Annotated in this window: 211 protein-coding genes, 2 tRNA genes, 1 other RNA gene, 3 pseudogenes and 1 riboswitch (1 of these 218 only partly in view); of the genes and pseudogenes, 106 read left to right on the top strand and 111 right to left on the bottom strand. The window is 66.3% G+C overall.

The genetic code is table 11. The features are described from left to right. Nucleotides 1–2813, bottom strand: partial view of a Tn3 family transposase gene (locus RW112_RS06990; RefSeq protein WP_317781059.1) — the 5' portion only. Its footprint begins 202 nt before the window's first position; the window shows 2813 of its 3015 coding nt (coding positions 1–2813); the start codon lies at nt 2811–2813; the stop codon falls past the left edge of the window. 509 nt (nt 2814–3322) lie between these two features. On the opposite strand from RW112_RS06990, the gene RW112_RS06985 reads away from it, so the two are divergent. The 7 genes and pseudogenes from RW112_RS06985 to RW112_RS06965 all read left to right on the top strand — a co-directional run bounded on the left by RW112_RS06985 (nt 3323) and on the right by RW112_RS06965 (nt 7609). After that, a complete protein-coding gene (locus RW112_RS06985; protein WP_317781058.1) occupies nt 3323–3574 on the top strand; it encodes a hypothetical protein in 252 nt (83 codons plus the stop codon). 356 nt (nt 3575–3930) lie between these two features. Continuing rightward, nucleotides 3931–4512, top strand: a complete 582-nt coding sequence (locus tag RW112_RS06980) for a recombinase family protein (RefSeq protein WP_317781057.1) — start codon at nt 3931–3933, stop codon at nt 4510–4512. Then, the gene (locus RW112_RS06975; RefSeq protein WP_317781056.1) at nt 4509–5960 is read left to right on the top strand and encodes a Mu transposase C-terminal domain-containing protein; all 1452 of its coding nucleotides are present in this window, start codon (nt 4509–4511) and stop codon (nt 5958–5960) included. The genes RW112_RS06980 and RW112_RS06975 overlap by 4 nt, the downstream gene beginning before the upstream one ends. 19 nt (nt 5961–5979) lie before the next feature. After that, entirely contained in the window at nt 5980–6480 is a 501-nt protein-coding gene (locus tag RW112_RS20860) for a hypothetical protein (protein WP_411709871.1), read from the top strand. Further along, nucleotides 6455–6511, top strand: a pseudogene (locus tag RW112_RS20855) (hypothetical protein); the annotation flags it as partial. The gene RW112_RS20860 and the pseudogene RW112_RS20855, both read left to right, overlap by 26 nt. A 36-nt stretch (nt 6512–6547) precedes the next feature. After that, the gene (locus RW112_RS20850; protein ID WP_411709870.1) at nt 6548–6871 is read left to right on the top strand and encodes an ATP-binding protein; all 324 of its coding nucleotides are present in this window, start codon (nt 6548–6550) and stop codon (nt 6869–6871) included. Between the two features lie 144 nt (nt 6872–7015). Further along, nucleotides 7016–7609: a recombinase family protein gene (locus RW112_RS06965; RefSeq protein WP_317781055.1), complete on the top strand. Its 594-nt coding sequence runs from the start codon at nt 7016–7018 to the stop codon at nt 7607–7609. A gap of 124 nt (nt 7610–7733) precedes the next feature. On the opposite strand, the gene RW112_RS06960 is transcribed toward RW112_RS06965, so the two are convergent. The 7 genes and pseudogenes from RW112_RS06960 to RW112_RS06930 form a co-directional block, all read right to left on the bottom strand. Then, complete coding sequence (locus RW112_RS06960) at nt 7734–7937, bottom strand: cold-shock protein (RefSeq protein ID WP_013599688.1); 204 nt, start codon at nt 7935–7937, stop codon at nt 7734–7736. A 144-nt stretch (nt 7938–8081) separates the two neighbouring features. Continuing rightward, complete coding sequence (locus RW112_RS06955; RefSeq protein WP_317781575.1) at nt 8082–8960, bottom strand: alpha/beta hydrolase; 879 nt, start codon at nt 8958–8960, stop codon at nt 8082–8084. Further along, nucleotides 8960–11653 carry a PEP/pyruvate-binding domain-containing protein gene (locus tag RW112_RS06950; protein WP_317781053.1) on the bottom strand — a complete coding sequence of 898 codons (2694 nt, stop codon included), beginning with the start codon at nt 11651–11653 and terminating at the stop codon, nt 8960–8962. Before RW112_RS06950 ends, RW112_RS06955 begins: the two co-directional genes overlap by 1 nt. A 9-nt stretch (nt 11654–11662) precedes the next feature. Then, nucleotides 11663–11980, bottom strand: coding sequence for a hypothetical protein (locus RW112_RS06945; protein WP_305943370.1), 318 nt, complete (start codon nt 11978–11980; stop codon nt 11663–11665). 90 nt (nt 11981–12070) lie between these two features. Then, nucleotides 12071–13222 carry a GGDEF domain-containing protein gene (locus RW112_RS06940; RefSeq protein WP_317781052.1) on the bottom strand — a complete coding sequence of 384 codons (1152 nt, stop codon included), beginning with the start codon at nt 13220–13222 and terminating at the stop codon, nt 12071–12073. Nucleotides 13223–13303: 81 nt separating this feature from the next. Next, nucleotides 13304–13930 (bottom strand): annotated as a pseudogene (locus RW112_RS06935) (response regulator). Then, complete coding sequence (locus RW112_RS06930; protein ID WP_317781051.1) at nt 13927–15087, bottom strand: sensor histidine kinase; 1161 nt, start codon at nt 15085–15087, stop codon at nt 13927–13929. The pseudogene RW112_RS06935 and the gene RW112_RS06930 overlap by 4 nt, the downstream one beginning before the upstream one ends. 204 nt (nt 15088–15291) lie before the next feature. On the opposite strand from RW112_RS06930, the gene RW112_RS06925 reads away from it, so the two are divergent. After that, complete coding sequence (locus tag RW112_RS06925) at nt 15292–15891, top strand: heme-binding protein (RefSeq protein ID WP_317781050.1); 600 nt, start codon at nt 15292–15294, stop codon at nt 15889–15891. 10 nt (nt 15892–15901) lie between these two features. Further along, nucleotides 15902–16663, top strand: coding sequence for an ankyrin repeat domain-containing protein (locus RW112_RS06920; RefSeq protein ID WP_317781049.1), 762 nt, complete (start codon nt 15902–15904; stop codon nt 16661–16663). Here the strand turns inward: RW112_RS06920 and RW112_RS06915 are convergent. From RW112_RS06915 to RW112_RS06905, 3 genes are all read right to left on the bottom strand, one after another. After that, nucleotides 16660–17856, bottom strand: a complete 1197-nt coding sequence (locus RW112_RS06915) for an acetyl-CoA acetyltransferase (RefSeq protein ID WP_317781048.1) — start codon at nt 17854–17856, stop codon at nt 16660–16662. The genes RW112_RS06920 and RW112_RS06915 overlap by 4 nt on opposite strands. After that, entirely contained in the window at nt 17853–18548 is a 696-nt protein-coding gene (locus RW112_RS06910) for a CoA transferase subunit B (RefSeq protein WP_317781047.1), read from the bottom strand. The genes RW112_RS06915 and RW112_RS06910 overlap by 4 nt, the downstream gene beginning before the upstream one ends. 83 nt (nt 18549–18631) lie before the next feature. Continuing rightward, nucleotides 18632–19351 carry a CoA transferase subunit A gene (locus tag RW112_RS06905; RefSeq protein ID WP_317781046.1) on the bottom strand — a complete coding sequence of 240 codons (720 nt, stop codon included), beginning with the start codon at nt 19349–19351 and terminating at the stop codon, nt 18632–18634. A 202-nt stretch (nt 19352–19553) separates the two neighbouring features. Here RW112_RS06905 and RW112_RS06900 point away from each other — a divergent pair, with 202 nt between their 5' ends. Then, on the top strand, nt 19554–20339 hold the full coding sequence (locus tag RW112_RS06900; RefSeq protein ID WP_317781574.1) for an IclR family transcriptional regulator: 786 nt from the start codon (nt 19554–19556) through the stop codon (nt 20337–20339). 220 nt (nt 20340–20559) lie between these two features. Here the strand turns inward: RW112_RS06900 and nadE are convergent, their stop codons facing one another. Next, nucleotides 20560–21381, bottom strand: a complete 822-nt coding sequence (gene nadE, locus RW112_RS06895; RefSeq protein WP_317781045.1) for an ammonia-dependent NAD(+) synthetase — start codon at nt 21379–21381, stop codon at nt 20560–20562. Between the two features lie 64 nt (nt 21382–21445). Further along, nucleotides 21446–22522, bottom strand: coding sequence for a LacI family DNA-binding transcriptional regulator (locus RW112_RS06890; protein ID WP_317781044.1), 1077 nt, complete (start codon nt 22520–22522; stop codon nt 21446–21448). A gap of 239 nt (nt 22523–22761) precedes the next feature. On the opposite strand from RW112_RS06890, the gene RW112_RS06885 reads away from it, so the two are divergent. The 16 genes from RW112_RS06885 to RW112_RS06810 all read left to right on the top strand — a co-directional run bounded on the left by RW112_RS06885 (nt 22762) and on the right by RW112_RS06810 (nt 43831). Further along, complete coding sequence (locus RW112_RS06885) at nt 22762–23610, top strand: sugar phosphate isomerase/epimerase family protein (RefSeq protein WP_317781043.1); 849 nt, start codon at nt 22762–22764, stop codon at nt 23608–23610. Beyond that, complete coding sequence (locus RW112_RS06880; RefSeq protein ID WP_317781042.1) at nt 23607–24617, top strand: Gfo/Idh/MocA family oxidoreductase; 1011 nt, start codon at nt 23607–23609, stop codon at nt 24615–24617. The genes RW112_RS06885 and RW112_RS06880 overlap by 4 nt, the downstream gene beginning before the upstream one ends. Before the next feature lie 232 nt (nt 24618–24849). Beyond that, on the top strand, nt 24850–26373 hold the full coding sequence (locus RW112_RS06875) for an ABC transporter substrate-binding protein (RefSeq protein ID WP_317781041.1): 1524 nt from the start codon (nt 24850–24852) through the stop codon (nt 26371–26373). 6 nt (nt 26374–26379) lie between these two features. Further along, entirely contained in the window at nt 26380–27321 is a 942-nt protein-coding gene (locus RW112_RS06870; RefSeq protein WP_305943384.1) for an ABC transporter permease, read from the top strand. Beyond that, nucleotides 27318–29189 carry a dipeptide/oligopeptide/nickel ABC transporter permease/ATP-binding protein gene (locus RW112_RS06865; RefSeq protein ID WP_317781040.1) on the top strand — a complete coding sequence of 624 codons (1872 nt, stop codon included), beginning with the start codon at nt 27318–27320 and terminating at the stop codon, nt 29187–29189. The genes RW112_RS06870 and RW112_RS06865 overlap by 4 nt, the downstream gene beginning before the upstream one ends. Beyond that, the gene (locus tag RW112_RS06860; RefSeq protein WP_411709869.1) at nt 29186–30070 is read left to right on the top strand and encodes an ATP-binding cassette domain-containing protein; all 885 of its coding nucleotides are present in this window, start codon (nt 29186–29188) and stop codon (nt 30068–30070) included. The genes RW112_RS06865 and RW112_RS06860 overlap by 4 nt, the downstream gene beginning before the upstream one ends. A 72-nt stretch (nt 30071–30142) precedes the next feature. After that, nucleotides 30143–30979 carry a sugar phosphate isomerase/epimerase gene (locus RW112_RS06855; RefSeq protein WP_317781039.1) on the top strand — a complete coding sequence of 279 codons (837 nt, stop codon included), beginning with the start codon at nt 30143–30145 and terminating at the stop codon, nt 30977–30979. Between the two features lie 32 nt (nt 30980–31011). Next, a complete protein-coding gene (locus RW112_RS06850) occupies nt 31012–32178 on the top strand; it encodes a Gfo/Idh/MocA family oxidoreductase (protein WP_317781038.1) in 1167 nt (388 codons plus the stop codon). 105 nt (nt 32179–32283) lie between these two features. Then, nucleotides 32284–33345, top strand: a complete 1062-nt coding sequence (locus tag RW112_RS06845; RefSeq protein ID WP_317781037.1) for a LacI family DNA-binding transcriptional regulator — start codon at nt 32284–32286, stop codon at nt 33343–33345. A gap of 86 nt (nt 33346–33431) precedes the next feature. Beyond that, nucleotides 33432–34838: a glucuronate isomerase gene (uxaC, locus tag RW112_RS06840; protein ID WP_317781036.1), complete on the top strand. Its 1407-nt coding sequence runs from the start codon at nt 33432–33434 to the stop codon at nt 34836–34838. Nucleotides 34839–34897: 59 nt separating this feature from the next. Next, complete coding sequence (locus RW112_RS06835; RefSeq protein WP_317781572.1) at nt 34898–36277, top strand: mannitol dehydrogenase family protein; 1380 nt, start codon at nt 34898–34900, stop codon at nt 36275–36277. Between the two features lie 209 nt (nt 36278–36486). After that, nucleotides 36487–38301, top strand: coding sequence for a beta-glucuronidase (uidA, locus tag RW112_RS06830; RefSeq protein WP_305943391.1), 1815 nt, complete (start codon nt 36487–36489; stop codon nt 38299–38301). A 56-nt stretch (nt 38302–38357) separates the two neighbouring features. After that, nucleotides 38358–39812, top strand: coding sequence for a glucuronide transporter (uidB, locus tag RW112_RS06825; RefSeq protein WP_317781035.1), 1455 nt, complete (start codon nt 38358–38360; stop codon nt 39810–39812). Nucleotides 39813–39858: 46 nt separating this feature from the next. Next, the gene (gene manD / locus RW112_RS06820) at nt 39859–41088 is read left to right on the top strand and encodes a D-mannonate dehydratase ManD (RefSeq protein ID WP_305943393.1); all 1230 of its coding nucleotides are present in this window, start codon (nt 39859–39861) and stop codon (nt 41086–41088) included. A 37-nt stretch (nt 41089–41125) separates the two neighbouring features. Beyond that, nucleotides 41126–43405 carry a gluconokinase, GntK/IdnK-type gene (locus RW112_RS06815; RefSeq protein ID WP_411709889.1) on the top strand — a complete coding sequence of 760 codons (2280 nt, stop codon included), beginning with the start codon at nt 41126–41128 and terminating at the stop codon, nt 43403–43405. 183 nt (nt 43406–43588) lie between these two features. Continuing rightward, nucleotides 43589–43831: a helix-turn-helix transcriptional regulator gene (locus RW112_RS06810; RefSeq protein ID WP_317781033.1), complete on the top strand. Its 243-nt coding sequence runs from the start codon at nt 43589–43591 to the stop codon at nt 43829–43831. Nucleotides 43832–44348: 517 nt separating this feature from the next. Here RW112_RS06810 and RW112_RS06805 read toward each other — a convergent pair. After that, nucleotides 44349–45242 (bottom strand): hypothetical protein, encoded by an 894-nt coding sequence (locus RW112_RS06805; RefSeq protein ID WP_317781032.1) that lies wholly within the window; start codon nt 45240–45242, stop codon nt 44349–44351. A 488-nt stretch (nt 45243–45730) separates the two neighbouring features. Here RW112_RS06805 and RW112_RS06800 point away from each other — a divergent pair, with 488 nt between their 5' ends. Beyond that, entirely contained in the window at nt 45731–46993 is a 1263-nt protein-coding gene (locus RW112_RS06800) for an FAD-dependent oxidoreductase (protein WP_305943395.1), read from the top strand. Here RW112_RS06800 and RW112_RS06795 read toward each other — a convergent pair. Genes RW112_RS06795 through acsA form a run of 5 tightly spaced genes read right to left on the bottom strand, consistent with a single transcriptional unit; the run spans nt 46972 to nt 52390 of the window. Next, entirely contained in the window at nt 46972–47214 is a 243-nt protein-coding gene (locus RW112_RS06795) for an acyl carrier protein (protein WP_305943396.1), read from the bottom strand. The two genes, RW112_RS06800 and RW112_RS06795, sit on opposite strands and share 22 nt — an antisense overlap. Next, nucleotides 47211–48599 carry a 2-oxo acid dehydrogenase subunit E2 gene (locus RW112_RS06790; protein WP_317781031.1) on the bottom strand — a complete coding sequence of 463 codons (1389 nt, stop codon included), beginning with the start codon at nt 48597–48599 and terminating at the stop codon, nt 47211–47213. Before RW112_RS06790 ends, RW112_RS06795 begins: the two co-directional genes overlap by 4 nt. Next, nucleotides 48592–49572, bottom strand: a complete 981-nt coding sequence (locus tag RW112_RS06785) for an alpha-ketoacid dehydrogenase subunit beta (RefSeq protein WP_305943398.1) — start codon at nt 49570–49572, stop codon at nt 48592–48594. The genes RW112_RS06790 and RW112_RS06785 overlap by 8 nt, the downstream gene beginning before the upstream one ends. Next, nucleotides 49569–50570 carry a pyruvate dehydrogenase (acetyl-transferring) E1 component subunit alpha gene (gene pdhA, locus RW112_RS06780; RefSeq protein WP_317781030.1) on the bottom strand — a complete coding sequence of 334 codons (1002 nt, stop codon included), beginning with the start codon at nt 50568–50570 and terminating at the stop codon, nt 49569–49571. The genes RW112_RS06785 and pdhA overlap by 4 nt, the downstream gene beginning before the upstream one ends. Continuing rightward, nucleotides 50567–52390 (bottom strand): acetate--CoA ligase, encoded by a 1824-nt coding sequence (gene acsA, locus RW112_RS06775; protein WP_317781029.1) that lies wholly within the window; start codon nt 52388–52390, stop codon nt 50567–50569. The genes pdhA and acsA overlap by 4 nt, the downstream gene beginning before the upstream one ends. A gap of 136 nt (nt 52391–52526) precedes the next feature. Between acsA and pyrE the strand changes: the two genes are divergently transcribed. Then, the gene (gene pyrE / locus RW112_RS06770; protein WP_305943401.1) at nt 52527–53099 is read left to right on the top strand and encodes an orotate phosphoribosyltransferase; all 573 of its coding nucleotides are present in this window, start codon (nt 52527–52529) and stop codon (nt 53097–53099) included. Between the two features lie 132 nt (nt 53100–53231). Then, nucleotides 53232–54050: a GAF and ANTAR domain-containing protein gene (locus tag RW112_RS06765; RefSeq protein WP_305943402.1), complete on the top strand. Its 819-nt coding sequence runs from the start codon at nt 53232–53234 to the stop codon at nt 54048–54050. Nucleotides 54051–54099: 49 nt separating this feature from the next. Here RW112_RS06765 and RW112_RS06760 read toward each other — a convergent pair whose 3' ends face one another. After that, nucleotides 54100–55344 (bottom strand): transposase family protein, encoded by a 1245-nt coding sequence (locus tag RW112_RS06760; protein WP_317781028.1) that lies wholly within the window; start codon nt 55342–55344, stop codon nt 54100–54102. A 184-nt stretch (nt 55345–55528) separates the two neighbouring features. Here RW112_RS06760 and RW112_RS06755 point away from each other — a divergent pair, with 184 nt between their 5' ends. Both RW112_RS06755 and RW112_RS06750 read left to right on the top strand, forming a co-directional pair. Continuing rightward, nucleotides 55529–56122, top strand: coding sequence for a hypothetical protein (locus RW112_RS06755; RefSeq protein ID WP_317781027.1), 594 nt, complete (start codon nt 55529–55531; stop codon nt 56120–56122). Between the two features lie 50 nt (nt 56123–56172). Beyond that, nucleotides 56173–57216: a thioesterase domain-containing protein gene (locus RW112_RS06750; RefSeq protein ID WP_317781026.1), complete on the top strand. Its 1044-nt coding sequence runs from the start codon at nt 56173–56175 to the stop codon at nt 57214–57216. Between the two features lie 45 nt (nt 57217–57261). Here RW112_RS06750 and RW112_RS06745 read toward each other — a convergent pair whose 3' ends face one another. Further along, nucleotides 57262–58092, bottom strand: coding sequence for an HAD-IIA family hydrolase (locus tag RW112_RS06745; RefSeq protein WP_305943405.1), 831 nt, complete (start codon nt 58090–58092; stop codon nt 57262–57264). 279 nt (nt 58093–58371) lie between these two features. Between RW112_RS06745 and RW112_RS06740 the strand changes: the two genes are divergently transcribed. The 5 genes from RW112_RS06740 (at nt 58372) to RW112_RS06720 (ending at nt 62752) form a co-directional block, all read left to right on the top strand. Continuing rightward, complete coding sequence (locus RW112_RS06740; RefSeq protein ID WP_317781025.1) at nt 58372–59337, top strand: hypothetical protein; 966 nt, start codon at nt 58372–58374, stop codon at nt 59335–59337. Between the two features lie 20 nt (nt 59338–59357). Then, a complete protein-coding gene (locus RW112_RS06735) occupies nt 59358–60041 on the top strand; it encodes a TrmH family RNA methyltransferase (RefSeq protein WP_411709868.1) in 684 nt (227 codons plus the stop codon). 131 nt (nt 60042–60172) lie between these two features. After that, a complete protein-coding gene (locus tag RW112_RS06730) occupies nt 60173–61105 on the top strand; it encodes a hypothetical protein (protein WP_317781024.1) in 933 nt (310 codons plus the stop codon). A 193-nt stretch (nt 61106–61298) separates the two neighbouring features. After that, nucleotides 61299–62318 carry a class II fructose-bisphosphate aldolase gene (gene fbaA, locus RW112_RS06725; protein ID WP_188811400.1) on the top strand — a complete coding sequence of 340 codons (1020 nt, stop codon included), beginning with the start codon at nt 61299–61301 and terminating at the stop codon, nt 62316–62318. Between the two features lie 2 nt (nt 62319–62320). Then, nucleotides 62321–62752, top strand: a complete 432-nt coding sequence (locus RW112_RS06720) for a DUF3151 domain-containing protein (protein ID WP_305943408.1) — start codon at nt 62321–62323, stop codon at nt 62750–62752. A 63-nt stretch (nt 62753–62815) separates the two neighbouring features. Here the strand turns inward: RW112_RS06720 and RW112_RS06715 are convergent, their stop codons facing one another. Beyond that, on the bottom strand, nt 62816–63448 hold the full coding sequence (locus RW112_RS06715) for a uracil-DNA glycosylase (protein ID WP_317781023.1): 633 nt from the start codon (nt 63446–63448) through the stop codon (nt 62816–62818). A gap of 325 nt (nt 63449–63773) precedes the next feature. Between RW112_RS06715 and RW112_RS06710 the strand changes: the two genes are divergently transcribed. Continuing rightward, nucleotides 63774–64838, top strand: coding sequence for a M14 family zinc carboxypeptidase (locus RW112_RS06710; RefSeq protein WP_317781022.1), 1065 nt, complete (start codon nt 63774–63776; stop codon nt 64836–64838). Between the two features lie 249 nt (nt 64839–65087). Beyond that, a complete protein-coding gene (locus tag RW112_RS06705; RefSeq protein ID WP_317781021.1) occupies nt 65088–66377 on the top strand; it encodes an adenylosuccinate synthase in 1290 nt (429 codons plus the stop codon). A gap of 86 nt (nt 66378–66463) precedes the next feature. On the opposite strand, the gene RW112_RS06700 is transcribed toward RW112_RS06705, so the two are convergent. Beyond that, complete coding sequence (locus RW112_RS06700) at nt 66464–66655, bottom strand: hypothetical protein (protein ID WP_305943412.1); 192 nt, start codon at nt 66653–66655, stop codon at nt 66464–66466. A gap of 253 nt (nt 66656–66908) precedes the next feature. On the opposite strand from RW112_RS06700, the gene RW112_RS06695 reads away from it, so the two are divergent. The 3 genes from RW112_RS06695 to RW112_RS06685 all read left to right on the top strand — a co-directional run bounded on the left by RW112_RS06695 (nt 66909) and on the right by RW112_RS06685 (nt 69196). Next, nucleotides 66909–67370, top strand: a complete 462-nt coding sequence (locus RW112_RS06695) for an Hpt domain-containing protein (protein WP_317781020.1) — start codon at nt 66909–66911, stop codon at nt 67368–67370. Between the two features lie 429 nt (nt 67371–67799). Beyond that, the gene (locus tag RW112_RS06690; protein WP_317781570.1) at nt 67800–68354 is read left to right on the top strand and encodes a sigma-70 family RNA polymerase sigma factor; all 555 of its coding nucleotides are present in this window, start codon (nt 67800–67802) and stop codon (nt 68352–68354) included. Continuing rightward, nucleotides 68351–69196, top strand: a complete 846-nt coding sequence (locus tag RW112_RS06685) for a hypothetical protein (protein ID WP_317781019.1) — start codon at nt 68351–68353, stop codon at nt 69194–69196. Before RW112_RS06690 ends, RW112_RS06685 begins: the two co-directional genes overlap by 4 nt. 95 nt (nt 69197–69291) lie before the next feature. Here the strand turns inward: RW112_RS06685 and RW112_RS06680 are convergent, their stop codons facing one another. From RW112_RS06680 to acs, 4 genes are read right to left on the bottom strand one after another with little or no spacing between them, the layout of a single operon-like run. After that, entirely contained in the window at nt 69292–69786 is a 495-nt protein-coding gene (locus RW112_RS06680; RefSeq protein ID WP_317781018.1) for a CoA-binding protein, read from the bottom strand. Continuing rightward, nucleotides 69783–71135, bottom strand: a complete 1353-nt coding sequence (locus tag RW112_RS06675; protein WP_317781017.1) for an O-acetylhomoserine aminocarboxypropyltransferase/cysteine synthase family protein — start codon at nt 71133–71135, stop codon at nt 69783–69785. Before RW112_RS06675 ends, RW112_RS06680 begins: the two co-directional genes overlap by 4 nt. Further along, nucleotides 71135–72340, bottom strand: a complete 1206-nt coding sequence (gene sfnG / locus RW112_RS06670) for a dimethylsulfone monooxygenase SfnG (protein ID WP_317781016.1) — start codon at nt 72338–72340, stop codon at nt 71135–71137. Before sfnG ends, RW112_RS06675 begins: the two co-directional genes overlap by 1 nt. A gap of 10 nt (nt 72341–72350) precedes the next feature. Next, nucleotides 72351–74552, bottom strand: a complete 2202-nt coding sequence (gene acs, locus RW112_RS06665) for an acetate--CoA ligase (RefSeq protein WP_317781015.1) — start codon at nt 74550–74552, stop codon at nt 72351–72353. A gap of 296 nt (nt 74553–74848) precedes the next feature. Between acs and RW112_RS06660 the strand changes: the two genes are divergently transcribed. The 6 genes from RW112_RS06660 (at nt 74849) to RW112_RS06635 (ending at nt 77643) form a co-directional block, all read left to right on the top strand. Beyond that, a complete protein-coding gene (locus RW112_RS06660; protein WP_317781013.1) occupies nt 74849–75274 on the top strand; it encodes a CoA-binding protein in 426 nt (141 codons plus the stop codon). 40 nt (nt 75275–75314) lie between these two features. Next, nucleotides 75315–75725, top strand: coding sequence for an MmcQ/YjbR family DNA-binding protein (locus RW112_RS06655; protein ID WP_317781012.1), 411 nt, complete (start codon nt 75315–75317; stop codon nt 75723–75725). Next, nucleotides 75722–76273, top strand: a complete 552-nt coding sequence (locus tag RW112_RS06650) for a DUF1990 domain-containing protein (RefSeq protein ID WP_317781011.1) — start codon at nt 75722–75724, stop codon at nt 76271–76273. Before RW112_RS06655 ends, RW112_RS06650 begins: the two co-directional genes overlap by 4 nt. Before the next feature lie 14 nt (nt 76274–76287). Beyond that, nucleotides 76288–76938 carry a hypothetical protein gene (locus RW112_RS06645; RefSeq protein ID WP_317781010.1) on the top strand — a complete coding sequence of 217 codons (651 nt, stop codon included), beginning with the start codon at nt 76288–76290 and terminating at the stop codon, nt 76936–76938. A 5-nt stretch (nt 76939–76943) separates the two neighbouring features. Continuing rightward, the gene (locus RW112_RS06640; RefSeq protein WP_317781009.1) at nt 76944–77261 is read left to right on the top strand and encodes a putative quinol monooxygenase; all 318 of its coding nucleotides are present in this window, start codon (nt 76944–76946) and stop codon (nt 77259–77261) included. Between the two features lie 88 nt (nt 77262–77349). Then, nucleotides 77350–77643 (top strand): DUF503 domain-containing protein, encoded by a 294-nt coding sequence (locus RW112_RS06635; protein ID WP_317781008.1) that lies wholly within the window; start codon nt 77350–77352, stop codon nt 77641–77643. Nucleotides 77644–77719: 76 nt separating this feature from the next. Here the strand turns inward: RW112_RS06635 and purL are convergent, their stop codons facing one another. The 3 genes from purL to purS are packed head-to-tail and all read right to left on the bottom strand — an operon-like array spanning nt 77720 to nt 81052. Next, on the bottom strand, nt 77720–80029 hold the full coding sequence (gene purL, locus RW112_RS06630; RefSeq protein WP_317781007.1) for a phosphoribosylformylglycinamidine synthase subunit PurL: 2310 nt from the start codon (nt 80027–80029) through the stop codon (nt 77720–77722). Continuing rightward, nucleotides 80026–80799, bottom strand: coding sequence for a phosphoribosylformylglycinamidine synthase subunit PurQ (gene purQ, locus RW112_RS06625; protein ID WP_305943430.1), 774 nt, complete (start codon nt 80797–80799; stop codon nt 80026–80028). Before purQ ends, purL begins: the two co-directional genes overlap by 4 nt. A 1-nt stretch (nt 80800) precedes the next feature. After that, entirely contained in the window at nt 80801–81052 is a 252-nt protein-coding gene (purS, locus tag RW112_RS06620; protein WP_011690410.1) for a phosphoribosylformylglycinamidine synthase subunit PurS, read from the bottom strand. A 276-nt stretch (nt 81053–81328) separates the two neighbouring features. On the opposite strand from purS, the gene RW112_RS06615 reads away from it, so the two are divergent. Beyond that, nucleotides 81329–81514 carry a hypothetical protein gene (locus RW112_RS06615; protein ID WP_317781006.1) on the top strand — a complete coding sequence of 62 codons (186 nt, stop codon included), beginning with the start codon at nt 81329–81331 and terminating at the stop codon, nt 81512–81514. A gap of 279 nt (nt 81515–81793) precedes the next feature. Next, nucleotides 81794–84925 (top strand): S8 family serine peptidase, encoded by a 3132-nt coding sequence (locus RW112_RS06610; RefSeq protein WP_317781005.1) that lies wholly within the window; start codon nt 81794–81796, stop codon nt 84923–84925. A 140-nt stretch (nt 84926–85065) separates the two neighbouring features. Here the strand turns inward: RW112_RS06610 and RW112_RS06605 are convergent, their stop codons facing one another. From RW112_RS06605 to RW112_RS06595, 3 genes are read right to left on the bottom strand one after another with little or no spacing between them, the layout of a single operon-like run. Continuing rightward, complete coding sequence (locus RW112_RS06605; protein ID WP_317781004.1) at nt 85066–85449, bottom strand: serine protease inhibitor; 384 nt, start codon at nt 85447–85449, stop codon at nt 85066–85068. Next, nucleotides 85446–86390, bottom strand: coding sequence for a 3-methyladenine DNA glycosylase (locus RW112_RS06600; RefSeq protein WP_317781003.1), 945 nt, complete (start codon nt 86388–86390; stop codon nt 85446–85448). The genes RW112_RS06605 and RW112_RS06600 overlap by 4 nt, the downstream gene beginning before the upstream one ends. Nucleotides 86391–86394: 4 nt before the next feature. Then, nucleotides 86395–86946 (bottom strand): SSI family serine proteinase inhibitor, encoded by a 552-nt coding sequence (locus RW112_RS06595; RefSeq protein ID WP_317781002.1) that lies wholly within the window; start codon nt 86944–86946, stop codon nt 86395–86397. Nucleotides 86947–87254: 308 nt separating this feature from the next. On the opposite strand from RW112_RS06595, the gene RW112_RS06590 reads away from it, so the two are divergent. After that, nucleotides 87255–90317 carry a S8 family peptidase gene (locus RW112_RS06590; RefSeq protein ID WP_317781001.1) on the top strand — a complete coding sequence of 1021 codons (3063 nt, stop codon included), beginning with the start codon at nt 87255–87257 and terminating at the stop codon, nt 90315–90317. Here the strand turns inward: RW112_RS06590 and RW112_RS06585 are convergent. After that, nucleotides 90311–90808 (bottom strand): MarR family transcriptional regulator, encoded by a 498-nt coding sequence (locus RW112_RS06585; protein ID WP_317781000.1) that lies wholly within the window; start codon nt 90806–90808, stop codon nt 90311–90313. The two genes, RW112_RS06590 and RW112_RS06585, sit on opposite strands and share 7 nt — an antisense overlap. A 79-nt stretch (nt 90809–90887) precedes the next feature. On the opposite strand from RW112_RS06585, the gene RW112_RS06580 reads away from it, so the two are divergent. Together RW112_RS06580 and RW112_RS06575 are read left to right on the top strand one after the other, a co-directional pair. Continuing rightward, entirely contained in the window at nt 90888–91115 is a 228-nt protein-coding gene (locus RW112_RS06580; protein WP_305939645.1) for a hypothetical protein, read from the top strand. Between the two features lie 144 nt (nt 91116–91259). After that, nucleotides 91260–91442, top strand: coding sequence for a hypothetical protein (locus tag RW112_RS06575; protein WP_317780999.1), 183 nt, complete (start codon nt 91260–91262; stop codon nt 91440–91442). Nucleotides 91443–91544: 102 nt separating this feature from the next. Here RW112_RS06575 and RW112_RS06570 read toward each other — a convergent pair whose 3' ends face one another. From RW112_RS06570 to RW112_RS06550, 5 genes are all read right to left on the bottom strand, one after another. Beyond that, on the bottom strand, nt 91545–92903 hold the full coding sequence (locus RW112_RS06570) for an aspartate kinase (protein WP_317780998.1): 1359 nt from the start codon (nt 92901–92903) through the stop codon (nt 91545–91547). Nucleotides 92904–93084: 181 nt separating this feature from the next. Continuing rightward, nucleotides 93085–93684 carry a recombination mediator RecR gene (gene recR / locus RW112_RS06565; protein WP_205651440.1) on the bottom strand — a complete coding sequence of 200 codons (600 nt, stop codon included), beginning with the start codon at nt 93682–93684 and terminating at the stop codon, nt 93085–93087. A gap of 150 nt (nt 93685–93834) precedes the next feature. Next, nucleotides 93835–97047: a DNA polymerase III subunit gamma and tau gene (locus RW112_RS06560; RefSeq protein WP_317780997.1), complete on the bottom strand. Its 3213-nt coding sequence runs from the start codon at nt 97045–97047 to the stop codon at nt 93835–93837. A 65-nt stretch (nt 97048–97112) separates the two neighbouring features. Continuing rightward, nucleotides 97113–97209, bottom strand: an RNA gene (ffs, locus tag RW112_RS06555) — signal recognition particle sRNA small type. A gap of 68 nt (nt 97210–97277) precedes the next feature. Next, nucleotides 97278–97631: a hypothetical protein gene (locus RW112_RS06550; RefSeq protein ID WP_317780996.1), complete on the bottom strand. Its 354-nt coding sequence runs from the start codon at nt 97629–97631 to the stop codon at nt 97278–97280. Between the two features lie 373 nt (nt 97632–98004). On the opposite strand from RW112_RS06550, the gene RW112_RS06545 reads away from it, so the two are divergent. After that, nucleotides 98005–98089 (top strand) — tRNA-Ser (locus tag RW112_RS06545). A gap of 46 nt (nt 98090–98135) precedes the next feature. Here RW112_RS06545 and RW112_RS06540 read toward each other — a convergent pair. Further along, entirely contained in the window at nt 98136–99065 is a 930-nt protein-coding gene (locus RW112_RS06540) for an oxygenase MpaB family protein (protein ID WP_317780995.1), read from the bottom strand. Between the two features lie 304 nt (nt 99066–99369). Between RW112_RS06540 and RW112_RS06535 the strand changes: the two genes are divergently transcribed. From RW112_RS06535 to RW112_RS06520, 4 genes are all read left to right on the top strand, one after another. Then, the gene (locus RW112_RS06535) at nt 99370–100725 is read left to right on the top strand and encodes a M23 family metallopeptidase (RefSeq protein ID WP_317780994.1); all 1356 of its coding nucleotides are present in this window, start codon (nt 99370–99372) and stop codon (nt 100723–100725) included. 129 nt (nt 100726–100854) lie between these two features. Then, the gene (locus RW112_RS06530; protein WP_317780993.1) at nt 100855–101340 is read left to right on the top strand and encodes a glutathione peroxidase; all 486 of its coding nucleotides are present in this window, start codon (nt 100855–100857) and stop codon (nt 101338–101340) included. Between the two features lie 243 nt (nt 101341–101583). Then, nucleotides 101584–102801: a formaldehyde dehydrogenase, glutathione-independent gene (fdhA, locus tag RW112_RS06525; RefSeq protein WP_317780992.1), complete on the top strand. Its 1218-nt coding sequence runs from the start codon at nt 101584–101586 to the stop codon at nt 102799–102801. 195 nt (nt 102802–102996) lie between these two features. Next, nucleotides 102997–103944 carry a phosphodiesterase gene (locus tag RW112_RS06520; protein WP_317780991.1) on the top strand — a complete coding sequence of 316 codons (948 nt, stop codon included), beginning with the start codon at nt 102997–102999 and terminating at the stop codon, nt 103942–103944. A gap of 4 nt (nt 103945–103948) precedes the next feature. Here the strand turns inward: RW112_RS06520 and RW112_RS06515 are convergent, their stop codons facing one another. Together RW112_RS06515 and RW112_RS06510 are read right to left on the bottom strand one after the other, a co-directional pair. Beyond that, nucleotides 103949–105424 (bottom strand): stealth family protein, encoded by a 1476-nt coding sequence (locus RW112_RS06515; protein ID WP_317780990.1) that lies wholly within the window; start codon nt 105422–105424, stop codon nt 103949–103951. Nucleotides 105425–105622: 198 nt separating this feature from the next. Next, complete coding sequence (locus RW112_RS06510) at nt 105623–106537, bottom strand: hypothetical protein (RefSeq protein ID WP_317780989.1); 915 nt, start codon at nt 106535–106537, stop codon at nt 105623–105625. 147 nt (nt 106538–106684) lie between these two features. Between RW112_RS06510 and RW112_RS06505 the strand changes: the two genes are divergently transcribed. Further along, a complete protein-coding gene (locus RW112_RS06505) occupies nt 106685–106984 on the top strand; it encodes a type II toxin-antitoxin system VapB family antitoxin (protein WP_028272925.1) in 300 nt (99 codons plus the stop codon). Further along, complete coding sequence (locus RW112_RS06500) at nt 106977–107642, top strand: LytR C-terminal domain-containing protein (RefSeq protein ID WP_317780988.1); 666 nt, start codon at nt 106977–106979, stop codon at nt 107640–107642. The genes RW112_RS06505 and RW112_RS06500 overlap by 8 nt, the downstream gene beginning before the upstream one ends. A 34-nt stretch (nt 107643–107676) precedes the next feature. Here RW112_RS06500 and RW112_RS06495 read toward each other — a convergent pair whose 3' ends face one another. From RW112_RS06495 to RW112_RS06420, 16 genes and pseudogenes are all read right to left on the bottom strand, one after another. Beyond that, a complete protein-coding gene (locus RW112_RS06495; protein ID WP_317780987.1) occupies nt 107677–108300 on the bottom strand; it encodes a TetR/AcrR family transcriptional regulator in 624 nt (207 codons plus the stop codon). Nucleotides 108301–108417: 117 nt separating this feature from the next. Continuing rightward, nucleotides 108418–109149 (bottom strand): DsbA family oxidoreductase, encoded by a 732-nt coding sequence (locus tag RW112_RS06490; protein ID WP_317780986.1) that lies wholly within the window; start codon nt 109147–109149, stop codon nt 108418–108420. A gap of 81 nt (nt 109150–109230) precedes the next feature. Further along, a pseudogene (locus RW112_RS06485) lies at nt 109231–109781 on the bottom strand (N-acetyltransferase family protein). Nucleotides 109782–109791: 10 nt separating this feature from the next. Further along, on the bottom strand, nt 109792–110274 hold the full coding sequence (locus RW112_RS06480) for a heme-degrading domain-containing protein (protein WP_317781569.1): 483 nt from the start codon (nt 110272–110274) through the stop codon (nt 109792–109794). Further along, nucleotides 110267–111304, bottom strand: coding sequence for a Gfo/Idh/MocA family oxidoreductase (locus RW112_RS06475; protein WP_317780985.1), 1038 nt, complete (start codon nt 111302–111304; stop codon nt 110267–110269). The genes RW112_RS06480 and RW112_RS06475 overlap by 8 nt, the downstream gene beginning before the upstream one ends. Continuing rightward, nucleotides 111297–112199 carry a biopolymer transporter Tol gene (locus tag RW112_RS06470; RefSeq protein WP_317780984.1) on the bottom strand — a complete coding sequence of 301 codons (903 nt, stop codon included), beginning with the start codon at nt 112197–112199 and terminating at the stop codon, nt 111297–111299. The genes RW112_RS06475 and RW112_RS06470 overlap by 8 nt, the downstream gene beginning before the upstream one ends. Nucleotides 112200–112201: 2 nt before the next feature. Further along, nucleotides 112202–113059: a DUF1080 domain-containing protein gene (locus RW112_RS06465; protein ID WP_317780983.1), complete on the bottom strand. Its 858-nt coding sequence runs from the start codon at nt 113057–113059 to the stop codon at nt 112202–112204. Nucleotides 113060–113062: 3 nt separating this feature from the next. Next, complete coding sequence (locus RW112_RS06460) at nt 113063–114064, bottom strand: sugar phosphate isomerase/epimerase family protein (RefSeq protein ID WP_317780982.1); 1002 nt, start codon at nt 114062–114064, stop codon at nt 113063–113065. 1 nt (nt 114065) lies between these two features. Continuing rightward, nucleotides 114066–115274, bottom strand: coding sequence for a Gfo/Idh/MocA family oxidoreductase (locus tag RW112_RS06455; RefSeq protein ID WP_317780981.1), 1209 nt, complete (start codon nt 115272–115274; stop codon nt 114066–114068). Nucleotides 115275–115284: 10 nt separating this feature from the next. Next, nucleotides 115285–116403 (bottom strand): Gfo/Idh/MocA family oxidoreductase, encoded by a 1119-nt coding sequence (locus tag RW112_RS06450; RefSeq protein WP_317780980.1) that lies wholly within the window; start codon nt 116401–116403, stop codon nt 115285–115287. Beyond that, entirely contained in the window at nt 116400–117161 is a 762-nt protein-coding gene (locus RW112_RS06445; protein ID WP_317780979.1) for a sugar phosphate isomerase/epimerase, read from the bottom strand. Before RW112_RS06445 ends, RW112_RS06450 begins: the two co-directional genes overlap by 4 nt. A 47-nt stretch (nt 117162–117208) precedes the next feature. Further along, the gene (locus tag RW112_RS06440; protein ID WP_305939669.1) at nt 117209–118102 is read right to left on the bottom strand and encodes a carbohydrate ABC transporter permease; all 894 of its coding nucleotides are present in this window, start codon (nt 118100–118102) and stop codon (nt 117209–117211) included. Then, nucleotides 118102–119079: a carbohydrate ABC transporter permease gene (locus tag RW112_RS06435; protein WP_305939670.1), complete on the bottom strand. Its 978-nt coding sequence runs from the start codon at nt 119077–119079 to the stop codon at nt 118102–118104. Before RW112_RS06435 ends, RW112_RS06440 begins: the two co-directional genes overlap by 1 nt. Nucleotides 119080–119092: 13 nt before the next feature. Beyond that, on the bottom strand, nt 119093–120415 hold the full coding sequence (locus tag RW112_RS06430) for an ABC transporter substrate-binding protein (protein ID WP_305939671.1): 1323 nt from the start codon (nt 120413–120415) through the stop codon (nt 119093–119095). A 106-nt stretch (nt 120416–120521) separates the two neighbouring features. Continuing rightward, the gene (locus RW112_RS06425; protein ID WP_317780978.1) at nt 120522–121445 is read right to left on the bottom strand and encodes a hypothetical protein; all 924 of its coding nucleotides are present in this window, start codon (nt 121443–121445) and stop codon (nt 120522–120524) included. Next, complete coding sequence (locus RW112_RS06420) at nt 121442–122551, bottom strand: Gfo/Idh/MocA family oxidoreductase (RefSeq protein WP_317780977.1); 1110 nt, start codon at nt 122549–122551, stop codon at nt 121442–121444. The genes RW112_RS06425 and RW112_RS06420 overlap by 4 nt, the downstream gene beginning before the upstream one ends. 206 nt (nt 122552–122757) lie before the next feature. On the opposite strand from RW112_RS06420, the gene RW112_RS06415 reads away from it, so the two are divergent. Beyond that, entirely contained in the window at nt 122758–123990 is a 1233-nt protein-coding gene (locus RW112_RS06415) for an ROK family transcriptional regulator (RefSeq protein ID WP_317780976.1), read from the top strand. Nucleotides 123991–124073: 83 nt separating this feature from the next. Continuing rightward, entirely contained in the window at nt 124074–125267 is a 1194-nt protein-coding gene (locus tag RW112_RS06410) for a CynX/NimT family MFS transporter (protein ID WP_317780975.1), read from the top strand. Between the two features lie 219 nt (nt 125268–125486). Here the strand turns inward: RW112_RS06410 and aceB are convergent, their stop codons facing one another. Both aceB and aceA read right to left on the bottom strand, forming a co-directional pair. Then, a complete protein-coding gene (aceB, locus tag RW112_RS06405; protein ID WP_317780974.1) occupies nt 125487–127151 on the bottom strand; it encodes a malate synthase A in 1665 nt (554 codons plus the stop codon). 68 nt (nt 127152–127219) lie between these two features. Next, nucleotides 127220–128551: an isocitrate lyase gene (aceA, locus tag RW112_RS06400; protein ID WP_317780973.1), complete on the bottom strand. Its 1332-nt coding sequence runs from the start codon at nt 128549–128551 to the stop codon at nt 127220–127222. Between the two features lie 182 nt (nt 128552–128733). On the opposite strand from aceA, the gene RW112_RS06395 reads away from it, so the two are divergent. Next, nucleotides 128734–130221 carry a helix-turn-helix domain-containing protein gene (locus RW112_RS06395; protein WP_317780972.1) on the top strand — a complete coding sequence of 496 codons (1488 nt, stop codon included), beginning with the start codon at nt 128734–128736 and terminating at the stop codon, nt 130219–130221. Between the two features lie 184 nt (nt 130222–130405). Here RW112_RS06395 and RW112_RS06390 read toward each other — a convergent pair whose 3' ends face one another. Genes RW112_RS06390 through RW112_RS06380 form a run of 3 tightly spaced genes read right to left on the bottom strand, consistent with a single transcriptional unit; the run spans nt 130406 to nt 133541 of the window. Then, on the bottom strand, nt 130406–131446 hold the full coding sequence (locus RW112_RS06390; protein ID WP_317780971.1) for a TAXI family TRAP transporter solute-binding subunit: 1041 nt from the start codon (nt 131444–131446) through the stop codon (nt 130406–130408). Continuing rightward, nucleotides 131443–132876 (bottom strand): HAMP domain-containing sensor histidine kinase, encoded by a 1434-nt coding sequence (locus tag RW112_RS06385; RefSeq protein ID WP_317780970.1) that lies wholly within the window; start codon nt 132874–132876, stop codon nt 131443–131445. Before RW112_RS06385 ends, RW112_RS06390 begins: the two co-directional genes overlap by 4 nt. Continuing rightward, a complete protein-coding gene (locus RW112_RS06380; protein ID WP_317780969.1) occupies nt 132873–133541 on the bottom strand; it encodes a response regulator transcription factor in 669 nt (222 codons plus the stop codon). Before RW112_RS06380 ends, RW112_RS06385 begins: the two co-directional genes overlap by 4 nt. Before the next feature lie 256 nt (nt 133542–133797). Between RW112_RS06380 and RW112_RS06375 the strand changes: the two genes are divergently transcribed. From RW112_RS06375 to RW112_RS06365, 3 genes are all read left to right on the top strand, one after another. Beyond that, nucleotides 133798–135192 (top strand): MFS transporter, encoded by a 1395-nt coding sequence (locus RW112_RS06375; RefSeq protein WP_317780968.1) that lies wholly within the window; start codon nt 133798–133800, stop codon nt 135190–135192. Between the two features lie 290 nt (nt 135193–135482). Further along, on the top strand, nt 135483–137231 hold the full coding sequence (locus tag RW112_RS06370; protein WP_317780966.1) for a pyruvate dehydrogenase: 1749 nt from the start codon (nt 135483–135485) through the stop codon (nt 137229–137231). A 271-nt stretch (nt 137232–137502) separates the two neighbouring features. After that, a complete protein-coding gene (locus RW112_RS06365) occupies nt 137503–138795 on the top strand; it encodes a serpin family protein (protein WP_317780965.1) in 1293 nt (430 codons plus the stop codon). Nucleotides 138796–138917: 122 nt separating this feature from the next. On the opposite strand, the gene RW112_RS06360 is transcribed toward RW112_RS06365, so the two are convergent. Beyond that, a complete protein-coding gene (locus RW112_RS06360) occupies nt 138918–139760 on the bottom strand; it encodes a hydroxymethylpyrimidine/phosphomethylpyrimidine kinase (protein WP_317780964.1) in 843 nt (280 codons plus the stop codon). Nucleotides 139761–139974: 214 nt separating this feature from the next. Here RW112_RS06360 and RW112_RS06355 point away from each other — a divergent pair, with 214 nt between their 5' ends. Continuing rightward, entirely contained in the window at nt 139975–140670 is a 696-nt protein-coding gene (locus tag RW112_RS06355; protein ID WP_317780963.1) for a queuosine precursor transporter, read from the top strand. A 106-nt stretch (nt 140671–140776) separates the two neighbouring features. Here RW112_RS06355 and RW112_RS06350 read toward each other — a convergent pair whose 3' ends face one another. From RW112_RS06350 to RW112_RS06310, 9 genes are all read right to left on the bottom strand, one after another. After that, entirely contained in the window at nt 140777–141721 is a 945-nt protein-coding gene (locus RW112_RS06350; RefSeq protein WP_317780962.1) for a hypothetical protein, read from the bottom strand. 146 nt (nt 141722–141867) lie between these two features. Then, nucleotides 141868–143175, bottom strand: coding sequence for a tRNA guanosine(34) transglycosylase Tgt (tgt, locus tag RW112_RS06345; protein ID WP_317780961.1), 1308 nt, complete (start codon nt 143173–143175; stop codon nt 141868–141870). 43 nt (nt 143176–143218) lie between these two features. After that, nucleotides 143219–143944 (bottom strand): SRPBCC domain-containing protein, encoded by a 726-nt coding sequence (locus RW112_RS06340; RefSeq protein ID WP_317780960.1) that lies wholly within the window; start codon nt 143942–143944, stop codon nt 143219–143221. Between the two features lie 85 nt (nt 143945–144029). Beyond that, entirely contained in the window at nt 144030–145040 is a 1011-nt protein-coding gene (locus tag RW112_RS06335) for a DUF6707 family protein (protein WP_317780959.1), read from the bottom strand. A gap of 110 nt (nt 145041–145150) precedes the next feature. Beyond that, entirely contained in the window at nt 145151–145690 is a 540-nt protein-coding gene (locus tag RW112_RS06330; protein WP_028271117.1) for an NUDIX hydrolase family protein, read from the bottom strand. Between the two features lie 44 nt (nt 145691–145734). Further along, nucleotides 145735–146343 carry an RraA family protein gene (locus RW112_RS06325; protein ID WP_317780958.1) on the bottom strand — a complete coding sequence of 203 codons (609 nt, stop codon included), beginning with the start codon at nt 146341–146343 and terminating at the stop codon, nt 145735–145737. Next, nucleotides 146340–146774, bottom strand: a complete 435-nt coding sequence (locus RW112_RS06320; protein WP_317780957.1) for a RidA family protein — start codon at nt 146772–146774, stop codon at nt 146340–146342. Before RW112_RS06320 ends, RW112_RS06325 begins: the two co-directional genes overlap by 4 nt. Nucleotides 146775–146779: 5 nt before the next feature. After that, nucleotides 146780–148156 carry an MFS transporter gene (locus tag RW112_RS06315; RefSeq protein WP_317780956.1) on the bottom strand — a complete coding sequence of 459 codons (1377 nt, stop codon included), beginning with the start codon at nt 148154–148156 and terminating at the stop codon, nt 146780–146782. Between the two features lie 165 nt (nt 148157–148321). Further along, the gene (locus RW112_RS06310; RefSeq protein ID WP_317780955.1) at nt 148322–149515 is read right to left on the bottom strand and encodes a helix-turn-helix domain-containing protein; all 1194 of its coding nucleotides are present in this window, start codon (nt 149513–149515) and stop codon (nt 148322–148324) included. Between the two features lie 177 nt (nt 149516–149692). Here RW112_RS06310 and RW112_RS06305 point away from each other — a divergent pair, with 177 nt between their 5' ends. The 5 genes from RW112_RS06305 to RW112_RS06285 are packed head-to-tail and all read left to right on the top strand — an operon-like array spanning nt 149693 to nt 157102. Beyond that, nucleotides 149693–151030 carry an MFS transporter gene (locus RW112_RS06305; RefSeq protein ID WP_317780954.1) on the top strand — a complete coding sequence of 446 codons (1338 nt, stop codon included), beginning with the start codon at nt 149693–149695 and terminating at the stop codon, nt 151028–151030. Beyond that, entirely contained in the window at nt 151027–152652 is a 1626-nt protein-coding gene (locus RW112_RS06300; RefSeq protein WP_317780953.1) for a thiamine pyrophosphate-dependent enzyme, read from the top strand. Before RW112_RS06305 ends, RW112_RS06300 begins: the two co-directional genes overlap by 4 nt. 12 nt (nt 152653–152664) lie before the next feature. Next, nucleotides 152665–154080: an aldehyde dehydrogenase family protein gene (locus RW112_RS06295; RefSeq protein WP_317780952.1), complete on the top strand. Its 1416-nt coding sequence runs from the start codon at nt 152665–152667 to the stop codon at nt 154078–154080. 28 nt (nt 154081–154108) lie between these two features. Then, entirely contained in the window at nt 154109–155830 is a 1722-nt protein-coding gene (locus tag RW112_RS06290) for an amidohydrolase (protein WP_317780951.1), read from the top strand. A gap of 9 nt (nt 155831–155839) precedes the next feature. Further along, nucleotides 155840–157102, top strand: a complete 1263-nt coding sequence (locus tag RW112_RS06285; RefSeq protein WP_317780950.1) for a M20 family metallo-hydrolase — start codon at nt 155840–155842, stop codon at nt 157100–157102. Nucleotides 157103–157141: 39 nt separating this feature from the next. Here RW112_RS06285 and RW112_RS06280 read toward each other — a convergent pair whose 3' ends face one another. Next, on the bottom strand, nt 157142–157858 hold the full coding sequence (locus tag RW112_RS06280) for a VOC family protein (RefSeq protein WP_317780949.1): 717 nt from the start codon (nt 157856–157858) through the stop codon (nt 157142–157144). 94 nt (nt 157859–157952) lie between these two features. Between RW112_RS06280 and RW112_RS06275 the strand changes: the two genes are divergently transcribed. Further along, nucleotides 157953–158549, top strand: a complete 597-nt coding sequence (locus tag RW112_RS06275; RefSeq protein ID WP_317780948.1) for a YdeI/OmpD-associated family protein — start codon at nt 157953–157955, stop codon at nt 158547–158549. Nucleotides 158550–158575: 26 nt separating this feature from the next. Here the strand turns inward: RW112_RS06275 and RW112_RS06270 are convergent, their stop codons facing one another. From RW112_RS06270 to RW112_RS06255, 4 genes are all read right to left on the bottom strand, one after another. Continuing rightward, the gene (locus tag RW112_RS06270; protein WP_317780947.1) at nt 158576–159766 is read right to left on the bottom strand and encodes an ABC transporter ATP-binding protein; all 1191 of its coding nucleotides are present in this window, start codon (nt 159764–159766) and stop codon (nt 158576–158578) included. After that, nucleotides 159763–161355 carry an iron ABC transporter permease gene (locus RW112_RS06265; protein WP_317780946.1) on the bottom strand — a complete coding sequence of 531 codons (1593 nt, stop codon included), beginning with the start codon at nt 161353–161355 and terminating at the stop codon, nt 159763–159765. The genes RW112_RS06270 and RW112_RS06265 overlap by 4 nt, the downstream gene beginning before the upstream one ends. A gap of 40 nt (nt 161356–161395) precedes the next feature. Beyond that, nucleotides 161396–162451: an iron ABC transporter substrate-binding protein gene (locus RW112_RS06260; protein WP_317780945.1), complete on the bottom strand. Its 1056-nt coding sequence runs from the start codon at nt 162449–162451 to the stop codon at nt 161396–161398. A 164-nt stretch (nt 162452–162615) separates the two neighbouring features. Then, nucleotides 162616–163863 carry a glycoside hydrolase family 76 protein gene (locus RW112_RS06255; protein WP_411709865.1) on the bottom strand — a complete coding sequence of 416 codons (1248 nt, stop codon included), beginning with the start codon at nt 163861–163863 and terminating at the stop codon, nt 162616–162618. 143 nt (nt 163864–164006) lie between these two features. Here RW112_RS06255 and RW112_RS06250 point away from each other — a divergent pair, with 143 nt between their 5' ends. Both RW112_RS06250 and RW112_RS06245 read left to right on the top strand, forming a co-directional pair. Beyond that, nucleotides 164007–164849: an SDR family NAD(P)-dependent oxidoreductase gene (locus tag RW112_RS06250; RefSeq protein ID WP_317780944.1), complete on the top strand. Its 843-nt coding sequence runs from the start codon at nt 164007–164009 to the stop codon at nt 164847–164849. Beyond that, nucleotides 164846–166090 carry an acyl-CoA dehydrogenase family protein gene (locus RW112_RS06245; RefSeq protein ID WP_317780943.1) on the top strand — a complete coding sequence of 415 codons (1245 nt, stop codon included), beginning with the start codon at nt 164846–164848 and terminating at the stop codon, nt 166088–166090. The genes RW112_RS06250 and RW112_RS06245 overlap by 4 nt, the downstream gene beginning before the upstream one ends. Nucleotides 166091–166164: 74 nt before the next feature. Here the strand turns inward: RW112_RS06245 and RW112_RS06240 are convergent, their stop codons facing one another. Continuing rightward, nucleotides 166165–166989, bottom strand: a complete 825-nt coding sequence (locus RW112_RS06240) for a DUF1684 domain-containing protein (protein WP_317780942.1) — start codon at nt 166987–166989, stop codon at nt 166165–166167. 197 nt (nt 166990–167186) lie between these two features. Between RW112_RS06240 and RW112_RS06235 the strand changes: the two genes are divergently transcribed. The 3 genes from RW112_RS06235 to RW112_RS06225 all read left to right on the top strand — a co-directional run bounded on the left by RW112_RS06235 (nt 167187) and on the right by RW112_RS06225 (nt 171420). Beyond that, nucleotides 167187–167867, top strand: coding sequence for an NADPH-dependent F420 reductase (locus RW112_RS06235; RefSeq protein ID WP_317780941.1), 681 nt, complete (start codon nt 167187–167189; stop codon nt 167865–167867). Between the two features lie 214 nt (nt 167868–168081). After that, entirely contained in the window at nt 168082–170931 is a 2850-nt protein-coding gene (gene ppc / locus RW112_RS06230; RefSeq protein WP_317780940.1) for a phosphoenolpyruvate carboxylase, read from the top strand. Nucleotides 170932–171114: 183 nt separating this feature from the next. Then, the gene (locus tag RW112_RS06225) at nt 171115–171420 is read left to right on the top strand and encodes a hypothetical protein (RefSeq protein ID WP_317780939.1); all 306 of its coding nucleotides are present in this window, start codon (nt 171115–171117) and stop codon (nt 171418–171420) included. Here the strand turns inward: RW112_RS06225 and RW112_RS06220 are convergent. Together RW112_RS06220 and RW112_RS06215 are read right to left on the bottom strand one after the other, a co-directional pair. Next, nucleotides 171417–172034 (bottom strand): DedA family protein, encoded by a 618-nt coding sequence (locus RW112_RS06220; protein ID WP_317780938.1) that lies wholly within the window; start codon nt 172032–172034, stop codon nt 171417–171419. The genes RW112_RS06225 and RW112_RS06220 overlap by 4 nt on opposite strands. Before the next feature lie 53 nt (nt 172035–172087). After that, entirely contained in the window at nt 172088–173032 is a 945-nt protein-coding gene (locus tag RW112_RS06215) for an RluA family pseudouridine synthase (protein WP_317781567.1), read from the bottom strand. Between the two features lie 87 nt (nt 173033–173119). On the opposite strand from RW112_RS06215, the gene RW112_RS06210 reads away from it, so the two are divergent. Both RW112_RS06210 and RW112_RS06205 read left to right on the top strand, forming a co-directional pair. Continuing rightward, nucleotides 173120–173752, top strand: a complete 633-nt coding sequence (locus RW112_RS06210) for a helix-turn-helix domain-containing protein (protein ID WP_317780937.1) — start codon at nt 173120–173122, stop codon at nt 173750–173752. Continuing rightward, on the top strand, nt 173745–174437 hold the full coding sequence (locus RW112_RS06205; RefSeq protein ID WP_317780936.1) for an SRPBCC domain-containing protein: 693 nt from the start codon (nt 173745–173747) through the stop codon (nt 174435–174437). The genes RW112_RS06210 and RW112_RS06205 overlap by 8 nt, the downstream gene beginning before the upstream one ends. A 115-nt stretch (nt 174438–174552) precedes the next feature. Here RW112_RS06205 and RW112_RS06200 read toward each other — a convergent pair whose 3' ends face one another. Continuing rightward, nucleotides 174553–176043 (bottom strand): PLP-dependent aminotransferase family protein, encoded by a 1491-nt coding sequence (locus tag RW112_RS06200; protein ID WP_317780935.1) that lies wholly within the window; start codon nt 176041–176043, stop codon nt 174553–174555. A 61-nt stretch (nt 176044–176104) separates the two neighbouring features. Here RW112_RS06200 and RW112_RS06195 point away from each other — a divergent pair, with 61 nt between their 5' ends. Continuing rightward, on the top strand, nt 176105–176761 hold the full coding sequence (locus tag RW112_RS06195) for a hypothetical protein (RefSeq protein ID WP_317780934.1): 657 nt from the start codon (nt 176105–176107) through the stop codon (nt 176759–176761). Here the strand turns inward: RW112_RS06195 and RW112_RS06190 are convergent. The 3 genes from RW112_RS06190 to RW112_RS06180 form a co-directional block, all read right to left on the bottom strand. Further along, nucleotides 176716–177555 carry an Fpg/Nei family DNA glycosylase gene (locus RW112_RS06190; RefSeq protein WP_317780933.1) on the bottom strand — a complete coding sequence of 280 codons (840 nt, stop codon included), beginning with the start codon at nt 177553–177555 and terminating at the stop codon, nt 176716–176718. The genes RW112_RS06195 and RW112_RS06190 overlap by 46 nt on opposite strands. Continuing rightward, complete coding sequence (locus RW112_RS06185; protein ID WP_317780932.1) at nt 177548–182566, bottom strand: DEAD/DEAH box helicase; 5019 nt, start codon at nt 182564–182566, stop codon at nt 177548–177550. The genes RW112_RS06190 and RW112_RS06185 overlap by 8 nt, the downstream gene beginning before the upstream one ends. A gap of 187 nt (nt 182567–182753) precedes the next feature. After that, the gene (locus tag RW112_RS06180; protein WP_317780931.1) at nt 182754–184256 is read right to left on the bottom strand and encodes an FAD-dependent oxidoreductase; all 1503 of its coding nucleotides are present in this window, start codon (nt 184254–184256) and stop codon (nt 182754–182756) included. 142 nt (nt 184257–184398) lie between these two features. Here RW112_RS06180 and RW112_RS06175 point away from each other — a divergent pair, with 142 nt between their 5' ends. Next, the gene (locus tag RW112_RS06175) at nt 184399–184869 is read left to right on the top strand and encodes a DUF4383 domain-containing protein (RefSeq protein WP_317780930.1); all 471 of its coding nucleotides are present in this window, start codon (nt 184399–184401) and stop codon (nt 184867–184869) included. Between the two features lie 3 nt (nt 184870–184872). Here RW112_RS06175 and RW112_RS06170 read toward each other — a convergent pair whose 3' ends face one another. The 3 genes from RW112_RS06170 to RW112_RS06160 all read right to left on the bottom strand — a co-directional run bounded on the left by RW112_RS06170 (nt 184873) and on the right by RW112_RS06160 (nt 187182). Further along, entirely contained in the window at nt 184873–185505 is a 633-nt protein-coding gene (locus tag RW112_RS06170) for a DUF4232 domain-containing protein (RefSeq protein ID WP_317780929.1), read from the bottom strand. A 100-nt stretch (nt 185506–185605) separates the two neighbouring features. After that, on the bottom strand, nt 185606–186388 hold the full coding sequence (locus tag RW112_RS06165; protein ID WP_317780928.1) for a YcnI family protein: 783 nt from the start codon (nt 186386–186388) through the stop codon (nt 185606–185608). A gap of 140 nt (nt 186389–186528) precedes the next feature. Continuing rightward, a complete protein-coding gene (locus RW112_RS06160) occupies nt 186529–187182 on the bottom strand; it encodes a hypothetical protein (RefSeq protein ID WP_317780927.1) in 654 nt (217 codons plus the stop codon). A gap of 473 nt (nt 187183–187655) precedes the next feature. On the opposite strand from RW112_RS06160, the gene RW112_RS06155 reads away from it, so the two are divergent. Then, on the top strand, nt 187656–188009 hold the full coding sequence (locus RW112_RS06155) for a hypothetical protein (RefSeq protein ID WP_317780926.1): 354 nt from the start codon (nt 187656–187658) through the stop codon (nt 188007–188009). Between the two features lie 95 nt (nt 188010–188104). On the opposite strand, the gene RW112_RS06150 is transcribed toward RW112_RS06155, so the two are convergent. Continuing rightward, nucleotides 188105–189478 carry an aspartate aminotransferase family protein gene (locus RW112_RS06150; protein ID WP_317780925.1) on the bottom strand — a complete coding sequence of 458 codons (1374 nt, stop codon included), beginning with the start codon at nt 189476–189478 and terminating at the stop codon, nt 188105–188107. A 26-nt stretch (nt 189479–189504) separates the two neighbouring features. Further along, complete coding sequence (locus RW112_RS06145; protein WP_305939715.1) at nt 189505–190992, bottom strand: CoA-acylating methylmalonate-semialdehyde dehydrogenase; 1488 nt, start codon at nt 190990–190992, stop codon at nt 189505–189507. Nucleotides 190993–191113: 121 nt separating this feature from the next. On the opposite strand from RW112_RS06145, the gene RW112_RS06140 reads away from it, so the two are divergent. From RW112_RS06140 to RW112_RS06120, 5 genes are all read left to right on the top strand, one after another. After that, entirely contained in the window at nt 191114–192799 is a 1686-nt protein-coding gene (locus tag RW112_RS06140) for a PucR family transcriptional regulator (RefSeq protein WP_317780924.1), read from the top strand. A 147-nt stretch (nt 192800–192946) separates the two neighbouring features. After that, nucleotides 192947–193864, top strand: coding sequence for a LysR family transcriptional regulator (locus RW112_RS06135; RefSeq protein WP_317780923.1), 918 nt, complete (start codon nt 192947–192949; stop codon nt 193862–193864). Nucleotides 193865–194250: 386 nt separating this feature from the next. Continuing rightward, nucleotides 194251–195657, top strand: coding sequence for an MFS transporter (locus RW112_RS06130; protein ID WP_317780922.1), 1407 nt, complete (start codon nt 194251–194253; stop codon nt 195655–195657). Between the two features lie 42 nt (nt 195658–195699). Continuing rightward, nucleotides 195700–196932, top strand: coding sequence for a M20 family metallo-hydrolase (locus tag RW112_RS06125; RefSeq protein WP_317780921.1), 1233 nt, complete (start codon nt 195700–195702; stop codon nt 196930–196932). Then, nucleotides 196929–198386, top strand: coding sequence for an amidase (locus RW112_RS06120; RefSeq protein WP_317780920.1), 1458 nt, complete (start codon nt 196929–196931; stop codon nt 198384–198386). The genes RW112_RS06125 and RW112_RS06120 overlap by 4 nt, the downstream gene beginning before the upstream one ends. A 4-nt stretch (nt 198387–198390) precedes the next feature. Here the strand turns inward: RW112_RS06120 and RW112_RS06115 are convergent, their stop codons facing one another. After that, entirely contained in the window at nt 198391–198981 is a 591-nt protein-coding gene (locus RW112_RS06115) for an adenylate kinase (RefSeq protein ID WP_317780919.1), read from the bottom strand. Between the two features lie 378 nt (nt 198982–199359). On the opposite strand from RW112_RS06115, the gene RW112_RS06110 reads away from it, so the two are divergent. Continuing rightward, a complete protein-coding gene (locus RW112_RS06110; RefSeq protein ID WP_317780918.1) occupies nt 199360–200136 on the top strand; it encodes a type 1 glutamine amidotransferase domain-containing protein in 777 nt (258 codons plus the stop codon). A gap of 300 nt (nt 200137–200436) precedes the next feature. Next, nucleotides 200437–200745 (top strand): hypothetical protein, encoded by a 309-nt coding sequence (locus RW112_RS06105; RefSeq protein ID WP_317780917.1) that lies wholly within the window; start codon nt 200437–200439, stop codon nt 200743–200745. A gap of 64 nt (nt 200746–200809) precedes the next feature. On the opposite strand, the gene RW112_RS06100 is transcribed toward RW112_RS06105, so the two are convergent. Beyond that, nucleotides 200810–201232, bottom strand: a complete 423-nt coding sequence (locus RW112_RS06100) for a hypothetical protein (RefSeq protein ID WP_317780916.1) — start codon at nt 201230–201232, stop codon at nt 200810–200812. 47 nt (nt 201233–201279) lie between these two features. Here RW112_RS06100 and RW112_RS06095 point away from each other — a divergent pair, with 47 nt between their 5' ends. Then, entirely contained in the window at nt 201280–201828 is a 549-nt protein-coding gene (locus tag RW112_RS06095; protein WP_317780915.1) for a hypothetical protein, read from the top strand. Between the two features lie 112 nt (nt 201829–201940). Here the strand turns inward: RW112_RS06095 and RW112_RS06090 are convergent, their stop codons facing one another. The 13 genes from RW112_RS06090 to RW112_RS06030 form a co-directional block, all read right to left on the bottom strand. Further along, the gene (locus RW112_RS06090; protein WP_317780914.1) at nt 201941–202105 is read right to left on the bottom strand and encodes a hypothetical protein; all 165 of its coding nucleotides are present in this window, start codon (nt 202103–202105) and stop codon (nt 201941–201943) included. 14 nt (nt 202106–202119) lie between these two features. After that, on the bottom strand, nt 202120–202299 hold the full coding sequence (locus tag RW112_RS06085; RefSeq protein ID WP_317780913.1) for a hypothetical protein: 180 nt from the start codon (nt 202297–202299) through the stop codon (nt 202120–202122). A 249-nt stretch (nt 202300–202548) separates the two neighbouring features. Continuing rightward, a complete protein-coding gene (locus RW112_RS06080) occupies nt 202549–202893 on the bottom strand; it encodes a terminase (protein ID WP_317780912.1) in 345 nt (114 codons plus the stop codon). 113 nt (nt 202894–203006) lie between these two features. Further along, the gene (locus RW112_RS06075) at nt 203007–203801 is read right to left on the bottom strand and encodes a hypothetical protein (RefSeq protein ID WP_317780911.1); all 795 of its coding nucleotides are present in this window, start codon (nt 203799–203801) and stop codon (nt 203007–203009) included. An 11-nt stretch (nt 203802–203812) separates the two neighbouring features. Continuing rightward, on the bottom strand, nt 203813–203956 hold the full coding sequence (locus RW112_RS06070) for a hypothetical protein (protein ID WP_317780909.1): 144 nt from the start codon (nt 203954–203956) through the stop codon (nt 203813–203815). Further along, nucleotides 203953–204186: a hypothetical protein gene (locus RW112_RS06065; protein ID WP_317780908.1), complete on the bottom strand. Its 234-nt coding sequence runs from the start codon at nt 204184–204186 to the stop codon at nt 203953–203955. The genes RW112_RS06070 and RW112_RS06065 overlap by 4 nt, the downstream gene beginning before the upstream one ends. Before the next feature lie 35 nt (nt 204187–204221). Continuing rightward, nucleotides 204222–204416 carry a hypothetical protein gene (locus RW112_RS06060; RefSeq protein WP_317780907.1) on the bottom strand — a complete coding sequence of 65 codons (195 nt, stop codon included), beginning with the start codon at nt 204414–204416 and terminating at the stop codon, nt 204222–204224. Beyond that, a complete protein-coding gene (locus RW112_RS06055) occupies nt 204413–204856 on the bottom strand; it encodes a hypothetical protein (RefSeq protein WP_317780906.1) in 444 nt (147 codons plus the stop codon). The genes RW112_RS06060 and RW112_RS06055 overlap by 4 nt, the downstream gene beginning before the upstream one ends. 9 nt (nt 204857–204865) lie before the next feature. Beyond that, on the bottom strand, nt 204866–205540 hold the full coding sequence (locus RW112_RS06050) for a hypothetical protein (RefSeq protein WP_317780905.1): 675 nt from the start codon (nt 205538–205540) through the stop codon (nt 204866–204868). Between the two features lie 2 nt (nt 205541–205542). Then, the gene (locus tag RW112_RS06045; protein ID WP_317780904.1) at nt 205543–205968 is read right to left on the bottom strand and encodes a hypothetical protein; all 426 of its coding nucleotides are present in this window, start codon (nt 205966–205968) and stop codon (nt 205543–205545) included. A gap of 229 nt (nt 205969–206197) precedes the next feature. After that, a complete protein-coding gene (locus RW112_RS06040; RefSeq protein ID WP_317780903.1) occupies nt 206198–207217 on the bottom strand; it encodes an AAA family ATPase in 1020 nt (339 codons plus the stop codon). 95 nt (nt 207218–207312) lie between these two features. Beyond that, entirely contained in the window at nt 207313–207666 is a 354-nt protein-coding gene (locus RW112_RS06035; protein ID WP_317780902.1) for a hypothetical protein, read from the bottom strand. Between the two features lie 234 nt (nt 207667–207900). Beyond that, a complete protein-coding gene (locus RW112_RS06030) occupies nt 207901–208104 on the bottom strand; it encodes a DNA-binding protein (RefSeq protein ID WP_317780901.1) in 204 nt (67 codons plus the stop codon). Between the two features lie 126 nt (nt 208105–208230). On the opposite strand from RW112_RS06030, the gene RW112_RS06025 reads away from it, so the two are divergent. Then, nucleotides 208231–208722 (top strand): hypothetical protein, encoded by a 492-nt coding sequence (locus RW112_RS06025; RefSeq protein WP_317780900.1) that lies wholly within the window; start codon nt 208231–208233, stop codon nt 208720–208722. Beyond that, a complete protein-coding gene (locus tag RW112_RS06020; RefSeq protein WP_317780899.1) occupies nt 208709–209842 on the top strand; it encodes a tyrosine-type recombinase/integrase in 1134 nt (377 codons plus the stop codon). The genes RW112_RS06025 and RW112_RS06020 overlap by 14 nt, the downstream gene beginning before the upstream one ends. Nucleotides 209843–209904: 62 nt before the next feature. Here RW112_RS06020 and RW112_RS06015 read toward each other — a convergent pair. Further along, a tRNA-Ser gene (locus RW112_RS06015) sits at nt 209905–209994 on the bottom strand. Between the two features lie 105 nt (nt 209995–210099). On the opposite strand from RW112_RS06015, the gene RW112_RS06010 reads away from it, so the two are divergent. The 3 genes from RW112_RS06010 to RW112_RS06000 are packed head-to-tail and all read left to right on the top strand — an operon-like array spanning nt 210100 to nt 212722. Next, entirely contained in the window at nt 210100–211140 is a 1041-nt protein-coding gene (locus RW112_RS06010; RefSeq protein ID WP_317780898.1) for a dehydrogenase, read from the top strand. A gap of 3 nt (nt 211141–211143) precedes the next feature. Next, a complete protein-coding gene (locus RW112_RS06005; RefSeq protein WP_317780897.1) occupies nt 211144–211542 on the top strand; it encodes a 6-carboxytetrahydropterin synthase in 399 nt (132 codons plus the stop codon). Nucleotides 211543–211549: 7 nt separating this feature from the next. Next, complete coding sequence (locus RW112_RS06000) at nt 211550–212722, top strand: glycosyltransferase family 4 protein (RefSeq protein WP_317780896.1); 1173 nt, start codon at nt 211550–211552, stop codon at nt 212720–212722. Here the strand turns inward: RW112_RS06000 and tadA are convergent. Then, on the bottom strand, nt 212715–213221 hold the full coding sequence (gene tadA / locus RW112_RS05995; RefSeq protein ID WP_317780895.1) for a tRNA adenosine(34) deaminase TadA: 507 nt from the start codon (nt 213219–213221) through the stop codon (nt 212715–212717). The genes RW112_RS06000 and tadA overlap by 8 nt on opposite strands. A gap of 109 nt (nt 213222–213330) precedes the next feature. Here tadA and RW112_RS05990 point away from each other — a divergent pair, with 109 nt between their 5' ends. From RW112_RS05990 to RW112_RS05970, 5 genes are all read left to right on the top strand, one after another. Then, the gene (locus RW112_RS05990) at nt 213331–214062 is read left to right on the top strand and encodes a phosphatase PAP2 family protein (RefSeq protein ID WP_317781566.1); all 732 of its coding nucleotides are present in this window, start codon (nt 213331–213333) and stop codon (nt 214060–214062) included. A 12-nt stretch (nt 214063–214074) separates the two neighbouring features. Then, the gene (gene upp / locus RW112_RS05985; protein WP_018774274.1) at nt 214075–214710 is read left to right on the top strand and encodes a uracil phosphoribosyltransferase; all 636 of its coding nucleotides are present in this window, start codon (nt 214075–214077) and stop codon (nt 214708–214710) included. 77 nt (nt 214711–214787) lie between these two features. After that, a complete protein-coding gene (locus RW112_RS05980) occupies nt 214788–215165 on the top strand; it encodes a glyoxalase superfamily protein (RefSeq protein ID WP_317780894.1) in 378 nt (125 codons plus the stop codon). A gap of 45 nt (nt 215166–215210) precedes the next feature. Further along, nucleotides 215211–215915 (top strand): HAD-IA family hydrolase, encoded by a 705-nt coding sequence (locus tag RW112_RS05975; protein WP_317780893.1) that lies wholly within the window; start codon nt 215211–215213, stop codon nt 215913–215915. Nucleotides 215916–216000: 85 nt separating this feature from the next. Further along, nucleotides 216001–216369: an STAS/SEC14 domain-containing protein gene (locus RW112_RS05970; RefSeq protein ID WP_317780892.1), complete on the top strand. Its 369-nt coding sequence runs from the start codon at nt 216001–216003 to the stop codon at nt 216367–216369. A 22-nt stretch (nt 216370–216391) separates the two neighbouring features. On the opposite strand, the gene RW112_RS05965 is transcribed toward RW112_RS05970, so the two are convergent. From RW112_RS05965 to RW112_RS05950, 4 genes are all read right to left on the bottom strand, one after another. Beyond that, nucleotides 216392–217297 (bottom strand): glycosyltransferase, encoded by a 906-nt coding sequence (locus RW112_RS05965; protein ID WP_317780891.1) that lies wholly within the window; start codon nt 217295–217297, stop codon nt 216392–216394. A gap of 135 nt (nt 217298–217432) precedes the next feature. Further along, a complete protein-coding gene (locus tag RW112_RS05960; protein ID WP_317780890.1) occupies nt 217433–218215 on the bottom strand; it encodes a hypothetical protein in 783 nt (260 codons plus the stop codon). Beyond that, a riboswitch (cyclic di-AMP (ydaO/yuaA leader) is annotated at nt 218215–218402 on the bottom strand. It overlaps the preceding gene by 1 nt. 135 nt (nt 218403–218537) lie before the next feature. Beyond that, entirely contained in the window at nt 218538–220070 is a 1533-nt protein-coding gene (locus tag RW112_RS05955) for a HAMP domain-containing sensor histidine kinase (RefSeq protein ID WP_317780889.1), read from the bottom strand. 3 nt (nt 220071–220073) lie between these two features. Further along, nucleotides 220074–220814, bottom strand: a complete 741-nt coding sequence (locus RW112_RS05950; protein WP_043478189.1) for a response regulator transcription factor — start codon at nt 220812–220814, stop codon at nt 220074–220076. A 130-nt stretch (nt 220815–220944) separates the two neighbouring features. Between RW112_RS05950 and RW112_RS05945 the strand changes: the two genes are divergently transcribed. The 6 genes from RW112_RS05945 to RW112_RS05920 all read left to right on the top strand — a co-directional run bounded on the left by RW112_RS05945 (nt 220945) and on the right by RW112_RS05920 (nt 225507). Then, nucleotides 220945–221118 carry a hypothetical protein gene (locus RW112_RS05945; RefSeq protein WP_317780888.1) on the top strand — a complete coding sequence of 58 codons (174 nt, stop codon included), beginning with the start codon at nt 220945–220947 and terminating at the stop codon, nt 221116–221118. 531 nt (nt 221119–221649) lie between these two features. Next, nucleotides 221650–222522: a winged helix-turn-helix domain-containing protein gene (locus RW112_RS05940; RefSeq protein WP_317780887.1), complete on the top strand. Its 873-nt coding sequence runs from the start codon at nt 221650–221652 to the stop codon at nt 222520–222522. Nucleotides 222523–222688: 166 nt separating this feature from the next. Then, complete coding sequence (locus tag RW112_RS05935; RefSeq protein WP_317780886.1) at nt 222689–222892, top strand: dodecin family protein; 204 nt, start codon at nt 222689–222691, stop codon at nt 222890–222892. A gap of 57 nt (nt 222893–222949) precedes the next feature. Beyond that, entirely contained in the window at nt 222950–223477 is a 528-nt protein-coding gene (locus tag RW112_RS05930; RefSeq protein ID WP_305939736.1) for a SixA phosphatase family protein, read from the top strand. An 89-nt stretch (nt 223478–223566) separates the two neighbouring features. Beyond that, a complete protein-coding gene (locus RW112_RS05925; protein ID WP_317780885.1) occupies nt 223567–224373 on the top strand; it encodes a hypothetical protein in 807 nt (268 codons plus the stop codon). 45 nt (nt 224374–224418) lie between these two features. Then, nucleotides 224419–225507, top strand: coding sequence for an EamA family transporter (locus RW112_RS05920; protein ID WP_317780884.1), 1089 nt, complete (start codon nt 224419–224421; stop codon nt 225505–225507). Nucleotides 225508–225589 lie beyond the last annotated feature (82 nt).

The raw sequence follows: 225589 nt of genomic DNA, 5'->3' as shown, positions 1-225589 counted from the left end.
GTCCATGCCACCACGGCGTTGGTGACCAGCGTCAGGCACCATGCCTGCTCGGTCTGCTGCTCCAGGTGCCGGGACCGGACGGCGCCCTCGTGGGCGTAGAGCAGGTCCCGTTTGAGCGCGTGCAGCGACTCGCCCTTGTTCAGCTGGCGGGAGATCTTGCGCCGGTAGGCCGGGTCTGCGAGGTAGCGGGCGGCGTAGATGGTGCGGCGCAGCGCGCCGTATTCCTTCAGCGCCGCCGCCAGCGCGTTCTGCCTCCCCGACGCCGACAGCTTGCCGACCAGCAGTGAGGCCGTGGCGTGCCCGAACTTCAGCGACCCGGCCAGCCGGAGCAGGTCGTCGTAGTGCTCGGCGATCAGGTCGGTGTTCAGCTTGCGGGTCAGCAGCGGCCCGGTGTTCGGATAGTCGGCCTCGACTTGAGCTCGGGATCCCATGCGGTGGAGGGTGATCTTGCCCAGGTCCCGGATGCGGGGCGAGAGTTGGAGTCCGAGCAGGTCGAACAGGGCGAAGTTGACCAGCGTCACCCCATGCGTGTCCGTCGCGTGCTCGGTGATGGGAATGTCGGTCGCGTTCCCCAGGATTTCGTCGAGGACGTAATGGGCCTCGCGTTTCGTAGCGACGATGACCTTCGTGCCGTAGGTGGTGTGCTGGTCGGTCACGTGCGTGTACGTCGAGAGCCCTACGTTCGCGAAATACCTGCTCAGAGCCCTGGCAGTGACGGACTTGCCGCGGGTCGGGAAGCGCTGGCCGTCCGACGAGGACAGGGTGCCGGTGCCGAACACCGGAGTCAGCGGCAGCCGTTGGTGGTAGTCGATGAGCGCCAGGTTCGCCGCGCGCAGCGTCTCCTCCCGCACATACCACTCGGCAGTCCAGGCCAGCACGTCGTAAGAGATCCCGCACGCGTCGGCCATCCGTGTCAGGCCGAGGTTGGTGGAGTGGCTGATCAGCACCGCGATCAGGTTCCGCTTCAGCTCCGGGCTGCGCACCTGCTTGCCGCCAGCATGGGTGAAGCAGTCCAGGTAGCCGGTGCGTTTGTCCAGCTCGATCAGCAACGACACGATCGGCGCGAACGGCAGCATCTCGGTCAGCTCCGCCTTCAACGCCGTCGCCTCGGCCGGGATGTCCTCGGCGGTCAACGGCGAGATCACCAGATCACCGGCCTCGTCCAGGCGGACCGGCCCATCCCCGCCGGCCAGCACCTCCTCCAGCTCGCCGAGCGCCTCGCCCAGCTCGTCCTCCGCCGCGGCCAGCGCACGGGCCGGGTCCGCGGCCTTACCCACCAGCTGACAGAACTCCGCGCGCTGGTTAGCCCACTTGTCCGGGGTCAGTAGGTAGGCGGCCGGGTCGGAGTAGCGGCGCGAGCCCGGCACGAACACGTCCCCGGTGCGCAGTCCGTCGCGCAGGGCCAGCAACGTGCACAACTCCCAGTAGTGCCGGTAGGCGCTGGTGTTGCCGGACGTGGCTGCGGTCTCCAGGTAGCCGCGCCACCGCGCGGGCACGAACCCGGTCGGCGCGTCGGCCGGGACGCGGCGGGCTCCTGTGGCGTTGAGTCCGCGCAGGATCTCCACAGCCTCGAGCAGCCCGGCCGCGGCGGTGCCGCCGGCGAACGTCACCGCGGCGAGGACCTGCGGGGTGAACTGGCGCAGATACCCGTAGGAGCCGTCCAAAGCCGCGAGGTGCCCGTGATCGCGCGGCAATCTCGGGGCGGCCTTCGCCACCGCGGATCGCAGGCGGGCCCACCCGACCCGGTCACCACGGATCAGCCCGCCGACCTGCTCGTCGGCCACGGCCGGGTCGGTGATGATGGCCAGCAGGTCGTCCAGCAGCGCCTGCCGGTCCTCTCCGACCCTGCCCCGCTCGGCAAGCGCGTCGCGCATCTTCCGTTCAGCCTTGCTCTCCCGCGCGGAAATGGCCTGGTCAAACAGCTGCACGACCTCATCGAGCACATCGGTCGCCGACTGCGCCAGCACCGTGAGCAGGATCGGGTAGCGGCGCTGCGGATCGCGCCGTTCCAGCGCCTGCGCGGTCAACCGGCGCCCGACCGTGGCCAGGAACCGACGCCGCTCCGCGGGCAGCACCGATAGGTCCAGGGTGTCCGCGCCCAGACCGCGCAGGAACCCCAGCTTGGCGACCTCGGCTTTCACCGCAGCCGGTGACGCCTCGACAGGGCCTGTCGACAGCCACCGCAACCGGGTCATACCGATCCCGGGGTCGGTCACCAGCAGCTCGTCCAACGCGGCGCACCGGGCGTCGGTAAACTCGGGCGCCAACCGGTCGAACGTCTCCCGCTGCGCCTCGGCGCGAGCATGTGCGACCCGCTCGACCACGCTCACCGGCCCTGGCCGGATCACCCGCGCCGAGATCAGGTACTCGCATGCCAGCCGGAACAGCAATGTCGGCGAGTCGTGCTCCAACGACCGAGCCAGCAGGAACTCATCCAGTTCCTTGAGCTCCATCGTCGTTGGCGGCCGCCAGCCCAGATACTTCGCCGCCAGCCGCAGATGCTCGGTCCGGGTCTTCGCCCGCCGCCCGTAGGACTGCAACTCGTCCGGGTCGACACCGAGCTGGTCAGCCAGCCGGGCCACCGCCACCAGCGGCGCCGAAGGTACCTTGTCCGGCACGAACCCCAGCCACGGCAACGTACACAGTGCCACCGCCAAACCGAGCCGGTCAGCCGGTCCACGCCCGCGGCCGGGATCGACGAACGCGACATCCGCCGGGGTCAGGGTGAAGAACCGGAACAACTCGTCCCGGCCGATCTCCGGGAACCCCCGAAGCCGATCCAGCTCCCCATCCGCGAACACTTGCGTAGCCAAGAACGACCTCCAACGAGCCCACAAATTCTCAGCTCAGAAGCCTACCTCAGCCATATCCGCCCGATTTTCGGCGAGTACTACGGAGACCCCGTACTGGGTGCAGAACAGGTTGAAGGTCGCGGCGGGTGTGCGGTTGACGATCGAGCCCGGCGTCGTCGTGAAGATTGGCAACTCTTCGGACAGGCTTGGGCGTAGATGTCGACGGGCAGCTGGCAGCGCGTGGGACTGCTGCTGCACCGATCGTTTTCACCTCACACCGCGATGATTCCGTCGGCGGAGACAGCAACGGGGACGGCGGCGCTACCTCCCCCGCGCCGGGGGACTGGTATCAGATCTATTTCAGCGACAGCGCGAAGGTCCAGTCTGTAATCGACAGGGCCCGGGTTCTTTATGGCGGCTACGGGTCGGGACATGCTTGTGCCGGGTCCGCAAGCGTGAACGTAGCCTCGGGGGCGTCTCTGTCGCTGACGTTCCATAGATGTTTCTGATCTAGGTTTTATTGAGTTTAGATGACCCTTATGGACAAGCAGCGTTTTCTGGTTTGCTACGACTACGGCATGGGAGGCCTTTGGGCCTTCATCTACGCCCGTTCCTCAGAAGATATTCTTGGAAAATATCCCGAACTGTTCATAGCCACGGAGCAGCCAGCATGGATGGATGAAAACAAGATGGCCGATATCGAGTCACGTGAGAGTCATGACATAGATGGAGAGCCTTTCGGTGTACTCAGGGTCGTTATCGAAGAAAGAGGTCATGACTGAACGATGCATATCAACAATCCCGTTTCGACATGCGCCACTGTAATGGTGCGGCTTTCAGGCAGCTCAACTGCAGTCAAAGGGGATAGTTCGGCACGACGTGTCAGCCTTGCAGCCCCGCCCCTTCAGCGAGCTGTTCAACTTCCTTAGAGACGAAGGGCGCAAAGGCTGAATAAGCGGCAGCGGCGGCAAAAAAACGCCTTCTTGTAAAACAACAGTTTTTCGAGACACGGACGTCGTGTCGTGGAGGGTCGAAGGAACCGGCGTCGTGCCGGGCCACCTCGCGTCTCGGAAAGATGTCTCACCGTGAATCGTCTCAGGCGTGTGCCGGCCGGGGGTTTCTGAGGCACAATGGCCGGGTGAGACATCTCGGGTATACACGCGTGAGTACGTCGGGCCAGGACGCTAGATTGCAGCTCGATGCACTGGTCGACGCCGGGGTGCAGAAGCGTGACGTGTTCGCCGACGTCACCTCCGGGAGCAAGGCCGCTATTGAGCGGCCCGGGATGAAGAGGCTCCTTGCATATGTGGAGCCGGGCGATACCGTCGTGGTGTGGCGGGTGGACAGGCTCGGGCGATCCTTGATTGATGTTTTGAACACGGTGAACCTGCTGCGGGAACGCGGCGTGTACCTGAGGTCCGTCTCCGACGGGATTGATCCCACGACAACGTCGGGCCGCCTCATGCTGAACATGCTCGCGACGCTGGCTGAGTATGAGCGCGAGCTGATCGTTGAACGCGTGAACGCTGGCATCGCGGCGGCGCGCCAGGGCGGCACCCGCTTCGGCAGGCCCTTGTCTGATCCGCTGGTCATCGCCGACAAGCTCGCGATCGCCCGGGACGCTCGCGCGAAGGGACGCACCGCTGAGGACGCGGCTCGACTCGTCGGCTGGAGCCGCGCAACGCTTTACCGCCATCAACAGGCGGCTTCCCGGCTATGAAGCATAGGCTGTCGGCCGAAGACCGCGCGGCGCTGCTCCGGCAGCACCTCGACGACGGAGTTCCCTTATCCAGGATCTCCAGCCAGGCCGGCATCCCCCTCCGCACGCTGCAGCGGTGGACAGCAGGGTTCCGAGCCGGCGGCTCGGTTATGGCACTGGGCCGCCAGCCACGCTCGGACCGCGGGAGCCATTCGCTCCCGCCCGAAATCGTGGGCGCGATCGAAGGTCTCGCGCTCCGCCGGCCGGCGCCGACCATAGCGTTCATCCACCGGCGGATCGGCGCCGTCGCGCTCGACCGCGGCATTCCCGCCCCCGGCTACTCGACGGTCCGGGCGGTCGTTTCCGCCATCGATCCCGGACTGCGCACCATCGCGCTCGAAGGCGACGCAGCGTACCGCGACCGGTTCGAGCTGGTCTACCGGCGCACCGCCAGCCGCGCGAACGAGCAGTGGCAGTGCGACCACACGGAGTTGGACATTGAGGTCGTCGACGCTGCCGGCACTTGCGCACGCCCGTGGCTGACCGTCGTACTAGATGACTACTCCCGCGCCATCGCCGGCTACACCGTCTTCACCGGCGCGCCGACCGCGCTCCAGACGGCCCTTGCCCTTCACCAGGCCGTGCAGCGCAAGAATCATCCGGCCTGGCCCGTCATGGGTCTGCCCGATCTCCTCTACAGCGATCACGGCGCCGATTTCACCAGCACCCACCTCGAACGGGTCTGCCTTGACACCCACATCCGCCTCATCCATTCGCTCCCCGGCGTCCCTCAAGGCCGCGGGAAGATCGAGCGGTTCTACCGCACCATCACCGACGGGCTCCTGCCGCATCTGCCAGGCTTCATCCCGCACGGCACCCACGGGACCCCGGTGACACCACCAAAAATGACCTTGGAGCAGCTCGACACTGCCCTTGAACGGTTCATCATTGACGAATACAACCAAAGCCCGCACTCCGAAACCGGAGAGGTCCCCGCCACACGCTGGACGGCCGGCGGCTGGGTCCCCCGAATGCCCGCCCGGCCCGAAGACCTTGACCTCCTGCTCCTGACCGTCGCACACCAGCGCATCGTCCACCGAGACGGCATACACTTCAACGGCCTGCGCTACCTGAACCTCACACTTTCGGCCTACGTCGGCGAGAGCGTCACCATCCGCTATGACCCCCGGGACATGGCCGAGATCCGCATCTGGCACCAGGACACCTTTCTCTGCCGTGCCATCGCCCGGGAACTCGCCGCCAGTTCAGTCACCTTCAAGCAACTCAAAGCGGCCAGATCAGCACGCCGGAACGAACTGAAGAAGCAGCTGCGCACCAAACTCAGCCTCGCCGACGCACTCCCCGCCGACGACCGCTACGCGCCGCCGGAAACCGCCGAACCTGCCCAAACCGGTGGACAACCCGCGGATCCCAAGCAGCACCGGCTCCGCACCTACGCCGAAGACTGACCACAAAGATCGGAGCGCCATGCCCGCCAAGAACGAGAATGACGACGGACGCCGCTTCCTCTCCAACAACCTCGGCGAAATTTCCGCCGCCCCGCCACCGGTCCCTCCCGACACACCGTCACTTCTCATCACTAAGGAGCACCGGCGCTTCACCGAATTCGCCACTGCGGTACGCACCAATCGCCATATCGGCGTCTGTTACGGCCCGCCCGGCGTCGGCAAAACCCTCTCCGCACGCGCCTACGCCGGCGCGACCGAATGGGAACAATGGCAACGGACCGGCGAAACCAATACCGAGCCCATTCCTGCTCGCGTGCTTGACGCCAGAACCGCCTTCTGGACGCCTACCGTAACCATCAGCCCACGGGAGATCGACCGGCAGCTACCCCGGACCTGCCAGAAGATCTCCTGGGCAATCGAATACGCCCGCGACGGCAACATCGACGTCTTCGAACACCGCGATTTCCCGGGCGTCTGGCCTGACCGAACTCCTCATCATCGACGAGGCCGACCGGCTTAAACCTCCAGCACTCGAGCAGGTTCGGGACTACTACGACCGCCACACCATGGGCGTCATCCTTATCGGGATGCCTGGCATCGAAAAACGCCTCGCGCGTTACCCCCAGCTTTACAGCCGCATCGGCTTCGCCCACCACTACCGGACCCTCAGCACCGAGGAACTCACCTTCGTCCTGGCAAACCGCTGGCAGGAGCTCGGCCTGACTATCGATCCCCACGACTTCACGGACGCCGAGGCCATCGCCGCCGTTGCCCGCATCACCAACGGCAACTTCCGGCTCATCCAGCGCCTCTTCACCCAAATCACGCGCATCCGCGACATTAACCAGCTCAACAGCATCACCAAGGAAGTCGTCGAAGCAGCGCGTGAAACCCTGCTCATCGGCACCTGACCGCGACAAATATCGCCGCGAAATACACGCCGAATAGCGCAGAGAGTTACACCGAGAGACGTCACCGTAAGACCCGTCCGATGGCATGCCCGGTGAGGGTGACATATCTGGCCCACCTAAAAGTCCCATGGCACACTGTTGCGCATGACCGCTTTGCTGGTCGGCTACGCGCGGGTGTCAACGGAACAGCAGGACCTCACGGCGCAGCGCGACTCATTGGCAGCCTTGGGGATCACCCCGGACCGGATCTACGTGGATCACGGGCTGACCGGCACTGACCGGAACCGCCCGGGCCTCCGTGAAGCGATGGCGGCCTGCCGGGACGGGGACACGTTCGTGGTCACAAAGCTGGACCGCCTGGCCAGATCGGTTCGTGACGCCCACGAAATCGTCGACGAGCTTGCCCAGCGGAATGTGAAGCTCAGCATCGGCGGATCGGTGCACGATCCAACCGACCCGGTGGGAAAACTGCTGTTCAACGTCTTGGCCATGGTGGCTGAATTCGAGAGCGATCTGATTCGTGCCCGCACCCGCGAGGGCATGAAGATCGCGAAAGCCAAAGGCCGCCTGCGCGGGAAGAAGCCCAAGCTGTCTCCGGCCCAGGAGGCCCATTTGGTGAAACTGCACGACGCCGGGGAGCACACCACGGGCGAACTCGCAGAGCTCTTTTCCGTGGCCAGGTCCACGGTGTACAGGGCAGTGCAGCGGGCCAGGCACAAGACGGCACCGGTCCGCTAACCGTGGACCCTCCGTGAGTTGCGGGATGGCCAACGCAACAGCCCCTTCGAACCGGATGGTTCGGAGGGGCTGTTGTTGGTGCAGGGTGGCCCGGCTAGGCGCCGGGAACCGTAACCCTAAGCCTTTAGAGAGGGCGGATGTTCTCTGCCTGAGGGCCCTTCGGACCCTGCGTCACATCGAATTCGACCTTCTGGTTCTCATCCAGTGAACGGTAACCGCTGCTTGCGATCGCCGAATAGTGGGCGAAAACGTCAGCTGATCCGTCATCGGGGGCAATGAAGCCAAAACCCTTTTCGGCGTTGAACCATTTAACTGTGCCTGTTGCCATGGCTGCATTCCTTTATGTGACTCTGATTTTCTCTGCAAACACGGCGGCCCGCAGAGCGGAGAACGTCCCCCGCTGTCCCCAACGTACGGGGCGGAGGCCCTGCTTGCAAGGGTATAAGTGCCCTTGCGACACTATGTGTCCCGTTCAGGTGCCCGCGGCGTACATGGCGAGCAGGTCCCGGCCGAACTGGTGCGGCGATGTTTCGGAGGGGCTGTGCCCGCCGCGATAGACCGAAATGCGGGCGCCGATGGACTGCGCGAACTGGCGGTGCAGGGCCAGAGGCCAGAGGTCGTGCTCGCCGACGGCCACGAATTTCGGGACCTGGGCAGCCGCGAGGGTCTGCCTGAGATCCGGGACATTTTTCATCAGCTGGTAGATGTCGCGGACGGACTGGCGCCGCGTGAACCTGAACCGGTTCCGGACAAACCGCAGCCGGTTGGGGGACACCTTGTTGACGTTCCGGCGGATGCCCCAGATCATCATTGCGGCCCCCACCCGGCCGTTGGCCCAGCCGGTGAATGGCCCGATTCTGCTGATTCCCCGGAAACACTGGCCGGTCAGCGGCGGACAGCTCAGGAGCGTGAAGCTGCGGAACAGCTCCGGGCGCCGCGAAAACGCAATCTGAGCCACGATCGCGGCAAAAGAGTAACCCACCACATGCGCAGGAACGTCACCGGACTCCATCACCGCGATGAAGTCGTCCACGAAGAGCTCGTAGTCGTAATGGCGGCGGGCCGGGACGAGGTTCTCGGGCCCGGCGCCTGCAGACTCGTACTGGCCCGCCAAATCGTAACTCAGCACGTAAAACCCCGCCTCGGCCAGCTCCGGCATCATCACGGCGAAGTCCTCTTTGGAGCCCGTGGCTCCGGGAACCAGCACCACCCGCGGGTTCTGCGGCTTGCCCATGGATACCATCGCCAGGCTCCCGCTCGGCGCCGCAAAACGCGTGCTTACGGCACCCGGGGGAAGGACAGCCCAGTTCCAGTCGCGGATCTCCGCGTCCTTCAGCGTTGCGTCGTCCATCACCACGTGACAGTTCCGGCGGCCCCGTCCACGGTGACGGTCTGCCCGTCGTGAAGCCGAAGGGTGGCATCCGCAACACCCACCACGGCCGGGATGCCGTATTCGCGGGCCACCACTGCCCCGTGCGAAATGACGCCGCCCATCTCCATCACCAAGGCGCCAGCCGTCATAAAGAGTGGCGTCCAGCCGGGATCCGTGGAGGGGGCCACCAGAATCTCCCCAGGTTCCAGGTGGGCGCCCACCGGGTCCATGACCACCCGGACCCTCCCGGTGGCGGTTCCGGCAGAAGCCGGCGTCCCCGTCAGCCGGTCCGCTGCAGCCGGGCGGGGCTGCGCGGCGGCCGCAGCCATCATGGCGGCCTCGACGTCGGTGCCGTCCGAGAGCAGAAGGCGCGGTATGCGCCGCCGCCGGAGTTCGACGTCGTACAGCCGGCGGCGGCGGGCGACGATGCCTTTCAGATCCGCACCGCGAAGGCCCACACGCAGTTCATCGAAGTCCAGGAAGAACACGTCACCTGCGGCCTCCACGGTTCCGGCCGCCGCCAGTTCGGTGCCGACCGCAGTGAGCTGCCGGTGCATCTCCGCGAGCACCATCACGATGTAAAACTTGGGCAGTTCCCGCAGGCCGGACAGCTGGCGTGCCCGGCGCAGGCACAGCGCCACCAGGCGCGCCCGCAGCCGGCTTTTGGTCCCGGCACGCGCCACCAGCTCGCTGATCCGGGCCTCCGCATGGTCGGCGGCCCGGGCGAACTGCCGGTCCGGCGCCTGCTCGGGATCTTCCACCCGTAGATAGTTCGAGATCATTCCCAGCAGGTGGTCCGGTTCCTCGGACCACCGCGGCATCCCCAGGTCGATCTCCGCCACGGCCCGGTGGCCGTACTTGGACAGGAACTTCCGCAGCCCGGCCTGGGCGCCGGCTGGCAGCTTGCCCGCCTTGTAGAGGGCGGCCAGCTCCCCGGGCTTTAGTTCCGTGAACGCCCGGCGTGCCTCCGGATCCCTGCCCAGGGATACAGCCAGGTGCCACAGTTCAAGGTCCATAATGGTGGTCACGTTGTGGGGGAGCCCCCGAAGGACAGCCTCAAGTTCGCGCGGCTTGGCAATCCCGCGCAGCAACCTTCGGGCCGCCGCCAGCATCAGATACCCCACGGACGGTGCCGGCAGCGTTGCCCGGATCAACCCGTTGACCGTGGTGACCAGGATGTCCTCGGCGTGCTGGAGCCGCCTGGCCGCCGTCGCCGGCAGGGGGAGGGCCAGCTGCGCTGCGAGTCTGTCCTGGTGTCGCCGCGCCGTCCGCAGTTCCAGGTCCGGCCACAGCAGGGCGCGGACCATGGCCGGAATGAGCCCCAAATACAGGCCCAGTCCCTGGCTGCCTTCGGTGCCCCGGGACTGCGTCCGGGCAGGTGCCTCCTCGCGTCCGGACCCTTCGCGGCTGGACTTCCCCCGGCCTGGCCTGCGTCGGGCCGGCTTGACGACGCTGAACCGCGGATCGTCCAGGAGCGAAGGTAAAACGGCAGCCGACCTTCCGTCCGCGAGCGGCAACAGCCTCAGCAGTCCCTGGCGGCCGGACTTGTTGCGGATGATTGGTGTCAGCTCCACGTACATCCGCAAACCCGGGTTCGCGGTTTTCCACGGCCCTTTGTTGTTGCCCCTCATGAGGCTCAGTACCGAGAGTCCCATCGGAGTAATGGGGCGTGTGAGGCCCTGCAGCAGGGTGCCGCACAGGTAAACGCGGGTGTCTTCGCCCGCACCGCCGTCCGTGCCGGCCTGCCCGCCCAGCGGGTCGTCCTCCGGCAGCGGGTACAGCGTGGTGATGGGCCTCGACTGGGTCAGCCAGGCCTTGCCCCCGCCGTCGATCACCCATTCCACGTCCTGCGGTGCGCCGAACAGCCGCTGGGCGGCATCACCGAGGGACGTCAGTTCGCGAAGCTGTGCCTCGGTCAGGCTCGGAGCCCGGCCCTGCGGCCGCAGCAGGATCCGTCCAGACGCCGTATCCACCACAAATTGGTCAGGATTCACCGCGCCGGACACCACCGCCTGCCCGGGACCTGAGCTGGCATCGATAACGGTCCGGTTCCGTGTGCCGGCCACCGGATCGGCCGTGAACAGAACACCGGCCGTAACGGCGTCGACCATTCGTTGAACCACGACGGCGAGCCCCACCTCACGGTGACTGATCCCGTTCGCCGTGCGGTACGCCACCGCGCGGTCCGTCCACAAGGACGCCCAGCAGCGGCGGACAGCCTCGACGACGGCGTCCGCCCCCACCACATCCATGAAAGAGTCCTGCTGCCCTGCGAAGCTGGCAAAGGGCAGGTCTTCGGCGGTGGCTGATGAACGCACCGCGACCGGTCCGCTGCCCATGGCGGCGTAGGCGTTGCGGACGGCGGCTTCGACGTCGGCCGGTACCGGCGCTGCCGCCATCACCTCGCGGCCACGCCGCGCGAGCCCGTCCCGGTCGTCGTCCGTCAGTCCGTCCAGGCGTGCGGCGATGGCCTCGAGTTCAGCGGGTGCGGCCATCCTGTAGCCCGTTGTCGTCAGGCAGAAACCCTGGGGCACCGGAAAATCCGCGGCGACGAGCCTGCCAAGGTTCAGGGCCTTGCCGCCCACCAGGGCCAGCGACGCCGACCCCAGCTGGCCCAGGTCAACAACGAGGCTTCCGGCACCGGGCTCCGGAGCGGCACGTTCAGAAGCCATATCCTGCTCCTAGCTGTTATCCGGACTTTCTCCGGTGTCCTCCCACAGGACATCCAGATTGTGGAAGATCACGGGTCCGTCGCACAGTGCGGCCATCTTGGCCGCGAATTCCGACGTTTCCGGGCGCCCGGAATTTTCCATCGCCGAGTCAAAGGAATCGAAGTCGACGATGGTGAAATAGGTCCCCGGGCGGTCCCTGTCCGCCGTGGCCACAATGCGGCGGAACGTGGGCGCAGTGCTTCCCTCGGTTCTTGACGGACGGCCCAGCGCTTCGATTTCCTCGATGCGGGAGGTCTTGAATTCCATGATCTGAACAAACCCGGCCATAACGGCTCCTCGACGGCGGTGGACACTGATGCGGATCACCCTAGACCTGCCGGCGGGCGGCGCAAAGGGGAGAAGTGCCCTACTTGGGCCCTACGGCGTGTGGACTCCGCGGACAGTGCGGTTACGGCCCAGGGATTTGGCCCGGTACAGGGCGGCGTCCGCCGTCGCGATCAGTTCATCAAGGCCGGACGTTCCGCGGCCAATGGGGGCGATGCCGTAGCTGACGGTGGGCATCCGGGAACCGTCCGGACCGCGGACAGCCTTCAGATGCCGGTTGATCTCCTTCGTGATGGCTTCCGCCCGTTCCGGGCTCACCCCCGGCAGCAGGAAAATGAACTCCTCGCCGCCGTAACGGCCCACGAGGTCTGTTGACCGGACCGCGCCGTTGCACGCGGCGGCGAACGACTGCAGTGCCGCGTCCCCGGCAGCGTGGCCGTAGGTGTCGTTGACCGCCTTGAAATGGTCCAGGTCGGCCAGGATCAGGGACCCCAATGCCCGGGTGTGCCGCAGCCGCTGCAGCTCCCCTGAGGCGAGGTCCAGGAAAGCAGCCCTGTTGAGCAGTCCCGTGAGGCCGTCCTGGGTGGCCACGGCCCGGAGCGCGCGTGTCTGCTGTTCACTGCTGAGGGCGGCCATGCTGAAAGACACCACCACCAGCAGCACCATGGTGACCAGGGTAGTGACGGCAGAGCCGAAATACGTGACGAAGACGGGCCCGTCCGGTCCTTCAGCGAGGTAAACGACCAGGCGGCAGACGTAGTAGAACGAGAAGAAAGCAGCGGCGATGGCCAGCGGGATGCGGACCCTTGAGTAGCCCGGCTCCAGCTGCCAGAGTTCGCGCGACGCCAGGCCCAGCATCAGGGCCATCAGGGCAAGGAAGACGGCGCCTCCGGCCCAGATGTTCGTACCGGGGTTCTCCAGGGCCGAGGAGACTGTGACCACGGCCGGTCCCGCCGCCAGCTGCCAGGCGCGCGGCCGTGATGCCCGCAACGACCGGGCACCGGCCCAGACGCAGGCTCCGCCGGCCACCAGCAAACAATTCCCCAGCGGATTGGCCCACACCTGGTGCGGCGTTCCGTTGAGGAGATAGGACGCGGAACCGGCGAGGAACAGCGTCAGGGCCACACACCACCAGGCGCTGTAAGGCGATCGCGTGCTGCGGTACGCGGCAAAGTAGAACAGCAGCGCCAATGTGAAGGCGACAATGGCGAAGGCAACCCTGAGGGTTAACGTGTCGAGTTGCATTCAGTTCCCCCGGCTCGCAACGAAGCGAGGTCCCGGACGGCACGCGGCCCGGGACACTACGCAGACTTAGTATCGCATCCGCTAGCGCATCCCTTCGCGCCGGATTGCCGTGGCGATCGCGGCGGCACGGGTTTCCACTCCGAGCTTGGCGTAGATGTGGGCCAGGTGCGTCTTCACCGTGGCTTCGGAGATAAACAGCCGCTGGCCGAGCTCCCTGTTGCTGAGCCCTTCAATCAGCAGGCTCAGCAGTTCAGCCTCGCGCGGAGTCAGGACCTCATCCGGGCTCCGCAGCTGCTGGAAGAGCCGCGATGCCACCGGAGCGCTCATGACGCTTTTGCCCTGGACCGCGCCCCGGATCGCGGCGAAGATCTCCTCCGGTGCCGCGTCCTAGAGCAGGTAACCCATGGCGCCGGCGTCCACGGCCCTGACGATGTCCGCATCCGAGTCATAGGTGGTGAACACCAGCACGGCCTGCCTGGCGTTGCGGCGGCGCAGCTGTTTGATGGCCTCGATTCCGTCCATGCCGGCACCCATGGCCAGGTCCATCACCACCACAGCCGGGCTGAGCTGCTCCGCCAGGGCCAGACCCTCCTCGCCGGAGGCCGCCTCCGCCACCACCTCGATGTCCGGCTGCGTTCCCAGCAGCGCCTTGAGCCCGCTGCGGACCACCAAATGGTCATCCACCAGCAGTACGGTGATGCCGTTCATTGGTCCTCCCCGGTAGGCAGTTGCGCGGCCACGATCGTCCCTTCCCCGGGGGCGCTTTCCACCGAAAACACCCCGCCCAATTGCTCCACCCTCTGGCGCATGGCCCGGAGTCCGTAGCCTCCGGCGTCCGACGGCGGCGCCAGCGACAGCGGGTCGAAACCGGCGCCGTCGTCGAACACGTCCAAGGTGACGGCTCCGGGCAGGAATCCCAGCGTCACCGTGGCGTTAGCCGCCGCTGCGTGCAGCTTCGTGTTCGCGGCGGCACTCTGGACCACGCGGAGCAGGGCATGCCGGACATCCGCGGGGACGGGGCGCGGCTCACCGGTCACCAGCAGGCGGATACCCGGTATGTATTGTGATGCCGCCTGGAGGAGGGCATCCGGCAGCGGCGCGGCGTCCAGCCCCGGGGAGGCCAGCTCGTGGACCAGGCTCCGGGTATCGGCAAGGTTGCGGCGCAGCATCCCGCTGGCACTGAGGACGTCCTCCCGCGCGGCCGGACTGGGCCACGACCTGTTGGCGGCCTCCAGCAGGAGCAGGCTGCTGGCCAGGCCTTGCGTCACGGTGTCGTGGATTTCCCGCGACACCCGCTCACGTTCCTCGACCGTGCCGGCCCGGCGCTCGCTGGCCGCCAGCCGTCCCTGTGCTAGCGACACCTCGGAATGGAGGCGGCGCTGCTCCGCGGCGTCCTGCTCGATCCTGTCGTAGATCAGCGTCAGCATGACGCCCACGGCAAGGGGTCCCAGGAGCATGGCCACATCGCTGCCGCCGCTGAGCCGGAACAGCCCGACGGCGGTGGCTGCCGCCGTCGCGCCTCCCGCCAGGTACGCCACCCAGCCGCTGAAGGCCGTCCTGCACAGGAAGAACACGGCAAACGAGCACCACGCAAAGCTGGGCGCCGCGATCACCAGCACCGCCCACAATGCCACCAGCGCGAACATCCACACCGCCCACGGCCGGCGGCGCTGCGAAAGCACGGCGATGACGGCATAGAGCGAACACACGGCCGCGGCGAGGGCCAGCACCCACAGGTTGTCCGCGGGGCTGTGGCGCATAACGTAACGGACTGCCGACGCCACCAGCAGCACGGCAAAACCACAATGGACGACGGCGTCAATGCGGCCCAGCGGCGTCCGAGGGGCTGGCGGTAAGGAGGGCATGGGGGTCCGGTTCCGGTGGAGGAGTTCTATCCACCATGCTAGGGCCCGCGCCGTTGCTGGTCTCTCAGACTTTTGGCTGATACCTCCAGCCCGATGGGTGAGGCTTCGGCAGACCAATGCCCGATGCCGGCGGGGCCCCGGGCCGAAAGGATGGATTCGAGCCCGGGACGTGAGTCCGGGCAGTCCCCAATTCCGAGGAGAACCGTGAAGAAGTCCACTAAGATCGCCGCCGCCGCGGCCGCCGGAGCGCTGCTCCTGACCGGAGGCCTGACGGCCGCGGCCAATGCGGGAACCACAGCCGCCGCCCCGGCGGGAGTCGCCGCCGTCGAGCCCGCAGCGGTGCCCGCCGTCGATGTCCAGCCGGCGCCCGAAACGGTGGTGGCGCAGAACCGGATCAGCGTTGGTGCCTCCGCCGAAGCCGTCAAGGCTGCCCTCGCCAAGTGCCAGGCCGACAAAGTGCCGTTCGTGACCGTGGCCCTGGTGGACCGGTTCGGCACCGTGCAGGCGCTCCTCCGCGGCGACAACGCCGCTGAACACACCATTGAGGCGGCGCAGCAGAAGGCCTACACCGCAGCCGCCTTCGGCACGCCCACCAGCGAACTGGCCAAGCGCATCAACGGGAACGGCCCCAGCATCGCCGATCTTCCCGGCACACTCTTCCTGGCCGGCGGCGTCCCGCTCAAGGTCAACGGGGTGTCCGTGGCCGGCATCGGTGTGGGCGGCGCACCGGACGGCGCCCTGGACGAAGCCTGCGCCACCGCCGGAGCCGAGGCCGTCGCCGCTGCGGCCGGAACCGCGAAGTAGGCTCAGGTTCATGGTGCGGTTCAGGACGTGGCACAGGTGGGGGCTGCTTCCGGCGGCCGCCTGCATGGCTGGTTGCCTGGCTGCCTGCCAGGCGGGCCCGGGGCAGCCGGAGCCGCTGGACTCCCCGCCGTCGACCGTTCACGTCAGTACCGCACCGGTGACGGAAACGGCCACCGCGACCCGTCCGGCGTTAACCCCCGAGGCCCGGGCGGAGCTCGACCAGCGGCTGATCCGGGCCGCCAAAGCCAATGATGCCGGCGCCGTGTCGGAACTGATCAGCGCCGGCGGCGACGTCAATGCCAAGGACGCCATCCACGACTCGGCATTCCTCTATGCCGGGGCAGAGGGGTTCAACGAGGTGCTTCAGTTGACGCTGTCTGCCGGCGCGGACGTGCGCAGCACCAACCGCTTCGGCGGCACGGCGCTCATCCCCGCCAGCGAACACGGCCACGTGGAAACTGTACGGATCCTCATCGCCGCCGGCGTGCCGGTGAACCATGTCAACAACCTGGGCTGGACCGCCCTGCAGGAAGCCATCCTGCTCAACGACGGCGGGCCAAGGCAGCAGGACGTGGTCCGGTTGCTGCTCGAAGCCGGCGCTGACCCCGGCATCCGCGATCCGCAGGGCCGCACCGCGCTGGAGAACGCGGACCGGCTGGGGTTCACCGGGATCGCGGCCCTGATCCGGGGGGCGCTAACCCAACTGAGTAGCAGCAGGTGTCATTTTGAGGGTTCAAAACGACACCTGCTGCTATTTACATGGGTGGGTTAGACGGCTTCGAGCACGCTGACGTAGTTGGCGATGCCCACGCCGCCCATGTTCTGCACGGCCGCGCGGCGCGGATTGGCGAGCTGCATGTCGCCCGCGGTGCCGGTGAGCTGCATGGCCGCGATGACGTGCTGTGAGACGCCGGTGGCGCCGACGGGGTGGCCCTTGGCCTTGAGTCCGCCGGAGACGTTGATGGGCAGCTTGCCGTCCTTAAAGACCCAGCCTTCCTGCACGGCCCGGGTGCCCTGGCCCGGTTCTGTCAGCCCCATCGCCTCGTACATGAGCAGTTCGGCGATGGTGAAGCAGTCGTGCACTTCGGCGAAGTCCAGGTCCTCAAGCCCGACGCCGGCCATCCCGAGCGCACGCTGCCAGGAGGTCCGCGTCGCGTTGAAGGCGGTGGGGTCGCGGCGCTCGGTGGGGAAAAAATCGTTCGCGTGGCCGAATCCGGCGAGCCGCACCGGGGCGGTTGCCCCGCCGGTGGGCGAGAGGGAAAGCACGACGGCGGCGGCGCCGTCGGACACGGGGGAGCAGTCGGTGCGGCGCAGCGGATCGGCCACCATCGGGTTCTTGTCCGAGACGGTCCGGCAGAACTCCTCACCGAGATCCTTGCGGAGCTGTGCATAGGGGTTGTCCACGCCGTTGCGGTGGTTCTTCGCGGCGATGGTGCCCAGCACGTCCGAGAGGTTCCCTGCGCCAGCGCCGTAGCGCTTCTCGTAGTGCTTGGCCACCTCGGCAAAGAGCCCGGTGAAACCGGTGGTGGAGGCCTTGCCGGCCATGTCGTAGTCCGCTCCCAGCAGGGCCGCGCCCACAACGTCGGCGCCGGCGTGGGTCATCTTCTCGGCACCGATGACCAGGACGGTCTTCGCGGTGCCGGCCAGCAGGGACTTGGTGCCCTGCTGGAAGGCGGCCGAGCCGGACGCGCAGGCATTCTCCACCCGTGTGGACGGGACGTTGGCCAGTTGCTCCGAGACCTGCAAGGCCAGCGAGGACGGGAACGCCAGCGGCATCATGCCGGAGTTGAACTGGCCGAGGTAGATTTCGTCGATCTGTCCCGGCTCGATCCCGGCGTTGATGATGGCCTCGCCGGCCACCTGCACGATCAGGGACTCAAGGGTCTCGTCCGTGAGCTTGCCGAAGCGGCTGTGGCCCCAGCCGGTGAGCAGGACGTCCTTGCCGAACTGGTCTTTCAGGCTCATGCTGTGGCTCCTTCCAGAGCGGGGGTCGAGTCGTTCCCGAGGGCGACGACGAAATCGGCTTCGGTCTTTTCGCGGATCTCATCAACGGTGACGCCGGGCGCGAGGCGGGTCAGGGTGAGCTGCCGGCCGCCTGTTTCTTGTTCATCCTTCACCAGGTCAAAGACCGCGAGGTCGCTGATGATCCGGTCCACGCAGCTCAGCCCGGTGAGCGGCAGGGTGCACTCGGTGACGATCTTCGCCGTGCCGTCCTTGGCGTTGTGTTCGGTGAGGACCACCACGCGCGGGGTACCGGCCACGAGGTCCATGGCGCCGCCCATGCCCTTGACCATCTTGCCGGGGATGGTCCAGTTGGCGAGGTCGCCGCTGCCGGAGACCTGCATGGCGCCCAGGATGGCGACCTTCACGTGGCCGCCGCGGATCATGCCGAAGGACGTGGCGGAGTCGAAGATGCTGCCGCCGGGCAACACCGTAACGGTCTGCTTGCCGGCGTTGATGAGGTCCGCGTCCTCCTCGCCCTCGTAAGGGAAGGGGCCCATGCCGAGCAGGCCGTTCTCACTCTGCAGGACCACACGGACGCCGTCGGGCAGGTTGTTGGCCACCAGCGTGGGGATGCCGATGCCGAGGTTGACGTAGTCGCCGTCGTTCAGTTCTTCGGCCGCGATGGCAGCCATTTCATCCCTGGTCCAGGCCATGGGGTTCTCCTTGGGTTCGTGAAATCTGGGGGCTTAAGTGTTCGTTCGCGCTTGGTGGGGGTGCGACGCCGGGGGAGCTTGGCTTAGGCGGGGACGGGAGCCGCGGCGCGGGGGCGTACCGTGCGCTGCTCGATGTCCTTGACCCTGCCGCTGGCCTGCACCAGGCGCTGCACGAAAACGCCGGGGGTCACGATGTGGTTGGGGTCCAGCCGGCCCGGCTCCACGATCACTTCGGCTTCGGCGACAGTCACCGCGCCCGCCGTTGCCACCACGGGGTTGAAGTTGCGGGCGGTATAGCGGTAGATCAGGTTGCCGTCCATATCTGCGGTGTGCGCGCGGACCAGTGCGACGTCGGCCAGGATGGCGCGCTCCTGAACGTACGTTTCGCCGTCGAACTCCGCCAGCGGCTTGCCCTCTGCGACGAGGGTGCCCACGCCCGTCTTGGTGTAGAACGCCGGGATGCCGGCACCGCCGGCGCGGAGGCGCTCGGCGAGCGTGCCCTGGGGGGTGAATTCGACCTCGAGTTTGCCGGCAAGGTACTGCTCGGCGAAGAGCTTGTTCTCGCCCACATAGGAGGCGATCACCTTGCGGACCTGGCCGGACTCGATCAGCACACCAAGGCCCTTGCCGTCCACGCCCATGTTGTTGGACACCACGGTGAGGTCTTTGACGCCGGAATCCCGAACGGCCTCGATCAGGTCGGCCGGGATGCCGCTGAGGCCGAAGCCTCCGACCGCGAGCGTCATGCCGTCCCGCAACACGTCCTGCAGCGCGGCGGCCGCACCGGATTTCACCTTTGACATTGCATCTCCTCGTTGAGCTTTTGTCTGTCATCCACTTTGTGGACTGATCGTCTGGTCTTGGAGCCTACGGTGCGTCTTCTGCGCATGTCAACGGGGAGTTCCGGGCTTATATATGGCCTTTTTACAGTGTGGACGGTAACCTTTTATGTGTCCACAATATGGATACTTTAGGCAAAACTGACAAAAGAACTTGAGGTGGATGATGACGTCACAACCGGTCCAGGGCGCACAGGTGGTCAGCCGCGTCGCGTCGCTGCTGCGCATCGTCGGACGGAAACCGGAAGGCTCACCGCTGGTTGAACTGGTCCGGGAGTCCGGCCTCACCCGGCCTACTGTCCACCGGCTGCTGAGCTCGCTGGCCTCTGAAGGGCTCCTGGACCAGGACCCGCAGAGCGGCAACTGGGTGCTGGGCCCGGAGATCCTGCTGATGGGTTCCGTTGCCTCAGCCCGTTTTCCGCTGGAAGACATTGCGCGCCCCAGCCTGCGCCGGCTGGCTGAAGAAACCGGGGAAAGCGCCTTCTTCTCCATCCGCCGCGGTGCGGAAACGGTGTGCCTGCTCCGCGAAGAAGGCAGCTTTCCGGTGCGGTCCTTTGTGCTCCATGAGGGCGTCCGGTTCCCGCTGGGCGTGGCGTCCGCAGGAACCGCGATCATGGCATTCCTGCCGGAGGCCGAGCAGGAGGAACTGTTCGCAGGCTGGGCCGAGCATGCTGGCCGGTTCGCGGCGGCCCACACCGAGGCCCTGGTCCGGGAGAACCTGGCCAGGACCCGGCAAGCCGGATATTCGGTGAACCCCGGGCTGGTGCTCGAGGGAAGCTGGGGGTTGGGCGCAGCGGTCTTCGATCAGCGCGGGCGCCCCGCCTGGGCGTTGTCGCTGACCGGGATTGAACCGCGCTTCCGCGGAGACCGGCAGGAAACCCTGGGCCGCCTCCTGATGGAAGAGGCGCACCGGATCTCCACCCTGCTGACGCGGTCACCGGGCGGCGCCTAGGGGTTTGGAGAGGAACCGGCGACGGCGGGAGCTGGTCCTGTCCGGCGGAGCCAACCGGCCGCCGTGGGGCACATTGACACGGACACGCCGGCATTTGGGGCCGGAAAGGGCCAGCCAACGTTCAAAGTGCCCCGGTTTGGCCCGCCGCCGGCCGAAGCGCAGTGCCGCAGGGGGCTTCAGCGCGGGCGCCGCCCGGCCGGGCGGCACCCCCAATCCAGGGCTATTTCCACCACGTGTCGAAGATGGTGACCGGGACCGTGCGCTTGTGGCGTGTGCGGAGGTACTTCTGCTCGATCGACTCGGCAACGGCGTCCGGGACGTCGCGGCCTTCGAGGTAGTCGTCGATCTGGTCGTACTTCAGGCCCAGTTCGTCCTCGTCGGTGCGGCCGGGTTTGCCGTCCAGGAGGTCGGCCGTGGGGACCTTTTCCCAGATGCGGGCAGGAGCGCCGAGCTCCGCAAGGAGTGCCCGGTTCTGGCGCTTGTTCAGCCCGAACAGCGGCAGGATGTCAGCGCCGCCGTCGCCGTACTTGGTGAAAAAGCCGGTGACGGATTCGGCGCCGTGGTCCGTGCCGATGACCAGGTAGTTGTGCTCGCCGGCGAGGGCGTACTGCGCGATCATGCGGGTGCGGGCCTTGGTGTTGCCCTTGTGGAAGTCGGAGATGCCGTTGCCCACGGTCTTCTCGAATTCGTCCTCGAAGCCGTCCACCGCTGCGGAGATGTTGAACGTCCACTCTGTCTTGGCCTTGATGAAGTCCAGGGCGGCCTGGGCATCGTCCTCATCATGCTGCACGCCGTACGGAAGGCGGACCGCCACAAAATTGGCTTCCGTTCCTTCTGCCTCGAGCTCTTCGACGGCAAGCTGCGCAAGCCTGCCCGCGAGCGAAGAATCCAGGCCCCCGGAGATGCCCAGAACAAAGCCCTTGGTGCCCGTTGCCTTGAGGTATTCCTTCAGGAAGGTGACGCGTTTGCGCACCTCCCCGGCGGGGTCGATCCGGGGCTGGACGCCCATTTCTTCAATGATCCTGGCCTGGAGTTCGCGCATGTGATCCAGACTAGTCAGCAGTGTCAACCATGCTCAACTGTGTCCGCCTGAATCAGGCAGGGAATTACGCCGTACCGGGCGCCTGCGGCCCCGCATCCGCCGTACCGGCCGCCTGAGGACCCGACGACGGCGCGGGCCCGGTGGAGCCGCGGACGGTGAGGTGGGTGGGCATCACGGACCGGCTCCGGGTGCCGCCGCCGGCCAGCGGGTTCAGCTGGGCCAGCAGCATGGACACGGCCACGCGGCCGGCCTGTTCGATCGGGGACGCCATGGTGGACAGCGGCGGATTGCAGAAGTCGGCACCGAAGATGTCGTCGCACCCCACAATGCTCATGTCTTCCGGAACCCGGATCCCGCGTTCGCGCAGCCGCTGGAGCATGCCGATGGCAATGAGGTCGTTGAACGCGATGCAGGCCGTCACCCCGCTGTGCACGGCGGCGTCCGCGGCGGCTGCGCCCGACTGCGTCTTGGGGGCGAACGGTCCCAGCCGGCGCACTTCCACGCCGCGCTCCTCGGCTGCGGCCGACAGGGCGATCCAGCGGCGTTCGCTGGACTGGGACGAGGGCGGCCCGGCCATGTAGGCGATGCGGGTATGGCCCAGCGAGATGAGGTGGTCCAGGGCCTGGCTGGTGGCGGACGGGGTGTCGATGAGGACTGCGGGGACACCGGGGACGTCACGGTTGATGGTGACCATGGGCATCTTTGCCGCAGCCGCGAGCAGAGCCTCGTCACTTAGCCGGGAGGCCGCCACCACGATGCCGTCCGCACTCTTGCGCAGCTGCTCCATGGTGCTTGCTTCCACTTCGTCGGATTCCTCCGTGTCCACCAGCAGCTGGGTGTAGCCGGCCGCCTTGAGCTGGAGCTGGGTGCCCCTGATGAGGTCGAAATAAAAGGGGTTGGTGATGTCCGGGACAAGCACTCCCACCGCGCCGGTGCGGCCTGAACTCAGCGCCTTTGCCTGGCTGTTGGGAATGTAGTGCAGCTGCGCCGCGGCCGCCTCGATCCGCTGGCGCGTCCTGATATTGACCCTGTCCGGAGTGGAAAGCGCCCGGGAAACGGTGGAGGCCGCCACACCGCAGAGCGCCGCGATGTCGTGGATGGTGGGCGGGCGGTCCACTGCTGCTGGTTGCGTCGTAGCCACGGCGCTCCTCTCTGAACGTGGTGGCCGGGCCGTGACGGCCGGGTCGGTTGAACAGGACTGTGACTGCCGACACAGATCCGCTCTGCCAAGAATGCCACAGATTGTCAAAGAATGGCAACCGGTTGTCATCAGCCGCCGCGCTGGCTAAACTGGGCGGGACACCGTTTGTGAACTGCGTCACCGCGCTGGAGCCGAATGAGGGCTGCCCGCGCGGCGGCCGCGAAACCCAGGAGATCCGCGTGAGCGAAACAACAACCGCAGTCTGGCCGCTCTCAGGCTTCGGCGATGAAATTGATCCGGACCCGGTAGTGCAGGCCGCCGTTCTGCTGGCCCTGGGCGCCAGCCACATCGAGGTGCGCAGCGCCTGGGGCACCAATGTTTCCGAGCTGGAACCGCAGCAGGTTGCCACGCTCAAGGACATCCTCGACGAAAAGGGCTTCAAGGTGTCCGCAGTGGCCAGCCCCATCGGCAAGGTGGACGTGAGCCTGCCGGTGGAACACGAGCTGCAGCGCCTCCGCCAGATCATCTCCGTGGCCAAGGGCCTCGACACCAAGTACATCCGGATCTTCTCCTTCTACCGCGCGGACGGCCGGTGCGCTGAAGACATCCGTGACGACGTCATGGCCCGCATGGGTGCGCTGGCAGCGCTGGCTGACGAGTCCGGCGTCGTACTTTTGCATGAAAACGAAAAGGGCATCTACGGTGACACCCCCGAGCGCGTCCTGGACATCATGACGACGGTGGACTCCCCGGCGCTGCGCATAGCCTGGGACAACGCCAACTTTGTGCAGGTGGGCGTCAAGCCCTACACCGACGGCTACGCGATGCTGCGGCCGTACCTCGAGTACTTCCAGGTCAAGGATGCGCTGTCCACCACCGGCGAAGTGGTGCCCTCCGGCGAAGGCGACGGCGAACTGGACGCCACCATCGCCGCCCTGAAGGCGGACGGCTTTAAGGGCTTCGCCTCGCTGGAACCGCACCTGGCCAGCGCCCATGAACTGGGCGGCTTCTCGGGGCCGGTGGCCTTCGGCATCGCGGCCCGGGCCTTTGCCGCGCTGGCCGCGAAGAACGGCGTTGAACTCTCTTGAGTACGACGGCGGCGGTCATCGGCTGCGGCGACGTTTCCGCCGTGCACTTCGAGGCGGTGGCAAAGCTCGACGGCGCCACGCTGGTTGCGGTCTGTGATGCGGACCCGGGGCGGCTGGCGGCCGCGGTGGCCGCCTACGGCGTCCCCGGCTTCGCCGATCACTTGAGCCTGATCGACGCCGTGCGGCCGGACGTGGTGCATATCTGTACCCCGCATGACCAGCACGCCTCGCTGGCTGCGGACTGCCTGGAACGCGGCGTCAACGTCATTGTGGAGAAGCCCCTGGCGCACACCCTGGCCGAAGGTGCGCGGCTGGTTGAAGCCGCCTCGGCCGGCAGCGCGAAAATCGCCGTGTGCTTCCAGAACCGGTACAACGCAACGTCGCAGGCCATGCATGCCCTGCTGCAATCCGGCGAGCTGGGGTCCGTGGTGGGTGCGTCCGCAACCGTGCTGTGGCAGCGCTCGGCCGAGTACTACCAAAGCCGGCCGTGGCGCGGCACCTGGGCCGCTGGCGGCGGCGGGCTGATGATGAACCAGGCCATCCACACAGTGGACCTGCTCCAATGGCTGGTGGGGGACGTGGTGGCGGTCAGCGGCAACGCTTCCACGCGGTTCCTGGGCGAAACGATCGAGGTGGAGGACACCGCGGAATTCGTGGCGGAGCACGCCAATGGTGCCCGGAGCGCGTTCTATGCCACCCTGGCCAACGCGTTCAACGCACCCGTGACACTCGACGTCGTCACTGAGAAGGCGGTGCTGAGCCTGCGCGGCGACCTTACCGTCACCCATGAGGACGGACGGATCGACGTCATTCCGGAGCGCAGGAGCGACTCCGGGGGCAGGTCCTACTGGGGTGTCTCGCACGAGCTGCTGATCAACGACTTCTACGCCCGGCTGGACGACGCGGAACCGTTCTGGATCAGCCCTGCGGAGGCGGAAAAGTCGCTGCGCATCATCAAGGACGTCTACCGGCAGAGCTACCCCGAGGCTGTCGACCACGTGTCTTGAGGCGCGCCGCAAACCGTTTGTAAGGGGCCCACGATCGCAACCGGTTGTATGCCGAAAAACCTCTTAGAACGTTTCATTTCTGAACACCACGCGGCAACATTGCAACATCTTTGACAATCGGTTGCCAAACAAAGCAACAATGCGTACTCTGAATCTCACACGGCCGGTGTGGTCCACGCCACACCGGCTTCATTCTGCAAGTCCCACGTTCCACAGATCCAAGGAGCCAACAATGAAGTTAGGTCCCAAGGCGGCAGCAACCGCCCTCACAGTCAGCGCCGCGCTCGCACTGACCGCTTGCGGCGGCACCGCAAACTCCGGCCCGGCCGCAGCTGCTGCCACTGCCCTGACCATCGGAACCATCCAGGACGTACGGTCCTGGGATCCTGCCCAGGCACATGTTGGCCACGTTTTGCAGCCCTACCAGGCCGTCTACGACACGCTGATCCTGCGCGAACCGGACGGAAAGCTCAGCCCTATGCTGGCGACCGAATGGAAGTACAACGAGGCCAACACCAAGCTCACGGTTGACCTGCGCACCGACGTCACTTTCAGCGACGGCGCCAAGTTCGACGCCGAGGCTGCCAAGGCCAACATGGACCACTTCAAGAAGGCCAACGGCCCGCAGATGGCCCAGCTCGCGTCGGTCTCCGATGTTGCCGTTGTGGATGCGGACACCATCGACATCAACCTCTCCACGCCGGACCCGGCACTGGAGTACTTCCTCAGCCAGGCCGCCGGCCTGATGGGCAGCCCTAAAGCCCTCGGCTCCGAAGGCATCAAGACCGAGCCAGCAGGCTCGGGCCCGTATGTCATGGACAAGGCCGCGTCGGTCAAGGACTCCCAGACCGTGTTCAATGCGCGCAAGGACTACTGGAACAAGGACCTGCAGAAATACCAGAAGCTCACGTTCAAGATCCTGGCGGATATCACGGCGCGCACCAACGCCCTGGTCTCCGGCCAGGTCGACGCCACCATCCTGGATCCCAAGACGGGCAAGCAGGCCGAGGGCGCCAAGATGAAGCTCGCCGCCAACGAGGTGGACTGGCAGGGGCTGCTGCTGCTGGACCGCGACGGCGCCAAGAACCCGGCACTGAAGGACGTCAAGGTCCGCCAGGCCATCAACTACGCCTTCGACCGCAAGACCATCCTGGACCAGGTCATGCTCGGCCAGGGCACTCCCACGTCACAGCCGTTCGGCAAGGCCAGCGGAGCCTGGACCGAAGAGCTGGAAAACCACTACAGCTACGATCCGGCGAAGGCCAAGCAGCTCCTCAAGGAAGCCGGCTACGAAAACGGCCTCACGCTGGAAATTCCGGCCGTCCCTAACTTCGAAACCCAGATCTCCGTGGTGAAGCAGCAGCTGGCTGACGTCGGCATCATGCTCAACGTCGGTGCTGCGCTGACCAACACGTTCACCTCCGATGTGGCCGCGCAGAAGTACACCACCATGTACTTCTCCCTCTTCCAGGGCGAGCCCACGGTTGCCATCAACCAGATCATCTCCACCAAGGCGCTCTACAACCCGTTCAAGAACGCCAACCCGGAGCTGGTCGCCAAGATCGAGGCCGTGCGCGGCGGCGGAGCCGACGCCGGAAAGCTGGCCCAGGACGTCAACAAGTACGTGGTGGAGCAGGCCTGGTTCGCACCGCTGTTCCGCGTCAACCAGATGTACTACCACAACTCCAAGGTTGACGTGACGCCGCAGATCCAGCAGGCCGTCCCGTCCATCTACAACTACTCACCCGCCAAGTAGGACACCATGATCAGGTTCATTGCGAAAAGGCTGGGCAGCGGGGTGGTGGTGCTGTTTGTTGTCTCGGCACTCACTTTCTTCCTGCTGTACATGTCCAGCGGCAGCATCGCCCGGAACATCCTGGGCGATCAGGCCACCGCTGAACAGGTGGCTTTGAAGGAACAGGAACTGGGGCTGGACCAGCCCCTCGTTGTCCGCTACTTCGCGTGGGTGGGTGATGCGCTGACGGGGAACCTTGGTGCCTCATGGTTCACCTCCGAACCGGTGGCCAACTCCCTGGCCAGCCGGATTCCGGTCACCATGACCATGGTCTTCACCGCAATGATCCTGATCGCCATCTGTGCCGCACTCATCGGTGTGGCCGCCGCAGTCAAGCGCGGCTGGGTGGACAGGGCGGTCCAGGTTGGCGCCATCATCGGCGACTCCGTCCCGGGGTTCGTCATCGGCGTCATCCTGGTCACCGTCCTGGCCATCCAGCTGGGCCTCTTCCCGGCAACCAGCACCATCTCGCCGGACTCCGGCGCGGACGCGTGGGTCTATTCGATGTCCCTGCCGGTGATCGCCCTGCTGATCAACGGCGTCACCGGCGGCGCGCAGCAAATCCGCAGCGCCGTCATCAAACAGCTTGAGCGCGACTACGTCCGAACCCTGCGCAGCCGGGGCATCGGAGAGCGCGAGATCCTGTTCAAGCACGTGCTGCGCAGCTCCGCCCCGGCCGGCCTGACAGTGCTGAGCCTGCAGCTGATCGGCATGCTGGGCGGCGTGGTGATCATCGAGCAGATCTTTGCCCTCCCGGGCATGGGACCGCTGGCGGTCACGGCAACCACCCAGACGGATCTTCCGGTGGTGATGGGCGTCGTGATGTACACGGTGGTCGTCGTCATCGTGGTGAACCTGCTGGTGGACATCCTTAATGGCTGGCTCAATCCGAAAGTGCGTGTGTCATGAGCGATTCTGTAGAAACGGCCGCGGTCACCGCAGCTGCCTCCCCGATGCAGGCCGGCCAAGCCGGCACGGTGGTCCGCTCCAACGTCTTCAAGCGCCTGGTCAGGAACCCTCTCGGCATCGCTGCGCTGCTGATCCTTCTGACCATCTCCCTGCTCGCACTCCTTGCCCCCGTCCTGGCGCCGTTCGATGAGAATTACGCGAACATTGCCAAGACCCTGGCGGCGCCCGACTCGGTGAACATCCTCGGCACGGACAGTGCAGGCCGCGATGTCTGGAGCCGCCTGCTCTTCGGTGCACAGCTGACGCTGCTGTCGGCTTTGCTCTGTGCCGGCGTCGCCATCGCCATCGGCCTGCCGTCCGGGCTGATCGCCGGCTACTACTCCGGCACGTTCGAGGCCGTCTCCAACTGGGTTGTCAGCATCACCATGAGCCTTCCCGGCCTCATTGTGCTCCTCACCATCCGGGCCGCCTTCGGCCCCTCGGTCTGGATCTCGATGATTGCCTTCGGCATCCTCATCAGCCCGGCGTATTTCCGGCTGACGCGCACCGCCGTCCAGTCCGTCCGTAACGAGCTCTACGTTGACGCCGCCCGGGTGTCCGGGCTTTCGGACTGGAGCATCATCGCCCGCCACATCTTCTCCGTGGTCCGCGCCCCGATCATCATCCAGACCGCTGCCATTGCCGGTGTGGCCATCGCCATCCAGTCCGGGCTCGAGTTCCTGGGCCTGGGCGATCCTTCCAAAGCGACCTGGGGCGTGATGCTCTCCGAGGGCTTCAAGAACGTCTACCTGACTCCCACCCTGCTCTTCTGGCCCGCCCTCGCCATGGCACTCACCATCGGCGGCCTGGTTTTGCTGGGCAACGCCATCCGCGATGCCCTGGAGGACGGCGAAAAGATCAAGCACCGCAAGAAAAAGGCAGTGCCCGGCCCGGGCAGCGACAAGCGTACGACGGCGGCATCCGCCCCGGTGCGCCCGTCTCGCAAGGCGGCGGTTGCCGCCGTGGACGCCGGCACAGAGCACCACCTGGTGAAGGTGACCAATCTCGGCGTCGGCTATCCGCAGGCTGACGGTTCCATCAAAAAGGTGGTGGACGACGTGTCCTTCCACGTGGACCGCGGCGAGATCCTTGGCATCGTGGGCGAGTCCGGCTCCGGCAAGTCCCAGACAGCCTTCTCCATCCTGGGCCTGCTTCCGGACAACGCCCGCATCGTGGCCGGCTCCATCCAGTTTGACGGCAGCTACACCGTGGCCCCGGGCGACGAACGCGTCAACCAGGCGCGGCTGTCCATGCTGCGCGGCAAGCGGATTTCCTACATTCCGCAGGAACCCATGAGCAACCTGGACCCCGCCTTCACCATCGGCTACCAACTGGTCACGCCCATGGTGCGGGTGCTCGGCATCAGCAAGGACGAAGCCCGCAAGCGGGCGCTAAAGCTCCTGGCCGACGTCGGCATCGCCAATCCGGAACGGACCTTCAATGCCTACCCGCATGAAGTCTCCGGCGGGATGGCCCAGCGCGTGCTGATCGCCGGCGCCATCAGCTGCGAACCGGACCTGGTCATCGCGGACGAGCCCACCACAGCCCTGGACGTCACGGTGCAGGCGGACGTGCTGGACCTCCTGCGCGAACTCCAGCAGCGCCTGAACATCGGCGTGATCCTGGTGACCCACAATTTCGGGGTGGTGGCGGACCTCTGCGACAGGGTTGCCGTCATGCAGAACGGCCGGCTCGTGGAGGAGGGCTCCGTCCGCGACATCCTCCGCAACCCGAAAGAGCGGTACACGCAGACCCTCCTGGCCTCCATGCTTGAAGGCAAAACCCCCATGTCCATGCTTGTATCCAGCCAGAAGGAGCCGGTCGCGTGAGCACTGTGGAAGTCAAGGAAACCACCCCGCTCCTGAGGGTGGACAATCTGGTGGTGGAATACCCCAGCAAGAAGTTCCGGGCCAAGCCGTTCCGGGCCCTGACGGGCATCAACATCACCATCGGCCAGGGTGAGACCCTCGGCCTGGTGGGGGAATCGGGTTCCGGAAAGACCACCCTTGGCCGGGCCGTCCTGGGCCTTGCCCCCGTGACGGGCGGCAAGATCATGTTTGAAGGCAAGGACATCAGCCACGCCACGCGCAGGCAGCGGCGCACCCTGAGCCGGGACCTCCAGGTCGTCTTCCAGGACCCCTACACCTCGCTGAACCCGGCACTGGAAATCGGCGACATCCTCGCCGAACCGCTGGGCGTGCAGGGCATGGAACAGTCGGCGGCGAAGAAACGGGTCCGTGAACTGCTGGACCAGGTGGGACTGCCCTCGGACGCCGTCCACCGCCTGCCCCGGGAGTTCAGCGGCGGCCAGCGGCAGCGTGTCGCGATCGCCCGGGCCCTGGCCCTCTCGCCCAAACTGATCGTCTGCGACGAACCCGTCAGTGCCTTGGACCTGTCCACCCAGGCGCGTGTCCTGGACCTGTTCCTGCAGATCCAGAAGGACACCGGCGTGTCCTACCTTTTCGTCTCCCACGACCTGGACGTCGTACGGCACATCAGCCACCGCGTTGCCGTGATGTACCACGGCGAGATCGTGGAACAGGGTCCGGCCGACGTCGTCACCCGGGACCCGGAACACCCCTACACCCAGCGGCTCCTGCTGGCGTCCCCGGTGCCCGACCCGGACCGCCAGGAACAGCGCCGGGCGGACCGCCACCGGCTACTGGAAATCCAGCGGCAGCAGCTGGAACAGGCCGGCGCCCCCGCCTAAGGGCGGGTACCGGACGCAACACAACACGCATAACTACGGAGGAACACAGTGGCCAAAATAGGCGTACAAGCGATGATGCTGAAAGGCAGCTTCAGCGAACTCGGGGCGTTCGAAACGCTCCGCAAGGTCAGCGCGATCGGTTACAACGCCGTCGAGATTTCCCAGATCCCGATGACCCCGGAGAACGTTGCCGAGCTGGACCGCTCCCGGAGCGAACTGGGCATGGACATTGCGGCACTGTCCGTGGCGATGGAAACCCCCAAAGGCATGCCGGCCGATTCGCTGAAGGACGATTTTGACAAGATCGTTGACGACGCGAAGCGGCTGGACAGCAGGCTCCTGCGTATCGGCATGCTGCCGTTCCCGGCCATGAAGTCGATCGGTGCCGTGGTGGATTTCGCCAAGCAGGCCAACGAATACGCCGAGCGCCTTCAGGAACAGGGACTGGGCCTGTACTACCACAACCACCACATCGAGTTCGCGAAGTTCGACGGCAAGTACATGCTGGACGTCATCGCCGAGAACTCCCCGGCCATGGGCATGGAAATCGACGTGCACTGGGTGCAGCGCGGCGGGCTGGACCCGGTCCGCACTTTGGAAAAGTACGCCGGCCGCACCGCCATGGTCCACCTGAAGGACTACAGGATCGGCCAGCTGCCGGAAGCCTCCTTCGGGATGCTGGAAAGCGGCGACTTCGCGGGCTTCATGGCGGAGTTCCGGAACGTGGTGCAGTTCGCCGAAGTGGGCGAAGGCAACCTGGACTTCCCCGCCATCATCCCGGCCGCGGAGGCTGCCGGCGCCCGGTACATGCTGGTGGAGCAGGACGAACTGTACGGGCGCACCGTCTGGGACGCCCTGCAGACCTCCTATGACAACCTGACTGCCATGGGCCACTCGAACCTTTTCTAGATCCGCCACCACTGACAACGGAGAATCAGCACATGAGCAAGAAAGTACGCCTCGGCATCATCGGCCTGGGCCAGCAGGGCGGCGCCTACGCCAGGTTCATCACGGACGGACTGGTCCCGAACATGGAAATCGGCGCCATCTGCGACACCGATCCCGCGAAGAAGGAACTCGCCGCGGCCACCTACCCGGACGCGCCGTTCTACGACGACTACATCGCCATGCTGGAAAGCGGCGACGTGGACGCCGTCGTGACCTGCGTGCCGCACTTCCTGCACCCGGAAATGGGCATCGAAACGCTCAAGCGGAACGTACACGCCCTCGTGGAGAAGCCGGCCGGCGTGTACACGAAGCAGGTCAAGGAGCTCAACGAGTTTGCCGCAAGCAAGCCCGAGCTGTCCTTCGCCATCATGTTCAACCAGCGCAACAACCCGCTCTACCGGAAGCTGAAGGAAATCGTCGAGAACGGCGAGATCGGCGCCATCCGGCGCACCAACTGGATCATCACCAACTGGTGGCGTCCGCAGGGGTACTACAACTCCAGCGAATGGCGCGCCACGTGGGGCGGCGAAGGCGGCGGCGTACTGGTCAACCAGGCTCCGCACCAGCTGGACCTGTGGCAGTGGATCTGCGGCGTGCCCAAGTCGGTCTACTCCAAGGTTGCCTACGGCTTCCGCCGTGACATCGCCGTGGAGGATGAAGTCACCGCGGTAGTGGACTACGGCAACGGCGCCACGGGCGTCTTTGTCACCGCCACGCACGACATCGTGGGAACCGACCGCTTCGAGATCCTGGGCGACCAGGGCAAGATCGTCGTCGAAAATTCCAAGACCGCCACCGTGACCCGCCTGAAGAAGCCCGAGCGCGAACTCAGCGACGCCATGGACATGAACGATGTCCGCAAGCTTTTCATGGGCGAGCTGAACCCGGCGGAGTACTACACCACCGAAGTCATCGAGTTTGAGTCCGCGTGGGGTGCGCAGCACTCCGGCGTCCTGGAGAACTTTGCCGCCAACATCCTGGACGGCACGCCGCTCCTGGCCCCGGGTTCGGACGGCATCAACGGCGTCCGCCTGGCCAACGCCATCCACCTCTCCAGCTGGACCGGCACCGAGGTGGGCCTGGACTTCGACGAGGACGTGTTCCTGGCCGAGCTGAACAAGCGCATCGCGGACGAGGGCAAGTTCGCCGAGCGCAGCTAGCCCCTTGCCACCAGGCCCAACTGGGTAGCAGCAGGTGTCGTTTTGGGCGCCCAAATCGACACCTGCTGCGACCTAGTTGGGCTGTTTCATCGTTAGGATGGGGCGGTGACTGAACCCAAGACGCCGGACGCCGCCGCACCAGCCAGTCCGGCCAAAAAGCACGCCCGCGACGGAAAATCCAACGCCACGATCTACGACATTGCCAAGGTTGCCGGCGTCAATCCGTCCACGGTTTCCCGGGCGCTCAGCAAGCCGGGCCGGGTCAGCGCCAAGACGCAGAAACTCGTCGAGGACGCCGCCGCCGAGCTGAACTACCAGGTCAACCCGTTCGCCCGCGCCCTGCCCACCGGCCGCACCAACACGTTCGGCCTGATTGTCGCGGACATCACCAACCCCACGTTCTTCGACATCATCCGCGGGGCGCAAACCACCGCCACGCTGCGCGACTACACCCTGGTGCTGGCCGAATCCGCCGAGTCCGGGGTTACCGAGCTCACTGCGGCCCGCCGGATGATGGCCACCGTTGACGGCCTCATCCTGGCCAGCCCGCGCATGGATGACGACGACATCCGCGCCCTGGCCCGGGACAAGCCCGTGGTGGTCATCAACCGCGAGGTGGACGGCGTTCCGTGCGTGGTGCCCGACGTCAACAAGGGCATCAGCGAGGCAGTGCGCAGCCTGGCCGCCAACGGCCACCACAAGGTTGCCTTTGTTGCCGGGCCGCCGCAGTCCTGGATGTCCGCCCGGCGCTGGGAAGGCGTGCAGGCCGCCTGTGAATGGTCCCGGCTTGAAGCCGTACGGCTGGAATCGAGCAAACCCACGGTCGACGGCGGCAGGCAGGTGGCGCGCGACGTCCGGGCCAGCGGGGCGACGGCAGTGCTGACGTACAACGACCTCCTGGCGATCGGGCTCATGCAGGAACTCCAGGCCGCGGGCCTGGTGGTGCCGGACCAGATCAGCATCGTGGGCTTCGACGACATCTTCGGCGCGGATTTCACGACGCCGCCGCTCACCACCGTGCGGTCGCCGCTGGGGGAGTGCGGCTCGGGCGCCACCACCCTGCTGCTTGACCTCCTGCATGGTACGGGGGAGCCGGCGGGCACCCTGCGGGTCGAAACGGAGCTGGTGCTGCGGGGCTCGAGCGGACGGCTCCTTCCCGCGGGCTGAGTCGCGACCCCCATCCCACCCGCAACTTAATGGCAATTAATGGCAACCGGTTGACAAAGGCCTAAGGCAGGCCGGACCATTGATCTATGTCACAGTCGATTGCCGCCAACCCAGACCGGCTCCTGCCCGCGGATCCCGGAACGCGCAGCATTGCGCGCGACCTCCTGCAGCGCGTCCAGGACCTCCCCATCATTTCCCCGCACGGGCACGTTGACGCCGCAGTCATCGAGCACAACACCCCCTTCCCGGACCCGGCAGCGCTGCTGGTCAGCCCGGACCACTACGTCACCCGCCTGATCCACGCCAGCGGCGTCCCCCTGGACCGGCTCCGGCCCTCCAGCACCACCCAGCCGGACTCCCGCGCCGTCTGGCACGAGTTCTGCAAGGCCTGGCCCTTGTTTGAAGGAACCGCTTCCGGCTACTGGCTCCGCACCCAGTTCAGCAGCGTCTTCGGCCTGGCGCAGGAGATCAGCGCCGAGACCGCCGATGCCAGCTACGACGCCATATCCGCCAAGCTGCTGGAGCCCGGCTTCCGCCCCCGCCAGCTGTTCAAGGACTTCAACATCGAGGTCCTGGCCACCACGGACGATCCCCTGGACAGCCTGGCCAGCCACAAGGCCATCGCCCAGGACCCCACGTTCCACGGACGGGTCCTGCCCACGTTCCGCCCTGACGCCTACCTGAACATCGCGCACCCCGAGTGGTCCGCGAATGTTGACCGGCTCATCGCGGCAGCGGGCGACGGCGCCAGCGGCTATGCCGGCTACATCACTGCGCTGGAGAACCGGCGTCGTTATTTCGTGGAACACGGCGCGGTGTCCGCGGACCACGGGGTCCGCACGCCCGCCACGCTCAAGCTCGACGCCGGCGATGCGGCGAAGCTGTTTGAGCGTGCCCGCTCGGGCCAGGCGACGGCGCAGGACCGCGAGGATTTCGAAGCCCACATGATGTACCAGATGGCGCGGATGTCCGTGGAGGACGGCCTCGTCATGACCATCCACCCGGGCTCCTACCGCAACCACCACGAGCCCACCTTCAACGCCTACGGCGCCGACACCGGCCACGACATCCCGTTCGCCGTCAACTACACCGAGGCTATCCGCCCGCTGCTGCAGGACTTCGGCACCGCCAAGGACTTCCACCTGGTGCTCTTCACCCTGGACGAGACCGTGTTCTCCCGCGAACTGGCACCGCTGGCAGGCTTCTACCCGTCCGTCTACCTGGGCGCCCCGTGGTGGTTCCTGGACGCACCGGACGCCATGCTGCGCTTCCGCTCGGCCGTCACCGAGACCGCCGGCTTCTCCCGCTCGTCCGGGTTCATCGACGACACCCGCGCCTTCTGCTCCATCCCCGCCCGCCACGACGCCTCCCGCCGGATCGAGGCCTCCTTCCTGGCCCGCCTCGTGGCCGAGCACCGTGTCAGCGAAGAGCGCGCCCACGAACTGATCGTGGACATCGTGGACGGCTCTCCCCGGAAGGTCTTCAAACTGTGAGCATCGACCTGCAACCTGAAGATGCCGGAAAAGCAGAGCCCGCTGTGGAACTTCCCCGGATGAACCGCCGCCTGCGCCCGTCGGCAAAGGCTCCCGTGCGCATCGTGCACCTGGGGCTGGGCGCCTTCCACCGCTCGCACCAGGCCTGGTACACCCACCAGGCGGGCGACGCCGCGGACTGGGGGATCGCCGCCTTCACCGGCCGCCGCCCCGACGCCGCCCTCGCCCTGGCTGAACAGGACGGCCTGTACACCGTGGTGGAACGGGCCGATGCCGGTGACTCGTTCACCGTTGTCAGCAGCATCGTGGAAGCGGTGGACGGTGCCGACGTCCAGCGGCTGACGGAGCTGCTCGCGGCTCCCGCCACCGCCGTCGTCACCCTGACCATCACCGAAGCCGCTTACCGGCTCGGCGCCGACGGGCAGCTGGACCGAAAGGCGCACGACGTCGTCGCGGACCTTGCGCTGCTGGCCTCAGGAGACGGACAGCCGGCGACGCCGCTGGGCCGGCTGGTGCTTGCCCTCGCCGCCCGCCGGGCGGCTGCGGCGGGACCGCTGGCCGTGGTCTGCTGCGACAACCTCTCCAACAACGGCACCGTGGCGCACCATGCAGTGGTGGGCATGGCAGGGGCCTGGGACGCGGACCTCGCCGACTGGATCGACGCCAACGTCAGCTTCGTCAGCACCTCGGTGGACCGCATCACGCCGCGCACCACGGAGGCGGACATCGCCGCCGTGCAGGCCGCGTGCGGCTACGGGGACAATTCCTCCGTGGTGGCCGAACCGTTCTCCAACTGGGTGCTCAGCGGTGAGTTCCCCGCCGGACGCCCGCAGTGGGAAGACGCCGGCGCGGTCTTCGTGGCAGACATCGAGCCGTACGAAAACCGCAAACTGTGGCTCCTGAACGGCGCGCACTCGCTCCTGGCCTACGCGGGCCAGCTCCGCGGCCACGCCACCGTGGCCCAGGCACTGGCGGACCCGCTGTGCCTGCGGGCCGTTGAAAGCTTCTGGGACGAGGCCGAGGCGAACCTTTCCGGCACGGAGGGGACCGCAGACCTGCAGATCCCCGAGTACCGGCGCGCGCTGCTGGCACGCTTCAGCAATGCCCGGATTGCCCACCACCTCGCGCAGATCGCCATGGACGGCAGCACCAAGCTGCGGATGCGCGCCGTTCCGGTGCTGCAGGCCGAACGTGCCGCGGGCAGGTCCGGTGCGGCTGCCGCGCTGATGATTGCCGCCTGGATGGACTACAGCGCTGCCGCGGCGGAGCTCCAGGATCCGCTGGCCAGCCAGGTGGCAGAAGCCAACCACCTCAGCGGTACGGACCGGATCCGTGCCCTGCTGGCGCTGGTGGATCCGAACCTGGCCGGGGACGCCGCCGTCGTGGCCCTGGTCGAAGACCTGTGCGGAACGTTCGGGGAGCGGGCTGTCTCCCCCTAGCGTCCTCCGCACACGCGCTGCCGCCCGGCTCCCGCATCGAGGGGGCCGGGCAGCAGTGTTTTCAATGAACTTTCAACGATTTTATGGCAACCGCTTGCCATTTGATTGCCAAGTGACTAGGATTACAACAAGAGCAAAACCGGCGCCACCCCCGGTCTCCAGATTCCTCCTCCCGGCACAGCCCGCAAAGACGCGATAGGAACCCCCAGATGCTGAAGCCCCAATCCAGCGAAACGCGCGAATTGGTCAACCTTGACGGCCTCTACGCGTTCAAGGTTGACTTCGACCGCGCCGGCCACCGGGAGGAATGGTTCAGGGCACCCCTGGACACCGGACTCGAAATGGGCGTCCCCGCCAGCTACAACGACGTCTTCCCGGACAAGGCCATCCGTGACCACGTGGGCTACGTCTGGTACCAACGCGAAGTCCGCGTCCCGCGCGGCTGGGCGGGGGAGCGCATCCACGTGCGACTCGACTCGGCCACGCACGAAGGCATGGTGTGGGTGGATGAAATCCTCGTGGCGCAGCACACGGGCGGCTACATGCCTTTCAGCGTGGACATCACGGACCACGTCACCCCGGGCAAGGCGTTCCGCCTCACCATCTCGGTCAACAACGAACTCACCCAGGCCACCATCCCGCCCGGCAGCATCACCGTCACCGAAGACGGCCGCCGGCAGCAGTCCTACCTGCACGATTTCTACAACTACGCCGGCCTGCACCGCAGCGTCTGGCTGTACAGCACCCCGGCCGTCACCGTGGACGACATCACCGTGGTCACCGGCTTTGACGGCGCCACCGGCACGGTGGACTACACCGTCGCCACCGCAGGCGGCAGCGGCACCGAAACGGTGACCGTCACGCTCAACGATGCCGACGGCGTCGAAGTGGCCGCCGCGGACGGCGCCACCGGCGCACTGGTGATCAACGACGTCGTACTCTGGCGGCCCGGCGCAGCCTACCTTTACAGCCTCACCGTCCGGGTCCGCGACGGCGGACGCCTGCTGGACAGCTACACACTGCCGGTCGGGGTCCGGACAGTGGAGGTGCGCGGCAAGGAATTCCTCATTAACGGCGAGCCGTTCTACTTCACCGGCTTCGGCATGCACGAGGACCACGTCACGGTCGGCAAGGGCCACAGCAACGCCCAGATGGTCAATGACTTCCAGCTCCTGGACTGGGTGGGCGCCAATTCCTTCCGGACCTCGCACTACCCGTACGCCGAGGAAGTCATGGAGTTCGCCGACCGGCACGGCATTGTGGTCATCGACGAAACGGCAGCGGTGGGGCTCCACCTCGGCTTCGGTGCAGTGTTCGGCGGCATCGCGAAGAAGACCTACGAGGACGGCGGCGTGGACGCCAACACCGCGGCCAACCACCGGCAGGCGATCACCGAGCTCGTGGCCCGGGACAAGAACCACCCCTCGGTGGTCCTCTGGTCCATCGCCAATGAACCCAACGGCTCCGAGGAAGGGGCCCGCGAATACTTCCAGCCGCTGGCGGAACTCACCCGCGAACTGGACCCCACCCGCCCTGTCGGCTACGTCAACGTCATGTTCGACACCCCGGACAAGGAACTCCTCGGAGACCTCTTCGACGTCATCATGCTCAACCGCTACTACGGCTGGTACCTGAACAACGGGGACCTCGAAACAGCGGAGCAGGTCCTGGAAAAGGAACTGCGCGAATGGGAAGCGAAATACGGCAAGCCCATGATCATGACCGAGTACGGGCCGGACACCATGCCCGGCTTCCACTCCATTTACGAGCAGCCCTGGAGCGAGGAATACCAGGCCGCCTTCCTGGCCATGTACCACCGGGTCTTCGACCGCGTGGACGCCATGGCCGGCGAGCAGGTGTGGAATTTCGCCGACTTCCAGACGTCCAACGGCATCATGCGCGTGGACGGCAACAAGAAGGGCGTCTTCACCCGCGACCGCCGGCCCAAACCGGCCGCTTTCGCCCTGCGCCAGCGGTGGACCGCACTGGCCGGCACGAAGAACGGCAGCACTGCCACCCCCTAGCACGTGACCATTTTCCGCCGGCTCCACGGAGCAGGCACGGGTAAAGGAGCCCAAGCATGAATAAGCCCAGCAAACTCAGCAAGCTAAGCATCATCGGCTACGGCGCCGGGGACGCAGCCAACAACCTCGCCTTCACCACCGCCACCATGTTCCTGCTGGTGTACTACACGGACGTGGCCGGCATTTCCGCCGCCGCGGCGGGCACCCTGCTGCTGGCCGTGAGGATTTTTGACGCCTTCGCCGACGTCTTTGCCGGCCGGGTAGTGGACCGGGCGTTCAGCAAGCGCTTCGGCAAGTTCCGCCCCTTCATCATGTTCGGCTCCATCCCGCTGCTCCTGCTGAGCGTGGCAACGTTCTCCGTGCCGCAGCTGGGCGAATCCGGCACCCTGCTCTACGCCTACGTCACCTACGCGGCCCTCGGGCTGGCGTACAGCCTGGTCAACATTCCGTACGGCTCGCTGGCCGGCGCCATGACGCAGGACCCGGGGGAGCGGGCCAAACTCGGCTCCGCCCGCCTGATCGGCGCACTGCTGGTGGGCTCCGGCCTGGGCATCTTCGTGGCACCGCTGATCAAGCCGGGAGCCGACCTGCAGGGCACCTTCACCACCATCACCCTGGTGTTCGTGGTCATCGGCGCGGCCCTCTATTTCTTCACGGTCCTGACCGCCAAGGAACGGGTCCACCGCGCCGTCCCCAACGTCACGCTGAAGCAGAGCGTGGACACCCTCAAGGGCAACAAACCGCTCCTGATGCTCTGCCTGAGCTCCTTCTTCTTCCTGTCCGGCTACCTCGCACTGACCTCGGTGCAGCTGTACTACCTGCGCGACGTCCTGGGACGGCTGGACCTGTACCCGGTGCTGTCCATCACGCAGCTCGTCCTCACCCTCGTGCTGGCCGGCTTCATGCCCAGGCTGGTCCGGACCATCGGCAAGAAGCGCGTGTACATCTACTCGTCGCTGGTCACGGTGGTGGGCGGAATCATCATCTTCTTCACGCCCGCCAGCCAGGTCTGGATCGGTTTCAGCGGCCTGCTGATCAGCCTCGTAGGCGTCCTCGCCGTCAACATCGTGGTGTGGGCGCTGGAAGCCGACACCGTGGAATACGGCGAATGGAAGACCGGTGTCCGCACCGAGGGCATCACCTACGCGCTGTTCTCCTTCACCCGCAAGACCGGCCAGGCCGTGGGCGGTGCGCTCGCCGCCTACGCCCTGGCGCTGGGCGGCTACAAGTCCGGCGGAGCACAGACTGCCGAGGCCATCTTCGGAATCCAGATCGCCGCGGGGGCCCTCCCTGCCGTGCTGACCATCCTGGCAGTGCTGGTCATGTCCAAGTACAAACTCACCGATGCCATGCACGCCGAGATCCTGACCGAGATCCGGGCCCGCCACGCAGGCGGAGAAGGCGCCGACACTGCAGGTGCCGGCACTGCAGGCGCCACCAGCGACGGCGCCGGCACTGCAGGCGCCACCAGCGACGGCGCCGCCAAACCTCTCTCTTCCACCACCAACTAAGTTCCCCCACTACTCCCCGCCTCAGCCCCGCTTGAAAGGAAAAGCTGTGAAAATCATTGCCGCGGAAGTCTTCGTGACAAGCCCGTCCCGCAACTTCGTAACCCTCCGGATCACCACGGAGGACGGCGTAACCGGCATCGGTGACGCCACCCTGAACGGCCGCGAGCTCGCAGTGGCCGCGTACCTTAAGGAACACGTTGCGCAGCTGCTGATCGGCAAGGACCCGCACCGGATCGAGGACACCTGGCAGTTCCTGTACCGCAGCTCCTACTGGCGCCGCGGTCCGGTGACCATGGCCGCGATTGCCGCCGTGGACATGGCGCTGTGGGACATCAAGGGCAAGATGGCCGGCATGCCGGTCTACCAGCTCCTCGGCGGCGCTTCCCGCAACGGCCTGCGCGCTTACGGACACGCCTCCGGTGCGGACATCCCGTCCCTGTTCGACTCCGTCCGCGAGCACCTTGAGCTGGGCTACAAGTCCGTCCGCATCCAGACCGCCGTCCCCGGCATCAAGGCCGTCTACGGCGTGGCCGCCCAGGCCCAGGCCTCCGGCGAGCGTTACGACTACGAGCCCGCCGGCCGCGGCGCGTTCCCCGTGGAAGAGGACTGGGACACCCGCGCCTACCTGCGCCACCTGCCCACCGTGTTCGAAGCCGTCCGCAACGAATTCGGCCCTGAACTGCCGCTGCTGCATGACGGCCACCACCGCATGACCCCGATCCAGGCCGCCAAGCTGGGCAAGGCCCTGGAGCCTTATGACCTGTTCTGGCTCGAGGACTGCACCCCGGCCGAAAACCAGGAAGCCCTGCGCCTGGTCCGCCAGCACACCACCACCCCGCTGGCCATCGGTGAAATCTTCAACACCGTGTACGACTACCAGACCATCATCAAGGAACAGCTGATCGACTACGTCCGGGCGGCCTCAACCCACTTCGGCGGCATTTCCCCGCTGAAGAAGGTCATGGACTTCGCCGCGCAGTACCAGATCAAGTCCGGCTTCCACGGCCCCACCGACATCTCCCCGGTGGGCTTCGCAGCGCAGCTGCACGTGGGCCTGGCCATCCACAACTACGGCATCCAGGAATACATGCAGCACTCGGACAAGACCAACGAGGTCTTCGAACAGTCCATGACCTTCGTGGACGGCTACCTGCACCCGGGCGACAAGCCGGGCATCGGTGTCGAATTCAACGAGGAAGCCGCAGCCGCATTCCCGTACCAGCAGGCCTACCTGCCCTACAACCGTCTCGTTGACGGCACCGTCCATGACTGGTGAGGCACCGGCAGTGAACAGCAAACACCGCATCATCGTCATGGGCGTTTCCGGCTGCGGCAAGACCACCATCGGCGACCTCGTGGCCCGCGAACTCGGCGTACCGTTCCTCGACGGCGATTCCCTCCACCCCGTGGAGAACGTCGCCAAGATGGCTGCCGGCACGCCGCTGACGGATGAGGACCGGTGGCCCTGGCTGGCCACGGTCGGCGCCGAGCTCGCAGCCGCCGGAAACGGCGGCCTGGTGCTCGCCTGCTCGGCCCTCCGCCGCAGCTACCGCGACGCCATCCGCGAACAGGCGCCGGACACCGTGTTCCTGCACCTGCACGGCAGCAAAGAGGTGCTGAGGGCACGGACCGAAGGGCGCTCGGGCCACTTCATGCCGCCCGCCCTCCTTGATTCGCAGCTCGCAACACTGGAACCGCTCGACGCCGATGAAGCCGGCATCGTGGTGGACATCGCCGCTCCGGTGCAGCAGGTGGTGACCGAAGCGCTCGAGGGCCTTGCCCTCTTGAATGCTGCCGCCGTCGTGAACGTCCCCGGAAACAGCGCCGGTGACGCGGGCACCCAGCCGCGCCAGTTCGACGTCGACCTTCAGGCCGCGCCGTTCAACCTCGACGACGACGCCGTGGCGTGGGTGGATTCCACCATCGCAGGCATGAGCCTCGAGGAAAAGATCGGACAGCTGTTCATCAACCACAACAACGACTACTCCCCGGAGTACCTCGACGGTGTGCTGGAGAACTACCACGTGGGCGGCATGCGCTACCGGCCCGGCCCTTCCGCCGCCGTGCAGGAACACATCCGTTACGCACAGTCCAGGACCCGCATCCCGCTGCTGGTGGCCTCGAACCCGGAAATGGGGGGAGCCGGAAGCTGCGACGACGGCACGTTTGTGTCCACGCACCTGCAGGCCGGCTCGCATCCGGACAAGTCCATCGCCCGGCAGATGGGGCAGGTTGCCGGCGTGGAAACCGCGGCGCTGGGCTGTAACTGGGCGTTCGCGCCGATCGTGGACATCCACTACAACTGGCGGAACACGGTGATCTCCACCCGGGCCTTCGGCAACACACCGGAGATCGTGGTGGAGCGCGCCAAGGAGTACTTCGACGGCATCAGCGAGTCGCCCACCGCCTGCGCCATGAAGCACTTCCCGGGCGACGGCGTGGACGAACGCGACCAGCACGTGGTCACCTCCTACAACACCCTCGGCTACGAGGAGTGGAACCGGAGCTACGGGCACGTGTACCGGGAAATGATCGGCCACGGCGTGCAGTCCATCATGATCGGCCACATCGGGGCGCCGGAACTGTCCCGGCATTTCCGGCCCGGCCTGGCGGACAAGGACATCCTGCCGGCAACGCTGGCGCCGGAACTGCTCCAGGACCTGCTCCGCGGCGAGCTCGGCTTCAACGGGCTGATCCTCACCGACGCCTCGCAGATGATCGGCCTCACCCAGGCTATGAAACGCAAGGACCTGGTGCCGGCCACCATCGCGGCCGGCTGCGACATGTTCCTGTTCTTCCGCAACCCTGCCGAGGACTTCCAGTACATGCTGGACGGCTACAAGTCCGGCGTCATCAGCGAACAGCGGCTGCATGATGCGCTGCGCCGGATCCTGGCCCTCAAAGCGTCGCTGGGCCTGCACCGGAAGCACGTTGGCGAGCTCGTCCCGCCGGCCGAAGCACTCGCCGTGATCGGCAGCGACGCGCACCGCGCCATCGCGGCCGGGATCGCGGACAAGACCGTCACCCTGGTCAAGGACACCGCGCACAACCTGCCCATCACGCCGGAGACGCACAAGCGGATCCGCCTGTACGGCATCTCCGGCGGCGCGGACTTCACCCGGGCCGACCCGCTGGCTTACCTGGACACCGTCAAGGCGGAGCTGGAAAACGCCGGCTTCGAGGTGCACCTGTTCAAGACCGCGGACCAGCGCGAGGCGGCAGGGGAGACGGGCGTGAACTTCATGTCCGTCATCTCGGAGGAGGCCACCGGCGACTACGCGGACAAGTACGACGCCGCCTTTGTGTTCGCCAATGTGAAGGGTTTCGCCCAGGAGGCTGCCATCCGGATCAAGTGGTCCACCCCGATGGCCGCGGAGATCCCGTGGTATGTCACCGAGGTGCCCACCGTGTTCGTCTCGCTCAACCAGCCCAACCACCTGATTGACGTGCCGATGGTGAAGACGGCCATCCACGCCCACGCAGGGTCGCCCGAGGCCATTCGGGCGACCATCGAAAAGATCATGGGGAGGTCTGAATTCCAGGGAACGTTCAACGAGAACGTCTTCTGCGATTCCTTCGACACCCGGCTCTAGCCAAAGTTCCGCATCTTTGCGGGCTTTTTGAGTGCGGACTGGACCACGCTACGCGAGTCCGGTCCGCACGGAGTCCGCAGAAATCTTGGGGGCTTCGACCAACATGGCTCCGGCGGCTGTCAGGGGTTCTTCCATGCCAGCCGCCCGTCGTCCCTGAAGTGCCAGATGCAATACGTTTGGGCCATGGAAACATACGCGGAACGCCTTGAGTCGTCGCTTTCGAAACAGATTCGAGTGGAGCTTACCGAACGCGATATGGACCAGGCCGACCTCGCCAGGGGTATTGGCATAGAACCGGCGACACTGAACCGCTATATAAAGGGCCATCGTAGTATGCCGTTGCCGACGTTCTTCAAGGTGGCTGAAACGCTGGCCGTCAGCCCACACATCTTGTTGCAGCGGGCCGAAGCACGAGTATCCGAGTAGTAAACGCGGCCGGGAGGTCAGGCGCTTTCTCATGCCCACAGACGGCGGACAGCGACGGGCCAGACGACCGGCCAAGGATGGGCGGCTATGGTCATAGCTAAACGGGCAGTGACCGGCCGCAGAACGGCCCGCTGGGACCGTGCTTGAATGCCTTAGTCAGCCGGCCAATTCTCCCTACGCGGGGACCGAACGTTCACCGGTAAGGCATCAATCTTGACCAAGGCACGGTATGCAGCAGCTACGAGCATGAAGATGCCGATGATCCCGAGCAGCGCACCGAAAACCACCACGCCGATAAGGATGCCTGTTAGGTTCCCGTCGGCGCCGCCTCTAGCGGCAGCCCACGTCCCGAATGTCGTTCTAATAAAACCCACCAGTGGGCCACCGATAAGAAGGCAAATGCCTCCCACAAATATCCCGGCCGAAGGCTTGTACTCCATTGATTTCCCCCCCGGTAGTTGATGGATCGAAGATTACAGGTCGTTCCCCGATGCCCACCACGCCTTTGCGGTCATGATCATTGCGTGGCTTGGAGGTCCTCGGCCACCAGACGTTCGTAGACCCGTCCGGGCATCGGTGTGGCAATATCAACATTCTCAGGCCAAGCAACAAGTGGTTTGGCCTTGACCATGAGCCGTGATCCATCACGTTCGAAGAGTCTCAGGTCGCCGTTGAACTTGTGCGTGTCCCGGACATTCATCCCCAGATCACGTACCCAGAATTCCAAATTGAACAGCCAGTTCTTGGGGTCGTTGAGGTCATCTTCCGTAGCCAACATGGGCAGACCCCAGCGCTTGGTCCAGACAAATGACTTGGTTTCATGCGGCATCAAAATAAGACGCGCGCCAGAACTCGGATCTTCCAGCTCGCCGTTTCCCGGATCGATTACATCAATCCTCGCAACTTTGTCAGAAACGTTATTGAAGCGAATGACTAGTTGGGTCTGAAACACGACGCCGGATTCAGCGGACTCATAGAAGGTGGCGGTGACGGGTTTCCAATCCGACCACCGGTCGTATCCCGCCGCCGTGTTAGGTTCTTCCAACCTGTGGACTTCCAACCAAAGTTTGGTCGCGTGCCCCCCAGCCGTCGTGGTGTCATATGGGGTAGCCGAGGCCAGGACGACCGGCGCGAGAGCATCGAGCCGGGACTCGGCGAAGTTTCGGTAGGCTTGTTCGGCCTCCCGCCGTTGTCGGAGGGAGGCGTCCTGCGCGGCCAAGGCGTCCTCTTGAGCAATCTTTAGCGCTTCGTCACCGATCCGGACCTGCTCGTGAGACGCCGCCGCTTGTTCCTTTGTGTAGTGCGCAGCACGACTCGCAAAATAGCCAGCTGCCACCGCCGCTAGCAGTGTGAAAAACGACGTCCCCGCCACAACCCAATTGGGAATTCCTTCGCCCCAGAGATCAACCATATTTGAAACCGTATCCGACATCCGTGGATCAACCACGTTTGAGCCGCATGCGAACATTCGTGACCGTTAGTTCGCACGACACTCGCCGCTGCCACCGGCCTTTCTCATGCCCCACATGAACCGTCTACGGGGAGCGGAGAATGCGTGCGCGGGGCCGGCTGCTACGACGGCGCTGAACACACGCCGCAGAAACGGGACGGGAAACAACGGGCTTGTAGTCCGCAAATAGTCCGCAAACGCTCAAAAGCCTGACCGCGCCGACCCACGCCCACGCAGGGTCGCCCGAGGCCATTCGGGCGACCATCGAAAAGATCATGGGGAGGTCTGAATTCCAGGGAACGTTCAACGACAACGTCTTCTGCGATTCCTTCGACACCCGGCTCTAACCGGGCAACAGCGCGAACGGACACTTGTGGCCCTGCAATGCGGGGCTTAAGTGTCCGTTCGCGCTCTGTGCTCCCGCATGCCCGTAGGCGTAGCTTAAAGGCATGGAGCGAACGGGGTGCGCTGTTGTAGGCGGAGGGCCGGCGGGCATGATGCTGGGGCTGCTGCTGGCCCGGGCCGGGGTGGAAGTCACGGTCCTCGAAAAGCACGGCGACTTCCTGCGCGACTTCCGCGGCGACACAGTGCATGCTTCCACCATCCGGCTGATTGATGAACTGGGCCTGGGTGACGGCTTCCGCGATCTTCCGCAGAGCCGGCTGAACAACGTGGCGTTTCCCGTCCCCGGCGTCGGGCTGGTCACCCTGGGTGACTTCGCGTCCTTGAAGCCTCCCTACAACTACATCGCCATGATGCCGCAATGGGACTTCCTGAACTTCCTCGCCACCGAGGCCGCGCGCGAACCCACGTTCACGCTCCTGATGGAGCATGAAGCCACCTCGTTGATGTTCGACGGCGGTCGCGTCACCGGCGTCCGCTACCGGACGCGCGGGGTCGGCGACGGCGCAGGCAGGGAAGGGGCGCTCCACGCTGACCTCGTGGTGGCCACGGACGGGCGGCATTCCGTGCTGCGCCGGGCCGCGGGCCTGCAGTCAAAGGAATATCCCGTGCCCTTTGACACCTGGTGGTTCAAGCTCCCGCGCCATGCTTCGGAAAAAGGCGCCGTGGCGGGCATCGTTCCGGCCTTCCGAGGCCGTGAAGCCATGATCGCGCTGTTCCGGGACGACTACTACCAAATGGGGTACCTCGGCCCCAAGGGCACAGATGCGCGGATCCGTTCCGAGGGAGTGGAACGGTTCAGGGAACGCGTCGCCGCCCTTCGCCCGGACCTGGCGGACCGGGTGGACTCGATCCGATCCGTTGATGATCTTCACTGGCTGGATGTCCGGCTGGACCGGTTGAAGCGCTGGTATGTGGACGGACTGCTGTGCATCGGCGATGCCGCCCATGCCATGTCGCCTGCCGGCGGCGTGGGCATCAACCTGGCCATCCAGGATGCCGTGGCGGCGGCGGCGCGGCTGGCTCCGGCCCTGCTCCGGGGCCAGGTATCCGTGAAGGACCTCGCTGTGGTGCAACGGCGGCGCCAGATGCCCACGGTTGTTATCCAGGCCGTGCAGCGCGTCATGCACCGGGCCGTGTTCGTTCCGTTGTTCGCCGGACGGCGGACAGGGGTTCCGCCCGTACTGCTGTTTTTTGTCCGGCATGCCCCCGTGGTCAGGCGCCTCATGCCGCGGCTCGTTGCCTTCGGACCCCTGCCCGAGCATGCGCCCGGATTTGCCCGTCGCGCTCAGCCGCGGGAGGCGAGGTAGTCGATCAGGCCCTTCACCGTGGCCACGGCGCTGTAGTCGCGTTCAGGGATGTCCACACCGGTGGTTTCGTCGATGGTCTCCACAAGCCTCAGGAAATCCAGCGAATCCAGTTCCAGGTCCTGCCGCAGCCGGGATTCTTCATCGAGGCCGGCAAGGTCCACGTCCGGTGCAACCTGCCCGATGGCCGAGTGCACGGCCCGCCGCGCGTCCTGCTCGTTCATAGCTCCTCCGGTTGTTGCAGCAGTTCGTCGATGCGGGCCAGGAAGCGGGCGCCCCGGAGTCCGTCGCTGACCCGGTGGTCGGCGGACAGGGTGGCAGTAACAGCGGAACGGACACCCAGCAAGCCCTCGTGTGCCCAGGGCTGCTCCATCACCTTCCCCAGCCCCACCATGGCCACCTGCGGCGGATAGATGACGCCGAAAACGGCCTCCACCCCGAGGTCGCCCAGATTCGTGACAGTAATGGTTGGATCAGCCATTTCGGAGCGCTGCAGCCGGCCGGCACGGGCCCGGCTGACAAGATCCCTCAGCTTCTGCATCAGCACGTCAACGGCCAGGGTGTCGGCGTCGTGGATGGCGGGTGCGACGAGGCCGCCGTGCCGCAATGCCACGGCGACGCCGAGGTGCACCGAGCTGCTCGGCCGGAACACTCCGTCGGTGAAGAAGCCGTTGACTTCCGGAACTTCGCGGGCGGCCAGTGCCGTGGCTTTCAACAACAGGGCCGATGCAACCAGCCGCGAGGCCACCGGCCGCTGCTGGTTGGCCAGCAGCATCCAGGCGATGGCGGCGCGCAGGTCCAGCGTGGTGCTGAGGTAGTAGTGCGGGATGGTCTTCTTGGACCGGGTCATCAGTGCCCCGACGGCCCGCCGGAGGCTGGACAGGCGGTCCTCCGCTTCCGACGGCGGAGCCTCCCCGGCGGGCAGCGCTCCCTCCGCGCGCTCTACCTCCGGTGCCGGCAGCGACTCTTCCGTGGGAACGGGCGCTCCGCTCACGGCACGCTGGATGTCACCCTCCGTGACGGCGCCGTCGGGTCCCGTGCCGGGCACGGTGCCGATGTCGATGCCGAGCTGGTCCGCGAGGCGCCGGGCCCGCGGCGAGGACCGGACCCGGCCTGCAGGCGGAGCTGCCTGGGGCACTTTTGTCTCCGTGGCCGGCCCGGGCTGTTCCGCCGCGGCGCGTTCGACGTCGGCGCGGGTGACGGCGCCATGCTTGCCGGTGCCGCGGATCCCCGACGTATCCACCCCGAGCTGGTGGGCGAGGTGCCGGACCGGGGGAGGAACCGGTGCCGCTACCTTGCCTGCTGCCCCGGCCGTTTCCGGAGCCGGTTTCGTCTGCTGCGGCGCCGCCGGGCCCGCGTGACCTGCGTCGTCGGGGGTCTGGGTGATCCGGGCCAGCGGAGTGCCGATCGGAACGGTGGTGCCGACGTCCACCAGGAGCTCAGCCACCACGCCCTCTTCGAAGGTCTCCACGTCCATTACGGTCTTGTCCGTGTCCACCACGGCCACCACGTCGCCCCGGTGCACGAAGTCGCCGGGCTTGACCAGCCACTCCACCATCTTGCCGTGTTCCATGTCCGCGCCCAGGGACGGCATCCTGAATTCACCCACGGGCGCCTACCGCCTCGCGGGCTGCAGCGACGATGCGTTCCGCTGTGGGCAGCGCCGCCAGTTCCAGGTGTTTGGCGTACGGTAGCGGAACTTCGGCGCTGCAGACGCGGCCCACGGGGGCGTCCAGGTCGAAGAAGGCATTTTCGGTGATCCGTGCGCTCAGTTCCGCGGAGATGCTGCCGCTCCGCCAGCCTTCATCCACCACGACGGCACGGTGGGTCTTGGCCACGCTGCCCAGGATGGCGGCGTCGTCGAGCGGGCGCAGCACGCGCAAATCCAGCACCTCGGCGTCGATTCCGTCGCCCGCGAGCCGGGTGGCGGCGTCGAGCACTGCCGGCAGCGTTCCGCCGTAGGTGATGATCGAGATGTCCTTGCCGGGACGGCGGACCGCTGCCGTGCTGATGTCCACGGGGCCGGCGTCGTCCGCGAGTTCCCCGGCCACGTTGTACAGGGTGCCGTGCTCGAAGATGAGTACCGGATCAGGGTCTTCCAGCGCCGTCCACAGCATTCCGCGGGCATCTTCGAGGGTTGCAGGGGTCAGGATCCGCAGGCCAGGGATGTGCGCGTACCACCCCTCGAGGCTGTGCGAGTGCTGGGCGCCGAGCTGACGGCCGGCGCCCGTGGTCATCCGGATGACCAGCGGCACGTTGAACTGGCCGCCGGACATGTGCAGCAGGGTGGCCGCGTTGTTCACCAGCTGGTCCAGTGCCAGCAGGCTGAAATTGACCGTCATGATCTCCACAATGGGCCGCATCCCGCCCAGGGCCGCTCCGATCCCTGCGCCTACGAAGCCGGATTCGGACAGCGGGGTGTCCCTGATCCGTTCCGGACCGAACTCCTCGAACAGGCCAAGGCTCACGGCGAAGCAGCCGCCGTACGCGCCAACATCCTCCCCCATCAGGAACACCCGATCGTCACGCTGCAGGGCATCCCGGATGGCTGCCCGCATGGCCTCCCGGTAGGTGGTCTTCATTGCGGGCCCCGCTCGCTGTAGACGAAGCGCGTCAGGTCTTCCACCGGCTCCAGCGTGCCGGCCTCAGCAAACTCCACGGCCGCCTTCACTTCGGCCTCCACGTCCTGCTGGATGGATTTCCAGTCCTTGTCGGTCAGCTGCCCGGCGGCTTCCAAGGCGTTCCGGAGCTTGTCGATCGGATCGCGCTCCATCCAGCGGGAGACCTCCGCCTTGTCCCGGTACCGTTCTGGATCGAACATGGAGTGGGCCCTGAATCGATAGGTCCGGAGCTCGAGGAAATGCGGCCCGCCGCCTGCCCGGACGGCATCCACCGCGCGCCGGGCAGTTTCTTCGACGGCGAGCACATCCATCCCGTCCGCGGACCACGAGGCGATCTCGTAGCCGGCCGCCTTGAGGGCGATGTCGGTCTGCGATTCGGAGCGGGCCAGCGCGGTGCCCATGGCGTACAGGTTGTTCTCGCAGCAGAACAGGACAGGCAGTTGCCAGAGCGCGGCGAGGTTCAGGCTTTCATGGAATTCGCCCTCGGCCACGGCGCCTTCGCCGAAGAAACAGGCGGTCACCCGGGAGCGCCCGGACATCTTGTCCGCAAGGGCCAGGCCCACGGCCAGCGGCAGCCCGCCCGCCACGATCGCGTTGCCGCCGTAGAAGCGGGTGGCGGCGTCGAACAGGTGCATGGAGCCCCCGCGGCCCCGGCAGCAGCCCTCCACGTAACCGTACATTTCGGCCAGGATGGCACCCGCCGGCACGCCGCGCAACAGTGCGTGGCCGTGTTCGCGGTACGTTGCCACCACGGCGTCGTCCGGATGCAGGGTGGCCATTACTCCGGCGGCCACTGCTTCCTCACCGATGTAGACGTGCAGGAATCCGCGGATCTTGGCTGCGCTGTAGAGCTCCACGCACTGCTCCTCGAGCCGCCGTACCCGCAGCATCTGATGGAGCAGGTGCCGCGTATGGTCGGAGTCCCCGCTTGCCGTTCCCCGGGCTGATGTGCCGGTCATGCCGTCGCTCCGGGGTAGCGGCCGGGAGGTGACTCGATGGTTGAGGTGTCGCCCTCGGGGAGGCCGAGTTCGCGGGCCTTCAAGAGCCGCCGGAGGATCTTGCCGCTCCGGGTCTTGGGCAGCACGTCGGTGAAGTCCAGGAGCCGGGGGGCCACCGCGGCGCCCAGCCGTTTGCGGGCAAAGCCGATGATGTCCAACTTCAGCGCCTCCGAGGGCTGCCATCCGGTACGGAGTTCCACGAAGGCCTTGACCACTTCGCCGGCAACGGGATCGGGCACGCCGATCACCCCGGCCTCGGCCACGGCTTCGTGCTCCATCAGCGAACTCTCCACCTCGAACGGGCCGATCAGGTGCCCGGAGGACTTGATGACGTCGTCGCCCCGGCCGACGAACCAGAAGTACCCGTCGGCGTCCTGCCTGGCCAGGTCTCCGGTGAGGTACCAGCCGCCGGCGAAACAGCGCCGGTACCGTTCGTCTTCATGGAGGTAGCCGCGGAACATGGACGGCCAGCCCGGCCGGAGCGCCAGTTCGCCCACTGCATCCGGATCGGTGAGCAGCACGGCCTCGCCGGCCCGGACCACCGGCTTGCCGTCCTGGTCCCGGGCCACAATCGCGGCCTCGACGCCGGGCAGGGGCCGGCCCATGGAGCCCGGACGGATCTCCATGGCGGGGTAGTTCGAGATCATGATGCCGCCGGTTTCGGTCTGCCACCAGTTGTCATGGACGGGCTGGCCGAAGGCCTCCTGGCCCCACACCACCACTTCCGGGTTGAGCGGCTCGCCCACGCTGGCCACAAACCGCAGGGCGGACAGGTCGTGGCCTGCGGCGTGGCCGGCCCCGGCCTTCATCAGCATGCGCAGGGCGGTGGGGGCCGTGTACCAGACGGTGACGCGCTGCTCGGCGAGGATCCGGTACCACCTGTCCGCGTCCATCTCCTCCTCGTCCACAATGGTGGTCACGCCGTGCGTAAGGGGAGCAATCACGCCGTAGGAGGTACCGGTGACCCAGCCGGGATCCGCCGTGCACCAGTAGACGTCCTCCGGATGCAGGTCCAGGGCAAAGAAGCCGGTGGCGCGGTGCGCGGTGACGGCGTCGTGCACATGGATGGCCCCTTTGGGCGTGCCGGTGGTGCCGCTGGTGAAGTGCAGCAGGGCCATTTCTTCGGCTCGGGTCGAGGCGGTGTCCCGCGGACGGGTGTCACGCATCAGCTCGGCCAGATCCAGCGTTCCAGGGTCCGGTTTGCCCTCGGCATCGATCAGGAGCACGTGCTCCAGTTCCGGCAGCTGGTCCCGCATCGGGGCAACCTTCCGCCGGTACAGCGCCCGTGTGGTGACCAGGGCGCGGCCGGACCCCAAGTGAAGGCGCTGACGGACGGGCTCCGGGCCGAAGGCGGAAAACAGGGGGCAGAACACGCTGGCATTCTTGAGCGTTCCCAGTACGGCGACATACAGCTCCGGGCTGCGGCCCATGAGCGAAAAGACCCGTTCCCCACGGCCGATGCCCAGCCCGTGCAGGACGCCGGCAAACCGTCCTGTTTGTTCCGCCAGCTCTGCGTACGTCAAGGAACGGGCGCTGCCGTCGGCGCGGATGAAACGCAGGGCTTCGTGGCCTGCCCGTTCGCCGGCGGCGTGACGGTCCACGGCCTCGTAGGCAATGTTGACGCCGCCGCCGGGCATTCCGGACAGTTGGCGCCGCGCCTCATCCCAGGAAAACGAGGCGCGGCTCGCATCGTAGTCCACCATGTTCGGACGGATGGCCAGGCCGCGGATGTCCTTGGGGATTGCGGGCCAGCGGGTGGATGGAGCGGTTCCGGCCGTCATGATTCAATCGGACTCCTCGCCGGGGAGCATGCATAGAGTAGAAAGTCCCGTGGCCTTTCCCGGTCCGTTCTCCCGCCCGTTCCCCTGCGGCGGCAGGGACGACGTCACAAACTGCGGAGCCACTAAACTGGACCCCATGACTGCTCTGCTTGACGCTGCTGCCGCCCGTGCCCGCCTGCTTGAACTCATCAAGGAACTCGCCGTGGTGCGCGGCAAAGTGATCCTGTCCAGCGGAGCCGAGGCCGACTACTACATCGACCTCCGCCGCATTACGTTGCACCACGAGGCATCCAAGCTGGTGGGCCAGGTCATGCTCTCTCTGATTGACGACGCCGGCATCGACTTTGAGTGCGCCGGCGGACTCACCATGGGTGCCGACCCCGTGGGCACCGCCGTGATGCACGCCGCCGGGGACGCCGGCCGGACGGTGGACGCCTTCGTTGTCCGGAAGGCGCAGAAGTCCTACGGCATGGGCCGCCAGGTGGAAGGTCCCTCGGTGGAGGGCCGCAAGGTACTGGTGCTAGAGGACACGTCCACCACCGGCGGTTCCGCACTCACCGCCGTCGAGGGTGTCCGCAAGGCCGGCGGCAACGTTGTGGCCGTCGCCGTCATCGTGGACCGTGACACCGGCGCCAAGGAAAAGATCGAAGCCGAAACCGGCGTTCCGTATTTGTTCGCCTTCGGCAAGGACGAGCTCGGCCTGAGCTAGCTGGCAGGTGCCCGCCGCCGCTGCCGGCGGGCACGATTCAGCCTGAAGCTCATTCCGCTTGGCTGGCTGCGAGGCGTGACCCTACAATTTGTGTAGCTCAAATTCAAGTCACGCTCCTGGAGAGAACGCGCCATGCCTCCGTTGAACCCAGCCCCCACCACCGTCGACCAGATCCAGAACCTCATTCTGGAGAGCGCCGATTTCGAGGACTTCCTCAACGAACTGGCGCGCTTTTCCGCGCACCAGATGGCGGGCGACGGCGACGACGCACTCTGCGGCATCACCCTGCTCCGGGACCGCAAGGCCGCCACCATCGGCTGGAGCAGCGATTCGGCGCGCGAGGTGGACGAGATCCAGTACAGGCTGTCGCAGGGACCCTGCCTGACCGCCGCGCAGGAGGAACGGGAGGTCCATGTCCCGGACCTCTTCGAAGAGGACCGCTGGGGTCCCGACTACGCCAACGCTGTCGCTTCCCACGGGTTGCGTTCGGTGCTGTCGCTTCCCTTCAGCCTGCAGGGGGAAGCCAAGGCAGCGCTGAACCTCTACTCGGATGTCCCGCGCAAGTTTGACGACAAAGCGGCGGCCCGCGCCAGGGAGTACACCCGGGAGATTTCCCAGGCGCTCCGCCTGGCCGTCAGGTTTTCGTTGCACACGGACAGTGCCACCAACCTGCGCGCAACTCTGGAATCCCGGACCACCATCGACATTGCCATAGGCATCGTGATGGCGCAGAACCGCTGCAGCCAGGAGGCGGCCGTGCAGATCCTGACCGACGCGTCCAGCAACAGCAACGTCAAGCTGCGTGACATCGCCAAGTCGCTGGTGGATTCGGTTGGCGGGGCGGGCACCCGGACGCACTTCGAGGAGCCGGGGCAGGGCCAGGACCGCGGCCAGGACCGCGCTGAAGGCCGAAGCCGGAACCGCCGGGAAGGCCGAAGCCAGGCCGGATAACGGTATATCGGGTAAACAGTGGGCAAACCGCAGGCCCTGTTGCCTCACGTCAATGCCTCCGGGAACGTTGATTCGTTGCCTCAGATGAAAACCTCCGGCTGCCGTACTGGTTCCACTGCGTGTTTACGGCGGGTTTGGCGGGTGCGGGCTGTTTGGCGGTGGCGATGGTTTCGAGCCGGCCGGTGAGGGCAAGAATCTGTCGTGAGAGGGCGGCCGGTCGGATCTTCTTGTAGCAGGCGTTCATTCGGATCACGGGCATCCGTGCGAGGGCCGGGTCGGCTGCGGCGCGACGGTGCGGGGTCGCGGCCCGGTCATGGGTTTTGCTCACTTTGGCTCCGTGGCGGACCTTGGCGATGAGTTTTTGCTGGGGCAGCAGGTAGTTGGTGAAGATGCGGTCCAGCTCCCAGATCTCGTTGAGCAGCTCCAGCTCCGCAGCGGTGTCATAGCGAAGGTAGCCGACCAGCTCACGTACCCGGGACCAGTTCTTCTGCTCCACGTAGGCGCCGTCGTTCTTGTTGCCCGGACGGGACCGGGTGAAGGTGATGCGGTGCTGGATGCAGAACTCGAAGAGCTCGTTGTTGATGAACTCACTGCCGTTATCCGAGTCGATGCCGATGACGGGAAACGGGAAGACCGCCAGGACGTGCTGCAGGGCCGCAAAGACGTGCTTCTGAGCCTTGTTCGGCACGGACCGGTTCACGGTCCAGCCGGTCGCGATATCCGTGACCGTGAGTGTGAAGCAGAACTGGCCGGAACTGTTGGACCCGTCGTGGCCGACCAGATCGATCTCCACGAAACCCGGCGCCGCGTCGTCCCACTGGGCCCAGGTGCGAACCGGGATCTGGGACTTCAGCAGCGATCCGGGCTTGGTATGGGAGCGGCCATGCGGCAGGAGCTTCGCCCGCTGGCCCGTCAGCCGACGGTCGATGGTCGCGGCGCTCATGCGGGCGAGCAGCGCTGCCTGCCCGTCGGTGATGTCCAGGGCCTTCTCGGCCCGCAGCATCGGCACGAGATCCGGCAGCATCGGAGCCAGCAGCTTGCCCGCCGGGGCCCGCAGCACCGCCCAGCACAGCACGAGTCCGTCCTGCAGATCAGCCCCATAAACCGGTGCACGACCCGGCCTGACAGGCCGTGGCCGCGGCGGATCGAGCGCATGCCGTAACACCGCCCGGGCATGATCCCGGTGCCAGCCGGTCAGCTCGACCAGCTCATCCAGGATCCGCCCCTTCCTGGCCCGGTCGCCGGCCCGGTAGGACTCGGCCAGGTGCTTCGTGACAGCCTTGCGCTCACCCATCGTCAATCCCATCCCTCAAGGATGTCCGCGGCCAGACTCACCGGACCTTTTCCCATGAGGCAACGTCTCCGGCCATGCGGAGGTTTTTTATGAGTCAACTCGCAGGCTTGTGGCGCCGCCCCCCCGGAGGATACGCTGTCCAAGGTTGAGCCGTCGGCCATAGACACCCTTTTTTGGAGTACCTATGGACCGCAAACTTCATGCCCTCGTTAAGCTGGACGTCGCCGCCGATGTTGTTCGGATCGACATCCGGGGCAGCCTCAACCAGGATTCCCGACCCGCCTTGGTGCACGTCATCCGCCGTATCCGCCGCATGGGCATCACCGCCCACATCCGCGTGGATCTCTCCCGGGCCGCATTCGTGGAGTCGCCCGCCCTGGTGGGGCTGCGCAACGACCTCAACGCGATCGACGGCGGCGCCGCCGACGCCGGCATTTCGGCTGGATCCGGCGTTTCGCTCGAATTTATGCCGCGGCCGGTCGCCCCGGCCGCTGACGGTGAAGCGGGCGTGAAGACCGTGGAAATCACCGGGGAATTCGCGGCCTCCATCGACCCTTCGGGATGCGGACCCCTGGCCCAGTACTCCGACGACGAACTCCTCGCGGCCAGCGACTGCGTCTTCGGACTGCTGGACGATCCCGCCGCGATCGCCGGCTCAGAACTGCTGGGGCAGTACGACGCGATCGGGAGGGAACTTACCCGGCGGGAGAGTGCCAAGGCCACCCGGGCGGATTCCACGGACGCCCTGCCGGCAGTTCCGGCCGAGCCCGTGATCTAGCAGGTTTCGCGGGTTTCATATCCGGCTTCGGCTGTGGCTACGGTAGAGGTGTGCCGCAGGTCCAGGAGCCACCACAGCCTGAGGGCGGCCCCGGATCAGCCGAGGGCCGCCTCCTCAAGCATGCCGCCGAGCTCAAGAGATTTTCCCGGCGCAATTTCCTGATCGGGGCCGGCGCGGCCTCCCTGCTGGCCACCGACATGTTCTTCACCCGGCACGTCCAGCAGGAGCGCCGCACCAATAAGATCCTGACCCTCAGCGACGACTTCGCGGAGAGCTACTACCCGAACGCCAGCTGGATCCTGTTTCCCGGCTACAAGACCAGCTGGGAGGAGGCGCAGTGGATTCTCAACTCCCTGCGCGGTGCCCTGAACCAGCGCGGCCAGCTGGCCGCCGTCGGCTATTCCAACGAGGGGCTGGATATCGACCAGATCGTGATTTCGGTGATTGAACACGTCCGGGCGAAGCAGCTGACCAGTCTCTATTTCTACGGCCACAGCTTCGGCGGCATGGTGGCAACCCAGGTGGCCGCCCGCCTGCGCGAACTCCATGGCGTGGAAGTGGAATTCATCCTGCTGGACTCCAGCCCCTACAGCAAGTTCGATGTCCTGGACCAGAGCTGGTTCGAAGGCGTGGTGGTGCTTTACGAGGGAGGGTTCCGGGTTCCCACCGTGCTGCGCGGGGGGTACGAGCTCGGCGAGCGCATCGCGCACAAGGACGAACGGTCCTGGCGCCAGGTGGTTGACCAGAGCATGGAGCAGTTGTCCCCGATCGCCCCGTCCAGCGTCCTGATCCAGTCCGAGTCCGCCTACATCTATCACTTTGACGCCACCCGGTTCGCCGGCAAGCTGGGCGGCACACGGATGGCCTTCATCGGCAACCCCCGCGACGGCACCGTGAACTACCGGACCGCCCGGGAGTCGTGGGCGCAGACGTTTGAAGCCAACATGGTGTCCAACGACCGCCGGACCGATGACGCCCTGCCGGCGCACGCCAGCCCGCAGTGGAACCCGTTCGTCTACCGGCCCATCCTGCAGGACCTGCAGGACGAGATTTTCCCGTTGCCTTCCGGCGGACCCAGGATGACCGTCTACTGAGCCTGCTGCCTGCGCCCCGGTCCGCGGCCCGCGCCCGATCCTGCGCTAGATCTGGCTCTTGAGGTCAGCCACCGAGTTCAGGATCTGGTTGGGGCGGAAGGGGTAGGCCGCGATGTCGTCCTTGTGCGTGATCCCGCTGAGGACCAGCACCGTGTGCAGTCCCGCTTCCATGCCGGCGATGATGTCAGTATCCATCCGGTCGCCGATCATGGCGGTGGTCTCGGAGTGGGCATCGATCTGGTTCATGGCCGAGCGGAACATCATGGGGTTCGGCTTGCCCACAATATAGGGCTCCCGGCCAGTGGCCTTGGTGATCAGGGCCGCGATGGCTCCGGTGGCGGGCATGGGGCCGTCCTTCGACGGGCCGGTCGCATCCGGGTTGGTGGCAATGAACCGGGCACCGGCAAGGATCAGCCGGATGGCCATGGTGATGGCCTCAAAGGAGTAGGTGCGCGTTTCGCCAAGCACCACAAAGTCCGGGTTCTGGTCGGTGAGGATGAAGCCGGCCTCATGCAGCGCCGTCGTGAGTCCCGCCTCGCCGATGGTGTAGGCCCGGTTGCCGGATTCGGAACCGCGGACCTGGTCTTTCAGGAACTGTGCAGTGGCCAGGGCCGAGGTCCAGATGTTCTCCTCCGGGATTTCCAGGCCAGAGCTCTTCAGGCGCGCGGCGAGGTCGCGGGGCGTGAAGATGGAGTTGTTCGTGAGTACCAGGAAGCGCTTGGAGGTGTCCACCCAGCGCTGGATCAGTTCTGCTGCGCCGGGGATCGGCTGGTTTTCGTGGACCAGGACGCCGTCCATGTCGGTCAGCCAGCACTCGATCTCCTGGCCGCTTCGGTAAACCGCTGCCGATGAACGTACTTCGTCTGATTTTGCCATGTGATCCTCCAACGCTGATGGGCCGGTTCCGGGTCCCAGTCTGTCATTTATCGGGCGACGGAACATCCGGGGACCGAAGAATGACGGACTCGGCCGCGGCGTTCCCGGGCTGTCCCCTTCCGTTAGGCTCGTAGCTGGCGCCATCGTGCCAGCGGCCGTGGATCGGGGGATATCTGCGGCGGTTTGTTGTGCCGGCATGGGCCGGCAGGTCCCCGCCGCCGGACATCACCTGGCATCCGGGAACCACAGGATGCCTGCAAGCACCTGAAAGGGCCCCCCATGAGCAACAACCACGGCGCACCGCCGCCGCCCCGCTTCCAGCAGCCCTACCCCACGCAGGGTTTCCCGCCGGAGCCGCCGCCGCAGCAACCGCAGCCGCAGCCGCCGCGCAACAACAAGAACCTGGTCATTGTGCTGGGTGCCGTCGCCGCTGCCGTGGTCATTGCCTTGGTGGCCGTGTTCGTCTGGGTCATTCCGGCGTTCAGCAAACCGCAGGCAGGGGAGAACCCCGCACCGGTGGCGCCCTCGGAAGTTGCATCGGAAACGGCGGGGGAGAGCGCAGCCCCCGAGGCGTCCGCCACACCGTCGGAGGATGCAGGCTCGGACGACATGCCGGCCGGGGCCTTCCCGCTTCCGCAGGGGTGGGATGAACTGCAGGGCCCGGACAACATCCCGGCCGCCGACGACCCGCTTTTCAAGCGCTTTGTCACCGGGGAATCCTCCTTCACCTACCTGGGGTCGTGGAGTAGCGACGACACCTTCGGGATCACCACGGACCCGGTCACCGGCGCCCCCATGCAGCAGGTTGCCAAGGGCACGGAGGAACGTGACGGTGACGGCATCTCCACGGCCTTTGCCTTCTTCGCCGAGGCAGAGGAAGGCAAGTACGGCAAGGAGCCCGCAAAGGTCCAGGCCGCCATCAAGGACATCGAGGCAAAGCTCAAGGCCATCCCCGCCGCCGAACTGCCGCAGCACCTTGTGGGCCATAAATGTGCCAGCGATTTTGAGTCGTCGACGCCGGAAATCCGGGAGTTCCGCCGCGCGGCCGCCGTGGTGGTCCGCTTCACCTGCACCAACGCCGGGGGCGACGCCATCCGGGCCGTCAACCTGTTTACCGTGACCCCATGGGGCACGCCGCAGATGATGGGCGTCAGCGGACACGAGGGCTACTGGAGCGCCAACCCGGAGTTGCTGGAGAAAATCGGCAACTCCTACCGCGCCAACCGCTGGAAACTCGACGGCTGAGCCGCGGCTAAAGTTGAAGCGTGACTGACCCCGAGACCCCAGCCCTGCCCGTCCTCCCTCACGGTTCCCCCACGGGGGAAGACGCGGAACCAAAGGCGGAGGTCGGCGTCGGACCCTGGGAAGGCGAGCTTCCCGAAGGCGAGCACTGGGACCCGGACCTCCTGGCTGACGGGGACCGCCGCAACGTGGTGGACAAGTACCGCTACTGGAAGCACGAGGCCATCGTGGCGGACCTCGATTCGAAGCGCCACGAGTTCCACATCGCGATCGAAAACTGGCAGCACGACCTCAACATCGGCACCGTGGTGCGCACCGCCAACGCGTTCCTCGCCAAGGAAGTCCACATCATCGGTCGACGCCGGTGGAACCGCCGCGGGGCCATGGTCACGGACCGCTACCAGCACGTCCGCCACCACCCCACAGTGGAGGATTTCGTGGCGTGGGCGCAGGGGGAGGGGCTGGCGATCATCGGGATCGATATCTTCCCCGATTCCGTGCCGCTGGAAACCTACGACCTCCCGAAGAACTGCGTCCTGGTGTTCGGCCAGGAAGGTCCGGGCCTGACACCCGAGGTCCACGAGGCGGCCAAGGACACCCTGTCGATCGAGCAGTTCGGCTCCACCCGGTCCATCAACGCGGCGTCCGCGGCGGCCATCGCCATGCATGCGTGGATCCGGCGCCACGTGTTCAGCCAGCACGTCTAGCCCCCGCCGAGATGGCATTTCGCGGCAGTGTTTGCGCCCAACACTGCCGCGAAATGCCATCTCGGTGCCGCGCGGGGCGGCTGCCTGTGGATAACCCTCCGCGGCAGCCCCGGATCGTGAAGAATTCGGAGATGCACAGGGCCCCGCTTCCCGAACACCTGACCACCGGATCGTTCTCGCTTCGCATGTCTGACAAGGCCGGCGTCAGCAGGACGCGAACGGAGGCCAAAGACCTGGCCACAGTTTCCCGGGGCATCCGCGTCCACCTCGGATCTGAGGCCACAGGCGGCGCGGCACTGCGGGCCTACACGGAACTGGATGATTCGTCAGCCCTGACTCATGTGTCCGCCGCCCGGGTCTGGCGTGCTGCCCTGGCTTGGAGGCTGGAGGAGGACTGGCGGGTCCACGTGTCCCGTCGTCCCGGGTTCAGCATGCCCCGCCGGGTCAACGTGGTGGGGCACCTGTTGACCTTCCTTCCCGGCGAGCTTGTGGAGTACGACGGCGTGCGGCTCACCTCGCCTGCCCGGACCTGGTTGGACTTGGCTTCCATGGCCGGCGTGGATGAACTGGTTGTCGCGGGGGATTCCCTGGTCTGCTCCCATGGCTTGGAGTTCCCTGCGCCCCGCGAACCCCTCTGCACGGTGGCGGAGCTGCGCACCATGGTTGCGGGCCATCCCGGGATCAGGGGAATCCGTGCTGCCAGGACGGCATTGGAGCTGATCCGGGTCGGGGCCGATTCGCAGCCCGAAACCGTGATGCGGCTTGCCCTGGTCAGGGCCGGGCTGCCCGAGCCGGAACTGAACCACGTGGTGTGGGGCGTGCACGGCGCCCCGGTGCTGTGGCCCGATGCGGCCTACGTGGAGTGGCGAATCTCGATCCAGTACGACGGTGCCGGCCACGGCGGCGCGGAGCAGTACCGGCGGGACATTCGCCGCGAATCCCTGACGCGCGAGCAGGGCTGGCTGGAGGTGCGCGTGTCCAGAGACGACCTTACGGGCGGGGTCCCCGCCGTCGTGCGTAAAGTCCGGGCGGCGCTGGAAAGCCGCGGCTGGCGCCCGAGATGACAGATCGCGGCAGTCGCAGGGTCTGAAACTGCCGCGAAGTGCCACTTCGGCGCAGCGCGTGCAGGCAAAGTGTTACCCGGCCAGTGACCCGAAACCCTGCCCCCGCGCAGAAATGGCTAGGATGGGTGCTAGCCGACGAGGTTCACTCCAGGGTCAACACAACCCGTAGACGAAATTCACTTTAGGAGTCAGCATGCCCATTGCAACCCCAGAGATCTACTCCGAGATGATCGACCGCGCAAAGGCGGGCGGCTTCGCTTTCCCCGCCGTCAACGTCACGTCCTCGCAGACGCTGAACGCGGCCCTGCGTGGTTTCGCCGAAGCCGAGTCGGACGGCATCGTCCAGGTTTCCACCGGCGGTGCGGCCTACTGGTCCGGCGCCTCCACCAAGGACATGGTTGCCGGTTCCCTGGGCTTCGCGGCGTTCGCCCGTGAAGTGGCCAAGAACTACGGCGTCAACATCGCGCTGCACACCGACCACTGCCCCAAGGACAAGCTGGACGGCTTTGTCCTGCCCCTGCTGGCAGCTTCCGAGGCCGAGGTCAAGGCCGGACGCAACCCGATCTTCAACTCGCACATGTGGGACGGCTCCGCCGAGACCCTGCAGGAAAACCTGCGCATCGCCCGCGAACTGCTGGAGCGCACCGCTGCCGCCAAAATGATCCTCGAGGTCGAAATCGGCACGGTCGGCGGCGAGGAAGACGGCGTCGAGAACGAGATCAACGAGAAGCTCTACACCACCGTCGAAGACGCCCTGGCCACCATCGATGCCCTCGGCTCCGGCGAGAACGGCCGCTACATCACGGCCCTGACCTTCGGCAACGTGCACGGCGTGTACAAGCCCGGCGGCGTGAAGCTGCGCCCGGAGATCCTCAAGGACATCCAGGCCCAGGTCGGTGCGAAGATCGGCAAGGACAGCCCGTTCGACCTCGTGTTCCACGGCGGCTCCGGCTCCTCGGACCAGGAAATCGCTGACGCCGTTTCCTACGGCACCATCAAGATGAACATCGACACGGACACCCAGTACGCCTACACGCGTCCCGTGGCAGACCACATGTTCAAGAACTACGACGGCGTGCTGAAGGTCGACGGCGAGGTCGGCAACAAGAAGACCTACGACCCGCGCGTGTGGGGTGCTTCCGCTGAAGCCGGGCTGGCAGCCCGCGTGGTTGAGGCAACCAAGCAGCTCGGCTCGGCCGGAAAGACGTTCTAATCATGTCTGACGAGTTCCGCAGGAACCTGATGGGTCCGGAGCCCACGCTCCTGCCCGCGGAGCCCGAGATCTACCAGCACCTGGCGCTCGGCCAGGAGGCTGTGGATCTCGTGGCGAAGCACCCCACGTCCTCGCTCCTGTGGGCCATCCTGGCCGAGGAAGCATGGAACGAGGGCAGGACCATCGAGTCCTACGCCTACGCCCGTGTGGGCTACCACCGCGGCCTGGATTCGCTGCGGCGCAACGGCTGGCGCGGCGTGGGACCCATCCCGTGGGAACACGAGCCCAACCGCGGCTTCCTCCGCGCCCTGTACGCCCTGGGCCGTGCGTCCTCGGCCATCGGCGAGGCGGAGGAACCGGAGCGCGTTGAGAAGTTCCTCAATGACTCCGATCCCACGGCCAAGGCGGCCATCGAGGGTGAAAACCTCAACTGAGTTAACGACGGCGGCTCCCCACCTGCGAAGGGGGGGAGCCGCCGTCGTATGTTCCGGTGGTTGCTAGTTCGCCTTAGTGAGGCCGGTGCGGGCCATGGCGTCAGCGTAGGCAACGTGCATTTCGTCGAGGTACTGCTGCTGGCGGGCGGGAGTACCGGCGAACGCGCGGCCGCTGAGCGAGCGGACCTTGTAGGTCTTCAGGCCGCGGCGCCACAGCAGCGGCACCTCGGTCTTCAGGAGCAGCTGGGCCAGGCGGTTGGCCTCGGTGCCGTGGGCCACGATCACGGAGGCGCGGGGCACCAGCGCGAGGAACTTCAGCAGCGGTTTGAGGCCTGCCGAGATCTGGTCCGGGGTGAACTTGCCGTTGGGCTCGCCGGGGATGTGCCACGGGTGGACGTTCCAGGGCATCACGAATTCGGGCCGGAGGCCCAGCTTCCACTGCACGCCGAGCATGCGGGTGGCGGCCTCACTGTCGCCGGCGGTGATGAAACCGGATTCATCGGCGGTGCCGATGTTGGAATACAGGCTGATGATGCGGCACTCGTCGACGTCGTGCATGGGGTCCACGTAGGGGACCACAGTGTCCGGCTTAAGGCTCTGGAAGGTGTCGCACAGCTCGTTGACAGCTGCGACGTTGGGTTCGTAACGGCGGCTCAGAAGCTGCTCGCGGAAAGATTCAGTAGCCAGGGCTGTCATGTATTGCTGTGTCTCCTGCGGGGATCGGTGACGCTGCCACACCGAAAGCAGGCATGCCAATTACCGGGCACGCCAGATACGGAGTGGTTTGAAAATGTGGTGAGTGGACCGATTCCTGATCGATCTTTACCAGTCTATCAAGCTCCGCGAAACGAAACGCCGGGCCGGGGCCGCCGTCGGCGGCAGGGAGTTGACCGACCCAGAGGCATTCAGCTTTTGTCGAGTTGATTGACAGTATCCGTTGAGCTTGGTTGGCTGTTGTCACGGACCGCGATGGGGGACATGGCGGCCGGCCGCATCAACGCACTCGAAAGAGGTTTCGCCCGTGAGAAAAAACCTGTCAACTTTCAGGACCCTGGCCGTTACCGGCGCCCTGGCTCTGGCCGTGGTGGCGGCGCCTGTCCCGCTGGCCAATGCCGTTGGCGAAGGCCCCAACTATGACGGCAACGGCCAGGTCACCACTTCGAAGCTGGCCACGTACGACGAAATGGTCTCCTTCCTCAAAGACCAGGACGCCCGCCAGTCCGCCATGGAGCTGGAAGTCATCGGCCAGACGGTCAAGGGCCGGGACATCCACCTGGTGAAGTACATTTCGGACCCGGCCAAGCCCACCATCCTTTACCTCACTCAGCAGCACGGCAACGAGCAGCTCACCACCGAAGGTGCCTTGGAATTCGTGCGGCATCTGGGCACGGCCAAGTCAGGGGAGATTCTTGACGGCGTGAACATCCTGATCGTCCCCATGCTTAACGCGGACGGTGCCATGGGAGACGTGAACTTCCCGCTGGACGACTACCAGGCCAAGGGCGACCGCAACCTCACCCGCTACAACGCCGAGGGGGTGGACCTGAACCGCGACCACGTAGCCAAGGTCCAGCCCGAGACCCGGGCGCTTCATGAGAATGTGATGCGCAAGTACGGGATCGACTACATGATCGACCTGCACCACCAGGGGACCCGCAGCGAACGCGACGGGGAGCTGGTGTCCGGCTCCATCCTGTACCCCACCACCCCCAACGCCGATCCGGCCGTCGTCGAGAAGTCCAAGCAGCTGGGGGCCGTGGTGTTCGACAATGTGGACTCCACGGGCTGGGGCCACCTCGGCAAGTACGTGGGCGGCAGCGCCGAGACCATCAGCCGCAACGGCATCGCCGTGGAGTACGGGATAGCCACCCTGCTCTTTGAAATGCGGGGCATGTCGGACCATTACCTGGACGGCTACGCCCTCGGCCTTCGCAGCAACGGCTACCTGATCAAGCAGACGGTGACCACGCTGACGTCCACTGCGGCTGCCATCGCTGACGGTTCAATCGCCGACGCCGACACCTCCTTCTGGGACACCCTCGACACCCAGACCTCCCGCCCGGGCGAGGAAGCCGACGACGAGTAGGGGCGCCTGCGTCAGGCCGCCGCGGTCCTTTACTTCGTGCGAAGGGCCGCGGCGGGCCATCAACTGGGCAAAGTCTGTCATCGGCTAAACTTGGGTGGTAAGAGCCCCGGAACTCTTGCGTCGCTGCGCTGCCCCGCGGACCAGCGAAGGCCGGTACGTTCGGGGCATTCTCATGAACGGCGCTGTCCCCTGGCGGGTCACCTTGGTGAACCGGCTGCGGTCCGGCCCGAACGAATGGGGGAGGATCCCATGCCAGCAATCGTGATCGTCGGAGCCCAGTGGGGCGACGAAGGCAAAGGTAAAGCCACTGACCTGCTTGGCGGCCGCGTGGACTACGTGGTCAAGCCGAACGGCGGCAACAACGCCGGGCACACCGTCGTCGTAGGCGGTGAGAAGTATGAGCTCAAGCTCCTTCCGGCCGGCATCCTGAGCCCGAACGCTGTTCCAATCATCGGTAACGGCTGCGTGGTGAACCTCGAAGCCCTGTTCCAGGAGATCGACGGCCTCGAAGCCCGCGGCGCGGACACCTCCAAGCTCCGTGTTTCCGCCAACGCCCACCTCGTGGCGCCCTACCACCAGGTGCTGGACAAGGTCACCGAGCGGTTCCTGGGCAGCCGCGCCATCGGCACCACGGGCCGCGGCATCGGCCCGGCCTACATGGACAAGGTGGCCCGCCTCGGCATCCGCGTCCAGGACGTCTTTGACGAGTCCATCCTCCGCCAGAAGGTTGAGGGCTCGCTGCGCCAGAAGAACGAACTCCTCGTCAAGGTGTACAACCGCCGCGACATCGAGGTGGAGGAGATCGTCAGCTACTTCCTGTCGTTCGCCGAACGCCTGCGCCCGCTGGTCATCGACAGCACCTTCGTGCTGAACAAGGCGCTGGACGAGGGCAAGGTGGTCCTCATGGAGGGCGGCCAGGCAACGTTCCTCGACGTCGACCACGGCACCTACCCGTTTGTGACGTCCTCGAACCCGACCGCCGGGGGCGCCTCGGTGGGCTCCGGCATCGGCCCCACCCGCATCTCGCGCTCCATCGGCATCATCAAGGCGTACACCACGCGTGTTGGCGCCGGGCCGTTCCCCACGGAACTGTTCGATGAGATGGGCATGTACCTGCAGAAGACCGGCGGCGAGTTCGGCGTCAACACCGGCCGTCCGCGCCGCTGCGGCTGGTACGACGCCGTGCTGGCACGCCACGCCTCCCGCGTCAACGGCTTCACGGACTACTTCGTCACCAAGCTGGATGTGCTGACCGGCATCGAACAGATCCCGGTCTGCGTGGCCTACGACGTGGACGGCGTCCGGCACGACGAAATGCCCATGACCCAGACCGAGTTCCACCACGCCAAGCCCATCTTCGAGTACTTCGAGGGCTGGACCGAGGACATCACCGGTGCTCGCACCCTGGAAGACCTCCCGGAGAACGCACGCAACTACGTGCTTGCCCTGGAGAAGCTGTCCGGCACGCGTTTCTCGGCGATCGGCGTCGGTCCGGACCGCGACCAGACGATCGTGGTCAACGACCTGATCCTGGACTGAAACTGACTGACGCTCATTGACGTCCGACGGCGGCGGGTCACCTGGAAAGGTGGCCCGCCGCCGTCGTCGTTAAGGGATATTGCCGGCTAGCCGGCGGACTGCTTGTTTCGGGTTTGCAGCAGGTGCTGCTGCAGTTTCGCCTCGGCATCCCGCCGCCTGCGGGCCTGCTCGCGCATGGCCCGGGTCGCGGCGGAACCCTGGGGATTGATCAGTCCGGTCACATGTTTGGGGGTCGCTGCCGGACCGGCGGCAGGGACGGCCATCACTTCCTCGCTCATGCGGGTATCCTGACACCCCTTGACGCTGCGCGTAACCCCCGGCACCGGAGCGTTACAGGATCGGGACCTGCAGGGCCGCCACGGGACTGGTACGTAGTGGCACTCCTGATACAGGTGGTAGCGGGTGTTATTCAGGTACCGCCCACTCGTGACCGGCCGTTCCCCGCTACCTATGTTGGAGTTACCGGCACCTCGCCTGGAGTGGGGCTCCCACAGGGGAGTCCTCGACGCGCTAACGGGAGGGATGGACATCATGGTTCTCAGCTTGAAGTCACAAAAGAACAAGTCCGGTCCCGGGTCAGGGCCGGCGGACCGGACCGAAGCGCCGGATCAGGGACCGCGCCGATACCGGGCGCGGATCAATCGGGAACCGGTCCTTGACCGGATGCGCGTGCAGGAGCTTGCCGGGGGCGTCCACTCCCAGAGCCGGCTCCTTGAATTCCTGGACGTGTTCCTGGTCCTGCTCCCGTCCAGGGTCAAGAACGTGGTTTCCGCGCTGGACAGCGGGGACGTCGAGGCTGCAAGTGCCGCAGCCCAAAGCCTGGCATCGTCGGCTGCAATGGCGGGGGCCTCCCGGCTCGAGCTGGTTGCCTGGCTCGTGGACAACGATCTCCGGATGGACCGGATGGACCGGGCGCGCGAGACGGCCCGGCGCCTTGGCCCGGACGCCGACGAGCTGGCATCAGCCCTGTCCCGCCTGCTGACGGGTTGCTGAGGGGCTGCTCACGGGCCTCCTGGCGACCGGCATTGGCTGGCCCTCCAGCGGTTTCCGCACCCCTGAATAGGGCCCCGGAACGGCGCCAAAAACTTTTTTGAAAGTTTTTTGGATTCCGCGTAACCCTCAGCAGTGCCGTGGCGATTACCACTATGAAAGCGCCGGGTACGAAGTTGTCCCCCATCAGGTTCGAACCTGGCGCTTGACTGCAAAAAGAGAGCCGGGCTGGAACTGTCCCCCATCATGTTCCAGCCCGGCCCTTTTTTGTCCGAAGCCGGTTCAGCAGACAGCCGGCTCAGGAGTGCGCGGTCTCCGATGATGTTTCCCTGTGGTTACCAAGGGTAAAGTTATGGAGCGGGTTCCACCCAGCCGCCACATGATGGCCATACAATGATGTAGCCATCCCCCTTGAACGAAAGCCACACGTCCGTGACCGAAGCACTGACCGACGATGCATTGCGGGCCCTCAAAGGCCGCGATGGTGAGTTGTTCAATCTGGTCTATCGGAGCTATGCGTCGCAGGTGCTGGGATACCTGACCGCCCGCGGCGTCGAGGACCCGGAGGCCACCATGCAGGATGTCTTCCTGGCGGTGCTGCCCCGGATAGACACCATCAGCGGCGGCGCCAGCGGACTGCGCACCTTTCTGTTCTCGGTGGCCCACGCACGGATGGTGGACGATCACCGAAGGCAAAGCCGGACGCCGCCGAAACAACCTTTCGAACCGGAGTTTGACCGGAGGGAATCCGCCTCGGCGGAAGCCGCGGCCATGTTGTTGGTGGCGCCGGGGGAAGTGCTGGCACTGCTGGACGTCCTGGGCGAGGATCAAAAGGAGGTCCTGACCCTTCGGATCATTGCAGATCTCACCGTGGAGCAGGTGGCCGAAATTATGGGGAAGAGCGCCGGGGCCGTCAAACAGCTTCAGCGACGTGCTTTGGACAGACTCCGTGAACATTCGGCCGTAAAGGACTACGTAGCGCCATGACAACCAGGGATGACTGTTCTGGTGGAACCGTTGACCGGCTTCTGATCGACGCCGGCCACACGGACGTGCCCGAGCTCAGGGCCGCGCTCCTGTCCATAGCATCGCTGGCGCAAATGCAGGTTCCTGCTCCCGGCCCTGAACTGGCGGCCATGCTGGCCGGGCCGCAGGACGAACTGACCAGGAAGCGTTGGCTGCGCCAGTACCGTCCGGCAATCGTGGGACTGGCCGTCCTTGCCGGCATGGGCCTCGGGGTCAGCGGCGTCGCCGCCACCGGCCAGGTATCGGAGGGCGGCCCGGGGCTGTGGTCCATCCAGGAGCTGACCACGGACTGGACGCCGGGCTGGACGCTTCCGCTTGCGCCCGCAGGTTCGGACCCGGACGGACGGTTGGCATGGGTCTCACCACTCTTCCTGCAGCTCGATGAGGCTCTTCCTTCAGCCGAGGACCTGGCTGCCGGTCCGGATACCCTCCCGGCCGGTCCGGGTAACGCCAACGGCCAGGCAGCGGCGACGGGAGCGGACGGTCAGCTACTTCCGCCGGCCAAGGGACCTGACTGGGCACCCGGGGCCGCTTCAGGCAACGGCAAAGCGGGCAGGCCGGATGCTGAAATTTCCGGTGCAGGCAGGGCCGAATCCGCACCGGAGGAGCTATCAGGACCGGACTCCCGGGACCAGCCCGGCGAGCACTCTGACCAGGCCAGCCAGTCGCCGGAGGAAAACAGCACCGAGGACCGGGGACAGAAGAACCGGAAGACGGACGAATCCGGCGAGGGGCTGCTCGACTCCGCTGTGGATTCCGTGGTCGAACCCGTCAGCAGCTGGCTAAGGAAGTTCCGGCCGTAGCCCGGGCCGCCCTCATTCTGCGATCTTGCGCGAACGGACACTTGACGCCCCGGCCGGGGCCCCAAGTGTCCGTTCGCGCTTAGATCACGCTTTGGTCAGGCCAGGACCTGCCGCTTTGAGGAAATAACTCCTGTGTCGAAGCCGGCAAGGTGGAGGCCGCCGTGGAAGCGTGCGTGCTCGATCTTGACGCAGCGGTCCATCACGACGTCGAGCCCGGCGGCTTCGGCCTCTTTGGCCACGTCCTCGTGCCATGAGCCCAGCTGCAGCCAGATGGTCTTGGCACCGGCCGCGACGGCTTCGTCCAGGACGCCCGGGAGGTCGTCGTGTTTGCGGAACACATCCACGATGTCCGGGCTTTCGGGAAGGTCGGCCAGGGAGGCGTAGGTAGGCTGGCCAAGGATCTCCTTAACAACGGGGTTCACGAAGTACACCTTGTACCGGGTGGAGGACTGCAGGTACGTGGCCACGAAGTAGCTGGCCCGCGAGGGTTTATCCGAGGCGCCCACAATGGCAATCGACTTCGCCTGCCGGAGCAGGTTCAGCCGTTCCGGAGCAGAGGGGCCTTCCCAGGTGCGGCCTACCGTGCTCATGCGCGTGCTCCAATCGTGCAGGCGTCTGCAGGTTCTTCGAGGACGACGGCGTCATCCGCCGCCGCGTTCTGCGCTTCGGTGAGCGCCTGGTCCAGGTCCCACAGGATGTCGTCGATGTCCTCCAGGCCCACGGAGATGCGGACCAGGTCTTCCGGAACTCCGGCGGACTCGAGCTGGGCCGGGCTCAGCTGCTGGTGGGTGGTGGAGCCGGGGTGGATCACGAGGGTCCGTGAATCGCCCACGTTGGCCAGGTGCGAGGCCAGCTGGAGCGACTCGATGAACTTCTGGCCGGCGGCGCGGCCGCCCTTCACCCCGAAGGAGAACACGGAACCGGGGCCCAGGGGCAGGTACTTCTGCGCCCGCTCAAAGTGCGGGTGCGAGGGCAGCCCGGAGAAGTTCACGTACGCCACGCGCTCGTCCGCCTCAAGCCATTCGGCCACGGCCTGGGCGTTCCTGAGGTGCTCGTCCAGGCGCTGGGGAAGGGTTTCCACGCCCTGCAAAAGCTGGAACGCGGACTGCGGAGAGAGAGCCGGGCCGATGTCCCGCAACTGCTCGCAGCGGAGCTTGGTCAGGAAGCCGTACTCGCCGAAGTTGCCCCACCAGGAGACGTTGCCGTAGGAGGCCACGGGCTCGGTCATGGTGGGGAACTTGCCGTTGCCCCAGTTGAAGCGGCCGCTTTCGACAATCACGCCGCCGAGGGTGGTGCCGTGTCCGCCCAGGAACTTAGTGGCGGAGTGGATCACAATGTCCGCCCCGTGTTCGATCGGCCGCACGAGGTAGGGCGTGCTCAAGGTGGCGTCCACCACGAGGGGGATGCCGGCGTCGTGCGCCACCTTTGCCAGGGCCGCAAGGTCCTGGACTTCCGACGACGGGTTGGCCACCACCTCAACGAAGATGGCCTTGGTGTTCTCCCGGACCGCAGCGGCGTAGTCCGCGGGATCGGTGCCGGGCACGAACGTGGTGTCAACGCCGAACCGGCGCAGCGTGACGTCCAGCTGGGTGACCGTGCCACCGTACAGCTGGGAGGCCGCCACGATGTGGTCCCCGGCCTGGGTCAGCGCGGCGAACGTGATGAACTCCGCCGCCATGCCCGACGACGTCGCTACAGCGCCGATCCCGCCGTCGAGGGAGGCGATGCGCTCCTCGAATGCCGCCACCGTGGGGTTGCCAATGCGCGAGTAGATGTTGCCGTACTTCTGCAGGGCGAAAAGGTTGGCGGCGTCCTGGGTGTCCTTGAAGACGAAGGACGTGGTCTGGTAGATCGGGACGGCCCGGGCGCCGTGCTCCGCGTCGGGCGTTCCGCCGGCGTGGAGGGCGCGGGTGCGGAAACCGAACTTGCGGTCGGCCATCAGGCGTTCACCAGGCCGGCTGCGGGTGCCGAGGCGACGGGCGTGCCGGAAAGGTCCAGCTCAGTGCCGTTCCTGCGGGCGAGGTCCGCCTCAAGCTCGCGGACAATCGGCAGGATGTCCTGGCCGAACGCCGCCACTTCCTCCTGGAAATGCAGGTAGCCGGTGAGGAACAGGTTCACGCCGATCTTCTTGTATTCGACGATCCGCTCGGCGATCTGCTCCGGGGTGCCGATCAGCTGGGTCTTGAAGCCGTCGTTGTACTGGACCAGGTCTTCGAAGGTCGAGTCCGCCCACATGCCCTTGCCGTCCTTCGTGGACGCTCCGGCTTCCTGCGCGGCGTCGCGGAAGCCCTGGACTGCCGGCTTGTGTGCCTTCTCCACGATTTCGCGGAGGGTGTCGCGGGCTTCCTTTTCGGAATCGCGGGCGATCACGAAGCCGTTCAGGCCGAAGTGCGGCGCCGCGAGGGCGCCGTCGGTGCCGCGGCCGGTGGCCTCAGAAGCTGCCACCACCCCTGCAATGTTTTCCTTGAAGCCCTCAAGGTCCTTGCCGTTGGAGAAGTACCAGTCCGCCACCCGGCCGGCCGTGGCCTGGGCCGCGGTGGAGTTGCCGCCGAAGAAGATCTCCGGGTGCGCGCGGCCCGGAACATCCACCGGCGCCGGGTTCAGCGTGAAGTCGGTGATGTTGTAGTACTTGCCGGACTGGCTGTATTCCTGCTCGGTCCAGAGGCCACGGAGCACCTTGATGAATTCCTCGGTGCGGACGTAGCGTTCGTCGTGCTCGAGCCATTCGAGGCCGAAGTTGGTGAACTCGTTCTTGAGCCAGCCGGAGACGATATTGACGGCGGCGCGGCCGTTGGAGATGTGGTCCGCGGTGATGATGTACTTGGCCAGCACGCCCGGGTGCCACATGCCCGGGTGGACCGCCGAAATGAGCTTCAGCCGCTCGGTGGCCGCCAGCAGCGCCAGGCTGAAGGACGTGGCCTCGTGCTGCTTGTCGGCACCGTAGGAGGCGGCGTAGCGGGTCTGCGTCAGGGCGTACTCGAAGCCGGAGTTCTCGGCGATCCGTGCAAGCTTCTTGTTGTAGTCGAAGTCCCAGCCGGTGCGCTGTTCGATCGTGGAGACCACCAGGCCGCCGGAAACGTTCGGCACCCAGTAGGCGAACTTGAGCGGCTCGGAAAGACGGGCAACGCTGCTGATGTCGTTCATGTTTGTTCCTTTACTTCTGTCCGTTGAGGGAAGTCTGCTTCTGTCCCGTGAGGGAGGCGGCATAGCCGGCCAGGGCATCCTGGATGCCGGCGATCGCCGGTTCGTTCTGGAGCGACGTCGTGTCGCCGAGGGTGGTCCCCTCGAAAAGCTGGGTGAGCAGCCGGCGCATGATCTTGCCGCTGCGGGTCTTCGGCACATCGGGAACCACGACGACGTCGCGCGGCTTGGCGATCGGTCCGATCTCCTTCGCGACGTGGTTCCGCAGGTCCGCGGCCACTTCCGTGGACGCCCCGCCCTTCAGCACCACAAAGGCGACGACGGCGTGGCCGGTCTTCGCATCCGCCACCGGACAGACGCCCGCCTCCACCACGGCCGGGTGGGAGACGAGGGCCGATTCGATTTCGATCGTGGACAGCAGGTGGCCGGACACGTTGAGGGTGTCGTCCACCCGGCCCAGGATCCAGATGTCGCCGTCGTCGTCGTATTTGGCGCCGTCGCCGGCCAGGAACCAGCCCTGTGCGGCATATTTGCGCCAGTACGAATCGAAGTACCGCTGGGGGTTGCCCCAGACGGTGCGGGCGATGGCGGGTCCGGGGGAGTCCACCACAATGAATCCCTGGACGCCCGGCGGCACCGTGCTGCCGGCGTCGTCCACGATCCGGGTGCTGACGCCCGGCAGTGGGCGGGCCGCGCAGCCGGGCTTGAACTCGGTGTCCGTCGGGGCGGGGGAGAGGATGGTGGCGCCGGTCTCGGACTGCCACCAGGTGTCCACCACGGGGGCGGTGCCGGCGCCGACGTTCCGGCGGAGCCAGCGCCAGGCTTCGGGGTTGACGGCTTCGCCCACGGTGCCGAGCATCCGGATGGAGGAGAGATCGTAGGTGTCCGGGACGCCGTCCGGGAACCAGCCCATGAGCGAGCGGACCAGGGTGGGCGCCGTGTAGTACTGAGTCACGCCGTAACGCTCGATGATCTCAAAGTGCCGGCCCGGGTGCGGGGTGTTCGGCGTGCCTTCGAAAATCACCTGCGTGACACCGTTGGATAGCGGGCCGTAGATCTCGTAGGTGTGGGCCGTGACCCAGGCCAGGTCGGCGGTGCACCAGTGCACGTCCTGGTCCCGGAGCGCCGGGTCCGGATTGCTGAACAGGTGCTCGAAGCTCCAGGACGCCTGCGTCAGGTACCCGCCGGAGGTGTGCACCAGCCCCTTGGGCTTACCGGTAGTCCCGGAGGTGTACATGATGAAGAGCGGGGTTTCGGCGTCGAACGCTTCCGCTTCGTGGGTGTCAGCGGCATTTCCGACGGCGTCATGCCACCAGACGTCGCGGCCTGCGGCCATGGGGACCGTTGCCAGCTGGTCCGCGGGGGTGGTGCGGTTGACCACCAGGACGTGCTCGATCGCGTTGTCCCCGGCAACCGCGGCGTCCGCGTTGTCCTTGACCGGCACGGCCACGCCGCGGCGGAACTGGCCGTCGGTGGTGACCAGGAGCTTGGCCCCGGTGTCTTCCACCCGGAACTTCAGCGCTTCGGCGGAGAATCCACCGAACACCAGGGAGTGAATGGCGCCGATGCGCGCCACGGCGAGGGTGATGATGACTGTTTCGGGGATGACCGGGAGGTAGATGACCACGCGGTCGCCCTTGGTGATGCCCAGATCGAGGAGCGCGTTGGCGGCTTTGGACACTTCGCGCTGGAGTTCGGCGTACGTGATAGCCCGCCGGTCACCGGGCTCACCCTCGAAGTGCAGGGCCACCTTGTCGCCGCGGCCGGCGGCAACGTGGCGGTCCACGCAGTTGTAGGCGACGTTGAGCTTGCCGCCCTCGAACCACGTGATGTCCGGGCCGGTGCCGGCGTCCAGGTCTGCCGGAACGCGCCGGTGGGCGGTGTGCCAGGGCTTGCCGCTGGTGTTGTCGCCGCCGCGGGCGCCGTCGGCGGGTTCAGCCCAGTCGAGGCGGAGGGCCTGCTGTTCCCAGAAGGCAACCGTGTCTGTGTGGTCGTTGGGGGTGGTACTGCGGTGACGCGCCGGTCCGTCAGTGGGGACGCCGTGCACTGCGTCGTCCGTGGGCTCAGTCAGGGACCATCCCGAAGAGCCGCGAGAGGAGCCGGGCGCGTCACGCAGCCCTGCTTCGTTCGCCGTCGCGTCCGAAGTGGTTTGTGGGGTTGCCTCGGACGGAATCCGGGCAAGGGTGGGCAGGGCAGGGGAAATCTCAGGGGTCATTGCAGCACTCCATCGGTCCTGGCAGTAGCACCCTTAGTTCCTTTGGTTTCCTCGAAAGGAGGAGGAACAGTTCCGTGGGAATGGTCGTCTCACGTCACCGGGGGTTGCTGCGGCTTCATCGATCCAGGTCTCTCGGCCGCTCGGGATGGTCACTACCTACTAGATCGGAGATGCACGATTTTCACAAAATGCGCGTCTTGGGCGCTGTAATATTCGTTCATTACCGGCACCTCGGCCGCGTATTCATTCATTTATTCGGGGATAGTGCGGATTGGCCGCAGGAGTAAGGTTGATGCATGGCCCACGTTAACGATCCGGCAGTCATTGAGCGACTCATGCGAACCAAAGGCACCTGGGCGGTGGTGGGCCTGACCACCAACGAATGGCGCTCTGCCTACGACGTTTCCCTGTATATCCGCGACCGGATGGGCATGGAAATCATCCCGGTCAACCTCCCGGGCGATGACGTGCACGGCGAGAAAGGATACCGCTCGCTGGCGGACATTCCCGCGGAAAAGCACCCGATCGACGTCGTGGACTGCTTTGTTAATTCCCACAAGGTGGGAGCGGTGATCGACCAGGCCATTGCCGTGGGCGCCAAGGCAGTGTGGCTTCAGCTCGGGGTGTTCGACGACGCCGCAGTGGAGCGTGCCAAGGCGGCGGGACTGGACGTGGTGGTTAACGAGTGCCCTGCCCGCGAAGGGTGGCGCGTGGGCATCTAGCGCCCTGCCGGAAATACCGGACGCCGGATAGGCTCGCTTCATGGACGCTGACACCCTCCGCGAGATCTGCCTGAGCTTCCCCGGCACCTACGAGGACTTTCCGTTCGGTCCGGAAACCTCCGTCTTCAAGGTGCGCGCGGCCGTGGCGGGCGGTTCGCGGCACGAAGCGAAGATGTTCGCGGCGTCCGCCATGGACCCGGCGGACTGGTCCGTGAGCCTCAAGTGCGAGCCCGCCCTGGCCGAGCACTTGCGGTCGGTCCACCCGGAAATCTCCGGCGCCTGGCACATGAACAAGACGCACTGGAACGGGGTCCGGCTGGACGGATCGCTACCGGACGACATGATCCGGGACATGGTGGAGGACTCCTACGACCTGGTGGTGGCCACGCTGAGCCGCAAGCAGCGTGAGCAGCTGGGCTGGGCCGGGCTCGCCAGGGGTGAAGGAGCATGACGCGTAACCGCCGCCTGGCCCGGGGCCGCCTGGACTACCCGGGCATCGGTTCCACCGAACACGGACGGGCGCCGGATGGCATCCCTTGGGTGGTGACCCAGGCATATCTCGGCGACGGCCCGGCGCTCTACCGGAGGGTCGCCCACGGAATCCTGGCCTGGCAGCTGCAGAAGCGGTCCGGGCTGCGGGTACGCACGGACTCCGACGTCGTGGTGCCCGGCGCGCGCGTGGTGAGCGGATTCGGCGTCGGGCCTTTCCGGATCAACGCACCCTGCGAGGTGGTGTGGGTCCGCCGGCCGGTGCCCGGCGACGGTCCGCAAAGCGCCGGTTTCGGTTACGGAACCCTGCCCGGCCACCCCGTGCGGGGCGAGGAAGCCTTCGAAGTGGAGCTGGACGGCGAGGACAGGGTGTTCCTGAAGATCACGGCGTTCAGCCGGCCGTCCAGCTGGTTTTACGCCGCAGGCAGTGCCGTCACGGGCCGTGCGCAGAGACATGTCACGAACCGATACATTGGGAGTGCACACGAACTGGCCGCAGGTGAAAGCTGATCAGGAGCAGGTGAATGCTGGAACAGAAAACCCTTGACCAACTGTGGAACTTCGACGACGCCCCCGGCTCGGAAGCCCGCTTCCGCGCGGCGGCCGCAGACGAAAAGTACGACGCCGATGAACAGGCGGAGCTCGCCACCCAGGTGGGGCGGGCCATCGGGCTGCAGGGCCGCTATGAAGAAGCCGATGCGCTCCTGGACGGGATCGACGCTGACGAGCCCACCGTGGCTGTACGGGTGCTGCTGGAACGCGGTCGCCTGCTGAATTCCAGCGGCCATTCCGCGATGGCTGTCCCGCTGTTTGAACAGGCCGCCGAACTGGCAGACCACCTCAGCGAGGAGTTCCTTGCTGTCGATGCGCTGCACATGCTGGCGATCGCCGACCCCGCGCATGCCGAGTCATGGACCCGCAGCGCCCTCGAGTACGCGTCCACGGTGCATGACCCGCGGACCAGGCGGTGGATGGTCTCGCTGCATAACAACCTGGGCTGGACACTGCACCGGGCAGGGCGCTTCACCGAAGCATTGGTGGAGTTCCAGCTGGCGGAGCAGTGGGCGGAACGCGTCGGCACGCCCCAGCAGCAGCAGTGGGCCCGCGAGGCGATTGAGGAGTGCGAGCATTCCCTGGCCGCCGGGCTGTCCGCAGAAACACAACGAAAGGCATAACCCCCGTGATCTTCATTGTCGTCAAATTCAAGGTCAAGCCGGACTGGTCGGATAAGTGGCTGGGCCTGGTGGAGGACTTCACCCTGGCAACGCGGCAGGAGCCCGGCAACCTGTGGTTCGACTGGTCCCGCAGCGTGGACGACCCCAACGAGTTCGTGCTGGTGGAGGCCTTCAAGGACGACGCCGCGGGCGACCACGTGAACAGCGCGCACTTCCAGAAGGCCATGGCGGACATGCCGCAGGCACTCGCTGAGACCCCGCGCATCATCAGCCGCCAGCTCGACGGCGACGGCTGGGACCGGATGGGCGAGCTCACCATCTGACCCTGCCCATACCCCCCGTCGATTGCTCCGTAACGGCCCTTTTGACCCCTCAAAACGGCGGTTACGGAGCAGTGGATAGGCTTATGGCATGTGGATCGGATGGATTGAATTCGACATCCTTCTGGGCGACGTGCACAGCCTCAAGGAGAAGCGATCCGTGGTGCGGCCGCTGCTCGCGGAGTTGAAGCGTCGCTTTGAGGTTTCCGTGGCCGAGGTGGGGGACCACGAACAGTACCGGCGGACGCAGCTGGGCGCAGGCCTGGTGGCAGCCGACCGCGCGCACGTCGTGGAGGTGCTCACCGCCGTCGAACGCTTCGTGGCCTTCCGCCCCGAACTGGAACTCCTCAGCGCCCGCCAGCGGGAGCTCCGCAGCGACGACTAACCACACCCTAAGCGCGAACGGACACTTGAGGCCCCGGGACAAGGGGCCTCAAGTGTCCGTTCGCGCTTGCTAGTGCCTAGCCGAAGTACTTCGGCAGGGTGGCCTCGTGGGCTTCGCGGAGGGCGTCGAGGGACAGGGTGTCCACGCCGTTGATCTCCAGCTGGCCGCTCGCTGCGTCCACCACGCCGATGCGGGTGTGGGCGAAGCCGCGGGCGGTGCACATGTCCGTGAAGCGGACTTCCTCGGAGCGCGGGACGCCAACAACCGCACGGCCCTGGGTCTCGGAGAACAGCGCCGTGAACAGGTCCACGCCGTCGCGGTCCATGACGTCCTGCAGGGCGATCCGGGCACCCACGCCATAGCGCAGCGAGGACTCCACCAGTGCTGCCGCGAGGCCGCCTTCGGAGAGGTCATGCGCGGAGTCAACCATGCCGTCGCGGGAGGCGTTGATCAGGATTTCACCCAGCGCACGTTCGGCGGCGAGGTCAACCTTGGGCGGCAGTCCGCCGAGGTGGCCGCGCATATTGGCCCATTCCGAGCCGTCCAGTTCTGCCGCGGTGGTGCCGAGCAGGTAGATGGCCTGCCCGTCCTCGCGCCAGCCCGACGGCGTGCGGCGGGCGACGTCGTCGAGCTTGCCCAGCACTGCCACCACGGGGGAGGGGTGGATCGGCGTGGTGCCGGTCTGGTTGTACAGCGAGACGTTGCCGCCCGTGACCGGGATGCCCAGCTCCATGCAGGCGTCGGACAGGCCGCGGATGGCTTCGGCGAGCTGCCACATGACGTCCGGGTCCTCGGGAGAGCCGAAGTTCAGGCAGTCGCTCACGGCCATCGGCACGGCGCCGGAGGTGGCCACGTTGCGGTAGGCCTCTGCCAGCGCCAGCTGCGCGCCGTAGTACGGATCGAGGTAGGTGTAGCGGCCGTTGGCGTCGGTAGCCAGGGCTACGCCGAGGCCGGTTTCCTCGTCCACGCGGACCACACCGGCGTCGTCCGGGAACGCCATGGCGGTGTTGCCTCCGACGTAGCGGTCGTACTGGTTGGTGATCCAGTCCTTGCTGCACATGTTCGGCGAGGCTACGAGCTCGGTGACTGCGGCGGCCAGTTCCGCGGGGGCGGAGGGCCGGCCGGCGTCCTGCACCGATCCGGTGAAGGAATCGGCCTGGACCGAGTCCTGCCAGGAGGGGCGGGCAAACGGACGGTCGTAGACCGGGCCGTCGTGTGCCACGGTGCGCGGGTCGACGTCCACGATGACCTCGCCGTCCCAGGTGATGATCAGACGGCCGGTGTCAGTCACCTCGCCCAGCCAGGAGTACTCCACGGCCCACTTGTCCATCACGGCTTCGAAAGCTGCGATGTTCTCCGGGGTGACCACGGCCATCATGCGTTCCTGCGACTCGGACATCAGGATCTCGCCCGGGGTCAGGGTGGGGTCGCGCAGCAGGACGGACGTCAGCTCAACCTGCATGCCGCCGTCGCCGTTGGACGCCAGCTCGGAGGTGGCGCAGGAGATGCCAGCGGCGCCCAGGTCCTGGATGCCTTCAACCAGGGAACCCTTGAACAGCTCCAGGCAGCACTCGATCAGGACCTTCTCGGCGAAGGGGTCGCCCACCTGGACGGCGGGGCGCTTGGACGGCTTGGTGTCGTCGAAGGACTCCGAGGCCAGCACCGAGGCGCCGCCGATGCCGTCGCCGCCGGTGCGGGCACCGAACAGCACCACTTTGTTGCCCTTGCCGGAGGCGTTGGCGAGGCGGATGTCCTCGTGGCGCATGACGCCGACAGCCAGCGCGTTCACCAGCGGGTTGCCCTGGTACACGGAGTCGAACACCATTTCGCCGCCGATGTTGGGCAGGCCAAGGGAGTTGCCGTAGCCGCCGATGCCGGCAACGGCACCATGCATGACGCGGGCAGTGTCCGGGTGGTCGATGGCGCCGAAGCGCAGCGGGTCCATCACGGCCACCGGGCGCGCGCCCATGGAGATGATGTCGCGGACGATGCCGCCGATGCCGGTGGCGGCACCCTGGTAAGGCTCCACGAACGACGGCGAGTTGTGGGACTCGATCTTGAACGTCACGGCCCAGCCGTCGCCCAGGTTGGTGACACCGGCGTTTTCACCAATGCCCACCAGCATGTCCTTCTTCATCTCGTCCGTCACCTTTTCGCCGAACTGGCGAAGGTGGTTCTTGGAGGACTTGTAGGAGCAGTGCTCGCTCCACATCACGGAGTACATGGCGAGCTCGGCGCCGGTGGGGCGGCGGCCCAGGACCTTGACTACCTCGTCGAACTCGTTCTGCTTCAGGCCCAGCTCGGCCCAGGGGAGTTCGGTATCCGGCGTCTTGGCCGCGTTCTCGACGGTGTCGATGTTGAACTTCTTGGTGGTTTCCGTGGTCACTTGCTGCCTCCCACAATCTTGTTCAGTACGGAGGTGAAGAAGCCCAGGCCGTCGGTGTCGGACCCGCCGATACCATCCAGTGACTGAGGCCCGAAGCCCACCTCCACGGCGTGCTCGGGGTGCGGCATGAGGCCCACCACGTTGCCGGCGGCGTTCGAGATGCCGGCGATGTCGCGGCGAGATCCGTTCGGGTTGAAGCCCACGTAGCGGAACACCACGCGGCCTTCGGCCTCAAGGGCATCCAGGACCTTCTCGTCAGCGATGTACTGGCCGTCCTGGTTCTTCAGCGGAACGGTGATTTCCTGGCCGGCTTCGTAGTCCAGGGTCCAGGCGGTGTTGCTGTTTTCGACCCGCAGGACCTGGTCCCGGCACATGAACTTCAGGTGGTCGTTCTTGATCATGGAGCCGGGGAGCAGGTGCGACTCGGTCAGGATCTGGAAGCCGTTGCAGATGCCCAGCACGGGAAGCTTGGCGTCGGAGTTGGCGGCGTCGATGATCTTGGACATCAGCGGCGCGAAACGTGCGATGGCGCCGGCCCGGAGGTAGTCACCGTAGGAGAACCCGCCGGGAATGACGACGGCGTCGACGTCGCCAAGTGCGGTGTCGGCGTGCCAGAGCGGCACTGCGGTTCCGCCGGCGAGACGGACGGCGCGGGCGGCGTCGCGGTCATCAAGGGTGCCGGGGAACGTGACGACGCCGATCCGCGCACCAGCGAGCCGCGGCTGGGCGGCGACGGCGACTGCCTCGCCGATCAGGGGAAGTTCAGTCATCTCAGGCCTCGACGACCTCGACGTTGACGACGTCCTCGATGACGGGGTTGGACAGCAGGGTTTCTGCGGCATTCCGGGCCTGGGCCAGGATTTCCTCGGTCACCTCGCCGTCGACAGTGAGTTCAAAGCGCTTGCCCTGGCGGACAGAGCTAAAGGCGGTGAAGCCCAGCCGGGGGAGTGCACCCACGATGGCCTTCCCCTGCGGGTCCAGAATCTCGGGCTTGGGCATGACGTCGACAACGATCCGGGGCATCCGGTAACTCCTGTGCGTGAGCGTTGGGTAAGGGCGCAGCGGAGTGATGCCGTCTCACGCTGGTCTGCTGCTGTATTCACAGCCACGGCGGACTCCAAACATAAGACAGCGGGAACGAGCGCTCCGCGAGCTTGCTTGCCCATTCTACCGGGCGCAGTGCGTCAACCCGCATTCGCGGGTGGACTGTGAAATGGGGCACTCCCCGCGGGGTGTGGCGTGAAGGAAAGCCCGACGCCGGCACTGGTGGTGCGCTGGCGGGCTCAGTAGGATTGCGGCATGGCTCAGAAACCCAAATCCGTACTTCTTCCGGTTATGGCCGTCGCGGTTTTCGCGGGCCTGGGTCGAATGGTGATGCAGAAGATCAAGGCCGACCGTGCAGCCAGGGAAACCAACGTTGCCGGCCCCATAGACGACAAGACGCGCGCCTGGATCAGCGAGGTGGTGCGCACTCCGCGCCAATGACATCACCCCGCGTGACCTGAACACGTGACCTGACCGGACGGCCTGAACAGAAGGCGGCTTCCCCTGCGGAAGCCGCCTTTTGCCGTCTCTGGCGGGAGCCTCGAGTGACAAAAGTAAAACGACTGTTGTGTCCTATGTCATATTCGGCTCTCACTCTGTACTGTTTGACTCGGCTGGTCTCGCCGAGTGACAAGAACTGTCAGTCCGGCTGCCCATTTCCAGCTGACCGAGACCGGCCGCACCGCCGGACCCGTACCTCATGAAAGGTTTCAGTCGCTCGTGAAATCAAAAGGAACAAGCCTTCCCCGGGTCGGGGGACTCCGGAAGGCAGCAGCGCTGGCTGTTGGCCTGCCGCTGCTTCTCTCCTCCGTCGCAGTGGGTCCCGCTACCGCGGCGCCTGCTGAGCCCGGCGTGGAGCAGGCCACAAACGTCAACCCGACAGACTACAAAGACGGCCGCTACATCGTGGTCCTCGCTGAGAAGGCCGCCGCCGCGTACGAAGGCGGGACCGCCGGCATCGGGGCAACCAAGCCGCAGCAGGGCCGCAAGCTCGATGCCGGGAGCCCGAACTACAAGGCGTATGACGCGCACCTCCGCAAAGCCCAGCGAGACGTCGCGACCAAACAGGGCGTCACCCCGTCGAAGCAGTTCACCGGCGCGCTCAACGGCTTCGTTGCCGAGCTCACCGCGCTGCAGGCAACCGAGCTGGCCAAGGACAGCAACGTGCTTCTGGTGGCACCGGACGTGGAGAACGCCCCGGACTACACCACCACCGACTTCCTGAAACTCACGGGCAGCGAGGGCGCCTGGGCAAAGCAGTTCGGCGGCGAAGCCGGTGCCGGCAAGGGCGTGGTGGTCGGCGTGATCGACTCCGGCTACGCCCCGGACAATCCTTTCCTGCAGGGGGACGCGATCCAGCCGCTCAAGGGCAAGGCTGAGGTCGGCGTCCCGTATCTCACGGCGGATGGCAAGATCGCCATGCTCAAGGCGGACGGCACCACCTTTGAGGGTGAATGCCAGAAGGGCATCGAATCCGGGGCTTCGTTCGATGGCACCCTCTGCAATTCCAAGGTGGTCAGCGCCCGCTACTTCGCGGACTCTTTCCGTCAGTACGTGACCCCTGAACACCGCGCACCGGAGGAACTCATCTCCCCGGTGGACGTGGGCAGCCATGGCACGCACACGGCCACCACCGCGGCCGGCAACGCCAACGTGGAACAGGTGATTGACGGCGCAAGCTTCGGCCAGAGCTCCGGTGTTGCCCCTGCCGCCAAGGTCGCCGTGTACAAGGTCTGCTGGGAAGACGACAACCCCAACACCGGCGGCTGCTACTCGTCCGCCTCCGTGGAGGCCATTGACGCCGCCATCAAGGAGGGCGTGGACGTCCTCAACTACTCCATCTCCGGCAACACCAACAGCACGTCCGACCCCGTGGCCCTGGCCTTCCTGAATGCAGCGGCCGCAGGTGTGTTCGTCTCCGCATCGGCAGGCAACTCCGGACCCACCGTGTCCACCGTGAACCACGCCTCGCCGTGGCTGACCACCGTTGCAGCCTCCACGTTCCCCAGCGACCTGCTGGGCACCGTCAAGGTATCCGACGGCAGTATGTTCCGCGGTGCCTCCATCATGAAATCCGAAGTCAAGGATGCCGCCGTGGTGGTTGCCGCCGACGCCGCAGCCCAGGACGCGCCAACGCCGGCCAACCTTTGTGGTCCCGGAACGCTGGACGCCACCAAGGTCAGCGGCAAGGTGGTGGTCTGTGACCGCGGCGTCGTGGACCGCACGGCGAAGAGCCTCGAAATCCAGGCGAAGGGCGGCGTGGGCATGATCCTGGTCAACCTGTCTTCCAGTTCCGAAGACGCAGACAACCACGTGCTGCCCACCATTCACGTCAACGCACCCAAGAGCCTGGAGCTGAAGTCGAAGCTCTCTGCCAACCCGGCGCTCACGGTGAGCCTTCTCAAGGGCGACCTCACCGGCGAACCCCTCCCGCCGGCACCCCAGGTGGCAGGCTTTTCCTCCCGGGGACCGAGCCTGGCCTCCGGCGGCGACCTCCTGAAGCCGGATATTTCCGCTCCGGGCGTGAACGTCCTTGCGGGTGTTTCCACCATCGGCAACAGCGGCGCGCAGTTCGGCTTCATGTCCGGCACTTCCATGGCTGCGCCCCACATCGCAGGATTCGGAGCCTTGGTCCTCAGCAAGCAGCCCAAGTGGTCGCCTGCCATGGTCAAATCCGCCATGATGACCACCGCTTACCCGCTGGTCAAAGCCGACGGCACGCCGAACGTGAACCCGTTCGAAGGCGGAGCCGGACACATTGACTCGACGCGCGTGCTGGACCCGGGACTGGTGTACAACTCGGACGTCAAGCAGTGGCTGGCTTTCTTGAACGGCCAGGGCGTGGCAACAGGCTCACCCGACGCCGGCAGCATTGCCGCGCGCGACCTCAACCTGCCGTCCATCGCGCTCGGCAGCCTCGTCGGCGAAATCCAGGTCAAGCGCCAGCTCACGGCGCTTGTCCCGGGAACTTACCGGCCCGTGGTGGATATGCCCGGCGTCGGAGTCCATGTGGAACCGCAGGTGCTGAACTTCAGCAAGGCGGGACAGACCCGCGAGGTCACCATCACCATCAAGAACGTCAGCGCTCCGGTGGGCAAGTTCACCACAGGTACGCTGACGTGGAAGGGGCCGCGCACCGTCAGTTCACCGATTGCGGTCCGTCCGGTGGACGCCCAGATTGCACCGTCGTTCTCCTTCAGCTCCGCCACCGGCACCGGTAGCGGAACAATGGACCTGGTCTCCGGCTCAGATTCGCCTATCGCAGTGGGCGTGGAAGGTCTCGCGCCCCTGTCTGAGACGGCCGTCACCAAGACGCCCGGCGCCTACGCCGCAAAGAATGACGAGCACAACGCGGTCGTCAAAGTAGAGGTGCCGGCTGGCGCAACGTTTGCCCGGCTAGGCATCCAGGCCGAATCGGAGGACGTCGACTGGGACATCGTGGTCTACGCACCGAACGGAAGCGGAGGCCTGGTGGCCACCCAGGTGGCGACGGCAGCGGCAAGTGAGTTCCTCAACGTGGAATCGCCCCGGGCCGGAACCTACTACATCGTGGCAAACCTTTACTCCACGCCGGACAACGGACCCGCGTCCGCTCGGATCCAGGCGGTGTCATTCAAGGGCAATTCCGGGAACCTGACCGTCAACCCGAATCCGATCGTTGCGCCCAACGGCACGGCCACCACGGCCACGGCCGACTGGACCGGCCTCGCTGCGGGCTCCTACCTGGGCCGCCTGAGCCTGGGCGGCAACGGGATCAAGACGTGGATCAACGTCAAGGTGGGCACCGAACCGGCACCCGCCCCGGCCGGTGCTCCGGCCGTCACATCCGTGGAGGCAGTCCCGGGAACCTAAAAGGGCGGCCCCACTCACGGGGCGCCCCTACCCAGTAGATGCCACTACAAGGAACGTCCCGGCGGCCGCGAGGCTCCCGGGACGTTCCTGCGTCCGGCGCCCGCGCCGTTCAGGGTGGTGTGTAGTTCAGGTGCGGGCCTTCACGTCTCTCCAGTGGAGCCGGCCGTGCCGCCCAGCAGCGGGGCCAGGGAACGCCACCGTGCAATTTCGCAGCCGTCGGTCAGGCTGAAGCTGCTGTGGACGGGACGGCCGTGGAACGTCCCGGTGACCACGGCCACCTGCGGTCCGCCGTACTGCTGGGTGCACATCATGTCGGCCCGTCGCGGCGCGAAGAAGACCTCATCGCCGAAGCGTTCGACGGCGGCAAGCGCCGCAGCCGGGTCCGGCAGTGTCGATCCCTTCAGGTCGGCAGGCTGTGGTGCTATTCCGTGGCGCACCACGAGGCGGAACTCGTACAGCGGCGCGCCCGGCGCCTCGGTCAGCCTGACGGTCAGATCCATGTCCAGCTCCGCCCCGGCGCTCATCCGCTGTTCCGAACCTCGTCCATCAGGGGTGCCAGGGGATCAAGCAGCCGCCCCCGCAGCTCCTGCGCCTCGGCGGAGAAGGCTCGCTGGTATTCGACGTACTCCGCTTTGCCGGCGGCGGTCTCGATCGGGATGGGCGGGTAGCCCCATTCCTCGAGGTCGTACGGCGACGCCTGCATATCCATGGCGCGGACCCGCCAGGACAGTTCGAAGCAGTCCATGACGAGGTCGCTGGGCAGGGCAGGTGCCAGCTTGTAGGCCCACTTGTAGAGGTCCATGTTGGCGTGCAGGCACCCGGGCTGTTCCATGGACCGCTGGTTGTCCCTGCTCGGAGTGAGTTCGTTCAGGGGTATGGCATCCGGCGTGTAGAAGCGGAACGCGTCGAAGTGCGAGCACCGGATCCTGTTGTCCTCCACCACACGGTCGGTCCCTGCTGCCCCGAGGCGCAGCTGCAGGTATTCGTGGCGCAGCTCAAACTTGTCCTGGCGGTACACCATGGCCCACTCGTGCAGCCCGAAGCAGCCGAACTGCGCGGGCCGCAGCGCCGTGCCGTGCAGGATGATCCCGGCGAACTGCACCGCGTCCTTGCGTTCGGCCAGGAACGCGGCGCGGTCAACGGTTGCGGCGGTGGTCCCGGGCGGCAGCCCCGCGGCGGCGAGGTCGCCGTCGTCGAGCATGCGGTAGTACTTCCAGCCAGCGCGGGCGGCCGCCTCAGGACCGGTAAGGATGACGTCGGCGCCTGGATGCCAGCGCAGGAGCTGGCCCGGTTTCTGGGTGTAGTACGTGAACAGGAAATCCTCCACCGGGTGTTTCTTCCCGGCCGAGCGGCGGGCGAGGTAGGGGTCGGCGTAACGCCTGACCCGGGCCTGGTGGGCTGCTTCGAGGTGCTGCCAGGTGTCCGCCGGCAGCACCGTCTGCGGGCCGCGCTTCAGGGTCTGCATCTGCCTAGGACACTCCGCCCGCGGAACCGATAACGTCCTTGGCCGCATTCCACAGGCCGATTTCGCAGCCGTCCCTGCGCGCGAAGGACACATCCACCGGCGAATCATCCACGATCCCGGTGACAGTGGCCTGCTGCGGTCCGCCGTACTGCTGGGTGCAGGCCTGGTCCGTGCTACGGGGCGCCGGGCTCAGCACGGCAGGGTTGTCCTTCAACGCGGTGCAGGCCGCAGCGGCCGAGGGGTGGCTGCTTTCGTCCGCCGGAGCGCCGTCCTTGCACACCAGGGTGTAGTTCAGGGCCGGTTCCGATTCCGACGGCTTGACCATGATGGCGAGCTCGGCGTTTCCCTTGCCCGGGAGGGATGTGGCGGGCGCGGAGGACGGCGGCGGAGACGGAGCCGGGACGGTTGTTTCGGTGTCCGGCGACGGTGTGGCCGTGGCACTGGTGCTGGCAGAGGTGGCCGAGGGAGAAGGCGTTGGGCCGCCGCCGCCCGGAGAGCAGGCGGTAAGGCCGGCAACGGATACCAGAACGAGTGCGTGAATCCATGCCTTACGCATTACCGGTCCTCCTCATTTTGATCCATTCTATCGCCGGCGCCCCGCGATGGACCCTGCCGTTCGGCCCGGCCGCCGGACCTGCCGTTCGGCCCGGCCGCCGGACCCGGCGTGCAGCCCGGGCATGCGGCAACCAGCGGGCCGCTGATTAAATCTGTCCGGAACATCTCGATTCCGCGGTCCCACTCCGGTATGTTTCTCCCATCACTGGATGTATGGCCTCACGCCCACGTTGCGCCGACGTGGACGGATGCATCCAAGGGGTGGGACCGGCTACGCCACCGGTCCGGCAACCTAGGAGGCAGCTCGTCATGACCTATCCGCACGTGGGCTACAGCGTTCAGGACAGAAGCGTTCAGGACAGCATCCAGGGCAGGAGCGGTCAGGGCAGAAGCCCGGCATCACGGCTCGCCGCCGCAGTGGCCCTGGGAATTTCCCTGCTGATCGGCCAGGGGCTGGCAGCCCCGGCTTGGGCAGCCGCCGACCCGCCGGCGGAGGACACTGCCTCCCTGGATGCGGGCCGCTACATCGTGATGCTCAAGGACAGGCCCCTCGCCGCCTACACGGGCGGTGTTGAGGGCATCCCGGGGACTGCTGTCACCAATGGAAAGCTCGACGCCGGCAGCGCTGAGTCCCAGCGCTACTCGGCACACCTGGAATCACAGCAGGCCCGGCTCGCGGCGGAGGAAGGCGTGGCCATCAGGGACAGCTACACCCTGGCGGTGAACGGCTTCAGCGCGGAACTGTCCGCGGCACAGGCAAACTCGTTGGCCAAGGACGGAAGCGTCCTTGCTGTCGTTAAAGACAGCCTGCACAAAATCGACTACTCCAGCACCGAATTCCTGGGACTGCCCGGACCCGGGGGAGTGTGGGCAGAACACTTCGGCGGTGAAGCCAATGCCGGCAAGGGAACGGTGGTGGGCGTTCTGGATACGGGCTACACACCGGGCAACCCCTTCTTCGCGGGGGAACAGGTGAAGCCGCTGTCCGGAGCTCCCGTCGTGGGCGAGCCCTACCTCTCGCCCGGAAACCAGATCACCATGCTGAAAGCGGACGGAAGCACCTTCGCGGGAGTCTGCGAGGCGGGTGACCAATTCGCCGGCACTGAGTGCAATGGCAAGGTCATCGGCGCCCGGTACTACGACGAAGCTTTCAAGGCAGTCGTGCCGCCGGCCATGCGCTCCCCGAAGGAAACGTTCTCTCCACTGGACATCAACAACCACGGCTCGCATACCGCCAGCACCGCCGCAGGCAACAGCGACATTAGCCAGGCCGTGGGCGGCCGTGACTTCGGCAAGGGTTCCGGGGTGGCGCCCGCCGCGAAGCTCGCCATCTACAAGGTCTGCTGGGAGGGCGCCAGCCCGGCAACCACCGGCTGCTTCGCCTCCAGCGCGGTGGAGGCCATTGAGGACGCCATCAAGGACGGCGTGGACGTCCTGAGCTACTCCATCTCGGGCACCAACAACTCCACCGTGGACCCGGTGTCCATCGCCTTCCTGAATGCCGCGGCGGCCGGGATCTTCGTGGCCGCGTCAGCCGGCAACTCCGGTCCGGCGGCCAGCACCGTCAACCATGCCGCTCCGTGGATGACCAGCGTGGCAGCCTCCACCCACAGCAGCAGCCTTCGCGGCACAGTGGAGCTGTCCACCGGCCAGAAGTTCGCAGGCGCCAGCATCATGGCCACTGAAGTTGCGGCGGCGCCCATCGCGCTCGCTGCGACGCTGAAAACAGCCGACGCCCTCGAAGCCAACGCCGCGCTGTGTGCACCCGGCACCCTGGACCCGGCCAAGACCGCGGGCCGGATCGTGGTCTGTGACAGGGGAGTGGTGGACCGGACGGCCAAGAGCCTGACCGTGGACCAGGCAGGCGGCGTCGGCATGGTCCTGGTCAACCTGACGCCCAACTCGCTGGACGTGGACCTGCACAGTGTTCCTACGGTCCACGTTGAAGACCCCGCCGTCAAAGAGGCGGTTGCGGCCGACGCGGCGCTGACGGCGAGCCTGGTGGCCACCGACACTACCGGCCTGGATCCGCCACCGGTCCCGCAGATCGCCGGGTTCTCCTCCCGCGGGCCCACCCTTGCGGCCAACAGCGACCTGCTGAAACCGGACATTGCAGCTCCGGGCGTCGGTGTCCTGGCAGCTGTCTCGCCTGCCGGCCACAACGCCGGCCAGAACTTCGGTTTCCTTTCGGGAACGTCCATGGCAGCACCCCACATTGCAGGCTTTGGGGCGTTGTTGCTGGGCAAGAACCCCCTGTGGTCCCCGGCCACGGTGAAATCAGCGATGATGACCACGGCCTACGACCTGGTGGATGCTGAGGGTAACCCTGTCCACGACGTCTTTGCCCAGGGCGCCGGCCAGGTCGACCCGGCCAGGATCGCGACGCCCGGGCTGGTGTATGACGCCGGCCCCAGCGACTGGCTCGGTTTCCTTCAGGGCCAGGGCCATCAGTTGGGCGTTGCCCCGGTGGCGGCGAAGGACGTCAACCTGCCGTCCATCGCCATCGGCGGACTGACCGGCACGCAGACCGTGACCCGGACAGTAACTGCCTTGACGGCCGGAACCTACAGCGCCGACGTCGATGTTCCCGGGATTACGGCGGTGGTGACGCCGGATGTGCTGACCCTGGAAGAAGGTGGGAAGGCCACCTTCACGGTGGAGTTCACGAACTCCGGCGCCACCCTGGACGCCTTTGTTGGCGGGTCCCTGACCTGGAGTTCCGATGAGGCCGCTGTCCGCTCGCCGGTCGCCATTCGTTCGGTGACCGCTGTTGCGCCGGCCGTGGTCAACGCCTCCTCCGCGGGCGGCACCGGCAGCATCGTTATTCCGGTGACATCCGGCAGTTCCGACCCGATCGACATGACCGTGAAGGGTCTTGCCAAAGCGAACTCGACGGCGATCAGCCTGGTTCCGGGGCCGTACACCGGGGTCAAGGACGCCGCGAACGAAGTTCAGATCGTGAATGTCCCGGCGGGTTCGTCCCTGGCGAGGTTCGCGGTCAATTCCTCCAACCCGGCAGCGGACTTCGACCTGTATGTCGTTTCGCCGGCCGGCGTGCTGTATCCGGGGGCTACGCCTGCGGCCAACGAGGCCGTCTCCATCAAGGACCCGGTGGCCGGCGACTGGAAGGTGACCGCCAACCTGTTTGCCAGCCCCGGCAACGCGGCGACCGCGGCGTCGCTTGATGTGATGATCCTTGCCGGTGACGCAGGAAACCTGACCCTCAGCCCCAATCCCCTCACCATTGAAAACGGCGCCAGCGGTGAGCTTACTGCCGGCTGGGCGGGACTTGAGGCAGGAAACTGGACGGGCCTGATAACTTTCGGTACCGGGCCGTCAACGCAGCTGAATGTGGCCGTGACAGCTCAGTGATCGCCTGCAGCGGCGTCACGTACGGCGGCGGCTTTGGTGGCGGCGATGAGTTCAGTCATGGCCTGGTGGAGGGTGGCCACCTGGTCCCGGGTCAGGCCCAAGCGCTCCATCATGGTTCCCGGGACTGCCAGCGCCTGCTGCCGGAGGGCTGCGCCGCTCGGGGTGAGCCCGACGGCCAGGGCCCGCTCGTTGCCGGCAGCGCGGCCGCGGGTGATGTAGCCGGCGGATTCGAGGCGGCGCAGCAGCGGCGAGATGGTGGCCGGTTCCTGGGCCAGCGCATCACTGATGTCCCGGACCGAGCGCGGACTGGACTCCCACAGGCACAGCATCACGAGGTACTGCGGATGGGTCAGGCCCAACATGTCCAGCACCGGCTTGTAGGCTCCCACGACGCTCCGCGACGCTACCGTCAGGGCGAAGCAAAGCTGGTGTTCCAGCAGGAGGTCTTCGTCAGACGCTTCGATGGCATCGGCCTGGCGCTGATTCGTCACTGCTCGCTCCTTGATCGTTAGTGGGCTAATGATTAGCGTACACTGGATTGGACGTGACCGTTCTGAAAGGGAATCCGCAATGGCCAGCAAGGAAAATGCCGCCCAAAAGTTCATGCGTGCCACCGGCAAGCTCCGGGCCATCTTCGGGCCGGCCAACCGCAGTGCCCTGAGCCACGAGATGACAGACGAGAACAAAGCCCTCCTGGTCCGCCGCGAAGCGGAGACGCAGCAGTGGGAAACGATCCGCAGGCCGGACGGCAGCACCTACGTGGTGCCCAGGAACCCGGACGATAAGTCCCTTCGCTAGGCCGCTTACGGGCCACCGGCCCGGGGCCTTTTTCGTTCCCCGGGCGTAAAATATGGGCACAGGTACCAACCGGCCAATGCAGCACTGCTTGACCCGACTCAGGGAAAGGGGGTGGGAATTGTGGCAAAGGCGATACAGCGTTTCATGAGCCAGACTGACAAGCTGCGGTTCTTCTTCGGACCTGCCACACGGGGTGATCCGACCTTGCCCGTTGTTCACAGGCATGACGACTATGAGTCTGCTTCTGAAGAGGACTTGGCCCACTTCGAAGTAGAGACAGACTCCGAGGGGCATCACTACGCAGTCCGCAAGGAAGACATCAAGTAGCTTTCTCCGACAAACCGCACACAACGCACAAAAGGAACGGCACAGCGGTTCTACCGCAGTGCCGTTCCTTTTGCCGTATGCAGTGGCCGGGCGGGGCCAGCCTTAGCGGCCCGTGCCGCCGTAGACCGTTGCTTCGTCTTCGCTGTCCAGATCGAACGCCTTGTGGATGGCCCGGACGGCGTCGTCGAGCAGGTCGGCGTGCGTCACCACGGAGATGCGGATTTCCGACGTCGAGATCATGTTGATGTTGATGCCGGCATCGGACAGCGCCTTGAAGAAGGTGGCCGAGACGCCCGGGTGGGAACGCATGCCTGCGCCGATCAGCGAAAGCTTGCCGATCTGCTCGTTGTATTCAATGCTCTCGAAGCCGATTTCCGGCTGCGCGGCACGGAGGGCAGCCAGGGCGTCGGCACCTTCCACGATGGGGAGGGTGAAGGAAATGTCCGTCCGGCCCGTCCCGTGCGTGGAGACGTTCTGCACGATCATGTCGATGTTGGAGTGTGCATCGGCGATGACCTGGAAGATCGCGGCGGCCTTGCCGGGGATGTCGGGGACTCCCACCACCGTGACCTTCGCTTCGGAACGGTCGTGTGCAACGCCGGAGATGATTGGCTGCTCCAAGGCAACTCCCTCTTGAATCTTGATCTTGTCGTCGGCTCCGGGCATGACCCAGGTGCCTTCGTGCTGGCTGAATGAAGAACGCACGTGCAGTGGCACGCCGAAGCGCCGCGCGTATTCCACGCAGCGCAGGTGCAGGATCTTGGCACCGGAAGCGGCCAGTTCCAGCATTTCTTCGCTGGAGATGCGGTCGATCTTCTGGGCGGAGGGCACCACGCGGGGATCTGCCGTGTAAATGCCGTCCACATCCGTGTAGATTTCGCAGACGTCGGCGTCCAGCGCTGCAGCCAGGGCCACCGCGGTGGTGTCCGATCCGCCGCGGCCGAGGGTGGTGATCTCGTTGGTGGTGCGGCTCATGCCCTGGAAGCCGGCCACAATCGCGATGTGTCCCTTGTCCAGGGCGGTACGGATCCGGTGGGGATCGACGTCGATGATGCGCGCTTTGCCGTGGATGCCGTCGGTGATCATGCCGGCCTGCGAGCCCGTAAAGGACTGGGCCGAGGCGCCCAGCTTGTTGATGGCCATGGCTACCAGGGCCATGGAGATGCGCTCCCCGGCGGAGAGAAGCATGTCCATTTCACGCGCGGGGGCCGAATCGGTGACCTGCGCGGCAAGGTCCAGCAGTTCATCGGTGGTGTCACCCATGGCGGAGACCACGACAACTACCTCGTTGCCGGCCCGCTGAGCGTCCACGACGCGCTTGGCAACGCGTTTGATGCCGTCCGCGTCGGAAACCGAGGAGCCGCCGAACTTCTGCACAATGAGCTGCTTGGTGCGGGCGGCAGCCACGGGCAGCACATGCGGCTGGTTCTCGGTTTTCACTTCGGTAGTGGGCATACTCATGCGCGCACCCTCACTGCATCAAATCGGGGTTCCGGGGCCAGGCGACCAAAACGGCGCGACGGCGTAACTGATGTGCCAAGTTTATCGCCGGGAACCGCGCGGCGCTGAATTGTGACCGCATGGTGGCCTCCCGTCAGCCATTCCCGTCAGCCGTCTCCGGCGGGATTCCGTGTGTTCTGGATCAGCTGAGCGCGTTGCGTCGGCCTTCGAAGGCGCGCCCCAGAGTGACCTCGTCCGCGTATTCCAGGTCACCGCCGACCGGCAGGCCGGAGGCGAGCCTGGTCACGGTGATACCGATGGATTTCAGCATCCTGGCAAGGTAAGTTGCCGTGGCCTCGCCCTCAAGGTTGGGGTCAGTGGCAATGATGATTTCCTGGATGGCGCCGTCGTTCAGCCGGGTGAGGAGTTCCCTGATCCGCAGCTGCTCCGGGCCGACCCCGGCGATCGGGTTAATCGCGCCTCCTAGGACGTGGTAGCGGCCACGGAAGGAACGGGTGCGCTCAACAGCCAGGACGTCCTTGGACTCTTCCACCACGCAGATGACCGAGGGGTCCCGGCGGGGGTCGCGACAGATGTTGCACAGCTCCTGCTCCGTGACGTTGCCGCAGACCGTACAGAATTTCACGCGTTCCTTGACGGTGGTGATGGCGTCCACGAGCCGCTTCATGTCCTGAGGGTCCGCCTCGAGGATATGGAATGCCAGCCGCTGGGCGGACTTGGGCCCCACGCCGGGAAGGCGGCCAAGTTCGTCGATCAGCTCTTGAACTGCACCTTCGTACACAATGTCCTCGTTCGTTTGACTCGTTTGTTGAATCGATAATGGGCTGGCGTGGCGGCCCGGGCATGCCGATTCCCTGCAGGCAATGCGGCCGGGGCCAGGCCGCCGGGTGGGAGTCCCGTTGGAGGGTGCCCAGACCTCCGGCGGCGCGGACTAGAAGCGCGGCGGGATCGGGCTGCCGTCCAGGGACCGCTCCTCCACCAGCTTTCCGCCCAGAATACGCTCGACGGCGGCGCGTCCAAAGACGCCCGATTCTTCGATCGTTTCGTCGTCCGGGCTCGGCGTGTCCTGGACGTAGGTCTTGACGGCCTCCGCCTGCCGCGCAGGAGCCTTGGCCCGGCCGGCTTCGGCCTCGGGGCTGTTGGATAGCCGCTGGTACAGGCTTTGCCTGACGGCCGCGCCCGGAGTCGCTGCCGGAGCCGGAGCGGACTGGGCGGGCGCAGACTGGGCTGGCGGGGACGCGTAAGCCGCCGGTGCCGACTCGATGCTCCGGACGTCCGGGCCGGCCATTGCCGGTGACGGATCGGTTGCCGTGGCGGGAGCATACTGCGCGGAGGCAGCCCAGCCTGCGCCGGAGGAACTGCCAGCACCGACCAATGCACCCACGGGCTGCCGGACTTCCGCCGGGCGCAAGGTTTCGCCGGCTCCCAGGGTGGACGCTTCTTCCGGGGTCTCGACCGGCCGGGGCAGCTGGGCCGCCGCCGGCTCGTAGTGCGGCGTGGGAGGCTCCGGAACAACGGGCAGGCCCGCGCGGTCCGGGTCTTCCACGGACTTGCCAACGTTCGACTCGGCGCCCACGGTCCAGACGCCCGGCGCTTCTTCCTTGGCGCGGGACCACGGATCGTCGCTGGAAGTACCGCCTGCGACGCTTGAAGAGTTGGCGGATGGCGGCGTCGGGGCCGGCTGCTCGCCTGATCCACGGTTTTCCGGCGCCGGTCGTGCCGGTGCCGAACGTTCGTGCGTCGGAGCGGACAGTGTCGGAACGGATTGCCTCGGAGCGGACGGCGTCCAGTCCATGGGCGGCTCTTCGTCCAAGGGGGGAGCATCTTCGTCAAGGGGCGGGCCCCAGTCGTCGTCAGGGTAGCTGTACGAACCGGAAGCAGCCTCTTCCGGCTGCGACACCGGGGCAACTGGAACCACGTGCTCACGCTGCGTGTCCGCGCTGGCAGAGCCGCCAGAACTGGCGGAGCCGCCAGAACTGACAGAGCCGGCAGAACTGGCAGAACCGGCAGAACTGGCAGAACCGGCAGCGCGGTCAGGCATCGGGCCGGTGGCCGGAAGGCTGGCCGGTGCGCTGGCCGGGCTGGCCACTGCCGGGCTGGCTTCGGGTTCTGCGGCCGGGGTGGCCGGGGCGGGGGCAAGACCCCAGGCAACGTCAGCGGACGTCGCCGGAGCTTCCGGCTTAGCGGGTGCTTTTGGGTTTGGCTCAGAGCTCGCTGTGCTGCCGGCACTGCTGGGCACTGCATGGACGCCGCCGGACACCGCATTGATCTGGCAGTCGATGCCAACGGTCTTGTGGATTGCCTGGCGAAGATTTTCGGAGTGGTCGGCCCGGCCGAAGGCGCCGGCCAGCCCGGACGTTGTGAAGACCAGAGTGAGCACCTGGCCGTCGAACTGGCCCACCTGGGCGTTCGGTTCGACAAGCGCCCAGGTGCTGCGCTTGATCTTGCTCAGGGTCTGCAGGATGTCAGCCCAGGCGCGGCGCAGGACCTCCACGTCACCCCCGGGACCGTGGGCCGGAACGTGGCTCTCAGCCGCGGGCTGCCTTGCCTCGGACTTCATGGGTGCCCGCTCGGCTGCCACCGGTTCGGCCACTGCGGCGGGTGCGACAGGTGCCGGTGCCGCAGCTGGAACCGGCGCCGCAGCCGCAGGTGCTGGCGGAGCGGCAGGACGGGACGGCGCTTGTCCGGACGGGACCCGCTTCGCGGCCAGCTGTTCGTCGACCGGCCAGTCGGCTGTGGAGACGCGCGGGGGAGTGAGGGATTCCCGTGCGGGCGCTTCACTGCGTGCGGCGGCTGGTTCAGCCTCCGGCCCGGCCGCGGGAACCTGCTCCGGTGACGGTGCCTGAACTGGCGCGGACACCGGCGCAGCAGCGGGCGCGGGAGCGGGCACGGGCGCAGCGGCGGGCGCGGGAGCGGACACCGGCGTTGCGGCGGGTGCCGCCGAAGCAGCGACGGGTGCTCCGACGTCGTTCCCTCCGTAGTTCAGGCGGCGCTCCACGCGGTCGATCCGGGCCGCGATGCCGCGCTCGGTCTGTTCTGAAGTAGGGAGGAGGATGCGGGCGCAGAGCAGCTCAAGGTGGAGCCGCGGCGACGTGGCACCGGTCATCTCAGTGAGGGCGGTGTTGGTCACGTCGGCAGCCCGGGACAGTTCGGCCGCGCCAAGGTTGTGGGCCTGGTTCTGAAGCCGGGCTATCTGGTCCGCCGGCATCCCGCGGAGGATCGACTGGGCGCTCTCCGGCATGGCCTGGACAATGATGAGGTCGCGGAAGCGCTCCAGGAGATCCTCCACGAAGCGCCGCGGATCATGGCCGGTCTGGATCACGCGGTCCACGGCCCGGAACACCGTGGCGGCGTCCGCGGCTGCCACCGCTTCAACGACGTCGTCCAGGAGGGACGCGTGGGTGTAGCCCAGCAGCGCGACGGCAAGCTCGTAGTCCAGCCCGGTGGGGCCGGCCCCTGCCATCAGCTGGTCCAGGACGGAGAGCGAGTCGCGCACCGACCCGCCGCCGGCCCGGATGACCAGGGACAGCACGCCGGGCGCCACGGGAACGTTTTCCTGGTTGCAGAGCAGCTCAAGGTACGCCATGAGGGGTTCGGGCGGGACCAGCCGGAACGGGTAGTGGTGGGTCCGCGAACGGATGGTCCCGATCACCTTGTCCGGCTCCGTGGTGGCGAAGATGAACTTGATGTGCTCCGGCGGCTCTTCCACGATCTTGAGCAGGGCATTGAAGCCGGCCGAGGTGACCATGTGGGCTTCGTCGATGATGAAGATTTTGTACCGGTCCCGGACCGGAGCGTAGGTGGCGCGTTCGCGGAGGTCGCGGGCATCGTCCACGCCGCCGTGGCTCGCGGCGTCGATCTCGATCACGTCGAGTGATCCGGAGCCTCCGCGTGCCAACTCGATGCAGCTGGGGCACTTGCCGCAGGGGGTATCAGTGGGACCCTCGGCGCAGTTGAGGCAACGGGCCAGGATGCGGGCCGAGGTGGTCTTTCCGCAGCCGCGCGGACCGGAAAACAGGTACGCGTGATTGACGCGGTTCTTTCGCAGCGCCGTCATCAGCGGATCGGTGACGTGTTCCTGCCCGATAACGTCAGCAAAGGAGTCTGGACGGTATCTGCGGTAAAGGGCGGTTGTAACACTCACAGAGAAAACCCTACCAATCCGGGCTGACAATCAGACCCTCGCGGGCGGCCGCCCTGTTCGGGAATAGTAAAGACCCCCCATGCACCCGCCAGAGCCCGTCTACCCTTGCTACCTTCCGGTCCTGGGGGAGTTCAACAGGATGACGCCACATGAGGGGCCGTCAATGAGTTTACCCGATGATTTCGTGTGCCCCGAATCGACCGACGACGGCTCATTCAGGGCGGCCCCGGCTAGGTTTCGCGGCCGCCCTGCGCCGTTGCCGGGCGGTGTCCGTTGACCGCCCAGCTCATCAGTGCGGGCTCCTCATAGGGGTGGGCGGCGCGAAGGGCTGCCACAACGGCGTCGAGCACGTCTTCCGTGACGACGCACTCGATCCTTACCTCCGGCACGTGTTCGCTGCGGCCCTGGGAACCGATAAACGGCTGGGATCCGGCGAGGGGTGTGAACCGTCCGGTGCCGGGGGTGGTGAAGGCGCAGTGCGAATAGTTGCCGATCCGTCCGGCTCCCGCACCGCCGACGGCGGCGAGGACCGCCTCCGTATGGTCTGCGGGAACGTATGTCACCAGGGCATGCAGTTGGGTCATGCCGCCCATCTTTCCAGCACGTTGCCGGAAGCGGATACCGGCACAAGTCGGTAACGGTCCGCCGATATTCGGCCAGGAACCCTTGCTTATCATTGCCGCAGGGCGGACGATGGATATGTACACCGATTGGGGCAATCTCAAGTTGAGCTCAAGGTTGTGAGCTGCAGGGCCTGGCGCGAGGGCCGGACCCGGCAGCTCAACGGTGTTCCGGCGGAGTGGGCGCATTGGGGGCGTCCATTTTGACGTTAACGGGCCTTTTGAAACGCGGGTCCGGGCACCACTCAGCACGCCGTCGTAACGTCCCGCAGTGCCCAATTGGGTGATGCCGGAAAGTTCAGGTAGTCTAGTATCTGCTTTTGATTCAGAAGCTACTGGAGAATTCGCCTAGCGGCCTATGGCGCACGCCTGGAACGCGTGTTGGGTTAACGCCCTCGGGGGTTCAAATCCCCCATTCTCCGCGGTTTGGCCCCGGTCCTCGGACCGGGGCCTTTTTGCGTTCCGGCACTAAGCCGCAAAACCCAGGCGGCGCAGCCGGCGTCGTGCTGCCTGTTCGCTCGGCCCAATCCTGCGTCCGCGTTTTGCCCCGCCAAGGGCCAGCTGGACGACGGCGAGAGTCACTTTGGTGCCGAGCCTCACCGGCAGCGGCAGGGGACCCAGCCGGGCTGTCCGGAGCCCCAGTAGATCCCGGTATTTTGGGTCCAGGCTGGCGACAGCGGCGGCAAACAGCATCCGGTATCCGGGGCGCAGCGAAGGATGCAGCGGCGGGTTGCGGATGAAGGCCACAATCTCCGCCACCCGGTCATCGGAGCGGAGGTCGCCGTCGTCGTACCAGCTGTCCAGCTGCCGCCTCATTTCCGCCTCGCTCAGCGGGGGCGAATCAACCCCCATCAGCGTTCCTGCGTGCGCCCACTCCCGGACGTAGGCATCCGGACCGCCGGGGATGGGCCGTCCCCAGATCTTGTGGGCAGAGAGGAATGCGTCAGTGAAGGCGATGTGGACCCAGCGGAGGAGTTCGGGGTCGTTGGCTGCATAGCTCCTGGTGATTCCGTGGGCGTCCACGTAGTCCCCCCGCACCGATTCGTGCAGCCGCAGCACCCAGCCGGAGGCTTCATGCGCCGCGGAGGTGGAGCCATAGGAGACGGTGAAGATCCAGCGGATGGTTCCGGCCAGCCGTCCCAGGGGATCTTCGCGGAACCGTGAATGGTCGTGCACGCCGGCGAGGGCGCCCGGATGGAGGGCCTGCATCAGGAGTGCACGGATTCCCGCCACGATAGTGGTCATTGAACCGTGGACCGCCCAGACCGCGGACCCCGGAAGGTGGTAACCGGCGTCGTCACCGTCCTCAAGCCGGGGGACCCAGGGCGGCACCGCACCCCGCGAGCCGGTGAAGGTCTGCCTGAGCTCGGCCTGCCACTCCCTGAGGACATTGCGCATGGTCCATTCTTGCGCCCCGTTGCTGTGAGTCAGCTGGGAATTCCGGCCGGAAGTGGCGGAATTCCGCGGGCGTGCGTGGGCGGGCCGATGTTGGGGGGTTCACAGAGTCGATGGGGCTGTGGTCCCATAGGAATCGTAAGTCCGTCGAGATTGGGGTCTGGCGGGCCTATCGCAGGAGTCGCACGTGGGAAATCACTGGGGATATGGACACGACGAGCAACCAGCCAGGCCCTGCCTCGTCGCTGCACGGATTCTTGGCGTATGCGCCGTTTCAACGTTTGGCGTGATTGGGCTTAGTCTCCAAGTGCCCCCGGCTGCGCCATCTGCGGTGGTTGCCGCCTCGAAGCAGGCCCCGATAGGCAACGCGGGAGTTGCGCCCTGGTGGCCGGATGCCTTCGTGAAACCGCTGGGCATTTCCCCGGACGCCGTTTCGGCCAATGCCAACGCAGTGATCTCCTTCAGCCGTAGCGACATCAGGACAACCTCCAAAAGCGGCCAGCGCGAACTGAACGTTGCCTCCGATGAACTGAGGCGCCCACCTGCCGGTTCCCTGATGTCTCCCCTGGAAGTACTGACCGAAACGTCAGGCTTCGGGCTCCGGGTCAGCCCGTTGACCGGGACCCTGGGCGAGTTCCACTGGGGCCAGGACTTTGCGGCTGCGTGCGGCAGTCGCGTGTACGCGGCCGACGCCGGTGTGGTCAGGGCCGTGGGCTGGCACCCCTGGGGCGGCGGCAACCGTTTGGAGATCGACCACGGCAACGGGCTGATCACCACCTACAACCATTTGGAAGGGATCGCCGTCAAGAAGGGCGACTCCGTCCAGGTGGGCGAGGTCATTGCAAAAGTCGGCACCACAGGTTCGTCCACGGGGTGCCACTTGCACTTTGAAACTATCCTCAACGGCGTCCACGCCAACCCCTTGGACTGGACGCTCCTGCCCACCAAGCAGCTGGATGAGCTCGGGAACATCGACATGATCAGCTACGTTCCCGGCGGCGGCGCCCCCGAAGGCGATCCCACGTGGGCCATCCCCGTTTCCACAGACAACTCGCACACCGTGTCAGGCGGCGAGGCTGAAGTTCCAGCGCCGGAAACGCCCGCCGCGACGGCCACCGCGACGCCGTCGCCTTCCGCTTCGCCTTCTGCGCCGGGAAGCTCGACGGCGACCCCCACCCCATCGCCTACCGGCACCGCTACGGCCACCCCGACACCTCCGCCGACCCAGACGCCGACTCCCACGCCGACGCCGACTCCAACCCAGACCGGGCAGTCCACTGAGCCAGCCGCGCCGACGGAGAGCGTCACCGCGGAACCCACGGCTGAGCCCACGTGGGAACCTTCCCCGGAACCCACTACGGAACCCACGGCTGAGCCCACCGCCGAGCCGACGTTCTCGGCCACCACCGAACCCACCGTGGCGCCCACCGCCGAGCCGACGTTCTCGGCCACCACCGAACCCACCGTGGCGCCCACCGCCGAGCCGACGTTCTCGGCCACCACCGAACCCACCGTGGCGCCCACCGCCGAACCGACAGAGGTGCCCGTACCAACGCCCACCGCCGAACCGACCGAGGTGCCCGCGACTGAGCCCGCCGCGGTGCCTGTACCAACGGAGTCAGCCGAGCCGACGCCAACAGAAACACCCACCCCCGCGCCATAAGGGCATTCGGTTTACCATCGCGCTCGTCCCTGTTGACGGACCGCGCCGGAATTCACACGGGCACCAACCCATACACTTGGCCGTTGTCAACGAATAGCAGCCATGACCAGTTTCTTAAGGAAGCCCTCCGTGAATTCGATCCACTCCATTCCGCTGACCCTCAATGACGGAACAGAAACCGATTTTGGCCGCTTCAAGGGAAACGTGGTGATGGTGGTCAACGTGGCCTCCCAGTGTGGCTTCACGCCGCAGTACGCCGGCCTCGAATTGCTGTACGGCAAGTTCAAGGACCAGGGATTCGAGATCCTGGGCGTGCCGTGCAACCAGTTCGCCGGACAGGAGCCGGGTGGCGACGACGAAATCGCCGAATTCTGCGAACGCAACTTCGGCGTGACATTTCCGCTGGCCGCAAAGGCTGATGTGCGCGGCAAGAACCAGCACCCGCTATACGCAGAACTCACCAAATTCAAGAACGGGCTGCTCCCCGGGATGGTGAAGTGGAACTTTGAAAAGTTCCTGGTCAACCGCGACGGGTTTGTGGTGGCCCGCTTTGCTCCCACGGTGGAGCCGGATTCGCCAGAGGTCATCGGCGCCGTCGAGGATGCCCTCGCCTGACGACAGCGCGTGGGACGACACCACAACGACGGCGGTCACTAGGGCCCAACGGCCCATGTTCCTAAGCATGCTTACCGCCTAGACTGGCCGGACCCTCCAATCTGTTCTGCATGGCCGCGGCTTCGCCCGCTGTACCACTGCGGGACGGCGCGGCCGGTCCATGCCTGCCTCGGAGGGCGCATCAGTACTTCATGAATCACACGGGGCATCCTTGCGGATGCCCGTGAAACCAGGGGGAAAGAGATGACAGGGAACAAAGCCGTTGCCTACAAGGGACCGGGCAAGGTCGAACTGATCGACATTGACTATCCCAGCTTCGAACTCAAGGACGGACCGGGCGTCAACCCCGCCAATGTGGGCCGCTCCGTGCGCCATGGCGTGATCCTCAAGACCGTTGCCACCAACATCTGCGGCTCCGACCAGCACATGGTACGCGGCCGCACCACTGCTCCGCCGGACCTCGTCCTGGGGCACGAAATCACCGGTGAAGTAGTGGAAGTCGGCCCGGACGTTGAATTCATCAAGGTGGGGGATATCTGCTCCGTCCCGTTCAACATCGCCTGCGGCCGCTGCCGCAACTGCAAGGAACGCAAGACCGGCATCTGCCTCAACGTCAATCCGGACCGGCCGGGAAGCGCCTACGGGTACGTCGACATGGGCGGCTGGGTGGGCGGCCAGGCCAACTACGTCCTGGTGCCCTACGCGGACTGGAACCTGCTGAAGTTCCCGGACAAGGACCGGGCCATGGAGAAGATCCTCGACCTGGCCATGCTTTCGGACATCTTCCCCACGGGATTCCATGGCGCTGTCAGCGCCGGGGTCGGCGTCGGCTCCACCGTCTACATCGCAGGGGCCGGTCCCGTGGGCCTGGCAGCGGCTACCAGCGCGCACCTGCTGGGCGCCGCCGTTGTGATTGTGGGCGACCTGAACGAGGACAGGCTGGCGCGGGCGCGCAGCTTCGGCTGCGAAACGGTGGACCTCACCAAGGGCGGCCCGGCGGAGCAGATCGAGCAGATCCTTGGCCTCCCGGAAGTGGACTGCGGCGTGGACGCAGTCGGCTTCGAGGCGCGCGGTCACGGACATGGCAAGGACGCCGAAGAGGCGCCGGCCACGGTGCTGAACTCGCTGATGGACATCACCGCCGCCGGCGGTGCGCTGGGCATTCCGGGGCTGTACGTGACGGGCGATCCGGGCGGCATTGACGAGGCAGCCAAGAAGGGTGCCCTGAGCCTGAGCCTGGGTACCGGCTGGGCCAAGTCGCTGAGCTTCACCACGGGCCAGTGTCCCGTGATGAAGTACAACCGGCAGCTGATGATGGCAATCCTGAACGACAAGGTGAACATCGCCAAGAACGTGAACGCCAAGGCGATCACGCTTGAGGAGGCGCCCCAGGGCTACGCCGAGTTCGACGCCGGCGCCGCCACGAAGTACGTCCTCAACCCGAACGGCTACCTGAGCTAAGCCGCCAAGTACTGAGTAACCACGTGCCGGCGGGCACACACCGAGTGGGGTGTGTGCCCGCCGAACTACTCGTTATTGCCTTATTTTCAAACATGCATACTGGAGTTTGCACATTGTTGGCCGAATGTCTGGTTGGATAGACCTTACTGAGAGGGACACTGGAGGCGCCGCTTCCAACCAACCACGAAGGCAGTAATGGAGCTCATCGAGGCCGAACACCCGCGGCCGCGTCATTTTCTACTCCACCTGAGCGACCCCCACCTGTTGGGAGGTCCGGATCACTTGTATGGCGCAGTGGACAGCGAAGCCCGCCTGAAGCAATTGTTTGAGGAAGTCAAAGCATCAGGCGCCCGCCCGGAAGCCGTGATTTTCACCGGCGACCTGGCGGACCAGGGCGAACCCGAGGCGTATGTAAAGCTCCGCGCAATCGTTGAACCCGCATGCAAGGCGATGAACGCGCAGGTCATCTGGGCCATGGGAAACCACGACGACCGTGGAAACTTCCGCGCCGGCCTGCTCGACCAGCCCGGGAACGATTCACCGCTGGACCTCAGTTACTTCGTCAACGGACTGCGGGTGATCACCCTGGACACCTCGGTGCCGGGGTTCCACCATGGTGAACTCAGCGAGGACCAGCTGGAATGGCTCGCTGCTGAACTCGCCACCCCTGCGCCGGACGGCACCATCCTGGCGCTGCACCACCCGCCGGTTCCCTCCATCCTGGACCTTGCCGTCCTCGTGGAGCTCCGCGGCCAGCCGGCCCTGGCAGCTGTGCTGCGCAACTCGGACGTCCGCACCATCCTGGCCGGCCACCTGCACTACTCCACCACCGCCACCTTCGCAGGGATCCCGGTGTCGGTGGCCTCCGCCACCTGCTACACCCAGGACCTGAACGTACCCGTGGGCGGCACGCGCCCGCACGACGGCGGCCAGGCCTTCAACCTCGTGCACGTGTATGAACACACGATTGTGCATTCCGTGGTGCCTGTCGGCAGCGCGGCAGCCGTGGGCGAGGTTGTGAGCGCGGCGGAAACCCAGCGGCGGCTGGCGGCCGCCGGCGTCCGCATTCCGCGCCAGGCGAAGACCCAGGGACACCCGCCCACCCAGAGCATCCCCATGGTCAGCCTGGGTTCCGGACGCTGAGTTTCTACTTTTCCCAGGGCGCCTTGATGGGGTAGTACTTCTCCAGGAAGTCCGTCACCAGCTCGGCACGTTCGTCCGCTTCCACTTCGGGGAAGCTGCCGTCGTTCAGGCAGAAGAAGTCCATGTTGCGCTTGGACAGCAGCTTGGGCAGGTAATTGAGGCCTGACCGCATCGTCGTGTCGATGTACCTCACCTTCGCTGCCGTCTGGGTCACCGCCCTCCCGGTCAGCAGGGCGTAGTAGTGGTAAAAGGAGTTCGTGACGGAGATGTTGTCCGCGGCACGGAACCGGCTTGCCGCGGTCTTGGCGAATTCCTGCGGGAACTCCTGCTCCATGGTGGCTACCACGCTCCGCCGCAACGGGGCAGCCGTGTGCTCCAGATGGCGGGTGGTGATCCGGCCGAACCGGTCCCACAGGAGTTTCCGGTTCACCCTGGCGGCGTTCTCGAAACCGCTGCGCTCTGCATCGTTATCGCCCAGCCCGATGCGGGTTTCCGCCTCAATGAACTTGGTGACGCCGCCCGGGGTGAAGAACATGTCCGGTCCCACCGCGCGGCCGAAGAACATGTCGTCGTTGGAGTACAGGAAGTGCTCCGAGAGCCCTTCGATGTGGTGCAGCTGGCACTCGACGGCCTGTGAATTGTGCGTGGGCAGCACGGACGGGTCCGCGAAGAATTCCTCGCTGCGCACAATGGTCACGGACGGGTGGTCGGCCAGCCAGGCGGGTGCCGGGGAGTCCGTGGCGATAAAGATGCGCCGCACCCACGGAGCGAACATGTAGACCGAGCGCAGGGCATACTTCAGTTCGTCGATCTGGCGGTAGCGGGCCTCGTGGTCGTCGCCTTCGCCCACCACCACGCCTGCCATCCTGGCGCGCCGCGCGGCGATGTACTCTGGCGAGCTGCCGTCCACCCAGGAAAACACCATGTCGATGTCGAAGCTGATATCGCTCGCGTGGTCCGCGAACATGTTCTCGATGGTGGGCCAGGTGTGGCCGTAGCGCTCCACGGTGCCGCGCACTGCGTCGGTGGTGAGCATGGTCCGGCGGGTGAGGGAATTTTCGATCGGCAGGATCAGCTGTTTGCCTTCGAAGCTCCACAGCTCGATCTGCACGCCGGCGGAGGAGCCGAAGTCGAAACCGCCGTTGGGTTCCACCCGCGGACGGTAGAGCCGGAAGATCCGGGCCTGGCGGTTGGGGGAGAGCTCGCCGTCGGCAACCAGGACAGAGGACTTCTTCTTGGCGTCCACGGTCATGGAGTAAACAGGCTCGTCACGGCACGCTTCCACCAGCGCGGCCCGGAGCTTCTTCCGGTTCTCCCAGTCCAGCGCAATGACCGGCCGGTGGTTGTTGCCGCGGACCAGAAGGTAGTCCAGGCCCGCATTCGCGAGGACATTGCGGATGAACAGCAGGTCCTCCACCATGGCCTGATAAGGCGTCCGGGTGTCATTGATTAGCGCGTAGCGCCCCCGGTGGCGGACCACGTCGGGGCGGTTCTTCAGCCGCGCAACAGCGGCGGGCGACGTAACTTCGGCGTGGCTCCGGCCGTCGTCGGAGGGCTGACCGCCGTAGTAGATCTCATCCTGAACGAGTGCGTCTGTAATGGTGTTTCTCCGAGCTTTTGTCTATAGAGGTCCTACCTGCATAATAACCCGCGCAAAAAAACCGGACTAATCCCGGACTTAGCCGGCCAGGGCGTCCCGCCAGCTGCGCAGGAATGCCGCACCGGCGTCGTCGTGGATCACGTCTTCGGCGAGCCCCAGGTCGGCGGCGGTCAGGACCGCGTACGGCTTGACGGGAACCCCGTCCGCCGGGCGGACGTCCACGTGCTTCACCTCGTGGTCGTTGTGGTGCAGCCAGTCGGCCATGGCGTAGTCGGTGCGGGAGTCGCCCACCGTCCGCCAGGCGAGAGGCCGGATTCCCTGCGCGGCGAGGAGTTCCACGGCGCGGCTGGCACCCAGGTCCTTGCCGAGGCGTACCGACTCGATGTCGGTGGAAATGATGGTGGGATCCACCCGGTAGTCAACCTGGTCGTCCGAATCGGGAGCATGGTGGTCCAGCCGGACCACGCCCAGGCCGTGACGGGCCATCAGTTCCATGGCGTCGGCGTCGAACAGTTTCTGTTCGTCGAGGTAGTCCTGGCTGGGCACGTCGATGTGCTGCTCCACGGAGACCATGGCGCGCTTGGTTTCGTCGTAGAACATGTGGTTCGCGTAGTCCTCGGAAACCAGCCGGCGGACGTCATCGCCGTAGGCCCGGGGGACGGCGAGGTCGTGGTCCACATGCATGGGGCCGGGCCCCGCAGCCGTGTAGCTGAACCAGACGGCACCCTTTTCGCAGATGGCGTGGATGATGGTTCCGCTCGGCATGCCCGCCGCGATCATGGGCTCCATGACCTGCTCGCGGATGAACGCGTCCGAGCGGCCCGTGTTGAAGATGACCGGAATCCCGGCGGTGGCCAGGGCCACCATGTCCGCAATGATCTCCGGCTTGACATCGCGGGTGACCGGACTGGCCACGGGGCCGTCGACGTCGAGCAGTAGGGCAAGGGGAGGAGCCGACGCCGATGCGGCGGCGCGGTTACCGGGTGCAGTCATGCCTCCATTCTCGCAGTCCGGACCGGCCCGGCGCAGAATGTTGCCTTGCTGCGTCACCGGCCCCCAATGGTCACTGTTTGGCTACAACCTTGGAACTGCGCGGGGTCATTCGTTCCCTTGGCCGGGCAACTTCCATAGGCTTGCAGGGTGATATTCAAAGCTGTGGGCGAGGGCCGCCCTTACCCCGACCATGGTTACAACACCCCCAAGGAATGGGCCGCCCTTCCGCCGCGGCCTGTCCGGCTCGATGAGCTGGTGACCACCAAGCGCACCCTCGACCTCGAGGCTCTCCTCGCCGAGGACTCCACGTTCTTCGGCGACCTCTTTCCCCACGTGGTGCAGTACCGGGGAACCCTGTACCTCGAGGACGGGCTGCACCGTGCCGTCCGGACCGCACTGCATCAGCGCACCGCCATCCATGCCCGTGTGCTGGTGATAGATGGCTAGGAAGCCGAAAGACCTCACGATCCTGCACGGACACCGCGTTGTTTCCGGACAGGAACTCAGGGCCACGTTCGTTGAACAGGACGACACGGCAGACAACCCTGTCCGGCTGCGACGTCGGATCCTGCACGGTGTGGTGCTGGTCCTGCTGGTGGGGCTGATCATCTCCGCGATCGTGGTTGCGCTTGCCATCATGAACGGCCAGATCAAGATCCCGACGGCGGAGCGGACCGCGTCTGCCGCCTCGGCGTGCCCAGCAACCACTTTTGATTACACCCCGAACGACAAAGTCACCCTCAGGGTCTTCAACGCCACCAACAGGCCGGGCCTGGCGCGTTCGGTGGCGGACGAGTTCCTTGCCAGGAAATTCGCGGTGGCGGAGGTGGGCAACACCCAGTCCGGGTACCGGGGCGTGGCCGCGGTGGTTTCCGGTGCCGCCGGCCAATCGGCAGCCTTCAGCGTCCAGCGGAACCTTCCCGCGTCGGATTACTTCCAGGACGGTCGGTCAGACGGCAGCGTGGATGTGATCCTCACGGGTGAATTCAAGGAATTGAATGCGCCTGAACTCGTGGACCAGACGCCCGGCCGGCTCAGCTGCCCGCGCGACAGCCGCCGGATCGTCGACAGCGCCAAGTGGCCGGTGATCCCCAAATCCGGCTGAGCCTCGCCGGGGCTGGGGCCGGGGCTGGAACTGGCTAGGGTGCGGCGAGCGTGACGGGACGGCCGTCGTCGTCGAACCGTGCCCCCGCTCCGAGCTGGATGAACCGGACGGTCCGCAGCACCGCTTCGGGCGTGCCGTCGCCGCGTGCGGCGCTGGAGGACAGGGTGCCGTGGATAAGCTGGGCCAGCTGCGTGATGTCCGCCCCGGGCAGGTAGCCCTGCGCCATTGCGTCGCGCAGGATGTCCTGGAGGAGGAGGCTGAGCTCGCCCACGTGGTCCGCGAGCTTGGAGAAGGACGCCGGCGAGAGCACTGCCGCCATGGCCGGGCCCGGCGGCAGGTGGCGGCGGCTCAGGTCCTCCACCTGGGTGCGGACGTACAGGGCCAGGCGTTCCACCGGGTTCTCCAGGGACTGCAGGGATTCCCTGAGGCCGTCGAGGAAGCGCTCGGTTTCGTCCAGGGCGTAGGCGATCAGCAGTTCCTCGATGTCCGCGTAGTAGTTGTACACGGCAGTGCGTCCGATGCCGGCATGGCGCGCAACATCAGTCATGGTGAGGCCGGGCAGGCCGTGGGTGAAGAGGAGTTCGCCGAAGCCGGTCAGAATACGGCGTTGGGTCTCGGCTCGTTGGGCAGCATTCGTGGCGGCCGAAATCCTAGGCATACAGACACTTTACAGCGATCTGTCAGCAAACCTATTTGAGTTTTTGTCCAGATAACGCGAGCTAAACGTGGGTTTGGTCGCGTTATCTGGACAAAAACTCGATTACTCAGGGGCGCGTCAGACAGCGCAGCCGTCGGGACCGCACGCGCCGGCGCCGTCGCCGCTGCTTTTACTGCCGTCCGCTCCGGTGCCGGCGCCCGCCATGACGAGGGGCTGTTTCTCATGCCAGGCCTGGGTGAGTGCCTGGCTGAACATCGCCGACGGCTGGGCGCCGGAGAGGCCGTACTTGCGGTCAATCACGAAAAACGGCACGCCGGTGATGCCCAGGGCCCGGCCTTCTTCGAAGTCGAGTCGGACGTCGTCAGCATATTTGTCCGTGGTGAACAGTTCCTCCAGCTCCCCGGCATCGATTCCTAGGTCCCGGCCGAGGGACGTGAGGTACTCCCGGCTGCCGATGTCCTTCCCGTGCTCAAAATGGTCGCTCAACAGGCGCTCTTTGGCGGCGTCCTGCTTGCCGTGGGCGGCGGCCAGATGGATGAGCCGGTGTGCGGTGAAGCTGTTGGCAACCACGACGTCGTCAAACCGGTAGGCGAGGCCCTCACCTTTGGCCTGCTCCGCCACATGGTCGAACATCTGCGAGACCTGCGCCGGCGCCATGCCCTTGCGGGTGCTGAGGTACTCAAGTTCCGTGCCGTCGTAGTGCTCCGGCAGGCCGGGATCGAGCTGGTAGCTGCGCCACTGCACCTCCACGGAATCGCGGTGCGGGAATTCGGCCAGGGCTGCTTCAAAACGGCGCTTGCCGATATAGCACCAGGGGCACGCGACGTCGGACCAAATCTCAATCTTCATGCTGGCAACAACCGCTTGCCCGCCGGATCCATTCCCCTGGCGGCATGTCACGTGGCTCACCCCTGCGCCGGGACAGGGGCCTCAACTGTCCGTTCGCGCTGGGGGGAGTGCACGCTCCATCACGAAGTCATGCTCCACTGTGGTCCCCAGGGTGAACGACTTGGTGCCCACTTTCCGGAAGCCGGATTTCTCGTAAAAGCGGACGGCCCTGGCGTTCTGGCTGTTGACGCCCAGCCACATTCCGGCGGCTCCGGAGGCCGCGGCCTCGGCCAGGCTGGCGTGGATCAGTTCGGCGGCTGCGCCCAGGCCATGGCGGTCCGGGTGCACGTAGCACTTGCTGAGCTCCGTGGCAGGAAGGATCGTGAGGGCGGCGGCAACGTCCGGGTCGCTGGCCGGCCGGTCCACCAGCATGCTGTAACCGCGGAGGTCGCCGTCGGAATCGATCACCAGCACCGTGATGTCCGGGTCCGACAGGTAACTGCGGAAGTTCGCCTCGCTGAGGGTGTTCGCAAGATGCGCCGCGATGTCGGCGGGGGAGGACTGCGCGGGCAGGCGAGCGGAAAGGTGACGGCGGCCAGCCCGGCCAGCCTGCCGGCGTCGTCCTCGGTTGCCTTCCGGATGGTGTGCGTCATGGGCAAAAGTCTATTCGGCGGGATCCTTGAGGAACGTCCTGATGCTGTCGACCACCAGCTGGTGGTCGTCGTCGGAGGACAGCCCGGAGGCCGTGACAGCGGCGACGACGCCCGTGCCCCGGACGCGGACAGGGAAGGAGCCCCCGGCCAGGGTGTAGTCCTCCGGCGCCAGCCACCCGCCTTGCAGTGGGTCGAAGCCCTTGGCCGCGAACTCTTCGGACAACAGTGCCGTGCTGCGCTCAAACCGCAGGGTCGTGGCCGACTTGCGGCGGATCCATTCCTCCTGGTCGGCCGTGGGACCGGGCAGGACACAGCGGAAGAGAACCAGGTTGTGGCGCCGGATATCGATGGCAACTCCGTGGCCCGCGGCGATCGCCCTGTTGGCGATCAGCGAGCCCAGGCGCCAGGCGTCGTGATGGTCAAAGCTGGCGAAAACGAGCTCTTCCTCGTGCTGCCGCAGTTCGGTGATCCGCGGTGAGTCGGTCTCAGTAATTCGGGACGGTCCCTTCAGGCAGGCTGTCGGCAGCGTACGTGAGTCCGATCTGGCGGCGGATCTCGTCCATTGCTGCCATGACTGCAACTGATTCGCTGGGAGGAAGGATGGTGCCGGCGGTGTCGCCTGCGCGGACGAGGCGTTCCAGTTCTGCAGCCTGGTACTGCATACCGCGGCTGGTGACCGGCTGGTCGAACCGCTCCACAATGGTCCCGTCAACTGCATGGACGGTAAACGGAGTCGGGTTGTACCAGGTTGGTTCGATGTCGATCCACCCTTCGGTCCCGATGACCATGGCCCGGTTGGCGCTGGCGGCGTCCAGTTCGCAGTCCACAATGGCCTGCTGGCCGTCGGCATACTCAAAAATCGCCGCTGTCTGGCGGTCGACCCCCGTGGCCGTCATGGAGGCGCTGGCGCGGATGGTCTCCGGGGTGCCCAGGATGTCGAACGCGAAGGAGATCGGATAGATGCCGAGGTCCAGCAGCGCTCCGCCGCCCAGTGCAGGATCGTTCAGCCTGTGGGCAGGGTCCTTGGGCAGGCTCTGGTTGTGGCTGGCGACCACCTTCCTTACCTCGCCGATAATGCCTTCCTGGATGATTGCGCGGAGGCGGATCATGTGCGGGAGGAATCGAGTCCACATGGCTTCCAGCGCCACGAGCCCCTTGGATTCCGCGAGGTTAACAATGTCCTGGGCTTCGCGGGCGTTCATGGTGAACGACTTCTCCACCAGCACGTGCTTGCCCGCGTTCAACGCCAACAAGGCATTGGCGTGGTGGAACGGGTGCGGCGTGGCGATGTACACCACGTCAACCAACGGGTCTGCCACCAGGTCCTCGTAGCTGCCGTGCGCGGTTGCCACGCCGTACTGCTCAGTAAACGCCTTGCTCGAGTCCAGCGAGCGTGACCCGACGGCCTGCACCGTGAAGCCGTTCTCGTTCAGGTCCTGCGCTTGCAGCCCGGCGATGAATCCGGTGCCGAGGATGCCCCAGCGGATTGCTCCGTCGGAAGTGCCGGCGGGTTGATTAGTCACGAACGTGGTCCTTTGGTGAGTCGGTGTTGGCCAGCGGGTACGCCACAAACGCAAAGCGCCTGGAGTCCGGTGCCCAGCTGTTGACGTTCAGTGTTCCCTGGCCGCCGAAGAGGGACCACGTGTGCAGCGGTGCGGCCCAGTCGCCGGTGGAGACAAGCACGACGTCGACCGGCAGGTCGGCGGGGTGGCCTTCTGTTCCGCTGGGGAAGCGGATGTAGCTGGCCAGCTCTCCGTCGGGGGAGAGGTGGGGGAACCAGTCGACTGTTTCGGAGTCGAGGAGCCGTTCGAACCCGGTCCCGTCAACCTGCACACGGGCCAGCTGGGCATGGCCGGGAAGTGAAGTGAAGGACTCCGTGTTCAGGTAGAGCCACTTTCCGTCGGGTGAGTACTCGGGCCCGTCGCAATGGCCGGTACCGACGTCCACGAGGGTGGCCTGGCCGCCGCCGGCCGGAACCGTCAGGAGCCGCCCCGGCTGGCTGAAGTCGCCGGCCTCGATCCCCACGTAGGCGAGCTCGCCGCCGTCGGGACTAACGCCGTGCAGGAAATGGAAGGAGCCGTCGTCGGCCGTGACTCTCTCTGCCGCGCCGCCGCCAAGCGGCGCGCGGTAGATGTGGCCGTCGTTCGCCGAGAGGAAGATCTGCTTTCCGTCGGGGGCGAGGACGTGGTCGTTGTTGAGATCGGGGATGCCGGTGAGGGGGACCTGGCTGATGGTGCGGCCGGCAACATCAAAGTTCCAGAGCTTTCCGTCCCCGTTGAGGATCAGGGCCGAGCCGTCGAGGGTCCAGTTGGGCGCTTCGAGGAGGAGCTCGTCTGACGTGAACACCAGCTCGCGCTCGCCGGTGACGCCCGCAATCCAGACTTCGCAGCGCTGGCCGGGCTGAAGGGTACGCAGCATGCTTAGAGCTCCTTGATCCGGATGTTCCGCCACCGGCACTGCGCGCCCTTGCCCCAGCGGGCCTCGCCGAACATGGAGTCGTTGTCGTGGACTTCCAACGCGATGTGCCCGCGCTCGCCGAGCACTCCCAGGACAGCATCGGCGTCGTAGTTCGGCGAGTCCAGCGTAGCGGTGTCCAGCTCGGCGATCTTGAGGTCGTTGACCCACGTAGTGATCACCGGCATGGCGCCCACACAGCGGATGCGGAGTTCGTTCCAGTCATCCCAGCGCCACACTTTAAGGAAATCCCCGACGTCGGTGGCGTGGCTTAGGCGCGCACGCTTTTCTTCCGTGACGGGTTCCACCGAGGTGGCCGGATCATCGGCAACCAGCCCCGTGGGCCGGCCGCCGTCGTCGAGGGCCGCGTCGATGGCGAACGGGACCGCGGAGAAGCTTGCGAGTCCGTTGCCGAAAAATCCGCCAATGCCGCCGGACGGGCGGTGGTCCACGAGCAACTGGAAACCCTCCCAGCTGTCCCGTTGCCTGCGGATCATGACGCCGGTGTCGGCCGGCCAGTCAGAGCGCATTTCGAGAACCAGTTCGAAGTCGCCGTAGGGCTGGTCGCTGACGAGATACCCGCCGTACCCGCTGCCCGGAGTGTCCTGCTCGCCGACGAGGACGCCGTCTTCCACGAACCACCTGGCCGGGTGCTTTTCGGGTTCCACCGGGCGGGGGATGCCGCGGCGGTCGAAGAGCCCCAGGAGCTCGGGGCCGCCAGGATATTCCGTGCCGTACACCCGGGGTGCGGCGTGCCAGCCAGCCAGGCTCGCGCCGTCGAACATAGGGACGAACCCGCCGTCGCGATCAACCGTGTGGTTCAACGGCTAGTCCTTGCTGCTGAAGGCGGCGTCGAAGCTGGTCTGGGAGGCGGGGAAGTCGAACTTCTTGAGCGCGGCGAGGGCTTCGGGGGCGCCGTGGAGGCGGTCCATGCCGGCGTCTTCCCATTCGACGGAGATGGGTCCGTTGTAGCCGATCGCGGTCAGGGCGCGGAAGGACGATTCCCAGGGGACGTCGCCGCGGCCTGCGGAGACGAAGTCCCAGCCGCGGCGGGGGTCGCCCCAGGGCAGGTGGGAGCCCATGACGGTGTTCCGGCCGGTGGGGCGGAGCTTGGTGTCCTTGCAGTCCACGTGGTAGATCCGGTCCTTGAAGTCCCAGATGAAGGAGACGGGGTCGATGCCCTGCCACATGAAGTGGGACGGGTCCCAGTTCAGGCCGAACGCCGGACGGTGCCCGATCGCTTCGAGGGTGCGTACGGTGGTCCAGTAGTCGTAGGCGATCTCGGAGGGGTGGACTTCGTGGGCGAAGCGGACCCCGCATTCGTCGAAGACGTCCAGGATGGGGTTCCAGCGGTCCGCGAAGTCCTGGTAGCCGGCCTCGATGACCTTCTCCGGGACCGGCGGGAACATGGCCACGTACTGCCAGATGGAGGAACCCGTGAACCCGACCACGGTGTCCACGCCGAGTGCTTTGGCGAGCCGGGCTGTGTGCTTCATTTCCTCGGCGGCGCGCTGGCGGACGCCCTCGGGGTCGCCGTCGCCCCAGACCTTGGACCCGACGATCGCCTCGTGGCGGAAGTCGATGGGGTCATCGCAGACGGCCTGGCCCTTGAGGTGGTTGGAGATGGCCCAGACCTTGAGGTTGTACTTCTCCAGGACCGCGAGCTTGGACTCGACGTAGCCGGGTTCGTCCCAGCGCCAGGCGTCCAGGTGGTCGCCGGAGACGGCGATTTCTAGGCCGTCGTAGCCCCAGCCGGAGGCGAGCTTGGCGACTTCCTCGAAGGGGAGGTCGGCCCACTGGCCGGTGAACAGGGTGTACGGGCGGGGCATGTCAGGCTCCTTCGGTAACGGGGACGGGGGACGTGCTGATCTGGATAATGGAGGATTTGGCGTTGGCGGACTCTTCGATGGCGGCCAGCACCCGCTGCACGGCCAGGCCCTCCTCGAACGACGGCGACGGCGGGGTGCCGCCGCCGATCGCGGCCAGGAAGTCCCGGATTTCGTGGGTGAAGGTGTGTTCCCACCCGATCACGTGGCCCTGCGGCCACCAGGCAGCCATGTACGGGTGCTCGGGCTCGTTGACCAGGATTCGCCGGAAGCCCTGTTCCCGGACCGGGACGGTGGCGTCCAGGAAACCGAGTTCGTTGATGGCTTCAAGGTCGAACAGCAGGGAGCCCTTGTCGCCGTAGATCTCGAGTTTGAGCGAGTTCTTCTGTCCGGTAGCCATGCGCGAGACTTCGACGGAGGCGATGGTCCCGGTGTCCAGGGTCAGCGTGGCCCAGGCGGCGTCGTCGACCGTTACCTCTTCCAGGCCGCCTGCGGCACCACTTGGCCCGGGGCGGCTGGACACGAAGGTGTGCAGCCGCCCGGAGACTTCGGTGACCGTGCCGCCGAGCAGGAACATGACCTGGTCGATCGCATGGGAGGCGATGTCTCCCAGCGCGCCCGACCCGGCGGTTTCCTTGTTCAGGCGCCAGGTCATGGGGGAGCCGGCATCCACCAGCCAGTCCTGCAGGTACGCGGCCCGGACGTGACGGATCGTTCCCAGCCGGCCCTCGGCGATGAGTTCCCGGGCCAGTGCCAGTGCCGGGACGCGGCGGTAGTTGAAACCGATCATGGACTGTACGCCGCGTTCCCGGGCGGACCGGGCAGCGTCCGCCATGGCTTCGGCCTCGGCCAGGGTGTTGGCGAGCGGCTTCTCGACCAGCACGTGTTTGCCGGCCTCAAGCGCCGCGATGGCGATCTCCGCGTGCATCCACCCCGGGGCGCAGATATCCACGATGTGAATGTCGTCCCGGTCAAGGACCGAGCGCCAGTCCGTCGCGGTTTCCGCCCAGCCGTATTTCCGGGCGGCTTCGGCGACCTGCCCGGCGTCCCGGCCCACGAGCACTTTCTGTTCGAAGGCCGGGACGTCGAAGTGGGAGGCAACGTTGCGCCAGGCGTTCGAGTGGGCCTTGCCCATGAACGCATAGCCGATCATTGCCACACCCAGCGGTGAGTTGTCCGGGTTGCTGCCGTCCGTGCTTTCGGGGGAGTTCATTGCCTGGTTCCTAGAGGGTGGAAGCGGTGGGGTCCCAGTCCTCGGGGAGGGCCGGGGACGCGGGGGCGGAGCTTTCGACGTTGACGAAGGTGCCGGACTCAACGGATTCGGAAATCGAGACCATGGTGTCCAGCACGTGGTAGGCGAGGTTGCCCGTGGCGCGGTGCGGAACCCCGGCCCGGATGGAGCGGGCCATGTCCAGCACACCCATGCCGCGGCCGTTTGAGGCGCCGGTGGCGGGGATGACGGTCCAGTCTTCGTCGCCCGCGCGCCAGAGCCTGATATCGCCGTCGAAGTAGTTGGGATCCGGGAGCGAGAGGGTGGCTTCGGTGCCGGTGATCTCCACGAACCCCATCCGCTGGCGGGGAGACTCGAACGAGAACACGCTGTGCGAGGACTGGCCGCCTTCGAACTGGGCCATCGCGGACACGTGGGTGGGGACTTCCACCGTGAACTCCTCGCCCAGCTTGGGACCGGACCCGATGACGCGGACTTCCTTCGCCTTGGAACCGATGGCTGCCACTTTGCGCACGGAACCGAACGTCTGGACCAGCGCGGTGAGGTAGTACGGGCCCATGTCGAACAGTGGACCGGCACCGTACTGGAAGAGGAACGCAGGGTTCGGGTGCCAGGATTCCGGCCCGGGAGTCTGGAACGTGGTCATGGCGGTCAGCGGGGTGCCGATGTCGCCGCGCTCAATGAGCCGCCGTGCAGTCTGAAGCCCGGCGCCCAGGAACGTGTCCGGGGCGCAGCCGAGCCGGAGTCCCGCGGCGTCGGCAGCCTTCAGCAGCCCCAGCCCGGATTCCCGGTCCAGCGAGAACGGCTTTTCCGTCCAGACGTGCTTGCCTGCGTTGACGGCGGCCGTGGCCACCTCCACGTGCGCCGCCGGGATGGTCAGGTTCACGATGATTTCGACGTCGGGATGGTTCAGCGCCGCGTCCACCCCGCCCGACTCCGCGATCCCGTATTCCTTCGCCCGTGCGGCCGCAGCATCCTCGAACAGGTCGGCGATGACGTGGACCTTGAGGTCCGGGAAGACGGTCAGGTTGTCCAGGTACTGCTTGCTGATGTTGCCGGCGCCGATGACGGCGACGCCCACCGGGCCCCGGCGGGTAGCTTCGGCGCTCATGCGCGTGCGCCTTCGTTGGCTTCGGCGTTGGCTCCAGTGTTCAGGTACGCCAGGCTCTGGGCGATGCCGTCGAAGATGTCGCCGGAGTAGTCGTCAAATTCCACAACTCCGACTTCCAGGGACTTGGCAGCGCCGATGACGTCCCATACGGCAATCTTTCCCTGGCCGGCCGGCTGCTGCGCCTTGGTGTCGGTGTTGAGCGGGCCGTCCTTGATGTGGATGAACTTCACCCGGTCGCCGAGCTTGGCCAGGATGTCCACGGGGTCCTGGCCTCCGACGGCAACCCAGTAGGTGTCCACTTCGAGGACCAGTTCAGGGTCCAGGAGGTCTGCGAAGTATTCCAGTGCCGTGCGGCCCTCAATGGTGGACTCCAGCTCCCAGGCGTGGTTGTGGTACCCGACGCGGATGCCGTATTCGGCGCCCTTCTTGGCTGCAGCATTGAGCTTCGCGGCCGTGGCCTGGATGTCCTCGGCCGTCTGCCAGTGCTCGGCGGGGAGGTACGGGTCGATGACGGTGCTGATGCCCAGGTCCTTGGCGGCGGCGAAGATCTCGTCCTGGTCCTGGCTGAGCAGGGGGGCGTGGCCGGACGGAGCGGTGAGGCCGTTCTCCTTCAGGGCGGCACCGAGTTCCGTTGCCGTTGCCACGAAGTTGTACGGCTCAACCTGGGTGAAACCGATCTCAGCCACCTTCCTGATGGTGCCCGGCAGATCCTCCTGGATGGCATTGCGCAGGGTGTACAGCTGGAGTGAGTAAGACATTTCGTTCCTTTGCGGGAGTTTCGTTTCGGAAATTGATAAGCGGACGGCTAGCGGCCGGCGAGGGATCCGCCGATGCCGCCGACGCTGAAGTATTTATTCAGGGTGGCGAAGACGATGACCGGCGGAAGCATCATGACCACGGCCAGGGCCATGACGGAGGTCCAGTCGGTGGCGTTTTGCTGGAAGAAGGACTGCACGCCCATGGGCAGGGTGAAGATCTCGTTGGAGCGGAGGAACACGATGGCCACGAGGTAGTCGTTCCAGGCGAGCAGGAACGCGAAGATCGCGGTGGAGAGGATGCCGGGCAGGCTGTTGCGGAGGACCACTTTGGTGAAGGATCCGAACACGGAGCAGCCGTCGATCCAGGACGCTTCTTCAAGGCTGATGGGGATGGAGTCGAAGTAGGCGGCCATCATCCACGTGGCAACGGTCATCGTGGAGCCCACATAGATGATGGTGATGCCCAGCAGGTTGTCCACCAGTCCCATGCCGGCGAAGAGGATGAACAGCGGGACCACGGAGGTGATGATGGGCAGGGACTGCATAACGAACAGCAGCAGGGAGTATCCGGAGACGGCCTTGCTGCGTCCGCGGGAAAGGACGTAGCCGGCAGGCGCGGCGACGGCTACGGAGACCACCACCGTGGAGAGCGTGGTGATCAGGCTGTTCTGCAGCCAGGTGGCGGCAAACGTTCCGGAGAAGACGCTGGCGAGGTTCTCGAAGGTCAGGCCGGTGGTGGTGCTGGTCGGACCCGGGGTGAAGGCCAGGATGACGGTGACCATGATCGGGACGAGGACGATGGCGGTGATGACCAGGATGGCAACGAACCGCCACCACTGGCCGCGGTCGCCGGCTTCGGAGAGTGTGCGGCGGGCTTTGGCGGGGCCGGCGACGCCGAGGACGGGGCCGGACTCGGGATGGGCGTGGACTGCTGCGCTCATTATTCGACGCTCGACTTTCGGATCTGGCGGTACAGGAGAACGGAAATGACCACCAGGGTCATGGTCATGAGGAAGGCAATGGCCACGCCGGGACCCGTGGCGAAGTCCTGGAAGACGGTGCGGTAGGCCAGGACCACCAGGGAGGTTGTGGCACTGACCGGGCCGCCGCCGGTGAGCAGGTAGATGGTGGGAAAGTCATTGACGCAGAAGATGGTCATGAGGATCCACGAGATGTAAGTGGAGCGGGCAATCAGCGGCAACGTGATCTGGGTGAACTGCTGGAACCGGGTGGCACCGTCCATGCTGGCGGCTTCGTAGACGGTGGTGTCCACGGAAGCCAGGGCGGCTGAAATCATCATCATCATGAACGGGAAGCTGACCCAGACCTTGAAGACCATCACGGTGATGGCGGCGAGGTTGGGATCGGCCAGGAACAGCGGCGTGCCCAGGCCGAGGTTCCGGAAAAGGGACGGGATCAGGCTGTCCGGGGTGGCAACGAGCCAGTTCCACGCGGTGGAGGACACCACGATCGGCACCACCCACGGCAGGAGCAGCAGGACCTTGAACGTTGCGCCGGCGGGGATTTTGGTGCGGAGCAGCAGGGCCAGGCCCAGGCCCACCAGCCAGGAGCCGAAGACGCCGACGATGGTGAACCACAGGGTGAACTGGGCGGCTTTCCAGAACGCCGGCGAGGACAGGACGGTGGCGAAGTTCTCGCCGCCGACGAAGTTTCCGGTCTGGAGCAGGTCGCCGTCGTGGGTGGCCTGCACGCCGGCGTGGATCAGCGGGTAACCGTGGATCAGGACCAGAAGGACAACGGAGGGGAGCAGGAGCCAGAAGAACGTCCTGGTGGCCTGGGCCGAGAGTTTGCTCTTGCGGTTCACGTGCCCGGGGTCCGGGGACCCGGCCCCGGGCCCGCCGGGGGCAAGCCCGCGGCGGGCCCGGGCAAGGCCTGACGGTGCTGTGGTGGATGACATGGCAGGTACCGTTCTACTTCTTCAGGACCGATTCGAGGCCGGACTGGAAAGTCTGCAGCGCCGTCTTGGCATCGGCCTTGCCGGTCAGGATCGTCTGGCTGAACTGGTTCAATGCCTGGCCGCCGTCAAGGGCCGCGAGGTTGGCGTTGAGGGTGTTGCCCTGGGACGCGAAGGTCTTGGCGATGGGCTGCCAGTCCTTGACGATCTTGACGTTGTTGGGATCATCGGCGAATTCGGGGAGTTCCGTGATCGACTTGAAAACCGGCAGGGCGGACATCAGCTTCTGCTTCCACAGTTCCTTGAGCTGGCCCAGGTAGTACACCAGGAAGGCCTCGGATGCTTCCTGCGAGGGTGTGTTCGTGTACATCATGATGTTGTTCGGGAACACGATGGTGGCCTTGTCCCCGTGCGGGCCGGTGATGGGGTCAGCCACCAGCAGGTCTCCGGACGTGTCACCGACGCGCTGGGGAACGTTGACCTGGAACAGGCCGTATCCGGCCTTGCCGTCCTTCCATTGTGCGGACATGTTGTCGGTGGTGTAGCTGACCGCCGCAGGATCGACAATTCCGTTGGATACGAGTTCAAGGACAAATTCCATCGCTTCCACGTTGCGGTCGTTCATCAGGTCCAGCTCGCCGTCCTTGTTGAAGACGCCGCCGCCGTTGTTGACCATCATCATGATCATGGAGTGGTTGCCGTAGTTGTTGCCTGAGCCTGCGCCGGTGGTGAAGCCAAATGCGCCGACCTTCTTGAGTGCTTTGCCGGCTTCGAGGAGGGACGGCCAGTCGGTGGGAAGTGCCACGTTGGCCTTCTCGAACAGCGATTTCCGGTACCAGAACACCCGCATGTCCAGCTGCCACGGAACCGCCACGTAGCCCTTGTCTGACTTGAACGGGTCCAGGACGCCCGGCAGGAAGTCGTCGAACTGTCCGTTCTCCTTTAGCTTGTCAATGACCTTGTCGGCGTACGCGATCTGGCCCTGCTGCTCGAACTGGAAGGCCTGGAAGCCGCCGCCGGTGGACACTGCCGGCCCGGTCTTGGACGCGATGGCCGAGGAGAAGGTCTGGTAGAAGTTGTTCCACTGGATGATCTGGTAGCTGGCTTTGCTGTTGGCTCCGGAGAAGCCTTCCGCGAGCTTCTTGGCAGCGTCGTTGTAGGCCGGGGTGGCCCACGGCATGTCCCAGAACTTGATCGTTCCACCCGCGCTGCCACCGCCCTGCGAAGCGGAGCCGCCGCCGCACGCGGCCAGGAGGGGCGCGGAGGCCGCGGCGGCAGCGAAGCCCAGGAACCCCCGCCGGGAGAAGGCGGAGGAAGCGATGGAAGGTTTGGTAGACACGATGGTTTCCTTTCAAGGCCCGGAGTGACTGAATGCCCGGGCCCTTCTCGACAATGAGTGGATAGTGACTTGAGGAACTGAACTGCTGGTGGATCGGTAGGGCTGTCTAGCTGGTGAGTTGGCTAAGGAGTGACATAACGCTGGTGAACTGCGTCAGGTCGTTGGCCGGGATCCCGGAAGAAATATGCGAGTGGGCCCTCGACCAGCTGGTCCGGTGGGACGATTCGTACAGTGTGGGAAGCGTCGTCGCTCCTTCTGCGGTTACTGCGCGGACTTTGGCCGGCCACGCCGCTGCGGGATCCGGCAGGACGACGTCGGCGCGGCCGGCCGAGGTCAGGATCGTGAGGCTTGCGGTGGCAGGCAGCGCGGAGGTGAGGATGCCCTGCAGCGCAACGGGCACCCCGCCGGCAAGGACGCCCGCAACCGTGTAACCGTTCCCGTTCTGCTGGACCATCCGCACGTTCCGCACAGTGATCCCGCATTGCACCAGGACGGCGAGCTGATCCGTAAGCAGGTGCACCGGATCCGTGCCGGGCGCGGCGACGGCAACCGAGTCGAGCAGGACGGCGTCCTGGAGGGCCGTGGCGATGACACTGTGCACGTTGCCGGCGGCGGGGGCCAGTGCCGTGTTGCCGGCCCATTGCTGGTCCAGCACCACCACCGAGCCAGCCCCATCGGCCACGGCGATGACACTGTGCACGTTGCCGGCGGCGGGGGCCAGTGCCGTGTTGCCGGCCCATTGCTGGTCCAGCACCACCACCGAGCCAGCCCCATCGGCCACGGCGATGAGTTCGGCGGGATCTTCGGCCACCGGCCCGGACACCACCACCCCTTTTGCTCCGTTGCGGATGGCGTCGGCCGAGCGGCCGGTCCAGCCCGCATGGCCGGCGACGGCGGTGACATCCGGCGCGGACACAGCCGGCCCATCAGGAGCCGGACCAAAGGACAGGGGAAGGGAAGCGACGACGGCGGACACCGCACCTGCTGCTTCAGCCTGCGGATCCGCGTACACGGACAGCTGCGTGGTCATGCGTTGACCTCCTGGTCTGCGGGGGAGCTGGCGGCGCTGCCAGCATCAACCGGGTTTGCGTCTATACGGCCTGCGGCCGCGTCGGCGATCGCCAGCGCGAACTCAAGGTCATGGATCAGCGTTTCGGCCGACGGCGGCTGGCCGGTGCCGCTGGCAAGTTCAGCCAATTTGCGCCACTCGCCCTCGTAGCCGTTGTGGCCGAAGGGTCCAAGGACAGTGGTACGCCCTTCCGAGAGGATCCGGGCGGTTGCCGAGCCGGCGTGGACGTAGGACGGGGTGAAGTCGATTCTCAGGGCGGCGTCGTCGCCGATTGCCTCAAACTCCCAGGACGGTTCCCAGGTGGCATTCATCGCGGCGCGGAGCTCGATGGTGACGCTTCCTGCCTGCAGGGAGATGACGTAGCCGAAGGGGCGCACGATTTCGGCGTGGAGGACCTCCACCGATTCAAAGTCAGGGGTGAAGCGGCGGACCAGGGGAAGGTCGTGGATGGCCAGGCCCATCACGCCGCCGGTGAGCATGGCCTTGATGACTTCGGGGTCGGTGGTGTCGGACCCGGTCAGCGCAACGCGGCCCACGATCTCGGTGGCGAAGTCCTCGAAGCGGGGGTTGGGCGGAAGGACGATCGAGGACCGGACGGTGTGCACCTGCTCCGGGAGGTCGCCCCAGGCGTCCTCCGCTGCAAGCCAGCCCGGATCGAAGGTGTGCATTGCGCCCACGATGATCGGGACGCCGGTTTCGGCTGACACGGCGGAGATTCCGGCTGCCTCTTCACCGCTCATGGCGAACGGCTTTTCGCACAGCACGGCCTTCTTGCCGGCCCGGCAGCTGGCGATGACCTGTGCTGCGTGGAACTGGTGCGGGCTGCAGATGGCCACGATGTCCACTGCCGGGTCCGCGAGGAGCTCTTCCATGCTGGTGCTGAAGTTCGCTCCGACCCGGCCGGCCACGGCCTCCGCTACCGCGGGGTCCACGTCCATGATGTGGCGGACTTCGAGGATGTTGCCCAGCCGGGCCAGGGACGGCAGGTGGATTGCCTGGGTAACGGGCCCTGCGCCGAGAATGCCGACACCCAGGAGGGCCGGTGATGCCTGTGCTTGGCTCGACAAGTTGCTTACCTCTTTGTAATAGCTGGAGCGTTTCGGAATGCCTGGAGCTTCTCGGCGCTGCCGGTCCGGATCATGCTTCGGATTGGTGACACCGCTCACAGATCAAGCTAGAACTACTTTTGTCGATCGTCAAGCAAAAGTTGAAAAGTTATCGCCAATCTTTCGGTGGAGTGACATGCATAAGCGCTTCGTGCTATCACTGACTCATGAGTCCAACGTCTGGAAAAGAAACCGGCACAGACGCCGGAACCGATACCGCCCCCGAGGGTGCCGGGAGCCTTTCCCGGGCCGGCGATCTCTTCCAGCTGCTCCGCGACGGCAAGGCCCGCACCCGGGCCGAACTGGCCCTGACCACCGGCCTGGCGCGGTCCACTGTGGCGGCCCGCATCGATGCCCTGATTTCCTCAGGGCTCGTAGGGCCTGCCGGTGAGGCAAGCTCCAGCGGCGGCAGGCCGCCGTCGCGCTTTGCCTTCAACCCCGCCGCCCGCTCCGTCCTGGCAGTCGACGTCGGCGCCACCCACGTGATCATTGCCGTCACCGACCTCGGCGGCAATGTCCTGTCCGAGCGGCGCCTTGCCCAGGATGTCGCCGACGGACCCGAAGCGGTCCTCGGCCGCGTGGTGGAGGAAGGCAAGACACTCCTCACCGAAGCAGGCCGGACCGTTGCGGACCTCGCCGGCATCGGGATCGGTCTGCCGGGCCCGGTGGAGCACGCCACCGGCATGCCGGTGAAGCCGCCCATAATGCCCGGCTGGGACGGATTCGACGTGGTCCGCTACGTCCAGCGCTCGCTCCCGGTCCCCGTGCTGGTGGACAACGACGTCAACATCATGGCTCTCGGCGAGCGCACCGCCTACTGGCCCGAACACGAGAACTTCCTCTTCATCAAAGTGGCCACCGGCATCGGTGCAGGCATCATCAGCAGCGGGGAACTCCAGCGCGGCGCCAACGGAACAGCGGGAGACCTGGGCCATGTGCGGGTTCCGCGCGGCGACGAGGTCCTGTGCCGCTGCGGCAACTACGGCTGCCTCGAAGCGCTGGCATCGGGCCCCGCTGTGGCGCGGGAACTCGCACGGCAAGGCCTTCCGGCGGAGAAGGGCGGCGATGTCCTGAGGCTCGTGGGTGAGGGCAACCTCCAGGCGATCCAGGCGCTCAGGCAGGCGGGCCGGGACGTGGGGGATGTGCTGGCCATGGTGGTCAACCTGCTGAATCCGTCCGTGATCGTGATCGGCGGCAGCCTCGGCCAGGCGGGCGACCACCTGATGGCCGGCGTGCGGGAAGTGGTTTACCGGCGGTCCCTGCCGCTGGCCACGTCACACCTGCGGATAGCGCTCTCGATGGCCGGGGACCAGGCCGCGATCCTTGGCGCCAGCCAGATGGTCACCCAGCACGTGCTGTCCCCTGCCGTGATAGAAGCCACCCTGCAGGCCACGGGATAACGCCCGTCATATGGCGGCGGCCATGATAGCAATGAAATGATGAAACCGATTTCCAGCTCCCGTACCAAGCCGCAGCCCGCCGTATGACGGCGAATATCCTCGCCAGGATTCCGCGCGGCTGGATCCTGTTGGCGAGCATCGGACTCATTGCGCTGAACATGCGAGGCCCGTTCGTGGCCGTGGCGCCAGTGGTCGGCCCAATGCAGCAGGACCTCGGATTTTCCCCGGTGGAACTGGGCCTGCTGACCGGCATTCCCGTGCTGTGCTTCTCGCTGGCAGCACCGCTTGCCTCCTTTGCGGGCCGGAAAGTCGGGGCGGAATTCGCCATCATGCTCACGCTGCTGGGCGTGCTGGCCGGGGTCATCGTCCGCTCCGCCGGCAACGGCGGCCTGGTGCTGTTCGGAACCGCGATCATTGGCGTGGCCATCACCATTGGTAACATCGCCGTGCCGCTGATCATCCGCCGGGACTTCTCTCCGCAGCGCCAGGGGACGGCCATGGGCATCTACACTGCGGCCCTGAACATCGGATCCACCGTGACCTCGGTGGTCACTGCGCCGCTGGCCGAGTTGGCCGGGTGGCGTCTTTCGCTGGCCGCCAGCGGGCTCTTCGCCCTGGCCGCCATCGTATTCTGGGTGATGGCGGCAGGCCGGCAGGCCTTCGTTCCGGCCGCAGCCGGGGACTCCGACCCGCGTCCGGCAGGCGGCAAGCCGGCGTCCCGCTGGATCACGGTTGGGCTGACGGCGGGCTTTGCGGGGCAGGCTTTCTCCTACTACGGCGTCACAGCCTGGCTGCCCACCTTCCTGACCGACGAACTGGGCATGGCGCCCTCCGCCGCCGGCGCCGGATCTTCGCTGTTCCAGATCCTCGCCATTGTGGGCGGCCTCGGTGTTCCGATGGTGGCCAGGTTTGCCAGTACGACGACGGTGGCGGTCACCTTGGGCCTGATGTGGCTGACCGTTCCCCTTGGACTGCTGCTGGCCCCGGAACTGTGGTGGCTCTGGTCCTCGGTGGGCGGCGCGGCGCAGGGCGGCGGCATCACGGTCATCTTCATCGCCATCATCAAACTGGCCCGCGACCAGGCCTCAGCCGGCCGGATGTCCGCCGTTGTCCAGGGCGTGGGCTACGCGGTGGGTGCTGCGGCTCCGACGCTCCTGGGCTACGTGCACGGGCTCTCCGGGTCCTGGACCAACCCGCTGCTGCTGATCCTTGTCTCCGTTTCAGCGTTCCTCCTGGGCACGACGCTCTCCGTGCGGAAGGTGCCGAAGACCCGCTGACGCGTCCCGCCGTCGTCGTCCGTCACCCCCACCCCCGAGCGCGAACGGACACTTAAGCCCCACACCAAAAGCGCGAACGGACAGTTGAGTCCCTCAAACGAGGGCCTCAACTGTCCGTTCGCGCTTGATGGTTCTTCCGTTGCCGGGCCGCCGCCCCGGATTTCGGGGTGCCTGTTGCGAAGGGCGTGGCCGCCCGGCGAACGGAAACTCTTCGGAGTCCTAGGCGGCCACGAGCTCCGCGTCCTCGACCGGCTCTTCGGAGCGGTCCCGGGCTTCATGCAGGAAGCGGGCGTAGGCCGGCAGGGTCAGGAACGTGGGGAACGCATCGGCCAGGGTCACTTCTTCGAAGATGTCCCGTGCGTCGGCGAAACGGTCGCCTTCAAAGCGTTCCAGCCGGGTGAACTCCTGATCCAGCAGGTCCTCCACCCACTCTCGCGTGATGATTTCGCCGTGGTCCGTGATGGCGTGGGAGTAGATCCACTGCCACAGCTGCGAGCGGGAGATCTCCGCGGTGGCGGCGTCCTCCATCAGGTTGTGGATGGCCACGGCCCCGTTGCCGCGCAGCCAGGATTCGATGTAGCGGATGCCCACCTCGATGTTGTTCCGGATGCCCTGCTCGGTGATGGTGCCCGTGGTGGAGGCGATGTCCAGCAGCGCGCGGTCGTCCGGGGTGACGTCCTCGCGGAGGCGCTCCAGCTGGTTCGGGCGGTCGCCGAGGACGCCGTCGAACACTTCGCGGCACACCGGAACCAGGTCCGGGTGCGCCACCCAGGAACCGTCAAAGCCGTCGCCGGCCTCGCGGGTCTTGTCCGCACGGACCTTCTCGAAGGCGATGGCGTTGGCTTCCTCGTCCTTGCGGTTGGGGACGGCTGCGGCCATGCCGCCGATGGCCATGGCGCCGCGCTTGTGGCAGGCGCGGACCAGCTGCTCGGTGTAGGCGCGCATGAAGGGGGCCGTCATGGTCACCTGCACGCGGTCCGGCAGGACGAAGCGGGGGCCGCGGGTGCGGAAGTTCTTGATCATGGAGAAGATGTAGTCCCAGCGGCCGGCGTTCAGGCCTGCCGCGTGGTCGCGGAGCTCGTAGAGGATCTCTTCCATTTCGAAGGAGGCCGTGATGGTCTCGATCAGCACGGTGGCGCGGATGGTGCCCTGCGGGATGCCCAGCAGGTCCTGCGCCAGGATGAAGATGTCGTTCCACAGGCGTGCCTCGAGGTGGTTCTCGATCTTCGGCAGGTAGAAGTACGGACCCTTGCCCTGGGCCAGCAGGCGGCGCGCGTTGTGGAAGAAGTACAGGCCGAAGTCCACGATGCCGCCGGCGATCGGTTCGCCGTCGATGAGCATGTGCTTTTCCGGGAGGTGCCAGCCGCGGGGACGGACCACGATGGTGGGCAGTTCGCCGGCGGGGCGCAGCTTGTAGTCCTTGCCCTCGGGGGAGGTGAAGTCGATCCGGCGTTCCAGCGCGTCCGTCAGGTTCAGCTGGCCCTGGATGACGTTGCGCCACGACGGCGTGGAGGAGTCTTCCATGTCGGCCAGCCACACCTTGGCGCCGGAGTTCAGCGCGTTGATGGTCATCTTCTTGTCCACCGGCCCGGTGATTTCGACGCGGCGGTCCTCAAGGCCCGGAGCCGGGGGAGCCACGCGCCAGTTCGGATCGTTCCGGACGGACTCGGTCTCGCGAAGGAACCGCGGGTCCTGGCCCTTGGCGATCAGCGCGCGGCGGTCCCGGCGGCCCTGAAGCAGCTCCTGCCGGCGAGCCGACGTGGCCCGGTGCAGCTTGGCCACAAATGCCAAAGCATCCGGAGTAAGAACCTCGCCCTGCCGGCAAATCGGCTGCGCGGTCAAAGTTATGCCATTGATAGTGAAGTTGTCAGTGAAGCTGTTCATTTCTGTCTCCTTAAAGACGAAAAGGGAGTTCGACGGCGGACCCAGGGTCCGCCGTCGAACGGGAAGAATTAGTGGAACTGGCCCTCTTCGGTCGATCCGACCAGTGCGAGGGTGGATGCGTTCGGGTTGAGCGCAGTAGCGATGTCGTCGAAGTAGCCGGTGCCGACTTCGCGCTGGTGCTTGGTCGCGGTGTAGCCGCGGGACTCGGAGGCGAATTCCTTCTCCTGGAGCTCGACGTAGGCGCTCATGCCTTCACGGGCGTAGCCGTGGGCGAGGTCGAACATCGAGTAGTTCAGGGCGTGGAAACCGGCCAGGGTGATGAACTGGAACGTGAAGCCCATGGCGCCGAGTTCACGCTGGAACTTGGCGATGGTGGCGTCGTCCAGGTGCTTGCGCCAGTTGAACGACGGCGAGCAGTTGTAGGAGAGCATCTGGTCCGGGAACTCGGACTTGACGGCCTCGGCGAACTTCCTGGCAAGCTCGAGGTCCGGGGTGCCCGTCTCCATCCAGATGAGGTCGGAGTACGGGGCGTAGGCCTTGGCGCGGGCGATGCAGGGTTCGATGCCGTTACGGACCTTGTAGAAGCCTTCCGGGGTGCGAACCGGCTGTCCCCCTTCGCGGAGGATGAATTCCTGGTCGCGCTCATCGACGTCAGAGGTGATCAGCGTTGCTGCCTCGGCGTCGGTGCGGGCGATGACCACCGACGGGGTGCCGGCGACGTCGGCGGCCAGGCGGGCCGCGTTCAGGGTGCGGACATGCTGCTGGGTGGGGATGAGGACCTTGCCGCCGAGGTGGCCGCACTTCTTCTCCGAAGCGAGCTGGTCCTCCCAGTGAACGCCTGAGGCGCCGGCCTGGATCATGGACTTCATCAGCTCGTAGGCGTTGAGCGGGCCGCCGAAGCCGGCCTCAGCGTCGGCGACGATCGGAACCATCCAGTCCTCGACGGTCTGGATGCCTTCGGAGAACTCGATCTGGTCGGCGCGGAGGAGGGCGTTGTTGATGCGGCGGACCACGGTGGGAACGGAGTTGGCCGGGTAGAGCGACTGGTCCGGGTAGGTGTGGCCGGAGTTGTTGGCGTCGGCGGCGACCTGCCAGCCGGAGAGGTAGATGGCGCGGAGGCCGGCCTTGACCTGCTGCACGGCCTGGTTGCCGGTGAGGGCGCCAAGGGCGTTGGTGTAGCCGCCGGTCTTGTGCTCTTCGGTGAGCTGCTTCCAGAGCTTCTCGGAACCGCGGCGGGCCAGCGTGTGCTCTTCGGAGACTCGGCCGCGGAGGCGGACGACGTCCGAAGCCTTGTAGTCACGGGTCACACCTTCCCAGCGCGGGTTGGCGGCCCACTCGAGCTCCAGGGCGGCGGCCTGCTCTGCGGGCGTCTGCTGGGTGGGCTCAAATGCTGCAGTCATCTTTGTCTCCTTGTTTGTGCTCCGGGTTGTCCTGGCCGGTCCCTTTCCTGCGCCGTTGCAGTGGGGGACCGGCTGGACCGGTGCGGTGTTTCTTTCCGTGAGATCTACTTTTCTGCACTTTCAAGAGGGTTGCTAGATGAAAACCATGGAAAGAAATGCACTTCTTCGCGTATGCTCAATAAATGTCGCCTACGAGCTGGAACCGCAAAGCCGCAACCCCGCCGTCGTCCCCTGCCACCCCTGAACTGGACGTCATCAGCCTCGGCCGGCGCGTCCGACACCTGCGCAAAGCGGCGGCGATGACCCTTGATGACCTGAGCGCCGCCGTCGGCACCGCGCCGAGCCAGCTGAGCCTGATCGAGAACGGCAAGCGGGAGCCCAAGCTGGGACTGCTGCAGCAGCTGGCGGCCGCCCTGAACGTAAGCATTGACCAGCTGCTCGGGGCGGAGCCGCCGAACCGCCGCGCGGCGCTGGAGATCGAGCTGGAACGCTACCAGCGGAGTCCCCTCTACGAGTCCCTGAACCTGCCGAAAATCCGCATCAGCTCGCGGCTTCCGATGGATGTGCTGGAGTCCATGGTGGGCCTGCAGCACGAGCTGGAGCGCAGGCTCAACGAGCAGGCGGCCACCCCGGAAGAGGCCCGCCGCGCCAACGGTGCGCTGCGTGCCATGATGCGCGAGCGGAACAACTATTTCCCGGAATACGAGGCGGAAGCACAGAAGGTCCTGGCGTCGGTGGGGCACACCAGCGGCCCGCTGTCCCACCACGTCATTGCGGACATCGCAGGGCACCTCGGTTTCAGCCTCCACCACGTGGGCGATCTGCCCCATTCGACGCGATCCGTGACGGATCTTAAGAACCGCAGAATTTACCTCACGCAGAACCAGCGCACCGATCACGACCCCCGTTCCGTGCTGCTGCAGGCCCTGGGACACTACGTGTTGGGCCACCAGACGCCGTCCAACTACGGGGACTTCCTGATGCAGCGCGTGGCCACGAACTACTTCGCGGCCGCGCTGATGCTGCCGGAGCAGGCCACTGTGGAGTTCCTGCAGAAGGCCAAGCAGGCCAAGGAAATCGCCGTGGAGGACATCCGGGACGCCTTCGCCGTGTCCTACGAGACCGCCGCGCACCGGTTCACGAACCTGGCCACGCAGCACCTGGACATCCGCACCCACTTCCAGAAGACCCACAAGAGCGGCATCATCTACAAGGCCTACGAGAACGACGGCGTGACGTTCCCGCAGGATCACACCGGCGCCATTGAGGGCCAGCCGTCATGCAAGAACTGGACGTCACGTGTGGTGTTCGACGTGCCAGACAAGTTCAGTGCCTACAGCCAGTACACGGATACCCCGTCCGGCACCTACTGGTGCACCGCGCGGACGGAACGCTCCGCCACGGGCGAATTTTCCCTCTCCGTTGGCGTTCCCTATGCCCAGGTGAAGTGGTTCCGCGGTCGGGAAACCACGGAGCGGTCCAAGTCCACATGCCCGGACGAGAACTGCTGCCGCCGTCCGCCGGCCTCGCTGACCTCGGAGTGGGCGGGCAACGCCTGGCCCTCCGCCCGGGCCCATTCGCACCTGCTGGCCGCCATGCCGCCCGGCGCGTTCCCCGGCGTGGACGAGACCGAGGTGTACAGCTTCCTGCAGGCCCACTCGGGGAGCTGAGGGGGCTGATGACGGCGGCCGGGCACCGTCGTCGGTTCCTTACGGGACTGAGGTGCGGCACCGCCGTCGTCCGTCCCCGGACGCTCTCTCACTTCCTGCAGCTTTTTGGCCAACGCCCTCTCACTCTCTTGAGGAAAGTGAGAGAGCGTTGCCGTATTTGTTGCATTAGGTGAGAGAGCGTTTGTTAGCCGTGCAGCTCCCGGTAGGCGTCGGCTGCCGCCGGGTGGAGCGGCAGGCCGGCCGTGTTGATGAGCGATTCCGGGCTCAGGAACTGGACTCCCAGGCTGGAACGGGGGATCAGTTCCTCGGCGTGGTCCACCAGCAGTTCGACGGTCTTCTTCACGGTGCGGTCATCCAGGTCGCTCCGGCACAGGAGCAGGTTCGCCACCCCAACAGTCCAGATGGCCGGAATTCCCTCGTAGGCGCCTTCCGGGATCAGCACGCGGTCGTAGAAGGTGCCGTACGTGGTCCGCAGCGCCGGCAACAGCGGGGAGAGGTCCAGGAACCCGAGCCCGACGTCCCCGTGGGTGGCGGCAATGGCGGCTGTCGGCACTCCGCCGGACCAGAACAGCGCATCCACGGACCCGTTCCGCAGGGCGGCCAGCCCTGCATTGAGTCCGAGGTTCAGGACGGCGACGGTCTTCCCGGGGGCGGCGACGCCGGCGGCCGGGGTTGCACCTTCGGCAACCGAAACCAGCCCGGCAGCCTTGATCAGGCGCGGAGTGGTGAGTGACGTCCCTGAACCGGGCTCACCGACAGCCACGGTTCTGCCTGCCAGTTCCGTGAGGTTGCGGATGCCGCTGGCCTTCCGGACGACGCAATGGACGTAGTTTTCGTACACTCTTCCGATGGCCGTAATTCCGGCTGCCGACGTGCCGTGAGCTGCCACGCTCCCGGCCGCGGCATCGGCCAGCGCCACGGCGAACGTGGCCTGCCCGGTCAGCAGCTGCTCCAAGTTGTCCAGGCTGCCCCCGGTAGTCAGCGCTGTCGCATTGCCGGCCACCCCGTGCCGCCGGAGGGACTGGGCCAGCAGCGTGGCGAATTCAAGGTAGAAGCCTCCCGGCTCACCCCCGGCAACAGTCACGGTGCCTGGATTGTCCTCAGCAGTACAGGCGTTCAGGACCGGGATCGTCAGCCCGGCCAGCCCCGCCAGACCTGCGGCCAGGCCGGCTTTGAGGGCGGTTCTCCGCGGCGGGAGGTCTCCGGTCAGGCCAGTCACGGTCATGAAGCGGCCTCCGGCCCCGGGGAAGCCGCGGCGTGCGGGAACTCGATGCTCGCGATCAGGCCGTGCGGGGAGGCTTCCGCCAGCAGCAAGCGGCCCCCGTTGGCCCCGGCCAGTTTGTCCACGATGGTCATGCCAAGGCCGTTGCCGCGGATGTCCCGGTGCTGCGGGGACCGCCAAAACCGGTTGGTGGCAGCAGCCCGCTCTTCGGCGGAAAGCCCGGGGCCGCCGTCGGAAACTTCAACGGCAACGGCGTCCGGGCGTACGCGGACTGCCACCGATATCCGGGAGCCGGCGGCGTACTTGATGGCGTTGTTGATCAGTTCCCCCGCCATCTGGGCCAGCTCGGCGGCGTTGCAGGAGATGTGAGCCGAAGGGTCCGGCGGATCTTCCAGCAGGACGGAAGAGCCGCTTCGCCGGGCCGCAGGTCCCGCCCGTTCGGTTTCTTCCTGCAGGACAGGGTAGGGATCAATGACGGCGGGCAGCCCCGGTGAAGCTGTCCCCGGTGGGCCGCCGGCAGAGTCTTCGAAGGCCCGGTGCTCGGCCGCGGCCAGCCTCAGCACCCCGTCCAGGATCTCCTCCACGCGTTCCAGTTCTGCCACCACTCCGGCCGCCGCCTGGTGTTCGCGGGCAGTTTGCAGTTCAAGCTGCAGTAGGTCGATCCTCAAACGCAGGGCGCCCACGGGGTTCCGCAGCTGATGCGACGTGTCGGCAATCAGCTGGCGCTGGGAGTCGATACTGTCGCTGACCGTCCGGGCCATCCTGGTGAAGGAACGGCTCAGCTCGCGCAGCTCCGGTGGCCCGTCCTCCGGAAGCCGGCCGGCCCGGCCTGTTGCCTCAAGCTCCGTCACGGCCGAATTCAGGCGGTGCACCGGACGCAGCACCCAGCGTGTCACGCGGGCGGCGCCCAGGAGGAGCACGGCGGCGAGGGCGGCCGCGGCTACGCCGACGAGGAGCCACCGTTCACGCAGCTTCTGCCGGGCCGCGTCCAGATTGACCTCAAGCACCGCCTCGCCAAGAACCTGGCTGGCACTGCCAAATGACCGTGAAATCACTTCTGAACCGGTTCCGAACGGCTGGAGCGGACTGAGTGTGGTGTCGCCGAGGTTAAGCTTTGCCCGGGCAACAGCGTCCCGGACGTCCGCCCGGTCCTCGCTCAGGCCGCCCGAGCGCAGGGTTCCTTGCTGGAGGCGGATCAGCACCCCCTCGCCGTACAGCTCCGAGTATCTGTCCATCTCGGTCTGCAGCTGGGTGGATTCACCGTCGGTCGCGGCATCGAAGGCCACCTGCGCAAGCCTGTTGAGGGCAGCCGCCCGCTTGATCTGGAGCTCCTGGGTGAGCTCCCGGCTGGCCGAGGTCAGGATGGCCGTGGAGGCGAAGATGACGATGAGGACGGACAGCACACTCAGGATTCCGAGAACGCGCAGCTTCACGCAGGATCCGCCTCGACCCGATAACCCACACCACGCACATTGATGATGAAGCCGGGGAGCTGGAGCTTCGCCCGGAGGCCAGTCAGGTGGACGTCAAGGGACCGTGAGGATGCCACGAAGGCATCCCCCCACAGCGCGTCCAGGATCTGCTCCCGGGTGACCACCGAACCTGCGTGCCTCGCCAGAAGGGCGAGGAGGTCGAACTCCGTGGCCGTCAGGGGCAGGACTTTGGGGCCGACGGCGGCCACACGCCGTTCAAGGTCCACCTCGAGTTCCCCGAGGACGATGCTGCGCTGCCTGCTGTCCCTTGCCCGGACCGCACGCCGTGCCACGGCTTCGATGCGGGCCAGCAGCTCAATCAGTTTCACCGGCTTGACGAGGTAGTCATCGGCTCCCGACCGCAGGCCAAGCACCACACTGCGTTCATCGTCACGGGCAGTGAGTATGAGGATCGGGACCGCCGTGACCTGGCGGAGCTTTCGCAGCACCTCGAGGCCGTCCATGTCCGGCAGGCCCAGGTCCAGGAGGATGACCTCAAACCGCCGGTGTTCCAGGAGCGCGTCAGCCCCGCGGGCAACCCGGGAGGCCTTGTGCCCGGCGGAAACCACCGCAGCGTCAAGGGCGGACGCCATGGCGTCGTCGTCCTCGACGATGAGCACATCCATTCCCTGGTCCTGTCCGTTGACGGGGCAACTTCGATCACCCGCTGTGGAGATTATCCCCTGTACCGGCGAAACCTAAGGAACTGTTAGGAATTCCCCCTCCACGTTGGCTGTGCGGTGGATCACCAATAGCTTGGACGGGGTCCCCGGCTCTTGCCCAGGACCATCAATGTCGAGGAGGAACCATGGGCAACGTTGCCGTGGACAGCAGGAAAGCAAGCCCGGCCGCTGTGGCGGCGCCGGCCAGGAAGGTTCAGCGATGAGCACCCAGCAAGCAGAAATCCAGAGCGAGGCAGCCCAGACCCGCCGGGCCGTGAGCAACATCCTCAAAGGCTCGGCCGGCAACCTGGTGGAGTGGTACGACCTCTACGTCTACACAGTCTTTGCCGCCTACTTCCAGTCCCACTTCTTCAACTCCAAGGACGAGCTGCAGGCCGGCCTTGAGGCGATGGCCGTCTTCTCGACGTCGTTCCTGATGCGCCCCATCGGCGCCTGGTTCTTCGGCCGCTATGCCGACCGCAAGGGCCGCAAGGCGGCGTTGACGCTCAGCGTGACGCTGATGTCCGCGGGATCCTTCGCCATCGCGATCCTGCCCACCACCCAGCAGGTCGGCGTCTGGGCCCTGGTGCTGCTGATCCTCATCCGCCTGGTCCAGGGCTTCTCGGTGGGCGGCGAATACGGGACCAGCGCCACCTACATGTCCGAGGCCGCCACGTCCAAGCGCCGCGGCTTTTTCTCCAGCTTCCAGTACGTCACTCTGATCGGCGGCCAGATGATGGCACTGCTGGTCCTGGTCATCCTGCAGAATGCCATGCCCAAGGGCGACCTCACTGAGTGGGGCTGGCGTATTCCGTTCGCCATTGGCGGCGTGGCTGCGCTGGTGGTCCTGTGGCTGCGGCGCTCGATGGAGGAAACCGTCTCCGAGGAGCAGGTGGAGGCCGCCAAGATCCCGGCAGCCGCGGGCGTGGCACAGCCGGGCACCATGAAACTGCTCTTCACGCAGTACTGGAAGCCCCTCCTGGTCTGCATCGGCGTCACCCTCGGCGGCACGGTGGCGTTCTACACCTACACCAACTTCATCCTGAAGTTCATGAACGATACATCCGGCATCGCCAAGACCGACACCTCGGTGATCAACTTCTGGGCCCTCTTCATCTTTATGCTGCTGCAGCCCGTCTACGGCATGATCTCGGACAAGGTGGGCCGCAAGCCGCTGCTGCTGTGGTTCGGTATTACCGGTGTCCTCTTCACCTGGCCCCTGCTGTCAACGCTCTCCAACACCAAGGACCCCTTTACGGCGTTCCTGCTCATGATGGGCGGCCTCTTCATCGTTGGCGGCTACACGTCCATCAACGCCCTGGTGAAGGCGGAACTGTTCCCGGCGTCCATCCGCGCACTCGGCGTCGGCCTGGGCTACGCGATCGCCAACTCGCTCTTCGGCGGCACGGTCCCACTGATCGGCGCCGCGTTCCAGAAGGCCGAGCGGGTGGACCTGTTCTTCACGTACGTCACCGTGGCCATCGCCATCTCGCTGGTGGTCTACGTCTTCGCCCTCAAGAACAAGAAGGCCACCCACCTGGACCGCGAACAGGGCGACGCCTGGACGAAGCCCGCGAAGGACGACGACAAGGACAAGGACCTCATCAACGTCTGATCCCGGTTCAGCACGGAAGTGAAAGTACGACGGCGGGTGCCCGCCCGCCGTCGTCCCCCACCACCCCAGGACGCTCTCTCAGATCCTGCAGGAAAACCCCGGACGCTCTCTCACTTTCTTATGGAAAGTGAGAGAGCGTTCAGGGTTTTGTTGCGTTAAGTGAGAGAGCGTCCAGGGTTTTGTTGCGTTAAGTGAGAGAGCGTCCGGTGCCTTGTGCTGACGGAGCGTTCAGGTGGGCGGACTATATTGGCCGTGTCAGCCCATCAACCTGATCGCGGGAGTGTGCACTCATGGCCAAGGAACTCGCCACCCAGCTCATTGAACAACTCCAGGCTGCCGGCGTGCAGCGAATTTACGGAATCGTGGGGGACAGCCTCAACCCGATCGTCGACGCCGTCCGCAAGACCGGCGGCTCCGGGCAGGGCGGCATTGACTGGATCCACGTTCGTCACGAAGAGGCAGCCGCCTTCGCCGCCGCGGCCGAAGCCCAGCTGACCGGCAACCTGGCCGTCTGCGCCGGTTCCTGCGGTCCCGGCAACCTGCACCTGATCAACGGCCTGTACGACGCCAACCGCTCAGGAGCGCCGGTCCTGGCCATCGCCTCGCACATTCCGAGCAAGCAGATCGGCAGCGGCTTCTTCCAGGAAACCCATCCGGACCGTCTGTTCAACGAATGCTCGGTGTACTCGGAGCTTGTCAGCACAGCGGAGCAGGCGCCGCGGGTCATGCACAGCGCCATCCAGCACGCCATCGGGCTCGGGGGAGTCGCCGTCGTCACCCTTCCCGGCGACATCGCCGGCCTGGAAGCGACCGGCGAGACTCCGCTGCCGGCGACGTTCCGCCGCGCCACGCTGATTCCCGACGCCGCGAGCGTCCGCGAACTCGCTGAGGCAATCAACGCAGCGGACAAGGTCGCCATCTTTGCCGGCGCCGGAACCCAGGGCGCCCATGACGAAGTGGTGGCCCTCGCGGAAGTCATCGGCGCCCCGATCGGCCACTCGCTGCGGGGCAAGGACTTCATGCAGTACGACAACCCGTACGACATCGGCATGACCGGGCTGCTGGGCTACGGTGCCGCCGCCGAGGGGATCGAGGACGCGGACCTGCTGATCCTGCTCGGCACCGACTTTCCGTACGACCAGTTCCTTCCCGGGACCCGCACAGCCCAGGTGGACCGGGCCGCCCACAAGCTGGGGAGGCGGACCGACGTCGACATCGCCGTCCATGGCGACGTGCTGCCCACACTTGCCGCGCTGAAGCCCCTGCTCACCCCGAAGAAGAGCCGGCGCTTCCTCAACCAGATGCTCAAGAAGCACGATCGGCTGATGAACAAGGCCGTGGGCGCGTACACCCGCAAGGTGGAAAAGAAGCAGCCGATCCACCCGGAGTACGCGGCGTCCCTCCTGGACCAGGTGGCGGCGGAGGACGCAGTCTTCACGGCGGACACCGGGATGTGCAACGTCTGGACTGCGCGGTACATCAACCCGCTGGGCACCCGCCGGCTGATCGGCTCCTACCTGCACGGTTCCATGGCCAACGCCCTGCCCCACGCGATCGGCGCGCAGCTGGCCTACCCCGGCCGCCAGGTCATTTCGGTGTCCGGGGACGGCGGCTTGTCCATGCTGCTGGGCGAGCTCATTACCCTTGCGGCGCACCGGCTCCCGGTCAACGTGGTGGTGTTCAACAACTCCACGCTGGGCATGGTGAAACTGGAAATGCTGGTGGACGGCCTGCCCGATTTCGGCGTGGACGTCCCCGATGCCGACTACGCCGGCGTCGCCCGCGCCCTCGGCTTCCACGCCGTCCGCGTCACCGACCCTGCCCGCATCGAGGACGCCTACCGGGAGGCCTTTGCGCATCCGGGACCCTCGCTCGTGGAGCTCATCACGGACTCGAAGGCGCTCTCCATTCCGCCCAAGATCACCGGCTCGCAGGTCCTGGGCTTTGCGACCGCCATGTCCAAGGTGGTCCTCAACCGCGGTGCCGGCGAGGCCGTGAGCATGGCGCGGAGCAACCTGCGCAACATCCCCCGGCGGTAGGCGGGGCACTACGGCGGAGTCCCGCCGTCGTTCGTTTCCGACGGCGGCACGTAACCGCGGCGAAGGAACCGGGAGAGCGTTGCTGGAATCGTTGCGAAAAGTGGGAGAGCGTTGGTGGGGCGAGACCAAAACGACCGCAAACCGTGACCCTACGGGCATCGTCCTGCCGCGGGCAGGCTGGTTGACTGAAGGAAGACGGGCGGATTCCCGCCAGGCGCCGGCAAGGCAGGTCCAAGGGGCAGGTCCAAGGGGCAGGTCCAAGGGGGAGAAAATGAAGACATTCCGCGTGGCCAGGATCGCTACGGCCGGCGCCCTGGTGGCGCTCACCGCATGTTCGGCGTCGGCGCCGGAGCTGCTGAAGGCCGACGGCGTGGAGCGGGTTTCGGTGGACCGCGCGGCTTATGCTGCTGAACTGCGCTCCTTCCGGGCCTCCGCTTTCGGGCTAGGCGAGGCACTGCTGGCCGACGGGGGCGTCGCCTCCAACGGGAACGTGGTGTCCTCGCCCGGGAGCCTGCTGATTGCGCTCGCGATGCTTCGCTCCGGCGCGTCGGGCGGGACGGCCGCGGAGATGGACAGCGTCCTGCAACTTCCCCTGGAGAACCGCGATGAGGCCATGAACGCGCTTCTCAGCTCACTCGAGAAGTTCGACGGCGACCCCGGCACAGTTGATGAGGACAACCCGCCGCGGAAACCGGTCATGCATGCCGCCAACGGGCTGTTCGTGGACCAAGGGGTGCCCACCGGTGAGTCCTTCCTGGACACTCTGGCCCGGCACTACGGAACCGGTGTGTATCCAGTGGACTTCAGCGATAAAGGTACAACGAAACCCGCCATCGATGCCTGGGTCAACAGGAACACCGGCGGCCGGATCAAGGAAGCCCCCGCGGAATACGACCCCAGGAACACATTCAGCCTTTTGAACTCCCTGTACTTCGCGTCCGCCTGGAGTGCGCCGTTTGACCCGAATGACACCTCCGATCTGCCCTTCACCACAGCTGCCGGCGACGAAATCGAGGCGCCTGCAATGCACAACGAGTTGAAGATGAAGTACGCGCAAGGGGCCGGCTGGCAGGGTGTGGACCTTCCCTACGCCGACGGGTTCGTGATGCGCCTGGTCCTGCCGGATTCCGGCGCCGCTGAAGGATCCCGCCCCTCCTCCGCGGCCTTCGACGCCGCCAAGCTCACGGAGATTGCGGACACCTTTGATACTGCGCCACTAGAGACCGTGCAGATCCAGCTGCCCCGCTGGGACCACAAGTGCAGCTTTGACCTGCGGAAGGTGTTTGAGTCGCTTGGCCTGCAGAAAACGCTGGCAACCACCGAGGACTTCAACAACATCCAGCCCAAGATGATGATCACCCAGGCCGCGCAGGCTGCGAACATCACGGTCGCCGAAAAAGGCACCGTTGCCGCCGCCGTCACGCAGATCAACGGAGCTGTGACCAGTGCGCCGCCGCAGCCCGAGCGGACTATCGTCTTCGACCGGCCGTTCCATTACCAGATCGTGCACAACGAAACCGGGCTCCCGCTGTTCATGGGAACGATGGCCGATCCCCGTTCCTGATCGGACGCTCTCTCAGATCCTGCCGTTTAATGCACAACGCTCTCTCACCTTCTTGAGGAAAGTGAGAGAGCGTTGTGGGTTTTCGTGCGGAAAGTGAGAGAGCGTCGTGGGGGTGGGGAGGGCTAGCGCGGGCCGCCCTGCCAGAGGGCGTCGAACGGCGCGCCGGAGGCGACGCGGTTGCGGATCCCGGCAGTCACGAACTCCTTCGCCGTGCGGGCAGCCTCAAGCGGGGATGCACCCTTGGCCAGCTCGGCGGTCACGGCGGCGGCCAGGGAGCAGCCGGCTCCGGACACTGCCACGTCGCCCACTTTGGGGGCGGAGAGGATTTCCAGCGTGTCGCCGTCGTAGTAAACGTCGACGGCGTCGGGTCCCGCCAGGCGCACGCCGCCCTTGGCCAGCACTGCCGCGCCGCTCAGCTCGTGGATGCGGATGGCTGCGGCCGTCAGGGAGTCGACGTCCGTGATCTGCAGGCCGGACAGTGACTCGGCCTCGAAGTGGTTGGGCGTGACAAACGTGGCCAGCGGCAGGATCTGCGCCTTCAGTGCCTGGTCCGTGTCCAGTGCGTGGCCCGGCTCCTGGCCCTTGCAGATCAGCACCGGGTCCAGCACCACGTTGGCGAATCCGTTGGCGGCCAGCGCCGAGGCGACTGTCGAAATGGTGGCCGGGCTGCCCAGCATGCCGATCTTCACGGTATCCAGAACGGACGGCGCGCCCGAAGCGGCGCCGTATGCCGCCGTCGTCGCCTCCAACTGGTCCGCGATGACCTGCTGGTCCACGGGGACAAAACGGTGGTTCCAGTTGTCCTTCGGGTTGAAGGAGACGATGCAGGTCAGGTTGGCAATGCCGAACACACCCAGTTCCTGGAACGTCTTGAGGTCGGCCTGTGCGCCGGCACCGCCGGTCGCCTCGGAGCCGGCAATGGTCAGGGCGACGGCGGGGAAGGTCTCAACAGTGGCGGAAGTCATCCACCCATCCTGCCACCGTGCCCAACGGGGCCGCATTGTGCGTTCGACCAATCTGACCATTCGAGGGTGTTCAGCGCAATGGTGCGAGAATGGAAGACGGTTCCGGCGGACGCACGTCGCGGGAACCCTCCCAGTGCTAATACAGCCGGCCGCTGCAGCGATCGCCACCGCGATTTTCCGGGCAGCCGCGCGAACCACTCCGAATGGATCACCCATGACTTCCGCCAAGACTTTCCCCGCCTCCGCGGCGCCGAAATTCGCCTCGATCGGTTCCCCCTACTTCGGCATCATGCTGGCCTGCATGGCAGTGGTGCTGATCCTGTCCAACATCGGGGCATCAAAGGGTGTGGCGATCGGCCCGATCATCACGGACGGCGGCTTTTTCCTCTTTCCGCTGGCCTACATTCTGGGCGACGTCATCAGCGAGGTCTACGGGTTCAAGGTGGCGCGCAAGGCCATCATCACCACGTTTGCCCTGTCCGTCTTCGCCTCCGCCTGCTACTGGGTGATCATCGCGCTGCCCGGCTTTGACGACGAGTTCGGCGCCTCGAAGCAGGCCGCCCTCGAGGGCGCGCTGGGGCCGGTTCCGCAGATTGTCCTCGCCTCGCTGCTGGCGTTCCTGGCCGGCCAGACCATCAACTCCTGGATCCTGGTGAAGATGAAGGCCCGCACGGGCGAGAAATCCCTCTGGGCCCGGATCATGAGCTCATCGGTGGCCGGCGAATTTGTGGACACGCTCATCTTCTGCAGCATCGCGGCGTCGGTCATCGGCATCACGGACTTCGGCACCTTCGTGAACTACGTGGTGGTCGGCTTCCTTTACAAGACCCTGGTGGAGTTCGCGTTTGTGCCGTTGACCTCGCTTGCCATCGGCTGGGTGAAGAAGCGCGAACCGAGCTACGGGGCGTAGGCTTCCCGGCTCCCAGTCGCCGAAGTCGCCGGAAACGTGCCGGTTCGCCGGAAGTTTGCGGCGAGTTCGCACCGTTTCGGCGAACTCGGAACAAAGAGCCGCGGGCTCAGGGCATACGTGGGCGGCCGGACAGGGCCCGGAGGACACGGTTCTTGAATTCCTGCTCCCGGAACAGGTCCTTCCACTCGACCCGGACGAAAAGCCATCCTTCCTCCGTCAATGCCTTCTCGCGGAGACGTTCCTGGAAGAGCACTTCGTCGGTGGGCTGGAAGTCGAAGTACTTGAGCCTGCCGTCGAACTCCAAAGCGACCTTCTCCTCCTTCCAAGCGAAGTCCAGGCGGTGCCTCCCGGCTCGGCTCGTGACCTCAACCTGCGGCTCCGGAAGTCTGATCTTCAGTCGGAGGATCAGTTCCCGGGTCAGCGTCTCGCCGGGGGACTCCGAGCGGGGGTCGGCTGCGGCCAGGACTCGACGGAAAGTCCGGACACCCCGCCGCCCGTCCAGTGAATCCGCCATTTCCTGCAGCAATGACCGGTTGGCGCCGAGGCGCAGAGCGTGGTCCATCACGATGAGCGCTTGCCGATAGTTCAGCATCATGCAGCAATCCGCAGCTGTCCTCTCTATCGAGGTGGTCGGCAGGCCGCCCACCAATGTCACCTCGTTGTGGGCGAACGGGCGCGTATGGCACTGCACATCCTTGCCGTGGCGCTCACTCGACGGGCGCACGCGCTGTAGAAGATGGATTACGTCATCCACGTTCCAGAGGTGGAGGCGGTGAAGCCGTGCGGCGGAAGTGTGGCTGTAGGCAAAGCCGCCTGCCGACGTCGTACGTGTTCCGTGCGCATGGGCGTAAATCAACTGCCGGCTCCGGACGCGAGGGGACTGGGAGTTCCAAGTGCTGGCGCGGACATAGCAGCCGTAGCGCAGCCGGACAAGGGAACCCGTGTCCACCAGGGCTTTGATGGACCGCGAGCCAAAGCCGAGGTCGATGAGCTGGTCCGTGCGCCAGAGGTTGCCTGTCGCCGGGAGAGTGGGGGTGGTGTGAGGAGGCATGGGATTAGCTTCCGGCACCGCTGAATCTCCCGGGAGGCCCCGCCGGCGTTATGTGGAAAACGCGAACTCGCCGGAACCCTGCGAGATCGCCGTAGGCTTCCGGCGACGTCGCACATTTCCGGCGATTTCGACGGCGGTGCCCTCCCCTAGGAGTAGTAGCGCCCCAGGGTCTCGGCCTTGAAGTCGAAGAAGCTACCGGCCTCGATGGCAAGCCGGGCGTCGTCCACCATCTTCACCACGAAGCGCTCGTTGTGGATGGAGATGAGCGTTGCCGAGACCATTTCCTTGGCCTTGAACAGGTGGTGGATGTAGGCCCGGGAGTAGTTCAGGCAGGCGTAGCAGTCGCAGCCTTCCTGCAGCGGACCGAAGTCGCGTTTGTACTTGGCGCCGGAGAGGTTGAACCGACCGTCAGGGTGGTAGAACGCCGAGTTGCGGGCCACCCGGGTGGGGGAGACGCAGTCGAAGGTGTCCGCACCGTTCTCGATCGCGGTGAAGATGTCGTCCGGCTCGGAAATGCCCAGCAGGTGCCGCGGCTTGTCCTCCGGCAGTTCCTCGTTGCACCAGCGCACAATCGTGCCCAGGTTCTCCTTCTCCAGCGCCCCGCCGATGCCGAAGCCGTCGAAGTTCATGGCACCGAGGTCCCGGCAGGCCTTGCGCCGCAGGTCCTCGTACTGGGCTCCCTGGATCACGCCAAAGAGCGCCTGGTATGGCTTGCCTGCCCGCTCGGATGTCAGCCGGAAGTGCTCGGTAAGGCAGCGTTCGGCCCAGCGGCGGGTGCGTTCCAGCGACTCCTCCTGGTAGCCGCGGGAGTTCTGCAGCGTGGTGAGCTCATCGAAGGCGAACATGATGTCCGCGCCGATCCGGTGCTGGACGTTCATGGAGATCTCGGGGCTGAAGCGGTGCCTGTCGCCGTTGAGGTGGCTCTTGAACCACACGCCCTCCTCGTCCACATGGGCCAGGCGTTCCTTGCCGGGGGCGACGGCGTCATCCGGCCCCGAGGAATCAACAGACTTCATGTCGATGACCTTCTTGAACCCCGAACCCAGGCTCATGACCTGGAAGCCTCCGGAGTCCGTGAAGGTGGGCCCGCGCCAGTTCATGAAGGCACCGAGTCCGCCGGCTTCGTCCAGGATGTCCGCCCCCGGCTGGAGGTACAGGTGGTAGGCGTTGGCCAGCACCGCCTGTGCGCCGAGTTCGGCAACGGACTCGGGCAGCACTGACTTCACAGTGGCCTTGGTGCCGACGGCGATGAACGCCGGCGTCTGGATCTCGCCGTGCGGAGTGCTGATGGTGCCGGTCCGGCCCAGGAATTCCCCGCCGTTGGCGGCCACCTGATCCGGCGCCGGCGAGCACGTCTCGCTCAGCCGCTTGCCCACGGTAAAGGAAAACTCGGACTGCAGGGCAGCGGCACCCGGCTCGAGAGACGGGAGTGGGGGTTCAGTATTGGCTGGCACGGTTCAAGTGTGCCAGCTTGTTCCGGGGAAACTTAGCCCGGCGTCAGTGCACGGGGTCCGATGTGGGATAGTTCTCAGCGCGCCAGCTGTCCCAGCTGCTGCGGATTTCCTCGAGCCGGTGCGCCCCCAGGTCGTAGGTGGAGATGATCACCATGGATCCGCCGTCGGGCCTCACTTCGGCAATGGGCGGCTGGTCGGCCACGATCAGGAGGCCGTCGCCGTGTTCGGCGTAGCTGTGCACCGTGAGCCCCACCTGGTGGTTGGTCCGGTACCAGACCTTGCCGGAGATCTCTTCGCCGGTGGGCAGTGTCAGCGAGTACGGCTCACCCGGCTTGGGGATGTCCCGGAGGCCGAGCTTGTCGATCGCCGAGCCGTCCCCGCCCGGAACGGAGAAGAAGGCTGTGCGGCGCTTGCCGTGCGGGTGGTGTTCCAGGGCGAAGCGGAGCTGCTGCAGGAACGTCAACCAGCTCTGGGTGATGTCCTCGTCCCAGGCGGCCCATTCGGAATTGTGGTCCAGGGCCGCCCGAGTCACGCTTACCTCAGTGCCGGTGGGAACGGGCTTCAGGGAGAACTCGTCCCCTCCGTCCACGGTCAGGCTGGTGTGGTCCGGGCCTTCGACCACGGTGTCCTTGAAATAGATCTCGTTGATTTCGGCGGCAAGGTCGTCGGCCTCCCAGCCGTGCCACTGGGCAACTCTTGCCGGTTCGCGCAGCATTGTCCAAACCTGCTGCGCATCGGAGTTGATCACAACGCTCAGATTGTTCGTCATGGGGTGAATCTACAACTCCCGGCGCCTGCCGGGTAGGGCCAAACGGATACGGCCTGCCCCTCAGCCCCGCACGGATTCCAGCTCGTTAGCCCCGCACGGATTCCAGCTCGTTGCCGATCCGGCGTTCCAGTTCCTTCAGGCCGATGGTTTCCGATCCGCCATGCGCGCGCAGGAACATCAGGGCTTCGAGCCGCAGCAGCCGCCATTCGCGTTCGGCGTCCGGGTTCGAGTTGTCGATGGCCCGGAAGATTTCCTTGTCATACAGGTTGGGTTCGTTCAGCGACCGCTGGCGGACCTTCGCGTTGATCCGCGCCTTGAACGGGTCCGTTTCCATGGCGTCGGGGGCGCGGAGCAGCTTTTCATACACCTCGGCACGGTCCTCCTGCCCGTTCTGCCGGCAGATGTAGCTTGACAGGGCCAGCGCCGCCTCCACGGACGTCCACCGGCCCGGGTTCCCGTCAAAGGGGAGCACGTTGAGCAGGTCCGCCACCGCGAGGGCGCCCTCGGCATCCTTGAGGATGACGAACAATTCTTGGGCGAGGTCGCTGAGGTCCTTGAGGCAGCTACCGGACTTGGTGTTGATGCCCTTGGCCAGCCGGTCGCTCAGGAGCATCACGCCCATTGCGTCCGGGTGGGCTGCCGCTGCGGCTTCCACCACGGACTCGGGCGTCCCCGCCGGTTCCGGGATCAGCGCCAGCTCGTCCTCGTCCGGACCGGCTGCTGCGGCCGCTGCGGCCGGCGTGGTGGCCGGCAGGGGAGGAACGACGACGGCGGGAGCCGCCGGGGCGGTGTCCTCGCCGGCGTCGGGGCGATCCAGCAGCTGAAGCGGGGCGGCGTCGGACGCTACAGAAACGGCGTCCTCCGGACCCGTGCCGGGGCCGGCCACGAAGACCGTGGAGCCGGCCGCGATGCGCAGGATCCCGCCGCCCGTGAGGGTTGCAAGGACCACCGCCGGGGTGCCGAAATCGTCATCCTCAACAAGGACGCTCTGGACTTCGGCGGACCGTTCGCCGTCGGGAAGAAGGAGCAGGTGGCCGGTCTGCAGAGAGCCAGCCTGGAGCTCGCTGTAGTGCTGGGCGGCTGGGCGGTGGGTCATCGGGAGTCCTTAAGTTCTCTTGCGGTCCGCCCTACAGTCTACAAAGGACCCAGCCCGATATCGGGGACGCCCGGGTTCCTTCGAGCGTCCCGCGCGACGGCCTTCGCGTCCTAGCTGCCTACCCCCGCGAACGCGAGCGCCTGCCGGACAAGCGCCCCGCGGCCGCCGCTGAACTCCAGCTGCACGTCCGGGCTCAGGACCTCCTCCGGGGTCATCCAGGTGAGCTCGAGGGCGTCCTGGCGGGGTTCGCATTCACCCGTGACCGGAATGATGTAGGCCAGCGAAACGGCATGCTGGCGGTCGTCGGTGAATCCGGTGTGGGACGGCGCCGGGAAGTATTCGGCCACGGTGAAGGGCACCGGGCTGATGGGAAGCTGGGGGAAGGCCAGCGGGCCGAGGTCTTTCTCCATGTGGCGGAGCAGTGCCGCGCGGATGGTCTCGCGGTAGAGGACGCGGCCGGACACCAGGGAGCGGACCATCGTGCCGTCCTCGTCGGCCTGCAGCAGCGTGCCCACTTCGTTCACAAATCCCAAGGGATCAAGGCGGACGGGTACGGCTTCCACATAAACCATGGGAAGCCGGCCCCGGGCTTCGAAGAGGTCCTCGTCGGACAGCCAGCCGGGATTCGGGTCAGGGGTGCGCACGTTCATGCTTAAGTTCTACCCCATCCCTGCCCGAACCCCGCGCCGGACCGTCACACGCCGAGGACTGATTCGAGTGGTTCCCCGGCCGCTATCCTCGCGAGGAGGGCCGGTTCGGCGGCGTCGGAGGTGCGTGCCTTACCGAGGACACTGCCCAGTGCCTCCGGAGAAAGCACTATGACGCCGTTATCGTCCGCCAGGACCCAGTCGCCGGGACGGACCTCCACCCCGCCGCACATCACCGGGACGTTGACGGCGGAACGGTCGTTATGGACCCGCTTGGTGGTGAGGCAAGAGGTACCGCGGGCGAACACGGGCAGGCCGGCGGCACGAAGTTCAGGGAGATCCGTGGCCACTCCATCTACCACCACGCCGGCCGCACCCCTCGACAGGGCGGCTGCCGCCGTGACTGCCCCGACGGGGGCGTGCCGGTGGTCACCGGACATGTCCACCACCAGCACCGAGCCGGCGTACAGCTCCAGCAGGGCACGGTTCATGGCGAAGGCGTCGTTTCCGGCGATCCGGACGGTCACTGCCGGCCCGGCCACCTTGACGCCGTCGAGCAGGGACTGGATGGCCGGGTCCACAAAGCCGTCCTCCAGGAAGTGGCCGATCGTGGGGTAGCTGACGTCCGTGAGGTCGCCAACGCTCGTGGCACTCATCGTTCCGCCACCGCCGCGGCCTCGCCGGCAGCAAGGACCGCTACGCACTCGATTTCCAGTGCAACTCCCCAGAGGCTGACGCAGACGGACGTCCGGGCAGGCTTGGCGGCACCGAAGAACTCCACGTACACGCGGTTGTACTCTTCGAGCTGGCCGGGGTCGGTGAGGTAGGTGTTCACTTTGACCACGTGTTCCAAACCGGACCCGGCGGCCTCCAGCACGGACTCCAGGTTCCGCATGGTCTGGCGAACCTGGTCCGCGAATGATCCCGGCTGGTCGTCCCGGCCGCTGATCGCCGGGATCTGGCCGGCAGTGAAGACGAAGCCGTTGGCAACGACCGCCTGGGAGAAGGGCCCGACGGCGGACGCCCCGCCGGGGATTTGGGCTATCCGACGCACTGTGTCGCCGGTGGTTGGTGAGGTCCGGGGCACAGCAGTCACCTTGCGGTCACCGCCTGGCCGGAACCGTCGGCCGGTGTTTCCGCCGGAGCGGTGTCCACGGCGTCAATGTTGCCGTGCCGGGTTTCCGTCAGGATGAAAAGGGCTCCGAGCGACACCAGGGCGGCCGCCATGATGTACCAGGCGATTGACGAGCTCTGGTGGGTCGCGCCAAGCAGCCACGTGGTGATGAACGGGGTCGCAGCGCTGCCGAGCAGGCCGGAGAGCATGTACGCGACCGAAAGACCTGAGTAGCGGACCTTGGACCCGAACAGCTCCGCGAGGAATGTGGCGATGGGCCCGTAGTTGGCGGCGAAGGCGGTCATCATGGCGAGGTAGGCGACAAACAGCAGGGGCACCGATTTGGTGTCCATCAGCCAGAACATGGGGAAGGCCAAAGCTGCTTCAGCGGCGACGCCGGCGTAGATGATCGGCTTGCGGCCATACTTGTCGGAGAGCCGGCCAAAGAAGGGGATCAGGACAAAGCAGAGGGCGCAGGCGGCCAGTACAACCCACAGCATGAGGGCTTCCGAGTGGCCCAGTTCCTTCTTGCCGTAAGACACACCGGAGGCAACAAGCAGGGTGAACGTGCTGCCGGTGGACAGGGTGGCAACGCCGCCGAGGATCACCTGCTTCCAGTACTTGGCCATCAGGGCTGCGAAGGGCAGCTTGGCTTTGGCCCCCGCATCCTTCACGGCCTGGAAGGACGGGGTCTCCTCGATGTGGAGCCGGATGTAGATACCCACAGCCACCAGCAACGCGGAGGCCAGGAACGGGATCCGCCAGCCCCAGCTGAGAAGGGCTTCGGTGCTGACGCTCGAGGCCACAATCAGGAAGGCCACGTTGGCGATGAGGGTTCCGGCCGGTACGCCCACCTGGACCAGGGAACCGTAGAAGCCGCGCCGGTCGGACGGGGCGTGTTCCACCGTCATCAGCACCGCACCGCCCCATTCTCCGCCGAGGGCCAGGCCCTGGATGACACGGAGGAACAGCAGCAGGAGGGGCGCCATGATGCCGATGCTGTTGTAGTCCGGCAGCAGGCCGATGGCGAAGGTGGCCGCGCCCATGGTCAGCAGCGAGATGAGGAGCATGGATTTGCGGCCCAGCCGGTCGCCGAAGTGGCCGAAGATGATGGCGCCCACCATGCGGGCAATGTAGGCAGAAGCGAATGTGCCGAATGCGAGCATGGTGCCCACGATCGGATCGAAGCTCGGGAAGAAGATCTTGTTGAAAACGAGGGCGGACGCTGTTCCGAAAACGAAGAGGTCGTACCACTCCACGGTGGTGCCGATAACGCTGGCGAGGGCAATCTTGCGCATTTTGGCGAGGTCGAGCCGGGCTGTTGCGGCGGTGGTGGTTTCTACCATTTGAGCCATCAGTATCTCCAGATGGGGTGCGGGGACGAGCGTCCGATGCAAGGTAGGTTCAACTCTCGTGTGCAACGGATCACACCTCAATGGCAGAAATACCATCAAAATGGCGGCAGGAATGTGAATACACACAACTGCCGCCAGCCGAAGCGGAGACCGGCGTGGCGCGGTTTAGGCCCAGGCCACCACAAGCCGGGCCGCCTTGGACGGAACGGTGAGATCGATGCCCGTCAGTTCCTGGAAGCGGTTGAGCCGGTTCAGGATGGTGTTCCGGTGGCAGAAGAGTTGTTCTGCAGTGGCAGTGATGTTCCCGCTCGACAGGAAATGTTGGACGGTCTCCATGAGCCGTTCGCGCTCCCCGCCACGGCAATCCTCCAGCGATTCCTCCACCTGGGCGGCCAGGTCCAGCCCGGCGTCCTGAAGGCTTTGGTTCGCCAGCCGCGCCCATGCGGCATCCGCGGAAAGCGGGCCCGGGTCGTTGGGCCGGAGGAGCGCCGCGAGACTTTCGGCAGTGCGGGCGGCGGCGGGAAGGGAGCGCAGGCCGTGCACCTCGGGTACGAAGCCGCAGGGAATATCCGCCAGTGCAGGCGGCAACTGCTGGTCCGGGGCGGCGCCCCGCCGCGGCGCTGCCCGGGGAGCCTGCAGCGGCCAGAACAGGTAAGTGGTTCCTCCCGATTCGTGCAGGAACATCCGGTGGCGGAGCTGGAGTCCGGAGCCGAACTGGGCCGAGGCCGCCCTCAGCTTTGCCCCGGCCTCGCCGTTCGCTGCCACCAGCCCGCACCATGAATCCGGGCTGATGCCAAGGGCCGAACCCACCTGGCCTGACGTTTCCGCTGACAGGGTGCTTTGGTTGAACAGCCTGGCGATGAATTCGCGCTGGATGCTGGATTCTTCCTGGGCCATCCGAACCCGCTCGGTGAGGTAGCTCATGTGCGTCCGGGTGGCGAATTCGTCCACCACCCGCCATACCTGGTCCACCCGGGAAGCCAGCAGCCCGGCGTCGTCGGGGACAGCGATCTCCAGAAGCTCCGCCCACAGGATGCTGAAGTCCAGCCGCACGGCAGCGGTCAGGGACTCGGGTGGAATTCCAGCACGGGCTCGCTTGGAGCCCAGGTCGGACGCAAAGGTGAGTAGCCCGTCCCGTCCGTTGTCCGATTGGCCGCCGCGGAGTCCGTGAATGAGCCGGCGGAAGGTCTCCCGCGCCGTCTCGCGGATTTCCAACACGGTCACCTGGCTTTCCCCGTATTCCGGGATTTCCCGGACCCGGGCAGTGAACGTCCGGGCGAGTTTGTCGAGCCGTCCTTCGAGGTGGTCCACCAGCTCAGTCCAGCGGACGGAATCCCCGGAGGTTTCAAAATTGTGCATTTCCACATTCTAGGGGCTAGTTTCCGTGGTGCAATGCTAGTTTTTTTGGCAAAACCTACTGGCAGAATGGAATGCAACATCGAGTGAGCCCAGTCACAGGCCGCTCGGACGGCTGGCATCACGTCCCCAGGCAGCGCCAGTCACATTTCCGTCCAGTCACATTTACTTGGAGTAATCATGGCAAGCAGCGCAAGCAACGCCACCACCACAGTGGGTCCGCAGACGCCACGCGTTATCGACGAACGAGTCACCAGGAAAGTCGCATTAGCTGCCCTCGTCGGCACGGCCCTGGAGTGGTACGACTTCTTCCTGTTCACCACGGCCGCAGCCCTGGTGTTCAATGCCCAGTACTTCGTCTCGCAGGATCCCTTCGTGGCGGCCATGAGCTCCTTCGCCACCTTGGCCGTGGGCTTCGTGGCCCGCCCGATCGGCGGTTTCATCTTCGGTGCCCTCGGCGACAAGGTGGGCCGCAAGAAGATCCTGATGATCACCATCGTGGGTATCGGAATTGTGACCGGCCTGATCGGATTGCTGCCGAACTACATGACGATCGGCGTCGCGGCACCCGTCATTCTCGTGGCGCTGCGGATCCTGCAGGGCCTGGCGGTCGGCGGCGAGTGGAGCGGCGCGGTGATCATCGCCGTCGAAAACGCCCCGGTTGCCAAGCGCGCACGCTACGCGGCACTGCCGCAGATCGGTTCCCCGATCGGCACCATCCTGTCCTCCGGCGGCTTCTTCGGCATGCTGTACCTGGTGGGCCAGACCAACTTCGACGCCTGGGGCTGGCGCATTCCCTTCGTGGCCGCCATCCCGCTGCTGGCTATCTCCATGTGGATTCGCAGCAAGCTCAGTGAATCACCTGAGTTCGAGGCCCTGATGGAGTCCGGTGAGACCGAACACGCTCCCATCCGCGGCGTCCTGACCAAGAGCTGGCGCCAGATCCTGGTGGGCATGTGCTCGGCGTTGCTCGGCATCGGCGGCTTCTATCTCATCACGAGCTTTGTGGTCTTTTACGGCACCAAGATCCTCAAGATGCCCTATGAAACCCTCCTGCTCGGCTCGCTGCTCGCCGCCGTCTTCGAGATCTTCGTCCTCATCTGGGCCGGCCGCATGGGTGAGAAGTACGGCGCCAGCAAGGTGATCCTCTGGGGCGGCGTGGCCTCCGCGCTCGTGGCCGTCCCGGTCTTCCTCGCCATCGACACTGCCATCCCGGCACTCGTCATCACCGCCATGATCATCGGCGTGTGCACCCTGTCTGTCCCGTACGCAGTATCCGGAACGGCCCTCACCGCACTCTTCGCCACCAAGGTCCGGTACACGGGCGTGGCCATCACCTCCAACAGCGCCGGCGTCATCTCGGGCTTCGTACCCCTGATCGCCACGGCACTGGTAGCGGCGAACGGCAACTCGTTCTGGCCCGGTGCCATCATCCTGCTGGTGGTGTCCGTCATGACGGCCCTGTCCGGTATTTTCCTGCCGGCACTCAGCATCGAAGAAGAGGGAATGAAGCATTGAGCACTTCAACCACGGCCGGGCACCTGATCGTCGCCCAGCTCGAACGTGCAGGCATCAAGCGCGTCTACGGCGTTCCGGGCGAGAGCTTCCTTGACGTCCTGGACGGCCTCCACGGCTCAAGCATCGAAACCGTGGTGACCCGCCACGAAGGAGGCGCCGGCTTCATGGCGCTCACCGAAGGCCGCCTGACCGAACTCCCCGGAGTGGCCATGGTGACCCGCGGTCCCGGTGCCGCCAACGCCTTCATCGCCATCCACACCGCGCACCAGGACGCCACGCCCATGATCCTCTTCGTGGGACTCATCCCGGTGGCGGACCGGGGCCGGGAATCCTTCCAGGAATTCGACATTAATGCCTGGTTCGGCAGCACCGCCAAGAAAGTGGTGACGCTCGACGACGCCGCTTCCGCCGCCCGCGTGGTGGACGACGCCATCTTCACGGCCCTCAGCGGCCGGCCCGGCCCGGTGGTCATCGGGCTGCCCGAGGACGTCCTGGTCCACGCCATCGAAGCAGGCACAGTGGAACCGCGGGCCGTTGCCCCGACCGGACCGACAGCCTCGGACCTCGCCGCGCTGGAGCAGCGCCTGGCAACGGCACACAAACCGCTGGTCGTGGTGGGCGGCGAAGGCTGGGACCAGGAAAGTTCCGAGGCGCTGGCCGGCTGGGCTTCCCGCCACGGCGTGCCAGTCCTGGCCGACTTCCGCGCTTACGACGCGGTTCCACACAACAGCGATGCCTACGCCGGCTACCTCGGCTACGCCCGCAGCGACGACAACGCCCGCCGCCTGGACGAGGCCGACCTGCTGGTCTTCGTGGGCTGCGTCCGCGCCGACGTTCTCTCGGACGGCTACCAGCGCGGACTGGACGCCGTCACCGTCGTCGTCCACCCCGGCGCCGACCTGCAGGGCCACTTCGGCCGGCTGGACCAGCACATTCCAGGCCACGTCACGTCCTTCGCAACAGCGCTCGCAGCCACGGCTTCCGCCGTGCAGCCCGCGGCCGGCTGGCTGGCTGAGGCCCGCGCCGATTACGAAAAGTTCTCCTCGGCTCAGCCTGACGGTGGCACGGGCGTGGACCTCGCCGTCGTGATGGAAATCCTCAAGCAGGAAATGGACGACGACGCCGTCATCACTTACGGGGCCGGTAACCACACGCTGTGGCCGGCCCGCTACTTGAAGCACAACTCGGCGAACTCGCTGGCGGCGCCGCGCAACGGCGCCATGGGCATGGGGATCCCGGCTGCTGTTGCCGCCTCCCTGGCCTATCCGGACCGGCAGGTCATCTCCGTGGCCGGCGACGGCTGCTTCCTGATGAACGGGCAGGAGCTGGCCACTGCCATGGGGCACGGCGGCAGGTTCATTGTCCTGGTGGTGGACAACGGTATCTTCGCCACCATCCGCGAACACCAGGAAGGCCACTACCCGGGCCGCCCGTCCGGAACGCACATGACCAACCCGGACTTCGCCGCCCTGGCCCGCTCGTACGGGGGCTACGGGGAACGCGTGGACAAGGCTGAGGACTTCGCCGCAGCGTTCCGTCGCGCCACGGATTCCGGACTTCCAGCGGTTCTGCACCTGCCCCAGGACCCCGCCACACGTTCACCCAAGACCGCCAGCAACTGACCGGAGCATTCCATGATCACGCTGAACAACATCATCAACGGAGAGACCGCCGGCGGCGGCAAGGCGGAAGCCACGCTGCCGTTCTTCGACCCCGCTACCGGCGTGCAGCTCGGCACCGCCCCGGACAGCGATACGGACACCGTTGACCGCGCCTTCCAGGCCGCCCGCGCCGCCTTCACAAGCTACAAGCGGACCACCCCGGCCGAACGCCAGGCCATGATGCTCAAGCTCGCGGACCTCATCGAGGCGAACGTGGACCGGATCCTTGAGGCGGAAGTGGCCTGCACCGGCAAGCCGAAGGCCGTCACCCGCGAGATCGAGATCCTGCGGGGCGCGGACCAGCTGCGCTTCTTCGCCGGAGCCTGCCGGGTGGTTTCCGGCACCGCCCAGACCGAGTACGTCACCGGGTTCTCCTCGACCGTCCGCCGCGAGCCGCTCGGCGTGGTCGCCCAGATCACGCCGTGGAACTACCCGTTCATGATGGCCATCTGGAAGATCGGTCCGGCCCTCGCCGCGGGAAACACGCTGGTGCTCAAGCCCGCCGACACGACGCCCTGGTCCACCGTCATCCTGGGTGAACTGGCCCAGGAGGCCTATCCCGCCGGCGTCGTCAACATCGTCTGCGGCGGGCGGGGCACGGGCGCCGCGATGGTGGAGCACGAGATTCCCGAAATGGTCTCCATCACCGGCTCCACCCGGGCCGGCGCCCAGGTCATGTCCGCTGCGTCGGCAACACTCAAGGATGTCCACCTGGAACTCGGCGGCAAGGCGCCGGCCATCGTTTTTGCCGACGTCGACATTGATCTGACCGCCCGGGAGATCGCGCTGGGCGCCTTCTTCAACGCCGGACAGGACTGCACCGCAGTGACCCGCGTCCTGGTGGAGGAGTCCATCCACGCCGAATTCGGCGCTGCGCTCGCCGCCGCCGCGTCCGCGCTCACCGTGGGCGGCGACGCAGCCGATCTCGGCCCGCTGAACAGCGCCGCCCAGCTGGACCGGGTGGAGGGCTTCATGTCCAGGCTTCCGGCGAACGCCAAGGTCCTCGCCGGCGGCAAGCGGACCGGCGCCGGCTTCCATTTCGAACCCACCGTGATCGACGGCGTCTTCCAGGGCGACGAGGTGGTGTGCGAGGAAATCTTCGGCCCCGTGGTCACGGTGCAGCCGTTCCGCACCGAGGAGGAAGCGCTGGAACTGGCCAACGGCACCAAGTACGCGCTCGCCTCCAGCGTCTGGTCCAACAACCACGGAGTGGTCACCAGGGTGTCCAATGAACTGGACTTCGGCGCTGTATGGATCAACTGCCACCAGGTGATCCCGGCCGAAGCCCCGCACGGCGGGTTCAAGCATTCCGGCACAGGCAAGGACCTGTCCGTCTTCGGGCTCGAGGACTACACCCGCATCAAATCCGTCACCACTTCCCATCGCTAACCCGCCGGTTCCAAACGCTAGGAAACCCATGAAACTCGATCTGTTGCTGCGCAACGCGGACATCATCACCATGGATGACCGCCGCCCGCACGCCACGTCGCTGGGAATCTGGCAGGGCCGGATCGTCGGCCTCGATGGCGACCTGGACGGACTGGATGCGGCGAAGGTCCTGGATCTGGACGGCGCCACTGTGACGCCCGGATTCATCGACGCCCACTGCCACACCACGTGGTTCGGGCTGGGCCTGGGCGAAGTGGACGTCTCCGGCGCCCGCGGCCTGGACCAGCTGTACGCCCTGCTTGAGGCGGACATGGCCGTTAGTGCCTCCCGCTGGCTCATGGCCACCGGCTTCAGCCAGACACTGCATGGCGGCGCGTTCCCGGACATTGGCGTGCTGGACCGGATCACGGGGGACCGGCCGCTGTTCATCCGGCACAACTCAGGCCATATGGCCGTGGTGAACACGGCCGCGCTGCGGCTGGCAGGCGCCGAATCGCCGTCGTTCCCCGATCCCGACGGCGGCATGATCGTCCGCGACGCGGACGGCCGACCCACCGGGCTGGTCCAGGAGACGGCTCAGCAGCTGGTCCAGGAATTGATCCTGCCATACTCGCTTGAAGCCATCGAAGCCGCTCTGGACCGCGCCACCCGGCACTATGCCTCTGAAGGTATTACCAGCTTCACGGAAGCCGGCATCGGCGGAGGCTGGATCGGGCACAGCCCCGTTGAACTGGCGGCCTACCAGCGGGCGGCGGCCAACGGCAGGCTGCATGCGCGGGCCCAGCTCATGCCGGTCCTCGATGCGCTCCGCCCGCTGGAGGGATATGGCACTCCTGGAGCTGTTGGCCTTGATCTGGGAATGGCGAGCGGCTTCGGGAATGACTTCGTTTCCCTCGGTCCGGCCAAGGTGTTCCTGGACGGCTCGCTGCTGGGCGAAACTGCGGCCGTCAGCGAGGACTACTGCAGCCACGGACACACGGACAACAGCGGCAATACCGGGTATTTCCAAGCCGACCCGGAGTCGCTGCGGAACAGGATTGAGTCGGCCTACGCGGCGGGCTGGTCCATCGCCGCACACGCCATCGGTGACCGGGCCGTGGACCTGGCGATCAGCATCATCAGCCACTGCGCTGCCAAGTACGGGCCGCGCGTCCTGCCCAACCGGATCGAGCACGCGTCCGTCACCAGGCCGGACCAGGTGCAACGGCTCGCGGACGCCGGAATCGCGGTGACCCCGCAGGCCAGCTTCTTCGCGGAGGGCGGCGACGGCATGACCGCCTCGCTGGGACCGGAACGGCTGGGCTGGGCCTACCGTGCGGCATCGTTCGTGGACGCCGGCGTGACCCTCGCCGGAAGCTCGGACCGGCCCGTTGCTGACGGCAATGTGCTTCGGGGAATGCAGGCTTTCGTGGACCGGCGCACATCCTCCGGGGCCGTTTTCGGCAACCCGGACGAGCGCCTGAGCCCCCGCCAGGCACTGGCGGCATACACCACCGAAGCCGCAGCAGCCACCGGCCTGTCGCACCTCAAAGGCGCCCTTGCGCCCGTGAAGCTGGCTGACTTCACGGTCCTGTCCGGCTCGCCGCTCACCGCCCCGGACATCGCGGCCCTCCGTGTCCTGGCCACCGCAGTCGGCGGTGCCTTCACCTACGGGGAGGGCCGCTTCCCCGGCCCTGACCGCGTCGCCGAGGCCGCCGGGAACACCTCCGCCGGCACCACGTTCATCCGTCCAGCCACCAACCGTTCATAGGGGAACTACGTGACCACAACAACAACCCTCAGCGCCCGCGATGCGGCCTTCGTCCGGGATTTCCACACCATGAGCGAATTCGGAGCCACCCCGAACGGCGGCGTGGACCGGCAGGCCGGCTCCATCCCGGACGGCCAGCAGCGGCAGTGGCTCACGGGCCTGCTGGAGGCCAGGGGTTTCACGGTGAAGTTCGACCACGCCGGTAACCAGTGGGGCCTCTACGAAGCGGTGCCGGGTGCGCCCTACGTGGTGGTGGGCTCACACATGGACTCGCAGCCCACCGCCGGACGCTATGACGGAGCCTACGGGGTGCTGGCGGCGGCCCACGCGGCCTTCCGCCTGGTGGAGCAGTGGAACGCCGCCGGCCCGGACGGCCAGCCCCGGTTCAACATCGCCGTGGTCAACTGGTTCAACGAGGAAGGCTCGCGGTTTAAGCCCTCCATGATGGGTTCCTCGGTGTACACCGGGAAACTGGAGCTGGAGACAGCGCTGGCCACCACCGATGCCGCCGGAGTCTCCGTCCGTGATGCCCTGGACGCCATCGGCTGCCGGGGAGGTTACAAGGGTCCGCAGGCAGCTTTCTGTGCCGAAATCCATATTGAGCAGGGCCGCAGCATGGAACGCGAAGGCGTGACCATCGGCCTGGTCCACTCCAACTGGGCGGCCAACAAATACGAATTCGTGGTCAACGGCGAGCAGGCGCACACCGGCTCCACCGTGATCGCCGACCGCAAGGATGCCCTGCTGGGGGCATCCATGATGGTGGTGGCCGCGCGTGAACTGGCCGACCGCTTTCCGGGCGTGCTGCACACCTCGGTGGGGCAGCTGACCGTGTACCCGAACTCGCCGGTGGTGGTGCCGTCCCGCGTGAACCTGCTGCTGGACCTGCGCAGCGCTGACGAAGCCGTCCTTGCTGAAGCCGACGCCCTGCTGCACCAGCGGATCACTGAGATCGAGCAGCTGGCCAACGTCACCGTGGAACGCAACCACTCCCACTCCTGGCCCGTCACCCCCTACCAGCCCGAAGGCGTGGAACTGGCAGCCAAGGTGGCTGCCGACCTGGGCCTGGCGAACAAGCCGGTGATGACCTTGGCCGGGCATGATTCCACCAACATGAAGGACATCGTCCCCACCGTGATGCTGTTCGTGCCCAGCGTGGACGGCATTTCACACAACGAACATGAATACACGACCGACGAGGACATCGTGGCCGGCCTCACCATGCTCACCGAGGTGGTCGGCCGGCTCTGCGCGGGCGCCCTGGAGGACTGAGGGACCGTTCGGCGTCACTCGCCCGAAGACAGGCCCCCGTCAGTGGCGCGAAGCGACCCAGAGCGCCGGGGCGTCCCCGCCCGCTGCATCGGGGCTGGCCACGTGCAGGGTCCGGCCGAAGGCCTCTTCCGTCATGGTCACCGTGATGCCCGCAGCCGCGAGCCGGTCCCGCAGGGCCGACAGTTCGCCCGTGTACTCAAATCCCAGCCCGGTCCGCGGAGCGCCGCTTGCGGGCCGCGCCATCAGCACCCCGCCGTTCTTGGCGGTGAAATCCGCGGTTTCGTCGTCATCCGGCACCGGCCGGAGCCGGGCGCCCATGTTCCGCAGGGTCTGCGCGGCCGCCTCGGCGTCCGGCGTGAACCAGACTTCGACGACGGCGAGTCCCGGATCGGCGTCCGCGCACTGGGCGCCGTGGGCGGCTTTGTCGGCGAAGAAGCTGAAACCGTCTTCGCCGGTGATCCGGCAGGCGGCGCCGTGGTCGGCGTCGACCAGTTCGGCCGGCGTGTTCCCGTCCTCCACGGAGGCCTCGTTGGTGCGCCGGGCGAATTCGGCGAGGTCGCCCACTTCGACGCCGAACGACGTCGTGCCGTCTTCGGCGGAACCGGCCCCGGCGGTGTGCAGCGCCAGGCGGCCGGACCCGGCGTCGTACTCTTTCCACGGGCCGTCATCGACCGTCTTCACCATTCCCAGCTCCGTCAGGAGCTGCTCCCACTGGTCCAGGCGGGACGTGAAATGGACGGGGCGGACACGCAACATTGGATCTCCTGGGCAGGTCGGGCGGTGACAACGACGGCGATAAAGCCATGATGCCACGCCTTGATTAAGGAATCCCCGGTAGCAGAATGGTGCCATGGCCATCGAACTTGAGGAACTGCTGGTGAAGGACGCCGCCGAATGGCGCGCTTGGCTGGAGCAGCACCACGCCACCAGCCCGGGCGTCTGGCTGGTGCTGCACAAGAAAGGCGGCAACACCACGGAGCTGGACTATGAGGCTGCCCTGCAGGAAGCGCTGTGCTTCGGGTGGATCGACGGCCAGGGCAAAAGGCGCGACGACGACAGCTCCTTCCAGCGGATGACGCGCCGCGGACCGAAAAGCGTATGGTCGGCCCGGAACGTGGACCGCATCGGCAAGCTCGAGGCTGCAGGCAGGATGACGTCCGCGGGCCGGGCCGCCGTCGAGGCTGCCAAGGCTGACGGGCGCTGGGAAGTGGCGTATTCCGGAGCAGCCTCCGCCGAGGTGCCGGCGGATCTTGCTGCTGCCATCGCGGCTGAGCCGCGGGCGCAGGCCATGTTCGATGTGCTGACGTCGGTGAACCGTTACGCCCTGATTTACCGCACCAATTCGGTCAAGCAGGCCGCCACCCGGGAACGCAAGATCGCCGGGTTCGTGGAGATGCTGGCGCGCGGCGAAACGCCGTACCCGCAGAAGAAGCGCCCAGCCGGGTAGCGGGGCGCCAGGCGGACCATCACGCCTCAGGCGCTGGCGTCCTCGTCCACCGGGAAAGCCACGGCTTCGCCCACCACGCGCAGGCAAAGCTCCATGCCCGGCCGCGCGATGGAGGCGTTCCAGTGCCGGATGGTGATCACTTCGCCGCCGCCCGGGAAGCGGTAGTCCGGGGTAGCCCCGGCTGCCAGTTCCGGCGGGACGGCCAGCTTCAGGCGCACCGTGGTTTCCGGCCCGAAGTAGTCCGTGTCAACCACCACGCCGCGGATGGGTCCGTCCTCGGCAATGCGGATCTGCTCGGGCCGCAGCATGAGCTGCACGCGGCCCTGCGCCGGGGGCCTGCGCACCGGAATGCCGCCGAGCGAACAGGTGGCCAGCGAGCCCTCCATCCAGGCGTCCAGGATGACGGCGTCACCCAGGAACTCCGCGGTGGCGCGGTCCGCGGGGCGGGTGTAGACCACAAAGGGGTTGCCGATCTGCGCCAGCTTGCCGCCGCGCATCACCGCCACCTGGTCCGCGAAGGACAGTGCCTCGGCCTGGTCATGGGTGACCAGGATGGTGGTCACCCCGGCTTCGTTGAGCACCTTGGCCACGGCACGGCGCGTGGCCACGCGAAGGCCGGCGTCCAGCGCGGAGAAAGGCTCGTCCAGCAGCATCAGTTCCGGTTCGCGGGCCAGGGCGCGGGCCAGTGCCACGCGCTGCTGCTGGCCGCCGGAGAGCTGGTGCGGCCGGCGCTTGGCCATGGCGGGATCAAGGGACACCATTTCCAGTAGCTCGCCCACCCGGGCCGCGACCTCCCGCCGCCCGCCGGAAAGACGACCGGCACTGAGGCCGAAGGAGATGTTCTGTCCCACGGTGAGGTGCGGGAACAGGGCGCCGTCCTGGGCCACGTAGCCCACATGGCGTTTGTGCGCCGGCACCCAGTTTCCCTCACCGGCCACCTTCGCGCCGTTGAGGGAAATGCTGCCGGTATCGGGATGCTCGAAGCCCGCGATGAGGCGCAGCAGGGTTGTCTTGCCGGAACCCGAGGGGCCCACGATCGCGGTGGTGCCGCCCTTGGCCACGGACAGGTTGACGCCCTTGAGGACCGCCTGTGAACCGAAGTTCTTGGTGACGGCCTCGATCTCCAGGTGGTTGTTGGTGCTCGGTGCGACGGACGGGGCTATCCGTGGCTCCGGAAGCCTGGAGGGGGCATCACGCGAAGTGTAAAAGTCGGTCACTGTCCGGCCACTTTCTTGGACTGCTGGAAGAGAAGGTAGGTCATGGGGGCGGAGATGAGGATCATCAGGAGGGCATACGGTGCCGCGCCGGCGTAGTCGATCTCGCTGCTCTTGCTCCAGAATTCAGTGGCAAGGGTCCGGGTGCCGTTGGGGGAGAGCAGCAGGGTGGCCGTGAGTTCGTTGACGATGGCCAGGAACACGAGGGCGGCCCCGCCCGCCGCGGCCGGCGCCGTGAGCCGCAGGGTGACGCGGATAAAGGACACCAGCGGCGGCTTGCCCAGCGCCTGGGCGGCTTCGTCGAGTTCCTTGGGGGCCTGGGCCAGCCCGGCCCGGATGTTCACCAGCGCGCGCGGCAGGAACAGCAGCACATAGGCCGCGATGAGCAGTGCGGTTGTCTGGTAGAAGCCCGGCGCAACCCGGATGCTCACGGTCACGAAAGCCAGGCCCACCACAATGCCCGGCATGGAGCTGGTGACGTAGTTGGACAGTTCCAGCGCCTTGCTGAACCAGCCGGGGTGCCGCACGGCCAGGTAGGCCATGGGAAAGGCCACTACGGTGGTGGCCAATGCGCCGGCCAGGCCGTAGCCCATGGTCTGCAGCAGCGCGGGAAGGAACTCGTCGGCCACCCAGATCTGCGCTCCGCCGGCGAAAATCCAGCGCAGCACGAACACCAGCGGCAGGCCGAAGGCCAGGGCCGTGAGGCACATCAGGAAGAGCTGGGAAGGAACCTGGTAGGCGTGCAGCGGCAGTCGCAGCGCCCTGGCCTGCGCGCCCGAACCCACCCGGGCATAGCGAGCGGTTCCGCGGCTTCGCACTTCCACCAGGAGCAGGATGAGGCAGAAAAATACCAGCACGCTGGCCAGCATGTTCCCGGCCGTGCCGTTGAACGTGGACTGGTACTGCACCATGATCGCGGTGGTGAACGTGTCGAAGCGGATCATCGCGAACGCGCCGTATTCGGCCAGCAGGTGCAGGGAGACCAGGAGCGCCCCGCCGGTCATGGCAATGCGGAGCTGGGGGAGCACCACGCGGAAGAAGGTGCGCCACGCGCCCAGGCCCAGCGATGCGGCGGACTGCTCGATGGCCGGGTCAAGCCGGCTGAGCGTGGCGGCGGCCGGGATGTACACCAGCGGGAAGTAGGACAGGGTGGCGATCAGGACGCCGGACCACAGCCCGCCCAGGGACGGAATGGCCGAAACCCAGGCGTAGCTGTTGACGAACGCCGGGATGGCCAGCGGCGCAGCCAGCAGCACGGCCCACCATTTGTGCCCCCGGAGGGTGGTCCGTTCCACCAGCCAGGCTCCGCCCACGCCCAGCGCCACGCAGAGCGGCACCGTGATGGCCATCAGCAGCAGCGTGTTGAGGAGCAGCTCGCCGACGCGCTCGCGGAAGATCAGCCCGACGGCGGTGTCCCACCCCGTGGCGGCCGTCATCACGATGACGTACCCCAGCGGAATCAACGAAAACAGGGCAATCAGGACGGCGATGACGGATACTGCGGAAACGCCGAAAGGCGGGCGGGGGCGCTTGCCCCTACCCGCCGTCGTCGTGCTTCCGGAAGTTTCCGGCGCCGCTAGGTCAATTGGCACTGTATTTCCATTTGACACTGAATTGCTTTGTTGGCACGGGTTACAGCAGTCCTGCCTTGGTCATCAGCTCGGTGACCTTTTCGGAGTTGAGCTTGGCCGGGTCAACGGTAGGCGCCTGGAGTTCCGTCAGCGGAACCAGCTTGTCGTTGGCCGGGACGTCGGAGGCAATCGCGTACTCGAAGGAGTTGCCCTTCTGGAGGACTTCCTGGCCCTTCTTGCCGGTGATGAACTTCAGGAAGGACTGGGCTGCCGCCGCGTTCTTGGAGGACTTCAGCACGCCGCCGCCGGAGACGGAGACGAACGCGCCCGGGTCCTGGTTCTTGAAGTAGTACGGGGTGACGTTCTTGGAGTTCTCCCCGGTCTTGGCCTGGTCGCCGTAGTAGTAGTAGTGGTAGATCAGGGCGGCGTCCACTTCGCCGGCGTTGACGGCCTTCATGGCCGTGCTGTTGCCCTTGTACGCCTTGAAGTTTTCCTTCATGCCCTTGAGCCATTCCTCGGCTGCGGCTTCGCCCTTGAGCTCAAGGAGCGCGGAAACGATCGCCTGGAAGTCGGCACCGGACGGTGAAGCGGCCCACTTGCCCTTCCACTCCGGCTTGGCCAGGTCCAGCATGGACTTGGGCAGCTGGTCTTCGCTCAGCTTGGCCTTGTCGTACACCAGCACGGTGGAGCGGGCAGCGATGCCGGTCCACTTGGCCGTGGACGGACGGTACTCTGCGGGCACCTGGTCGATGGTCGCTTTGTCCACGTCCGCGAAGAGGCCGGCGTTCTCAACCTGCGCCATTGCGGGGGAGTTCTCGGTCAGGAAGACGTCGGCCGGGGAGGCTGCGCCTTCCTGGATGATCTGGTTGGACATTTCGGTGTCCGAGCCCTGGCGCAGGGTGACCTTCACGCCGGTCTCCGCAGTGAAAGCGTCGATCCATTCCTTGGTGAGGCTTTCGTGCTGCGCGTTGTAAACCGTGATTTCGCCGGCATTGCTGCCGCCCGCTGCGGCGCTGCTGGCGGCCGGGGTGGAGCTTCCGGAGCCGCAGGCGGCCAGGCCGAGGGCTGCGGTGGCGGCGAGTGCGATTCCTGCCAGCGCGTTGGTGCGGATCTTCATGGGGGCTTCTTTCTGGAAAAAAGTCTTGGTGGACCGGAGTCCGCGTGAGGGGGAAGTTAGGGCATGCTCACTGCCAAAAACTGTAGGTTAGCCAAACCTAAGGAACCAAGCCGAAGCGGGCTTAAGTGATCAGGATCACATCAATTACGGAACTTTTACGTGACTTAATTGCTGGCCGGCCGGACGGTGGCTGCCGCCTCGAGCACCATCCAGGCCTGGAGCTGGGTGGAAAGTTCGACGGCGGCGCCCGCCGGATACGACCGGCTCGCCGGTGTCTCGGCGAACACCGGGAACACCAGGTGCGCGCCGTGCCGTGCCAGCGGCTCCTCCTGAGCCACGGCGCGGCGGCCGTCCCAGAGTGCCTGCGCGGTCTCCGTCACCAAGGCAGCCGCAGTGGCCCTGGTCCGGTCCGTGAGTCGTTGGTCCGCGGCCGCCAGCGCCAGGTAGCGCGCCAATATCCCGGTGAACAGGCCGCCGTCGCCCGTTCCATCGCAGCGGAGCACGGCCGCGGTCCTGCCGGACGCCAGGGTCGCTGGCCGCGTCAGGTTGCGGGCCACGGCATCCACCAGCGCGGCGGCCCGGTCAAGGTTCGCGTGGCCGCCCAGCTCCAGCAGCGCGCCGAGGACCGGGCCCTGGTTGTAGGTGTAGATGGCGGCTTCCAGCACCACCTCGCCGTCGGCGCCGATCCGCAGGCCGTCCTGGTACATGCCCTGGACGGGGTCGAACAGCTTCGCATGGAGCCAGTCCACCAGCGCCTGTGCCCTGGCGGTGTTTCCGGTGCGGGCATAGTAGAGCGCTACGGGCGCGGTGGCGGGCGTGTTCTTGAAGTCCCGCTTCTTGCTCCAGAACGTGCCGCCGCCCAGGTCATCCGTGGAGGCGGAATCGAACTGCAGTGTCAGGCTTTGCCGGATCCTGGCGTTGCGGCGGGCGCCCGGTTTTCGCGTCTGTTCGGCCAGTTTCTCCAGCCGGAGCGTGGACAGGGCGAGCCAGGCCATGTCGTCGTAATAGTTGTTGACCACCGTCAGGAAGTTGCGCAGCCGGATGCCGGTGACCAGCTGCGAGGCCAGCCGTCCGGCGCTGGGGCGGCTCCCGCCGTCGAACCTTGCAGCCCGCGCCAGTTCCCGTCGGCCGGCGTCCACCAGACAGTCCACGTAGTGGGCCTGCCACCAGTAGTGCCAGGGCCGCATCAGGTTTTTCAGCCGGCTGGACGGCCGCTCGATCGCCGCGATGTGCGTTCCGGGGAGGAAGAACAGCCGCTGTCCGAACATCCTGGTCACGGACCGGGCGGCCTCGTCGGCGCGGGCGGACCAGCCGGTTGGTGCGGAGCGGTCCGTTGGTGCGGACCAGTCGGTTGGTGCGGACCGGTCGGTTGGTGCGGACCGGTCCGCGGATCCGGCGTCGGGGGAGGTCATGCTGCCAGCCTAGCGGGCACTCCCGCGGTAGGCCCCCGCGGTTGGCCCCGCGGGAGTCCGCCAAGTGTGCGGTTTGCGCCCATTCCAGTTAACATGCATTAACTAGCGTTACGCCGGGTTCGGTTCCACATCAAGGAGGATGCATGGACATCAAAGGTACTGTCGCGCTCATTACGGGCGGAGCCTCCGGGCTGGGCGCCGCCACAGCGCGGCGCCTGGTCGACGCCGGCGGCTCGGTGGTGCTGCTGGACCTGCCGTCGTCCCGGGGCGAGGCATTTGCCGCGGAGCTGAACGGTGGCTCCGGTCCGGGCGGAACTGCCGGGGCCGGCGCGTCGGGTGGTGCCGGAGCCGGGACCGGCCGAACGGCCGTCTTTGTCCCTGCCGACGTGACCCGCGAAGACCAGGTGCAGGCCGCCGTCGACGCCGCCGTCGCCCTGGGACCGCTGCGTATCGTGGTGAACTGCGCCGGCATTGCCACCCCGGGGAAGGTCCTCGGCCGCGAGGGCGTGCTGCCGCTGGACACGTTCAACCGGGTCATCCAGATCAACCTTGTGGGCACCTTCAACGTGATCCGCCTCGCGGCCGCCGCCATGGCTGCCACCGAACCCGTTGTGACTGAACTGGGCGGGGCCGAGCGCGGCGTCATCATCAACACCGCATCCGTCGCCGCGTTCGACGGCCAGATCGGCCAGCCCGCCTACGCCGCGTCCAAAGGGGCGGTGGCAGCCATGACCTTGCCGATCGCGCGTGAACTGGCCCGGTCCCTGATCCGCGTGGTCACCATCGCGCCGGGCATCTTCGAAACCCCCATGATGGCCGGACTGCCGCAGGAGGCACAGGATTCGCTGGGGAAGCAGGTCCCGCATCCGTCCCGGCTTGGCCGGCCTGCCGAGTATGCGAACCTGGCCGCGCATATCGTGGACAACGCCATGCTCAACGGCGAAACCATCCGCCTTGACGGCGCCATCCGGATGGGGCCGAAGTGACGCCGCCGGTGACCCCGGGGCAGGAGCCCCCGGCCTCGAACTCGGTGGATTCCCTGCCCACGGCCGACTTCTTCGGGTTTGAGGCGCTGCTCAGCGAACGGGAGCGTCTGAAACTGGCTGAGCTGAGGCAGTTCCTGGCGGCCGAGGTGGCGCCGTTCGCCACCGAGTGGTGGAACAACGCCGAGTTCCCGGCCCACATACTGCCCAAGCTGGCTGCCCTGGAACTGAGCGCCCCTGCCCAGCGGGGCTACAGCCACCTGTTCGCGGGCCTCGTGATCGCCGAGATTACCCGGGTGGACACGTCCATCGCGACGTTCTTCCTGGTGCACCACGACCTCTTTGTGGAGTCCCTCTACGGATTCGGTTCCGAGGAGCAGAAAGGCCGCCTGCTCGACGACGCCGCCAGCCTCCGCACCACCGGCGCCTTCGCGCTGACTGAACCGGAGCACGGTTCCGATGTGGCCGGCGGAATGGAAACGCGGGCGCGCCGCGTTTCCGCGGGAGCGGACGACGGCGGCGACTACTGGATCCTTAACGGAGCCAAACGCTGGATCGGCAACGGAACGTTCTGCGACTACATGCTCGTGTGGGCCCGGGACGAGGCTGAGGGGCCGGAGGGGAAGGGCGCCATCCGGGGATTCATCGTGGACGCGAACCTCCAGGGCGTCAGCCGGAGCCGGATCGAACACAAGATCGCCCTGCGGACCGTGCAGAATGCGGACATCGTTTTCCGGGACGTGCGGGTGGCGGAGGCGGACCGCTTCGCCGGCATCGAAAGCTTCGAGGACACCAACGAACTGCTGCGCGGGTCACGGATCATGGTGGCGTGGCAGGCGGTGGGCCAGCAGCTGGCGGCGTTCGACGTCGCCCGGCTGCACGCCGTCGAACGCCAGCAGTTCGGCCGTCCGCTGGCGAAGTTCCAGCTCATCCAGCAGCAGCTGGTCACCATGCTGGGCAATGCCGTGGCCAGCATGGGCATGATGGTCCGGATCGCCCAGCTGCAGCAGGAAGGCAGTGCGGACATGGCACAGGTGGCGCTGGCAAAGTCGTACACGAGCGCCCGGATGCGCGAAACCGTGGCCATGGGGCGGTCCATCCTGGGCGGGAACGGGATCGTGTCGGACTTCCGGATGGCGAAGATCTTCGCCGACGCCGAGGCTATTTACACCTACGAGGGGTCGTTCGAGATCAACACGCTGATCGTGGGCCGCGCCGTCACCGGGGTATCGGCGATCGTCTGAGTGCTCAGCGCGAACGGACACTTGGGGGCCCTCGGAACCGGGGCCGCAACTGTCCGCTCGCGCTCAGTTCGCGCTCAGTCGGCGATCATCGGGTCCTTCTCGCCGGCTTCGATCCGGTAGTCCAGGCTGTTGTTCTTCACCGGCATGGGGCACGTTCCGTACGGGGTGAAGGCGCTCGGGTAGTTGATGGCGCGGTTGAAATCCAGGACCACCGTGCCGTCAGGGCGTGGCTTTGGCGTTGACACCTTGCGCCAGTCATCGGTCGAGTCCCCATTGGTTTCGTCGTGGAACGTGACCGTCAGGGCGCCTAGCTTCTCCTCTTCGGCGTGCAGGTGGAACTCGTGCTCCTTGCCCGGCAGCCGGAACACCAGCTCGCCCACCGTCCGGTGCACGCCGTCCACCAGCGGGTTGGCGGTGCTGATCGGAACGTCCACCGGCTCCGGATACGGGCGGAACTCGGCCTCGATCACCAGGTCCGGGCGGTAGCCAAAGGTGGGCACACCGTTGAACTCCGTAAACACCGGCGAGCGGGAATCGCGGGTGCGGATGGCGTACTTGTCCGCCCGCATGGCGAGTTCCACCACCACCTGCTTTCCGTCGTCGCCGCCGTACTGGACCCACATCAGCGATTCCTCATCGGCCAGCACCGCCGAAACCGTGCCGTCCACGGCCTCGCCCGTTTCCACCAGCGTCAGCCCGTCCGCCGCCGCGGCGGTGAGGAACGCCGTCGTGCCGTCCGTGGACCAGAGCCCCGGGGCAAGGTCGACGGCGGCGGGCCGGCTTTCCAGCCACTGGAACGACGTGAGCGTCAACCAGCCGTATTCGCCGGCCAGCGCCTTGTTGCGGTTCGCGCGGAAACGGTTCCAGCGTTCCAGCTGGGCGTCAGGGGCAATGTTCATGGGTCCTCCAAAGGGAAGTCTTTTGGCCCACCGTACAACCGCACGCCGCCCCGCAGCATTCCGCTCAGTTCGGGCGACGCTCACGCGCCGCAGGTCCATTGCCGCCTTTTCGCCTGCCTGATACGGTCAAGCAACGCGTGCGGAACGCACGGCCAGACAGAGTTGTCGACGTCGACGGATTGCGGGAATTGATCGCCATGAGAATTGCTGTACTGGGAACCGGCACTGTGGGCCGGACGATGGCCGGAGCGCTGGCGGGACTCGGCCATGAAATCGCCGTCGGAACCCGCGACCCACAGGCCACGCTGGCCCGCACGGAACCGGACGCCATGGGGGCTCCTCCCTTCGGTCAGTGGCTCAAGGACCACCCGCATGTAAGCCTGGTTGCCTTTGCCGATGTCGCGGCCGACGCCGAGCTGGTCATCAACGCAACCGAGGGCGCGGGTTCCGTCGCTGCGCTTTCCGCCGCGGGATCGGAAAACCTTGCCGGCAAGATCCTGGTGGATATCGCGAATCCGCTGGACTTCTCACACGGCATGCCGCCGACGCTTAGCCCGGTCAACACGGACAGCCTCGGCGAGTTGATCCAGCGGACGTTCCCCGAAGCCAAAGTGGTCAAGACCCTTAACACGATGAACGCGAACCTGATGGTTGACCCCGGACGCGCGGCCGGTGGGGACCATTCCGTATTCGTCTCGGGCAACGATTCCGAGGCCAAGCGCGAGGTGACCACGCTCCTTAAGAGCCTTGGGCACCAGGACGTGATTGATCTGGGGGACATCACCACGGCCCGCGGCGCCGAGATGCTCCTGCCTGTCTGGCTGCGGCTCTGGGGTGCGCTGGGGACGGCAAACTTCAACTTCAAGATTGCACGCTGAGCAGGGGCGAGGGCGTGGAGTTGGTGCTGACGGTGCTGGCCCGCGGCGCCTAATAAAACAGGCGCCGCGGCAGACGTCAAGGGCACGAACACTATCTGAGACAAATTCCCACGCCGCAACGGTGCCGGGTAACATCCCATAGGAACACGTAACCCGGCTCACAGTATCCAGCGCAGTGTACGAGCCAAGTCCGAACCCTCGAAAGATAGTTTCCATGGCTGACACTGCAGTAAATCCAGGCTCCCATCTCGCGGGCACTGACCTCGCCAGCGCCGATCTGGCGTCCGAACTCCGGGCGGACGTCCGGCGCGTCTCCACGTTGCTGGGCGAATCGCTGGTCCGCCAGCACGGCCCCGAACTCCTCGACCTTGTGGAGCAGGTCCGCCTTTTGACCAAGGAATCCAAGGAAGCCGCCCGCGGCGGCGCTGATGCCACCGGACCCTGGAGCTCGCACGACGTCGTTGCCCAGGTCCGCGAACTGCTCGGCTCCCTGCCCATCGACCAGGCTACAGACCTGGTCCGCGCCTTTGCGTTCTACTTCCACCTGGCCAACGCCGCCGAGCAGGTCCACCGGGTCCGCGGACTGCGGACCCGCCAGGAAAAGGACGGCTGGCTGGCCAAGGCCGTGGCGGAGATTTCCAGCCAGGCGGGTCCGTCCGTGCTGCAGGAAGTGGTTAACGAGCTGGATGTCCGCCCCATCTTCACGGCCCACCCCACGGAGGCCTCCCGCCGCTCCGTCCTGGATAAGATCCGCCGGCTTTCGGATGTCCTGGCGGTGACCACCGAGGAAGGCACCTCCGCCCGCCGGCGCCAGGACCGCCAGCTCGCCGAAGTGATCGACCAGATGTGGCAGACGGACGAGCTCCGCCAGGTCCGGCCCACCCCGGTGGATGAGGCCCGCAACGCCATCTACTACCTGAACAGCATCCTTACCGACGCCATGCCCGAAATGCTCTCGGACCTGTCCGAGCTGCTGGAGGAGCACAACGTCACGCTGCCGTCGCAGAAGGCCCCCATCCGCTTCGGCTCCTGGATCGGCGGCGACCGCGACGGCAACCCGAACGTCACCGCTGCCGTCACCCGCGAGATCCTGCAGATCCAGAACCAGCACGCCGTCCGCATCAGCATCGCCATGATCGATGAGCTCATCGCCATCCTGTCCAACTCCACGGCGCTGGCCGGTGCGGACCAGGAACTGCTGGACTCAATCGACACGGACCTGACCAATCTCCCGGGCCTGGACCGCCGGGTGCTGGAGCTCAATGCGCAGGAGCCGTACCGGCTAAAGCTCACCTGCATCAAGGCAAAGCTGCTCAACACGGCCAAGCGTGTCGGGGCCAATTCGTCGCACCAGCCGGGCCGGGACTACACGTCCACAGCCGATGTCCTCGCCGAGCTCGGGCTGCTGGAGAAGTCGCTGCGCAACCACCACGCCGGACTCGCCGCCGACGGTGCGCTCGCGCGGGTACGCCGCGCTATCGCCTCCTTCGGGCTGCACCTCGCCACCCTGGACATCCGCGAGCACGCCGATCACCACCATGACGCCGTCGGTCAGCTCATGGACCGGCTCGGAGGCCCCGGCCTGCGGTACTCCGAACTCAGCCGCGCCGAGCGCCTGGAAGTGCTGGGGGCGGAACTCGGGTCCCGCCGTCCGCTGTCCGGCCATCCGATTAAGCTCGACGGCGTCGCTGACGGCACGTACGACGTCTTCCGTGAGATCCGCCGCGCCCTGAAGACCTACGGCCCGGACGTCATCGAGACGTACATCATTTCCATGACCCGCGGCGCGGACGACGTCCTCGCGGCCGCCGTGCTGGCCCGCGAGGCCGGACTCGTCAGCCTCTTCGGCGATGCGCCGTACGCCAGGATCGGCTTTGCGCCGCTGCTGGAAACCGTGGAGGAGCTGCGGGCTTCGGCGGAGATCGTGGACCAGCTGCTGTCCGATCCCTCGTACCGTGAACTGGTGCGGCTGCGCGGGGACGTCCAGGAAATCATGCTTGGCTACTCGGACTCCAACAAGGAATCCGGCGTCATGACCAGCCAGTGGGAAATCCACAAGACCCAGCGGAAGCTGCGGGACGTCGCGGCCAAGCACGGCGTCCGGGTGCGCCTCTTCCACGGCCGCGGCGGGTCCGTGGGCCGCGGCGGCGGACCCACCTACGACGCGATCCTGGCCCAGCCGAACGGCGTCCTCGAAGGTGAAATCAAGTTCACCGAACAGGGTGAAGTCATCTCGGACAAGTACTCGCTGCCGGAGCTGGCACGCGAAAACCTCGAGCTGTCCCTCGCTGCCGTGATGCAGGGTTCCGCCCTGCACCGCACGCCCCGCACGTCCGAGGACGAGCGCGAGCGCTACGGCCACGTCATGGAGACCATCTCCGATGCCGCCTTCGCGCGGTACCGCTCGCTGATTGACGACCCTGACCTGCCGGCCTACTTCATGGCCTCCACCCCGGTGGAACAGCTCGGTTCCCTCAACATCGGCTCGCGTCCCTCCAAGCGCCCGGACTCAGGCGCCGGGCTGGGCGGGCTGCGCGCCATCCCGTGGGTGTTCGGCTGGACCCAGTCGCGGCAGATCGTGCCGGGCTGGTTCGGCGTCGGTTCCGGGCTCAAGGCGGCCCGCGAGGCCGGCAACACGGAACAGCTCGCGGAAATGATGGACCGCTGGCACTTCTTCCGGTCGGTGCTGTCCAACGTGGAAATGACGCTGGCCAAGACGGACATGGACATTGCCGGCTACTACGTTTCCACGCTGGTCCCGAAAGAGCTGCACCATCTGTTCCGGGCTATCCGGGAGGAATACGAGCTCACCGTCACGGAGATCCAGAACCTCACCGGCGAGCACGTGCTCCTCGACGCGCAGCCCACCCTCAAGCGCTCCCTCGAAATCCGCGACCAGTACCTGGACCCCATCAGCTACCTTCAGGTGGAACTGATGCGCCGCATCCGGGCCGAAGGTTCCGAGGACGGGAGCATGTCCGGTGCCGAGATCGACGAGCGCCTCCAGCGGGCCATGCTCATCACGGTCAACGGCGTGGCAGCGGGCCTCCGCAACACCGGATAACCCCCCGATGCTCTCTCACTTCCTGCGGGTTTCCACCAAACGTTCTCTCACTTCCTGAGGGTTTTCACCAAACGTTCTCTCACCCGGTGAGAGAGCGTTTGGGGTTAAGCGGCGAAAGGTGAGAGAGCGTTTGGATCTAAGCGGCGAAAGGTGAGAGAGCGTCCTGGGGCTAGGGTTGATGGCATGCCTTCGTTCCAGACCAGACTGAAAATCACCGGGCTGAAGCCTGGCAACGCTCCCGAGGCCGTGATGGCCGCTGCAGTCGAAGCCCTCGGAACAAGGCACCACGTGGAATCGAACCAGCTGCAGATTGCCGGCGGCGTGCCCGAGCTGAATCTCCGCTTCCTGGTGGAGCCAACGGAGTACACAGGGGAGAACAGCCAGGCACGGGAGTCGGCCGCGATGATGCGCGACGCCGTCGAACGCGTTGCGGTGACGGGCTCACTGTTGGTGCTCCGCCGCAGCCGCGGCCGCTGGGCTCCCGTCTAAGCTGGGTCGCCGGGCTCGTCCACGGGCGACCGGCTGCCGCGGCGGCGGGTGACAACCATGCCTATCACCCCGCCGATCACCAGCCCGACGGCGACACCGATCAGCGAGCTGGCCCAGAACGGCAGCTTGGTCGCGGAACCGGTGAAATAGCCGAGCCCCGTGAGATAGGTGGCCCAGAGAACGGCGCCGAGTGCGGCGCAGAAGCTGAACGCCCGGGTGGTGACGTCGGCGATGCCGGCGGCTGCCGACGTCGCCAGCCGTCCGCCTGGGATAAACCGCACGCCGATGATGGCTCCGTAGGTGGTGGAGCGGCCCGCCTTGGCGATAGCCGCATGGATGCCGCTGTGGAATTTGCGGCCCCACCTCCAGCGGTCCAGGACGTGGCTAAGCCGGCGCTTGAAGAGCTGGAACACCACCACGTCGCCGATCCACGAAGCCAACGCGGCCAGGAGCCCCACCAGCAGGTAGTTCGCGCGGCCTTCCGCGGAGAGTGCTCCGCCCGTGATCACCACCATTTCGGACGGGACGGGCGGGAAAATGGCGTCGCCAAGGACGATGGGGATGATCCAGAAATAGATCGCGGCGCCCCAGGTGTCGGCATTGGCGAGGTCCATGGGCACAAGGTACCGCATTTTCGTGCCCGCGGATTGCCGGCCGTGAGGCAGGGCTAGGCCGGGGCCTCGCTGAGCTGGAGCCGGCTGCGGTACTCCACCGGCTGTTTGGTGATGGGGTCCACAAATCGGATCCCGCGGGCCAGGAGCTGGAGCGGCCTGGTGTAATCGTCCGGCGCCTTGTCCAGCAGGTCGGGGTAGAAGGCATCGTTCACAATCCCCAGCCCCAGCGACGCCATGTGCACCCTGAGCTGGTGGGTCTTTCCCGAGTGCGGCTCAAGCCGGTACAGCGCGCGCCGTTCCGGGGCACCCGCTGAAGCGCCGGCGTCGAACGTTTTCAGCCGTTCGATGCGGGTTTCCGCATTGGGTTCGCCGTCGACGACCTCCGCCAGCAGGTAGCTGCGGGACTTGGTCATCCGGTTCCGGACCACCACGGGGAAGTCGACGGCGGGATGTCCCGCTGCCGGTTCCGCGGCGGACACGCACTCGTACTCCTTCTGGACCTGGCGCTTCTCAAACAGCACCTGGTACTTGCCCCGGGTCTCCGGGTTGGTGGAGAGCAGGAGGATGCCGGCCGTCATCCGGTCCAGCCGGTGCATGGGGATCAGGTCCGGGAGGTTCAGCTGGTTCCGGAGCCGGACCAGGGCCGACTCCTGGATGTAGGTGCCGCCCGGGGTGGTGGGCAGGAAGTGGGGCTTGTCCACCACCAGGATGTGGTGGTCCTGGTGCAGGATGCTGAGCTCAACGGGCAGCCGCGTCTCCGGCGGGAGCGTGCGGTAGTACCAGATGAACGTGTGGTCCTCGAGCCTGGTGCGCCGGTCCAGGGGGACGCCGCCCTCGCCCACGATCTCGCCGGCGTCGAACCGGTCCTCGATGCCCTGCGGGTCGATGTGGCCCCAGCGGTGCATCATGTAGTCCATGGCGGTGTCCCACGGCCCCTCGTCCGGGAGGCGCAGGCGGGTCGCGTTCACGCCGTCGCGCACGGGGAGGGGGGATTGCATCACCGGTCCATTCTACTTTGCCGGGACAACGAGCCGACGGTCAAATAGTTCTTGACAAATAAAATTGTCGGTGGCGATACTTAAACCATGTTGGACATCGAAGTGATCGAGGACCCGGCGGCGGCGGAAGCCTCCCTGGATCCCATCCGGACCCGCATCCTCCGGGAGCTGGCGGAGCCGGGCTCGGCCACGCAGCTCGCCGCGAAAGTGGGGCTGCCGCGGCAGAAGGTGAACTACCACCTCAAGGCGCTGGAGCGGCACGGCCTGGTGGAGCTAGTCGAGGAGCGCCGCAAAGGAAACGTCACGGAGCGCGTGCTGCAGGCCACCGCGGCGTCCTACCTCATTTCGCCCGTTGCCCTGGCGTCCGTGGCACCCGATCCGCACCGGTTTGCCGACCGGTTCTCGGCTTTCTGGCTGCTCGCGCTCGCCGGACGCATGGTCCAGGAAGTGGGGAAGCTCATCGCCGGGGCGGCCGCCGCGCGGCAGAAACTCGCCACCTTCGCGATCGACGGCGAAATCACCTTCCGCACGGCCGCGGACCGCGCTGCCTTCGCCGAAGAGCTCGGCGTTGCGGTCACCCGGCTCGTGGACAAGTACCACGACGGCGGCGGGACGGCCGGGCGGAAGCACCGGCTCGTCGTCGCGCTTCACCCGGCACTCAAGGAACCACACAAAACCACCCCGCGCGGGGACAAGGAACAGGAGCAGGACAATGACTGACAACCGGAAATTCGAGATTGTTTACGACACCGAGCTGCCCGGTACTCCGGAGCGGGTCTGGGAGGCCGTCACCAAGGGCACGCCCGGCTGGATGTTCCCCACGGACCAGTGGCCGGATGTGAAAACCGTCGAGGAGTACCCGCAGCACCTCGTGTCGCGGATGGAGGGGCCGGACGGCTGGTTCAACCAGTTGGAGCATGTCCTGGAGCCGCTCGAGGGCGGGCGTGCCAGGCTGCACTACGTGCACAGCGGCATCTTCGCCGACAACTGGGACGAGCAGTATGACGGCGCCAGCAAGCACACGGAGTTCTACCTCCACACCCTGGGCCAGTACCTGCAGTACTTCGACGGCCGGCCCGTGGTGTTTACGGACATCCAGGGTCCCGCGGCTTCGCAGGTGCCCGATGGCTTCGTGCGGCTGAAGAAGGCACTCGGCGTGGACGCCGCGTCGCAGGGGGACACCTTTGATGTGGAGCTCGACGGCGTGGGGCGGCTGAGCGGGCAGGTGGACTTCTCCAACGAGAACTTCCTGGGCCTGCGGACCGCCGATGCCATGTACCGCTTCTTCGGGCGCAACGTCTTTGGCGCCCCGGTGGGCATGACCGTCCACGACTTCAGCGGCGGCGGGGATTCCGAAGCCACAGCCAGGGCCTGGGGCGAGTACCTCGGGAAGGTCTACGCGTAGGACCCGGCGACGCGCAAAGCGGCTGGCGACGCGCAAATTACCTGGCGCACCTGGAATACCAGGGGCGCCAGGTAATTTGCGCGTCATGGGAGGTCCCCGCGTGTCAGGGGCGCCGCTAGGCGATGGCGACGGCGGGCGTGTGCCGGAGGCTGCGCCGGAGCTGGGGCGCGGCGTCGAGCTTTTCCTGCGCCGAGCGAAGGGCGAGCACCGCCGTCTCCAGTTGCTCGGGTGGCAGTGTGAAAGGGATGCGCAGGTAGTGTTCGAAGGCTCCGCCTACGCCGAACCGGGGGCCGGCCGCCAGCCTAACCCCGAAGTCCGGGCCGATGACGGTCAACGCGGTGCTGATCGGTGCGGGGAGCCGGCACCACACGCTCAGGCCGCCGTCGGGCCGTTCCGCCTGCCAGCCGGGGAGGATGCCGCCGATCAGTTCAAGCAGTGCAGCCCGGTTCCCGCGAAGGGCCGCCAGCCGGGCGGGAAGCGGCTCGTCGAGCGACCGGACCAGGTGTGCCGCCGCCAGCTGTTCCACCACGGCCCCGCCGAGGTCCATCGTGGTGCGGGCGGCGGAGAAGCGCTGAATCAGTGCGCTGCCTGCCCGGATCCACCCCGTGCGCAAGCCTGCCCAGTGCGACTTGCTCAGTGAGCCGATGGTGACCACCGCAGGACTGAAGGCGGCCAGCGGGGCCGTGCCCGCGTCGTCGAGGTTCAGTTCGCGCAGCGTTTCGTCCACCACCAGCACGGTTCCTGCAGCGGACGCGGCCTGGACCAGCCGGCGCCGCTGGGGGTCGGTCATCAGCCGGCCGGTCGGGTTGTGGAAGTCGGGCACCAAGTACGCCATCCTGGGGCGCTGCTGGGCCATGGCAGCTTCCAGCCCGGGCAGGTCCCAGCCTGATCCGTGGGGGAGCGCTACCGGAACCGGGCGGGCTCCGCTTGCCCGGATGGCGTCAAGGGCATGCGGGTAGGTGGGGTGGTCCACGAGTACCTTGTCCTGCCGGCCGGCCAGGGTGCGGAGCACGATGTTCAGGGCGTGCTGCGCGCCGGATGTCACCAGGATCTGGTCCGCCGTGGTGGGGACGCCGGCTGCCGTGTACCGCGCAGCGATCGCCTCGCGGAGGGGAGGAATGCCGATGGCGTCGTAACCAAAACCCGGAAGCAGCGCCGGGAGCTCGGTCAGTGCGGCGGCGAACGCTCGGTGCACCACCTCGCCGCTGGCCGGCAGGGACGCGTAGGCAAGGTCGAGCAGGCCCGGCGGCGGCGCCAGTCCCGGGGCGCCGGCCAGGGCGTTCGGGCTGATCAGCTCGGCGGCGCCCGGCCCGGCAGCGCCCCCCGGCAGGCGGCGGGGAATGCAGGTCCGGCCGCGGCTGCCCTGCCGGCTGCTGAGGAAACCCTGCTCCCGCAGCTCGGCATACGCGGCCGTCACGGTGGTCCGGCTGACGCCAAGGCTGGCCGCCAAGGCCCGCTCGCTGGGCAGCGCCGTGTCCAGCGGGACGCGGCCGTCCAGAATGAGGAGGCGCACGACGTCGGCCAGTTCGCGGTACGCCGGCGCCGCGCCGAGGTTCCACCGGCCGAGGAGGCGTGCCAGTGCAGTGGGATTCAGGGAGCCGGACATGTAGCCAGTATCTCAAACTGGATATGGATTACAAGGCCAGTTTCAGCGGAGGATGGTTCCCATGATGACCCGCAGACTCCTTCAACTGTTCACCGGCCTGGCCATGTACGGCATCTCGCTGGCCATGTTCATCCGGGCCGGCCTTGGCCTTGACCCCTGGGATGTGTTCCACCAGGGCGTGGCCGGGAAGACCGGGCTCTCCATCGGAGCGGTGGTTGTCATCGTCAGCTTCCTCGTCCTGCTCCTGTGGATTCCGCTGCGGCAATGGCCCGGGTTCGGCACCTTGTGCAACGCCGTGCTGGTGGGCGTCTTCGCGGACATCGGCCTGGCGCTGATCCCGGAGTTCGCGCATCTCGGCGGCCAGATCGGGATGCTGGGCGGGGCCGTGCTGCTGAATGGGATTGCGTCTGCCTGCTACATCGGCGCACGCTTCGGCCCCGGCGCCCGCGACGGACTGATGACCGGGCTGGCTCGCCGGACCGGGTGGTCGGTGCGGACGTCCCGGACGGGAATCGAGATCGTGGTCCTGGCCGCCGGCTGGCTGCTCGGTGGATCAGTGGGCGTGGGAACCGTGGTCTACGCCCTGGCCATCGGACCGCTGGTGCAGGTGCTGCTGCCCTGGTTCGCCGTGCCGGAGGCCGCGCGCCCACCGGCACCCGGATCAGGGGCGGATCAGGCGGTTCCGGCCGGCAGCGGCTGGCACGTGGGACAGAAGTAAATGTCCCGTTCCTCGGTGCCGGCAGCCTTGGCGAGCACTCCCCGGCGGATGGGCGTGCCGCATTTGAGGCACGGCTGGTGCTCGCGCCTATATACCCAGTATCCAGGTCTTCCGGCCATCCGGCCGACGGGCATTCCGCGCGGATTGAGCACGGTGGTGCGCCGGCCAGGCCCCAGGTTGGCTTCCAGCAACTGCTTGGCGGTGGCCATCATGGCGGGCAGGTCCGTTACGGCAGCAACGGGCGCCGCGGGATGGATGCCGGACAGGAAACAGGCCTCGCAGCGGTAGATGTTGCCGATGCCGGCGAGGTTGCGCTGGTCCAGCAGGGCCACGCCGATGGGAACGTCCGGCGCCGCACGCAGCCGCCGTTCAGCCTCCGCCATGTCCCAGTCCGGCCCCAGGAGATCCGGCCCGAGATGGCCGACGACGGAATCCTCGTCCGCGGTGCGGACCACTTCCAGGATGCCGAGGGAGAACCCGACGGCGTCTGCCGTGGCCGTGCGCAGCACGCACCGGGCCGTGAAACCCGGTTTCCGCCAGCGGCCGCCGGGCGGGTAGACCTGCCAGGCCCCTTCCATTTTCAGGTGCGAATGAATGGTCAGCCGTTCGTCCGCCGGGCCCTGGAGCCGCATGAGCAGGTGCTTGCCGCGCGGAACCACTTCGTCGACGGTCCAACCCGCCAGCTTGAGGGTGGCGAACCTGGGCACGCGGAAGTCGGAGGCCGTGAGCTGGTGTCCGGCCAGGGCGGCGTGCAGCTGCGCCGCCGCCCGCCAGACGGAATCACCTTCAGGCACGGATCCTCAGTCCTTTCGGAGTCGAATAGGCGCCGGCCTGGGTCAGGGCGGCGGCTGCCGGAGTGTCCAGGATGCCGTGGCCGTTGACTTTCTCCATGATCAGCTTGTCCACAGCGCCGCGTTTGACCACTCCCACCAGGGCTGCAGCTGCGGCGGCCAGCACCTCGGGGGCGTCGTCGAAGGCGAGCAGCGTCTTCCCGCCGCGTTCCACGTAGAGGGCCAGGGCGCCGTCGACCATCACCACCAGTGCCCCGGCCTTCCTGCCGGGCCGGTGGCCACTGCCGGCTTCGACGCTGAGCGCCGGCCACGGCAGCGCCGCGCCGTAAGGGTTTGCTGGGTCGGTGGCGGCAAGCGCCAGGGCAACCGGCTCCGGCTTGGCCAGCTGGGAGTCCTCCGAATAGGACCGCAGCCGGTCCACCGTGGCCGGAACGGCAAACTGGGCAGCGCCCAGGTGTTCGATGAAGTAGCCGCGGCGGCACCGCCCGGCCTCTTCCAGCCTGGCCAGGACCTTGTACATCAGGCCGAAGCCGCCCAGGATGTTCTCCGCCATGACGGAGCCGCGGGTGACCACGCCGTACCGGTCCAGCAGGAGTTCCGCTGTGGCACGGGCGTGGATGGTCGGATCCAGTTCGGGCGACGGCAGGGCGGACCAGCGGCCGGCCGCCAGCGGCGGAGTGGGGGATGCCCCGGCGGCCGACCCGTAGCGGCCGCCGGTCAGTCCGGCAGATCCCAGCAGGCCCGTGCCGTGGGCGCGGCCCAGCCGGCTCATCCGGGGTGCGCGTGCCCGCGGAGCCCGGGCCACCTGCCGGTGTGCTGTGTGGCCGCCGGCGATCAAGGCCCGGACGGGAGCGAACGTATCGCCGGTGATCCGGCCGGCCCACGCCAGGTCCCAAAGGGCCGCCACCACATCCTGGTCGCTCAGCACCGAGTCCATGCCGCCCGCGATGTCGGTCAGCTGGCGGAAGAAGTAGCCGCCGCCATTGTTCTGCAGGTGCTCCAAAAGCCGCCGCTGGGCGTCTCCCGGCTCGTAGTCCGGCGCGGGGTTCAGCGTGAGGTCGGCCGAGTCCGCGAGGTGCAGGCTCACCCAGCCGTCATTGCCCGGCAGGGCACCGGCACCGGACCAGAGGACCTCGCCGGCGGCCATCAGCTCATCCAGCATGGCGGGCTGGTAGTCGCTGACGCGGCTGGCGAGGACGAGGGGTTCCCACGCTGACGCCGGAACAGGCACACCCGAGAGCTGGTCGACGGCGGTGATGATGCCGTCCAGCCCGCGCAGGGCGGACTGGCCGCGGCCCTTCCCGGGCGTCCGGATGTTCTGCCAGGCGGGCAGGAACCGCCCGTAGGCCGCCGCGTCCACGGGCTCGACTTCAGCCCGGAGGGCGGCCAGCGACCGGCGGCGGAGCTTCCGCAGGACCTCGGCGTCGCACCATTCACTGGTGCCGGCGAGGGCCGTGACCGAAACCGCAGGCAGTGCGTGGGGCTCCGCGGCATCCTGTTCCGCGGTGTCGGGGGAGGGCGCCTGTTGCGGGGGCGCTGAATGCGGGCGGAACTCGCCTTCCACCACGCGGCCGTCCGCGGCGAGCCGCTTCAGCGCGGTACTGACGACGGCGACGCCTAGTCCCAGCCGGGCCGCGGCTTCCGTTGCAGTGAAGGGCCCGTGGGTGCGGGCGTAGCGGGAGACGAGGTCGCCGAGGGGATCGGCCACAGGCTCGATGAACGCCAGCGGCACCCCCATGGGCAGCGGCACCCCGATGGCGTCCCGCAGTCGGGCAGCGTCCTCCACCGCCGCAACGCGCTCGACGCCGCCGATGTTGACCCGGAGTGCGCGGTTGGCCCGCTGCAACGCGGCGAGGTGGGCAGCCGCGTCCGCTACGGTCGCTTCCGCGGACTCGGTCGCAGCCGACTCGGCCGCGGCGGTTCCGGCGGGCTCCACCGCCGCCGTGGACTCAACAGCCGCGGGCTCCGCCGCCGGGGCGGTGGGTTCCAGGCGCGCGGCAACTTCGCCGGGCGTCAGCGGGCCGAGGAGGCGCAGCAGGTCCGCGACGCCCTCCATGCCGCGGACCCGGCGGTCCGGAGCGAGCCGCTGCAGTTCCCGCTCGGTGGCTTCGATGACCTTGGCGTCCAGCAGTTCCCGGAGCTCCACGCGGCCCAACAGCTCATTGAGCAGGGTTGAATCCAGGGCCAGCGCGGCAGCGCGGCGCTCCGCAAGCGGCGAGTCGCCCTCGTAGAGGAACTGCGCCACGTAGCCGAACAGCAGGGACTTCGCGAACGGGGAGGGCTGCTGCGTGGTGGTCTGCAGGATCCGCAGCTCACGCCGCTCAATAGACGCTGCAATGTCCTTCAGCGCCGGAAGGTCGTAGACGTCCTGAAGGCATTCGCGGACGGTTTCCAGCACGATGGGAAAAGTGGGGTACTTCCGGGCCACGTCCAGAAGCTGCGCGGACCGCTGGCGCTGCTGCCACAGGGGCTGCCGCTTGCCCGGGTTCTGCCGTGGCAGCAGGAGGGCCCGGGCGGCGCACTCCCGGAAGCGCGAGGCGAAGAGGGCGCTGCCGCCCACTTCCGCCGTCACGATCTGCTCGAGTTCTTCCGGTTCGAAGAGGAACAGCTCGGCACCCGGCGGCTCGTCCTCCATCATGGGTACGCGCAGCACAATGCCGTCGTCCGCGGCCATCGCGGAACCGTCCATCCCGTATCGCTGGTGCAGGCGCTGCCCCACGGCCAGGGCCCAGGGCGCGTGCACCGGCATGCCGAACGGGCTGTGCAGGACCACCCGCCAGTCACCCAGCTCGTCATGGAACCGTTCCACCACCAAGGTGGTATCGCTGGGGACCACTTCGGTGGCGAGCCGCTGTTCGGCGAGGTACTGGATCAGGTTGTTGGCGGCGAAATCGTCGAGACCGCTGGCCTTGCACCGCTCCGTGGCAGGGCCGACGTCGGACGCTGAAAGTTCGCGCACGAACGCGCCCAGGGCGCGGCCCAAGTCCACCGGCCGGCCCAGCGAGTCACCCTTCCAGAAGGGGAGCTTGCCCGGCTGGCCGAAGGCCGGGGACACCAGCACGCGGTCGTGCGTGATGTCCTCGATCTTCCAGCTGGTCGCACCCAGGGCGAAGACGTCCCCTACGCGGGATTCGTAGACCATTTCCTCGTCGAGTTCGCCCACCCGCCGCCCGCCCTTGGCAGCGGAGGCGCCCGGGCTGGCAGCCTTGCCCTCGGTGGAAGGCGACGCCGAGCCTTCCACTTCGGTTCCGATGATGTAGACGCCAAAGAGACCGCGGTCCGGAATGGTGCCGCCGGACGTCACGGCCAGCCGCTGCGCACCGGGGCGGCCCTCGATGGTGCCTGCGTTGCGGTCCCAGATGATCCTCGGACGGAGTTCGGCGAATTCGTCGGACGGGTAGCGGCCGGCCAGGAGGTCCAGCGTGGCCTCGAACGCGGAGCGGGGGAGGGAGGCAAACGGCGCGGACCGGCGGACTGTGGAGAACCATTCCTCGACGTCAATGGAGCCCAGCGCGGTGGCGGCCACGGTCTGCTGCGCCAGGATGTCCAACGGGTTGGCGGGCACGCTGAGCCGTTCGATCTTGCCGCCCAGCATGCGTTCCACGGTGATGGCGGTGTGCACGAGGTCTGCACGGTGCTTGGGGAAGAGGACGCCCTGGGACACCTCGCCCACCTGGTGCCCGGCGCGGCCCACCCGCTGCAGGCCGCTGGCCACGGAGGGCGGCGACTCCACCTGGACCACCAGGTCCACCGCGCCCATGTCGATGCCAAGCTCCAGCGAGGACGTGGCCACAACGCACCGCAGCCGGCCCGACTTGAGGTCGTCCTCGATCAGCGCCCGCTGGTCCTTCGACACGGAGCCGTGGTGCGCCCGCGCCAGCACAGCGTCGGCGCCGGCGGTGCTGCCTGCCTGGGCCATCATGTGCGCCGGTGTTGCCGTGGACGTCGGAGTGCCGCCCGCAGGTCCGCCGGCAGGCACCGCTTCGAAGTCCGGCGCCCCGGCGCCAAACTCGCCCCAGCCGCCTCCCGCGGCCACCAGCTGGCGTTCGGCATAGATCTCATTAAGGCGCGCAGTCAGGCGTTCGGCGAGGCGGCGCGAATTTGCGAACACGATGGTGGACTGGTTGGCCAGCACCAGGTCCACAATCTTCTCCTCCACATGCGGCCAGATGGACGCCTGCGGCTGCAGCCCCGAAGCAGGGCCGGAGTCGAAGGCGCCGGATGCCCCCTGCAGATCGGACATGTCCTCCACCGGCACGGAAACCGTCAGGTCCCAGTTCTTCTTTGACGGCGGGGCCACGATTTCCACCGGGGCGGAACCGGCCAGGAACTGGGCCACAAGTTCGCGCGGTTCCACCGTGGCTGACAGGCCGATCCGCTGCGCGGGTTTGGGCAGGAGCGCATCCAGCCGTTCCAGTGAGACCGCCAGGTGCGCGCCGCGCTTCGTTCCGGCGACGGCATGGACCTCGTCCACGATGATGGTGTCCACCTCGGCCAGGGTTTCCCGCGCTCGTGACGTGAGCATGAGGAACAGGGATTCCGGGGTGGTGATGAGGATGTCCGGCGGGTGGCTGAGCAGCGCGCGGCGGTCCGCCGTCGTCGTATCCCCGGACCGGACGCCCACGGTGATCAGCGGGGCGGGCAGTCCCAGCCGTTTTGCTGTCTGGGTGATGCCGATGAGCGGCGCGCGGAGGTTGCGTTCGACGTCGACGCCAAGCGCCTTCAGCGGCGAAATGTACAGGACGCGGGTTTTCCGCTTGGGCGCCTTCGGTTTCCTGCCTTTGGCCGTATCAGGGTCCAGGCCGGGAAGTGCCTCAGGCTCGGCAGGAGCGGCGGACTGGAGCCGGTCGAGCGCCCACAGGAAGGCCGCGAGGGTCTTGCCGGAGCCGGTGGGGGCGACCACCAGCGCGTGGGAGCCGGACGAAATGGCGTTCCAGGCACCGTTCTGGGCGGGGGTGGGCGCGGAAAACGCACCGAGGAACCACTCTCGGGTGGACTGGCTGAACCGGTCCATGGTCGGCGCGGCAGAAGGCCCGCCCGCGGGCGGCCCTGATGGTGCCTTGCCTGATGGCGTGCCGCCGGACGGTGTCCTATCAGATGCGCCGCCGGCGGGCTCCTTTCCCTGCATTCCTCCATCATGCCCTACGCCACTGACACGATTGGCGGCGCTGCCGGCGGGTTCATGCCGGGCCGCTGCCGGGTCAGTCAATCTGCCGCAGATCGCGCGTGGCAGGCCCTTCCAGCACCGTCCCGTCGCTGCTGAAGCGGGAGCCGTGGAGCGGGCAGTCCCAGGATTTTTCGCTGTCGTTCCAGCGCACGATGCCGCCGAGGTGGGTGCAGACGGCGGACAGTGTGCAGCGGACGCCGTCCACCGTGGACACTGCCACAGGCTTCCGGCCGCGGCGGGACACAATGCCCGCACCTTCCTGGGGTTGCTCCCGGGCCTCATCCATGCGTTTGAGCCCCACCTGTCCCCAGTCCCTGGCCGCCGTGGCCGCAACAGCGGCATTGAGTGAGGTGGCGGACGCGGCTCCGGCAGGGGAGGTGACGCGGTGGTGGATGGTCTCGGCCCAGGGAAGCCGCGTGCCGAGGATGTTAGCGGTGATATCCAGCGCGGCGGCCACGGAGTTGGTCATGCCCCACTTGTTGTAACCGGTGGCGAAATAGACCCGCCCCCGCCCTCGAGGCAGCCTGCCGAAGAACGGCATCAGGTTGGTGGCCTGGTAGTCCTGGGCGGACCACGAGTGGGTGAGGCTGGCCCCCGGGAATTGTGCCGTTGTCCAGGCGATCAGGGTGTCGAGGTAGGCCTGTGTTGATCTTGCCTTGCCCACCGGGTGCCCGTTTCCGCCCACCAGGAGCAGCCGCCGTCCGTCGGCGGGATAGTCGCGCAGGGACCGGACCGGCTGCTCAACGGAAAGGAACATGCCGTCCGGGACGGCGGTTGTTCCGGGCAGCTCGAACGCCGCCGCATAGGAGCGCAGCGGCTGGAGCTTGGCGAAGTAGAGGCCGCGGTCCAGGACCGGTGTGCCCGTGGCCAGTACGACGTTCCGTGCCCGCACCGGCCCATGATCTGTCTGGATCTCCACGGGTCCGGAACCCCGTGGTCCCCGGTGCCCGATCAGCCGCACCCCCGAAACGATGAGGCCGCCGTGCGAGCGGACGTCGTCCACCAGGGCATCGATGACTTCCAGGGGATGGATCTGGGCCTGCCCGCCGAGGCGGATTGCCCCTTTGACGGGAAACGGCAGCCCGGGATCGTGCACGTATTCCGCAGCAAGCCCCGTGGCCCGTGCCGCGGCCAACTCCCGTCGGAGCACTTCTGTTCCCTGCGGAGAGGTGGCGTAGGAATAGGCATCCCGGTGCTGGAACGGCACGCCCCGGTTTGCCAGGTACCGGAGCAGCCAGGCCTGTCCCTCGCGGTTCATCTCGACGTAGGCAGCCACCACTTTTTCCGGGTACTGCCGCCTCAGCGCCTGCAGCACTGTGCCTTGCAGGAGGGAGACCTTCGCCGTGGTGTTGCCGGTGGTCACGGCGCCCGGGCTCCTGGCTTCGACAACCAGCACGGCCTGGCCGGAGCGGGCCAGGAGCAGTGCAGCCACCAGCCCGGTCAGTCCGGCCCCTGCCACCACGGTGTCGAAGGTGCTGTGGGGAGTGAACTGGTCGCTGCGGAAGGCGTGGTTGCGGTCCAACCAGAGCGAGGTCATGGTCCTGCCTGCCTTTCCCCGATCCCGCGGGTCCCAGCCCCGCGCTCTCCGTTTTCCGGGAGTCAGCGGCGGGACACCAAGGGAGTTGATAAGTAGACTTATCATGTCATGAGCAGCGTGACCGGGGAACAGGAGCGGCACCATGAAAACAACCGAGGCCGCCAGCGCCGCATACGGCTTTCGGAAGAACGTCCAGAAATCGTCACTCCTGGTGGGGATGGCGCTGTTCGTTCTCGGAATGCTGGGGTTTATTCCGGGCGCCACCGCGAACTATGGCTCGCTGGCGTTCGCCGGCCACGGATCAGAGGCGATGCTCCTCGGAGTCTTCCAGGTGTCCGTGCTGCACAACCTCATCCACCTGCTGTCCGGGGTTGCCGGCGTACTGATGTCACGGCGTCCGTTGCCCGCCCGGAACTTCCTTATCGGTGCCGGGGTTTCCTACATGGTTCTGTGGACCCTCGGGCAGTTCCTGGCGCAGGACTCGCCCGTGAACATCCTCCCCGTGAACAGCGCAGACAACTGGCTTCACCTCATTCTGGGCATGGCAATGATCGGGTTCGGTGTGGCGTTCTCCCGCGATGCGCCCGCCAAGTTGCGGGAATCCCGGGTCTAATTCCTACCGGGTGTGGAACGCGCCAATGGTCAGGAGTTCGATCGAGTCGTCGGTGCAGGCCGTCCGGGGCACAGCGAGGAACAGCGATGCGGTCTCCTCCGGCGGGTACACCCGGTAGCCGGCGGCCTGCGCGGTGGTGCAGTCCGGGTAGTTGCCCGCCTGCGTGTAGCGCATGTCCGCGGCTCCCGCCTGGCCGGGGGCAAGCAGCACGTCCGCGACGGGCGAGGCGCCGTCCTGCCGGGCCGGAGCGCCGAGGGGCTCACCGTTGGCGTCCGCGGTGAGCGAGACGCCCGGGAAGCCGCGCAGCAGGCAGGTTTCGGCGCCGGAGTTGGTGAGGATGAGCTGGGAATAGACGCTGCCGGCGGCGCCCCCGCCGGTGGCATCCTGCGACACCGTCAGGTTGGCAGCCTTGCAGCGTGACGGACCGGCGGGCGCAGCGGACTGCGACGACGGCGGCGCGCTGCTGGGCGACTGGCTTGCCGGTGCGGAGGAGGCGGCTGTGGTGGTGGTAAGCGTGGCCGGTCCGGGAGTTCCCTGGGACTGCGGCTGGCTGGGACCGCAGGCGGTGAGCAGGAGGGCGGCGGCCGCGACCGCCGTCGTGATGGCAAATCCGTTTTTAGTTGGCTGAGACCTCATGGCTCAACCTTCACGCCCGCGGTTGCCTGAGTCAACGATGCCACGACCGCTGCCGCGGATTGATGCCCGGATTGTAATTTCCGGGCATCAATCCGGAGCACTACTTCCGGGGATCCGAAGCGTTGCCGGGAGCCGGGGCTTCGGCGGGCGTCCGGTTCCGGCTGCGCATCAGCGCGGCCCCGCCCAGGGCAAGTCCGCCGACGCCGGCCACGAGGCCTGCCCAGCTTCGCGCCTGTGCGCCGTCGTCGGACACGGAACCGTTAACGGAGGAGGCCTGCGCCGTGCCGGCGGTTTCCGCTGCCGTATCCGAGGCCGTTGACGCGTGGCTGCCGTGCCCGTCAGCGGCGGCGGCCGTGACGGTGAGCGACGGTGCCGGGGCCTTGAGGGAATGCGGGTCCTGGCCGTCCTTGGCGATCTCCGACCAGTCCGTCTGCCCCTGCTCGCAGTTCTGCAGGGTGGGGAAATGGAGGGTCTTGCCGGCAGTGTCGGGCAGCTTGACGGAGAGCACCAGGGCGTCGCGGAGTTCGGGCTTCAGCGGTGCCTTGGCAGTGTAGACGATCTGGCTGGTCCGCTTGGTGATGGTTGCGCCGTCCGCCAGCTTCTTCGGTTCCGGCAGCTGCTCCACGACCTTCTCCACGGTCCAGTTCGGGTTCACCGTGGGCTGGGCGTCGTTGAGTTCCCCGGGCAGCGTGATGGTCACTTTGGTGGTGCCGTAATCGTCGCAGCCATGCGGGATGCCGAAGGTGAGCAGCGCGTAGGCGTTGGCGTCGGTTTTGTCCGGGGTGACGCCGACGTGCGCGGAAGCGGCGGTGACACCGGCAAGCATGAGGGCTGCGGTGCCGCCGGCCACCGCGGTTGCGGAGATGGCGCGGCGGAAGGACATGGGTGAGGACTTTTTCAAAGGAGGGCCTTTCAAGGGTGCACGTCGCGCAGGGGCGGTGCACAAAACAAGGGGGTGGTGTCCGGCTCCGGGCAGAGGCCTGCCGGCAGGGGCGGGTCAGCTCGGGCGGGGCCGGGAAGGTGTCAGGAAAGTACGACGGCGGCGGGCGGGCCGCGCAGGCAGTCGGCCCTGAGGTTGCGCCAGGGGAGCGGAGCGGAATCCGCCGGCCAGCCGGCGGCGGCGGGCGCCGCAACGGCGTCGGGCATTGCCGGTTCGGGGAGTTGCACGAGGGGCCGGAGCCAGGCGGCGAGGGACCAGAGCGCCGCCTCGCCCTTGGCCAGCAGCAGGGCGCACGCGAGGGTGGCCAGTGCGTGGCCGGCCAGCATCAGGCCGGCGGCCCAGGCGGAGTCGAAGAGGTGCAGGTGGACAGCTGCGCCCCCCGCGTCCAGCGGAACGCCGGTCAACGGCAGCGGCGCGAAGGCGGGGTGGTGCCCCGGGTACTGTCCGGCACCGGCGGACTGTCCCGGTCCGGCGGGGGAGCTGAAGGCGCTGAAAGCCTCGTGGAGGACCAGCTGGCCGGTGCCCAGGAGGGCGGCCATCGCGGCGAAGTTCAGTTTGAGCCGGGTGGCGGCAGTGGCTGCCATGCCGGTCAGGGCCAGGACGGCAGCCATGATGCCGGGCGCCGGCAGTTCTCCGCCGCCAACGACGTGGGCTGCCGCCGCAAGGGTCACGATCATCGCGGCGACCATGGCCGCGCGGAGGGAATGAAAAGGAGCCCGGGCGTGATGAGTGCGCACGGAGTCCTCCCTCGGGATCGGTTCGTTGCCGGCTTCAATCCGCGCACCCCGGCCAAAGCATCGGTGACATAAAGCGTCGGCGACTTATGGCGGCGTGACGGATCCCTGCAATTCTAACCGGGGAACAGCCCCGGTCCGGCTAGTCCGTTTCGGGCCCGGAGCAGTAGTGGCAGTCATCCTCGCAATGGGTGGAGCCATCCTGGTCCCAGCCCGCAGTGCTGGCCGCCAATTCATTCTGCGAAGTCACGTATCGTCCCCGTTGCCGTTCCTGAAGCCTGGTTGATTCCGGTGCCGGCGGTTGGTAGTCAACGCCGACATTGTTCATCTAAGCCGCCGGGCGCGAAAGCGCTCAATGGATGAAGTGCCGAGGCGGGACGGAGGGAATTGTGCAGCCGCCCAGCATCCCCCTATGCCGTACCCGGAGGTCCCCCTAGACTGCTGGCGTACGCTGCCACTATCCCCAGGAGAAGACCATGGACTATTCAGGCACGGGTAATGAGAAGGCCGTTGCGGCCGGCGAGCTCAACAGGACGCACATCGGGCACACCGTGAGTTTCCAGCCGGATGAATTCACGCTGGTGTTCGGCCGGATCGGAGCGATTTCGCGCAAGGAAGGCGGAGTGACCATCGCCCTCGACGGCGTTGACGGAACGGCCGGCCTGCAGTCCCACTACAGCCTGCCGCCGGCGCAGAACGTCTACGTCCAGCCGGACATGCTCACCAACACGGAGTCCACCATTAAGGACCTGTTCGGGAAGGTCCAGGACAACCTGCGCGGCCATAAGGGAGACCAGCGGCCGGACGCTCCGAACGCGGACGCACCGTAACCCGGCGGTTTACGGCGCTCCAGTCACAGCCGCGCCCGGGTTCCGTCGGCAACGGAACCCGGGCCCGGCCAGCGGACGGCCCACCGCGGGAGCGGTCAGGCGATGGCCTGATCGGCGATGTCCAGGACGTCGTCGAGGATTGCCAGGCCGGCCTCGATGTCCTGCACGCTGGTGTTGCACGGCGGGACCACGTGGATCCGGTTGAAGTTGGCGAACGGCAGCAGGCCCCTGGATTTGCACGCCGCGACGAGCTCGTTCATCACCGGGCTGGAGCCGCCATAGGGTGCCAGCGGCTCCCGCGTGCTCCGGTCCCTGACGAGCTCGATGGCCCAGAACACGCCGGTTCCCCGGACTTCCCCCACTGAGGGGTGCCGTTCGGCGAAGCCGGCCAGTGCAGGGCCGATGACGGTTTCGCCCAGGAACGCGGCATGTTCCACGATGCCCTCGCGTTCCATGGTGTTGATCGTGGCGACGGCGGCTGCTGTGGCCAGCGGGTGTCCGGAGTACGTGAGGCCGCCGGGGTACGCGCGCTTCCCGAAGGTCGCGGCGATTTCGGGGCTGATAGCCACACCCCCGAGCGGGACGTAGCCGGAGTTGACGCCTTTCGCGAAGGTCAGCAGATCCGGAACGACGTCGAAATGCTCAACCGCGAACCACCTGCCGGTGCGTCCGAAGCCGGCCATGACCTCGTCCGCGATGAACACAATGCCGTACTTTGTGCACAGATCCCGGACGCCTTGCAGGTAGCCGGGCGGCGGCATGTAGATGCCGGCGGTCCCCGGAACGGATTCCAGGATCAGCGCCGCGATAGTGGCGGGCCCCTCCAAGCTGATCAGTTGCTCGAGGTGCTCCAGCGCGCGCTGGCTTTCCTCCTCTTGCGTGGTCGCGTGGAACGCCGTGCGGTAGAGGTAGGGCGGGAAGAAGTGGACGGTGCCCGTGCTGGCGGTGTCGCTGGGCCAGCGGCGGGGGTCGCCGGTGAGGTTGATAGCGAGCTGGGTGCCGCCGTGGTAAGAGCGGTAGGCGGAGAGGACCTTGTGGCGGCCGGTGTGGAGCCGGGCCATGCGGACGGCGTGTTCGTTGGCGTCCGCGCCGCCGTTGGTGAAGAATATCCGGTCCAGTTCCCCGGGCGTGCGTTCGGCGATGAGCCGGGCCGCTTCGGACCGGGCGTCATTGGCGTAGCTCGGGGCAATGGTGCACAGCTTTGCTGCCTGCGCCGCTATGGCGGCGACGACGGCGGGGTGCTGGTGGCCGATGTTGGTGTTGACGAGTTGGGAGGAGAAGTCGAGGTACTTGTTGCCGTCGCCGTCCCACACGTGCGAGCCCTCGGCCGCGGTGATGACCATCGGATCCAAGAGGTCCTGGGCGGACCAGGAGTGGAAGACGTGCTTGCGGTCCAGTTCGTAGGCGCGGCGGGCCGACCCGGCATCATCGGACAGGGGCAGGACGCCGCTTTCAATCGTGGAAGTCATGACTGTTCCTTTCGAAGGAGCGCCGGTCAGGCGTTCTGCGGGAAGCCGAGGTTGATGCCGCCGTGGCTGGGATCGAGCCAGCGGGACGTAACGGCCTTGCCGCGGGTGAAGAAGCCGACGCCCTCGGTGCCGTGGGCGTGGGTGTCGCCGAACAGTGAGTTCTTCCAGCCGCCGAACGAGTAGTAGGCCATCGGGACCGGGACAGGGACGTTGATGCCCACCATGCCCACCTCCACTTCGTTCTCGAAGCGGCGGGCCGCGCCGCCGTCGTTCGTGAAGATCGCGGTGCCGTTGCCGTACGGGTTGCTGTTGATCAGCTCGAGGGCCTGGTCATAGGTGTCCACCCGGACCACGGAAAGGACCGGGCCGAAGATCTCGTCCTGGTAGATGGACATGTCAGTGGTGACGTTGTCGAAGAGGGTGGGACCTACGAAGAAGCCTTCGCCTTCGGCGTCCGGGGAGATGGTGCGGCCGTCCACGACGATCGTGGCGCCGGCCGCTTCGCCGGCATCCACGTAGCCGGCAACCTTGTCCCGGTGCTGGGCAGTGACGAGCGGACCCATGTCGCAGCCGCGCAGGCCGTCGCCGGTTCGCAGCGAATTGGCGCGCTGGGCAATCTTGGCCACGAGGTCGTCCGCGATGTCGCCCACGGCAAGAAGCGCCGAGATCGCCATGCAGCGCTCGCCGGCGGAACCGAAGCCGGCGTTGACCGCAGCGTCCGCCGCGAGGTCCAGGTCGGCGTCGGGCAGCACGATCATGTGGTTCTTGGCGCCGCCGAGGGCCTGGACCCGCTTACCGTGGGCAGTGGCTGTCTGGTAGACGTACTTGGCGATCGGCGTGGAACCGACGAAGGAAACGGCCTTCACGTCAGGGTGGGTGAGGAGGGCGTCCACGGCCACCTTGTCGCCGTGCAGGACGTTGAAGACGCCGTCCGGCAGCCCGGCTTCCTTCCAGAGTTCGGCCATCCAGTTGACGGCCGTCGGGTCCTTTTCGCTCGGCTTGATGATGACGGTGTTGCCGGCGGCGATGGCGAGGGGGAAGAACCACATGGGGACCATGGCCGGGAAGTTGAACGGGCTGATGATGGCCACGGGGCCGAGGGCCTGCCGGACGGAGTGGACATCCACCTTCGTGGAGGCGTTTTCCGTGTAGCTGCCCTTGAGCAGGTGCGGGATGCCGCAGGCGAACTCGACCACTTCCTGGCCTCGGGTCACCTCGCCCAGGGCATCGTCGAGGACCTTCCCGTGTTCCGAAGTGATAATCGCGGCCAGCTCGTCCTTGCGGGAGTTGAGCAGCTCCCGGAACGCGAAGAGGACCTGCGTGCGGCGGGCGAGGGACGTGTCGCGCCAGGCCGGGAAGGCGGCTTTCGCGGCGGCGATGGCGGCGTTGCTGTCCTCGGTGCTGGCCAGTGCCACCTGCGCGGTGACTTTTCCGGTGGCCGGGTTGGTGACGGGCGCGGTGCGCTCGCCGACCGGGACGTAGCTGCCGTTGATCCAGTGCTCGACGATGTTCAAGGAATCTCCTCAGGTGGTGGCTTGTGGTCGCTTCATGCGTTGCGTCCAGTCTGTCGCCGGCTGACGGCCGCCATAAGGGGCGATGTGTAAAGGAAAACGTGACCGCCGTTACACTATGTAAATGCTGCCAACCCTCCGCACGATTCTGGGCCTCCCCGTGCTTCGCGCTGCCTCGCCGCAGATCCTCGGCGGCGCAGCCGGCCTCGATGCACCGGTGCGCTGGGTCCACGTCAGCGAGTTGCTGGACATTTCCAGCCTCCTCTCCGGCGGTGAACTGGTGCTTACCACCGGACTGGAGCTGGAGAAGGAGCCGGACGCCACGGCGTCGTTCATCCGGTCCCTGGAGGAGTCCTCGGCCGCCGGGCTGATCGTGGAACTGGTGGGGGAGCGGGGCCGCAGCCTGGCGGCGCTGCAGGCGGCGGCGAAGTCATGCACGCTGCCCGTGACCGTGGTGCAGCGGCGGGTGCGCTTTGTCGAGGTCACCGAGGTGGTGCACCGGATGATCGTGGCGGAGCAGCTCGAACGCGTGGAACGCGCCCGCGATGTCCACGAGGCGTTCACGGTCCTCAGCCTGGAGAGCGCAGGCACGGAGCGGGTGGTGGAGCAGGCTGCCGGGATGATCGGAGCGCCGGTGGTGCTGGAGGACCTGTCCCACCTGGTCCTCGCCTATTCGGCGCAGGGCCTTGCCACCACAGAGCTGCTGCATGACTGGGAGCGCCGTTCCCGGACCACGCCCTCGTCCGGGAGAACGGTGCGCACCGGACCGGAGAACTGGCTGCAGGTTCCGGTGGGTGTCCGGGAGCAGCTGTGGGGACGGCTGGTCCTTCCGGTAACCCCGGACGACGAGGAGACCGCGGCCATGGTGCTTGAGCGCGCGGCGCAGACCCTCGCCATCAACCGACTCGCCGAACGGGACCGGCGGGAGCTCGGCCAGCAGGCCCAGGCCGGGCTGCTCAACGCGCTGCGGCACCCGCGGGGGCTCAGCGAAGCGGAAGCCCTGGCGCGCGCCGGCGCCCTGGGGCTGAAACGTTCGCCGCTCTATGTGCCGATCGTCTACCGCATGGGCGCGTCAGCGCCGGCTGCAGCAACATCCGATGCCGCACCGTCCCGCGATCCGCTCGCCGGCCAGCAGGAGGAACGCGCCCTCCTGGAATTACTGTCCAAGGTGGTCAAGTCCACGGCGGGCAGCGCGCTGACAGCCAGCATCCAGTCCGGGTCGGTCGGCATGATCCTCGCGCTCCCGGCGAAGCAGCTTGAGGACGCCACCCTGCAGCGTTTGGCGGATGCGCTGGCGGTGCAGGCGGGCGGCGGCGGTACGCAAGCAGCGGACGACGGCGGCGCCCGCCGGCGGGGGGCGGCGGCACCGGCCTGGACCATCGGCGTCGGACGCCTGCGGACGTCCCTGCTGGAGGCGGCGGCGGGTATTGATGAGGCTGCCCACGTCGCCGAAACGGCGGCGACTTTGCGGGGCACTAAACCGTTCTACCGGGCCGCCGACGTCCGGCTGCGGGGGCTGCTGGCCCTGCTGCGCAATGATCCGCGCGTCCAGCAGTTCGTGGAGTCCGAACTGGCAAGCCTGCTGCAGGCCGAGGCCCGGGGGAGCGCCGGGCACCTGGACCTGCTGGGCCAATACCTCGAATCCGGCGGAAACAAGGCGGCGCTGGCACGGAGCGGCTATCTGAGCAGGCCTACGCTGTATGCCCGGCTTGCCCGGCTGGAGGAGCTCCTGGCTGTGGACCTTGATGACGCCGAATCCCGGACCTCGCTGCACGTAGCCCTCCTGCTGCACCGGCTCCGGATGCTGTGATCCCGGCCCCACCCTTATGGAGTTTTTGTCCAGATAACGCGACTTGGGAGCCCTTTTGGACGCGTTATCTGGACAAAAACTCACCCGACCCCGACCCCGACCCCGACCCCGAACGCGGCCGACGCCGCAGAATGCGAACCTTGACGGATGGCTAAGCCCTTTACCCTGACCCAGCTGCGGTATTTTGCGGTGGTAGCGGAGCTCGAAAACATGACGGCGGCCGCGGACCGGTTGCTGGTGACCCAGTCCACCCTGTCCACGGCCATGGCCCAGCTTGAAGCGAGCCTGTCCACCCAGCTGTTCGTGCGGCTCCGGACCAAGGGGCTGCGGCTCACGCCGACCGGCCGGCAGCTTGCCCAGGACATCAAGGTGCTGCTCGAGCACGCTGATTCGCTCTACGAATCCGCCCGCGGCCTGGCCGCCAGCCTGGTGGGTGAGCTCAAGGTCGGCGTGTTTGCCCCGCTGGCGCCCTTCAGGCTGCCGGCGATCCTCCAGACGTTCGAGGTGCAGCACCCGGGCGTTGAAGTTTCGTTCCTGGAAGCCGACCTGGCCAGCCTGCAGGCGGCCCTGCTGGAAGGCCAGTGCGACGTGGCACTGACCTACGGCCTCGGCCTGGGGCGCGGCTTCACGCACCAGGTGCTGGAACGCGTCCCGCCGCACGTGCTGGTCCATGCCGAGCATCCCGCCGCGGCGCGGCCCGAGAAGACCATTTCACTCAAGGAGCTCGACGGCGAACCCTCCGTGGTGTTGGACCTGCCGCACAGCCGGGAGTACTTCGAGCAGCTCTATGTCATTGCAGGCGTGGTGCCAAACGTCCGTCACCGCTTTGCCGGGTATGAGACCGTCCGGTCATTCGTGGCAAAGGGGCACGGATACGCATTGCTGAATCAGCGGCTCCACAGCGATATGACCTATTCCGGGGGCAAGGTGGTGGCGTTGACGCTGACGGACAATTTCCCGCCCATCGAGGTGATGCTGGTCCGCCCCGAGGGAGTGCAGCCAACCCGGCGGGCGCTGGCTTTCGAGGAAACCTGCCTCAGGCTCTACGGGGCGTCCCGCAACTGACAGTGCATGGCCGGATACGGCCGCCTTCGCGCGGCCTCCTCCCGCCACTCATACCGTGACTTTGACATTGGCAAAATCGATCGATTTCCCAAAAACAATCAATTGGACAGATGTGAACGGGATCACACACAGTTGATGCAACCGGGCGGATCTGGGGATCCTCCAGCGGTGACAACCCCGCAAACACGGCTTTGGCCGAAACCCCAAAGCGAGCTGACCATGTTGATCAAAGGAGATTCAATGGTTCCGAATCACACACAATGTGTCCGAAGCATGTCCGGACCGGTGTATCGCAGCAACAGTGCGGCAACGTCCGCGGAAAATTCTTCAAACTCCCGTAACGCGGCATCGGGTACCGGAAACACGGCGAACCTAGCGTGGCTCTCATGACCATCAACGACATCAAGAACCAGCCGCAGCCGGCCGCGGAGTCGGGCCTCAACTCATCCTCTGTGGGCCCCGCCGGCCCCGGCACTGCAACCCTCGAGAAGGACACCGCCCGCCTCGGAACCGGGCAGCCAGGCACCACCAAGATGCAGAAGCGCGTTCTGCTGGGCGGAAGCATCGGCCAGTTCATCGAGTTCTACGACTTCACCCTCTACGGCCTCACCGCCGTGATCTTCTCGCAGCTGTTCTTCCCCGGCAGCAACCCCGTCGCTGCCCTGCTGGCCACCTTCGCCACGTTCGGCGTCGCGTTCGTGGTCCGGCCCATCGGAGGGCTGTTCTTCGGCGCCCTCGGCGACAGGATCGGCCGCCGCCGCGTCCTGACCATCACCCTGGTTGCCATCGGCGGCGCCACCGCCCTGATGGGACTCCTGCCCACCTACGGCCAGATCGGCGCCTGGGCTCCTGCCCTGCTGGTGCTCTGCCGTCTCGTCCAGGGCTTCTCCGCCGGCGGCGAATCCGTGGGTGCGCCGTCCTTCGTATTCGAGCACGCCCCGGTCAACAAGCGCGGATTCTGGCTCAACATCACCATCGCCGCCACCGCACTGCCCTCGGTGGTTGCCGGCACCATGATCCTGGTCCTCAGCCAGTCGATGCCCAACGAAGCTTTCATGGCGTGGGGCTGGCGCCTGCCTTTCCTGCTCGCCCTGCCGCTGGCACTCTTCGGCGTCTGGATCCGCAGCCGCACGGTGGAAAGCGACTCGTTCAACGAAGCGAAGGCAGCACGGACCAAGGAATTCAGCCCCGTCCGCGAGGCCTTCCGCGAGAACCGCCTCCGCATGGTGCAGGTCATCTTCGTCATGGGCCTCACGGCCATGGGCTTCTACTTCCTCTCGGCCTACTTCGTCTCCTACGTGCAGACCACCGGCCACCTCAGCCGCGAACAGTCGCTCATGGTGAACGCCGCGGCGCTGGCCCTCTACGCGATCCTCCTTCCGATCGGCGGCCGCCTCGGGGACCGCTTCGGCCGCAAGCCGATGCTCATCGCCGGTTCCCTCGCCCTCGCCATTCTGTCCGTGCCGAGCTTCATGCTGGTGACCAGCGGCAGCCTGCCCCTGGCCCTGCTGGGACAGTCCCTGTTCGTGGTGGCGCTCTGCATCTACGGCGGCGGTTGCTACACCTTCTTCGTCGAGATCTTCACCACCCGCACCCGCTTCACCTCAGCGGCCATCAGCTACAACGGCGCCTACGCCCTCTTCGGCGGCACCGCACCGTTCATCGGCACCGCCCTCGTCGGAGGAACTGGAGTGCCGCACGCGCCGGGCTTCTACATGGCGGCCGCAGCCGTCGTCGTACTCCTCCTGGTGCTGTTCACCAAGGTGCCCGAAACCCGCGGACGCATGGGCTAAGCCCCACCCGCCCTCTTCACAGCAATACACAAAGGACTTCCCATGAATTCAGCAGCTTTCCTCTCCGACTTCCACCACGTAGCCACCATCGGCGCCACCCCCAACAACGGCGTCGACCGCCAGGCGGCCACGGCCGAGGACGCGCAGACGCGCGACTGGTTCGCTGCCTGGGTGCACGACGCCGGGTGGGAACTTCGGGTGGACGGCATCGGCAACATGTTCGGGCTGGTGGAGTGGACGCCGGGTGCACCGTACGTGCTGATCGGATCGCACCTGGACAGCCAGCCGCTGGGCGGCCGCTTCGACGGCGCCTACGGCGTGATCGCAGCACTGCACGCGGCACGCCGGCTGGCTGCGGAGGTTGCGGAGGGCGGTGCAGCGCCCCGCTTCAACCTCGCGGTGGTGAACTGGTTCAACGAGGAGGGCGGTCGGTTCGCACCGAGCATCATGGGAAGTTCCGTCTTCGCCGGCCTGCTGGAGCGGGAGCGGATGCTCGACGTCCGGGACCTGCAGGGCGTCACTGTCCGCGAAGCCCTGGATGGCATCGGATATCTGGGGGCCGCCGAGGGACCGGACGTGGCGGGCTACGCGGAGATCCACATTGAACAGGGCCGGATCCTGGAGCGCGAAGGCATCAACATCGGCCTGGTGGACAGCAGCTGGTACACGCAGAAGCTGGACATCGAGGTGCTGGGGGAGCAGTCCCACACGGGTGCCACCGCCATGGCCGACAGGCACGACGCGCTGGTGGCGGCATCGAAGATCATCCTTATGGTGCACGACGTCACCGGCGACTTCGAGGACGAGGCCCTGGTTTCCTCCGTGGGCCAGCTGACCCTGGAACCGAACTCCCCGATCGTGGTGGCACGCAGGGTGCACCTCGTGGCGGACCTGCGCTCGGGCGACCCGGAGATCGTCCGGGCCGCCCGGGCCACCCTGCTGGAGAAGATCGAGGTCCTGGCGCGCGAACACGACATCAAGGTCAACGTAAAGGACTTCGACATCCGGCCCATCCGCCGCTTCCCCGAAGCCGGCCTCGAGCTGGCCGACAAGGTCGCAGCCAACCTAGGGCTGTCCGCCCGGCGGATCCAGACCATGGCCGGCCACGACTCCGTCGCGATGAACACGGTGGCGCCATCCGTCATGCTGTTCATCCCCAGCGTGGACGGTGTCTCGCACTGCGAACGCGAATTCACCACGGACGAGGACATGGTGGCCGGTGTCGACATGCTGACCGGTGTGGCGCGGGAGCTCGTTGGCGGAGCGCTGGCGTGACGGAGCTGCACTACCTCGACGCCGCCACGGCTCTGCGGCTCTTCCGTACCAGGGAGCTCTCCCCGGTGGAGCTGATGGAAGCCGTGATTGCACGGATCGAAGCCGTCAACGGGGAAATCAACGCCCTGACGGAAACGCTCTTCGAGGAAGCCCTGCCCGCGGCCCGGCAAGCGGCCGCCAAGTATGCCCGCGGCCGGGACATTACACCGCTGCTGGGTCTGCCGGTGGCCGCGAAGGAAAAGCACGGGCTCAAGGGCCGGACCCTTTCGCAGGGACTCATGGCCAGGAAGGACGAGCTGGCTGCGGAGGACCATCCGGTCATCGACCGGATCCGGCGTGCCGGCGGCATCATCCACGCCCGCACCACCACTCCCGAATACAGCTGCGCCACTGTCACCCACAGTCAGCTGTGGGGAGTCACCCGGAACCCGTGGAACCTGCAGTTCTCGCCCGGGGGATCCTCGGGCGGTTCGGGGGCCGCCCTGGCCGCCGGGCTGGCGCCGCTGGCCACGGCCTCGGACATCGCCGGTTCAACCCGGCTGCCGGCGTCGTTCACGGGAACGGTGGGCTACAAGGCGCCGTACGGGCGGATCCCCGGACTGGCGCCCCTGTCCGCCGACCACTACCGCGGCGACGGGCCCATGGCCCGGACCGTCGCGGACACCGCACTGCTGGCCAACGTCATGGCGGGAAGGCACCCGGGGGACCACACCTCACTCGCGGACTCGCCCGGGATGGCGGTCCCGGGACGGGAAACGCCCGACGGCGGGACTTCCGTCGCGGAGTCTGTCGCCGGGATGCGAATCGCCTTGTGCATCCGGCTGGGGAACTATCCGGTGGCGCCCGACGTCGAGGCCAACACCCGCGCCGTGGCAGCCGCCTTGCGGGACGCAGGAGCTGTCATTGAGGAGGTCGGGCTGCCGTGGACCACGGAGTCCATCAGCCGCACGATGTTCACGCACTTCGGCTACCTGCTCGGCCCGGCCATGGAGGACGAAACCCAAGGGACAACGGAACTCCTGGCACCCTACACCCGCCGCTTTATGGCGGACGCCCGGCGGGCGGCTGCAGAAAACCGCTACCTGGACGGCATCCGCGCCGAGACGCGCCTGCATGCTGAGCTGGCCGCCGCGATGGCCGGTTTTGATGCCCTGATCTGCCCCGCGTCCGCCGTCGCGGCCCTGGATGCGGACGGCATGTACCTTGAGGGGATCGACGCCGGCGGGCTGCAGCTCGAGCACTACTGGCAGGGGCACATGACAGCGCCGTTCAACATCGCCAACCGCTGCCCGGTGCTGGCTGTGCCCAGCGGCATGGCGGACTGCGGCATCCCCACGGGCGTGCAGATCGTGGGGCACCCGTACGACGACGCCACGGTGTTCACAGTGGGTGCGGCCGTGGAGGCGTTGCGGCCCTGGGCGGCGAGGCGGCCGGACATTCTGGCGATGGCGTAGCGGCTCAGTCGGGCACAGCTGAAGGGAATGACTCCCGGAGTGCTGCGAGCAGCTGGTCGAAGACCTCGTCCTCACTGCCCATGCCGTCCACGCTCAGGAGGATCCCGCGCGCTGAGTACATCGCGGCCACCGGCTCGGTCTCGCGGTAGTACAGCCTCAGGCGGTGCCGGATAACATCCTCGGTATCGTCGCTGCGTCCGGTCAATGTGGCCCGCTGGAGGACGCGGCGGACGAGTTCTGTATCGTCCGCCGTCAATTGCAGTGCCACATCCAGGGACTGCCCGATGGCGGTAAGCATGGTGTCCAGTTCAGCCAGCTGAGAGGTGTTGCGGGGATACCCGTCCAGCAGGAAACCGTCCCGCACGTCGTCCTGGTCCAAGCGGTCACGCACCATGCGGTTTGTCAGGCCGTCCGGGACGAGATCGCCCCCGTCCAGATGCGCCTTGACGTCCCGACCCAGCGGCGTCAGGTTCTTCACATGTTCGCGGAAGACATCTCCGGTGGACACCCCGGTGATGCCCAGGTGCCGTGACAGGCGGTCCGCCTGGGTACCTTTCCCGCAGCCCGGAGGACCAATAATCAGCATTCGCAGCATCGAGTCCATTCCTTGGTGCTGTTGAAGGGTGTCCCTCCATGGTGTCCGGCGGGGCGCGGCAGCACAAGGGAAGCGCTGCAGCGCCGGTCCCGTAACCCAATTGTGAGCAAAGCCCGCGGCGATCCTGCGCTAACCAAGAGGTTGGGCGGGTAGCTTCGGTGCACCACTAGATGGAAGGTGTACCGAAATGACGATCACTGACTACTTCTCAGGCGTAGCCATCATGCTTGGATCCCTGATAGCCGCAGCGGGGCTATCAGCCGGGATCATCCGTGCGAGGTCCCACCACTAGGAATCCAGGCAAGAGGGGGCGGTGCTCCACCACTTACCGCCCACAAGGCGAGGCGTAGGGTGGAAGTCGGACGATAGGAGCATTTCATGAAGAAAATCCTCATGGTACTGACCAGCGTTTCCGAGATCGGCGATACCGGGGAGAAGACCGGCTACAACGTGGCTGAGGCGGCACATCCCTGGAAGGTCTTCAAGGATTCAGGGCATTTCGTCGACTTCGCGTCCATCCGGGGCGGCCAGCCCCCGCGCGACGAGGTGGACTCAGACGATCCCATCCAGGTTGCCTTTACGGAGGACGAGACCACGCGCGCCGGCCTCTACAACACTGCCCGCGTCGACGTCGTTGATCCCGAACAGTACGACGCCGTCTACCTTGTGGGGGGCCACGGCACCATGTGGGACTTCCCCGACAGCGAAGGCTTGCAGAACCTCGTAGCCAGTGTCTACAACGCCGGCGGCGTGGTGGGTGCTGTCTGCCACGGGCCGGCCGGGCTGCTGAACGTCGAGTTAGCCAACGGCTTTCGGCTGGTCGAGGGCAGGAAGGTCGCTGCCTTCACGAACGACGAGGAGGTTGCCGCAGGGAAGGACAAGGTCATCCCCTTCTTTTTGGCTGACCGACTTGAGGAACAGGGCGCGACCCACGTCTCCGCTGGTGTTTTTGAAGAGAAGGTCGTGGTCGACGACCGGCTGGTGACCGGCCAGAACCCGGCGTCAGCGGCCGGCGTGGCCAAGGAGATGGAGAAGCTCCTGGCAGAGGTCATCCACCAGGAAAAAGCCGAGGAGCAGCACGAGGCGGCGGCACTGCGCGCCGAGAAGGACGCAGAGAAGAACGCCAGGAAGGCCGCCGCGGAGGCGGAGCACTAACGCCCGCAGCGGGCTAGCTTCCGGGCAAAGCAGAGGCCCCGGGTTTTCATCGAAGAAAACCCGGGGCCTCGCTACGTGGCGGTGACGGTGGGATTTGAAACCTCTCCTGCGCCTTTGCTGGCAAGGAAAACCGCTAGATTACGCGGATTTAGGACTACATGGATAACCGCTAATCACACCTAGTGTGGGCAAAGTGTGGGCAAAATGTGGGCGGCGCGATTGTTGGGTCACCTCCGCCCGCTAGGCTAAGCGCATCCGCTGGGGATGCGCTCAACAAATACTGAAATTGGGGTCTCAATCATGAACACGTCTACCACCACTGCGCCTATGACAGTGCGCGAGCTAGGAGACATTGCCGCAGAGCGCGGCGTCAAGCTCTCGGAACTGCTGCCGCCGGCCGGTTTCACACTGGACACCTCCAGCACTGCCGACTACCTCACCTGGTCCGGGCCTGCCTTCGAGGGCAACGGGTGGAAGGTCACAAGCCACTGGACCGCCGATGAGGGCGTGACGTTCTACGTAGACGGCGACGGCGATAACGCGATTCCAGCAGTAGAAGCAGGGAAGATCGCCGCGGCCCTGGCGGAAGTAGCCGCGCTGGCCTGCTGAGAGCATCCTAAGTGCGTAGGATCCGCCCCGGCGCCCGTCATGGGTCCGGGGCTTTTCCATGCCGCTATTCGGGCAGGAATCCCGGGAGGCGCTTCCCCCACCTGACGGCGCGGAGCTCCGGCGGGCAACGGTGATACTCGATGATGTCCCACTCTGAGGCCGTGACGCGGCGAACGTTGGCCGCGGGAATCCATGCCCATTGCGTGTGCCCGTCGTCGTCTCGCCAAGACACTATGACGTGGTCGTGTCCCCAGCGCGCAGCTTCGCCGTAGACGTGGACCGTACCGCCCGCGGTGAGCGGGACGCCGGCTTCAACCTTGGGCCATTTGCCGTACTCCCACGAATGCACGTCTTCCGGTGCGCCCTCAAGCTTCGGCGCCAGATAGTCATACTCGACGCCGGCGAGGGTGAAAGTGGGCATGCCGTAAATATATCGGCCCCGCCGCGTGAGCATCTTGCCCACTGCCTCAACATCTATCTTCACCATGGGGCAGACAGTAGTGTCTGGGTAAGACAAATCATTTGGGGGGAAACATGAAAAAGGTTCTTGGCGCGGTTGCGCTTGCAGTGGTCCTACTAACTGGCTGCAGCAGTACGGAAACACAGCCAACCGCGGCATCTTCGGCGCCGTCATCTCCGACTCCTAGTCCGACCCCGAGTAAAACGCCGTCCGCCAGTAAAGCCGACTACGGGAGGGTGTTACTTAAGGTTCAGGCAGGCGTTGATGAGTACGTCAATGACTGGAAAAAATACACCTGTTCCAGTGGCTCTGTCGCCCAAGGTGATCCTCTGTGCTTCGCCATTGCCATGAGGGCGGAATCCGTGGCGAGCCTGGTTGGCATAAGCCTGAAAGGCGCGCAGCAGCCGAAGTCGCCCAGCTATATCGGTGCGCCGCCGAGTGAGTTAACAAAGGTCGTCCAAACGACGGTTGCGGCTTCGGATGAGGCAGTCAGTGCTGCCAAGGAATGGCGCGCCGCCAACTGCCCCAAAGATTACGCCTGCACAAACAAAACTCTGATGTTGGACATGGCAATGACCGATCTTCAGACCGAGATGAAGGCATGGGAACTGTATCTTAAGTAGTCCCTGCCACTCGAAACTGAGGCAACGATTTAGCACGGCCTTGCTATTTCCCGGTCCAAACACAAAAAGCGACCCCGGCGGCTCCTAAGAGATACCGGGGCCGCTTTGCTGGCTAGGATGCTCGGTGATGGCTCTTAGCCAGTTCCTCCACAGCCTTAGCCAAGTGCTCCACAGCACTGGCAAGCTGCGATACGCCCGGATCTTCCGCCTTGCCAAAAGCTGAGCGCGCCAGCTTCGCCGCCTTTTCCGCTTCCTCAGAAGCGCTCCAAAATGACATGGTTCCTCCCGCTTTCAGTCGTTCAATTCGCCTTTACGTGGCCCGGAACCTGCCACGGTGGCGTAAGCCCGTGCGAGTAGCTCAAGCGGCTCGGCGGCTCCGTTCGCCTTGGGCGCTGCCTCGGTGATCGCTTCAAGGAGTGCCGCCTTCGCTTTACTGGTGAGGTCTTCTATCGTCTTGGTTTCATCAGTCATATCGGGAGCCTATCTGTTCGGTTCGTTAGATCATGTCTTTGACTTCATCCCATGGCTGGTCAGGCACTTCGCCGCTCCAGTCGGGCAGGTCTTCCTCGCCGCCGGGAAGGTTTGCTGTAGCCCAGGATCGCCGCGCTTCATCCCACGCCCTCCACTGCTGATATTCGGACGCCCCGGGCCACTCCGAGTGCGTGAAGTCCAGCACTGATGCAGGGATGCCGGAGTCTGCCGTCTGCCGGGGCCGGCGTCTCACCTGATGCTCGAAACTGCCCGGACTCCGACGCGCTGCTGTGGCGTCCGGTTAGGGGCCTCTTCCTCTTCCAGCGGGATCCGCAGGGAGGCAACGAGTTTGGCGAGAGTGACGCGCTGCTGGCGGGCCTCTACAAGGGCAGGGTGAGCCCGCACGCCCTGCGGGGAAACGTTGGTGACGCCCTCTTCCCTGACGATCTTTTCCAGCTCGTCCAGGGCATCTACGGTGCGGGAAGCCTCCAAAAGGATGCTTAATTCGTGCTCTCCAAGCTCAAAATCCTCTGTTACAGAGCGCCATAACTTGCGCCCGCCGGCCTTCAAACCCGCCGGTAGCTTGTGTTTCATGCCCTGGTCCTTTCCATAGGCCGATTTATCCAGATCCCCGGAGAGAGACATTGCCTATCCCCAGCGGGGTTTCTGGGAGGGGCCAGGGGTGGCCCCTCCCTGGGTGTCAGGTGTCAGACGTGGATGGGCGCGCTGCCGTGAGCCCGCCCCCACGCCTTCTGGAAGGCACCGTCGTTAGCGGTGTCTCGTGCTGTCAGAGCCTTGGCGTAGGCTTCGGGGCGCTGCTTGGCTGTGGTGCGGGTGGCGAGGTCGATAGTTCCGCCCGCCTTGACGATGGCCCATGCGTTGGCCTTGCGTCCTACCTTCTCGATGGTGTCGAGGTCGAGGTCAGCGAGGCGGAAGGACGGATCGATGCTTGCGTTAGCGAAGCGTGTAAGGTCTGCGAGCCAGTACCAGCCGGGGAGTACCTTCTCGATGGTTTCGATGGCGGTCTTGGCCTGTACCCATGCTGCTGCTGCCTTGGTTCCCATTTGCAGGATCGTTTCGGAGTTTCCAAGTTCAACGTCTCCGAGGATGGCGTGGGCGGCGGTGAGGTCCTTTCCTGCCGCGTCTACTGCTTCCTTGAGGATTCCCACGAGAGTGTCGGCGTTTGCGGTCATGGCCTCGGCTACGCGGTTGTGGCCTGCGTTCTTGATGCCTTCCTGTAGGGCGCCGGAGTTGCTGAAGTTGCGGGCGGCGGTGAGGCCGCGGACTCGCTCGTCATCGAAGGGGTTGCGTCCGTCGAGGATGGCGTCGGCGGCCGCGTCGAATACGTCTTCTGCGGTCGGGGGGTTGATGCTTGCTACTGCGGTGGTGAGTGTTTCGAGGTCGGCGATGGCCTGGGCTACGGGCTTGGGGAGGTCGGCGCCGATGCTCTTAAGGACGGTGCAGACGGCGCGGATGGCGGCGGCTGAGTTGTTGCTGGTCATGGTGTTGCCTTTCAGTTGTTGAAGAGTTTGTTGAGGAAGTCCGGGATGGTTTCGGGGCTGGAGGTGGCGGGCTGTCCTGGTTCGGCTGCCGGCTGGTCTTCCGGGTCCGGGGCGAAGAGTTGGCGGATGAATTCGCGGTCGTCGTCGGTGGTCATTTCAGCTGCTCCTTTGCGGTGGCGCGGTGGGCGTCTACCGCGTCCGCGATCTGGTTTGCCAGGCGGAGCGCGTCAGCGAGGGGAAGGACGTTTTGGATTTGGCGGGTTTTGAAGATCACGACGGCGGGTTCCGGGGCTCCGTCGGGTGGGTTCAGAGTGGCGGGCTTTGCGTGAATGGTGGGCGCATCCTTGAGGTTGCGGTCGTAGTGCACTGCTGCGCTGGCGAACATTCGAGTTCCTTTCTGAGGGCTTGGGGCGGCGAGGGTCATTGGTTCTCTTGGCAGTGATGGGCCAGCATCCGGGACTCGGCGGAGGTTGCGCGGCGCCTCCAGTAATCCACCTGCTCTTGGAGGTGGTTGGCGCGTTCCCATAGGGCGGCTGCGGCTGCCGGGGCGTCCCAGCCGTCGAGCGTCCGGTCTGAATAGATGCCGGATGACGAAGACGCGGGGCGGATGGTCATGGCGTGGTGGCCTGCGTCGTGGTGGGCTGATTGGCTGCGTCCCAAGGAATGGCGCGGGGAATCGGATTCGGAGCTCCTGGGGCGGCCGGCGGCGGGGCGTCGAACGTCTGCGCGGGCTCCGGGATGACTACTGCCGGCGCGGGCGGCGCTGGAGCGACTACGGCAGGCTCGGGAAGTACAGCAGGCTCGGGCGCTTCCGGTACTACGGGGGCCACGGGTTCGACGTAGCTTGCCGGGGCGGTTGCCGTGGGCGTGGCGGGCTGGGTTGGTTCTGTCATGGCGGGCGCCTCCTGGGTCGGTGTGGGTGCTGCGGAAGTGGTGGTTGTGGTCAGTGCGGGTGCCGGGGCGTTGTCGGCGTTTGCCGTGGCGATGAGGCCGAATGCTGCGGCGGCGACGATGAGTGTTGCGGCTGCTCCGAGTGCTGCTGATTTGGTTTCCATGTCGGTTCCTTACCGGAGGAAATACGCGGTTGCGTAGATGTTGGCCTGGTTGGCTGTGGCGGCCGCCCATGTGTTGAATCCGGCGCGAGTGGCTACGCTGACCGTGACGACGTCGCCGCCGGTAAGCCCGGTGAGTGTGTGCTGGAACGGTGAGGCGAGCCCGACGCCTAGACCTGCGCCGGCTGCGGTGTAGAGCTCCCCACCGCTGATGCCTTGAATGACGGCCATGCAGTAGAGGTAGTCCGTGGTGGCGGTGCTGTTCTGGCCCATGGCTGTGGCCGTGGCGGTCACTACCGCTTCCGTGAATCCGTCCGGGACGGTCAAGGTAACGGTTGCCCGTACTGTTGAGGCCGTGGTGATCGCGTAGTTGTTCAAGCCATTGCTGGCGGTGCCGATCTGGACCGGGTTAGCGAGTGCATCGTTTTGGATGATGCCGGACTGTAGGGTCAGGGGGCCGTTGATGGCCAGGGCGCCGTTCACTTCCGAGTCACCATTGATGGTCAGCGGACCGTTGACCGTCTGCGAGCCTTCCACCACGATCCCGCCGGGAACTGCCTTGATGCCGGCCGTAGCGAGCTGGTTAGCGGCGGCGAGCTGCTGGACGGTGCGTTCAAGGTCCTTGAGTCTGCGGATTACGTAGTCTTCGCCGGGAAAATTTCCACCGGGCATGCCTGGCTGTGCCATGTCTATTTCTCCTGATTCGTGGGGGTGCTGGTGGGCTCGTCGCCCGGTTCGTAGATGGCGAGGCGACTCTCGGCCTCTAGGCAGCGATTCATCCAAGTGCGGGCTGACTGATGGGCGGTCTGGGCCTTTGCGAGGTACTGCTCCATAAGCCACTGCAATTCGTGCTTGGCGAACTGCTTAGCGAAGACGGTGGGCTTGTAGTCCTGAGGCGCGGTAGCGGCGGGGCCGATCGCGTCGGCAACCGGGATTCCCTCTTCCTGAAGGTCCCGTAACCAGAAGTTCGCCATTTTGCAGGCGTCATCTTCGGAGCCGTAACCGCCGTCCAGAATGATCGCAATGTCATAGCTTCCGAGTAGTGGATTCCAGACTGCGTGAACCTCTGGCTTACTTGGCCCTGACTCCCAAACGGTGATTGTTGGAGTGGTCAATTTATGGTCCTTTCGGTCTTCCTGACCCACTGGCCCCGTTCCTGTCCCCCCTATAGGGAGGGGGACAATGGAACAGGTGGGCAAACTAGGCTGTTCCCGGGTGTTCCCGAGGGTGTGGAACAGGTTTGTTCCTTTGTTTGGCGGGGATTTTCGGTGGGTGTTCCCGATGAGCCCGGGTTGGGTGGAACAGGTGTCTGGGGCTGGCCTGTTCCCGTCGGTGGGGAACAGTTCAGGAGGCAAGATGCAGTCCTTCCTGAAACCCGGTCTTCCGCCTGCGGAGCGCTTCAGATAGCGTCTCGGTCCTTGCGGATTCACCCACGGCCTTGAGTGCTTCAACTGCTTTGGCGCGGCCCGCTGAGGGGTCCAATCCCGCCTCGGCCAGGATCTCCATAACCCGTACGATCTTCGCGTCATAGGCGGCCTTGCGACCGGCGCCGTCTACTCTGTGATGCAGGTAAGGCGACGTGACCCGGTGGAGAACTAGAGTCTTCTCACCAACGGGCATGCGGTTCATCTCGCAATCAAGCCGGTACGTTGTGTCCTTGGTGACCTGGGAGAGCCGCCACACAGCATCCACGTCGCCGCCCTTGGCCGAACCGCCACGCTGGCCCTTGGTTTCGTCCTTGCCGGAATGATCGAGTCGGATAAGGGAGACGCCCTGCTGCTTGATCTTGTAGCCGGTGTGCCGGTAAAAGCGCAGCCAGGTGTTGTTCTCGTTCTCTTCGCCCTCGATAGCCCGTGAGATGGTGTCGATAACCGCTACTTCGCATTTGTAGGCGTCGATGGCAGCCATCAGGTCAAGGGCGCCCTGTTCAGTGTCGAGTGATCCCATGTTCGGGAATGACAGGTAGCAGAGGTTTTCCAGCTCGGTCGGCCCGTAGCCCATGGCCTTGAGTCGCTTCACAACGTCCTCTTTCGGGTCGTTCTCAAAGTCGACGTAAAGCGTCCGGTATTTCCTTGCCGGCGTCACCCCGAGCACTGGCTTGCGGGCGGCGATGGCTGCGGCTATTTCGAGCATCAGGAGGCTCTTGCCAGTCTTTGGCGGGCTGTACAAGGCGACCATTCGCCTTGCCGGGAGGATGGGCTCTACAATCCATTCCTGTTCGCTCTCGTCGTCCCACAGCTTCGCCCAATCGAGGGTCGGGAACACTCTGCGAACGGCGGCATCGTTCACTTCGGCCTGCGTGGCATCCTCTTCCGCTCGCCCCGTCCAGTAGTCCTCCGGCGGCTGGGCGTAGTCTTCATTCACTCAATGGCCTCGAATTCTCGGAGATACGTCGGGTCGTTGGCGGCGAGCCAGCCCAGGAACTCCCATCGCTGATACGTGGCTACGCTGATCATTTGTCAGGCCTGCGGGCTCTCTGCTCTGGCCGTCTGCGTGGCCTGAAGGAGTGCCGCGGCGAGGTCGATGGCTTCTGCCGGCGTAAGGTTCGCGTAGTTCGGCGGCTGGTGGTCTGCCATCCAGACATCTACCGAGTGGCTAGCCGTGGTGGCGTCCCAGGCAGGCGTCAGGATCCAGCGACCGTTGATGATTTCCGGCCCGATCCAGCGGTGCGAGGATTTCGGCGCCAGGGTGTAGCCGGTGGGCGGCATTGGGATTGGGCTGAGCATTTCCAGCAGTTCCGATGGCTGCATGCCCATTGCTTCCGCCATTTCTGCAAGCTCTCGCACGGTGGCCGGGTACTTGGTAGTATTCATGGTGAATCTCCTAGGAATGGGTTGGTTCTGAGGCCGTGACGGACTTTGGCGAGACGTCGCGGTCTTTTTCTGTCTTCAGGGACACCTTGCACGCCTTTGCCGGCGTGATCCCCTGGGCCTTATAAGGGTTCCTTGCGGATACCGCTGCATCGTTCAGCGGCCCCTCGTGACTGGTGCCATGCCAATAGCCGCTTTCCCAAGCGCCGGCAAGATCCGCCTCTGTGTAGCGAGCGCTCACGCCGTGGCCCTCTCACTTGTGCACTGCATGGTGTTGGCTGCCAGCCATGCGTTCACGTCGGTCATGCTGTAGCGAACCGCCTTGGCTCCGAGCTTGATGAACTTGGGGCCGATTCCCCGGTATCGCATTTGAGCGAGGGCGCCCGTGGTGGTGCCGAGATATTTAGCTAGTGCCACCGGGGGAACAAGTTTCTCTGTCACGATGTACCTCCATTCCTAGTAGCCTGACCTCCATCTTTTGCAGGTCTGTAATCAGAGTAGGTGTTTTGTGACCATGTGTCAACTAATGGAGGTGCACCTTCATCTTTTGTATGCGACACTGTTGTCATGGCAGGACAGAAGATCGAACTCGGGCCGACAGGCCGAACAGTTGCGGACAATGTGAAACGCGTTAGAGGTAGCCGTTCGCTCAACTACGCAGATCTATCGCGCAAGCTGACCGAACTGGGCAGACCTATCTCGCCTTTGGCGGTCCGTCGTATTGAAGAAGGGGGGCGTCGTGTCGATGTGGACGACCTCTTGGCATTTGCCGTTGCTCTGGGCGTTCCTCCGAATAGCCTCTTGTTGCCGCACGAGGATCCGTCTCCGGAGCCATCGGCGACGGCTGTTGGTGACGCTGCGTTCCTTGACGTTTGGTCGTGGGCGGATGGCAACAGTGGTCCTATCGGGTACGACGACGATTACCACGGTCGGGTGATTTCGCGCCCGGTGCGTCCAGCCGGCGCAGAAACTACTAGCGCCGCGGATTTGCTGAAAAACATTCAGGAAATGGCTGCCAATTTGGCGGCTGCCGAGGCGGCCCGTCGTGGCAACGATTGAGCCCTATGAGACGTCGGCGGGCAAGCGATACCGTGTCCGCTATCGGAAGCCTGACCGGACGCAAACGGATAAGCGGGGCTTCAAGACCAAGCGTGATGCGGAGTTGTTCCTAGCCTCTGTTGAGGTTTCTAAGGCCCGTGGAGAGTTCATCGACGCTACGGCGGCGCGGGCGCTGGTAGGGCCTCTGGGTGCCGCCTGGCTGGCTCGGCAGACGCACCTAAAGCCCTCGTCATTCCGTCCGGTGGAATCCGCGTGGCGGAATCATGTTTTGCCCGCGTGGGGTCACGTGGCCGTGGCTGATGTGCAGAAGACTGCGGTTCAACAGTGGGTGTCTGAAATGTCTATGGGGGATCCGAAGGCAATGCCGCCGCGGAAGCCCAAGGGCGCGACTCTCGTTATCCGGGCCTATGGGGTGCTTGCCGCCATCTTGGACGATGCCGTGAGTGACAGGCGGACCATGACCAATCCGGCGCGAGGCGTAACGCTGCCCCGCAAGGTGAAGAAGCCTCACGTCTACCTGAGTCACGATCAGGTGCACGAGCTGGCGGCCGCGAGTAAGTACCCCACGCTGGTTCTAGTCCTGGCTTATTGCGGGCTGCGCTGGGGCGAAGCGACGGGGCTGCGGGTGAAGCACCTGGATATGCTGCGGCGTCGGTTCCTGATTGAAGAGAACGCTGTCCAGGTTGGCTCTGTGATTGAAGTTGGCACGCCGAAGAATCACAAGAAGCGGACGGTGCCCTTCCCGCGGTTCCTAGGGGAGCAGTTGGCGCGGCAATGCGAGGGCAAGGGGCGTGATGACCTGGTGTTCCCTGGCGAGAACGGGCACCACCTGAGGCTTGCCCGGGTACATGACGACAACATGAGTTGGTTCGCCGGCGCGGTGAAGCGGTCCGGTGTTCCTAGAATCACTCCGCACGACTTGAGGCACTCAGCCGCGAGCTTTGCCGTATCGGCCGGAGCGAACGTCAAGGCTGTCCAAAAGATGCTCGGTCACAGCTCGGCCGCGATGACGTTGGACGTTTACGCTGATCTGTTTGACGGGGATCTGGACTCGGTTTCGGACGCTCTAGATAACGCTGTATCTCTGGCGAGTGTGGGCAAAATGTGGGCAAACACCTGATCCCAGACAAAGCAAAAGGCCCTGCTTCCCTTGAAAACAAAGGGAAGCAGGGCCTCGCTCATTGGCGGTGACGGTGGGATTTGAACCCACGTTGGCTTTTACACCAAACAACATTTCGAGTGTTGCACCTTCGGCCGCTCGGACACGTCACCAACCTGAATAGGTTACCGGAGCAAGGGTCGCATCCCCAAAACGAGGGCGCGCCGGGAACGAATGTCTTCCGCGGACACGGCGCGGGGACTAGATTCGTAAGCAAGATGACCAATTCCCAGCAGCACTCCCACTCCGGTTCCAAAGCCCAGGCCCACGCCAGGGCCTATTGGACCGTCGGCCACGAAAAAGGCGAGCTCCGCACAGAGGAGCTGTCCGCGCCGGGTCCCGGCGAAGCCTTGGTCCGTGCCCTGTACTCGGGTATCAGCAAGGGAACCGAGACGGTGGTCCACTGCGGCCACGTGCCGCCCAGGGTCGCGGAGCAAATGCGGGCACCTCTCCAGGAGGGCTCGTTCCCGTCCCCGGTGAAGTTCGGCTACCTGTCCGTGGGAATCGTGGAGGAAGGCCCCGCGGACTGGGTGGGCCGCACGGTGTTCTGCCTGCATCCGCACCAAGACCGCTACATCGTTCCGGTCGAGTCCCTGACTGTGGTTCCCGAGAACGTCCCGGCCCGTCGGGCTGTCCTCACCGGAACCGTCGAAACCGCCGTCAACGCGCTGTGGGAAGCCGGACCGCGCCTGGGCGACCGCGTTGCAGTGGTGGGCGCCGGGCTCGTCGGCGGCATGGTGGCCACCCTTCTGCGGACGTTCCCGCTGCAACGCCTCCAGCTGATCGACGTCGATCCCGCGAAGCGCGCCTTCGCCGACGCCCTCGGCGTCGAGTTCAGCCGCCCCGACGACGCCCTCGCCGACTGCGACATCGTCATCCACTGTTCAGCATCCCAGGAAGGGCTCGAACGCAGCCTGCAGCTGGTGGGCGACGAAGGGGACGTCATCGAGATGTCCTGGTACGCCGACCGCAAAGTCACCATCCCGCTGGGGGAGGACTTCCACGCCCGCCGGCTTTCCATCCGCGCCAGCCAGGTGGGCGTGGTGGCCCGAGCCCGCCGCCACCGCCGGACCAACGCCGACCGCCTCGCGCTCGCTGTGTCCCTGCTCAGCGATCCCGTCTACGACACGTTCCTGACGGGGACGTCCCCCTTTGCGGAACTTCCCGCCGTCGTCCACGAACTGGCCCAGGGCCGGCGCGACGCACTCTGCCACGTCATCGAGTACCCATCCGAAACCGCCGCCGAAGACAAGAGGTAACCGTTGTTCAGCCTGACCGTCCGCCGCCACTTCATGATTGCCCACAGCCTTTCCCGGGAAGCCTTCGGGCCCGCCCAGGGCCTGCACGGGGCCACCTTCGTGGCGGAGGTGACCTTCCGCCGTCGGACGCTGAACGACGACGCCATCGTCCTGGACATCGGCGCCGCCGGTGGGCTCATCGAAGAAGTACTGGCGGGCCTGAACTACAAGAACCTGGACGAGCACCCTGACTTTGCCGGGAAGTTAAGTACCACCGAGGCACTGGCGCAGTACATCGCCGAGGCCGTGGCAGCCAAGGTCCGCAGCGGCGTGGACGGCCGGGAGCTGGCCGGACTGGCCGTCACCCTCCGGGAGAACCCGGACGCCTGGGCGTCGTTCTCACTCGACTTCGACGCCGAGTAGCGCGGCAGTGCCTGAGCCCGGAGCGGCAAGCCCGGCGGTCCGGCTGATCGTGCCGGGCAATGTGCGGCACAACTCCGGGGGAAACGCATACAACGCAGCCCTGGCCCGCGGGCTCACCGGACTCGGGGCAGCGGTGGACATCCTCCCCGTTGACGGCCACTGGCCGGTGGGCAGCGAGGAAGAACGACGTCGGCTGACCGGGGTGCTGCTTGAAGGTGGCCCCGAAGGGGCGGCCGGCGAACCGGTGGCCATCGTGGACGGCCTGGTGGCGCTGGGCGCGCCGCACGCTTTGGAAGAGGCCGCTGCGGCCGGGAAGCAGGCCTGGATCTTGGTGCACATGACCCTCCCGGAGCACCCGGACCTGGAGGGGCGTGCCCTGGCCGCCGCTGCAGGCGTCATCTGCACCAGTTCGACGGCGGCCGCCGAGCTCCGGTCCCGGCACGGTTCAGCGCCGAACGGTTCAGCGCCGAACGGTTCAGCGCCGAACGGTTCAGCGCCGAACGGTTCAGCCCCGATCCACGTAGCGCTGCCCGGCACCTCTGCCGCTCCACTGGCGGCAGGCTCCAGCCCGCCCCACGTGGTGGCCGTGGCAGCCCTGCTGCCGAACAAGGACCAGCTCCTGCTGCTGGAGGCACTCGCCGGGATTAGGGATCTGCGCTGGACCGCCGCCCTGGTGGGCTCCGACTCCGCGGATCCGGCGTACGCGGACGCCGTCCTCGGCGCGATCATCCGGCTGGGGCTGGCAGGCCGGGTCTCCGTTCGCGGGGAGCTCACCGGGCAGGCCCTCGAGGCGGAGTGGGACCGCGCGGATCTCAGCCTGCTGATTTCGCGGGCAGAAGCTTACGGAATGGTGGTCACCGAGTCCCTGGCCCGCGGAATCCCGGTGGTGGTGCGGGCCGGCACCGGCGCCGTCGAGGCGCTCGCAGCCGGATCGCCTGGCCGGTCAGAAGCTCCCGACGGCGGTGCAGCTGCCGACGGCGGTGCGGAACCCGCCCTGCCGGGCGCCGCCGTCGTGCTGGGCACGGACCCTGCGCCGCTGGAAGCTGCACTGCGCACCTGGCTTACCGACCCGGAGCTTCGCTCACGCTGGCGCGAAGCGGCCCAGGCTGCAAGGAAACGGCTGCCCGGCTGGGACGCCACGGCCAGGACAGTGCTGGACGCCATCGCAGCGGCTAGCTGACCTGCCGGTGTCCAGCGAAGAAATCCCGGAGCAGCGTGGCACACTCCTGCTCACGGACTCCGGCGTAAACCTCCACCCAGTGGTTGAGGCGGCGCTCGCGAAGAATGTCGAACACCGAGCCGGCGGCCCCTGCCTTCTCGTCCCACGCCCCGAAGACCACACGAGGAATCCGGGCCAGGACAATGGCTCCGGCGCACATGGCGCACGGCTCCAGGGTCACCACAAGGGTGCAGTCCGCCAGCCTCCAGCCGTCACCGGGCGTACCGCCCCGGGCACCGATTTCCTGCAGCCGGGCGGCCGCCTCACGGATCGCCACCATTTCGGCGTGCGCGGTGGGGTCGCCGTGCGCCTCCCGTTCGTTCCTCCCGGTTCCCAGGACATCGCCGTCGGGACCGATGACGACGGCGCCGATCGGCACGTCCTCGGTGCCCAGCGCCCGCCGCGCTTCCGCGAGGGCAAGGCCCATCCACTGGGCATGGCGCGGCTCCGGGGAAGTCATGGCTCAATGATAGTTTCGAAGATACGGCAGGCGCAGGCGACGGATGAGCGTGGGAGACGACGTGAAGACCTTTACTGACCACTTCAACGATCGGTGGAAGCGGTGGGTCATGCCCTACGCGGCCCTCTGGATCACCATGCTGGTTGGCGGCGTGATCGTTGTGACCCTGGCGTTCCTGGGCGCCGAAGTCTACGACGACGTAGTGGACGAGGCCGGACTGGCCAACCTCGACAAGCCCGCGCTGGCGCTGTCAGAGGACCTGAGGACCCCGTGGCTGAATTCCGCCGTCACTGCCTTCACCAACGTTGGCGGCGGGATCGGCATGCCGATCGTCGGCAGCGTCCTGACGGCGTGGCTGACGTTCGCAGGACGCACCTGGCGCCCCCTTATCCTGGTGGGCGGCGCAGCGGCCGCTTCGGTCAGCGCCACCACGTTCGGCAAGAAGCTCGTTGGCCGCACCCGCCCCGACCATACAGACGCTGTGCCGCCCTACGAAGATTCGCCGTCGTTCCCCAGCGGCCATACGCTCAACACCACCGTAGTGATCGGGCTGGTGGTCTACCTGGCCTGCCTGCAGATCCAGCGGACCGTTGCACGGGTGTCCATGATCACGGCTGGCTCCCTGTTCATCATTGCCATGGGGCTGAGCAGGGTGTTCCTAGGCCATCACTGGCTGACCGATGTGATCGCCGGGTGGCTCCTGGGCCTCGCCTGGGTGGGCATAGTGATCCTGGCCCACAGGCTCTTCCACCACATCCGGCACCGCGAGCACGCAGGACCCGCGCCGACGTTCGACCACCCGGTACTCCGGGAGGAACCGGGTGCGCACCGCGGCGGGTGATAGTTTTGACGCATGCGCACACTCGTCGTGGACCACCCGCTGGTCGCTCACAAGCTCACCGTACTGCGGGACAAAAACACCCCCTCCCCGGTCTTCCGGCAACTCACCGAGGAGCTTGTCACGCTCCTTGCCTATGAGGCCACCCGGGACGTCCGCACCGAGCCCGTCACCATCGAAACTCCCGTCAGCACAACAGTGGGCACCGCGTTCACCAAGCCCACGCCGCTGGTGGTTCCCATCCTCCGCGCAGGTCTGGGCATGCTCGAGGGCATGACCAAGCTCGTGCCCACGGCCGAGGTCGGCTTCCTGGGGATGGCCCGTGACGAGGAAACCCTGGACATCATCACCTACGCCGAGCGCCTCCCCGAGGACCTCACGGACCGGCAGATCTTCGTCCTGGATCCTATGCTCGCCACCGGCGGCACGCTGCGCGAAGCCATCAAGTTCCTCTTCAAGCGGGGTGCCTCGGACGTGACATGCATCTGCCTCCTGGCCGCACCCGAGGGACTGGCCAAGCTGGAGGAGGAGCTCTCCGAGGCCAACGTGACCATCGTCCTGGCGTCCATTGACGAGAAGCTCAACGAGAAGTCCTATATCGTGCCCGGGCTCGGCGACGCCGGCGACCGCCTTTACGGCATCGCCGGCTAGTTTCCGGCTGATTCCTTAAGGCGCGGGGAGGCGGGTGTCTCTTCCCGTTTCCGGCGGCCGCAGCTAGCCTGTGGCCCATGGACTGGAAACTTGAACTGGTGTTTGTCCCTGTGTCCGATGTGGACCGTGCCAAGGATTTTTACGTCAACAAGGTGGGTTTCAATGCCGACTTTGACGAGCGGCCCGTGGAGGGCATCCGATTCGTCCAGCTGACCCCACCGGGCTCGGCATGTTCCATAGCCATCGGCGAGGGCCTCACCGATGCCCCTCCCGGTTCGGCCCCCAACCTTCAGGTGGTGGTGGGCGACATCCACGCGGCACACCAACAGCTGAAGGAAAACGGAGTGGACGTCAGCGACATCGACATCCAGGACTGGGGGCACTTCGTTCACTTCGCCGATCCCGACGGCAACAAGTGGGCAGTCCAGTACCTGCCCAACCGCCCGAACGGCTAAGTCACACAATCCACCGCTGCCGCCAGGTGGGGGAGGATGTTAGGCATGAGCTTTCATCCCGACGCCACCGCCCCGGCCGCCCGCGCTTCATCCGCGGCCACCCTGACCGTGCGCGCAGTACTGTTCGACATGGACGGAACGCTGGTTGATTCCACGGCGATTGTGGAGCAGGTGTGGGGCGAATTCGCGGCCCGCTACGGCCTGGATATCGCCGAGATCCTCCGCACCTCGCACGGGGTGCAGGCGGGGGATACGGTGCGGCGGTTTGCGCCTCCAGGCACTGACGTTGTGGCCTTGACCGCCGAACTCGGCGCCATGGAGCGGGTTCGCACCGAAGGAATTGTCGCCCTGCCGGGCGCAGCTGAACTGCTGCGCAGCCTCCCGACGGATGCCGTGGCGCTGGTGACTTCGGCGGACCGGATCCTGGCGGATATCCGGATGGGTGCCGCGGGCCTGGCCATGCCTGCCACCGCCGTCACGGCCGACCTTGTCACCCGGGGCAAGCCGCACCCGGAAGGCTACCTCCGTGCCGCCGAACTGCTCGGCGTGGACCCGGCCGATGCTGTGGTCTTTGAGGACGCCCCCGCAGGGATTGCCGCCGGACTTGCCGCCGGGATCCGGACCGTTGCCATCGGGCCCAACACCGGTCCGTTGCCGGACGGCGTTCTGCACCTGGCCGATTACTCCGCGGTGTCCGTGGCAGTGGATGTGGATGACGCCGGAGCCAGGGCGATCCGCTTCCAGTTCTGAAGGCAAAACCGCTTTTCGGTGGTCCGGCACTGCCTGGTCACGTACGCTCAGGAGGGACGGATGACTCTATCTTTGGGGGGATAGGATGACCGAGATTCCAATTGACGGCGCCAGGGGCACCGTGGAACTGCGACACGGCGTTTTACATGTGCGGTGGATTCCAGACCTGGCCATCTGCGAGGAAGCGGCTGTGGCCGTCATGTCGGCCGTCAACGAGCTGAGCCGCGGGCGTTCGTTTCCGATGCTGGTGGACATGGCTGCGACGGCGTCCATGAGCCGCGGTGCCAGGCGTGTTTTTGCCCGTCCCAGTACGGTGGCAAAGGTGGCGCTCCTCGGGTCATCCCCGGTGGACCGCGCAATCGCCAACTTCTTCCTCGGTCTTCATGCTCCGGCGGCTCCGACGCGGTACTTCACCTGCGCGAAGGAAGCCATACGGTGGCTTAAGGACGCTTAGGCGCTAAAACCAGCGATTGCGTTCACCGGGCCAGTCCCGAGCGAAGCGCCGCTACGGGAATGCGGCCGCCGGCCAGGTCCCGGATGAGGCGGACGATGCCGCGCAGGTCGGCGAGGGCCGTCTGGACAAGGTCCACGCCGGCGTCGGCAGCGCTTGCCCAGTCCACCGGGACCTCGTGCACACGGAGTCCGCATCTTTCGGCAAGGACAAGGAGTTCGGTGTCGAAGAACCACTCATCGTCGGCGGTGTACGGAAGAATGTGCCGGCCAACATCTGCGCGGATGGCCTTGAAACCGCATTGCGCATCGCTGAAACGTGCTCCCATCAGCACATGGAGGAGAAGGTTGTAGCTGCGGGAAATGAACGCCCGCCAGCGTCCGCGGACCACGCGGGACGTCCGCGCCAGCCGGGTTCCAACCGCCACATCTGAATGTCCGGAAAGGAGCGGTGCCACCAGCGGAGCGAGCGCGGCGAGGTCGGTGGAAAGATTCACGTCCATGTAGGCCAGCACGGGTGAAGGCGAGTCCAGCCACACAGTGCGTAGGGCGTTTCCCCGGCCCTTGGCGGATAGCCGGACCACAGTGACTTCACGGAGTTCCCGGGCCACACGCTCGGCTGCCTGGAGGGTGCCGTCGGTGCTGGCATTGTCCGCCACGGTAATCCGGAAGGGGTACGGAAAGGTGGCGAGCAGGTAGGCGTGCAGCCGCCGCAACGACGGCTCCACATCCTGTTGCTCGTTGAACACCGGGATGACAACATCCAGGACCGGGACGTCGGTTCCTGCTGCTGCCATGACCCGCGTGTCAATAGGGGCCCGGCGGATGCGTCCCGGCCCGGGAAGCAGCGGTGCGCTTCCGTGCGAGGCATCGACGGCGGCCCGCGGGTGCGGGTGCGGCAGGGGTCCCGTGGCCTGGTGTGTGAGCGTCATGGTTCAACTATGGGGCCGCCGCATATGAAGGATTTAGGCCAAAGCTGTGCACCTGCTGTGGAGTCGCCGGAGGCCCCGAATCCACATGGATTCGAGGCCTCCGGTGCAACGGGACAAGCTGTCTGGCGGGCCGGCTTAGTACCAGTTGTTGGCGTAGTGGAAGTTCAGGGCATCGCAGGGGGAGCCGTACCGTTCCTTGATGTAGTTCAGGCCCCAGTTGATCTGCGTGCGGAAGTTGGTGCGGTAGTCCGCCCCGGCGCTGGCCATCTTTTCGGCCGGCAGGGACTGGACAACGCCGTACGCGCCGCTGCTGGGATTGGTCGCCGTGGTCTTCCAGTCGGATTCCTTGGTCCACAGCGTGACCAGGCACTGCATCTGGTCGGCAGCCCAGCCGTAGCTTCCGAGCTGCGAAGCGGCATATGCCTGGGCCGCTGCGGGGTCGTCAACTGCAACGGGCGGTGCCGGGGCGGGCGCGGGTTCGGGAGCCGCAGCAGGGGCAGGCGCAGGCGCGGCTGCCTCCGGGGCGGCCTCCGGAGCCTTCTGCTCTGACGTCTTTTCCCCGGACGACTGCGGAGTCACGCTGACGGAGGCCGGGGCGGGCATGGCGGAAACCAGGATCTTTTCGAACGCGAGCTTCGACTCGGTATCGGCCGAAGTTGATGCGCTTTCAGCACCTGTGGCCGATGTTGAGGGCGCTGCGGGCTCGGAAGCCTGGCCGGCGGCGCCGACTCCGATCAGTACGGCGCAGGCCGTGGCCACTACTGCGGCCCGGCGGCCGGTCCCCTGCAGGCCGGCAGTGAACCGGGACAACGGGGTTGCCCTGGGGGCCGGTTCGGCGCGGTGGCGTGACCGTGCCGCAGGCGATGCGGAGTTGGCGGAAACGGTCTCAGGGCATACTTCTGGCGTGGATTCAGTCATGGTTGCCTCTCGATGCCGGCGGAGTTAGCTGTCGGGTTCGGATGAGGTCACACCCGGCCGCACGGAACTTCACGTGTCGGCTTCACCCCAAGGGCCGCTGCTGCAGCATGCCCGGAGACCTGGGTCCCCCGCCTCTGCCTGATCATGAGGAAATCCGGGTAGCGGCAGAGTTTGGCGTCCATCCGGATATGCGGCCCGAACGATGGCCGCACCCTAAAAACCGTACAGGAGTTCGGTGCTTAAGTCACGTTTCGGTAACGAGGATCACGCCTGCGGCGCGTTGACTTGCGCTGGAACTGACCGCGCAGTGGTGCCGGCGGGACTAGGCGGCCGCCGGCTCGCCAGGGAGGCGCAACGCGAATTCGGTGCGGCCCGGGCGGGAGTTCACCTCCACGGTGCCGCCGTGTGCCTCCACGATCGACTGCACAATCGACAGGCCAAGTCCGCTGGTTCCCTCGGCGGCCGCGGCGCCGGCAGCACCAGGGGCCGACGCCGCTCCGGCCGGGCTGGTGCGCGCGGCGTCCGCCCGGGCAAACCTGGCGAAGACCCGGTCCACGAATTCCGGCGGGATCCCGGCCCCGTTGTCCGTCACGGTCAGCACGGCACTGCCGTCGGCTGACCTCATCACCCCGGTGACCACCGTGGTCCCCGGGTCCGTGTGTTTGCGGGCGTTGGAGAGGAGGTTGGCCAGCACCTGGTGCAGCTGTTTGGCGTCCCCGCGGACCACCACGGGCTCGTCGGGCAGTTCGAGCTGCCAGATGCGGTCCGGTGCCATGACCTTCTCGTCGCTGACGGTTTCCACCGCCAGCTGCGTCAGGTCCACGTCGCTGATCTTGAGCGGCTGGCCTTCGTCCAGCCGGGCCAGGAGCAGGAGATCCTCTACAAGGGTGGTCATCCGTTCGGACTGGCTTTGCACCCGGGCCAGGGACTTCTTGCCGTCCGGGGTGAAGTCCTCGGTCATCCGCATGAGTTCCGTGTAGCCGCGGATGGCGGTGAGCGGCGTGCGCAGTTCGTGCGATGCGTCGGCCACGAACTGGCGCACCTTGGTCTCGCTCTGCTGCCGTGCCTCGAGGGCTTTGGCGACGTTGTCCAGCATGAGGTTCAGTGCGTGGCCCACGCTGCCCACTTCAGTTCCGGGATGGGCGTTCGACGGCGGCACGCGCACCGCAAGTGCCACCTCGCCGGCGTCGAGTGGCAGCTGGGAAACCTGCGTGGCCACTTCGGAAAGCTGTTCGAGCGGTTTCATGGTCCGGCGGATCAGCACCGTTCCTGCCATGCCGATCAGCACCAGCCCGCCGAGGGAAACGAAGACAAAGGTCCACACCAGTGAGCTGAGCGTGTTCTGCTTTTCGGCGAGGGGGAGGCCGGTGACGATCACATCTCCATACGGAGCCTCCACCGCCACCAGGCGGTAGGACCCGGTGGACAGGGTCCGGTCAACGGGTACTCCGTCGTGTCCGAGCGCCAAGAGGACCTGGTCATCCGCGGGGGACAGGGATGCGCGGGTAGCGTCACTGGCCAGGAAGCCGGAACTGCTGACGTTTCCGTCGTCGATGCGGGCGAACAGGGTGCCGATGCCCTGGCCCCGTGCATCCAGGGGATCGGGCCTGTTGCTGGGGTTGCCCTGCGGCGGACGGCCGAAGTCACTGGAACGCCGGGATGCCTCCGTGAGTTGCCTGTCCAGCTGCTGCGTCAGGAACGAATCCATGGAGGCGTAGCTGAAGAGACCCACCGCCCCGCAAATGGCAACAAGCAGTGCCATGGCCACCAGGACCAGGCGGGTGCGCAGGTGCCAGGTCGAAGGATCAAGCCAGCGGCGGCGGTCGCGGCGGATTTCACCCGAGAGTGTGGGCACTGCTCAATCCGCCGGTTTGATGACGTAGCCCGCGCCGCGGACGGTGTGGATCATGGGCGGGTGCGTGGCATCCACCTTCTTGCGCAGGTAGGAAATGTAGAGTTCCACGATGTTGGCCTGGCCGCCGAAGTCGTAGTCCCACACGCGGTCCAGGATCTGGGCCTTGCTGACCACGCGCTTGGGGTTTTCCATGAGGTAGCGGAGGAGTTCGAACTGGGTGGCCGTGAGCTGGAGTTCCTCTCCGGCCCGGGTGACTTCGCGGGTGTCGATATTGAGCACGAGGTCGCCCACCACCAGTTCTGCGGTGTCCATGGCGGCCACTCCGGAGCGCTGGACCAGCCGGTGCAGGCGGAGGAGCACTTCTTCCATGCTGAAGGGCTTGGTGACATAGTCGTCCCCGCCGGCCGCCAGGCCGAGGATGCGGTCCTGGACGGCGTCCTTCGCCGTCAGGAAGAGCGCAGGCACCTCCGGCGCGAAGGCGCGGATCCTGGTGAGCAGCTCAACGCCGTCGAACCCGGGGAGCATCACGTCCAGTACCAGGACATCCGGGCGGAACTCCTTGGCCAGTTTCACGGCTTCGGGGCCGTCCGCTGCGACAGCAACGGACCAGCCTGCCATGCGCAGGCCCATGCTCATGAGCTCCGAGAGGCTTGGTTCGTCGTCAACCACCAGGGCGCGGATGGGGGAGCCGTCCGGATGGGTGAGCTGGGGAAGGTTGTTAGTCATGGAGTGCGAAGTGGCCATGGGACAACTCTCCGATCTGCGGTTTAGCCGGCGCTATGGGGATCCTGTGCGCCGGCTGTGAATCCCAGCCTAGCGAGCTGGACGCCCCGGCGGGCCCTTCCCGGCAGCTGGAGAGGTCACAGTTGTCCTGGTGGGCGGAGCCGGTGCGGGAATGTACGCCCTGGCGTCCGGCTCCGCGGCGGCCGGCGGTAGTGCCAACGCCGATGCCGGCGCTTTGCAGGAAACGTTGCCGGGTGCCCGCGGCGGCGCGCAGGCCGAGTCCGTCCAGCTGGTGGCGGCGGTGCTGGCGGGTCAGTCCAACTGAGCCGGCCGGGCCGCGGGGGTGGAAATTTTTCCGTGAAGTCCAGGCCGGGGCTGGACATGTGCCATAAGCGGGTACCGGCATTTCAGCAATTCCGTACCCGCTGAATTTTTGCCCCGAAAAACCGCAGTTTGAGAAAGAATATTCGGTGATGAGGAAATTCTGATCGATCGTTCTGAAAAACACCTGTTATTTTATTGGCATTTGAGAATCGTGATTTGGGCCACAATGCGGGATTTCGTCTCACGATGCGGACGATAGCGTCCATTGTTACTTGCAAGTTTTCATTGTTACGTTGCACACTTCAATTGTGAACAAGAACTCAACAGCACCTGCAGCCGCAGAATCCTGGACCAGCCCACCTGCTGGCGAAGACATGCGCTGTTGTCGAATGCACGCCTAACTTTCCTACCCCGAGAAGTTTTTAGGCATTCGCCCCTAGCCCAGCGTCGGGCGCCCCTCCCCAGATCTCATTGCGGGGAAAGACAGCATTCGAGCCGCGATGACGGCCATTCACATTGAGGTAAGCATTCCATGTCAGTTGCATCTGGATACGTCCACATCTCCGTCCGAAACGCCAACAAAGGCGGCCAGCCGTCCGGTCTCCGCCAGGGATTCGGTGCCCGCCCGGCGTTTGCCCCGGCAGCCCCCGGCAACAGCTTCCCGGCCCCCGGCTACGCGCCGCAGGGCTACAACCCGAACTCCTACGGCCAGCTCCGCGCCGTTCCCGCCGCCGAGTCCGCACCGCAGACGGCACCCACCCCCGTGATTGCACCGGCCAACGGCAGCGCCGTCCGCCCCGTCGCGAACGAAAATGTTGCCCGTGGATTTGTCCTCTACATGGGCATTGATGAGGAAACCGCAGCAGCAGCCGGTACCTCCATTGCCAAGCTCGCCCAGGAAATCCGCGCTTACGCACAGTCCCTCGTCTCCGGTGCGGAGAGCTACGCTGCCGTGGCCGTTGCGCCTGCCAGCACCCCGGGTTCCGCGCTCGACGTCGTGCGGTCCACCTTCGGCGACCCCACCGTCAACTCCCGCCAGCGCACAGAAACCGCCCGCCTGCCCCAGCCGCAGGATCCACGGCCGTCGGGCGTCCTCATCGATCTGGCCCGCCGCGAAGTGCACCTCGACGGCGAATCCCTGAACCTCACGTTCAAGGAGTTCGAACTCCTCAACTACCTCGTGGAAAACGGCACCCGCACCGTTGGCCGCGACGAGCTGCTCGAAGGCCTGTGGCGCAACGCCGAAGAAGTTCCCAACGAGCGCACCATCGACGTCCACATCCGCCGCCTCCGCTCCAAGCTGGGCCGCCTCGCCAACACCGTCCGTACGGTCCGTGGCCAGGGGTACCGGTTCTACGAGCACCCGGAGGTTGTGGTCTGGGCCGCTCCGGAATACTCCATCTAGTCTTAGCTCCGCGCAAAAGCGCCCGTTCCCTTCCGGGGCGGGCGCTTTCGCTTTCGCGGCACGATCCCTCGGCGTATGTGCCTCCGCGGCTTAGTTCCTATGGCCCTGTTGGCTTCCTGCGGGGCGGCGTAGGCTCTGAGCGTCCATCCGACCATCAGGAGGAGCTATGTCTGTTGCACGTATTACCACCCTGAGCGCCAACTCGAAGACCTCGTTTGATGCTGCCATCAAAGAGGGGATTGACCGGGCCAATAAGACGTTGCGAAACGTCACCGGAGCGTGGGTGAAGGAACAGAAAGTCGAAATCGCGGACGGCGCCGTGGTCGCCTGGCACGTTGTGCTGGAAGTGACCTTCGTGCTGGACGACTGACCCCGGTGCAGGGCGGCCGTGGCCCGGTGGCCGGGGCCGCCGCACTAGGATTGGTGCATGAGCGAGCATCACATCAGGCGGCTGGTCCTCATGCGGCACTCCAAGGCCGATTGGCCCGGGGGAGTGCCGGACCACGAGCGGCCGCTGGAAGAGCGCGGCCACCGCGAGGCGCCCCTCGCCGGCAAATGGCTGCGCAAACACGGAGTCGTTCCGGACTTCATTCTCTGTTCCAGTGCCCTCCGGACCCGGCAGACGTGCACATGGGTGTGCGCGGAACTGGGCGACCAGGCCCCGACGCCGAAACTGGAGGACGGCCTCTACGGCGCGTCCGCGCTGCGCATGCTGACGGTGATCAACCATGTCCCGGACACCGTGACCACCCTGATGGTGATTTCCCATATGCCCGGAGTGCAGGACCTTGCCATGCACCTGGCGTCACGCGATTCCAACCATGACGCCTACATGGACGCCGCCACGAGGTTTCCCACCAGCGGCCTGACCGTTCTGGAAACCGAAAAGACCTGGGCTGAGCTGGACGGCCAGGATGCCCGGCTCACGCACTTCAAGGTGCCGCGGGCGCACTAGCGGCTTTCCCGCCGTCTTCATGGTCAGCGCGGGGTTTGTGATGTTTACTGGAGATATTCGTCAGCGGCCCAGGTTAGAAGGAGATCATTGTGGACTCAGGACAGCTTGTGGGGATCATTATCGGCGTTGTTGTGGTGGTTGCAATCATCGCAGCGGTGCTGTTCTTCAACCGGCGGCGAAAAGTGGAGGCGGACAGGAAGCGCGCCGCGGAAATGCGTGAAAAAGCCAAGGCAGACGAGCTTGGAGCGCGGGACCGCGAGGCCAAAGCCGCCCGTGCCGAGGCCGATGCCAAACAGGCCGAGGTTGAGGCGGAACGGCTGCGGCGGGACGCCCGTGAGAAGCAAGCGGAAGCCGAACGCGTGAGGGCTGCGTCGCAGGAGCAGCTCCGCAAAGCCGATGAGGTTGACCCGGACGTCGTCACCGCCGAGCAGCACGACGCCGACCGGCGCCACGCCGAGCATGCCGCCGACCGCCACGACGCCGACCGGCACGACGCCGACCGGCGCGTTGAGACCGCTCCTGCCCAGCCGCTGACGCGTGCAGAAGCCGGAACCCGCGGACGCGGGGACAACGTTCCGGCTGCCGCCGCCCCCGGGACAGCCGAAACCCGCACTCCTGAAGCGCGCATCCCTGAACCCCACACCCCTGCAACCCGCACTGCACAACCCGGTACGACGGAACCGGGCTCAACCCGGCAGCACGACGAAACCGGCCGTGACGCCTCCGAACGCACCGATGCTGAACGCACAGCTGCTGAACGCACAGCTGCTGAACGCGCTGCTTCCGAACGCGAGGCTGCTGAGCGTGCTGCTGCCCAGCGCGACGCCGCCAAGCGTGACGCCGGTCCTGGTCGCGGCGCGGACGGGGCTCCCGGAGAGCGCCCGCGGAACCTCTGAGCCAGCGTCCACTGACGCGCAAGCCCTGAACCGGCAGCCCGGAGCGTGAACCTTCGCCATTCCGCCCTTGCGGTCCTCGTGGCCGTCCTGTGGGGCGCCAACTTCGTTGCGATCGACCTTGGCCTGCACGCCAACGGCACCGAAGTGCCGCCGCTGCTGTTTGTCGCCATGCGCTTCGTGCTGGTGGTCTTCCCATGGATCTTCTTCATCCGCAGGCCCGATGTCAGCTGGCGGGCCATCCTCGGTGTCGGCCTCTTCATGAGCGCCGGACAATTCGGCCTCCTCTACCTGGCCATGGCGCTGGGCATGCCCGCAGGGCTTGCCTCACTGGTCCTTCAGGCGCAAGTGCTGCTGACCGTTCTGCTGGCGGCCGGAATCCTGGGCGAGCGTCCCAGCGGCAGGCAATTCGCCGGCGTCGTCCTCGGCGTGGCCGGACTCGCGGTGGTAGCGGTCGGCCGCAGCATGGTGGCGCCGGTCCTTCCCCTGATCATCGTCCTGGCGGCCGCACTGTCCTGGGCTGCAGGAAATATCGTGGCCCGGCAGGCCAAGGCTTCCTCCGGCCTGGGTCTGGTGGTGTGGTCGGGAGCAGTGGTTCCGCTGCCGCTCATCGGCCTGTCACTGCTGATCGACGGGCCGGCTGCCGTGGGCTCCACTCTGGCGGGACTGGAACTGGTGACCATCCTCAGCGCCATCTACACGGCCGTTCTCGGGTCCCTTGTGGGCTACGGAATCTGGAACTGGCTCCTGGGCATGTACCCGTCATCCGCGGTGGTCCCCTTTACGCTGCTTGTCCCGGTGGTAGGCATGACGACGGCGTGGCTGGTCCTGGGCGAGGTCCCTTCAGCGGCCGAGGTTGCCGGCGGACTCCTGCTGCTGGCCGGCGTGGCCATCGCAGTTCTCCGGCCGGGCAGGCAGGGCGCCACCCCGGGCCAGCGACGGTGGCATGCTCAACGCCGCGATGTGGCCTTTGCGGGCGACTTGGGGGACGGTTTTGGCGCAGACTTGGGCGCAGCGGACTTGGGGACCGGCCGGGCCGAACGCACGGCGGGGGCCTTGGCCGTGGACGACGCCGATGCGGGCCGCTTGGCAGGTGCCCGGACGGCACCTGAAGCGGACGCCGGAACCCGCCCGTAGGTGGTCCCCGCAGCCGCGCGGGAGCCCGTCCGGGCAACCGGCCGCCGGGCGGCCGCTCCGGGTTTGCGCCCGCTGGATCGAG

The organism is Arthrobacter sp. B10-11 (assembly GCF_033142195.1).
Classification (GTDB): Bacteria; Actinomycetota; Actinomycetes; order Actinomycetales; family Micrococcaceae; genus Arthrobacter; species Arthrobacter oryzae_C.
Note: the sequence above shows the minus strand (reverse complement) of the source record. Positions and strands in the feature narration are given on the sequence as shown.

What these genes read in the sequence shown, in the direction of transcription:
- RW112_RS06985 (WP_317781058.1), top strand. Translation starts at nt 3,323, where the DNA reads ATGACCCTTATGGACAAGCAGCGTTTTCTGGTTTGCTACGACTACGGC.
- RW112_RS06975 (WP_317781056.1), top strand. Translation starts at nt 4,509, where the DNA reads ATGAAGCATAGGCTGTCGGCCGAAGACCGCGCGGCGCTGCTCCGGCAG.
- RW112_RS20860 (WP_411709871.1), top strand. Translation starts at nt 5,980, where the DNA reads ATGCCCGCCAAGAACGAGAATGACGACGGACGCCGCTTCCTCTCCAAC.
- RW112_RS20850 (WP_411709870.1), top strand. Translation starts at nt 6,548, where the DNA reads ATGCCTGGCATCGAAAAACGCCTCGCGCGTTACCCCCAGCTTTACAGC.
- RW112_RS06965 (WP_317781055.1), top strand. Translation starts at nt 7,016, where the DNA reads ATGACCGCTTTGCTGGTCGGCTACGCGCGGGTGTCAACGGAACAGCAG.
- RW112_RS06960 (WP_013599688.1), bottom strand. Translation starts at nt 7,937, where the DNA reads ATGGCAACAGGCACAGTTAAATGGTTCAACGCCGAAAAGGGTTTTGGC.
- RW112_RS06955 (WP_317781575.1), bottom strand. Translation starts at nt 8,960, where the DNA reads ATGGACGACGCAACGCTGAAGGACGCGGAGATCCGCGACTGGAACTGG.
- RW112_RS06950 (WP_317781053.1), bottom strand. Translation starts at nt 11,653, where the DNA reads ATGGCTTCTGAACGTGCCGCTCCGGAGCCCGGTGCCGGAAGCCTCGTT.
- RW112_RS06945 (WP_305943370.1), bottom strand. Translation starts at nt 11,980, where the DNA reads ATGGCCGGGTTTGTTCAGATCATGGAATTCAAGACCTCCCGCATCGAG.
- RW112_RS06940 (WP_317781052.1), bottom strand. Translation starts at nt 13,222, where the DNA reads ATGCAACTCGACACGTTAACCCTCAGGGTTGCCTTCGCCATTGTCGCC.
- RW112_RS06930 (WP_317781051.1), bottom strand. Translation starts at nt 15,087, where the DNA reads ATGCCCTCCTTACCGCCAGCCCCTCGGACGCCGCTGGGCCGCATTGAC.
- RW112_RS06920 (WP_317781049.1), top strand. Translation starts at nt 15,902, where the DNA reads ATGGTGCGGTTCAGGACGTGGCACAGGTGGGGGCTGCTTCCGGCGGCC.
- RW112_RS06915 (WP_317781048.1), bottom strand. Translation starts at nt 17,856, where the DNA reads ATGAGCCTGAAAGACCAGTTCGGCAAGGACGTCCTGCTCACCGGCTGG.
- RW112_RS06910 (WP_317781047.1), bottom strand. Translation starts at nt 18,548, where the DNA reads ATGGCCTGGACCAGGGATGAAATGGCTGCCATCGCGGCCGAAGAACTG.
- RW112_RS06905 (WP_317781046.1), bottom strand. Translation starts at nt 19,351, where the DNA reads ATGTCAAAGGTGAAATCCGGTGCGGCCGCCGCGCTGCAGGACGTGTTG.
- RW112_RS06900 (WP_317781574.1), top strand. Translation starts at nt 19,554, where the DNA reads ATGACGTCACAACCGGTCCAGGGCGCACAGGTGGTCAGCCGCGTCGCG.
- nadE (WP_317781045.1), bottom strand. Translation starts at nt 21,381, where the DNA reads ATGCGCGAACTCCAGGCCAGGATCATTGAAGAAATGGGCGTCCAGCCC.
- RW112_RS06875 (WP_317781041.1), top strand. Translation starts at nt 24,850, where the DNA reads ATGAAGTTAGGTCCCAAGGCGGCAGCAACCGCCCTCACAGTCAGCGCC.
- RW112_RS06870 (WP_305943384.1), top strand. Translation starts at nt 26,380, where the DNA reads ATGATCAGGTTCATTGCGAAAAGGCTGGGCAGCGGGGTGGTGGTGCTG.
- RW112_RS06865 (WP_317781040.1), top strand. Translation starts at nt 27,318, where the DNA reads ATGAGCGATTCTGTAGAAACGGCCGCGGTCACCGCAGCTGCCTCCCCG.
- RW112_RS06855 (WP_317781039.1), top strand. Translation starts at nt 30,143, where the DNA reads ATGATGCTGAAAGGCAGCTTCAGCGAACTCGGGGCGTTCGAAACGCTC.
- RW112_RS06850 (WP_317781038.1), top strand. Translation starts at nt 31,012, where the DNA reads ATGAGCAAGAAAGTACGCCTCGGCATCATCGGCCTGGGCCAGCAGGGC.
- uxaC (WP_317781036.1), top strand. Translation starts at nt 33,432, where the DNA reads ATGTCACAGTCGATTGCCGCCAACCCAGACCGGCTCCTGCCCGCGGAT.
- RW112_RS06835 (WP_317781572.1), top strand. Translation starts at nt 34,898, where the DNA reads ATGAACCGCCGCCTGCGCCCGTCGGCAAAGGCTCCCGTGCGCATCGTG.
- uidA (WP_305943391.1), top strand. Translation starts at nt 36,487, where the DNA reads ATGCTGAAGCCCCAATCCAGCGAAACGCGCGAATTGGTCAACCTTGAC.
- uidB (WP_317781035.1), top strand. Translation starts at nt 38,358, where the DNA reads ATGAATAAGCCCAGCAAACTCAGCAAGCTAAGCATCATCGGCTACGGC.
- RW112_RS06815 (WP_411709889.1), top strand. Translation starts at nt 41,126, where the DNA reads ATGGGCGTTTCCGGCTGCGGCAAGACCACCATCGGCGACCTCGTGGCC.
- RW112_RS06810 (WP_317781033.1), top strand. Translation starts at nt 43,589, where the DNA reads ATGGAAACATACGCGGAACGCCTTGAGTCGTCGCTTTCGAAACAGATT.
- RW112_RS06805 (WP_317781032.1), bottom strand. Translation starts at nt 45,242, where the DNA reads ATGGTTGATCTCTGGGGCGAAGGAATTCCCAATTGGGTTGTGGCGGGG.
- RW112_RS06800 (WP_305943395.1), top strand. Translation starts at nt 45,731, where the DNA reads ATGGAGCGAACGGGGTGCGCTGTTGTAGGCGGAGGGCCGGCGGGCATG.
- RW112_RS06795 (WP_305943396.1), bottom strand. Translation starts at nt 47,214, where the DNA reads ATGAACGAGCAGGACGCGCGGCGGGCCGTGCACTCGGCCATCGGGCAG.
- RW112_RS06785 (WP_305943398.1), bottom strand. Translation starts at nt 49,572, where the DNA reads ATGAAGACCACCTACCGGGAGGCCATGCGGGCAGCCATCCGGGATGCC.
- pdhA (WP_317781030.1), bottom strand. Translation starts at nt 50,570, where the DNA reads ATGACCGGCACATCAGCCCGGGGAACGGCAAGCGGGGACTCCGACCAT.
- acsA (WP_317781029.1), bottom strand. Translation starts at nt 52,390, where the DNA reads ATGACGGCCGGAACCGCTCCATCCACCCGCTGGCCCGCAATCCCCAAG.
- pyrE (WP_305943401.1), top strand. Translation starts at nt 52,527, where the DNA reads ATGACTGCTCTGCTTGACGCTGCTGCCGCCCGTGCCCGCCTGCTTGAA.
- RW112_RS06765 (WP_305943402.1), top strand. Translation starts at nt 53,232, where the DNA reads ATGCCTCCGTTGAACCCAGCCCCCACCACCGTCGACCAGATCCAGAAC.
- RW112_RS06760 (WP_317781028.1), bottom strand. Translation starts at nt 55,344, where the DNA reads ATGGGTGAGCGCAAGGCTGTCACGAAGCACCTGGCCGAGTCCTACCGG.
- RW112_RS06755 (WP_317781027.1), top strand. Translation starts at nt 55,529, where the DNA reads ATGGACCGCAAACTTCATGCCCTCGTTAAGCTGGACGTCGCCGCCGAT.
- RW112_RS06745 (WP_305943405.1), bottom strand. Translation starts at nt 58,092, where the DNA reads ATGGCAAAATCAGACGAAGTACGTTCATCGGCAGCGGTTTACCGAAGC.
- RW112_RS06740 (WP_317781025.1), top strand. Translation starts at nt 58,372, where the DNA reads ATGAGCAACAACCACGGCGCACCGCCGCCGCCCCGCTTCCAGCAGCCC.
- RW112_RS06730 (WP_317781024.1), top strand. Translation starts at nt 60,173, where the DNA reads ATGCACAGGGCCCCGCTTCCCGAACACCTGACCACCGGATCGTTCTCG.
- fbaA (WP_188811400.1), top strand. Translation starts at nt 61,299, where the DNA reads ATGCCCATTGCAACCCCAGAGATCTACTCCGAGATGATCGACCGCGCA.
- RW112_RS06720 (WP_305943408.1), top strand. Translation starts at nt 62,321, where the DNA reads ATGTCTGACGAGTTCCGCAGGAACCTGATGGGTCCGGAGCCCACGCTC.
- RW112_RS06715 (WP_317781023.1), bottom strand. Translation starts at nt 63,448, where the DNA reads ATGACAGCCCTGGCTACTGAATCTTTCCGCGAGCAGCTTCTGAGCCGC.
- RW112_RS06705 (WP_317781021.1), top strand. Translation starts at nt 65,088, where the DNA reads ATGCCAGCAATCGTGATCGTCGGAGCCCAGTGGGGCGACGAAGGCAAA.
- RW112_RS06700 (WP_305943412.1), bottom strand. Translation starts at nt 66,655, where the DNA reads ATGAGCGAGGAAGTGATGGCCGTCCCTGCCGCCGGTCCGGCAGCGACC.
- RW112_RS06695 (WP_317781020.1), top strand. Translation starts at nt 66,909, where the DNA reads ATGGTTCTCAGCTTGAAGTCACAAAAGAACAAGTCCGGTCCCGGGTCA.
- RW112_RS06685 (WP_317781019.1), top strand. Translation starts at nt 68,351, where the DNA reads ATGACAACCAGGGATGACTGTTCTGGTGGAACCGTTGACCGGCTTCTG.
- RW112_RS06680 (WP_317781018.1), bottom strand. Translation starts at nt 69,786, where the DNA reads ATGAGCACGGTAGGCCGCACCTGGGAAGGCCCCTCTGCTCCGGAACGG.
- RW112_RS06675 (WP_317781017.1), bottom strand. Translation starts at nt 71,135, where the DNA reads ATGGCCGACCGCAAGTTCGGTTTCCGCACCCGCGCCCTCCACGCCGGC.
- sfnG (WP_317781016.1), bottom strand. Translation starts at nt 72,340, where the DNA reads ATGAACGACATCAGCAGCGTTGCCCGTCTTTCCGAGCCGCTCAAGTTC.
- acs (WP_317781015.1), bottom strand. Translation starts at nt 74,552, where the DNA reads ATGACCCCTGAGATTTCCCCTGCCCTGCCCACCCTTGCCCGGATTCCG.
- RW112_RS06660 (WP_317781013.1), top strand. Translation starts at nt 74,849, where the DNA reads ATGGCCCACGTTAACGATCCGGCAGTCATTGAGCGACTCATGCGAACC.
- RW112_RS06655 (WP_317781012.1), top strand. Translation starts at nt 75,315, where the DNA reads ATGGACGCTGACACCCTCCGCGAGATCTGCCTGAGCTTCCCCGGCACC.
- RW112_RS06650 (WP_317781011.1), top strand. Translation starts at nt 75,722, where the DNA reads ATGACGCGTAACCGCCGCCTGGCCCGGGGCCGCCTGGACTACCCGGGC.
- RW112_RS06645 (WP_317781010.1), top strand. Translation starts at nt 76,288, where the DNA reads ATGCTGGAACAGAAAACCCTTGACCAACTGTGGAACTTCGACGACGCC.
- RW112_RS06635 (WP_317781008.1), top strand. Translation starts at nt 77,350, where the DNA reads ATGTGGATCGGATGGATTGAATTCGACATCCTTCTGGGCGACGTGCAC.
- purQ (WP_305943430.1), bottom strand. Translation starts at nt 80,799, where the DNA reads ATGACTGAACTTCCCCTGATCGGCGAGGCAGTCGCCGTCGCCGCCCAG.
- purS (WP_011690410.1), bottom strand. Translation starts at nt 81,052, where the DNA reads ATGCCCCGGATCGTTGTCGACGTCATGCCCAAGCCCGAGATTCTGGAC.
- RW112_RS06615 (WP_317781006.1), top strand. Translation starts at nt 81,329, where the DNA reads ATGGCTCAGAAACCCAAATCCGTACTTCTTCCGGTTATGGCCGTCGCG.
- RW112_RS06605 (WP_317781004.1), bottom strand. Translation starts at nt 85,449, where the DNA reads ATGAGCGCCGGGGCGGAGCTGGACATGGATCTGACCGTCAGGCTGACC.
- RW112_RS06600 (WP_317781003.1), bottom strand. Translation starts at nt 86,390, where the DNA reads ATGCAGACCCTGAAGCGCGGCCCGCAGACGGTGCTGCCGGCGGACACC.
- RW112_RS06595 (WP_317781002.1), bottom strand. Translation starts at nt 86,946, where the DNA reads ATGCGTAAGGCATGGATTCACGCACTCGTTCTGGTATCCGTTGCCGGC.
- RW112_RS06590 (WP_317781001.1), top strand. Translation starts at nt 87,255, where the DNA reads ATGACCTATCCGCACGTGGGCTACAGCGTTCAGGACAGAAGCGTTCAG.
- RW112_RS06580 (WP_305939645.1), top strand. Translation starts at nt 90,888, where the DNA reads ATGGCCAGCAAGGAAAATGCCGCCCAAAAGTTCATGCGTGCCACCGGC.
- RW112_RS06575 (WP_317780999.1), top strand. Translation starts at nt 91,260, where the DNA reads ATGAGCCAGACTGACAAGCTGCGGTTCTTCTTCGGACCTGCCACACGG.
- RW112_RS06570 (WP_317780998.1), bottom strand. Translation starts at nt 92,903, where the DNA reads ATGAGTATGCCCACTACCGAAGTGAAAACCGAGAACCAGCCGCATGTG.
- RW112_RS06550 (WP_317780996.1), bottom strand. Translation starts at nt 97,631, where the DNA reads ATGACCCAACTGCATGCCCTGGTGACATACGTTCCCGCAGACCATACG.
- RW112_RS06540 (WP_317780995.1), bottom strand. Translation starts at nt 99,065, where the DNA reads ATGCGCAATGTCCTCAGGGAGTGGCAGGCCGAGCTCAGGCAGACCTTC.
- fdhA (WP_317780992.1), top strand. Translation starts at nt 101,584, where the DNA reads ATGACAGGGAACAAAGCCGTTGCCTACAAGGGACCGGGCAAGGTCGAA.
- RW112_RS06520 (WP_317780991.1), top strand. Translation starts at nt 102,997, where the DNA reads ATGGAGCTCATCGAGGCCGAACACCCGCGGCCGCGTCATTTTCTACTC.
- RW112_RS06510 (WP_317780989.1), bottom strand. Translation starts at nt 106,537, where the DNA reads ATGACTGCACCCGGTAACCGCGCCGCCGCATCGGCGTCGGCTCCTCCC.
- RW112_RS06500 (WP_317780988.1), top strand. Translation starts at nt 106,977, where the DNA reads ATGGCTAGGAAGCCGAAAGACCTCACGATCCTGCACGGACACCGCGTT.
- RW112_RS06495 (WP_317780987.1), bottom strand. Translation starts at nt 108,300, where the DNA reads ATGCCTAGGATTTCGGCCGCCACGAATGCTGCCCAACGAGCCGAGACC.
- RW112_RS06490 (WP_317780986.1), bottom strand. Translation starts at nt 109,149, where the DNA reads ATGAAGATTGAGATTTGGTCCGACGTCGCGTGCCCCTGGTGCTATATC.
- RW112_RS06470 (WP_317780984.1), bottom strand. Translation starts at nt 112,199, where the DNA reads ATGCTGCGTACCCTTCAGCCCGGCCAGCGCTGCGAAGTCTGGATTGCG.
- RW112_RS06460 (WP_317780982.1), bottom strand. Translation starts at nt 114,064, where the DNA reads ATGCCCCGCCCGTACACCCTGTTCACCGGCCAGTGGGCCGACCTCCCC.
- RW112_RS06455 (WP_317780981.1), bottom strand. Translation starts at nt 115,274, where the DNA reads ATGAACTCCCCCGAAAGCACGGACGGCAGCAACCCGGACAACTCACCG.
- RW112_RS06450 (WP_317780980.1), bottom strand. Translation starts at nt 116,403, where the DNA reads ATGAGCGCCGAAGCTACCCGCCGGGGCCCGGTGGGCGTCGCCGTCATC.
- RW112_RS06445 (WP_317780979.1), bottom strand. Translation starts at nt 117,161, where the DNA reads ATGTCTTACTCACTCCAGCTGTACACCCTGCGCAATGCCATCCAGGAG.
- RW112_RS06440 (WP_305939669.1), bottom strand. Translation starts at nt 118,102, where the DNA reads ATGAGCGCAGCAGTCCACGCCCATCCCGAGTCCGGCCCCGTCCTCGGC.
- RW112_RS06435 (WP_305939670.1), bottom strand. Translation starts at nt 119,079, where the DNA reads ATGTCATCCACCACAGCACCGTCAGGCCTTGCCCGGGCCCGCCGCGGG.
- RW112_RS06425 (WP_317780978.1), bottom strand. Translation starts at nt 121,445, where the DNA reads ATGACCACGCAGCTGTCCGTGTACGCGGATCCGCAGGCTGAAGCAGCA.
- RW112_RS06415 (WP_317780976.1), top strand. Translation starts at nt 122,758, where the DNA reads ATGAGTCCAACGTCTGGAAAAGAAACCGGCACAGACGCCGGAACCGAT.
- RW112_RS06410 (WP_317780975.1), top strand. Translation starts at nt 124,074, where the DNA reads ATGACGGCGAATATCCTCGCCAGGATTCCGCGCGGCTGGATCCTGTTG.
- aceB (WP_317780974.1), bottom strand. Translation starts at nt 127,151, where the DNA reads ATGAACAGCTTCACTGACAACTTCACTATCAATGGCATAACTTTGACC.
- aceA (WP_317780973.1), bottom strand. Translation starts at nt 128,551, where the DNA reads ATGACTGCAGCATTTGAGCCCACCCAGCAGACGCCCGCAGAGCAGGCC.
- RW112_RS06395 (WP_317780972.1), top strand. Translation starts at nt 128,734, where the DNA reads ATGTCGCCTACGAGCTGGAACCGCAAAGCCGCAACCCCGCCGTCGTCC.
- RW112_RS06390 (WP_317780971.1), bottom strand. Translation starts at nt 131,446, where the DNA reads ATGACCGTGACTGGCCTGACCGGAGACCTCCCGCCGCGGAGAACCGCC.
- RW112_RS06380 (WP_317780969.1), bottom strand. Translation starts at nt 133,541, where the DNA reads ATGGATGTGCTCATCGTCGAGGACGACGACGCCATGGCGTCCGCCCTT.
- RW112_RS06375 (WP_317780968.1), top strand. Translation starts at nt 133,798, where the DNA reads ATGAGCACCCAGCAAGCAGAAATCCAGAGCGAGGCAGCCCAGACCCGC.
- RW112_RS06370 (WP_317780966.1), top strand. Translation starts at nt 135,483, where the DNA reads ATGGCCAAGGAACTCGCCACCCAGCTCATTGAACAACTCCAGGCTGCC.
- RW112_RS06365 (WP_317780965.1), top strand. Translation starts at nt 137,503, where the DNA reads ATGAAGACATTCCGCGTGGCCAGGATCGCTACGGCCGGCGCCCTGGTG.
- RW112_RS06360 (WP_317780964.1), bottom strand. Translation starts at nt 139,760, where the DNA reads ATGACTTCCGCCACTGTTGAGACCTTCCCCGCCGTCGCCCTGACCATT.
- RW112_RS06355 (WP_317780963.1), top strand. Translation starts at nt 139,975, where the DNA reads ATGACTTCCGCCAAGACTTTCCCCGCCTCCGCGGCGCCGAAATTCGCC.
- RW112_RS06350 (WP_317780962.1), bottom strand. Translation starts at nt 141,721, where the DNA reads ATGCCTCCTCACACCACCCCCACTCTCCCGGCGACAGGCAACCTCTGG.
- RW112_RS06340 (WP_317780960.1), bottom strand. Translation starts at nt 143,944, where the DNA reads ATGACGAACAATCTGAGCGTTGTGATCAACTCCGATGCGCAGCAGGTT.
- RW112_RS06335 (WP_317780959.1), bottom strand. Translation starts at nt 145,040, where the DNA reads ATGACCCACCGCCCAGCCGCCCAGCACTACAGCGAGCTCCAGGCTGGC.
- RW112_RS06330 (WP_028271117.1), bottom strand. Translation starts at nt 145,690, where the DNA reads ATGAACGTGCGCACCCCTGACCCGAATCCCGGCTGGCTGTCCGACGAG.
- RW112_RS06325 (WP_317780958.1), bottom strand. Translation starts at nt 146,343, where the DNA reads ATGAGTGCCACGAGCGTTGGCGACCTCACGGACGTCAGCTACCCCACG.
- RW112_RS06315 (WP_317780956.1), bottom strand. Translation starts at nt 148,156, where the DNA reads ATGGCTCAAATGGTAGAAACCACCACCGCCGCAACAGCCCGGCTCGAC.
- RW112_RS06310 (WP_317780955.1), bottom strand. Translation starts at nt 149,515, where the DNA reads ATGCACAATTTTGAAACCTCCGGGGATTCCGTCCGCTGGACTGAGCTG.
- RW112_RS06305 (WP_317780954.1), top strand. Translation starts at nt 149,693, where the DNA reads ATGGCAAGCAGCGCAAGCAACGCCACCACCACAGTGGGTCCGCAGACG.
- RW112_RS06295 (WP_317780952.1), top strand. Translation starts at nt 152,665, where the DNA reads ATGATCACGCTGAACAACATCATCAACGGAGAGACCGCCGGCGGCGGC.
- RW112_RS06290 (WP_317780951.1), top strand. Translation starts at nt 154,109, where the DNA reads ATGAAACTCGATCTGTTGCTGCGCAACGCGGACATCATCACCATGGAT.
- RW112_RS06280 (WP_317780949.1), bottom strand. Translation starts at nt 157,858, where the DNA reads ATGTTGCGTGTCCGCCCCGTCCATTTCACGTCCCGCCTGGACCAGTGG.
- RW112_RS06275 (WP_317780948.1), top strand. Translation starts at nt 157,953, where the DNA reads ATGGCCATCGAACTTGAGGAACTGCTGGTGAAGGACGCCGCCGAATGG.
- RW112_RS06260 (WP_317780945.1), bottom strand. Translation starts at nt 162,451, where the DNA reads ATGAAGATCCGCACCAACGCGCTGGCAGGAATCGCACTCGCCGCCACC.
- RW112_RS06255 (WP_411709865.1), bottom strand. Translation starts at nt 163,863, where the DNA reads ATGACCTCCCCCGACGCCGGATCCGCGGACCGGTCCGCACCAACCGAC.
- RW112_RS06250 (WP_317780944.1), top strand. Translation starts at nt 164,007, where the DNA reads ATGGACATCAAAGGTACTGTCGCGCTCATTACGGGCGGAGCCTCCGGG.
- RW112_RS06240 (WP_317780942.1), bottom strand. Translation starts at nt 166,989, where the DNA reads ATGAACATTGCCCCTGACGCCCAGCTGGAACGCTGGAACCGTTTCCGC.
- RW112_RS06235 (WP_317780941.1), top strand. Translation starts at nt 167,187, where the DNA reads ATGAGAATTGCTGTACTGGGAACCGGCACTGTGGGCCGGACGATGGCC.
- ppc (WP_317780940.1), top strand. Translation starts at nt 168,082, where the DNA reads ATGGCTGACACTGCAGTAAATCCAGGCTCCCATCTCGCGGGCACTGAC.
- RW112_RS06225 (WP_317780939.1), top strand. Translation starts at nt 171,115, where the DNA reads ATGCCTTCGTTCCAGACCAGACTGAAAATCACCGGGCTGAAGCCTGGC.
- RW112_RS06220 (WP_317780938.1), bottom strand. Translation starts at nt 172,034, where the DNA reads ATGGACCTCGCCAATGCCGACACCTGGGGCGCCGCGATCTATTTCTGG.
- RW112_RS06215 (WP_317781567.1), bottom strand. Translation starts at nt 173,032, where the DNA reads ATGCAATCCCCCCTCCCCGTGCGCGACGGCGTGAACGCGACCCGCCTG.
- RW112_RS06210 (WP_317780937.1), top strand. Translation starts at nt 173,120, where the DNA reads ATGTTGGACATCGAAGTGATCGAGGACCCGGCGGCGGCGGAAGCCTCC.
- RW112_RS06205 (WP_317780936.1), top strand. Translation starts at nt 173,745, where the DNA reads ATGACTGACAACCGGAAATTCGAGATTGTTTACGACACCGAGCTGCCC.
- RW112_RS06200 (WP_317780935.1), bottom strand. Translation starts at nt 176,043, where the DNA reads ATGTCCGGCTCCCTGAATCCCACTGCACTGGCACGCCTCCTCGGCCGG.
- RW112_RS06195 (WP_317780934.1), top strand. Translation starts at nt 176,105, where the DNA reads ATGATGACCCGCAGACTCCTTCAACTGTTCACCGGCCTGGCCATGTAC.
- RW112_RS06185 (WP_317780932.1), bottom strand. Translation starts at nt 182,566, where the DNA reads ATGGACCGGTTCAGCCAGTCCACCCGAGAGTGGTTCCTCGGTGCGTTT.
- RW112_RS06180 (WP_317780931.1), bottom strand. Translation starts at nt 184,256, where the DNA reads ATGACCTCGCTCTGGTTGGACCGCAACCACGCCTTCCGCAGCGACCAG.
- RW112_RS06175 (WP_317780930.1), top strand. Translation starts at nt 184,399, where the DNA reads ATGAAAACAACCGAGGCCGCCAGCGCCGCATACGGCTTTCGGAAGAAC.
- RW112_RS06170 (WP_317780929.1), bottom strand. Translation starts at nt 185,505, where the DNA reads ATGAGGTCTCAGCCAACTAAAAACGGATTTGCCATCACGACGGCGGTC.
- RW112_RS06165 (WP_317780928.1), bottom strand. Translation starts at nt 186,388, where the DNA reads ATGTCCTTCCGCCGCGCCATCTCCGCAACCGCGGTGGCCGGCGGCACC.
- RW112_RS06155 (WP_317780926.1), top strand. Translation starts at nt 187,656, where the DNA reads ATGGACTATTCAGGCACGGGTAATGAGAAGGCCGTTGCGGCCGGCGAG.
- RW112_RS06150 (WP_317780925.1), bottom strand. Translation starts at nt 189,478, where the DNA reads ATGACTTCCACGATTGAAAGCGGCGTCCTGCCCCTGTCCGATGATGCC.
- RW112_RS06140 (WP_317780924.1), top strand. Translation starts at nt 191,114, where the DNA reads ATGCTGCCAACCCTCCGCACGATTCTGGGCCTCCCCGTGCTTCGCGCT.
- RW112_RS06135 (WP_317780923.1), top strand. Translation starts at nt 192,947, where the DNA reads ATGGCTAAGCCCTTTACCCTGACCCAGCTGCGGTATTTTGCGGTGGTA.
- RW112_RS06130 (WP_317780922.1), top strand. Translation starts at nt 194,251, where the DNA reads ATGACCATCAACGACATCAAGAACCAGCCGCAGCCGGCCGCGGAGTCG.
- RW112_RS06125 (WP_317780921.1), top strand. Translation starts at nt 195,700, where the DNA reads ATGAATTCAGCAGCTTTCCTCTCCGACTTCCACCACGTAGCCACCATC.
- RW112_RS06115 (WP_317780919.1), bottom strand. Translation starts at nt 198,981, where the DNA reads ATGCTGCGAATGCTGATTATTGGTCCTCCGGGCTGCGGGAAAGGTACC.
- RW112_RS06110 (WP_317780918.1), top strand. Translation starts at nt 199,360, where the DNA reads ATGAAGAAAATCCTCATGGTACTGACCAGCGTTTCCGAGATCGGCGAT.
- RW112_RS06105 (WP_317780917.1), top strand. Translation starts at nt 200,437, where the DNA reads ATGAACACGTCTACCACCACTGCGCCTATGACAGTGCGCGAGCTAGGA.
- RW112_RS06100 (WP_317780916.1), bottom strand. Translation starts at nt 201,232, where the DNA reads ATGGTGAAGATAGATGTTGAGGCAGTGGGCAAGATGCTCACGCGGCGG.
- RW112_RS06095 (WP_317780915.1), top strand. Translation starts at nt 201,280, where the DNA reads ATGAAAAAGGTTCTTGGCGCGGTTGCGCTTGCAGTGGTCCTACTAACT.
- RW112_RS06090 (WP_317780914.1), bottom strand. Translation starts at nt 202,105, where the DNA reads ATGTCATTTTGGAGCGCTTCTGAGGAAGCGGAAAAGGCGGCGAAGCTG.
- RW112_RS06085 (WP_317780913.1), bottom strand. Translation starts at nt 202,299, where the DNA reads ATGACTGATGAAACCAAGACGATAGAAGACCTCACCAGTAAAGCGAAG.
- RW112_RS06080 (WP_317780912.1), bottom strand. Translation starts at nt 202,893, where the DNA reads ATGAAACACAAGCTACCGGCGGGTTTGAAGGCCGGCGGGCGCAAGTTA.
- RW112_RS06075 (WP_317780911.1), bottom strand. Translation starts at nt 203,801, where the DNA reads ATGACCAGCAACAACTCAGCCGCCGCCATCCGCGCCGTCTGCACCGTC.
- RW112_RS06070 (WP_317780909.1), bottom strand. Translation starts at nt 203,956, where the DNA reads ATGACCACCGACGACGACCGCGAATTCATCCGCCAACTCTTCGCCCCG.
- RW112_RS06065 (WP_317780908.1), bottom strand. Translation starts at nt 204,186, where the DNA reads ATGTTCGCCAGCGCAGCAGTGCACTACGACCGCAACCTCAAGGATGCG.
- RW112_RS06060 (WP_317780907.1), bottom strand. Translation starts at nt 204,416, where the DNA reads ATGACCATCCGCCCCGCGTCTTCGTCATCCGGCATCTATTCAGACCGG.
- RW112_RS06055 (WP_317780906.1), bottom strand. Translation starts at nt 204,856, where the DNA reads ATGGAAACCAAATCAGCAGCACTCGGAGCAGCCGCAACACTCATCGTC.
- RW112_RS06050 (WP_317780905.1), bottom strand. Translation starts at nt 205,540, where the DNA reads ATGGCACAGCCAGGCATGCCCGGTGGAAATTTTCCCGGCGAAGACTAC.
- RW112_RS06035 (WP_317780902.1), bottom strand. Translation starts at nt 207,666, where the DNA reads ATGAATACTACCAAGTACCCGGCCACCGTGCGAGAGCTTGCAGAAATG.
- RW112_RS06025 (WP_317780900.1), top strand. Translation starts at nt 208,231, where the DNA reads ATGGCAGGACAGAAGATCGAACTCGGGCCGACAGGCCGAACAGTTGCG.
- RW112_RS06010 (WP_317780898.1), top strand. Translation starts at nt 210,100, where the DNA reads ATGACCAATTCCCAGCAGCACTCCCACTCCGGTTCCAAAGCCCAGGCC.
- tadA (WP_317780895.1), bottom strand. Translation starts at nt 213,221, where the DNA reads ATGACTTCCCCGGAGCCGCGCCATGCCCAGTGGATGGGCCTTGCCCTC.
- RW112_RS05990 (WP_317781566.1), top strand. Translation starts at nt 213,331, where the DNA reads ATGCCCTACGCGGCCCTCTGGATCACCATGCTGGTTGGCGGCGTGATC.
- upp (WP_018774274.1), top strand. Translation starts at nt 214,075, where the DNA reads ATGCGCACACTCGTCGTGGACCACCCGCTGGTCGCTCACAAGCTCACC.
- RW112_RS05980 (WP_317780894.1), top strand. Translation starts at nt 214,788, where the DNA reads ATGGACTGGAAACTTGAACTGGTGTTTGTCCCTGTGTCCGATGTGGAC.
- RW112_RS05975 (WP_317780893.1), top strand. Translation starts at nt 215,211, where the DNA reads ATGAGCTTTCATCCCGACGCCACCGCCCCGGCCGCCCGCGCTTCATCC.
- RW112_RS05970 (WP_317780892.1), top strand. Translation starts at nt 216,001, where the DNA reads ATGACCGAGATTCCAATTGACGGCGCCAGGGGCACCGTGGAACTGCGA.
- RW112_RS05965 (WP_317780891.1), bottom strand. Translation starts at nt 217,297, where the DNA reads ATGACGCTCACACACCAGGCCACGGGACCCCTGCCGCACCCGCACCCG.
- RW112_RS05960 (WP_317780890.1), bottom strand. Translation starts at nt 218,215, where the DNA reads ATGACTGAATCCACGCCAGAAGTATGCCCTGAGACCGTTTCCGCCAAC.
- RW112_RS05950 (WP_043478189.1), bottom strand. Translation starts at nt 220,814, where the DNA reads ATGGCCACTTCGCACTCCATGACTAACAACCTTCCCCAGCTCACCCAT.
- RW112_RS05940 (WP_317780887.1), top strand. Translation starts at nt 221,650, where the DNA reads ATGTCAGTTGCATCTGGATACGTCCACATCTCCGTCCGAAACGCCAAC.
- RW112_RS05935 (WP_317780886.1), top strand. Translation starts at nt 222,689, where the DNA reads ATGTCTGTTGCACGTATTACCACCCTGAGCGCCAACTCGAAGACCTCG.
- RW112_RS05930 (WP_305939736.1), top strand. Translation starts at nt 222,950, where the DNA reads ATGAGCGAGCATCACATCAGGCGGCTGGTCCTCATGCGGCACTCCAAG.